Annotated in this window: 226 protein-coding genes, 8 tRNA genes, 2 pseudogenes, 1 riboswitch and 3 other annotated features (1 of these 240 only partly in view); of the genes and pseudogenes, 49 read left to right on the forward strand and 187 right to left on the reverse strand. The window is 44.9% G+C overall.

From position 1 onward, the window contains the following. The 17 genes from BSI_RS13950 to BSI_RS13875 all read right to left on the reverse strand — a co-directional run. Positions 1 to 347, reverse strand: the 5' portion of a protein-coding gene (locus BSI_RS13950; RefSeq protein ID WP_249033935.1) for a VOC family protein. Its footprint begins 22 nt before the window's first position; only the first 347 of its 369 coding nucleotides appear in the window; it begins with the start codon at positions 345 to 347; the stop codon falls past the left edge of the window. Then, positions 262 to 450, reverse strand: coding sequence for a hypothetical protein (locus BSI_RS23015; protein WP_080030802.1), 189 nt, complete (start codon positions 448 to 450; stop codon positions 262 to 264). Before BSI_RS23015 ends, BSI_RS13950 begins: the two co-directional genes overlap by 86 nt. Next, positions 393 to 2,189 carry a carbon starvation protein CstA gene (gene cstA / locus BSI_RS13945; RefSeq protein ID WP_003237701.1) on the reverse strand — a complete coding sequence of 599 codons (1,797 nt, stop codon included), beginning with the start codon at positions 2,187 to 2,189 and terminating at the stop codon, positions 393 to 395. The genes BSI_RS23015 and cstA overlap by 58 nt, the downstream gene beginning before the upstream one ends. A 111-nt stretch (positions 2,190 to 2,300) precedes the next feature. Next, entirely contained in the window at positions 2,301 to 3,194 is an 894-nt protein-coding gene (locus BSI_RS13940) for a DUF4097 family beta strand repeat-containing protein (protein ID WP_003237702.1), read from the reverse strand. Then, positions 3,191 to 3,733: an HAAS signaling domain-containing protein gene (locus BSI_RS13935; RefSeq protein WP_003237704.1), complete on the reverse strand. Its 543-nt coding sequence runs from the start codon at positions 3,731 to 3,733 to the stop codon at positions 3,191 to 3,193. The genes BSI_RS13940 and BSI_RS13935 overlap by 4 nt, the downstream gene beginning before the upstream one ends. Beyond that, complete coding sequence (locus BSI_RS13930; protein ID WP_019259126.1) at positions 3,730 to 4,056, reverse strand: PadR family transcriptional regulator; 327 nt, start codon at positions 4,054 to 4,056, stop codon at positions 3,730 to 3,732. Before BSI_RS13930 ends, BSI_RS13935 begins: the two co-directional genes overlap by 4 nt. Positions 4,057 to 4,207: 151 nt before the next feature. Continuing rightward, a complete protein-coding gene (gene abfA / locus BSI_RS13925) occupies positions 4,208 to 5,710 on the reverse strand; it encodes an alpha-L-arabinofuranosidase AbfA (RefSeq protein WP_003237707.1) in 1,503 nt (500 codons plus the stop codon). An 18-nt stretch (positions 5,711 to 5,728) separates the two neighbouring features. Then, positions 5,729 to 6,574 carry an arabinooligosaccharides ABC transporter permease AraQ gene (araQ, locus tag BSI_RS13920; RefSeq protein ID WP_003237708.1) on the reverse strand — a complete coding sequence of 282 codons (846 nt, stop codon included), beginning with the start codon at positions 6,572 to 6,574 and terminating at the stop codon, positions 5,729 to 5,731. Next, on the reverse strand, positions 6,575 to 7,516 hold the full coding sequence (gene araP, locus BSI_RS13915) for an arabinooligosaccharides ABC transporter permease AraP (protein WP_003237710.1): 942 nt from the start codon (positions 7,514 to 7,516) through the stop codon (positions 6,575 to 6,577). Between the two features lie 35 nt (positions 7,517 to 7,551). Continuing rightward, a complete protein-coding gene (gene araN, locus BSI_RS13910) occupies positions 7,552 to 8,853 on the reverse strand; it encodes an arabinooligosaccharides ABC transporter substrate-binding protein AraN (protein ID WP_003237712.1) in 1,302 nt (433 codons plus the stop codon). 30 nt (positions 8,854 to 8,883) lie between these two features. Next, positions 8,884 to 10,068 carry a sn-glycerol-1-phosphate dehydrogenase gene (gene egsA, locus BSI_RS13905; RefSeq protein WP_003237714.1) on the reverse strand — a complete coding sequence of 395 codons (1,185 nt, stop codon included), beginning with the start codon at positions 10,066 to 10,068 and terminating at the stop codon, positions 8,884 to 8,886. After that, positions 10,065 to 10,883 (reverse strand): sugar-phosphatase AraL, encoded by an 819-nt coding sequence (araL, locus tag BSI_RS13900; RefSeq protein ID WP_080030812.1) that lies wholly within the window; start codon positions 10,881 to 10,883, stop codon positions 10,065 to 10,067. The genes egsA and araL overlap by 4 nt, the downstream gene beginning before the upstream one ends. Further along, positions 10,861 to 11,550, reverse strand: coding sequence for an L-ribulose-5-phosphate 4-epimerase (gene araD, locus BSI_RS13895; protein WP_003237718.1), 690 nt, complete (start codon positions 11,548 to 11,550; stop codon positions 10,861 to 10,863). Before araD ends, araL begins: the two co-directional genes overlap by 23 nt. A 13-nt stretch (positions 11,551 to 11,563) precedes the next feature. Next, positions 11,564 to 13,249: a ribulokinase gene (araB, locus tag BSI_RS13890; RefSeq protein ID WP_003237719.1), complete on the reverse strand. Its 1,686-nt coding sequence runs from the start codon at positions 13,247 to 13,249 to the stop codon at positions 11,564 to 11,566. A gap of 15 nt (positions 13,250 to 13,264) precedes the next feature. Continuing rightward, the gene (araA, locus tag BSI_RS13885) at positions 13,265 to 14,755 is read right to left on the reverse strand and encodes an L-arabinose isomerase (RefSeq protein WP_032731924.1); all 1,491 of its coding nucleotides are present in this window, start codon (positions 14,753 to 14,755) and stop codon (positions 13,265 to 13,267) included. A 177-nt stretch (positions 14,756 to 14,932) separates the two neighbouring features. Next, positions 14,933 to 15,904, reverse strand: coding sequence for an arabinan endo-1,5-alpha-L-arabinosidase AbnA (gene abnA / locus BSI_RS13880; RefSeq protein WP_003237724.1), 972 nt, complete (start codon positions 15,902 to 15,904; stop codon positions 14,933 to 14,935). Between the two features lie 197 nt (positions 15,905 to 16,101). Continuing rightward, entirely contained in the window at positions 16,102 to 17,187 is a 1,086-nt protein-coding gene (locus BSI_RS13875) for a M42 family metallopeptidase (RefSeq protein WP_003237726.1), read from the reverse strand. A 183-nt stretch (positions 17,188 to 17,370) separates the two neighbouring features. Here BSI_RS13875 and ysdB point away from each other — a divergent pair, with 183 nt between their 5' ends. Continuing rightward, positions 17,371 to 17,763, forward strand: coding sequence for a sigma W pathway protein YsdB (gene ysdB / locus BSI_RS13870; RefSeq protein ID WP_003237728.1), 393 nt, complete (start codon positions 17,371 to 17,373; stop codon positions 17,761 to 17,763). A 16-nt stretch (positions 17,764 to 17,779) separates the two neighbouring features. Here the strand turns inward: ysdB and BSI_RS13865 are convergent, their stop codons facing one another. From BSI_RS13865 to BSI_RS22735, 5 genes are all read right to left on the reverse strand, one after another. Further along, positions 17,780 to 18,049, reverse strand: coding sequence for a DUF1294 domain-containing protein (locus BSI_RS13865; protein ID WP_003237730.1), 270 nt, complete (start codon positions 18,047 to 18,049; stop codon positions 17,780 to 17,782). Positions 18,050 to 18,104: 55 nt separating this feature from the next. Then, positions 18,105 to 18,464, reverse strand: a complete 360-nt coding sequence (gene rplT / locus BSI_RS13860; protein ID WP_003222420.1) for a 50S ribosomal protein L20 — start codon at positions 18,462 to 18,464, stop codon at positions 18,105 to 18,107. Positions 18,465 to 18,495: 31 nt separating this feature from the next. Then, positions 18,496 to 18,696: a 50S ribosomal protein L35 gene (gene rpmI, locus BSI_RS13855; RefSeq protein ID WP_003222418.1), complete on the reverse strand. Its 201-nt coding sequence runs from the start codon at positions 18,694 to 18,696 to the stop codon at positions 18,496 to 18,498. Between the two features lie 12 nt (positions 18,697 to 18,708). Next, complete coding sequence (gene infC, locus BSI_RS13850) at positions 18,709 to 19,230, reverse strand: translation initiation factor IF-3 (RefSeq protein WP_010886591.1); 522 nt, start codon at positions 19,228 to 19,230, stop codon at positions 18,709 to 18,711. A gap of 58 nt (positions 19,231 to 19,288) precedes the next feature. After that, positions 19,289 to 19,419, reverse strand: a sequence feature (ribosomal protein L20 leader region). A 129-nt stretch (positions 19,420 to 19,548) separates the two neighbouring features. After that, positions 19,549 to 19,761 (reverse strand): hypothetical protein, encoded by a 213-nt coding sequence (locus BSI_RS22735; RefSeq protein WP_032731925.1) that lies wholly within the window; start codon positions 19,759 to 19,761, stop codon positions 19,549 to 19,551. Positions 19,762 to 19,877: 116 nt separating this feature from the next. Here BSI_RS22735 and BSI_RS13845 point away from each other — a divergent pair, with 116 nt between their 5' ends. Next, positions 19,878 to 20,540 carry a hypothetical protein gene (locus BSI_RS13845; RefSeq protein WP_003237734.1) on the forward strand — a complete coding sequence of 221 codons (663 nt, stop codon included), beginning with the start codon at positions 19,878 to 19,880 and terminating at the stop codon, positions 20,538 to 20,540. A 29-nt stretch (positions 20,541 to 20,569) separates the two neighbouring features. Here BSI_RS13845 and lrgB read toward each other — a convergent pair whose 3' ends face one another. The 4 genes from lrgB to lytS all read right to left on the reverse strand — a co-directional run bounded on the left by lrgB (position 20,570) and on the right by lytS (position 24,344). Further along, on the reverse strand, positions 20,570 to 21,265 hold the full coding sequence (gene lrgB / locus BSI_RS13840; protein WP_003237736.1) for an antiholin-like protein LrgB: 696 nt from the start codon (positions 21,263 to 21,265) through the stop codon (positions 20,570 to 20,572). A 20-nt stretch (positions 21,266 to 21,285) separates the two neighbouring features. After that, positions 21,286 to 21,726: an antiholin-like murein hydrolase modulator LrgA gene (gene lrgA, locus BSI_RS13835; RefSeq protein ID WP_003237738.1), complete on the reverse strand. Its 441-nt coding sequence runs from the start codon at positions 21,724 to 21,726 to the stop codon at positions 21,286 to 21,288. Between the two features lie 133 nt (positions 21,727 to 21,859). Continuing rightward, positions 21,860 to 22,585 (reverse strand): two-component system response regulator LytT, encoded by a 726-nt coding sequence (gene lytT / locus BSI_RS13830; RefSeq protein ID WP_003237739.1) that lies wholly within the window; start codon positions 22,583 to 22,585, stop codon positions 21,860 to 21,862. Beyond that, entirely contained in the window at positions 22,563 to 24,344 is a 1,782-nt protein-coding gene (gene lytS, locus BSI_RS13825) for a two-component system sensor histidine kinase LytS (RefSeq protein ID WP_003237741.1), read from the reverse strand. The genes lytT and lytS overlap by 23 nt, the downstream gene beginning before the upstream one ends. A 175-nt stretch (positions 24,345 to 24,519) precedes the next feature. On the opposite strand from lytS, the gene BSI_RS13820 reads away from it, so the two are divergent. Further along, a complete protein-coding gene (locus tag BSI_RS13820; RefSeq protein WP_003237743.1) occupies positions 24,520 to 25,302 on the forward strand; it encodes an HAD family hydrolase in 783 nt (260 codons plus the stop codon). 43 nt (positions 25,303 to 25,345) lie between these two features. Here the strand turns inward: BSI_RS13820 and thrS are convergent, their stop codons facing one another. The 9 genes from thrS to BSI_RS13775 form a co-directional block, all read right to left on the reverse strand. Next, entirely contained in the window at positions 25,346 to 27,277 is a 1,932-nt protein-coding gene (gene thrS / locus BSI_RS13815) for a threonine--tRNA ligase (RefSeq protein ID WP_003237745.1), read from the reverse strand. A 398-nt stretch (positions 27,278 to 27,675) separates the two neighbouring features. After that, positions 27,676 to 28,521, reverse strand: coding sequence for a putative sporulation protein YtxC (gene ytxC, locus BSI_RS13810; RefSeq protein WP_003237747.1), 846 nt, complete (start codon positions 28,519 to 28,521; stop codon positions 27,676 to 27,678). 78 nt (positions 28,522 to 28,599) lie between these two features. Continuing rightward, positions 28,600 to 29,241, reverse strand: a complete 642-nt coding sequence (locus BSI_RS13805) for a TVP38/TMEM64 family protein (protein ID WP_003237748.1) — start codon at positions 29,239 to 29,241, stop codon at positions 28,600 to 28,602. A gap of 33 nt (positions 29,242 to 29,274) precedes the next feature. After that, positions 29,275 to 30,210: a primosomal protein DnaI gene (gene dnaI, locus BSI_RS13800; protein ID WP_003237750.1), complete on the reverse strand. Its 936-nt coding sequence runs from the start codon at positions 30,208 to 30,210 to the stop codon at positions 29,275 to 29,277. A gap of 27 nt (positions 30,211 to 30,237) precedes the next feature. Beyond that, positions 30,238 to 31,659 (reverse strand): replicative helicase loading/DNA remodeling protein DnaB, encoded by a 1,422-nt coding sequence (dnaB, locus tag BSI_RS13795; protein ID WP_003237752.1) that lies wholly within the window; start codon positions 31,657 to 31,659, stop codon positions 30,238 to 30,240. Between the two features lie 114 nt (positions 31,660 to 31,773). Further along, positions 31,774 to 32,232: a transcriptional regulator NrdR gene (nrdR, locus tag BSI_RS13790; RefSeq protein ID WP_003223586.1), complete on the reverse strand. Its 459-nt coding sequence runs from the start codon at positions 32,230 to 32,232 to the stop codon at positions 31,774 to 31,776. 273 nt (positions 32,233 to 32,505) lie between these two features. Then, positions 32,506 to 32,886 carry an adenosylmethionine decarboxylase gene (gene speD, locus BSI_RS13785; protein WP_003223584.1) on the reverse strand — a complete coding sequence of 127 codons (381 nt, stop codon included), beginning with the start codon at positions 32,884 to 32,886 and terminating at the stop codon, positions 32,506 to 32,508. Positions 32,887 to 33,124: 238 nt separating this feature from the next. Continuing rightward, positions 33,125 to 34,147 carry a glyceraldehyde-3-phosphate dehydrogenase gene (locus BSI_RS13780; RefSeq protein WP_003237755.1) on the reverse strand — a complete coding sequence of 341 codons (1,023 nt, stop codon included), beginning with the start codon at positions 34,145 to 34,147 and terminating at the stop codon, positions 33,125 to 33,127. 201 nt (positions 34,148 to 34,348) lie between these two features. After that, complete coding sequence (locus BSI_RS13775) at positions 34,349 to 34,729, reverse strand: winged helix-turn-helix transcriptional regulator (RefSeq protein ID WP_003229458.1); 381 nt, start codon at positions 34,727 to 34,729, stop codon at positions 34,349 to 34,351. Between the two features lie 183 nt (positions 34,730 to 34,912). On the opposite strand from BSI_RS13775, the gene BSI_RS13770 reads away from it, so the two are divergent. Together BSI_RS13770 and ytbE are read left to right on the forward strand one after the other, a co-directional pair. Next, positions 34,913 to 36,109, forward strand: a complete 1,197-nt coding sequence (locus BSI_RS13770; protein ID WP_003237758.1) for an MFS transporter — start codon at positions 34,913 to 34,915, stop codon at positions 36,107 to 36,109. 23 nt (positions 36,110 to 36,132) lie between these two features. Then, positions 36,133 to 36,975, forward strand: coding sequence for an aldo/keto reductase YtbE (gene ytbE / locus BSI_RS13765; RefSeq protein WP_003237760.1), 843 nt, complete (start codon positions 36,133 to 36,135; stop codon positions 36,973 to 36,975). Positions 36,976 to 37,012: 37 nt separating this feature from the next. On the opposite strand, the gene coaE is transcribed toward ytbE, so the two are convergent. The 10 genes and pseudogenes from coaE to BSI_RS13720 all read right to left on the reverse strand — a co-directional run bounded on the left by coaE (position 37,013) and on the right by BSI_RS13720 (position 49,161). After that, positions 37,013 to 37,606, reverse strand: coding sequence for a dephospho-CoA kinase (gene coaE, locus BSI_RS13760; RefSeq protein ID WP_003237762.1), 594 nt, complete (start codon positions 37,604 to 37,606; stop codon positions 37,013 to 37,015). 15 nt (positions 37,607 to 37,621) lie between these two features. After that, positions 37,622 to 38,272: pseudogene (gene ytaF, locus BSI_RS22065) on the reverse strand (sporulation membrane protein YtaF); the annotation flags it as partial. A 149-nt stretch (positions 38,273 to 38,421) separates the two neighbouring features. Then, the gene (gene mutM / locus BSI_RS13755; protein ID WP_080030803.1) at positions 38,422 to 39,252 is read right to left on the reverse strand and encodes a DNA-formamidopyrimidine glycosylase; all 831 of its coding nucleotides are present in this window, start codon (positions 39,250 to 39,252) and stop codon (positions 38,422 to 38,424) included. Positions 39,253 to 39,274: 22 nt separating this feature from the next. Continuing rightward, positions 39,275 to 41,917, reverse strand: a complete 2,643-nt coding sequence (gene polA, locus BSI_RS13750; RefSeq protein WP_003237767.1) for a DNA polymerase I — start codon at positions 41,915 to 41,917, stop codon at positions 39,275 to 39,277. Between the two features lie 241 nt (positions 41,918 to 42,158). Next, on the reverse strand, positions 42,159 to 43,898 hold the full coding sequence (gene phoR, locus BSI_RS13745; protein ID WP_003237770.1) for a sensory box histidine kinase PhoR: 1,740 nt from the start codon (positions 43,896 to 43,898) through the stop codon (positions 42,159 to 42,161). Then, positions 43,891 to 44,613 carry a two-component system response regulator PhoP gene (phoP, locus tag BSI_RS13740; RefSeq protein ID WP_003237772.1) on the reverse strand — a complete coding sequence of 241 codons (723 nt, stop codon included), beginning with the start codon at positions 44,611 to 44,613 and terminating at the stop codon, positions 43,891 to 43,893. The genes phoR and phoP overlap by 8 nt, the downstream gene beginning before the upstream one ends. Positions 44,614 to 44,825: 212 nt before the next feature. Next, complete coding sequence (gene mdh / locus BSI_RS13735; RefSeq protein WP_003237775.1) at positions 44,826 to 45,764, reverse strand: malate dehydrogenase; 939 nt, start codon at positions 45,762 to 45,764, stop codon at positions 44,826 to 44,828. A 43-nt stretch (positions 45,765 to 45,807) separates the two neighbouring features. Continuing rightward, positions 45,808 to 47,079 (reverse strand): NADP-dependent isocitrate dehydrogenase, encoded by a 1,272-nt coding sequence (gene icd, locus BSI_RS13730; RefSeq protein WP_003237777.1) that lies wholly within the window; start codon positions 47,077 to 47,079, stop codon positions 45,808 to 45,810. A 164-nt stretch (positions 47,080 to 47,243) separates the two neighbouring features. Further along, positions 47,244 to 48,362, reverse strand: coding sequence for a citrate synthase (gene citZ, locus BSI_RS13725; protein WP_003237779.1), 1,119 nt, complete (start codon positions 48,360 to 48,362; stop codon positions 47,244 to 47,246). Positions 48,363 to 48,696: 334 nt separating this feature from the next. Beyond that, positions 48,697 to 49,161: a DUF441 domain-containing protein gene (locus BSI_RS13720; RefSeq protein WP_003237781.1), complete on the reverse strand. Its 465-nt coding sequence runs from the start codon at positions 49,159 to 49,161 to the stop codon at positions 48,697 to 48,699. 96 nt (positions 49,162 to 49,257) lie between these two features. On the opposite strand from BSI_RS13720, the gene ytvI reads away from it, so the two are divergent. Beyond that, positions 49,258 to 50,373 (forward strand): sporulation integral membrane protein YtvI, encoded by a 1,116-nt coding sequence (ytvI, locus tag BSI_RS13715; RefSeq protein ID WP_003237782.1) that lies wholly within the window; start codon positions 49,258 to 49,260, stop codon positions 50,371 to 50,373. A 31-nt stretch (positions 50,374 to 50,404) separates the two neighbouring features. Here the strand turns inward: ytvI and BSI_RS13710 are convergent, their stop codons facing one another. From BSI_RS13710 to dnaE, 7 genes are all read right to left on the reverse strand, one after another. Next, positions 50,405 to 50,788, reverse strand: a complete 384-nt coding sequence (locus tag BSI_RS13710; protein WP_003237784.1) for an FxsA family protein — start codon at positions 50,786 to 50,788, stop codon at positions 50,405 to 50,407. Between the two features lie 93 nt (positions 50,789 to 50,881). Beyond that, entirely contained in the window at positions 50,882 to 52,639 is a 1,758-nt protein-coding gene (gene pyk, locus BSI_RS13705; protein ID WP_032731927.1) for a pyruvate kinase, read from the reverse strand. 42 nt (positions 52,640 to 52,681) lie between these two features. After that, positions 52,682 to 53,641 (reverse strand): 6-phosphofructokinase, encoded by a 960-nt coding sequence (gene pfkA, locus BSI_RS13700; protein WP_003237788.1) that lies wholly within the window; start codon positions 53,639 to 53,641, stop codon positions 52,682 to 52,684. Between the two features lie 183 nt (positions 53,642 to 53,824). Then, positions 53,825 to 54,802 carry an acetyl-CoA carboxylase carboxyl transferase subunit alpha gene (gene accA, locus BSI_RS13695; protein ID WP_003237792.1) on the reverse strand — a complete coding sequence of 326 codons (978 nt, stop codon included), beginning with the start codon at positions 54,800 to 54,802 and terminating at the stop codon, positions 53,825 to 53,827. Further along, positions 54,787 to 55,659, reverse strand: a complete 873-nt coding sequence (accD, locus tag BSI_RS13690) for an acetyl-CoA carboxylase, carboxyltransferase subunit beta (protein WP_003237794.1) — start codon at positions 55,657 to 55,659, stop codon at positions 54,787 to 54,789. The genes accA and accD overlap by 16 nt, the downstream gene beginning before the upstream one ends. Before the next feature lie 333 nt (positions 55,660 to 55,992). Then, on the reverse strand, positions 55,993 to 57,225 hold the full coding sequence (gene ystJ / locus BSI_RS13685) for an NADP-dependent malic enzyme (protein WP_003237796.1): 1,233 nt from the start codon (positions 57,223 to 57,225) through the stop codon (positions 55,993 to 55,995). 134 nt (positions 57,226 to 57,359) lie between these two features. Then, positions 57,360 to 60,707 (reverse strand): DNA polymerase III subunit alpha, encoded by a 3,348-nt coding sequence (dnaE, locus tag BSI_RS13680; protein WP_003237799.1) that lies wholly within the window; start codon positions 60,705 to 60,707, stop codon positions 57,360 to 57,362. Positions 60,708 to 60,847: 140 nt separating this feature from the next. On the opposite strand from dnaE, the gene ytrH reads away from it, so the two are divergent. The 3 genes from ytrH (at position 60,848) to BSI_RS13665 (ending at position 61,984) form a co-directional block, all read left to right on the forward strand. Further along, positions 60,848 to 61,189: a sporulation membrane protein YtrH gene (gene ytrH, locus BSI_RS13675; protein ID WP_003223537.1), complete on the forward strand. Its 342-nt coding sequence runs from the start codon at positions 60,848 to 60,850 to the stop codon at positions 61,187 to 61,189. After that, positions 61,186 to 61,689, forward strand: a complete 504-nt coding sequence (gene ytrI, locus BSI_RS13670) for a sporulation membrane protein YtrI (RefSeq protein WP_003237800.1) — start codon at positions 61,186 to 61,188, stop codon at positions 61,687 to 61,689. The genes ytrH and ytrI overlap by 4 nt, the downstream gene beginning before the upstream one ends. Before the next feature lie 103 nt (positions 61,690 to 61,792). Continuing rightward, positions 61,793 to 61,984: a YtzJ family protein gene (locus BSI_RS13665; RefSeq protein WP_003223533.1), complete on the forward strand. Its 192-nt coding sequence runs from the start codon at positions 61,793 to 61,795 to the stop codon at positions 61,982 to 61,984. 17 nt (positions 61,985 to 62,001) lie between these two features. Here the strand turns inward: BSI_RS13665 and nrnA are convergent, their stop codons facing one another. Then, positions 62,002 to 62,943 (reverse strand): bifunctional oligoribonuclease/PAP phosphatase NrnA, encoded by a 942-nt coding sequence (nrnA, locus tag BSI_RS13660; RefSeq protein WP_003237803.1) that lies wholly within the window; start codon positions 62,941 to 62,943, stop codon positions 62,002 to 62,004. A 130-nt stretch (positions 62,944 to 63,073) separates the two neighbouring features. On the opposite strand from nrnA, the gene BSI_RS13655 reads away from it, so the two are divergent. After that, the gene (locus tag BSI_RS13655) at positions 63,074 to 63,376 is read left to right on the forward strand and encodes a YtpI family protein (RefSeq protein ID WP_003237807.1); all 303 of its coding nucleotides are present in this window, start codon (positions 63,074 to 63,076) and stop codon (positions 63,374 to 63,376) included. 18 nt (positions 63,377 to 63,394) lie between these two features. Here BSI_RS13655 and BSI_RS13650 read toward each other — a convergent pair whose 3' ends face one another. The 13 genes and pseudogenes from BSI_RS13650 to snaA all read right to left on the reverse strand — a co-directional run bounded on the left by BSI_RS13650 (position 63,395) and on the right by snaA (position 74,888). Further along, the gene (locus BSI_RS13650; RefSeq protein ID WP_003237809.1) at positions 63,395 to 64,714 is read right to left on the reverse strand and encodes a CBS domain-containing protein; all 1,320 of its coding nucleotides are present in this window, start codon (positions 64,712 to 64,714) and stop codon (positions 63,395 to 63,397) included. 175 nt (positions 64,715 to 64,889) lie between these two features. Continuing rightward, positions 64,890 to 65,792 (reverse strand): sulfite exporter TauE/SafE family protein, encoded by a 903-nt coding sequence (locus BSI_RS13645; RefSeq protein ID WP_003237811.1) that lies wholly within the window; start codon positions 65,790 to 65,792, stop codon positions 64,890 to 64,892. An 18-nt stretch (positions 65,793 to 65,810) separates the two neighbouring features. Beyond that, positions 65,811 to 67,074 (reverse strand): annotated as a pseudogene (locus tag BSI_RS13640) (M20 peptidase aminoacylase family protein). Between the two features lie 17 nt (positions 67,075 to 67,091). Then, entirely contained in the window at positions 67,092 to 67,784 is a 693-nt protein-coding gene (gene ribR, locus BSI_RS13635; RefSeq protein ID WP_003237816.1) for an RNA-binding riboflavin kinase RibR, read from the reverse strand. 46 nt (positions 67,785 to 67,830) lie between these two features. Next, on the reverse strand, positions 67,831 to 69,156 hold the full coding sequence (locus BSI_RS13630; protein WP_003237818.1) for an LLM class flavin-dependent oxidoreductase: 1,326 nt from the start codon (positions 69,154 to 69,156) through the stop codon (positions 67,831 to 67,833). After that, complete coding sequence (locus BSI_RS13625; RefSeq protein WP_003237820.1) at positions 69,153 to 69,434, reverse strand: glutaredoxin family protein; 282 nt, start codon at positions 69,432 to 69,434, stop codon at positions 69,153 to 69,155. The genes BSI_RS13630 and BSI_RS13625 overlap by 4 nt, the downstream gene beginning before the upstream one ends. Positions 69,435 to 69,447: 13 nt before the next feature. Next, positions 69,448 to 70,452: an LLM class flavin-dependent oxidoreductase gene (locus tag BSI_RS13620; protein WP_003237822.1), complete on the reverse strand. Its 1,005-nt coding sequence runs from the start codon at positions 70,450 to 70,452 to the stop codon at positions 69,448 to 69,450. Next, positions 70,449 to 71,228, reverse strand: a complete 780-nt coding sequence (tcyN, locus tag BSI_RS13615) for a sulfur-containing amino-acid ABC transporter ATP-binding protein TcyN (RefSeq protein WP_003237823.1) — start codon at positions 71,226 to 71,228, stop codon at positions 70,449 to 70,451. Before tcyN ends, BSI_RS13620 begins: the two co-directional genes overlap by 4 nt. Then, complete coding sequence (gene tcyM, locus BSI_RS13610) at positions 71,225 to 71,932, reverse strand: sulfur-containing amino acid ABC transporter permease TcyM (RefSeq protein ID WP_003237825.1); 708 nt, start codon at positions 71,930 to 71,932, stop codon at positions 71,225 to 71,227. The genes tcyN and tcyM overlap by 4 nt, the downstream gene beginning before the upstream one ends. A gap of 29 nt (positions 71,933 to 71,961) precedes the next feature. Beyond that, the gene (gene tcyL, locus BSI_RS13605; protein WP_003237826.1) at positions 71,962 to 72,681 is read right to left on the reverse strand and encodes a sulfur-containing amino acid ABC transporter permease TcyL; all 720 of its coding nucleotides are present in this window, start codon (positions 72,679 to 72,681) and stop codon (positions 71,962 to 71,964) included. A 21-nt stretch (positions 72,682 to 72,702) separates the two neighbouring features. Continuing rightward, the gene (locus BSI_RS13600; RefSeq protein WP_003237828.1) at positions 72,703 to 73,515 is read right to left on the reverse strand and encodes an amino acid ABC transporter substrate-binding protein; all 813 of its coding nucleotides are present in this window, start codon (positions 73,513 to 73,515) and stop codon (positions 72,703 to 72,705) included. A 13-nt stretch (positions 73,516 to 73,528) separates the two neighbouring features. Continuing rightward, the gene (gene tcyJ, locus BSI_RS13595; RefSeq protein WP_003237829.1) at positions 73,529 to 74,338 is read right to left on the reverse strand and encodes a sulfur-containing amino acid ABC transporter substrate-binding protein TcyJ; all 810 of its coding nucleotides are present in this window, start codon (positions 74,336 to 74,338) and stop codon (positions 73,529 to 73,531) included. A 13-nt stretch (positions 74,339 to 74,351) separates the two neighbouring features. Next, complete coding sequence (gene snaA, locus BSI_RS13590) at positions 74,352 to 74,888, reverse strand: N-acetyltransferase SnaA (RefSeq protein WP_003237831.1); 537 nt, start codon at positions 74,886 to 74,888, stop codon at positions 74,352 to 74,354. 152 nt (positions 74,889 to 75,040) lie between these two features. Here snaA and BSI_RS13585 point away from each other — a divergent pair, with 152 nt between their 5' ends. After that, entirely contained in the window at positions 75,041 to 75,967 is a 927-nt protein-coding gene (locus BSI_RS13585) for a LysR family transcriptional regulator (protein WP_003237833.1), read from the forward strand. A gap of 67 nt (positions 75,968 to 76,034) precedes the next feature. Here BSI_RS13585 and BSI_RS13580 read toward each other — a convergent pair whose 3' ends face one another. The 13 genes from BSI_RS13580 to sppA form a co-directional block, all read right to left on the reverse strand. Beyond that, positions 76,035 to 76,718, reverse strand: a complete 684-nt coding sequence (locus tag BSI_RS13580; protein ID WP_003237834.1) for a metal-dependent hydrolase — start codon at positions 76,716 to 76,718, stop codon at positions 76,035 to 76,037. Between the two features lie 61 nt (positions 76,719 to 76,779). Beyond that, positions 76,780 to 77,547: an SDR family oxidoreductase gene (locus BSI_RS13575; protein WP_003237838.1), complete on the reverse strand. Its 768-nt coding sequence runs from the start codon at positions 77,545 to 77,547 to the stop codon at positions 76,780 to 76,782. 125 nt (positions 77,548 to 77,672) lie between these two features. Further along, positions 77,673 to 77,804, reverse strand: a complete 132-nt coding sequence (locus BSI_RS23020) for a hypothetical protein (RefSeq protein WP_003237840.1) — start codon at positions 77,802 to 77,804, stop codon at positions 77,673 to 77,675. 64 nt (positions 77,805 to 77,868) lie between these two features. Beyond that, positions 77,869 to 79,254 carry an argininosuccinate lyase gene (argH, locus tag BSI_RS13565; protein ID WP_003237842.1) on the reverse strand — a complete coding sequence of 462 codons (1,386 nt, stop codon included), beginning with the start codon at positions 79,252 to 79,254 and terminating at the stop codon, positions 77,869 to 77,871. Beyond that, on the reverse strand, positions 79,251 to 80,462 hold the full coding sequence (locus BSI_RS13560; RefSeq protein ID WP_003237844.1) for an argininosuccinate synthase: 1,212 nt from the start codon (positions 80,460 to 80,462) through the stop codon (positions 79,251 to 79,253). Before BSI_RS13560 ends, argH begins: the two co-directional genes overlap by 4 nt. Positions 80,463 to 80,632: 170 nt before the next feature. Continuing rightward, a complete protein-coding gene (locus BSI_RS13555) occupies positions 80,633 to 81,145 on the reverse strand; it encodes a MogA/MoaB family molybdenum cofactor biosynthesis protein (protein ID WP_003237846.1) in 513 nt (170 codons plus the stop codon). A gap of 85 nt (positions 81,146 to 81,230) precedes the next feature. Next, on the reverse strand, positions 81,231 to 82,418 hold the full coding sequence (locus tag BSI_RS13550) for an acetate kinase (RefSeq protein ID WP_032731976.1): 1,188 nt from the start codon (positions 82,416 to 82,418) through the stop codon (positions 81,231 to 81,233). Between the two features lie 348 nt (positions 82,419 to 82,766). Further along, positions 82,767 to 83,753, reverse strand: a complete 987-nt coding sequence (locus tag BSI_RS13545; protein ID WP_003237851.1) for a class I SAM-dependent methyltransferase — start codon at positions 83,751 to 83,753, stop codon at positions 82,767 to 82,769. 60 nt (positions 83,754 to 83,813) lie between these two features. Continuing rightward, positions 83,814 to 84,317, reverse strand: coding sequence for a thiol peroxidase (tpx, locus tag BSI_RS13540; RefSeq protein ID WP_003223506.1), 504 nt, complete (start codon positions 84,315 to 84,317; stop codon positions 83,814 to 83,816). 108 nt (positions 84,318 to 84,425) lie between these two features. Further along, positions 84,426 to 84,881 (reverse strand): GerW family sporulation protein, encoded by a 456-nt coding sequence (gene ytfJ, locus BSI_RS13535; protein ID WP_003237853.1) that lies wholly within the window; start codon positions 84,879 to 84,881, stop codon positions 84,426 to 84,428. 13 nt (positions 84,882 to 84,894) lie between these two features. Continuing rightward, entirely contained in the window at positions 84,895 to 85,575 is a 681-nt protein-coding gene (locus BSI_RS13530) for a DUF2953 domain-containing protein (protein ID WP_003237855.1), read from the reverse strand. 74 nt (positions 85,576 to 85,649) lie between these two features. Continuing rightward, the gene (locus BSI_RS13525; RefSeq protein ID WP_003237856.1) at positions 85,650 to 86,144 is read right to left on the reverse strand and encodes an RDD family protein; all 495 of its coding nucleotides are present in this window, start codon (positions 86,142 to 86,144) and stop codon (positions 85,650 to 85,652) included. Between the two features lie 12 nt (positions 86,145 to 86,156). Further along, entirely contained in the window at positions 86,157 to 87,164 is a 1,008-nt protein-coding gene (gene sppA, locus BSI_RS13520; RefSeq protein ID WP_003237859.1) for a signal peptide peptidase SppA, read from the reverse strand. A gap of 185 nt (positions 87,165 to 87,349) precedes the next feature. Between sppA and BSI_RS13515 the strand changes: the two genes are divergently transcribed. After that, positions 87,350 to 88,153 (forward strand): NAD kinase, encoded by an 804-nt coding sequence (locus BSI_RS13515; protein ID WP_003237863.1) that lies wholly within the window; start codon positions 87,350 to 87,352, stop codon positions 88,151 to 88,153. A gap of 35 nt (positions 88,154 to 88,188) precedes the next feature. Here the strand turns inward: BSI_RS13515 and BSI_RS13510 are convergent, their stop codons facing one another. From BSI_RS13510 to BSI_RS13490, 5 genes are all read right to left on the reverse strand, one after another. After that, positions 88,189 to 89,775: an amidohydrolase gene (locus BSI_RS13510; protein ID WP_003237865.1), complete on the reverse strand. Its 1,587-nt coding sequence runs from the start codon at positions 89,773 to 89,775 to the stop codon at positions 88,189 to 88,191. 20 nt (positions 89,776 to 89,795) lie between these two features. Beyond that, entirely contained in the window at positions 89,796 to 91,385 is a 1,590-nt protein-coding gene (gene mbcS, locus BSI_RS13505) for an acyl-CoA synthetase MbcS (RefSeq protein WP_003237866.1), read from the reverse strand. 177 nt (positions 91,386 to 91,562) lie between these two features. Continuing rightward, positions 91,563 to 91,772 carry an alpha type acid-soluble spore protein SspA gene (gene sspA / locus BSI_RS13500; protein ID WP_003223491.1) on the reverse strand — a complete coding sequence of 70 codons (210 nt, stop codon included), beginning with the start codon at positions 91,770 to 91,772 and terminating at the stop codon, positions 91,563 to 91,565. 92 nt (positions 91,773 to 91,864) lie between these two features. Further along, a complete protein-coding gene (gene thiI, locus BSI_RS13495) occupies positions 91,865 to 93,070 on the reverse strand; it encodes a tRNA uracil 4-sulfurtransferase ThiI (RefSeq protein ID WP_003237869.1) in 1,206 nt (401 codons plus the stop codon). A 3-nt stretch (positions 93,071 to 93,073) separates the two neighbouring features. Continuing rightward, a complete protein-coding gene (locus tag BSI_RS13490) occupies positions 93,074 to 94,219 on the reverse strand; it encodes a cysteine desulfurase family protein (RefSeq protein WP_003237870.1) in 1,146 nt (381 codons plus the stop codon). Positions 94,220 to 94,413: 194 nt separating this feature from the next. Here BSI_RS13490 and brnQ point away from each other — a divergent pair, with 194 nt between their 5' ends. Continuing rightward, positions 94,414 to 95,751: a branched-chain amino acid transport system II carrier protein gene (brnQ, locus tag BSI_RS13485; RefSeq protein WP_003237872.1), complete on the forward strand. Its 1,338-nt coding sequence runs from the start codon at positions 94,414 to 94,416 to the stop codon at positions 95,749 to 95,751. 93 nt (positions 95,752 to 95,844) lie between these two features. Here the strand turns inward: brnQ and ezrA are convergent, their stop codons facing one another. Next, positions 95,845 to 97,533, reverse strand: a complete 1,689-nt coding sequence (gene ezrA, locus BSI_RS13480; RefSeq protein WP_003237873.1) for a septation ring formation regulator EzrA — start codon at positions 97,531 to 97,533, stop codon at positions 95,845 to 95,847. 196 nt (positions 97,534 to 97,729) lie between these two features. Between ezrA and hisJ the strand changes: the two genes are divergently transcribed. Beyond that, the gene (gene hisJ / locus BSI_RS13475) at positions 97,730 to 98,536 is read left to right on the forward strand and encodes a histidinol-phosphatase HisJ (protein WP_003237875.1); all 807 of its coding nucleotides are present in this window, start codon (positions 97,730 to 97,732) and stop codon (positions 98,534 to 98,536) included. On the opposite strand, the gene refZ is transcribed toward hisJ, so the two are convergent. After that, on the reverse strand, positions 98,533 to 99,156 hold the full coding sequence (gene refZ / locus BSI_RS13470) for a transcriptional regulator RefZ (RefSeq protein WP_003237877.1): 624 nt from the start codon (positions 99,154 to 99,156) through the stop codon (positions 98,533 to 98,535). The two genes, hisJ and refZ, sit on opposite strands and share 4 nt — an antisense overlap. Positions 99,157 to 99,282: 126 nt before the next feature. Between refZ and msrC the strand changes: the two genes are divergently transcribed. Further along, entirely contained in the window at positions 99,283 to 99,774 is a 492-nt protein-coding gene (gene msrC / locus BSI_RS13465; protein WP_003237879.1) for a free L-methionine (R)-S-oxide reductase MsrC, read from the forward strand. Between the two features lie 37 nt (positions 99,775 to 99,811). Here the strand turns inward: msrC and BSI_RS13460 are convergent, their stop codons facing one another. After that, positions 99,812 to 101,551 carry a diguanylate cyclase domain-containing protein gene (locus BSI_RS13460; protein WP_003237881.1) on the reverse strand — a complete coding sequence of 580 codons (1,740 nt, stop codon included), beginning with the start codon at positions 101,549 to 101,551 and terminating at the stop codon, positions 99,812 to 99,814. Between the two features lie 294 nt (positions 101,552 to 101,845). Between BSI_RS13460 and rpsD the strand changes: the two genes are divergently transcribed. Further along, positions 101,846 to 102,448, forward strand: a complete 603-nt coding sequence (rpsD, locus tag BSI_RS13455; RefSeq protein ID WP_003237886.1) for a 30S ribosomal protein S4 — start codon at positions 101,846 to 101,848, stop codon at positions 102,446 to 102,448. Positions 102,449 to 102,469: 21 nt separating this feature from the next. Here rpsD and sr7p read toward each other — a convergent pair whose 3' ends face one another. From sr7p to acsA, 3 genes are all read right to left on the reverse strand, one after another. Further along, positions 102,470 to 102,598: a small protein SR7P gene (gene sr7p, locus BSI_RS23025; protein ID WP_003237888.1), complete on the reverse strand. Its 129-nt coding sequence runs from the start codon at positions 102,596 to 102,598 to the stop codon at positions 102,470 to 102,472. Between the two features lie 128 nt (positions 102,599 to 102,726). After that, a complete protein-coding gene (gene tyrS, locus BSI_RS13445; protein WP_003237890.1) occupies positions 102,727 to 103,995 on the reverse strand; it encodes a tyrosine--tRNA ligase in 1,269 nt (422 codons plus the stop codon). Between the two features lie 50 nt (positions 103,996 to 104,045). Next, positions 104,046 to 104,283 (reverse strand) — a binding site (T-box leader). A 54-nt stretch (positions 104,284 to 104,337) separates the two neighbouring features. Then, positions 104,338 to 106,056 carry an acetate--CoA ligase gene (acsA, locus tag BSI_RS13440; protein ID WP_003237893.1) on the reverse strand — a complete coding sequence of 573 codons (1,719 nt, stop codon included), beginning with the start codon at positions 106,054 to 106,056 and terminating at the stop codon, positions 104,338 to 104,340. Positions 106,057 to 106,215: 159 nt separating this feature from the next. Between acsA and acuA the strand changes: the two genes are divergently transcribed. The 3 genes from acuA to BSI_RS13425 are packed head-to-tail and all read left to right on the forward strand — an operon-like array spanning position 106,216 to position 108,682. Further along, positions 106,216 to 106,848: an acetoin utilization protein acetyltransferase AcuA gene (gene acuA / locus BSI_RS13435; RefSeq protein ID WP_003237895.1), complete on the forward strand. Its 633-nt coding sequence runs from the start codon at positions 106,216 to 106,218 to the stop codon at positions 106,846 to 106,848. Positions 106,849 to 106,874: 26 nt separating this feature from the next. Beyond that, complete coding sequence (locus tag BSI_RS13430) at positions 106,875 to 107,519, forward strand: acetoin utilization AcuB family protein (protein WP_003237898.1); 645 nt, start codon at positions 106,875 to 106,877, stop codon at positions 107,517 to 107,519. Further along, a complete protein-coding gene (locus BSI_RS13425; protein WP_003237901.1) occupies positions 107,516 to 108,682 on the forward strand; it encodes an acetoin utilization protein AcuC in 1,167 nt (388 codons plus the stop codon). The genes BSI_RS13430 and BSI_RS13425 overlap by 4 nt, the downstream gene beginning before the upstream one ends. Positions 108,683 to 108,693: 11 nt before the next feature. On the opposite strand, the gene motS is transcribed toward BSI_RS13425, so the two are convergent. The 13 genes from motS to BSI_RS22740 form a co-directional block, all read right to left on the reverse strand. Further along, entirely contained in the window at positions 108,694 to 109,416 is a 723-nt protein-coding gene (gene motS, locus BSI_RS13420; protein ID WP_003237903.1) for a flagellar motor protein MotS, read from the reverse strand. Further along, positions 109,406 to 110,224: a flagellar motor protein MotP gene (motP, locus tag BSI_RS13415; protein ID WP_032731977.1), complete on the reverse strand. Its 819-nt coding sequence runs from the start codon at positions 110,222 to 110,224 to the stop codon at positions 109,406 to 109,408. The genes motS and motP overlap by 11 nt, the downstream gene beginning before the upstream one ends. A 63-nt stretch (positions 110,225 to 110,287) precedes the next feature. Continuing rightward, positions 110,288 to 111,292, reverse strand: a complete 1,005-nt coding sequence (gene ccpA / locus BSI_RS13410; protein ID WP_003237907.1) for a catabolite control protein A — start codon at positions 111,290 to 111,292, stop codon at positions 110,288 to 110,290. Between the two features lie 275 nt (positions 111,293 to 111,567). Further along, positions 111,568 to 112,644 carry a bifunctional 3-deoxy-7-phosphoheptulonate synthase/chorismate mutase gene (locus BSI_RS13405; protein WP_003223454.1) on the reverse strand — a complete coding sequence of 359 codons (1,077 nt, stop codon included), beginning with the start codon at positions 112,642 to 112,644 and terminating at the stop codon, positions 111,568 to 111,570. Positions 112,645 to 112,878: 234 nt separating this feature from the next. Continuing rightward, positions 112,879 to 113,205, reverse strand: a complete 327-nt coding sequence (gene ytxJ, locus BSI_RS13400; RefSeq protein WP_003237908.1) for a bacillithiol system redox-active protein YtxJ — start codon at positions 113,203 to 113,205, stop codon at positions 112,879 to 112,881. Between the two features lie 23 nt (positions 113,206 to 113,228). Beyond that, the gene (locus BSI_RS13395; protein WP_019259197.1) at positions 113,229 to 113,684 is read right to left on the reverse strand and encodes a YtxH domain-containing protein; all 456 of its coding nucleotides are present in this window, start codon (positions 113,682 to 113,684) and stop codon (positions 113,229 to 113,231) included. Between the two features lie 30 nt (positions 113,685 to 113,714). Next, a complete protein-coding gene (locus BSI_RS13390) occupies positions 113,715 to 114,137 on the reverse strand; it encodes a DUF948 domain-containing protein (protein WP_003237910.1) in 423 nt (140 codons plus the stop codon). Positions 114,138 to 114,299: 162 nt separating this feature from the next. Next, positions 114,300 to 115,598 (reverse strand): UDP-N-acetylmuramate--L-alanine ligase, encoded by a 1,299-nt coding sequence (murC, locus tag BSI_RS13385; RefSeq protein ID WP_003237911.1) that lies wholly within the window; start codon positions 115,596 to 115,598, stop codon positions 114,300 to 114,302. A gap of 250 nt (positions 115,599 to 115,848) precedes the next feature. Then, positions 115,849 to 118,701, reverse strand: a complete 2,853-nt coding sequence (locus BSI_RS13380) for a DNA translocase FtsK (protein ID WP_003237912.1) — start codon at positions 118,699 to 118,701, stop codon at positions 115,849 to 115,851. A gap of 159 nt (positions 118,702 to 118,860) precedes the next feature. After that, positions 118,861 to 119,466 carry a YtpR family tRNA-binding protein gene (ytpR, locus tag BSI_RS13375; protein ID WP_003237913.1) on the reverse strand — a complete coding sequence of 202 codons (606 nt, stop codon included), beginning with the start codon at positions 119,464 to 119,466 and terminating at the stop codon, positions 118,861 to 118,863. A 15-nt stretch (positions 119,467 to 119,481) separates the two neighbouring features. Continuing rightward, a complete protein-coding gene (locus tag BSI_RS13370) occupies positions 119,482 to 120,291 on the reverse strand; it encodes a DUF1444 domain-containing protein (protein WP_003237914.1) in 810 nt (269 codons plus the stop codon). A 15-nt stretch (positions 120,292 to 120,306) separates the two neighbouring features. After that, positions 120,307 to 120,630 (reverse strand): thioredoxin family protein, encoded by a 324-nt coding sequence (locus BSI_RS13365; protein ID WP_003237915.1) that lies wholly within the window; start codon positions 120,628 to 120,630, stop codon positions 120,307 to 120,309. A gap of 40 nt (positions 120,631 to 120,670) precedes the next feature. Then, entirely contained in the window at positions 120,671 to 120,787 is a 117-nt protein-coding gene (locus tag BSI_RS22740; protein WP_003237916.1) for a hypothetical protein, read from the reverse strand. 77 nt (positions 120,788 to 120,864) lie between these two features. On the opposite strand from BSI_RS22740, the gene BSI_RS13360 reads away from it, so the two are divergent. Then, the gene (locus tag BSI_RS13360; protein WP_003237917.1) at positions 120,865 to 121,311 is read left to right on the forward strand and encodes a YtoQ family protein; all 447 of its coding nucleotides are present in this window, start codon (positions 120,865 to 120,867) and stop codon (positions 121,309 to 121,311) included. Positions 121,312 to 121,367: 56 nt separating this feature from the next. On the opposite strand, the gene BSI_RS13355 is transcribed toward BSI_RS13360, so the two are convergent. After that, on the reverse strand, positions 121,368 to 122,441 hold the full coding sequence (locus BSI_RS13355) for a M42 family metallopeptidase (RefSeq protein WP_003237919.1): 1,074 nt from the start codon (positions 122,439 to 122,441) through the stop codon (positions 121,368 to 121,370). A 158-nt stretch (positions 122,442 to 122,599) separates the two neighbouring features. On the opposite strand from BSI_RS13355, the gene BSI_RS13350 reads away from it, so the two are divergent. Further along, positions 122,600 to 122,917 carry a PepSY domain-containing protein gene (locus BSI_RS13350; protein ID WP_003223432.1) on the forward strand — a complete coding sequence of 106 codons (318 nt, stop codon included), beginning with the start codon at positions 122,600 to 122,602 and terminating at the stop codon, positions 122,915 to 122,917. Between the two features lie 52 nt (positions 122,918 to 122,969). On the opposite strand, the gene BSI_RS13345 is transcribed toward BSI_RS13350, so the two are convergent. From BSI_RS13345 to trmB, 3 genes are all read right to left on the reverse strand, one after another. Next, positions 122,970 to 124,670: an NAD-dependent malic enzyme gene (locus BSI_RS13345; RefSeq protein WP_003237922.1), complete on the reverse strand. Its 1,701-nt coding sequence runs from the start codon at positions 124,668 to 124,670 to the stop codon at positions 122,970 to 122,972. 82 nt (positions 124,671 to 124,752) lie between these two features. After that, entirely contained in the window at positions 124,753 to 125,598 is an 846-nt protein-coding gene (locus BSI_RS13340; protein ID WP_003237923.1) for a YtnP family quorum-quenching lactonase, read from the reverse strand. 68 nt (positions 125,599 to 125,666) lie between these two features. Then, entirely contained in the window at positions 125,667 to 126,308 is a 642-nt protein-coding gene (gene trmB / locus BSI_RS13335) for a tRNA (guanosine(46)-N7)-methyltransferase TrmB (protein WP_003237925.1), read from the reverse strand. 204 nt (positions 126,309 to 126,512) lie between these two features. Here trmB and BSI_RS13330 point away from each other — a divergent pair, with 204 nt between their 5' ends. Next, positions 126,513 to 126,791, forward strand: a complete 279-nt coding sequence (locus BSI_RS13330) for a YtzH-like family protein (RefSeq protein WP_003237926.1) — start codon at positions 126,513 to 126,515, stop codon at positions 126,789 to 126,791. Here the strand turns inward: BSI_RS13330 and BSI_RS13325 are convergent, their stop codons facing one another. From BSI_RS13325 to thpR, 5 genes are all read right to left on the reverse strand, one after another. After that, positions 126,792 to 127,589 carry a phosphotransferase family protein gene (locus BSI_RS13325; RefSeq protein WP_029316881.1) on the reverse strand — a complete coding sequence of 266 codons (798 nt, stop codon included), beginning with the start codon at positions 127,587 to 127,589 and terminating at the stop codon, positions 126,792 to 126,794. It abuts the gene before it with no gap. A gap of 179 nt (positions 127,590 to 127,768) precedes the next feature. Then, complete coding sequence (gene pulA / locus BSI_RS13320; protein ID WP_003237928.1) at positions 127,769 to 129,925, reverse strand: type I pullulanase; 2,157 nt, start codon at positions 129,923 to 129,925, stop codon at positions 127,769 to 127,771. Positions 129,926 to 129,950: 25 nt separating this feature from the next. Then, positions 129,951 to 130,880 (reverse strand): YegS/Rv2252/BmrU family lipid kinase, encoded by a 930-nt coding sequence (locus BSI_RS13315; protein ID WP_003237929.1) that lies wholly within the window; start codon positions 130,878 to 130,880, stop codon positions 129,951 to 129,953. Between the two features lie 48 nt (positions 130,881 to 130,928). Continuing rightward, positions 130,929 to 131,843, reverse strand: a complete 915-nt coding sequence (locus BSI_RS13310; RefSeq protein ID WP_003237930.1) for a hypothetical protein — start codon at positions 131,841 to 131,843, stop codon at positions 130,929 to 130,931. Positions 131,844 to 131,868: 25 nt separating this feature from the next. After that, positions 131,869 to 132,420: an RNA 2',3'-cyclic phosphodiesterase gene (gene thpR / locus BSI_RS13305; RefSeq protein ID WP_003237931.1), complete on the reverse strand. Its 552-nt coding sequence runs from the start codon at positions 132,418 to 132,420 to the stop codon at positions 131,869 to 131,871. Positions 132,421 to 132,568: 148 nt separating this feature from the next. On the opposite strand from thpR, the gene cysK reads away from it, so the two are divergent. Then, entirely contained in the window at positions 132,569 to 133,504 is a 936-nt protein-coding gene (cysK, locus tag BSI_RS13300; protein WP_003237933.1) for a cysteine synthase A, read from the forward strand. 33 nt (positions 133,505 to 133,537) lie between these two features. On the opposite strand, the gene pepV is transcribed toward cysK, so the two are convergent. Next, the gene (gene pepV / locus BSI_RS13295; protein WP_003237935.1) at positions 133,538 to 134,929 is read right to left on the reverse strand and encodes a dipeptidase PepV; all 1,392 of its coding nucleotides are present in this window, start codon (positions 134,927 to 134,929) and stop codon (positions 133,538 to 133,540) included. 96 nt (positions 134,930 to 135,025) lie between these two features. On the opposite strand from pepV, the gene pbuO reads away from it, so the two are divergent. Continuing rightward, on the forward strand, positions 135,026 to 136,324 hold the full coding sequence (gene pbuO / locus BSI_RS13290; RefSeq protein WP_003237938.1) for a hypoxanthine/guanine permease PbuO: 1,299 nt from the start codon (positions 135,026 to 135,028) through the stop codon (positions 136,322 to 136,324). 38 nt (positions 136,325 to 136,362) lie between these two features. Here pbuO and BSI_RS13285 read toward each other — a convergent pair whose 3' ends face one another. Together BSI_RS13285 and BSI_RS13280 are read right to left on the reverse strand one after the other, a co-directional pair. Continuing rightward, complete coding sequence (locus tag BSI_RS13285) at positions 136,363 to 137,520, reverse strand: ABC transporter permease (RefSeq protein ID WP_003237941.1); 1,158 nt, start codon at positions 137,518 to 137,520, stop codon at positions 136,363 to 136,365. Next, complete coding sequence (locus BSI_RS13280) at positions 137,517 to 138,227, reverse strand: ABC transporter ATP-binding protein (protein ID WP_003237942.1); 711 nt, start codon at positions 138,225 to 138,227, stop codon at positions 137,517 to 137,519. Before BSI_RS13280 ends, BSI_RS13285 begins: the two co-directional genes overlap by 4 nt. Before the next feature lie 287 nt (positions 138,228 to 138,514). Between BSI_RS13280 and BSI_RS13275 the strand changes: the two genes are divergently transcribed. Beyond that, complete coding sequence (locus BSI_RS13275; RefSeq protein ID WP_003152337.1) at positions 138,515 to 138,736, forward strand: DeoR family transcriptional regulator; 222 nt, start codon at positions 138,515 to 138,517, stop codon at positions 138,734 to 138,736. A gap of 120 nt (positions 138,737 to 138,856) precedes the next feature. On the opposite strand, the gene BSI_RS13270 is transcribed toward BSI_RS13275, so the two are convergent. Both BSI_RS13270 and murJ read right to left on the reverse strand, forming a co-directional pair. Next, positions 138,857 to 139,576 carry a pseudouridine synthase gene (locus tag BSI_RS13270; RefSeq protein ID WP_003237945.1) on the reverse strand — a complete coding sequence of 240 codons (720 nt, stop codon included), beginning with the start codon at positions 139,574 to 139,576 and terminating at the stop codon, positions 138,857 to 138,859. A 68-nt stretch (positions 139,577 to 139,644) separates the two neighbouring features. Further along, positions 139,645 to 141,279 carry a lipid II flippase MurJ gene (murJ, locus tag BSI_RS13265; RefSeq protein WP_003237946.1) on the reverse strand — a complete coding sequence of 545 codons (1,635 nt, stop codon included), beginning with the start codon at positions 141,277 to 141,279 and terminating at the stop codon, positions 139,645 to 139,647. A gap of 205 nt (positions 141,280 to 141,484) precedes the next feature. Here murJ and BSI_RS13260 point away from each other — a divergent pair, with 205 nt between their 5' ends. Both BSI_RS13260 and opuD read left to right on the forward strand, forming a co-directional pair. Next, the gene (locus tag BSI_RS13260) at positions 141,485 to 142,747 is read left to right on the forward strand and encodes a BaiN/RdsA family NAD(P)/FAD-dependent oxidoreductase (RefSeq protein ID WP_032731979.1); all 1,263 of its coding nucleotides are present in this window, start codon (positions 141,485 to 141,487) and stop codon (positions 142,745 to 142,747) included. A gap of 187 nt (positions 142,748 to 142,934) precedes the next feature. Beyond that, positions 142,935 to 144,473: a glycine betaine transporter OpuD gene (gene opuD, locus BSI_RS13255; protein ID WP_080030804.1), complete on the forward strand. Its 1,539-nt coding sequence runs from the start codon at positions 142,935 to 142,937 to the stop codon at positions 144,471 to 144,473. Positions 144,474 to 144,509: 36 nt separating this feature from the next. Here opuD and BSI_RS13250 read toward each other — a convergent pair whose 3' ends face one another. From BSI_RS13250 to rmgP, 6 genes are all read right to left on the reverse strand, one after another. Next, positions 144,510 to 144,692 carry a sporulation protein Cse60 gene (locus BSI_RS13250; protein WP_003237955.1) on the reverse strand — a complete coding sequence of 61 codons (183 nt, stop codon included), beginning with the start codon at positions 144,690 to 144,692 and terminating at the stop codon, positions 144,510 to 144,512. Between the two features lie 67 nt (positions 144,693 to 144,759). Further along, positions 144,760 to 145,419: a YesL family protein gene (locus tag BSI_RS13245; RefSeq protein ID WP_003237957.1), complete on the reverse strand. Its 660-nt coding sequence runs from the start codon at positions 145,417 to 145,419 to the stop codon at positions 144,760 to 144,762. 21 nt (positions 145,420 to 145,440) lie between these two features. Then, positions 145,441 to 146,727, reverse strand: a complete 1,287-nt coding sequence (locus BSI_RS13240; RefSeq protein WP_003237958.1) for a Gfo/Idh/MocA family oxidoreductase — start codon at positions 146,725 to 146,727, stop codon at positions 145,441 to 145,443. A gap of 12 nt (positions 146,728 to 146,739) precedes the next feature. Further along, complete coding sequence (locus BSI_RS13235; protein ID WP_080030805.1) at positions 146,740 to 147,243, reverse strand: lipoprotein YteS; 504 nt, start codon at positions 147,241 to 147,243, stop codon at positions 146,740 to 146,742. Further along, on the reverse strand, positions 147,240 to 148,361 hold the full coding sequence (gene rmgQ, locus BSI_RS13230; protein WP_119914166.1) for an unsaturated rhamnogalacturonyl hydrolase: 1,122 nt from the start codon (positions 148,359 to 148,361) through the stop codon (positions 147,240 to 147,242). The genes BSI_RS13235 and rmgQ overlap by 4 nt, the downstream gene beginning before the upstream one ends. 7 nt (positions 148,362 to 148,368) lie before the next feature. After that, entirely contained in the window at positions 148,369 to 149,334 is a 966-nt protein-coding gene (gene rmgP, locus BSI_RS13225) for a polygalacturonan/rhamnogalacturonan ABC transporter permease (protein ID WP_003237964.1), read from the reverse strand. Between the two features lie 215 nt (positions 149,335 to 149,549). Between rmgP and BSI_RS13220 the strand changes: the two genes are divergently transcribed. Beyond that, positions 149,550 to 151,865, forward strand: a complete 2,316-nt coding sequence (locus BSI_RS13220; RefSeq protein ID WP_080030806.1) for a helix-turn-helix domain-containing protein — start codon at positions 149,550 to 149,552, stop codon at positions 151,863 to 151,865. A gap of 41 nt (positions 151,866 to 151,906) precedes the next feature. Here the strand turns inward: BSI_RS13220 and BSI_RS13215 are convergent, their stop codons facing one another. From BSI_RS13215 to BSI_RS13170, 11 genes are all read right to left on the reverse strand, one after another. Next, positions 151,907 to 153,403: an extracellular solute-binding protein gene (locus BSI_RS13215; protein ID WP_003237968.1), complete on the reverse strand. Its 1,497-nt coding sequence runs from the start codon at positions 153,401 to 153,403 to the stop codon at positions 151,907 to 151,909. Positions 153,404 to 153,426: 23 nt separating this feature from the next. Continuing rightward, positions 153,427 to 154,287, reverse strand: a complete 861-nt coding sequence (locus BSI_RS13210) for a carbohydrate ABC transporter permease (RefSeq protein ID WP_080030807.1) — start codon at positions 154,285 to 154,287, stop codon at positions 153,427 to 153,429. Between the two features lie 207 nt (positions 154,288 to 154,494). After that, complete coding sequence (locus BSI_RS13205) at positions 154,495 to 155,256, reverse strand: NAD-dependent epimerase/dehydratase family protein (RefSeq protein ID WP_003237971.1); 762 nt, start codon at positions 155,254 to 155,256, stop codon at positions 154,495 to 154,497. Positions 155,257 to 155,332: 76 nt separating this feature from the next. After that, a complete protein-coding gene (gene bioI / locus BSI_RS13200; protein ID WP_003237973.1) occupies positions 155,333 to 156,520 on the reverse strand; it encodes a biotin biosynthesis cytochrome P450 in 1,188 nt (395 codons plus the stop codon). 68 nt (positions 156,521 to 156,588) lie between these two features. Beyond that, positions 156,589 to 157,596, reverse strand: coding sequence for a biotin synthase BioB (bioB, locus tag BSI_RS13195; RefSeq protein ID WP_003237975.1), 1,008 nt, complete (start codon positions 157,594 to 157,596; stop codon positions 156,589 to 156,591). Between the two features lie 2 nt (positions 157,597 to 157,598). Continuing rightward, on the reverse strand, positions 157,599 to 158,294 hold the full coding sequence (gene bioD, locus BSI_RS13190; RefSeq protein ID WP_003237977.1) for a dethiobiotin synthase: 696 nt from the start codon (positions 158,292 to 158,294) through the stop codon (positions 157,599 to 157,601). After that, positions 158,291 to 159,460 carry an 8-amino-7-oxononanoate synthase gene (gene bioF, locus BSI_RS13185; protein WP_003237979.1) on the reverse strand — a complete coding sequence of 390 codons (1,170 nt, stop codon included), beginning with the start codon at positions 159,458 to 159,460 and terminating at the stop codon, positions 158,291 to 158,293. Before bioF ends, bioD begins: the two co-directional genes overlap by 4 nt. Further along, positions 159,450 to 160,796 (reverse strand): adenosylmethionine--8-amino-7-oxononanoate transaminase, encoded by a 1,347-nt coding sequence (gene bioA, locus BSI_RS13180; protein WP_003237981.1) that lies wholly within the window; start codon positions 160,794 to 160,796, stop codon positions 159,450 to 159,452. Before bioA ends, bioF begins: the two co-directional genes overlap by 11 nt. Next, positions 160,786 to 161,562, reverse strand: coding sequence for a 6-carboxyhexanoate--CoA ligase (gene bioW / locus BSI_RS13175; RefSeq protein ID WP_032731935.1), 777 nt, complete (start codon positions 161,560 to 161,562; stop codon positions 160,786 to 160,788). Before bioW ends, bioA begins: the two co-directional genes overlap by 11 nt. Positions 161,563 to 161,762: 200 nt before the next feature. Beyond that, on the reverse strand, positions 161,763 to 162,263 hold the full coding sequence (locus tag BSI_RS0120975; protein ID WP_032731937.1) for a hypothetical protein: 501 nt from the start codon (positions 162,261 to 162,263) through the stop codon (positions 161,763 to 161,765). 55 nt (positions 162,264 to 162,318) lie between these two features. Next, entirely contained in the window at positions 162,319 to 163,218 is a 900-nt protein-coding gene (locus tag BSI_RS13170; RefSeq protein WP_003237986.1) for a dienelactone hydrolase family protein, read from the reverse strand. Positions 163,219 to 163,435: 217 nt separating this feature from the next. Here BSI_RS13170 and BSI_RS13165 point away from each other — a divergent pair, with 217 nt between their 5' ends. From BSI_RS13165 to melA, 5 genes are read left to right on the forward strand one after another with little or no spacing between them, the layout of a single operon-like run. Further along, on the forward strand, positions 163,436 to 164,470 hold the full coding sequence (locus BSI_RS13165) for a LacI family DNA-binding transcriptional regulator (RefSeq protein WP_003237987.1): 1,035 nt from the start codon (positions 163,436 to 163,438) through the stop codon (positions 164,468 to 164,470). Positions 164,471 to 164,503: 33 nt separating this feature from the next. After that, positions 164,504 to 165,784 carry an ABC transporter substrate-binding protein gene (locus tag BSI_RS13160; RefSeq protein WP_003237989.1) on the forward strand — a complete coding sequence of 427 codons (1,281 nt, stop codon included), beginning with the start codon at positions 164,504 to 164,506 and terminating at the stop codon, positions 165,782 to 165,784. Then, the gene (locus tag BSI_RS13155) at positions 165,777 to 166,688 is read left to right on the forward strand and encodes a carbohydrate ABC transporter permease (protein WP_003237991.1); all 912 of its coding nucleotides are present in this window, start codon (positions 165,777 to 165,779) and stop codon (positions 166,686 to 166,688) included. The genes BSI_RS13160 and BSI_RS13155 overlap by 8 nt, the downstream gene beginning before the upstream one ends. Beyond that, positions 166,685 to 167,515 (forward strand): carbohydrate ABC transporter permease, encoded by an 831-nt coding sequence (locus BSI_RS13150; protein ID WP_003237993.1) that lies wholly within the window; start codon positions 166,685 to 166,687, stop codon positions 167,513 to 167,515. The genes BSI_RS13155 and BSI_RS13150 overlap by 4 nt, the downstream gene beginning before the upstream one ends. Positions 167,516 to 167,534: 19 nt before the next feature. After that, positions 167,535 to 168,833, forward strand: a complete 1,299-nt coding sequence (gene melA / locus BSI_RS13145) for an alpha-galactosidase MelA (protein WP_003237996.1) — start codon at positions 167,535 to 167,537, stop codon at positions 168,831 to 168,833. Between the two features lie 22 nt (positions 168,834 to 168,855). Here melA and BSI_RS13140 read toward each other — a convergent pair whose 3' ends face one another. The 3 genes from BSI_RS13140 to BSI_RS13130 form a co-directional block, all read right to left on the reverse strand. Further along, positions 168,856 to 169,167: a rhodanese-like domain-containing protein gene (locus BSI_RS13140; RefSeq protein WP_003237998.1), complete on the reverse strand. Its 312-nt coding sequence runs from the start codon at positions 169,165 to 169,167 to the stop codon at positions 168,856 to 168,858. A 115-nt stretch (positions 169,168 to 169,282) separates the two neighbouring features. Next, positions 169,283 to 171,697 carry a leucine--tRNA ligase gene (gene leuS / locus BSI_RS13135; protein WP_003237999.1) on the reverse strand — a complete coding sequence of 805 codons (2,415 nt, stop codon included), beginning with the start codon at positions 171,695 to 171,697 and terminating at the stop codon, positions 169,283 to 169,285. A gap of 109 nt (positions 171,698 to 171,806) precedes the next feature. Continuing rightward, positions 171,807 to 172,021, reverse strand: a binding site (T-box leader). A gap of 103 nt (positions 172,022 to 172,124) precedes the next feature. After that, the gene (locus tag BSI_RS13130; RefSeq protein WP_003246114.1) at positions 172,125 to 172,460 is read right to left on the reverse strand and encodes a DUF4257 domain-containing protein; all 336 of its coding nucleotides are present in this window, start codon (positions 172,458 to 172,460) and stop codon (positions 172,125 to 172,127) included. 402 nt (positions 172,461 to 172,862) lie between these two features. Between BSI_RS13130 and ytvA the strand changes: the two genes are divergently transcribed. Continuing rightward, entirely contained in the window at positions 172,863 to 173,648 is a 786-nt protein-coding gene (ytvA, locus tag BSI_RS13125) for a YtvA family blue-light photoreceptor (RefSeq protein ID WP_003238003.1), read from the forward strand. A gap of 31 nt (positions 173,649 to 173,679) precedes the next feature. Here the strand turns inward: ytvA and BSI_RS13120 are convergent, their stop codons facing one another. Further along, positions 173,680 to 174,873, reverse strand: a complete 1,194-nt coding sequence (locus BSI_RS13120) for an MDR family MFS transporter (RefSeq protein WP_003238004.1) — start codon at positions 174,871 to 174,873, stop codon at positions 173,680 to 173,682. Positions 174,874 to 175,061: 188 nt separating this feature from the next. Here BSI_RS13120 and BSI_RS13115 point away from each other — a divergent pair, with 188 nt between their 5' ends. Further along, positions 175,062 to 175,808, forward strand: coding sequence for an LMBR1 domain-containing protein (locus BSI_RS13115; RefSeq protein ID WP_003238005.1), 747 nt, complete (start codon positions 175,062 to 175,064; stop codon positions 175,806 to 175,808). A 36-nt stretch (positions 175,809 to 175,844) separates the two neighbouring features. On the opposite strand, the gene bceB is transcribed toward BSI_RS13115, so the two are convergent. The 12 genes from bceB to BSI_RS13055 all read right to left on the reverse strand — a co-directional run bounded on the left by bceB (position 175,845) and on the right by BSI_RS13055 (position 186,283). Beyond that, positions 175,845 to 177,785 (reverse strand): bacitracin ABC transporter permease BceB, encoded by a 1,941-nt coding sequence (bceB, locus tag BSI_RS13110; RefSeq protein ID WP_003238006.1) that lies wholly within the window; start codon positions 177,783 to 177,785, stop codon positions 175,845 to 175,847. Next, entirely contained in the window at positions 177,775 to 178,536 is a 762-nt protein-coding gene (bceA, locus tag BSI_RS13105) for a bacitracin ABC transporter ATP-binding protein BceA (RefSeq protein ID WP_003238007.1), read from the reverse strand. The genes bceB and bceA overlap by 11 nt, the downstream gene beginning before the upstream one ends. A 101-nt stretch (positions 178,537 to 178,637) precedes the next feature. Further along, a complete protein-coding gene (gene bceS / locus BSI_RS13100) occupies positions 178,638 to 179,642 on the reverse strand; it encodes a two-component sensor histidine kinase BceS (protein ID WP_003238008.1) in 1,005 nt (334 codons plus the stop codon). Beyond that, positions 179,635 to 180,330, reverse strand: a complete 696-nt coding sequence (bceR, locus tag BSI_RS13095; RefSeq protein WP_032731980.1) for a two-component response regulator BceR — start codon at positions 180,328 to 180,330, stop codon at positions 179,635 to 179,637. Before bceR ends, bceS begins: the two co-directional genes overlap by 8 nt. 96 nt (positions 180,331 to 180,426) lie before the next feature. Then, positions 180,427 to 181,737, reverse strand: a complete 1,311-nt coding sequence (gene ytrF / locus BSI_RS13090) for an ABC transporter permease YtrF (RefSeq protein ID WP_003238010.1) — start codon at positions 181,735 to 181,737, stop codon at positions 180,427 to 180,429. After that, complete coding sequence (gene ytrE / locus BSI_RS13085) at positions 181,727 to 182,422, reverse strand: ABC transporter ATP-binding protein YtrE (protein WP_003238011.1); 696 nt, start codon at positions 182,420 to 182,422, stop codon at positions 181,727 to 181,729. Before ytrE ends, ytrF begins: the two co-directional genes overlap by 11 nt. A gap of 14 nt (positions 182,423 to 182,436) precedes the next feature. Further along, positions 182,437 to 183,411 carry an ABC transporter permease gene (locus BSI_RS13080; protein ID WP_003238012.1) on the reverse strand — a complete coding sequence of 325 codons (975 nt, stop codon included), beginning with the start codon at positions 183,409 to 183,411 and terminating at the stop codon, positions 182,437 to 182,439. Between the two features lie 29 nt (positions 183,412 to 183,440). After that, positions 183,441 to 184,427: an ABC transporter permease YtrC gene (gene ytrC, locus BSI_RS13075; protein WP_003238013.1), complete on the reverse strand. Its 987-nt coding sequence runs from the start codon at positions 184,425 to 184,427 to the stop codon at positions 183,441 to 183,443. Next, positions 184,421 to 185,299, reverse strand: coding sequence for an ABC transporter ATP-binding protein YtrB (gene ytrB, locus BSI_RS13070; protein WP_003238014.1), 879 nt, complete (start codon positions 185,297 to 185,299; stop codon positions 184,421 to 184,423). The genes ytrC and ytrB overlap by 7 nt, the downstream gene beginning before the upstream one ends. After that, positions 185,292 to 185,684, reverse strand: a complete 393-nt coding sequence (gene ytrA / locus BSI_RS13065) for a GntR family transcriptional regulator YtrA (RefSeq protein WP_003238015.1) — start codon at positions 185,682 to 185,684, stop codon at positions 185,292 to 185,294. Before ytrA ends, ytrB begins: the two co-directional genes overlap by 8 nt. A gap of 32 nt (positions 185,685 to 185,716) precedes the next feature. Next, positions 185,717 to 185,854, reverse strand: coding sequence for a hypothetical protein (locus BSI_RS22745; protein WP_003238016.1), 138 nt, complete (start codon positions 185,852 to 185,854; stop codon positions 185,717 to 185,719). 156 nt (positions 185,855 to 186,010) lie between these two features. Further along, the gene (locus tag BSI_RS13055; protein ID WP_003238017.1) at positions 186,011 to 186,283 is read right to left on the reverse strand and encodes a YtzC family protein; all 273 of its coding nucleotides are present in this window, start codon (positions 186,281 to 186,283) and stop codon (positions 186,011 to 186,013) included. Positions 186,284 to 186,444: 161 nt separating this feature from the next. On the opposite strand from BSI_RS13055, the gene mnmL reads away from it, so the two are divergent. Next, positions 186,445 to 187,413: a tRNA modification radical SAM protein MnmL/YtqA gene (gene mnmL / locus BSI_RS13050; protein ID WP_003238018.1), complete on the forward strand. Its 969-nt coding sequence runs from the start codon at positions 186,445 to 186,447 to the stop codon at positions 187,411 to 187,413. Beyond that, positions 187,410 to 187,994: a tRNA 5-(aminomethyl)-2-thiouridylate-methyltransferase MnmM gene (gene mnmM / locus BSI_RS13045; protein ID WP_003238019.1), complete on the forward strand. Its 585-nt coding sequence runs from the start codon at positions 187,410 to 187,412 to the stop codon at positions 187,992 to 187,994. Before mnmL ends, mnmM begins: the two co-directional genes overlap by 4 nt. Here the strand turns inward: mnmM and tbcS are convergent. Together tbcS and ytpA are read right to left on the reverse strand one after the other, a co-directional pair. Then, positions 187,984 to 189,087, reverse strand: a complete 1,104-nt coding sequence (gene tbcS / locus BSI_RS13040) for a tetraprenyl-beta-curcumene synthase (protein ID WP_032731942.1) — start codon at positions 189,085 to 189,087, stop codon at positions 187,984 to 187,986. The two genes, mnmM and tbcS, sit on opposite strands and share 11 nt — an antisense overlap. A 20-nt stretch (positions 189,088 to 189,107) precedes the next feature. Next, entirely contained in the window at positions 189,108 to 189,887 is a 780-nt protein-coding gene (gene ytpA / locus BSI_RS13035; RefSeq protein WP_003238021.1) for a phospholipase YtpA, read from the reverse strand. A gap of 48 nt (positions 189,888 to 189,935) precedes the next feature. Here ytpA and BSI_RS13030 point away from each other — a divergent pair, with 48 nt between their 5' ends. Further along, a complete protein-coding gene (locus BSI_RS13030; protein WP_003238022.1) occupies positions 189,936 to 190,451 on the forward strand; it encodes a gamma carbonic anhydrase in 516 nt (171 codons plus the stop codon). A 258-nt stretch (positions 190,452 to 190,709) separates the two neighbouring features. Here the strand turns inward: BSI_RS13030 and alaP are convergent, their stop codons facing one another. From alaP to metK, 3 genes are all read right to left on the reverse strand, one after another. Continuing rightward, entirely contained in the window at positions 190,710 to 192,101 is a 1,392-nt protein-coding gene (gene alaP / locus BSI_RS13025) for an alanine permease AlaP (protein WP_003238023.1), read from the reverse strand. Between the two features lie 126 nt (positions 192,102 to 192,227). Next, positions 192,228 to 194,126, reverse strand: a complete 1,899-nt coding sequence (gene asnB / locus BSI_RS13020; protein WP_003238025.1) for an asparagine synthase (glutamine-hydrolyzing) — start codon at positions 194,124 to 194,126, stop codon at positions 192,228 to 192,230. A 148-nt stretch (positions 194,127 to 194,274) separates the two neighbouring features. Next, entirely contained in the window at positions 194,275 to 195,477 is a 1,203-nt protein-coding gene (gene metK / locus BSI_RS13015; protein WP_003229102.1) for a methionine adenosyltransferase, read from the reverse strand. Between the two features lie 169 nt (positions 195,478 to 195,646). Further along, positions 195,647 to 195,785, reverse strand: a riboswitch (SAM riboswitch). Positions 195,786 to 195,983: 198 nt separating this feature from the next. Between metK and pckA the strand changes: the two genes are divergently transcribed. Continuing rightward, complete coding sequence (pckA, locus tag BSI_RS13010; RefSeq protein WP_003238028.1) at positions 195,984 to 197,567, forward strand: phosphoenolpyruvate carboxykinase (ATP); 1,584 nt, start codon at positions 195,984 to 195,986, stop codon at positions 197,565 to 197,567. A gap of 38 nt (positions 197,568 to 197,605) precedes the next feature. On the opposite strand, the gene BSI_RS13005 is transcribed toward pckA, so the two are convergent. Then, positions 197,606 to 197,848: a DUF2584 domain-containing protein gene (locus tag BSI_RS13005; protein WP_003238029.1), complete on the reverse strand. Its 243-nt coding sequence runs from the start codon at positions 197,846 to 197,848 to the stop codon at positions 197,606 to 197,608. Positions 197,849 to 197,899: 51 nt separating this feature from the next. Next, positions 197,900 to 198,673, reverse strand: a complete 774-nt coding sequence (locus BSI_RS13000; RefSeq protein WP_003238031.1) for an alpha/beta hydrolase family protein — start codon at positions 198,671 to 198,673, stop codon at positions 197,900 to 197,902. Between the two features lie 150 nt (positions 198,674 to 198,823). Here BSI_RS13000 and BSI_RS12995 point away from each other — a divergent pair, with 150 nt between their 5' ends. Genes BSI_RS12995 through BSI_RS12985 form a run of 3 tightly spaced genes read left to right on the forward strand, consistent with a single transcriptional unit; the run spans position 198,824 to position 201,410 of the window. Next, positions 198,824 to 199,828, forward strand: a complete 1,005-nt coding sequence (locus BSI_RS12995; RefSeq protein WP_003238033.1) for an ABC transporter substrate-binding protein — start codon at positions 198,824 to 198,826, stop codon at positions 199,826 to 199,828. A 12-nt stretch (positions 199,829 to 199,840) separates the two neighbouring features. Beyond that, positions 199,841 to 200,623, forward strand: a complete 783-nt coding sequence (locus tag BSI_RS12990; RefSeq protein ID WP_003238035.1) for an ABC transporter ATP-binding protein — start codon at positions 199,841 to 199,843, stop codon at positions 200,621 to 200,623. Continuing rightward, on the forward strand, positions 200,598 to 201,410 hold the full coding sequence (locus BSI_RS12985; protein WP_003238036.1) for an ABC transporter permease: 813 nt from the start codon (positions 200,598 to 200,600) through the stop codon (positions 201,408 to 201,410). Before BSI_RS12990 ends, BSI_RS12985 begins: the two co-directional genes overlap by 26 nt. Positions 201,411 to 201,437: 27 nt before the next feature. Here the strand turns inward: BSI_RS12985 and ytkD are convergent, their stop codons facing one another. The 3 genes from ytkD to BSI_RS12970 all read right to left on the reverse strand — a co-directional run bounded on the left by ytkD (position 201,438) and on the right by BSI_RS12970 (position 203,134). After that, positions 201,438 to 201,914, reverse strand: coding sequence for an RNA deprotection pyrophosphohydrolase (ytkD, locus tag BSI_RS12980; RefSeq protein ID WP_003238038.1), 477 nt, complete (start codon positions 201,912 to 201,914; stop codon positions 201,438 to 201,440). Between the two features lie 211 nt (positions 201,915 to 202,125). Further along, the gene (locus BSI_RS12975; RefSeq protein ID WP_003238040.1) at positions 202,126 to 202,530 is read right to left on the reverse strand and encodes a phage holin family protein; all 405 of its coding nucleotides are present in this window, start codon (positions 202,528 to 202,530) and stop codon (positions 202,126 to 202,128) included. Between the two features lie 166 nt (positions 202,531 to 202,696). Further along, on the reverse strand, positions 202,697 to 203,134 hold the full coding sequence (locus BSI_RS12970) for a Dps family protein (RefSeq protein WP_003238042.1): 438 nt from the start codon (positions 203,132 to 203,134) through the stop codon (positions 202,697 to 202,699). 129 nt (positions 203,135 to 203,263) lie between these two features. On the opposite strand from BSI_RS12970, the gene ytzI reads away from it, so the two are divergent. After that, positions 203,264 to 203,404 (forward strand): YtzI protein, encoded by a 141-nt coding sequence (ytzI, locus tag BSI_RS12965; RefSeq protein WP_003238044.1) that lies wholly within the window; start codon positions 203,264 to 203,266, stop codon positions 203,402 to 203,404. Here the strand turns inward: ytzI and BSI_RS12960 are convergent. Then, complete coding sequence (locus BSI_RS12960) at positions 203,398 to 203,835, reverse strand: FixH family protein (RefSeq protein WP_003238046.1); 438 nt, start codon at positions 203,833 to 203,835, stop codon at positions 203,398 to 203,400. The genes ytzI and BSI_RS12960 overlap by 7 nt on opposite strands. Positions 203,836 to 203,954: 119 nt before the next feature. Beyond that, on the reverse strand, positions 203,955 to 204,428 hold the full coding sequence (locus BSI_RS12955) for an S-ribosylhomocysteine lyase (RefSeq protein ID WP_003238048.1): 474 nt from the start codon (positions 204,426 to 204,428) through the stop codon (positions 203,955 to 203,957). Positions 204,429 to 204,555: 127 nt separating this feature from the next. Between BSI_RS12955 and yidD the strand changes: the two genes are divergently transcribed. Further along, a complete protein-coding gene (yidD, locus tag BSI_RS12950; RefSeq protein WP_003238050.1) occupies positions 204,556 to 204,783 on the forward strand; it encodes a membrane protein insertion efficiency factor YidD in 228 nt (75 codons plus the stop codon). Here yidD and BSI_RS12945 read toward each other — a convergent pair. Both BSI_RS12945 and BSI_RS12940 read right to left on the reverse strand, forming a co-directional pair. Then, on the reverse strand, positions 204,780 to 205,343 hold the full coding sequence (locus BSI_RS12945; protein ID WP_003238052.1) for a beta-class carbonic anhydrase: 564 nt from the start codon (positions 205,341 to 205,343) through the stop codon (positions 204,780 to 204,782). The two genes, yidD and BSI_RS12945, sit on opposite strands and share 4 nt — an antisense overlap. A 119-nt stretch (positions 205,344 to 205,462) precedes the next feature. Further along, entirely contained in the window at positions 205,463 to 205,711 is a 249-nt protein-coding gene (locus BSI_RS12940; RefSeq protein ID WP_003219346.1) for a type B 50S ribosomal protein L31, read from the reverse strand. Between the two features lie 205 nt (positions 205,712 to 205,916). On the opposite strand from BSI_RS12940, the gene BSI_RS12935 reads away from it, so the two are divergent. Genes BSI_RS12935 through BSI_RS12925 form a run of 3 tightly spaced genes read left to right on the forward strand, consistent with a single transcriptional unit; the run spans position 205,917 to position 208,543 of the window. Next, complete coding sequence (locus BSI_RS12935; RefSeq protein ID WP_003238054.1) at positions 205,917 to 207,248, forward strand: cytochrome ubiquinol oxidase subunit I; 1,332 nt, start codon at positions 205,917 to 205,919, stop codon at positions 207,246 to 207,248. A gap of 42 nt (positions 207,249 to 207,290) precedes the next feature. After that, positions 207,291 to 208,331: a cytochrome d ubiquinol oxidase subunit II gene (locus tag BSI_RS12930; protein ID WP_003238056.1), complete on the forward strand. Its 1,041-nt coding sequence runs from the start codon at positions 207,291 to 207,293 to the stop codon at positions 208,329 to 208,331. 53 nt (positions 208,332 to 208,384) lie between these two features. After that, on the forward strand, positions 208,385 to 208,543 hold the full coding sequence (locus BSI_RS12925) for a DUF1540 domain-containing protein (protein WP_003238057.1): 159 nt from the start codon (positions 208,385 to 208,387) through the stop codon (positions 208,541 to 208,543). Positions 208,544 to 208,561: 18 nt separating this feature from the next. Here BSI_RS12925 and mntD read toward each other — a convergent pair whose 3' ends face one another. From mntD to BSI_RS12875, 10 genes are all read right to left on the reverse strand, one after another. Next, on the reverse strand, positions 208,562 to 209,449 hold the full coding sequence (gene mntD / locus BSI_RS12920; RefSeq protein WP_032731946.1) for a manganese ABC transporter permease MntD: 888 nt from the start codon (positions 209,447 to 209,449) through the stop codon (positions 208,562 to 208,564). Beyond that, the gene (gene mntC / locus BSI_RS12915; protein WP_003238060.1) at positions 209,439 to 210,746 is read right to left on the reverse strand and encodes a manganese ABC transporter permease MntC; all 1,308 of its coding nucleotides are present in this window, start codon (positions 210,744 to 210,746) and stop codon (positions 209,439 to 209,441) included. The genes mntD and mntC overlap by 11 nt, the downstream gene beginning before the upstream one ends. A 5-nt stretch (positions 210,747 to 210,751) precedes the next feature. Beyond that, positions 210,752 to 211,504 (reverse strand): manganese ABC transporter ATP-binding protein MntB, encoded by a 753-nt coding sequence (mntB, locus tag BSI_RS12910; protein WP_003238062.1) that lies wholly within the window; start codon positions 211,502 to 211,504, stop codon positions 210,752 to 210,754. An 18-nt stretch (positions 211,505 to 211,522) separates the two neighbouring features. Continuing rightward, positions 211,523 to 212,443 carry a manganese ABC transporter substrate-binding protein/adhesin MntA gene (mntA, locus tag BSI_RS12905; RefSeq protein ID WP_003238064.1) on the reverse strand — a complete coding sequence of 307 codons (921 nt, stop codon included), beginning with the start codon at positions 212,441 to 212,443 and terminating at the stop codon, positions 211,523 to 211,525. A gap of 280 nt (positions 212,444 to 212,723) precedes the next feature. Further along, a complete protein-coding gene (gene menC / locus BSI_RS12900; RefSeq protein ID WP_003238066.1) occupies positions 212,724 to 213,839 on the reverse strand; it encodes an o-succinylbenzoate synthase in 1,116 nt (371 codons plus the stop codon). Next, entirely contained in the window at positions 213,836 to 215,296 is a 1,461-nt protein-coding gene (locus BSI_RS12895) for an o-succinylbenzoate--CoA ligase (protein ID WP_003238068.1), read from the reverse strand. Before BSI_RS12895 ends, menC begins: the two co-directional genes overlap by 4 nt. Before the next feature lie 90 nt (positions 215,297 to 215,386). Beyond that, positions 215,387 to 216,205, reverse strand: coding sequence for a 1,4-dihydroxy-2-naphthoyl-CoA synthase (menB, locus tag BSI_RS12890; RefSeq protein ID WP_003219322.1), 819 nt, complete (start codon positions 216,203 to 216,205; stop codon positions 215,387 to 215,389). A gap of 34 nt (positions 216,206 to 216,239) precedes the next feature. Further along, positions 216,240 to 217,064, reverse strand: a complete 825-nt coding sequence (gene menH, locus BSI_RS12885) for a 2-succinyl-6-hydroxy-2,4-cyclohexadiene-1-carboxylate synthase (RefSeq protein ID WP_003238070.1) — start codon at positions 217,062 to 217,064, stop codon at positions 216,240 to 216,242. Further along, positions 217,052 to 218,794 carry a 2-succinyl-5-enolpyruvyl-6-hydroxy-3-cyclohexene-1-carboxylic-acid synthase gene (gene menD / locus BSI_RS12880; RefSeq protein WP_003238071.1) on the reverse strand — a complete coding sequence of 581 codons (1,743 nt, stop codon included), beginning with the start codon at positions 218,792 to 218,794 and terminating at the stop codon, positions 217,052 to 217,054. The genes menH and menD overlap by 13 nt, the downstream gene beginning before the upstream one ends. Continuing rightward, a complete protein-coding gene (locus tag BSI_RS12875) occupies positions 218,791 to 220,206 on the reverse strand; it encodes an isochorismate synthase (protein ID WP_032731948.1) in 1,416 nt (471 codons plus the stop codon). The genes menD and BSI_RS12875 overlap by 4 nt, the downstream gene beginning before the upstream one ends. 291 nt (positions 220,207 to 220,497) lie before the next feature. Between BSI_RS12875 and BSI_RS12870 the strand changes: the two genes are divergently transcribed. Then, the gene (locus BSI_RS12870) at positions 220,498 to 221,217 is read left to right on the forward strand and encodes a yteA family sporulation protein (protein ID WP_003238073.1); all 720 of its coding nucleotides are present in this window, start codon (positions 220,498 to 220,500) and stop codon (positions 221,215 to 221,217) included. Positions 221,218 to 221,324: 107 nt separating this feature from the next. Continuing rightward, entirely contained in the window at positions 221,325 to 221,792 is a 468-nt protein-coding gene (locus BSI_RS12865) for a TspO/MBR family protein (RefSeq protein WP_003238074.1), read from the forward strand. 30 nt (positions 221,793 to 221,822) lie between these two features. Here BSI_RS12865 and glgP read toward each other — a convergent pair whose 3' ends face one another. The 13 genes from glgP to BSI_RS12800 form a co-directional block, all read right to left on the reverse strand. Continuing rightward, the gene (gene glgP / locus BSI_RS12860; RefSeq protein ID WP_003238075.1) at positions 221,823 to 224,219 is read right to left on the reverse strand and encodes a glycogen phosphorylase GlgP; all 2,397 of its coding nucleotides are present in this window, start codon (positions 224,217 to 224,219) and stop codon (positions 221,823 to 221,825) included. Then, positions 224,206 to 225,660, reverse strand: coding sequence for a glycogen synthase GlgA (gene glgA, locus BSI_RS12855; protein WP_003238076.1), 1,455 nt, complete (start codon positions 225,658 to 225,660; stop codon positions 224,206 to 224,208). Before glgA ends, glgP begins: the two co-directional genes overlap by 14 nt. Beyond that, complete coding sequence (glgD, locus tag BSI_RS12850; RefSeq protein ID WP_003238077.1) at positions 225,657 to 226,688, reverse strand: glucose-1-phosphate adenylyltransferase subunit GlgD; 1,032 nt, start codon at positions 226,686 to 226,688, stop codon at positions 225,657 to 225,659. Before glgD ends, glgA begins: the two co-directional genes overlap by 4 nt. Before the next feature lie 22 nt (positions 226,689 to 226,710). Continuing rightward, positions 226,711 to 227,853 carry a glucose-1-phosphate adenylyltransferase gene (locus BSI_RS12845; protein WP_003238078.1) on the reverse strand — a complete coding sequence of 381 codons (1,143 nt, stop codon included), beginning with the start codon at positions 227,851 to 227,853 and terminating at the stop codon, positions 226,711 to 226,713. Next, complete coding sequence (gene glgB, locus BSI_RS12840) at positions 227,850 to 229,733, reverse strand: 1,4-alpha-glucan branching enzyme (RefSeq protein WP_003238079.1); 1,884 nt, start codon at positions 229,731 to 229,733, stop codon at positions 227,850 to 227,852. Before glgB ends, BSI_RS12845 begins: the two co-directional genes overlap by 4 nt. 232 nt (positions 229,734 to 229,965) lie before the next feature. Continuing rightward, positions 229,966 to 230,037, reverse strand: a tRNA-Glu gene (locus BSI_RS12835). 30 nt (positions 230,038 to 230,067) lie between these two features. Beyond that, positions 230,068 to 230,158 (reverse strand) — tRNA-Ser (locus tag BSI_RS12830). Between the two features lie 3 nt (positions 230,159 to 230,161). Further along, positions 230,162 to 230,236: transfer RNA gene (locus BSI_RS12825), tRNA-Asn, on the reverse strand. 12 nt (positions 230,237 to 230,248) lie between these two features. Then, positions 230,249 to 230,325 (reverse strand) — tRNA-Ile (locus tag BSI_RS12820). A gap of 15 nt (positions 230,326 to 230,340) precedes the next feature. Further along, positions 230,341 to 230,414, reverse strand: a tRNA-Gly gene (locus BSI_RS12815). A gap of 10 nt (positions 230,415 to 230,424) precedes the next feature. After that, positions 230,425 to 230,500 (reverse strand) — tRNA-His (locus BSI_RS12810). 21 nt (positions 230,501 to 230,521) lie between these two features. Beyond that, positions 230,522 to 230,597, reverse strand: a tRNA-Phe gene (locus tag BSI_RS12805). Positions 230,598 to 230,609: 12 nt separating this feature from the next. Then, a tRNA-Asp gene (locus BSI_RS12800) sits at positions 230,610 to 230,686 on the reverse strand.

The following is a 230,686-nucleotide window of genomic DNA, read 5'->3' on the forward strand; positions in this document are numbered from 1 at the left end:
TCAATATAATGTCCATCTGGGTCTGCGATATAAGCGACCGTCTGCCCCCATGGCTTCACTTTAGGCTCTCCAATAATCGTGACGCCTTGTTCTCTCACCCTTTTGATGACTGCTTCTACATTTTCAGTCACAAATCCGATTTCAAATGTGTGCGAAGCAGATGTATCTGGAATGTCTAGCGGCGTGATTTCTCTGGCGCTCTCTCGCGTATTAAGTGCCAATATCGTAGAACCTGTTTCAAATTCGACATACGTGCCGTGTTCAGCACGAATCGGCAGTCCTAAAATATCCTGATAAAAATGAATGGCCCGCTTGCTGTCTGATACGTATAGAATAAGATATTTCATTGATAGATTCATTTCCAATCCTCCTTAAATTTTTCATTAGCCCTTCTATCCCGGGATAGATGCTTCCATCCTTAAGCTCGGATCTTTCCACATCTGTGCCCATTTTTTTACTGCTGCAACGATAATGATGAAGCCTAACAACAGCATGATGATCGATAATACGCCATTCAATACACTATATCCTGCTGCTTCTGGATTGAGATACACATGGCGCACCATCCAATAGCCCGCATAATTGACAGTGACATATAAATAGGCAAGCGGGATAAGGCAGGTCAGAATGTAACGGCGTTTATCGGCGATTTTCAGTACTATCGTCGCTCCGATAATCAGCCCCACTGAAGCCATCAGCTGATTGGACACGCCGAACAGCGCCCAAATGGAACCGATATCCCCTGAATACAGCAAATACCCCCACATCAAGCAGGCAAGCGCGCTGGCAAATACAGATCCCGGAATCCAGTCTGTTTTCTTCAGCGGCTTATACACCTCTCCGAAGAAATCCTGAATCAAATAACGGGCAACACGTGTGCCGGCGTCAATCGCTGTTAAAATAAATACAGCTTCAAACATAATGACAAATTGGAAAAAATATGAGGCCAAATGGCTGAAAAACGGCATTCCGGTAAAAATATAAGTCATTCCTACCGCAAGCGTGACGGCTCCCCCTGTTCTTCCTTCTAAGTCCAAACCGATTTCCCTGCTCAATTCAGGCAAATGTACGACATCCATGCCGAGCGTACGGAAAACCTCAGGTGTGCTGTTAATCGCAAAGTAATCAGCAGGCTGCAAGGCGGTTGCCGCAATCAGTGCCATGATACCGACAAGACACTCGACAAGCATTGCACCGAACGCAACCGGCTTCATATCACTCCACTTATTCAGCATTTTCGGCGTCGTTCCTGAACCGACAAAAGCATGGAATCCCGAGATCGCACCGCAGGCAATGGTTATTGAAATAAATGGCCAGACGGGCCCTGCCAGCACCGGCCCTCCGCCTTTTACGAATTCTGTAAACGCAGGAAACGGGATGGAGGGATTGACGACAAACACCCCAGCAATCAAAGCGATAAAAACACCGATTTTCATAAAGCTGCTTAAATAATCACGCGGTGCGAGAAGCAGCCAAACAGGAAGCGCCGCTGCAAAGAACGCATAAACAGGAAGTGCTACTGAAAGCGTTTTCGTATCTAGCGTTAAAAAGTCACCGAGCGCGGTAGTCTGCACCCATGGGCCGATAAAGACTCCTGCCATTAAAAAGAGAAAACCGATTGTTGACGTGAGCTTTAAATTTCCTGTTTTCTTATAAAATAAGCCCACGCCCATCGCAATCGGAATCGTAATCCCTACCGCAAACGTTCCCCACGGATTGCGTTCAAGCGCGTGCAGCACAACCATCGACAGGCCCGCCATCGTAATCGTGATAATAAACAGCATGGACAGGCCCGTGCAAAATCCGGCAACAGGGCCGAGCTCATCCTTCGCCACTTCCGACAGCGACTTTCCATTTTTGCGCATCGATGCAAACAGCACAACAATATCATGGACGGCTCCCCCTATTACCGCCCCGATTAACAGCCATAATAACCCCGGCAAATAGCCGAACTGCGCGGCCAGAATCGGTCCGACCAGCGGCCCGGCCGCTGCGATCGCCGCAAAATGATGGCCGAACGAAACCCATTTATTTGTAGGCACATAGTCTTTTCCATCCTCAAGCGCGTGAGCAGGCGTCGGCTTGTCATCATTCACTTTGAGAACCTTCACCATCATAAATGTTCCGTATAAACGATAGGCCATAGCCAAAATACACATTGACGCTATCACAATTGTAACCGCATTCATTTTCTCCCATCCCCTTTGCTGTTTTTCATAAATATATCACAATTTCATAGTGAAAAGCGGTCATTTTTTCCTATACAAAAAAGCCGGCTGGAATGGGCCGGCTTGAGACAGTTAGTTTAGTTCAATATCTCCAGATGTTGTACGAACTTTTAAATGGTTAGAGATCCCGCTATCACCTACATAACCTACAATACGGTGCTCTGATTTTTCTTTATACAGGATTTGATCGAGATTGACCGAGGCATCACCGGAGTCAGCCTGAAAATCCACTGCCAAGGATGCAGGTTCTTTCTGATATTCTACGGACACACTTCCGCTCGTAGTGACGATGTCGATTTCTTCGTTCTGATTATCCTGAAGAAGATCAATATCCCCGGAGGTTGTCTTATAGTTCACCTTTTCAGCTGATGTGTCGCTGCTTTTTATTGATCCGCTTGTTGTCTTTACCTCACCTTGGCCGAATGAATTTTGGTCAGCTTGGATATCTCCGCTTGTTGTTTTTAACGTTAGCTCGTTTTTGATGCGTGTATGCTTCACCTCAATATTTCCTGATGTAGAGTCAGCAGCTGATTGATCCGTTTGCGCATTTTCTATCAGAATATCGCCAGAGGTTGTCGTTACGGTTATCTCATCATACTTCTTTTCCGGAATAGTGATTGTGATTTTCATATCCTTTTCGCTGCCCCACGGTATAAAAGAGATGATATTCTCGCGTACTTTTTGATTGATTTTTAATGATTTTCCATCCTGGCTCACATCGAACAGCTTTTTGCTTTTATCGCTGACTTTTCCTTCAGCAGCTACCTGAATATCATCCGTTTGCCCGCTTTTGACCTCTGTATTCATGGAGGTCGTTGTTACCTTAATTTTCTTAATATCTGAAGCATCATATGTTTCGGCAGCTTTCACCTCATCTTTTGTAAAATCCGAGGCAGCTGCAGAGATGACAGCTCCGATTACCCCGACTGCAAATACTGCGATCAATCCTATTATGATCTTTTTCATGTCTGCGCCCCCGTCACCAGCTTTAGATTATATCTGATATATCGTAAACTCATGCCATACAGCAGCTTGCCTAAGTGCCACAGCCCTATACACAGGAGCAGCCCCAGACTCCCAAACACGAGTGATAAAAAAAACTCCAGCATCATGTGCGTATTCATTTGAAACATCACCATGCCGACAAAAATGATCGGTGACACAGAAAGTGCAAGCGCCGCCCCGCATAATCCCACGTACACTCCTAAAATGCCAATAGCCGGTCCCAGCACGAAAATCATATTTAAGAAGCTTATCGCTGCTGCTGAACATGCCATGTGAAAGAGGTTCTTTTTAGGGCGCTGCTCTTCCGTGACATCTTGCATCAATTCCTTTGCAATTTGTTTTGGGGAGCCGAGTTCCCTGATGATGTCCGCTTCTGGCCTGCCTTCTTTGATCCCTTCGGTAATATGTTCTTCAAAATCAAATAAGACCTCATTCCGCTCTTTTTCTGAAAGCGGCTTTAACGCTTTACTCAACTCCTGCAAAAACAGTTCTTGATTCATCGTTCTCCTCCCCTTGCCGTATCAATGATTTGATTGACAGATGCTGTGAACTGATCCCATTCTGCCAGCAGCAGTTTCATTCGCATGAAACCAAGCTTTGACATCGTGTAATATTTTCTGGCAGGCCCTTCGGAAGACGGCGCCATATATGTTTCTAAATACTCTTCTTTCGTCAGTCTTCTGAGAAGAGGATATAAGGTGCCTTCAGCAATCGCCATGTACCTGGAAATGTTTTGAGATAGCTCATATCCGTATTGGTCTTTTTCGGATATTAATACAAGCACACATAGCTCTAATGCTCCCTTTTTAAATTGAGCATTCATCATAAAATCCTCCCTGCGGCTCGTCAATTTTGTTTACATTTTCCACCACTTACCCATATGGTAACATCTACTACTGAACATTACAAGGTACTGAACCATATCTACTAAGAAAAAAAGAAAAACCGGAGAGAGCTCTCCGGTTTTGTTTCTCTTATGACTGTTTTTTCAGGCGGATCACATTCCAGGAAAGCGGCGTGAAATGGGCGGTTACGCCGTTTTCGCTGACAGACGATGTTCCGTTGGAATGCGGGACGACATTTTTTCTGTTATGCTGGTTTGTCGCTTTGATATCCTGATGCTCGAGTACGATGTGCTCTGCGATTTGATAGGATTCAAAACCTCTGAGCGAAATCTCCGTCTCCATCTGGTCCTCAGCTTTATTTACCGCAAAAACGGTGAGTGTTTCTTCCTCTTCGGCGTACACAACAGCGGCATCAACATATGGCACATCAGTAAAATCTGAGCAGTCGTACTTCGGCGAAGAAATAAGCGGTTTCAGTGACTCGCCCCTTCCGTAAACAGAGGCATGCATGTACGGATAGAAAATCGGCTGTCTCCATGCTTCCCCGCCTTTTTCTGTCATGATCGGCGCGATGACATTTACAAGCTGTGCAAGACACGCGATTTTCACACGGTCTGCGTGCTGCAGCATTGTAATGAGCAGAGAGCCGACCAATAAGGCATCTTCAAAATTATAAATATCCTCTAAAATCGGACGCGCAGTAATCCACGGCTCGACTTTTTTATCAGCCTCATTTGAGTGATACCAGACGTTCCATTCATCCAGAGAGAGATTGATTGTTTTCTTGCTGCGTGTTTTTGCTTTTACATAGTCACAGGTTGCAGCGACAGATTTAATAAAATGATCCAGATCCATGGAACGAGCCAAGTAGTTTGGCAGATTGTTATCCCGGTTTCCGTAATACGTATGGAGAGATATATAGTCGACATGCTCGTACGTATGCTCCAGCACCTTCGCTTCCCAATCAATAAAGGTCGGCATGCCGCTGTTTGAGCTGCCGCAGGCAACAAGTTCAATTGATGGGTCAACCCACTTCATGACCTTTGCCGTCTCTGCGGCAAGCCGTCCGTATTCGTCAGCTGTTTTGTGGCCGATCTGCCATGGGCCGTCCATCTCGTTTCCAAGGCACCATGTCTTGATGCCGTACGGCTGTTCATAGCCATGCGATCTTCTTAAATCACTCCAGTAAGAGCCCTTCGGGTGGTTGCAGTATTCAACGAGATTTCGGGCGGCATCTATGCCTCTTGTGCCGAGGTTGACCGCCATATTGACCTCAGTGTTCACCTTTTTTGCCCAAGATAAAAATTCATTTGTTCCCACTTCATTGGTTTCTGTCGTTTGCCATGCCAAGTCAAGCCGTCTCGGGCGGTTTTCGACAGGCCCGACTCCGTCCTCCCAGTTGTATCCGGATAAAAAGTTTCCGCCCGGATAGCGGATAATCGGAACCTGCAATTCTTTGATCAGCGACTGCACATCCTTTCTAAACCCGTCTTCATCCGCTTCAGGATGATCAGGCTCATATATGCCTTCATATACCGCACGCCCCATATGTTCGATAAACGAGCCGTAAATCCGTTTGTCTACTTCACCGATTTTATATTCTTTGTCTACAATCATTCGCGCTTTTTTCATCACACGTTTCCTCCTTCATTAACCTTTGACTCCCCCTACCGTCAGGCCGGAGATAAAGTACTTTTGGAAAAACAAGAAAATGATAATGACCGGCAAAATCGCAAATACTGAGCCGGATATAAGCATGTCATAGTTGTTGCCATAAGGGCTCAGCAAGCTGGACAGCCCAATTGGAAGCGTAAACATTTCTTTCGACCGAAGCACAATCAGCGGCCATAAGAAGTTGTTCCAGCTGTTTAAGGACTGGAGGATAATCATCGCGCCGAAAGCCGGTTTCATCAGCGGCGCCATAATCCTGAAAAAAATTCCGAATTCCGTACAGCCGTCCATCCTTGCAGAGTCCAGCAGATCCCTTGGCAGACCGAGCGCATATTGCCTGAAAAAGAAAACAGCAACAGGTGAAACGATGAACGGCAATATGACACCTGTATACGAATCAATCAAGTGCAGCCCGACAGTAAGCTTAAACAAAGGAAGCATCATCACTTCAAGCGGAACCATCATAATAATCAGCACAAGAACAAAGATGATACTTCTGCCCTTAAAATCATAAACCGCAAGCCCGTACCCGATCATCGAAGAAAAAAACAGAGTGAGCACGGTCGTGAAAAGCCCAAGCACAAGACTGTTAAAAAACCATTTGAAATAAATGCTGCCGCCGTTAAACAGAAATGTATAATTATCAAGACTCATCACTTTAGGATCAATGTCAAGATTCAGCCCCACACGCAAAAGCTCAGATGACGGCTTTAATGATCCTAAAAGCAAACAGAAAATCGGAAAAATATACAATAGGCTCAGCATAATAAAAAACAGGGTCAGCGCGATTCTGTAAACGCTAAACTGAGGACTGTGCCGCAACATTTATCCCTCCCCCTTAAACGAGCCTGACAGCTTTAATGAAATCAGGCTGACAACAAGGATCACAATCAAAAGCACAATGCCGATGGCCGCTCCGTATCCCATTTCATTGTAAGCAAGCCCCTGCTGATACAAATATCCGACAAGCGTCAGACCGATATTACCCGGGGAATTATTTTGCCAAAGGACGTAGCTTTCCTCAAACATCCTGAATCCGCCGATGATGCTGATGGTCAGCACATATACGGTTACAGGCTTGAGAAACGGCAGTGTGATGTGCATAAATTTTTTCATCGTATTCGCGCCGTCTATATCAGCGGCTTCGTATAGCTCTTTCGGCACATTTTGCAGGCCGGCCAAAAAGTAAAGAATGTTGATTCCCATCCATCTCCACGAAGCAAGCAGCACCATCAGAAACATGCCGGTATGTTCGTTGTTCATCCAGTTCTGAGGTGAAAAGCCGAGTTTGAGTAAGATGGAATTGGCCAGCGACGTTTCCATTTCTCCGAAGATCAGCCGAAAAATGATCCCCGCCACTATGGTAGAGGTCAATGCCGGAATGAATAGCGCTGATTTGAATATATTTCTGAATTTGACCAGCTTTGAATTCAGGAATATGGCCAGAAGCAATGGGACAGGAATCAGCACAATCAGCGTCCAAAAGGTGTACTTCAGCGTATTCCAAAGGGCGGTATAGAACGTCGGATTGTTTAGCGCAGTGTAATTTGACAATCCGACAAACGTCACCTCTCCCGGCAATATTCTTTGAAAGCTCATGATGAAGACGCTAATGATGGGGTATAGAAAAAATACGAGAAAGGATAGAACGAATGGCGCTGTAAACAGATAGGGCGCCGCTTTTTTCGAATAAAATAGATCTCGCCAGCCTGATTGTTTCGCAGCTGAAGGAACGGGATGAACCGTTCCCGTTTTCACAGGTTTCATGAGAACCTCCCCGCTTTCACTTTTTGAATGGGATTCTATTTCTGTTTCAGTTCACCTGCCGCTCTGTCCAAGGCTTGTTTAGGCGTTTTTTGCTGAGATTTAAGTGCGTCGAACAGTACGCTTCTGTTGACAAGGTCTGAAGCCTTGGCAAAATCCTCATGTAAATAAATCGGATTGATTTCATCCTTGATATTGAGCAGCACAGAAAAAATGCCTGTTCCGTTTTGGAAGTAATCCGTGTATTTGTTTTTCTCTTTTAATTCCTTGGAGCTCCATACATCCCAGCGAAGCGGATCAAACCCGAGTACGCTCCAGAGCTTTTTGTTTCCTTCTTTAGAGCCCTTCGCAAAGGCCAAAAACTCTTTTGCTAATTCAACATGCTTAGCTTGCTTCGGCACAACAGTTGCCGTACCGCCCAAACCTGCCGAACGGTCGCCTCCCTCTTTCCATGCCGGGAGCGGCCGGATAGCAATCTTCCCTTTCAGGTCAGGCATATAATCTATGAATCTTCCCATATACCAAATCGGCATCAGGACTGAAGCGGCTCCGCCTTGGTTCATAAAGCCGTAGTATTCTTCACTGTGATGCCCCCCGCCCGGCGCAGGAATCATCGTTTTATCATTGATCATGTCTTTTAAATATTGAAGTGTTTTGACGTTGGTGTCGTTATTGAGGATCAGCTTGCCGTTTTTATCAAAATAGCCTGAGTTTTGCTGTGAAATCATGGATAAGAACGTTCCGGAATCATTTGTTTCCACCGTTCCCATCGGCTTCCCGGTCACTTTGCGCACTTTCTGCCCGGCTTTATGGTAATCATCCCACGTTTTAATATCATCAGGATTGACGCCGGCTTTTTTCATAACATCCATGTTATAAAACATGACTGTCGTCCCTACATGAGTATCCAGCCCATAAAGCTTGCCGTTTTTGCTGTACAGGGTAAGCCGCGCCTCTACGAATTTATCGCGGTCCTTTTCAATCAGCGGAGACAGGTCGGCAAGCGGTATGTCAGAGCCCTTCAAAAAGTTTGAAAAACGGGCCAATTCGACATCGGCAATATCAGGGACGCCTTCTCCCGCGATTAAGGAGATAGACAAGTTATCGTGCATTTGCCCATATGGATAAACGACCGTATTCAGTTTAATTTTGCGGTCAGGATATTTTTTGTTCCATTCCTTCACCATTTCTACATAAAACTGCTCATGAAGTCCGTTAAATGTCCAAAAGGTCAGCTCGGTTTCACCCGATTTCCCGGATGATCGTTCTGCTGAACACCCAGCAATGAATAATGTCAGCAGCATCATGAGCACAAGAAAACAGGCAGTCATTTTTTTCATCTGCGTTACCCCTTCCATTCGAGGTGCGGGCTATTCATATAGACCATGATTGATCAGCGTTTTGTTTTCATTGATAATTCTTAATCCGGTGCAGCGGTCTCTTAAGGTGTGGGCGTGTCTAAAGGCATTCTTGACGGAATCCTGTCCGACACCGATTTCGTCAAAAGACGCAGGGCCTCCGGCTGATCTCAGCCAATCGGCCAGCACTTCTCCTTCCGGGAGCGTTTCATAAGCCGATTGAATGGCTTGGCGCCGGTGCGGAGAAAATTCGTTCAGCCCGTCATCCAGAGCGAGCTTTCTGTATGTGTCTGTTAATAAAACAGCGGCACATCCCACCTTTGCCCCATGAAGAATCTGAGGCCGTTTTTTCTCCATTAATTCCATCTCAATCCAATGTGAAATATGATGCTCTCCGCCTGATGCCGGACGGGAATGATCTAAGGCCAGCATGACAAGCCCAGATACAATTAAAGACTCCATTAAAACCCGTATGCCTGTTTCCGTTTTCATCGCAATGTCTTCTGTGTGTTCGATACAGGCATCAAGCGCCTCCTGAACGAGCTTAGCCCCCGCTGGCGAATAAGGCTCGCCGGCAAGATGGCGGGATATTTGCCAATCAGCTAAAGACGTTATTTTACCGAGCATGTCGCCAAATCCTGCCGCCACCATTGACTGGGGTGCCGATTTTAATAGTTCCAGATCAGCAAACAGCGCGGACGGAGCCTTCGTTTGGATGGTTGTCTTCGTACCGTATAAAATAAGAGGCGCCCCGGCTGATGTAAATCCGTCTACAGAAGGAGCAGTCGGATAAGAAATAAACGGCAAATCCCTCTGAAACGCTGCAAAGCGCACGATATCATGAATCGTACCCGAACCGACAGCGATCATGACATCCGTTGTTTTTTTCGTATGGACCAGGACATGAATGAGCGACCGTTCATCAGCCGTCACATCTCCGGCTTCATTTTCCGGAATGATCAGGCACTCGGCCTGAAATCCTTCTTGATTCAGTCGGTTTTCCAGATCAATTCCCGCAATGCGGTGTGTATTCGAGTCGCAGACAAGAACGATATGCTTACCGTTTTTTCTTTTGACATAATCCAATAACGGATCAGCTGCTTGTTTATCGATAACAATTTCTTCAACTTCTATAGGAAACGTCTTTTCTCCGGCGTGTTCAAAAGCACGCTGAACGTCAGCTGCGATATGATTCATAGCAGAATCCCCTCCTCAGCCAATTTGGTTACATCTTTAATGGACTCCAGCACGTAATCCGGTGAGTACAAACGCTGTTCACCCGGTTTCGCAGAACCAGTAAGCACTAAGACGCTTTTCATGCCATAAAGCTTCCCCATCGCAATGTCTGATTCAATGCTGTCCCCGATAATCATGCATTCATGTGCGGACAGCCCCATTGCTGTACAGGCAGCCTCCGCCATCAGCCATGACGGCTTTCCGACAACAAGCTCAGTCTTCGCTTGAGCGGAAGCCTCTATCGCCCCAATCATTCCGGCCACATCGATGGCATTGCCGTCTTCGTTTGGAAAAGAGCGGTCTTTGTTCGTAGCAATAATGCGAGCTCCGCCTGAGGCCGCTTGAAAGGCTTGATTTAGGTCTTCGTACGTAAGCGTTTCGTGAAGGGAGATCACAAGCCAATCCGCTTCCTTCGGTACTTTCGCTTGCTGCACGCCGGCCAGCCTCAGCTCGTCAACCAAGCCTTGTTCTCCGAGCACCCACACCTTTGAAAAACGATAATGGTTTTTCAGAAAAGCTGCTGTCACGCTTGACGAGAGAACAATGTCATTTACGTCCGCATCAATCCCCGCGCCGAGAAGTTTTTTTCTGCACATGGCACGGGAGATATTCCCCCGATTGCTCAGAAAAACGATTTTTTTCCCCATTTCACGAAGCGTATGGATCGCTTCTCTTGCCCCTTCTATCAACTCATTTCCTCTGAAAACAGTACCGTCCAAGTCAAGCAGAATGCCGGCCGGTGACACCACGGAATCATGACTGGCCATAATACGCATTTGCTCCGTGTTTTCGATAAAAATGCTTTTCATGAAGGACTGTATTGATTGGGTTTACATCCTTGTTCAGCATAATGGAGTGATAGGCCATTTCCGCAACCGTTTCTAATACAACTGCGTTATGAATGGCATTTAAGGCATCTGTGCCCCAGCAGAACGGGCCGTGATTATTCACGAGCACACCCGGCACCTGTTCGTAGTTATGTTGCTGAAAGGTTTCCGCTATGACTTTTCCAGTATTCAGTTCGTAGTCATGAATGATTTCTTCATCGTACATTTCTCTTGTACACGGAATCGCACTGTCAAAATAATCAGCATGTGTCGTGCCTAACGGCGGTATATCTCTGCCCGATTGCGCCCAGCTAGTCGCCCATTGAGAATGGGTATGGACAATTCCCCCGATGTTCGGAAAGGCTTTGTACAAATAAACATGAGTAGGTGTATCTGAAGAAGGCTTGAGCGATCCTTCGACGACCTCTCCTTCAAGATTCAAAACAACCAAGTCATCAGCTGTCAGGTCGCTGTATTCGACTCCGCTAGGTTTGATAACAATTCTTTCTTTTTCACGGTCGATGCCGCTGACATTTCCCCATGTAAAGGTTACCAGCTGATGCTCTTGAAGCTTCAGGTTGGCAGCCAGCACTTCTTTTTTTAATGTTTCAAGCATGCTCTATCACCCTTTATGAATTCTTTTTGGCGGCAGTTGAAAATTGAAGATTTTTAATTGTTTTCAGACGCTTCATGACATGGTTTTCTTTTCCGAAATAGTGAACCAGCTCTTTATATTCAGCGTATAATTTTTCATACACCGCAGCGTTTTCGGCGTTTGGCGAATAAGAAATATCTTTCAGTTTTCCCATGTGCGCCGCTGCCTCTTTGATGTCGTCGTATCCGCCGTTTTCTTTACCTGCGGCAAGCGCGCCGAAAATGGCAGATCCTAAGGCAGGGGCTTGCGGGGAACCAGAGATTTTAATGTCCATGTTTGTCACATCCGCATAAATCTGCATGACAAACGGGTTTTTCTCAGCTATTCCGCCGGCTGCGTACAGCTCCTCAATCGGAACCCCGCTTTCTTTGAACGTTTCGATAATCATCCGGGTTCCGTAAGCTGTCGCTTCAACTAGCGCTCTATAAATCTCTTCAGGCTTCGTCAGCAGCGTCATGCCAAGCAGCATTCCTGTTAAATCAGCATCAACAAGAGTTGAACGGTTTCCATTCCACCAATCCAAAGCAAGCAGACCGCTTTCACCCGGCGTTTGAAGGTTTGCCTTCTCGCTCAGCAGTTCATGAATGCCAATGTTTTTTTCCTCTGCTTCCTCTTGATACGCTCGCGGGACACATGTTTTCACAAACCAGTCAAAATGATCGCCAACACAGGACTGCCCGGCTTCATATCCCGCATAGCCGGGAAGAATCCCGTTATCCACGACACCGCACATACCAGGCACGATATGCACCTCTTCGCCCAAAAGAACGTGGCACGTTGAAGTTCCCATAATCATCAGCATTTTCCCTGGCTCTGTGATGCCGACTGCCGGCACCGAAACATGCGCGTCAACATTGGCAACCGCAACAGCCGTCCCCGGAAGAAGGCCTGTGAGCTGTGCCATTTTTTCTGTCAATTCGCCGGCTCTTTCCCCTACTGAATGAATAGAACCTGCTAATTTGTCTTTTGTAATCGTTTTCATTAAAGGATTTAATTTGTCAAAGAAATCATCTGACGGATATCCCGCTTTTTCACTCCATATCGCTTTATACCCCGCTGTACAGTTGCTTCGCTTGAGCGAGCCGCACAGCTGGTACACGATCCAGTCTGCTGCCTCGATGATCCGGTCAGCCGCTTCATATATATGAGGCGCTTCTTCGGCAATCTGCATGACCTTCGGAATCATCCATTCAGAGGAAATTTTGCCTCCGTACCGCTGTAAAAAAGCTTCTCCTTCTTCCTCCGCGATTTGATTGAGCCGATCAGCATGTTTTTGGGCCGCATGATGCTTCCAGAGCTTCACATAGCTGTGCGGCTCCTCTTCATATTCCGGCAGCATGCATAACGGCTGTCCTGCACTGTCAACAGGCAGGATCGTACATGCCGTAAAATCAATTCCGATCCCGACAATGTCTTTCGGTTCAACCCCCGTCTGTTCGAGTAACAACGGAATGGTTGTTTCTAAAACTTCGAGGTAATCAGCCGGATGCTGCAGCGCCCAGTCGCGCGGCAGCTTTTGACCCGTTTTTGGAAGGACGGTATCAATGACAGCATGCCTGTATTCTTTTACAGTAGCCGCCAGTTCCTCCCCTGTTTGGACATGAACGAGCACCGCTCTTCCTGATAAAGTTCCAAAATCAACCCCTATTGTGTAAGCCAAGTGACATCCCCCTCTCTACTTTTGAAGCCGGTAAAGCGCCTCGTTCCATTTTAATTCGTGTTTCAGCTTGTGAATTGTCGTATCACGGGAAATGAGAACACTTTCGATCCCCGCCATTTCCGCCCAATCGAGCATTTGCTCCGCAGTCAGTTCATAAGACAAGCAGGTATGGTGTGCGCCGCCGGCTAAAATCCATGCCTCCGCCGCTGTTTTCAATGACGGCTCCGGCTTCCAGAGAACACGGGCCACAGGCAGATTCGGCATCTCTTTTTCAATTTCCTGGCCGTTGACCTCATTCAAAACAAGGCGGAAACGCCCGCCGATATCAACAAGGCTAGCTTGAATGGCTGTACCGCTGATCCCGTTAAACACAAAACGCGCAGGATCCTCTTTGCCACCAATAGATAGCGGATGAACCTCGATTTTCGGCTGATCCAAAGCGACAGTCGGACACACTTCAAGCATGTGCGAGCCCAGAATCATTTCATTTCCCGGTTCAAAATGATACGTATAATCTTCCATGAAGGACGTTCTTTTTCCTTCAGCCATGATTTTCATCATCCGCACAAGAGCCGCTGTCTTCCAATCTCCCTCGCCGGCGAACCCGTAGCCCTTCTCCATCAGGCGCTGAACGGCAAGTCCCGGCAGCTGTTTCATTCCGTGCAGCACTTCAAACGATGTTGTAAAAGCTGTGTATCCGCCTTGTTCAAGAAAAGCAGTTAAACCAAGTTCAATTTTCGCCTGTTCCTTAATGGACGCTACTTTTGCTTCGTCACGTTTTGTTTCCTCACTGATCACATAAAGCCTGTCATACTCCGCATAGAGTGTGTCAACCTCGTCGTCCGTAATACGGTTCATCACTTCAACAAGGTCTCCGATGCCATATCCGTCAACCTGCCAGCCAAATTGAATATGCGCACCCACCTTGTCTCCGTCCGTTACCGCGACGTGACGCATGTTATCTCCGAATCTAGCAACCTTAATATGTCTGCTTTCATTTAATGCAGCCGCCGTATCCATCCACTGGGAAATCTCTTTCTTCACTTCTTCATCATCCCAATAGCCGGCGACGACTTTCCGGTTCAGACCCATTCGCGAGTTAATGTAACCGTATTCACGATCGCCATGTGCGGATTGGTTGCTGTTCATAAAGTCCATGTCAATCGTACCCCACGGGATATCGCGATTATATTGAGTATGCAGATGCATAAGCGGTTTTTGGTAAGAGGAAAGGCCTTCTATCCACATTTTTGCAGGAGAAAATGTGTGCATCCATGTAATGATGCCGGCGCATGTCTCACTGTACTCCGCTTCCCTTAACAGCTGTCTGATGGTTTCCGGTGAAGTGACGACGGGCTTATGCGTGATTTTATATCTAGAAGAAACCCCGCTGAGCCCCTCACAAATGCTTTTCGCATGCTGATCCACCAGTTCCAGCGTCTCTTCCCCGTATAGGTGCTGGCTTCCTGTTACAAACCAGAATTCATAATCCTTTGTCTGAAGCATGTAAACTGCCCCTTTCACATAAAATAAAACGCTTTCAAACACGAAAAAGATACGTACTAATGACGAAAAATAAATCAATAACTATTAATTTGTACGAACAATTTTATTATAATAATTGACTATTATACTGTCAATCTTTTCTTTTAAAAAAGCCGGGCGCAGCCCCGGCTTTTTCATTCAATAGGAAGGCCAGCCCGAACTCCAATTCAAATCATTGATGAGAAGCTTCGGAATGCCGTTGTCATTGGCATCATAGGCATGACGAACAAGAATGTTTCCATTTACAATATCCTGGCCTCCGGGACCTTTCCATTGGTCGTTTCCGGAATCCAAAATGGTGCCCCCGCCATCCAGCATGCTTTTTCCGCTTTTATCAAGATAAGGGCCTGTAATGCTTTTAGATCTTCCGTAAGCAATTTTGTACGTACTGTTTACCCCGTTACAGCATTTATCAAATGAGACCATTAAATAGTAATAGCCATTTTGATACGTAAGAGTAGGAGCTTCCAGCGCCCCGCCATTATTCGGTCTGGCTGCAATCGAATAGAGCGAGCCTGTCGGCTTCATCGTACTCTTATCAAGCTTGGTCAGCTTAATGCCGCTCCAAAACGAACCAAATGCAAGCCACGGGTTGCCATCCTTGTCGAATGTCAGCTCCGGATCAATGGCGTTATAATTATTGGAGCTTGTCGAACGGATCACCAAGCCTTCGTCCTTCCAGCTCCCCGAACTGATGCTTGTTGAAGATGCCAGTCCGATGGCAGATGTATTGCTTCCAAAAGATGAGACTGAATAATACAGCCAATACTTTCCGTTATAGTATTGGATGTCCGGCGCCCACTGGTTTTGGCCGTAATTCGGCACATAATTGGACCACCACGATAGCGGTGTGCTGAAAATGGATTTTTGTACGGTCCAGTTTTTAGCATCCGAAGACTTCAGAACCCGCAGTCCCCGTTCTTCAGTCAGCCCTGTTCCAAGCGCGTACCACGAGCTTCCCTCTTTGATCATAGTCGGGTCGTGAAGCAGCTCATTGGATGCCCCCCAAAATGCGGCCTCTGCTGGAGCAGCGGAAGTGAATATCAGTCCTGCAGCCAGAGCGGCACTCGAAAAGTGAAAGAAGCGTTTCCATGTTTTTTTCTTTTTCAACTTGTCTAACCTCCTTTAAATTAGAAAGCGCTTACAAATAAAGATTGTTTTATCCTCCCTTCCTTACAAATGAGCTGCGTATCGTATGTCATCATGTTCAGGAAATTTTCGGTATCTTCTTTATTGTAGTCACTCTGCTGTAATTTGTACAGACAAAAAAATAGAACCCGCCCTAACAGGCGGATTCCTCCGTATCTTTATTGGTACGTAATCTCATCAACCGTTTTTCGGTCTAACTTCTTAATGACTTCTGTAATTAATTTTACCGCGTTTTCATAATCGTCACGGTGCAGCATGGCCGCGTGCGTATGAATGTAGCGGGTAGCAATGGTAATGGACAGTGCAGGCACGCCATTTGCTGTCAAATGGATGGCCCCCGAGTCAGTGCCGCCGCCGGCAATAGCATCAAATTGGTACGGAATGCCCGCTTCCTCTGCAGTAGCGACGACTATATCACGCAAGCCTTTATGAGAGACCATGGATGCATCGTAAATGATAATTTGCGGGCCTTTGCCCATTTTGCTTTGCGCTTCTTTCTCGGAAATGCCAGGCGTGTCTCCTGCTATCCCTACATCAACACCAAACGCAATATCAGGCTGAATGGTATGCGCAGCCGTTTTCGCTCCTCTGAGGCCGACTTCCTCCTGCACGGTTCCAACGCCATACACAATGTTTGGATGATCTGTGTTTTGTAAATTTCTTAACACATCAATGGCAATCGCACAGCCGATGCGGTTGTCCCATGCCTTCGCCAACAAGAATTTTTCATTATTCATGACCGTAAATTCAAAATGAGGTACGATCATGTCTCCCGGGAGTACGCCCCATTCTAAGGCTTCTTCTCGGCTTGAAGCTCCAATGTCAATAAACATCTCTTTTATTTCTACTGATTTTTTTCTCGCTTCAGGAGATAAAATATGCGGTGGCTTAGAGCCGATAACCCCTGTGATGTCCCCTTTTTTCGTTACGATGGTGACACGCTGTGCCAGCATGACCTGAGCCCACCAGCCGCCAACGGTTTGGAAACGGATAAAGCCTTTATCAGTGATTTGTGTCACCATAAAGCCGACTTCGTCCAAATGTCCAGCAATCATAATTTTCGGGCCGTTTTCCGCACCTGTTTTTTTGGCAATTAAACTGCCCAGCCGATCTGTTGTGACCTCATCAGCAAATGGTTCTATGTATGATTTCATCACTTGCCTTACTTCTCTCTCATTGCCCGGTATGCCTTTTGCATCTGTTAAATCTTTCAGCATGGTCAATGTTTCATCTAATTTTGCCATGTTCTAAAAACCTCCTTCATCAGTCCTGCATTCTTATTATACAAAACCTGGCGCTAACCATACGACTATTTCACTTGAAAATCGGGTATATGTTTTTAGAACTTTCTTTAGAAAAAGTGAAACCTTTTTCTATGCTCTTCGTATTACATCAGATCATCACAATAAGGGGGGTGCCTTCACACAATGTTTGTCATGGTTCTAAGGATTATATTGCTTGCACTTTTTGCTTATTGTATTTATGCCGCGGTCAAATATGTCGCGAATCCAAAAAGAAGGCTCAAGCTGGCCCAATCAAAAGAACATTTTTATATTATCGATGAACAGAACAATACCCGAAAAAACTTTCAGCTGACGTATAAAGGCGTGCTTTTTGAAGGAGAAAAGCATATTCCTTCCAAGGATCATCCGCTGTTTATCCACACGATCTTTGTCTGGACAGAATCTCCTGAGAAGCTGAAGCATTTCTCTGTAAAAGATTTTGAAAACATTGAAGAAAAAGTGCTGGAACGATATCCAAATTGTAAGATTGACTGGGACCAGCCCATTAAACTCGCAAAAAAAGCAGAAGAGCGCTAAAACGCTTTTCTGCTTTTTATAAATCAAGCGGGCTGTAATAAATGCCGATCAAGATCGCTTCAATCACCAGAAGAAGCGGTACTCCGTACTTAAAAGACGCGTGTTTCGTTTTATGTCTGAAGGTTTGCATGCCGAGCCATACACCGAGCGCTCCAAAAACGATCGCAATCAGCCACAGCCGGTCTTCAGAAATTCTCCATTTATGCTGCTGCGCTTTTCGCTTGTCAACACCCATCACCCAAAAACCGCAAAGATTGATCAGTACCAAATAGACAGCGATAACCATGTTGCCTCATCCTTTATATAAAAAAGCCGCTCTGCTGGAGAGCGGCCTTATATGATTACTTGTTTAATTGAGCTTTAGCAGCATCAGCAAGCTGATTGAATGCAGTAAGATCGTTTACAGCAAGATCAGCAAGCATTTTACGGTTTACTTCGATACCAGACAGCTTAAGACCGTGCATTAAACGGCTGTAAGAAAGACCGTTCATGCGAGCAGCTGCGTTGATACGAGTGATCCAAAGCTTACGGAAATCACGTTTTTTCTGACGACGGTCACGGAAAGCATAGTTTCCAGATTTCATGACCTGCTGGTTAGCTACTTTGTATAATGTATGTTTTGAACCGAAATAACCTTTTGCTAATTTAAGAACCTTTTTACGACGCTTACGTGTAACAGTTCCGCCTTTTACTCTTGGCATTAAATTTCCCTCCTAATTGTTCCTTGTCCGATTACTTGATGTTAGCAAGCATTTGTTTGATACGTTTGAAGTCTCCTGCGCTTACAACAGCACTCTTGCGAAGCTTACGCTTTTGCTTTTGAGATTTGTTGGCGAATAAGTGACTTGTGTACGCATGAGAACGTTTTAACTTCCCAGAACCTGTCTTTTTAAAACGTTTAGCAGATCCGCGGTGAGTTTTCATTTTTGGCATGGGATTTCCTCCTTATTGCTTTTCGTTTTTCGGCGCGAGCATTAAGAACATGCTGCGGCCGTCCATTTTTGGTTTTGTTTCGACAGTCGCAACCTCAGCACATGCTTCAGAAAAACGGTCTAACACACGCTGACCGATTTCTTTATGAGTGATTGCGCGTCCTTTAAAGCGGATAGAAGCTTTTACTTTATCGCCTTTTTCAAGGAATTTAATCGCATTGCGCAATTTCGTGTTAAAGTCATGCTCATCGATTGTCGGACTTAACCGAACTTCTTTTAAGTTAATGATTTTTTGATTCTTGCGTGCTTCTTTTTCCTTTTTCTGCTGCTCAAATCGGAACTTACCGTAGTCCATGATTCGGCAGACAGGCGGTTTTGCATTCGCTGCAACTAACACAAGGTCAAGATTTGCGCGGCCGGCGATTTCAAGTGCTTCCTGACGGGACTTGATTCCCAGCTGGTCGCCATTTTGTCCGATTAAACGGACCTCACGTGCACGGATACCCTCATTAACCAATTGATCTTTGCTAATAATGAGCCACCTCCATAGTTTCTTCGAATTGATTCACAACTCATTTTGACTGCATTCTGCAGGCAAACAAAAAGTGCGGGCATTATAAAACACCCACACTACGAACATCTGTATCAATAAAAATGTACGGTCAACCTGCCAACTACATGCATGTGTCAATCAGGTGAGAAGCGGGTGCTTCTGCTTGTGATTTATATTCAATTCAATAACTATTCTACACAATACCGGATCTTTAGTCAAGGACGACTTATCCGGAACAACTTTTACATTGTAACATGGGTTTTCTATGAGTGCAAGAGAGAAAAAGAAAATCTTTCATCCTCATCCAGAATGGAAAGTTTCTGAACCGCTTAGCCACGCATCAAGTGTTCTGTTGAATAAGCTCGGTTCAGCCTGCGGTGCTACATGACCGATCCCCGAAATGCTGAAAGTAGCTGATTTGCTGTTCCCACATCCAGCCGCTGACACCCCGCCATGAATAAAGACCATGAGCCGAGGATGGTAAACACCTGATTCTATTGTATATAGAATCAATAGTCTCCTTCCATCCTTCTCCTTATTTCGCAGCTTCCCATAAAACCACTGACAGGAAAAAATGTAAAGTAAAGTTAATCCCTAACCGATATAAGAAGCAGAAGGGAGTCTGACACATGAACAAACTGATACAGCTTGCTTTATTTTTCACATTGATATTAACCGGTTGCTCGAATAGCAGCACATCTTCTGAACCAAAAGCTGAAACGGTTAAGACAGCCGTAGTATTTAATCAAAAGGAACTAGAGAAAGAGCTGAAAAAACTAAAACCCGTTTCACTGGACATGGATTTCGAGAGTCCACTCGCTGCTGAGTTAGGAAAGCGGAAGGCAAAAGAAGCAGCCGAGAAGCAAAGACAGATCGCAGCCGAGAAAAAACGTGAAAAAGAGCGGGAGGCGAAACGAAAGAAACAGCAGGAGGAAGCAGCGGAGAGACAGCGATTGGCAGAGAAGCAGGCTGCAGAGAGACAGCGATTAGCGGAAGCGGAAAGACAAGCTGAACTTGAAAGACAGCGGCAGGCAGCAATCCAAAAAGAACAGAAAGCGAACGCTGAAAAAAAGCGGCAATCGCAGGCACAACGGCAGCAGACCGAGGCACCCTCATCTAATAGTCAAGATCCACCTTCTTCCTCGAGCCAGACGGATAAAACCATTCAACAGCCAGCTTCAGAGCTTCCTGATGACGATGGTTATGGTTATGAAGAACGAAAAAAGTGGCATGACGATCAAGTGGAATGGGGCATTAAACAAGGGTATATCGATCCCGAAGACGCACCATAAAAGAAAAAGCCAAGGCATTCAGCCTTGGCTTATCCTCCGATCAGCTGCATGAACACAGGTATGACCAGAACCGTTACCACTCCCACTACGACAACAGCAATACTTGCCATCGCAGCTTCAACTTCTCCCATCTCGATCCCGACAGCTACACCGAGTGCATGTCCGGACGTTCCGAGTGCCAATCCTTTAGAAATCGGATTCTTTACTTTAAACACCTTCAAGAACAATGCTCCGAGCGCATACACAATGACAGCGTTAAAGATGACCGCAAAGGCAGTGATATCGCTAATGCCTCCGATATCTTTTGATAAAGGAAGCGCAATTGCCGTTGTTGCCGCCTGCGGGAGCATACTTTTCATCACGGCCGCATCGAGGTGAATCCCTTTTGCGAGCAAATAAACAATCGTGACAGAGCAGATAGAGCCGACAATAATGGAGGACATGATTTGCCACCAGTATTTTTTCAGCTTATCTCTTTGTTTATACAAAGGAATTGCAAAAGCGATCGTCGCCGGTTCAAGGAAAAACTTAATGATTTCTCCCCCGTTATTATAGTCCGCGTAGGAAAAACCGCCGATTTTTAAAAATGCGATCCCAAGCACCATGGCAACAAACAAAGGAGTGAAAAGGAAGAAGCCTTTCGTTTTCTTAAATAAAAAGGTGCCGATGCCGAATGCAGCAAGTGATACGACAATTCCGAAATAAGGACTCATTGTGCTTTCCATCTGAAGAACCTCCTTTTTCCTTAATGGTGAACGAGTTCTTTATTGTTCTGCGGGCTTTGCACTGTTTTTGTTTTCACGTCCGCTGCGGTTTTGCGTTTTCCGCTCAGCGAAAGAATCAGCTGAGAAAACAATCCCGTAGCCCCCAGCAAAATAATCGTTGCGAGCAGAATGACAAGAACAATTTGTAGACCGTATTGCTGCATCACGCCAAGCGAATTCATAACAGATATACCAGACGGAACAAATAAAAATCCGATCAGAGAGGTTAAAGACGTTCCGAGCGTTTCTACTTGTTCCAGTTTAATGACTTTCAAACATAATAGGAGAAATAATAAGACCAACCCTACAACCGATGCCGGGATAGGGATTGGGACAATAGCGGCAATCATATTTGAAACCAGCATAATGACGGCAAAAATAAATGCTTGTGTTAAAAACCCGTACACTTTTTTAGCACTCATTTTCTTCACCTCTTTCTCTTTGGTACCCCCATTATAAATAAGAATCCCTTGTTATAAAGCGCTTACAAGATAACATGCCGAATAGCGGGACTGAGTTGCAGAAACAAATGGCTGAAATGCAAAAAGCCGCCCATCAAATATGGAGCAGCTTTTTCAATTCCTTCGCATATGTCCGGCTGACCGGTATTTTTGATCCGTCTTTCATAATCAGGTTATAGGTTGAATTAAACCACGGCTGAATTTCTTTAATATATTCGGTATTGACGACAAAGCTCCGATGGACGCGGATAAAACCAGCATCAGACAGCTTTTTCTCAATGACAACGAGCGTATCGCTGACCGTATACGATGTATCGAAGGTTTTTACATTGACGTGACCATCTTCCGTTCCGGCATAGATAATGTCCTTCGTATCTACGATCACTATTGATTCTCCTACAGATAGTGCGAGTTTGTGCTGGCCGGAATGACTGCTCTGATCTGTTTCAACAATATCCCGATTGACTTTTTTATATTTTTTCAGCGTTTGCTGAATTCTTTCCTCATCGAAAGGCTTGGTTAAATAATCAAGGGCGTCCACCTCAAATGCTTTGAGCGCATACTGGTCATATGCCGTCGCAAACACAACAGCAGGAGGATGCTTCATTTTCTTCAACCGCTTTGCGATATCAAAACCGTTTTCTCCGGATAAATCAACGTCTAAAAACAGCAAGTCAGGCTTTTGATCCATCATTTGGTCAAAAGCAGATTCTATATTTTCCGCTTCATTGATTTCCATTTCCTCATTGGTCCGCTTGAGCAAGTAAGCCAGTTCATCCCTTGCCAGCATCTCATCATCAACTATTAACACCCTGAGCATGTTCTTCTCCCTCTTTCATATGTTGCATTGGCACTCGAAAGGAAACCTCTGTCCCTTTCTGAACCTCACTCCTGATATTCAGTGCGGCCTGCTGTCCGAATAAACCAATCAGCCGCTGATTCAGGTTATAAAGCGCTGTACCGGTGCCCTCCTTAGACGGAAACGGTTTCTTTCCCAGCTCCGGAAGGATGTCTGGCGGAATTCCCCGTCCGTTATCCGTCACCTTCATATAGACGGATGTATCATCAGATAAGACACAGACCGTAACTTTGCACATGTCTTGTTTTTTCGGAAACGCATGCCGAAGCGCGTTCTCCACTAGCACCTGTAAAACAAACGGTGGGATTTCAATCTGCTCCAGCCTGCTGTCGATATTGAGCTCAATCTTATATTTCCCGGGAAAACGCGCCTGTTCTAATGATAAATAGGCGTGAAGGTGGTTCAGCTCCTTTGAGAGCGGAATCAGCAGCTGTCTCGCTCCTTGAAGGTTTGAACGAAAATAAACGCTGAGCTGCAATAAGAGCTTACGGGTTTTTTCAACATCCGTGCGGCATAACGCAGAAATTGTATTGATCGCATTAAATAAAAAATGCGGATTCACCTGTGCTTGAAGCGCTTTGATTTCAGCATCCTTGAGAAGCTTGCTTTGCAGCTCTGCTTCCCCAAGCTCAAGCTGTGTCGAAAACAGCATGGCCAGCCCCTCAGCAAGCTCCTCCTCTACCTGACTCAGGCCTGCCGGGTTTTTAAAGTACATTTTTAAGGTGCCAATTGTATTTCCGTTTGATGTCAGCGGCAGGACAATTGCCGCGTGCAAAGGGCATTCAGAATGTGTGCATTCAATCTCTTCCTGTGAAATCGCCTTCATAATTTGCCCTGTTTTAATCACCTTTTTGGACAGGCCGGTGATCAAGCTTTTTGATGGGATGTGATGATCCATTCCCGCGCCGACATGCGCAAGGATCTTTTCTTTATCAGTGAGAGACACCGCATCCGTTCCGGTGAGCTTATGGATAATAGCCGCTACACTTTTACAGGAGTTTTCATTTAATCCTTGGCGAAAAAATGGAAGCGTCTGGTCAGCAATCGTCAGTACTCTGTGCGTTTCAAGCGCCCTTGCCTGCTCTTCCTTGCGAATGATCGCTTGAATAATCGACAGGAAAATAAAACTGCCTGTCCCATTGATGAGTATCATCGGAATCCCGATCATGCTGACAAGCTCCCAAGCGTCACTGAACGGCTTTGCCGTCAGCAAAATAATCACCATCTGCAGTGACTCCATGCCGATTCCCACAAGAGCGGCGACACGCGGTGTCGGCATTCGGTAGCGCTTCGTAAAATACCTGCCGATAAAGCCGGCAAGAACACCCGCTAAAACGGATGATACCGCACAGCTTAAGGCCGTGCTGCCGCCGAGCGAAAAACGGTGAAGGCCTGCCAGTATACCGATCCCCGCTCCTACAAACGGACCTCCGAGAAGGCCTCCGATTTCCACGCCTAAAATACGGGTATTCGCAATAGAGCCAGACGGATCTATCGCAAACACCCAGTCATTGTTTACAATCATATTTTTTTGAATTTCAATGCCTGTATAATTGCTGATGATGCTGAAAAGAGAAAAAATAGAAATTAAAACCGCTTTTCCTTTATAGCCGTCCTGATTTTGCAGCGCTTGTCTGAACAGCTTTGTATGGGCGAGAATGAACCCCAATATAACAATAATCCCTACCCTCTCAAGCATCATAATCATTAAATGAATCATGCATGTCACCTGTTCTTTCCATTTTCATTCTAGCATGTTTTCGGTCCATGAATTTCATGGCTGACTGTTTTTTTAAAATCGTCTGAAAACATATTTCACAAGGCTATTATCTATTGTAAAATAAAACATGAGCCTTTTGGCAGAAAGATTTGAATCTGAAGCAGAGGAGAAGATCATGAAAGCCGTATTTTTTGATTTAGACGATACACTACTTTGGGATGAAAAAAGCGTCAGAACAACATTTGCAGAAACTTGTTTACAAGCGGAGAAAAAATATGGGCTTGACCATCAGGCATTCGAAGCAGCTGTTCGCGAAGCGGCGAGAGAATTGTACATGTCATATGAGACGTATCCATATACAGTGATGATCGGCATTAACCCGTTTGAAGGACTGTGGTCCAATTTCTCAGAACCGATCAGTGAAGGATTTCAGAAGCTGAACAAGATTGTGCCGGAGTACAGAAGAAATGCATGGACAAACGGACTGAAAGCGCTTGGCATCGATGATCCGGCATACGGCGAATTTTTAGGAGAGTTTTTTGCGGCAGAGCGCAGAAGACGCCCGTTTGTATATGATGAGACATTTGCTGTACTCGATCAATTAAAAGGCAAGTATGAATTGCTGCTTTTGACAAACGGCGATCCGAGTCTGCAAAAGGAGAAACTCGCAGGCGTGCCTGAACTCGCTCCTTATTTCAATGAAATCGTCATTTCGGGCGCTTTCGGCAAAGGGAAACCGGATGTTTCAATCTTTGAACACTGCCTTAAGCTGATGAATATTGAAAAAGACGATGCGATCATGGTCGGCGATAATTTGAATACTGATATTTTAGGCGCTTCAAGAGCCGGAATCAAAACCGTTTGGATCAACCGGACAGAAAAGAAAAACGAAACTGACGTGACGCCTGATTATATCATCAGCAGCCTTCATGATTTGTTTCCTATATTAGAGAAATAAAAAAAGCATGATCTCTTCAATGAGATCATGCTTTTTTTTTATGTTATTTTTTCGCTTCAGCTACTGCCTTTTTCACAAAATCATCAAATGAAATGGTTTCAGAGTTCTGCTCTCCGTACTTACGGACGTTTACCGCTCCGTTTTCTGCCTCTTGGTCACCGACCACAAGCATATACGGAATTTTTTGCATTTGCGCTTCACGGATTTTGTAGCCGATTTTTTCATCACGGCTGTCGACTTCTACGCGCAGGCCTTCACGTTGCAGGCGTTCCTGCACTTTTTTCGCGTAGTCTAAATGCACAGCCGGAGAAACCGGGATGACTTGGAATTGAACCGGCGCAAGCCATGTTGGCAGCGCGCCTTTGTGTTCTTCGATTAAGAAGGCAACAAAGCGTTCCATTGTTGATACGACACCTCTGTGAATAACAACCGGACGGTGCTGCTTGCCGTCTTCGCCGATATAAGTCAGATCGAAACGTTCAGGCAATAAGAAGTCAAGCTGAACCGTAGACAATGTTTCTTCTTTGCCGATCGCTGTTTTCACCTGAACATCAAGTTTAGGGCCATAGAATGCCGCTTCACCTTCTGCTTCGTAATAATCATGGCCGATTTCGTCCATTGCTTCTTTCAGCATGGATTGTGCTTTGTTCCACATTTCATCGTCATCAAAATATTTCTCTGTGTCTTCCGGATCACGGTAAGAGAGACGGAATGTGTAATCACTTAAACCGAAGTCTTCATATACTTCCTGGATTAAACGGACTGTACGGATAAACTCATCCTTAATTTGATCCGGACGCACAAAGATGTGCGCATCGTTTAATGTCATGCCGCGCACACGCTGAAGACCTGACAGCGCACCTGACATTTCATAGCGGTGCATTGTTCCCAGCTCCGCAATACGAATCGGAAGCTCGCGGTAGCTGTGGATGTCGTTTTTGTAAATCATCATATGGTGCGGGCAGTTCATCGGGCGGAGCACAAGTGTTTCATTATCCATTTCCATCGGAGGGAACATGCCCTCCTGATAATGATCCCAGTGTCCTGATGTTTCATACAGCTCTTTGCTTCCAAGCACAGGTGTGTATACGTGCTCATAGCCGAGGCTGATTTCTTTATCGACAATGTAGCGCTCGATGACGCGGCGGATTGTCGCGCCTTTTGGCAGCCAAAGCGGCAGGCCTTGTCCGACTTTTTGAGAATTCGCAAACAGCTTTAATTCTTTGCCGAGCTTTCTGTGGTCACGCTCTTTTGCTTCTTCAAGCATGCGAAGATGCTCTTCAAGATCAGCTTTTTTGAAGAACGCTGTGCCGTATACGCGCTGAAGCATTTGGTTGTTGCTGTCACCGCGCCAGTATGCGCCTGCAAGGCTTAACAGCTTAAACTCTTTGATTTTTCCTGTTGAAGGAACGTGCACGCCGCGGCACAGGTCAAAGAATTCGCCTTGCTCATAGATCGAAACCGTTTCTCCTTCAGGAATCGCATCCAATAGTTCAAGCTTCAGGTCGTCGCCGATTTCTGCAAAACGGGCTTTCGCTTCTTCACGGCTGACTTCTTTTCGAACGATCGGAAGGTTCGCATTGACGATTTTTTTCATTTCTTTCTCAATTTTCGGCAGATCTTCCGGCGTAATCGCTTCTTCCATTTCTACATCGTAGTAAAAACCGTTTTCGATGACCGGACCGACACCGAATTTAACATCTTTGTAGATGCGTTTAATCGCTTGAGCCAGCAAATGAGCCGTACTGTGGCGCATAATTTGAAGACCTTCTTCTGAGCCTTCTGTAATGATTTCCACTGTACCGTCTTCATTGATCGGTGTTCTCAAATCGATTTCTTTTCCGTTCAGTTTTCCGGCTAATGATTTTTTCTTTAATCCCGGACTGATGGATGCCGCGATATCTTCTGTTGTTGTTCCTTTCGCAAACTCCTTGACTGCTCCGTCAGGAAATGTGATTTTTACCATATCTGACATCTTTGTCACTCCTTTTTTTGCATATAAAAACCCCGCCCCCTATGAAAGGGACGAGGTTGAATAAACGGAATCGTGGTTCCACCCTTTTTTCCGCATAGCCAATACTCCGGCACCTGCGGCTCTGAGCTCTGTAACGGGAGTTCCCGTCAGCCATTACTGTTCCTTATGAAGGAGTTCACAGCTGAAGTTCAAAGGCGGTAAAGCGAATGGTCCTTAGCTGGGAAGCTTGCAGCCGTGACTTCCCTCTCTTTGAGCCGGTATCATTCCTTCATGTCCTTATCAATACGTGTGTCTTTCTTAATCTCCTATGTATTATAAATTGTTCATTCCAAAAAATCAACACGATCGTATTTCCTTTTTTTCAAACCGACAGCCTTATATATACAGGCTGCCGGCCCTTATCCTTCCGAGTGCTTTACCGGTATTTCTGCACCTGAAAAAGCGTGCAGCGGAAGCATTTCCAATCGCTCTTGAAATACGTTTTGAATGGTCCTTGCCATCATGTGCTCGGGCTGGTCGGTGTAAAGTACCACTTCATCAGGCGCGATGGAAATCAGCGGCGCAAGCAAATGAGAATCAATGTACATAGGATGATCCCGGACAAATCGCCTGTCTATGTATTTCATTTTTTCCCGTTCCGGCACATACCGCAGCTCCCATAATGTAAATGAACCATCATGGACAATATGCACCTTTTTGATTCGCGGCTGTTTGGCTGTTACATAGTCTCTGAGTGTTTGAATAAAGTTTTGATATTCCTGTTCCATCTTATATTCATCTATCGCCGCTTCCGTAATGTCTCTCAGCTGTTTGTAGTATTGTCCGAGTCGGAAAGTCTGAAAAGAACGAATGGAAAATACACCTTCCTCTAAACAGATCGTTTGGAGTTCATCCAAAATTGATTGTTTCCGCGAAAGCTTTAGCGGCTCAAAAGGAAGATCGTCTGCTTCTCCTTCAATAATACTGTGTGCGAGCTGAAGGATTTGCTGCTGTTCATCCTGGTCCGTGAAGCAGTATGTTCCCTCAATCAATGACAGCATATGCTCGTCTTCTTTGCATTCTAAAAAAAATTTGACCAGAATCGGCTCCATAAAACGCTGAATAGAGAAAGCCGGCTTCGCTTTTTCAATCCCGATTTTCCGTATGCCTTCACGGACAATGAGGTTGTTCCGATCGTCCGAATGCTGAATGAGATGTAAAAAAGCGGCTGCATCATGGTCATCTTCAAAGATTATTTCAAGCATGTTTGTCCCCCCTTACGGCATCTGTTACAAGTATATGGGGGATGTTTTTAAAATAGACGTAAAGGTCACTGGCAAATCTTAATTTGATTCTTGAAACAAGCTTTGCATTTTCTTTCTGAAGATAAATGGCAGCGAGACAAAAACGATATACAAAGTGAGCACCATAAAGAAAGCGGGCAGATTCCCAGTCAAAAAGCTCGCTCCCAGCACATTCAGCGCAATGGTTCCAGGGATGATTCCCACGGCCGTCGCTGCAAAATACGGCAGCGCTTTGACATTGGAAAGGCCTGCCGCATAGCTGACGAAATCAAAATTGATCGGCAGGATTCTTAAAAGAAAGATATAAAAAAATCCGTTATCCTCCATTTGCTTCTGAATGGCTTCCAGCTTTTCGTAATGGCCGTTCTTTTTCGCCGCAAACAAACCGGCCGCAAAAAACGATACAGCAGAAGCGCACATCGAACCGAACAATGTGTAAAGCGTGCCGACAAGCGGGCCAAACGCAAGTCCGCCCGCTATAGAAATAACAGATACCGGAAATAAAACAAGAGGTCTGACGATGGATATCCCGATAAACATAAGCGGCGCAAAGACCCCGAATGACAATACCCATACTCTGATCTCTTTCGGCGATAAATTCAAATACGTTTTATTTCCCCAATAGACTAAACCTGCACCTGCAAGCACTGCCAGCCATTTAACAGCCGTTTTTATTTTCATACCCTCAGTTCCTTCCCCTTTGAACCGCAGCGATTACGGATGGCGGCGGTTTTCTCCGTCAAGGCGGATCGGAGCAGCCAGATATAATATCCGCTCCATTAGTCTTGCCGCTTTTACTTCTTCCTTTTCTCCCCTTTGCGAATACGTAAAATGATGCTTCAGCTCGTCAGGTGAGAAATTAGAAGAAAAGAAAGTCGGCAGCTGCTGGGACATTCTGTGCTGAAGCACCGTTCCGATGACTTCATCCCTTACCCAGCTTGTCATTGATTCCGCCCCGATGTCATCAAGCATCAATACGGGTGTTGTTTTGACCATATTGAGTTTCTCTTCCAATGAATGGTCTTGCAGCGAATTTTTAAGCTCTCTCACAAATTCGGGCACATAGACGATCATAGAGGAATACTCTTTTTCCGCCAGCTCATTGGCAATCGCAGCGAGCATAAACGTTTTTCCTACCCCGAACTTCCCGTATAAGTACAGTCCTTTCCCTTTTCCCGTCTCATTATAGCTTTTCAGAAAATCTGTAACATGCTGGAACATCGCGAGCCTGCTCGGGTCACTGATATCGACCTGCTGGAACGTTGCCCCGAGGAGATCCTGCTGGATATACATGCTTTTCATAAGAGACTTTTGTTTTTTCTGCTGGTCGAGCTTCCGTTTGACCGGACATTCATAATACTCGATATCAATAGCACGTCCATTGACAACAAGCTTCGGATGGTAGCCCTCCAACAAATTGTTGCAATCTTCATCTTCTGAACAGTAGGAGCAATTCTTGCTTTGCCCGATATATTCATAAAGCTTATTTAAGCTCTTTTCGATCATTTTTTGGTCAATTATTTCTTCGTTTTCCTTCAAAAATACCTGAACATCTTGATCATTCATGACTTTTTCCTTCATTTGTTCAAGGCGTTTTTGGAAATCCGGTCTGCCGGTTACGCCCTGCAGGGAACGGCCGATTGGTTCCATCTATTACTTCACCCCGCATCTCTGCCTTTAATAGGCAGAGTATTTTTTCAGTTTTTGCATTTCTTCCATCATCTTTTTCTTCTGTTCTTCCAAATCCTGCGGTTGCAGCTTCTGCTGTCCGGCTTCTGAATCGGATGCTGTCTCTTTTTCTTTCATCCAATCAGGAAGTTTTTCTTCGCGAATCACTTTTTGGTTTCGTTTTGAAGGCTGATTTGCTTTTCCTTCAGCCCATTCAAGGTATTGGCGGTTTTCTTCTATCGCGAGCTTCATCGCTTCTCTGACCGTTTTTACCTTTTTGCGCGCCCAATGCGAGGCGATTTTTTGAATATAGTTTTTCGACAGCTTCATGTCAGTTTTCAGCATGACATAATAAATTAACACATTTGTAACGCCTGGCTCGAGCTTCTGTTCAAACATAATTTCTTCAATGATTTTCAGATCCGCTTTTGACGGCTCTGTTCCGTCGGCAATGTCCTGGAGAAGCTTCTTCGGAGAAATCACCTCCAGCAATGCGATCAGCTTTCCGTCCAGTGAATCCTCTTCCACCGGCTTTTCGCCTTCACGCAGGTGCACCGGCTGTGTTTTTTCCACTAAGTCAGGCAGCTGTCCGTTTCTTTCGATTTGATACCAATCGCTGGCCGCTTTTCTTAAAGCCTCCGTCGTAATCACATCACGCTCATCAATCGCACTCATCACGACATTTTGCATCTGCAAAGGATCTATGCCATACAGATAAGAAAGCTTTTTGATTGTGTCGCGCACCTGCTGGGTCATCGCTTTTCTCGGAATCATCGTCTCAGAAAGTCCCGCTAAAAACAAATCAAAATCAAACACTTCCTCCGTTATGGTATAAGACGGCGCTTGTCCGACAGAAGTATATTCTGTGCCCGGCGCAAGTCTCACCGTTTCCTCCATATCAGATGTGAGCTTCCATTCACTCGGCTGCAGCGATTCAAACGCATGATTAAACGGCCTCGTAATGTCCTTCGCATCTTCTGAAATAGCCGGGTGCGTGAAAAATTGTTTTAATTGCTGATACTTTGTTTTTCCAACTCTATTGTACAGAAAAACATTCAGCATTCCGTCTTCAAAAAATTCATTTGGCCTGAGCGGCGGGAGGAGTTCATATATAAAGAGGCGCTCCTGCCGCTCGGATTCTTTCATATATGCTTTTAGCAATCCGATACCCTCGAGCTTCCCCTGTTCCTGATGGATCGTTTTTAAATTGGACTGTGTCATCCCCATCAGCTGTCTATGTGTGGACTCTCCGCCCCACAGACGGTTTTGTTCAAGCTCTCCCCACAATGTCATATAAAGAGAGAATGCAACAGGGCCGATTAAGGGCTGATACAGTTGTGTGATAATTTGTCTGTCTATATCCTGCAGCATCGATCTGCTTTTGACCACATACGGATCTACAGGCAGTACATCTTTCCAATAGTCAGCCATACATTCTCAAACCTTCCGAATTTGTTTCTACCTTTCATTTTACACCGTTTCTTATATCTATCAAATGCCAATTTTGCACATGAGAAAAGAGCTAGAAGAATCCTCTTAGCTCTTTTAACGCTCTTTCTTTATTAAGTCTTTTAATTCGTCGATAAAGACATTTATATCTTTAAACTGCCGATAGACGGACGCGAACCGCACATATGCGACTTCATCAATCTTAGCCAGCCGGTCCATGACCATTTCTCCGACGAGCTCGCTTTTTACCTCAGAGCAGCCTTGATTGCGAAGTTCTTTTTCAATATCAAAGCACATGTCTTCAAGCGTTTTGAGTGAAACGGGTCTTTTTTCACATGCTTTTATGAGGCCTCGCAGCATTTTTTCTCTGCTGAATTCCTCACGCACGCCTTCTTTTTTCACTACGATGAGCGGGGTTTCCTCCACTTTCTCAAAGGTCGTAAACCGGTAGTGGCAGGATTCGCACTCACGTCTTCGGCGAATCGATTTTCCGTCATCCACAGGACGTGAATCAAGGACTCGCGTTCCGTTATGCTGGCATGAAGGACATTTCAATAAAATCAGCTCCCAACTATTTCGTTCCCTGCAATGTATTTTCGGCAGCCTCCGCCTTTTCAAAATAAATGTGACAGCCATCTGTCGGGAGAGCCGTTGTGTAAAGCATTCTACAGCATCAGGTGGTTTGTGAAAATCTCTTTCTTATTTTACAAAAAAAATGAAAAAAGAAAAAGCTGACCACTCTTGTTTCTTTATAAAAATAAAAGGAGCATAAGCTAAAAAGCGCATAACGGCTTTCTAGCTTCAGCTCCCTTTGTGTTCGTGATTACTTTATAGTACCTTCGCTTGCGCCTGTTTAATTTGCACAGGCCCCATTCCTCTCGGTATTTCAATGTTTTCTCTTGTATCAGCATGTAATGCCTCTGCGATGTAGTCAGCAGCGACATTAGGATCTAAGTCTCCACAAGTATAAACATCAATGCTCGCATATCCGTGCTCAGGAAAACTGTGAATTGTTAAGTGTGATTCAGAAATAATCACAACTCCGCTTACGCCTTGCGGTGCAAATTTGTGAAATGCAACCTCGCGCACCTCAGCACCTGATTTTAGAGCAGCATTTACAAACGTTTTTTCAATAAAATCCATGTCATTCAGCTTATCAAAATCGCATCCCCATAGCTCGGAGATAACGTGACGCCCCATTGTTTCCATAGTCATGGACCCCCCTTAACAAGAATTAAAAAGTGAAATTCCAACAACTGGGTCGGCCATTTACCACGGGGGAAAGTTAGTCCGGAGAGGTCCTAACCCTTTAAGTAATTCCGAAACAGTCTCAAGCAAGAAGTTCACGAAAAATAGTATACTGTGTTTAAGTCTAATTTGCAAGGTGCGTTTTTTCAGAAATATGCTGTTAAGGGTTTTTTCTTCAAAGTGCGTCCATGACCTTATTCTATACAGCAGACGGATGTTTCATTCGTGCCGCTACATGGCGGATCAGATCAACGACTCTGCATGAGTAGCCCCATTCGTTGTCATACCACGCGAGCACCTTTACTTTCCTGTCTTCCATTACCATTGTTGTAAGCCCGTCAATGACCGCTGAATGGGGATTCGTATTGTAGTCAGTTGAAACGAGCGGTTCATCTGAATAATCAAGCACGCCGTACATCGACGTTTTGGCAGCCCGTTTAAATGCCTCGTTTACCTCTTCAGCCGTTACATCTGATTTCAGATCGACAACGAGATCAACTAATGAGACGTTCGGAACAGGGACACGCAAGGCGAGGCCATGAAGCTTTCCTTTCAGATGCGGCAGTACGAGCGAAAGCGCCTTTGCCGCTCCAGTTGTCGTTGGAATGATGGATTCACCGCAGGCCCGCGCCCGGCGCAAATCCTTGTGCGGATTATCAATATTTTTCTGGTCATTCGTATACGCATGAACCGTGGTCATCAGCCCGCTCTCAATGCCAAATTCTTCATCCAGCACTTTAACAACAGGCGCAAGGCAGTTTGTCGTGCATGACGCATTTGAAATGATGACATGACGGTCTGCGTCGAATTGGTCCTCATTTACTCCCATCACAATGGTAACGTCTTCATTTTTTCCCGGAGCAGTCAGAATGACTTTTTTCGCACCCGCTTCTATATGGCCCATCGCTTTATCTTTTGAATTAAATTTTCCTGTTGCTTCAACGACAATGTCAATATCATATTCGCCCCAAGGAAGCTGTTTTGGATCACGGCTGTTTAATAAAAGCACTTTCTTTCCATTCACGATCAGGCTGTCTTCACCAGCCACAACCTCTTTGTCGTACCTGCCGTGAATTGTGTCATACTTTATTAAATGAGCCAGCGTTTCTGCGGAATAGCTGGCGTTAATGGCCACTACTTGAATTTGATCGTCTAACATTGCTTTTCTGAAGACCATTCTTCCGATTCTTCCAAACCCGTTGATCGCTACTTTTACCTTCATGTTGGACACCCCTTATCAATTATGCCATCCTAATTTACTGCTATCTAAAATTAGTATAACACATTAAAATGAAATCGCCAGTACATATTGATAAAAATCAACGATTATAACGCTAATTTATGATGCATTATAGGTTTTCTTGCACACAATATCAGGCGTAAGAACCAAAAAGCAGCCAGCGCTCCGCACTGACTGCTCTTTTTATGATTCCTGTTTTAACTTATCATTGAGCACACTTTCTTCTAACACAGAAAATGTATCCCCGTACACTCTGTTAATATGATTCGCTCCCCAAGCACAAAGCATGTCTAAAATCCCTTCTAAGCTGCGGCCGTATTCGCTGAGCTCGTATTCCACTTTGGGAGGAACCTGATTGTACACGATCCGGTTAATGACACCGTCCGCTTCCAGCTCACGCAGCTGCTGGGTCAGCATTTTTTGCGTGATGTTAGGCATCAGGCGCTTTAATTCACTCGTGCGTTTTTTTCCGTGCGTCAGGTGGCATAAAATGACGCACTTCCATTTCCCGCCGATCACTTCAAGAGTCGCTTCAACAGAAATGTTATATTTTTTCTTCTCCATACCGTTCATTCTCCTTACAGGCACTAAAAAGTGACTATAGCACTTAAAAGTACGTACTTTTCTTTCTTGATGATATCTTTCATAATCACATTTGCCGGCTGATTTGAATCTGCTCTATTTTATTTATATAGCTTACTCGGCAGAATTTCAATCATACAACACATTACACAAAGGAGGAATATGATGACTTCAGCCAATAAAAGCAAAAGCAGCATTCCTGCACTCCTGGCTCTGGCTGTAAGTGCATTCGCCATAGGGACAACCGAATTTATCAGCGTCGGCCTTTTGCCGTTAATTTCTGATGATCTGGACATTCCTGTCACAACAGCGGGATTGACCGTTTCCCTATATGCGCTTGGCGTTACATTCGGAGCCCCTATTTTAACTTCATTGACGTCAAGCATGTCACGAAAGACGCTATTGCTTTGGATCATGTTCATTTTTATTGCCGGGAATACGATGGCAGCTACCGCTTCAAGCATCGGGATTTTATTAGCAGCACGTGTGATATCAGCTTTTTCACACGGTGTGTTTATGTCGATCGGTTCGACGATCGCAGCGGATATTGTCCCTGAGGATAAAAGGGCCAGCGCGATTTCGATTATGTTTACAGGCCTCACTGTGGCAACTGTAACCGGTGTTCCTTTCGGCACGTTTATCGGTCAGCAGCTCGGCTGGCGTTTTGCCTTTATGGTTATTATCGCCGTCGGAGTTATTGCTTTCATTACAAATGGCATCCTTGTTCCGTCCAAATTACGAAAAGGGACGAAAACAACGATGCGAGATCAATTGAAGCTTGTGACAAACGGCCGGTTATTGCTTTTATTTGTCATTACGGCGCTTGGATACGGAGGAACATTCGTTGTGTTCACATATCTGTCTCCCTTGCTTCAGGAAGTAACAGGCTTCAAAGCCGGAACTGTAGCAGTGATCCTGCTCGGATACGGAATTGCCATCGCAATCGGCAATATGATCGGCGGAAGGCTGTCAAACCGAAATCCGATTGCCGCTTTATTCTATATGTTTATCGTACAGGCACTCGTTCTGTTCGTACTAGCATTTACGGCTCCATATCAAACAGCTGGCCTCATTACTATTCTCTGTATGGGCTTGCTGGCCTTTATGAATGTGCCCGGCCTTCAGGTGTATGTCGTTATGCTGGCTGAACGTTTTGTCCCGAGTGCAGTTGACGTCGCATCCGCGATGAATATCGCTGCCTTTAATGCAGGGATTGCGCTTGGCTCATACCTTGGAGGTGTGATTACCGATTCAATCGGACTGATTCACACCGCTTGGATAGGCGGACTAATGGTAGTCGGTGCAGTTATCTTAACAGGCTGGAGCCGCTTGATGGAAAAACGAGATCGGCAGGCAGCCTGACAATTTCAAAGGAGGAAATCAACATGACAACACATTTACAAGCTACAGCAACACTTCATAATGGGGTAAAAATGCCTTGGTTCGGCCTCGGCGTGTTCCAAGTGGAAGAAGGAACTGAACTGGTAAACGCCGTTAGAACCGCAATTGTTCACGGATACCGCAGTATTGATACTGCCGCTATCTATGGAAATGAAGCTGGAGTCGGAGAAGGACTTCAGCAAGGTATTGACGAAGCAGGCATCTCAAGAGAGGACCTATTTATTACATCAAAAGTGTGGAATGCGGATTTAGGATACGAGGAAACACTCGCCGCGTTTGAAACAAGCCTGTCAAAACTCGGTTTGGATTATTTAGATTTATACCTTATCCACTGGCCTGTAGAGGGAAAATACAAAGAAGCATGGAGAGCGCTTGAAACACTTTATAAAGAAGGCCGTGTCAAAGCGATCGGCGTGAGCAACTTCCAAATCCATCATCTTGAAGATTTGATGACGGCTGCTGAAATCAAGCCTATGATCAACCAAGTGGAATTCCATCCGCGCCTTACACAAAAAGAGTTGATGGCATACTGCCAAAAACAAGGCATCCAGATGGAAGCCTGGTCACCTTTAATGCAAGGGCAACTGCTGGATCATCCTGTACTGGCAGACATCGCTCAAACATATAACAAATCTGTCGCGCAAATCATTTTGCGCTGGGATCTGCAGCATGGCATCATTACGATTCCTAAATCAACGAAAGAACATCGTATTAAAGAAAATGCCAGCGTATTTGACTTTGAATTAACACAGGGTGACATGAACCGAATCGATGCGCTGAATGAAAACCTGCGCGTCGGTCCTGACCCGGACAACTTTGATTTTTAATGAAAAAACACCGTTCATATTGAACGGTGTTTTTGTATTATGCCCAGCCAGTGATGACTTCATCAAGCTGCTGTCTGGTCTCTTCAAGCGTGCCGCTGTTATCGATGACTTGATCTGCTCTTGCTGTTTTTTCCTCTAAAGGCATTTGAGCGCGGATACGGCTGACGGCTTCTTCTTCCGTCAACTGATTGCGCTTCATAAGACGTTCCAGCTGAAGCTCTTTGGTCACACTGACCACAATAATTTTATCAACTAAAGATTCCAATTTGCTTTCAAACAATAGCGGGATATCCAATACAACAAATGCCTCCCGATTTGCAATGGCTTCATCACGGCGCTTAAGCATTTCCTGCCTGACTGCGGGATGAACAATTGCATTTAAAGCGAGACGCTTTTGTTCATTTGTAAATACCAGTGCCCCAAGCTTTTTCCGATCTATATCGCCATTTGGGAGCAGAATGTCTTCACCGAATTCGTCAATGATTTGCCGGTAGGCCGGCATCCCTTTTTCTACCGCTTGTTTTGCAATAATATCTGCATCTATAACTGTTATTCCTTTTTCAATCAGCATATTGGCAACCGTGCTTTTGCCGCTAGCTATTCCTCCCGTTAAACCAATGACTAAGGTCAAGAGATCAACTCCTTTTTACAATTTCCAGAGCCCAATCGTGATCAGCAGAAGCCCCGGCAAAAACGCCATTTTATCGATCCATTTCCACTTAGACAGAAAATGGCCGGCATTGATTCCGATTGATACAAACAGCGAGCTCATGACTGCCACGGCGATGCTCATCACAATCGGTGAAAAACCGAGAATGGCTGCCCCTATACCTGCTCCGAAGGCATCAATTGATAAGGCAAATCCCAATAAGACCGCCTCAATCCCATTGATCACACCCGATTTGTCGATATCCGCACTCATGGGCTTTCTCAAAATATGAATCACAATCCCTAATGACCGAACCTCTAAATTAAGCAGCGTTTTTTCATGCAATAAGTATTCTTTGTCTTTTGCCGGCCTGAAAAATTGATACAGAACCCACGCACCGATTCCGACCAATATCAAACCGCCAAGCTTCTCCGTCACATATACAGGAAAAAACTTTGTGAGAAAGCTTCCGATCAGCATGGATATAAACATGACAGCACCGGAACAGCAGGCGATAACCAAAATCGCTTTAAACGGTATTTTCATTTTTCTCAAACCGTACGTAAATCCGACTGAAAAACTGTCCAAGCTGACAGCCAACGCCAGCAGCAGAATAGAAACCATTTGCATATCCGTTTCTTCCTTTCTGTTGGTGCTCTTGTATCAGATGTAAAATGCCCGGGATTCATCACAATCATATATATGGAAAAGTAAAAAATCCGTGTTTCGAAAATGGCATTCCTCTATTACAGAATTACTGATATATGCACCGACAGCTTGGACGATGAAGCATTATGCTACTCTTTTTTCTGGCACTTCGCGCAAAAATGCGTGCCCCTGCCTCCGACGACAATTTTTGAAATCATCGTACCGCAATTTTTGCACGGTTCGTCTTTTTTTCCGTACACAAAATGCTGCAGCTGGAACATTCCGATTTCCCCTTGGGAGTTGATATATGAGCGGACAGTGCTGCCGCCCGCGTCAATCGCTTCCTGCAGGGTGTTTTTGATTTCAGCGTGAAGTGTTTTGATTGTTTTGTCTGATAATTGATTTGCTTTCGTCTCGGGATGGACACCCGCTCTGAAAAGAGCCTCGTCCACATAAATGTTCCCGAGTCCGACAACCGTTTTTTGATCCAGCAGGGCGGTTTTGACAGCACGGTTTGTTTTAGCAAGCCGTTCTTTTAAATATGCACTCGTAAATTCTTCTGCATCCGGCTCCGGCCCTAACTGAGAAAGCGGAAGCTCGCCCGCTTCCTCTCCCGGTTTAAATAAGTGCATGGTTCCGAACTTTCGCACATCCCTGTAACGAAGCTGAGTTCCGTCCGTCATCGTGAATATGACATGCACGTGTTTATCGTCTGGCTCCTCCGCTTGATGAAGCCCGTATTTCCCTTCCATTCGAAGGTGGGAAACCATGACATAATGATCTAAATGAAACAGTAAAAACTTTCCCCGTCTTCCGATAGACTGTATCGTTTCTCCTGTTAGTTTTCGCGCAAATTCCTCCGGTTCGGCAGGCCGTTTGATGATATTTGGCCATCTGATCTCTACCGATTTAATTGTTTTTCCCTTTACAAGCCCGGTCAGAGTGCGCCGGACGGTTTCAACCTCTGGTAATTCCGGCACATCCATCACTTCCTATCTCTATTTATTTCGCATCGTACCAAGATGGGCCAGATGCAAAGTCAACCTTTAACGGCACATCTAATGCAAGCGCATGCTCCATCACTTCAGGAACAAGCTTTTCAAGAATTTCAATTTCTTCCTGCGGCGCTTCAAAAATCAATTCATCGTGCACTTGAAGCAGCAGCCTTGCCTTCAATTGCTTTTCTTTCAGCTTGGCAGCCATATCAATCATGGCTTTTTTGATAATATCAGCGGCGCTTCCTTGAATCGGTGTATTCATCGCCGTCCGCTCCGCAAAACTGCGGATATTAAAGTTTCGGCTCGTCAGCTCAGGAATGTAGCGGCGGCGATGCATAAGCGTTGTTACGTAGCCCTTTTGCTTCGCGTCCTGAACTGAATCCTCCATGTACGCTTTTACGCCCTGGAAGCTTTCCAAATAGCGGTCGATAAATGCTCCGGCTTCCTTCCGGGTAATGCCGAGATTCTGTGACAGCCCGTAATCGCTGATGCCGTATACGATGCCAAAGTTGACCGCTTTCGCCTGGCGTCTCATCGCAGATGTCACTTCATCCTCGGCAACATGGAATACATCCATTGCCGTTTTCGTATGAATATCCATATCATTTGTAAAAGCTTCGATAAGATTTTGATCCTTTGAAATATGGGCAAGCACCCGCAACTCAATTTGTGAGTAATCGGCTGCAAAAATGAGCCAGTCTTTTTCAGACGGAACAAAAGCTTGGCGGATTTTACGCCCTTCTTCAAGCCTGATCGGAATGTTTTGCAGATTCGGATCAGTCGAGCTGAGACGGCCGGTTTGCGTTAAAGCCTGGTTAAAGCGCGTGTGCACCTTATGCGAATCCGGTCTCGTCACCTTTAAAAGCCCTTCAATATATGTCGATTGAAGCTTGCCAATTTGTCTGTACTGCAAAATATAGTCGACAATATCATGTTTGTCTGCCAGCTTTTCAAGCACATCGGCTGACGTTGAATAGCCTGTTTTTGTTTTCTTCACGACAGGCAGGCCGATCTTTTCAAACAAGATGACGCCGAGCTGTTTCGGAGAATTGATATTAAACGGCTCTCCCGCAATCTCATGGATTTTTTCTTCATATTCCTTCAGCTTCGCGCCCAGTTCTTCACCCATCCGCTTTAAACGGTCAACATCGACCTTGACGCCAGTTGATTCCATTTCGCCGAGAATAAGCGCGAGAGGCATTTCGAGCTCTTCAAACAGTTCAAGCTGATCGTTGTTCTCCAGCTCCTGAACGAGCTTTTCCCGAAGGCTTTGAATGGCTAACGCTTTTCTGACAAGGTGCTCAGACAGTACATCTTCCGACGGAACAGCCCGTTTTGCTCCTTTGCCGTAAACTGATTCGTCGCTTTGAACGATATGCAAGCCGTAATCTTTAGCCACACTCGCAACGTCGTCATATGAATTGCCCGGATTGATGATATAAGCCGCAAGAAGCGTATCAAACTCCGCTCCTTTCAGCTCAATGCCCTGCCAGCGCAAAGCGACAACAGCCCGCTTGCTGTCGAAGACCCATTTCTTCTGCTCGTCATTTTCTACCCATTCTTTAAACACCTGAGACTCCACGGCAATGTCTTTCGGAATGAAATAAGATCCCGTTTCATTAACGATCGAAAAACCGAGAATCGGCTCTTCATGATAATTATCGCCGATCTGTTCAACGACAAATGCGGATGGAGAAACCAATATGCCGCTTGTTACGTCTGTGACAGTTTCGACATTAATTTCTTCTAACGACTGATCCTGTTCTGCTTCTTCGCTGTCTTCCCCAAGCCGTTCAAGAAGTGTGTTAAAACCAAGATCTTTAAAGATGGAAATCACCTGTTCACGATTAAAGCCTTGATACTCCAGGCCGGAAACGGATACCTCAATCGGCGCATCCGTCATAATCGTCGCAAGCTCCTTGCTCATCAATGCCTGATCTTTAAATTCCTCAAGCTTTTCCTTCAGTTTCTTCCCGCTTACCTCGTCAATGGACTCCAGCAGTTTTTCAACGGAATCGAACTGTTTTAATAGCTTAATCGCTGTCTTCTCTCCTACGCCGGGCACACCTGGAATATTATCTGAGGAATCGCCCATCAGACCCTTCATGTCAATAATTTGCTCAGGGGTAAGCCCGTATTTCTCTTTTACGTGCTCCGGTGTGTAAAATTCAACATCGGTAATTCCTTTTCGCGTAATGGCAACCGTCGTTTTGTCTGTTGCCAGCTGAGTTAAATCCTTATCTCCAGAGAAAACCTTTACTTCAAATCCGTCTTTTTCAGCCGATTTGGCCAGTGTGCCGATAATATCGTCGGCTTCGTATTGTTCCAATTCGTAGCGGCTGATCTGATAGGCATCCAGCAACTCGCGGATAAACGGCATTTGTTCGGAAAGCTCAGGCGGGGTTTTCTGTCTGCCGCCTTTATATTCTTTAAATGTGCCATGACGAAATGTTGTTTTCCCGGCATCAAATGCAACCAGCATGTGTGTCGGTTTTTCATCCTCAAGCATCTTCATCAAAATCATCGCAAAGCCGTATACGGCATTTGTGTGAACACCTTTATCATTGCTTAACAGCGGCAATGCAAAAAACGCCCGGTAAGCCAGACTGTTTCCGTCTACAAGCACTAATTTTTTTCGTTCCGTCATTCAATATCCTCCTAAGAAGCCTCAGGCTTCTATTCATCTCTTACATAGTCATTAGCTCCTCTTATTTTAACAAAGTTCAATTTGAAAGGAAAATACGTGAACTGAAGAGAAGACACAAAAAAGGACGGGAACACAAATGGTTCCCGCCGTCAAAATTGGCTCCTTGGATGAAGGGGTTCTACTACATCCTATCAGCATAGGTTTAACAGTGCATGAAGATATTGTTAAACCTTTGTAAACATTAGGCGGACGTTTCAGCGGCCCGTTTCAGCGTCACTGTAAAGACAGTTCCCCGTCCCAGCTCGCTTGTGACATCGATTTTCCCTTCATGAGCCTCTATTAAATGCTTTACGATCGCAAGACCTAGGCCTGTTCCGCCCGAATTCCTGCTTCTGTCTTTATCCACGCGGTAAAAACGTTCAAAGATGCGCGGAATTTCTTCTTTCTGAATTCCGATTCCGGAATCCGCAACTTCAATCTGAATGTCTTTTTCTCCGGGCTTTACATTGATAGCTACAGAGCCCCCCTCAGGCGTATAGGTTAGCGCATTATTTACGAGATTAAGAAATACCTGTTTCAGCCTGTACGGGTCTCCCGATACATAGAGCGTGTCTTTCGGGACATTCAGTTGTAAGGAGATGCCTTTCTCATCCGCCTTATGCTTAAGAAGCGTTTCAATCTCACCAAGCATTTTGGCTGGATCAAATGTTTCAATGCTGAGCGTAAAGTTTTGCTGCTCGATTTTTGAGAGATCGAGAAGATCCTGAACCAAAGACTGAAGCCTTTCGCTTTCTTTCAGAATAATAGAGAGAAACTCAGAAAGCGCCTCTTTGTCCTCCATCGCCCCGTCCAATAACGTCTCCGTAAACCCTTTAATAGAGGTAATCGGCGTTTTCAGTTCATGAGAAACGTTAGCCACAAAATCCTTTCTCATCTGCTCTAATTTCTTCGTCTCCGTCATGTCATGGAAAACGAGCACAATTCCTTTCCATTCATCGTCCGGCCCCATAATCGGAACGCCATCCACTTCAAAATAACGCCGCTCAATTTTGATCGGAAGTCTTAACAGCTTGCATTTCTTTGTCTCCGTCATAAAAATGTCTTCGACAAGCTGGATCACTTCTTCATGTTCAAATGCATCATGATAAAGTCGGCGCAGCATCTGATTCGGATTGATATGAAACTGCTTGGCGTAAGACCTGTTCACGAGATTGATAAAGCCTCTTCCGTCAATCATAATCAGCCCGGAGCCGATATTTTCAATGACAGTCAGCAGCCGGTCCCGCTGCATTTCCTGCGTTCTCGTCATTTCCATCAGATCTACGGCAAGGCTGTTCATCGCACGGCCGAGCTTATCAGAGTGCCTGATATAGCCGCCGTACGTCCGGGCATCATAGTTCCCCTTGGAAAGTTCTGTTGCTACGTTTGTCGCTGCTTCAATTGACCTTTTATAACGTGAGGTCATACTGGAATAAAAATAAACAATGACGATAAAAGCAGTACAAAGACTGGCCGTCAGCATCCCCCACAATTCGCCGTTCAAGCCGGAGCTATGTTCAGGGGCTGAAAGCAGCACATATCCTGTTTTTTCACCTTCACTTCTAAGCGAAAGTCCGTAATATAGCTTGTTATCTGCTGTTGAGAGAACACCCTCATGGCCAGAAACAAGCGCCTGCACCTTTTGAGAATCTGCCGCACTCCCGTTTGACCCGTACAGCACCTTGCCGTCTGTATCGATAACGGATGCGTTCACATCAAGCGCACCGCCTGCATCTTTAATGATTTTCTCATTTGCTTGATCATTCAGATTGCCGGCATCAAGAAGTGAGGCCATATATTTGGCTTCTTTTTCAATGTGTTCCTCTGCTTTTCTTTGATCAGATGATTCAAAGAGCTGCTGCAAAAACAGCCCGAGGACACTAAACACCAGAATCATACAGACAACAAGTACAGAAAAAAGGCGCACACGGTATTTATTCATTCATTTTTGGCTCCTCCAGTTTATACCCCAATCCCCTAATTGTTTTAATATAGATCGGTTTTTTAGTATTGTTTTCGATTTTGTCGCGGAGATGGCTGATATGCACATCAACAATTCTCGTATCTCCGGCAAAATCATAATTCCAGACAGCGCTCAGCAGCAGATCTCTCGTCAGCACTCTGCCTTTATGTCTGCCCAAATAGAGCAGCAGTTCGAATTCTTTCGGTGTCAGCTCAAGCTGATTTTCTTTAAAATACGCTTCATAATGATCAGGCAGGATTTTCAGATCGCCAATCACGATCTGGCCTTCCATTTCATCGTTCTTCATTTCACTAGAGGGCGCAGCCATTTCGGAACGCCTTAAAATCGCTTTGACTCTTGCATTTACTTCCCTTGGGCTGAACGGCTTGGTCATATAATCATCAGCACCAAGCTCAAGCCCTAATACTTTGTCGAATTCCTCATCCTTCGCTGTCAGCATTAAAATGGGAAACATCAATTTTTGCTGTCTCAGCTGCTTGCATACTTCGATTCCGTCCAGTTTTGGAAGCATCACATCAAGCACAATCAAATCAGGCTTCTCTGTTTCCGCTTTTTTGAGTGCTTCTTCCCCGTCTGAGGCGGTAATGACATCATAGCCTGACCGTTCCAAATTGTACTGTAAAAGAGTAACAATAGATTCTTCATCATCCACAACTAAAATTTTCTTGTTCATGCTGTGCCTCCAGTATTATAATTCCCCGACATCCTATTTCTCTATTTTATGTCATCTTAACATGTTTCATGATTTTATTTTAACGAAAGCAGGACATTCCGACAATTCGCCTTTTACATCATTTTTCAAAAGAAATAAAGGAGTGGATGACAGCGCTTTCATTTATAGTAAAAAGAGAAAGGCTCTATCAAGCAAGCCTTTCTCTCTTTTTATTAAGATAATACTTTCATGACATTTTTGACAGATTCAACTGATTTATTCAGCTGTGCTCTTTCATAGTCTGTCAGTTCAAGTTCAATGATTTGCTCAAGACCGTTGCCGCCTACAATTGTAGGAACACCAAGGTAGATGCCTTCATAGCCGTATTCACCTTCAAGATAAGCAATTGTAGGAAGGACGCGGCGCTGATCTTTCAAGATCGCTTCGACCATTTCTGTCAGAGAAGCAGCAGGCGCATAATACGCGCTTCCGTTTCCAAGAAGATTCACGATTTCGCCTCCACCTTTTCTTGTGCGCTCCACAATTGCGTCAATCCGTTCTTTCGGAATAAGGGTTTCAAGCGGGATACCGCCAGCATAAGAATAACGCACAAGCGGCACCATATCGTCACCGTGTCCGCCAAGAACGAAACCAGTCACGTCTTTTACTGACAAGTTTAATTCCTCTGCCACAAATGTTCTGAATCTTGCCGTATCAAGCACACCGGACTGGCCGATTACGCGCTCTTTAGGGAAGCCTGATTCTTTATACACCGCGTAAGTCATTGCATCAACAGGATTTGTCAGCACCACAATGATAGAGTCAGGAGAATATTTCACGATTTCTCGTGTAACGCTTCTCATAATTTTTTCGTTTGTAGAGACCAGATCATCTCTGCTCATACCAGGTTTTCTTGCGATACCGGCTGTAATGACAACAATGTCAGAACCCGCTGTATCCTCATAGTTGGATGTTCCCGTAATTTTCGCGTCAAAGCCTTGAACAGGGCTTGCTTCAAGCATATCAAGCGCTTTTCCCTTTGTCGGGTTCTCCAATTGCGGAATATCAACAAGAACAACGTCTGCCAGCTCTTTTTGAGCGATTAAAAATGCGGTTGTCGCTCCGGTAAAACCTGCTCCGATAACAGAAACTTTTTTACGAGTATTTCCCATGTCTCTCTTCTCCTTTATGGCTAGTTTTAGGCTGTTTCCTTGCTTAGTCCATGTTTTTAATCAGTTCTTCTCCGAACTCTGAACATTTCACTTCAGTTGCGCCATCCATTAATCTGGAAAAATCGTAAGTTACGACTTTAGAAGCGATTGTTTTTTCCATAGATTTGATAACCAAATCAGCCGCTTCGTTCCATCCTAGATGCTCAAGAAGCAGAACGCCTGAAAGAATAACTGAAGATGGGTTTACTTTATCAAGGCCTGCATATTTAGGAGCCGTTCCGTGCGTCGCCTCGAAAATCGCATGTCCTGTTTCATAGTTGATGTTCGCTCCAGGAGCAATACCGATTCCGCCTACTTGCGCTGCAAGAGCATCAGAAATGTAATCTCCGTTCAGGTTCATTGTCGCAACGACATCAAACTCGTTCGGACGCGTTAAGATCTGCTGAAGGAAAATGTCAGCAATGCTGTCTTTGATAATGATTTTGCCTGCTGCTTCCGCTTCGCTTTGCGCTTTGTTTGCAGCGTCTTTTCCTTGTTCTTCAGCAATGCGGTCATATTGAGCCCACGTGAAGACTTTTTCGCCGTATTCTCTTTCAGCAAGTTCATAGCCCCAGTTTTTGAAGGCACCTTCTGTGAACTTCATGATGTTTCCTTTGTGAACAAGCGTTACAGATTTGCGGCCATGCTCAATCGCATAATCAATTGCAGCTCTGACCAAACGGCTTGTTCCTTCTTCAGAAACAGGCTTAATGCCGATACCTGATGTTTCAGGGAAACGGATTTTGTTGACGTTTAACTCATTTTGCAGGAAGCTGATGAGCTTTTGCACTTCTTCAGAGCCTTTTGCGTACTCGATGCCTGCATAAATATCTTCTGTATTCTCACGGAAGATGACCATATCAGTATCTTCAGGGCGTTTTACCGGTGACGGCACTCCAGTAAAGTATCTTACAGGTCTTAAGCAGACGAATAGGTCAAGCTCTTGTCTGAGCGCTACGTTCAAAGAACGGATACCGCCGCCGACAGGTGTCGTTAACGGCCCTTTAATCGCGATGAAATATTCGCGGATCACATCTAATGTTTCAGCAGGAAGCCACTCACCTGTTTTATTATAAGCCTTTTCTCCGGCATAAACTTCTTTCCATGTAATTTTCTTTTCGCCTTTGTAAGCTTTTTCTACTGCTGCTTCCAAAACCTTCGAAGCCGCGTTCCAAATATCAGGACCGGTTCCGTCTCCTTCGATAAACGGGATAATCGGGTTGTTTGGTACGTTTAATACTCCGTTAGAGACTGTAATTTTTTCACCTTGTGCCACAATAAAAACCTCCCAGTATGTAATTCATATTTAGAAAACATTTTATTTTTCTTATATAGAAAACAAAATGATTTTTCTCAACATTCAATTTAAAGTGTAAACCACTTTTGATGTTCTGAACAAGAGGCTAACCTCATTAACGCAAGCCAGCCTCCAATGGTTCTTTAGGCTCTTTCTTCAATCGGAACAAATGCTTGTTTATCAGGGCCCGTGTAATCTGCGCGCGGGCGGATCAGACGGTTGTTGTCATACTGCTCAAGAATATGAGCGAGCCAGCCGGACATTCTGCTTACAGCAAAAATCGGTGTAAACAAATCATGGTCAATGCCGAGGCTGTGGTAAACAGAAGCCGAATAGAAATCAACGTTAGGCGGAAGCTTTTTCTCTGATGTGACGATCTCTTCTATGCGAATCGACATCTCATACCATTTGCTTTCGCCTGTCAGGTTGGTCAGGCGCTTGCTCATTTCTTTCAGATGCTTCGCGCGCGGGTCGCCATGCTTATAAACGCGGTGGCCGAATCCCATAATTTTTTCTTTCTTTTCCAGCTTAGCGCGGATGTACGGCTCAGCGTTTTCCACTTCGCCGATTTCTGTCAGCATTTTCATAACGCCTTCATTCGCCCCGCCGTGAAGAGGCCCTTTCAGCGCGCCGATTGCGGCAGTAATGCCTGAATAGATATCAGAAAGTGTCGCGACGCAGACCCTCGCTGTGAACGTTGACGCGTTCAGCTCATGGTCAGCATGTAAAATCAATGCTTTGTTGAAGGCTTCAACCTCAATTGGCGAAGGCTCTTCACCGTTTAATGTGTAGAGAAAATTCTCGGCAATGCCGTAGTCTTCTCTTGGTTCAACAGGCTCAAGGCCTTTGCGGATTCTGGAAAACGCCGCAACCAGACCAGGCACCTTTGCCTGAAGGCGGATCGCCTTTTTGTAATTGGCTTCCGGGTTCATGGTTTCAGCCTCGCTGTCAAGCAGGCCTAGTAATGAAATTGCTGTCCGAAGAGCAGCCATGGGATGAACATTTTCGAGGGAATAAGATTTGAAGTGCTCAATAATTTCTTGCGGAACGGCAGCTTCCTTTGCAAGCTGCTGCTTTAACTCTTCAAGCTCTTTTTTGTTTGGCAGCCTTAAATGCCAAAGCAAGTAGATGATTTCTTCAAAACTTGCATTCTCTGTTAAATCATCGATATCATACCCCACATATGTAAGGGTATCATCAATAATAGAACTAACAGATGATGTTGTTGCTACAACCCCTTCAAGACCGCGTGTCGCTGTCATATATAACATCTCCTTTTCAATAAATTTCCCCTTTAAGAGTGTTGTAAAAACATGAGGCTTACTTAAAAAGCACGATGCAAGTATTTCTCTCCCCCTAAAAGAAAATGCTTACATTTTACTGCCTGCTGGTAATGAAACCCTTTGCTTATGAAAGAACATAACAAATTCTTATAAGCTTATTTAAGTTTAAGCCTATTCTCATTATAAACAATAATCAGACATTTGTTAAATGTTTACCTATAATTTTTTTTTTCATTCTGTGATTTCCCCGAAAAAACGCCTTTATTTGCGGGTTTTTGCATATAAAAAAAAGCGGCTTAAAGCCGCTTTTTTTTCATGAAGTGAACAATTTTACGATCTGCATAGCAATATAAGCAATTCCCGCTCCGATCAGCGGACCCACCGCTACTCCGCCAAAAAGTGCGACTGCAAGAATGGTTCCGATCACAAGAGCAGTTGTAATATGCGGGTCATTTTCCAGCAGGGTCAGGCCGTTTTTGGCAATCAGCGCCACTGCGATTCCCGCTCCCAAGGCGATCCATGCGTAGGAAGACCGCATTGCTTCTCCAAGCTGCTTAAATCCGATTTCTCCTGTTGCAATCGGAACAAGAACAGCGATTGTAATAATGGTCACACCCCAGTTGATGCCTTTCGACTGGATGGTTGGAAATAATTTCTGGTCAAGTCCAACGATTTTGATGATCAAAAGGACGGATACAGCAAAGAGCAATGATTGATTTTTTGCGATAAGTGCGATAGCCAAGAGTAATATTAAAAATAAATTCGCTTGTGTAAACACATGCCATCCCTCCTTTAAGATGAATGTATTCATATTCAGCCGGAGCATGAATACATATAAAAAATAGGACATGCTGACGAGAGGAGGACCGTTTTCGTGAATCAATCTTATATCACTATTTTTTTCAGAACCCTCTTTGTCATGTCAATTACCGCAGGATCGATAGCTGCGGCCTATTATTCGTTTCCGTTAACTTATCCGTTCCTGATCGCCCTTATTCTTTCATCAGCGATTCATCCTGTTGTTGACTATTTGGACAGGGTGACAGGATTCCCCCGAACGATAAACGTTCTGGGCGTGCTTGCTTTTTTTCTGCTCGCAGCCTTCGGCGTGCTCACCATTCTGGTAGCCGAAATCATAACGGGAACAGCGTATCTTGCAAAAACGCTGCCTCCGCATATCAGCACGTTTATCTCATATTGTGAAAAATTGTTTACAACACATATCCAGCCGCTCTATCACGAACTGACCCTTTTGTTTCAAGAATTGGAGACCAACCAGCAGGCTTCCATCGTTACCCACATTCAGACACTTGGTGATTCGGCTGCTAAAAATGCCGGGCTGTTGCTGTCCCACATTCTAGAAATGATCCCAAGGTTTTTCGCGCTTCTTCCGAATACAGCGGCGGTTCTGATTTTTTCTCTTCTGGCAACATTTTTTATGACAAAGGATTGGCACAAGCTGAAAGCCATGCTCGTTTCGGTTCTGCCGGATCGGGTTACAGCTAACAGCAAAGCGATCAGCAGCGAATTAAAAAAAGCAATGACCGGTTTTATCAAAGCGCAGGCCGTTCTCGTTTTCATTACGATGGTGATTGTATTTATCGGCCTTTCTCTCTTAAAAGTTGAACATGCCGCAACAATTGCTTTTTTAATCGGGCTTGTTGATCTTCTCCCTTATTTGGGTGCTGGCTCGGTATTTGTGCCGTGGATTTTGTATTTATCGATTACAGGCCAGCTGCCCCAGGCCATCGGAATCGGGGTGCTGTACCTCGTCGTTCTTATTCAAAGACAGCTGACAGAACCCAAAATACTTAGTAAATCAATCGGTATCGATCCGCTGGCAACGCTCATCGCCCTGTTTGCCGGTTTTAAATTATTCGGGTTTTTAGGACTAATTGCAGGACCAGCTGTTCTCGTCATCATTCAGGCGTTTATTACAACAGGCGCATTAAAGGAAATATGGTCGTATATCACCGTTCAGCAAAAATAAAAAGCAGCCCATGTTGCATGGCTGCCGTTTTTTATTTGATGATGATCCGCTTGTTCTTCGACATTCCTCTCAGCCATTTGAACAGAATCGGCTTACACCAGCTGCGGGTGAACGGGATAAGCAGACAGGCACCGGCCAAATCTGATAAAAAGCCCGGAAGCATCAGCAAAAGACCGCCAATGAAAATGCACAGGCCGTCAGCAATCGCTTCGCCAGGCATTTTGCCATATTGAAGATCACGCTGAACCTTGTAATACACTTCGGTTCCTTGTTTTTTTGCAGCTGCTGCGCCGATAATGCCCGTCAGAATCATTAAAAGGACCGTCGGCAATATGCCGATCAGCTTGCCTGAAAATAGGAATATGCCGATTTCTATTGCCGGAAACACAATAAAAAGCAAAAATAAAAATCTCATATCCAAGCCCCCCACACGTGTAACACGCCTCTGTTCAACATAAGGCAAGATAAAGAGAAAAGGAAGGGAAGCCCCTTCCGTTTTCACCTCTGATTAAAGAACGCTCGCACGTCCTTGATAGACTGCGCCTCTGGAAGCGTCAACTGTAATATCCTGGCCATCTGCCAAAATAGACGTCGCATTTTCCAGACCAACGATAACCGGAATGCCAAGGCTTAATCCGACTACCGCAGCATGGCTTGTCAAGCCGCCTTCTTCTGTAATAAGGGCAGACGCTTTTTCAAGTGATGCAATCATATCACGGTCAGTGCTTTTTGTAACAAGAACCGCACCGTCAGTCATTTTTTGCTCAGCTTCTTTTGCATTTTGTGCAATGACAACCGGACCGTAAGCTGATTTGCGTCCAATGCCTTGGCCTTTAGCGATGATATCGCCGACAGTGTACACTTTCATTAAGTTCGTAGTGCCAGACTCACCGACAGATCCTGCTGTAATGACGATCAGATCGCCGTGTTTTACAATTCCGCTGTTCAATGATTTTTGGACAGCATCCTCAAGCATCTCATCTGTTGAGTTCGCATTTTGACCGCTTTCTGCAAATACGCCTGATACGAGCGCTAGCTTTCTGGAAATAGAGTCATTTACAGTAACAGCAACAATCGGCGCCTGCGGACGGTATTTTGCGATCATACGTGCTGTATGGCCGCTTTCAGTCGGCGTTACGATTGCAGCAGCATTCAGGTTAATCGCCGTATGCGCGACAGATTGTCCAATTGCATCTGTAATCGTCATGCCTACTTGATCTCTGCGTTTAGAAAGAATTTCTTTATAATTTAAAGCTTCTTCAGAACGGGAAGCGATGTTGTGCATTGTTTGAACCGCCTCAACCGGATAGCTTCCGGCAGCTGTTTCACCAGAAAGCATGATTGCATCTGTGCCGTCGAAGATCGCATTTGCAACGTCACTTGCTTCCGCACGAGTCGGACGCGGGTTGCGCTGCATGCTGTCAAGCATTTGTGTCGCTGTAATAACAGGTTTGCCCAGCGCGTTGCATTTTTTGATCAGTTCTTTTTGGACGAGCGGCACTTCTTCAGCTGGAATTTCCACACCTAAGTCTCCGCGTGCAACCATTAAACCGTCAGACACTTCGAGAATAGAATCGATGTTGTCAACGCCCTCTTGGTTTTCGATTTTAGGGATGATTTGAATATCCTGAGCGTTGTGTTCTTCAAGAAGCTCACGGATTTCAAGCACGTCCGTAGAACGGCGTACGAAAGACGCTGCGATAAAGTCTACTCCTTGCTCAATACCGAAAACGATGTCTCGCGCATCTTTTTCAGTGATACCAGGAAGGTTAACGCTGACGCCCGGTACGTTAACACCCTTTTTATTTTTGAGTGTTCCGTTGTTTAGTACTTTTGTTTTGATTTCGCGATTAGCAGCATCAACATCAAGCACCTCAAGGCCGATAAGGCCGTCATCTAACAGAATCGTTGACCCTTGTTCAACGTCATCGACTAAACCTTCATATGACACTGAAATTTTATCTGTTGTTCCTACAACCTCGTCCATTGAAATGATAAGCTCTTTGCCTGTTTCAAGCTCAATGCCGCCGTTTTCCATTGTATGTGTGCGGATTTCAGGACCTTTTGTATCAAGCAGGATACCAACGTTTTTGCCAAGCTTTTTGCTTGCTTCGCGGATATTTTTTATTCTTGCACCGTGCTCCTCAAAATCTCCGTGAGAAAAATTCAAACGAGCCACGTTCATTCCTGACTCCATTAATTTCGTAAGCATTTCAATACTTTCACTTGCCGGACCGATGGTACAAACAATTTTAGTTTTTCTCATTTGGTTCACTTCCTTCTGAAATCTTCAGCCTTCAGCTGCACATTAAATAGACAGTTCTTTTGAAAGCTGATACATGTTTTGCTCAACTGTGTGTTTTGTTTCCAGTATTTCTATAATATCATGGTCTACAAGCTTATTGTTTTGTATACCTACACAGCGTCCGCCTTTTCCTTCAAGCAGCAGTTCAACTGCATATGCGCCAAGACGGCTTGCCAGCACGCGGTCAGCAGCGCTCGGAGAACCTCCGCGCTGGATATGGCCCAATACAGATACCCTAGTTTCAAGATTTGTTTCTTCTTCAATGCGTTTCCCGAATTCAACACCGCTGCCTACACCTTCGGCAACAATAATAATACTGTGCTTCTTGCCGCGTTCGTGGCCGCGTTTTAAGCGGGCAATGATTTCGTGCATGTCATAGTCTGCCTCAGGGATCAAGATTGATTCCGCGCCCCCTGCAAGACCGGCCCACAATGCGATATCGCCGGCATGGCGGCCCATTACTTCGATCACATATGTACGTTCATGAGAAGTCGCTGTGTCGCGGATCTTATCAATTGCGTCAATTACTGTATTTAAAGCTGTATCGAAGCCGATTGTAAAATCAGTGCCCGGAATGTCGTTATCAATTGTACCCGGTACACCTACACATGGAAACCCGTGTTCCGTTAATTTTTTGGCACCCATATAGGAACCGTCTCCGCCGATGACAACAAGGCCCTCAATACCGAGCTTCTTCAAGTTTTCTATCCCTTTTTCACGGCCTTCAACCGTTTTGAATTCAGGACATCTTGCCGTATAAAGCTTTGTTCCTCCACGATGTATAATATCGCCTACAGATCCGAGTTCAAGCTTTTCAATCTTTCCGCTGATCAATCCTGCGTATCCGTTGTAAATGCCGTAAACTTCAACGTCATGATAAATCGCTTTTCTGACTACTGCGCGAACTGCTGCGTTCATTCCCGGGGAATCCCCGCCGCTCGTTAATACCCCTATACGTTTCATTCTCCATTCACCTCAGCAACATATATGATTAAACATAACATGATCATTGCCCTAAAAACAATGAAAAGGGATCTCCATCCTCCCTATGAAACCTTACCTATTATACAATTAAATAAATTGTTTTTAAATAAAATTTAAGGAATGTCACAAAAAATAAACGTGAGCCAAAGGCTTCACGTTTATTTAGTTTACCCCGATATATTGATCTTCAATCGAGACTTTGCCAATTGCTTTATATTTTTCGTAGCGTTGCTGAACTAATTCTTCTTCGCTCAGCTTCAGCAAAGTTTTTAACGATTGTTTAAGGGTTTCGTCCATATAGCTTGCCTGCAGCTTTACATCGTGGTGCGCTCCGCCTTTTACTTCTTTTATCATATGATCTATAATACCTAATTCTTTTAAATCCGGCGCAGTGATTTTCATTGTTTCTGCTGCTTTCTTAGCAAGACTGGAGTCCTTCCATAAAAGTGCCGCGGCACCTTCCGGAGAAATAACAGAATAAGTAGAGTTTTCCAGCATATGCAAGTGGTTTCCTACACCCAGACCCAGGGCTCCGCCGCTTCCGCCTTCACCGATGACGATGCAGATAACAGGCACTCGGAGACCGGCCATCTCAAACAGGTTTTTGGCAATGGCTTCGCTTTGTCCTCTTTCTTCCGCTGCTCGTCCAGGATATGCTCCCTTCGTATCAATAAAACAGATAATCGGTCTGTTGAATTTGTCAGCCTGTTTCATGAGACGAAGCGCTTTTCGGTAGCCTTCAGGATGCGGCATCCCAAAATTACGGACAAGGTTTTCCTTTGTGTCTTTGCCGCGCTGATGCCCGATTACCGTTACAGGAAGGCCATGGAACTTCGCAATGCCGCCGACAATGGCTTCATCGTCTCCGTACGCTCTGTCTCCGTGACATTCAAAAAAGTCGGTAAACAGGTGTTCAATATAATCAAGCGTTGTCGGACGGTCCGGCAGACGCGCGATTTGAACACGGTCCCAAGGCTTCAGATTTTTGTAAATATCATCCTGAAGCTTAGCGAGACGGTCTTCGAGCCGTTCGATTTCTGCACTCAGATCCATATCGGAATCTTGGGTGAATTTTTTCAGTTCGGCGATTTTGGTTTGCAGTTCAATCACCGGTTTTTCAAATTCTAATCTTGCAGCCACTCAAAGTCACCTCCCGATTGATGCATATCCAGCAGATTTTCTAACGTTTGTTTCATGTCTTCGCGGTGAATAACCGCATCAAGCTGTCCATGTTTTAATAAAAATTCTGCCGTTTGGAAGTCCTCAGGCAATTTTTCCCCTATCGTTTGTTCAATAATCCGTCTTCCGGCAAAACCGATCAGCGCGCCAGGCTCAGCGAAATTGTAATCGCCAAGGGATGCAAAGCTGGCTGATACGCCCCCGGTAGTCGGATGCGTCATAACTGAGATAATGAGGCCCTGTTCTTCACTGAACAGTTTTAAAGCAGAGCTTGTCTTAGCCATCTGCATCAAACTTAATATGCCTTCCTGCATTCTCGCGCCGCCTGAAGCCGTAAAAATAATAAACGGAACTTTATCAGCTTTTGCTTTTTCAATCGCAAGCGTGATTTTTTCACCGACGACTGAACCCATGCTGCCCATTCTGAATGAAGAATCCATGACTGCGACAACAACCGGGTGTCCGCCGATTGTGCCCTTGCCTGTCACAACAGCCTCGTTTAAGGATGTTTTCTCGCGATCTTTTTCAAGCTTTTCAAGATATCCCGGGAAACCGAGCGGGTTTTCCGATAACATTCCTTGATTGAATTCCTCAAAGGATTGTTCATCCATTAAGCTTGCGATACGCTGTTTTGCATTCATCGGGAAATGATAATCGCAGTTCATGCATACCCGCATATTTTTATCCAACTCTTTAGTGAGCATGATTTTTTTACATTTGGGACATTTTGTCATAATGCCTTCCGGAACATCGTGCTTCGCTTGATCAGACGGTACGGAAGCATACTTTTTCTTTTTAGTGAATATATCCTTTAACAAATGATTACCTCCCTTTTGTGAAGGGTTCTCTTCACCGCATGTCATCAAACAGATAGACTTGCTAATAACTTTACCGAAACTATTGTACTTTTTTTGTCAAACGCTGTCATCCTCAATTCGACAACTTTTTATACAATGACGCGTTCGGAAAGGCTCGGATGAATTCAGATAAAACGTTGAAATAACAGGATTGGCAGCGTATTCAAAAATGACATTAAACTCGGCTGAAATTTTTTTAAGACCAGCCATTAAAAAAATTTCAGCCGCCAGTTTAACTTGAGAACAGCGCGCCGGTCTCCGCCAACGCGCTGCCATTTTTGGAATGAACTAAAATTATTCACCAATAATCGTAAGTTTTCTCGTTTTTTCAGCAACTTCCTCAGGGTCAACAGTGATTCTTGCGACACCTGTTTCCATCGCCGCTTTTGCCACAGCCTTCGCAACAGCAGGCGCAACACGTTTATCAAACGGTGCAGGGATAACGTAGTCTGCGCTAAGCTCTTCTTCTGAAACCAGTGAAGCAATAGCTTCAACCGCAGCGATTTTCATTTCTTCGTTAATGTGAGTGGCGCGAACGTCAAGCGCTCCGCGGAAAATGCCAGGGAATGCAAGAACATTGTTTACTTGGTTCGGGAAGTCAGAACGGCCCGTTCCGATAACACTTGCGCCAGCTTCACGCGCATCTTCCGGCATAATTTCCGGATTCGGATTTGCCATTGCAAAGATAATCGGATCCTTTGCCATGCTTTGAACCATTTCTTTTGTTAACGCACCTGCTACTGATACGCCGATAAATACGTCAGCATCAACGATGACATCTTTCAGAGAACCGTCTTTGCGGTCTTGGTTTGTGAATTTCGCCACTTCATTTTTGACATCGTTCATGCCGTTCGGGCGCCCTTCATAAATCGCTCCTTTTGAATCACACATCACGATGTCGCGTACGCCGTAATGGTGAAGAAGCTTGATAATTGCAATACCTGCCGCACCGGCTCCATTTGCCACAACTTTAATGGAAGACATGGATTTTCCAGACAGTTTCAGCGCGTTTACAAGACCTGCTACAGTTACAATAGCAGTACCGTGCTGATCATCATGGAAAACTGGGATGTTTGTTTCTTTTTTGAGGCGCTCTTCAATGATAAAGCAGTTTGGCGCTGCAATATCTTCAAGGTTTACGCCGCCAAATGTCGGTTCAAGCAATTTAACAGTTTCAACAATTTTATCTACATCGTTTGTGCTTAAAGCAATAGGGAATGCGTCTACGCCTGCAAAGCTTTTGAAAAGGACAGCTTTTCCTTCCATAACAGGAAGCGCAGCTTCAGGGCCGATATTTCCAAGGCCGAGCACAGCTGTACCGTCAGTTACAACTGCTACCATGTTCCCCTTCATTGTATAATCATATACTTTGTTAATGTCTTCATGAATATCCTTGCACGGTTCTGCAACACCCGGGGAATACGCAAGGCTTAAATCTTTCGCGTTTCTGACTTCTACTTTCGATTTAGACTCGAGTTTCCCCTGATTGACTTTATGCAGGTGTAATGCTTCTTCTCTTAATGACATTCTCCTAAACACTCCTTATGGATATTTTTGATTCGTATACTGCTGCTTTGATTGCTGCATTCTGCGGAGTTATCTATCTGAATATTTAAACAGGATCACATAATTGCTCCAATTGTATAACAAAAAGTGAATCGTTACCACTGTTTTAAAACGACGTTTTGGTGACCCAACAGCTCTTTTAAGCGATATAACACCTGGTGATCCGCATCGATATGAAACGACTCAGGAAGCTTAATCGTCTGTTTTTGCCTTTCATAATAGAGATAAACGCCTGTTTCCCCTTTATGCTCCAGCAAAATGCGCTTAATTTTTGCCAGGATTTCCTGACTGTGTTGACTGCTTTCTATCTTTATATAAACCGATGGCGCTTTTTCGGCATCCATGTTTTCTAACAATTCTGCCCGGGACATAATGAACTGGACCTTGTCCTGTCTTATTTCACATTTGCCCGCTGTGAACAAAAGAGCGCCTTCTCTTAAAACGGGAGAAAGCTGTCTGAATTGTTCTGGGAAGACAACAGCTTCCATTTCGCCGGTTTCATCACTTAGCGTTAAAAACGCCATGTTTTGACCTGTTTTCGTCCGAATCGTTTTGATCTTCGACAGCAGGACTCCGAGAGAAAGCTGCCTTTTGACTGCCTGCTGGGCCTCCAGAATGGATGCTGCTCCGTGCGCAGCCAGCTGTTTACGGAAGGCAGAGAGCGGATGATTTGAAAAATAAATGCCAAGCGTTTCTTTTTCGAACGCAAGCAAATCCACAAGCGGAAGCTCCTCCGTCTCCACATACTTCGGCTTAATCGAAAACGATTCATCTAAAAACAATCCCATTTGGTCATCGTCCGCGGCAAATAGCTCAACATGTTCCAAAGCAACGTCAATGGATGCGAGCAGCGTGGCCCGGTTTTGGCCGAATTCGTCCATCGCACCAGAAAAGATAAGTGCTTCAAGCGTTTTGCGATTTACGCTTTTTGACGGCACGCGAAAGCAGAAGTCGAAAAGATCTTCAAATGGTTTCTCTTTTCTTGCTTTATATATATCTTTGACTGCGGAGACGCCTACACTTTTTATCGCGCGGAGGCTGTATCTGACAGATCCGTCTTCAACTGTAAACGGAAAACTGCTTTTGTTCACTGACGGAGGAAGGATACGAATCCCGCTCCCCTTTGCTTCGTAAAGATATTGAGATATTTTATCCTCATTGCCAATGACGCTTGTCAGCAATCCGCACATAAAATATAACGGATAATGAGCTTTCAAATACGCAAGCTGGCACCCGATCATGCTGTATGCCACCGCATGGCTTCGGTTAAAGCCGTAGTTTGCGAATTTGACGATTAAATCGTAGACTTCATTTGCAGTGTCTACAGAATACTCCTTTTTTAAGCACCCTTCAACAAAATGGCTTCGCTCTTTGTCCAGGATTTCTTTTTTCTTTTTGCTGACCGCCCGTCTCAGCAGGTCCGCTTCGCCTAAAGAAAACCCTGCCATCCGGGAAGCAATCATCATAATTTGTTCCTGATACACAATGACGCCATATGTATCTTCCAAGATGCTCCTTACATCTTCATGGGGATATTGAACAGGCGCCCGGCCGTGTTTACGGTCGATAAATAACGGAATATTTTCCATCGGACCAGGCCGGTACAGCGCATTGACCGCCACAATATCCTCGAGGCCTGAAGGTTTTAGCCGCTTCAGGACGCTTCTCATCCCCGACGATTCAAGCTGGAAAATCCCTGTCGTATCCCCTTTTGACAGCAAGGAGAACGTTTTGCCATCCTGGTAGGAAATATTTGAAAGATCTATTTTGATGTTTTCTTCTTTTTCGATCATTGAAGTGATGGACTCGATAAGCGTCAGGTTGCGTAAGCCTAAGAAATCCATTTTTAAAAGACCCAAGTCTTCAAGATGGTCCATCGCGTATTGCGTCAAATATATCCCTTCATGCCCTTCCTGAAGCGGAACAACATCCGTTAACGGTTCTTCACTCAGGACAACACCTGCTGCGTGGGTTGAGGTATGCCTTGGCAGCCCTTCTATTTTTCGGGCAATTGTATAGACTTGCTGAAGCAGGCTTGACTCCCGAAGCCTCTTATCCAGCTGCGGCGATTGCTGTCTCGCTTCCTCCAGCGTCATGCCCGGCCTTGAAGGGATGAGTTTTGCAAGCTGATCTGCTTCCTTAGGGCTGACGCCGAATACTCTGCCGACGTCCCGGAGTGCCGCTTTTGCCGCAAGTGTTCCAAAAGTGATAATCTGTGCGACGTGCATTGCACCGTATTTCTGCTGAACATATTGGATGACTTCATCCCTTCTTGTATCCGGAAAGTCAATATCAATATCCGGCATGCTGATCCGTTCGGGGTTTAAAAATCGTTCAAACAGCAGGTGATGTTTAATCGGGTCAACATCTGTAATATACAGCACATAAGCCACAAGAGAGCCTGCCGCAGATCCCCTTCCCGGTCCTGTAACGATTCCTTTTTCATGGGCGTGTTTCATAAAATCCCATACGATCAGAAAGTAATCGCTGAACTTCATCCGCTTGATGACGTCAAGCTCATATTGAAGACGGCGAAGATATCGTTCATCAGGCGTGCCAAAACGGCTGCGGAGTCCTGCCATACAGATGTCCGTTAAATAAGCATCAGCGGACGTTCCGTCTGGAGTCGGGAAAGATGGGAGACGGGTCTGTCCGAGGCTGACGTCAACCCGGCATTGTTCTGCGATCTCAACAGAAGCTTGCAGTGCTTCGGGATGCTCTCGATAAATGTTTTGCATTTCTTCAAGTGGCTTCAAATCGAGATCAGGCAGATCTCCGGCTGATTCATCCGTCAGTTTCTCCCCTGCTTTAATCGCTTTCAGACAGCGGTAGGCAGCCTTATCTTCTTTCCTTATGTAATGCACATCGCCAGTCGCTGTAACAGGGATACCCGTTTCTTCAGACAGCCGCAGTATCTGGTCAGACAAGGCTTTATTCCCTTTAAAAGGCTGATAGGAGAAATAGAAAGCTCCCTTTCCGAATATGGATTGAAATTCAAGCGCGGCTTGAGCGGCCTGTTCAAACAGCCCTCCTTCAAGAAGCATTTCAATATATCCTTTTTCGCCGGGCGTCATCGCGATAATGCCTTCTCGATAACTGTTAAGCCATTTCGGCTTTAGCCCGCCTTTTGATTTCGATTGCAGGACGCTGCTGATTTTCAGCAGGTTTTGATAGCCTGTATTTGATTTGGCCAGCAGGACGAGCGGATAGGCTTCAAGCTCGTTATCATCAGTAAAAACAGAGGCCGTCAAACCGATTATCGGGTTGATTCCCCTCGCCTTGCATGCTTTATAAAATTGAATAGCTCCGTACATGACATGATCATCTGTCAGCGCCAAAGACGCATATCCGAGCCTGTCAGCTTCTTTGACGAGCTCTTCCACGGACGCGGCGCTGTTTAGCAGGCTGTACCCACTATGCACTTGCAGGTGAACAAAAGACATGCTATCACCTCTTTCTCCATTACGATCCATTTCTTTCTTCATTATAAGGCGGGTTTTCAAAAGAAACAAATGTTCTTTTTTGACTCATCATCATACTTGTCCTGAAAGCTCAATATGATATAAAAGGTGAGGTGATAAAGATGGATCAAGAAGCAGGATTTATGGTGAATTTTATCAATAGCTACTTCATTGCGTTAGGGGTGCTGATCGGGGGCGCACTCATCGGAGGACTCGGAGCATATTTGGCAGGCGAAGCCCCGCTTACGGCCATTACAAAGCTTGCAAACCGGTTAAAAATATGGGCGCTTGTCGCAGCTATCGGAGGCACCTTTGATGCGGTATACAGCTTTGAACGGGGCATTCTTGAGGGCAATACGAGAGATATCTTTAAGCAGCTTCTTTTGATTATTTCGGCCATGGGCGGCGCGCAAAGCGGCTGGCTCATTATTTCATGGCTGACCCAGGAGCATCTTTCTTCATGAGGGTCCCACAGCATTACAAAAAACCGGGGTGGCAGCGTTTTTTCGCGGGCATGATGTGCGGAGCCGTAATCAGCTGGTTCTTTTTCCTGTTTACTTACGGAACATTCCAAGAGGAGCAGGTCAGCCTCATCGAAAAACAAAAAGAGCACGTAAAAGACTTAAACAATCAAATTTCAATCTATCAGGAAGACCTCCATAAACTGAATGAAGACAATAAAAGAAAACTGCTGATCCAAAGCGTCAGCGTCAAATTAGTGAATGGGGAAAAATATAAAATATCGCAGCCGGAAGAAACAAAATTCGAGGAGCATGTAAAGGATAATATTTCAGAGGTAATTACAAAAGACATAGAGAGCGTCTATCAAACAAAGGATCTTTTGAAACGGACAATCGAAAATAAAGTCTATATGATTAATGAAAAAAAATACGAGGCAACCGTCAAGGAATTAATTATTTATACAAGACTGACAGTAGAACTTGAAATATCATTCGCCGCGTAATTATGGATTTTTTTCAAATTCTCCAAACTTCTGTCGCTTTTTCCCATTCTTTTTTATAAACTATATGTGAGAGGCTTAATGGCGAAAGGAAGGAGGAAGGGAAATGGAGGTTTACAGTGACCGTCAGTTAGCAAAAGATCAAGCAGCCCGGCTCAGACAAGGTTTTTCTGCATATGCCGAAACACACTCACTCGCTTCCCTCATCAAAAAAGAACTTCAATCTCACAATCTCCAAGTCTACGAGGACCTTACTGATTTCGGCTGCTGGTTCATCCCCGTCACAGATGAACACTAAGAGAGAGGGTCTCCCCTCTACTTGTGTTCTTTACATAATGTTTCCAGATCAGCCAAAATCCGATCAGCTTCGTCCCAGCTGTAAATAGAGGCACCTGAAGCAAACGGATGCCCTCCGCCGTTATATTTCCGGGCAAGTCCGTTAATAACAGGCCCTTTCGAACGGAATCTGACTCTGATTTGATCGTCTTCTTCTACGAAAAACACCCAAGCGCGAATACCTGAGATATTGCCAAGCGTCCCGACGAGCTGCGACGCTTCAGAAGCCGTTGTGCCGAACTTTTCAAGCGTATCCTTTTTGATGAAAACAGAAGCGGCGCCGTTTTCGGACAATGACACATTTTGAAAGATAAAGCCGTTAAGCTTCACCACATTCAGTTTTGTTTCATACAATTGATTAAACAACTCTGAGGAAGAGAATGGATACTGAATGAGCTCGCCTGCATATTTTAATGTTTTTTCCGTTGTATTCGGAAATAAGAAGCGTCCGGTATCTCCGACAATGCCGGCATAGATCAGCTCTGCCGCTTTCGTATTCAGCTTCCAGCCGTGCTCTTTTCCTTCTAAATACAGCTCGTAAATCATTTCACTTACTGAGCTTGCGCTTGTATCGACCCAGAGAAGGTCACCGTATGGATCTTCGTTCGGATGATGGTCGATTTTCATCAGTTTGGCGCCTGAAGGATAACGCTGATCATCGATTCTTTCCTGATTTGCCGTATCGCAGACAATGACAAGTGCGCCTTCATATGTTTCATTGTCCACCTCATCAAGGGAATATAAGAAAGAGAGGGACGGCTCAGGCGTGCCGACCGCAAAAATATTTTTTTCAGGGTACGTTTCCCGCAGGATTTCCGTAAGTCCGCACTGTGATCCGTAGGCATCCGGATCAGGACGCACATGTCTATGTAAGATAATCGTGTCATATAATGATATGGTTCTGATCAGTTCTGTTTTCATTTGATACTCCTTTATTGTTTTTATTCATTAAATCACATTCTCTGCCGACGGAAAAGAAAAATAACGTCAAAACCAAGCCCGTTTTTGTATAGAATGGGTTTGTAAACTTTTACGATGGAGGATTTCATTTATGCTGGTTCTTGTTTTTTTGATTGGGCTTTCAGCCTGCTTTTATGTGTTCTATAAAGTAAAAGGCGTACGGTCAAAGCAATCTTTGGAAAAAGAAATCTGTTCAGCAAAATCAAGCATGGCCTTAGGGTCACTGGTCCTGTTCTACGGGCTTAACCAAATGATATTATTCCATTCAGTATTAACGTTAGTAATCGGCGGTATCTTTATCGTCATAGGAGCAGGAAGCGCTTGGGCAGGTTATAAAGCCTACAGGCATTACTATCCCCTTCACGCCAAAGAAGCTGAAAGAGATCACGCGTAAGGGGCGCCTGAACGTCCCTTAGCTTCTTTCCATCAGCTGAACCATCAGCATCGCTTTCGATACGATATGGCCTTGGCTGTGCACTTCAACTTCCATTTTTCCGAACTTTCTGCCGGCCTCCAAAATGCGCGGTTTGACTTCGATAACCGATTCCATCTGCACAGGCTTCAAAAAGAAAATGGTGATGCTTTCTATTACAAGTTCGCCGCGTTTTTTCGAGCGCAAAAACCGGTTTGCCGCTTGCGTCAAAATGGTTGTAAACACACCATAAGAAATGGTTCCGAGCTGATTTGTCATCTGCGGCGTGACTTCATACTCGTAAACCGTTTGATCCTCTTTATCATTATCCTCATCTTTAAATCCCCTTGAAACGATATCATCAAGCTTCTCCCCGACCTGGGGCTGCTTTTGAATCATTTGAAGGGCTTTTAACACGTCTTGGCGGCTGATCATGCCGATCAGTTTTTGGTGGCCGTCAGTGACGGGAAGCACTTCGATCCCTTCCCATACCATCGTTTGCGCCGCTGAGGCGACAGATGTTTTCCCAATAACCGTAACGGGATTTTTGGTCATGACCTTTTCGATGGGTGCGTTTCGGTCATGGCCGGCAATATCTTTTGATGTCAGGATGCCGTGGATTTTCATCTGATCGTCGACAACAGGGAACCGGCCGTGTCCCGTTTCAAAATTTTTCTCATACCACTTTTCAAGTTTATCCTTAGGCGAAAGATATACCGTACGGTCAGCAGGCGTTAGGATGTCCTCCACCAGGACAATTTCTTTTTTGATCAGCTGGTCATAAATCGCCCGGTTAATCATTGCGGCGACTGTAAACGTGTCATAGCTCGTGGATAAAATCGGCAGCTCAAGCTCATCTGCCAGCTGCACAATGCTGTCATCCGTGTTGAAGCCCCCGGTCACCAATACAGCAGCGCCCGCCTCAAGCGCCTGTCTGTGTGCGTTGATTCTGTTTCCGACAATCAAAAGATTCCCCGCTGCGGTGTAACGCATCATTGCGTCCAGCTCCATCGCGCCGATGACGAATTTATTCAATGTCTTATGGAGTCCGGCCCGGCCTCCGAGCACTTGTCCGTCTATGACATTTACAACCTCTGCATAGGTAAGCTTTTCAATATTCTCTTTTTTCTTTTGCTCAATCCTGATTGTGCCCACACGTTCAATTGTGCTGACAAACCCTTTATTCTCTGCTTCCTTGATCGCTCTGTACGCGGTCCCTTCACTTACTTTCATTTCCTTTGCAATTCTTCGCACAGAAATTTTTTCACCGACAGGCAGTGAATCAATATACGTTAATATTTGTTCATGCTTCGTTGCCAAGCCTTTCACCTCTAAGGACAGTCTTCTGCTTTTATTATAAGGGCTCGGAGGATTTGTACGCAATGAGGCTGGAAAATAAAAAAAGAAGCCTGCCCGGCTTCTTATAGCGTTGATTTCGTTCCAGTCAAGCGCAAGGACCTCGTGATCCCTTTTACTTTGTAAAGCGGAAAAGTCTTTATTTTTCTTTTAAATGGATATCAACCGCTGTCTTTACCCTATTTCGATTCCCTATTTTAGATAAAACGAATAAAACAGCAAACAGCCATATTGCTCCTATCGCAGTATAGATCAAAGGATAAACAGCTGTGTTTTCGATCCATTCATTTATCAATGTTCTGGCGTTTACTAGAATAATAAATCCTCCTACAAGCACACCCATCAATTGCGGATGAAATTTTTGCACCAGCCATGCTGCGATAGGAGCAGCGATGATTCCGCCCGCCATTAATGAGCCTACCCATAACCAATTGACATCCTCCCATCCTAATGAAATAAGAAAACCGGCAGTTGCAGATACTGCGATGGCAAATTCACTTGTATCTACAGTCCCTACGACTTTCCTCGGGCTTAAGCCTTTGCGGGATAATAAAATCGGAGTGGTGACGGGGCCCCAGCCGCCCCCGCCTGTGGCATCTGCAAAACCGGCGATCACTCCTAATGGGATGGATTGTTTTCGGCTTAACGGCACGTGTTTTTTCTCAAGAGCAGGCTTGTATTGAAATAAAAATCTGATCAATACATATCCGCCCAGCAGGAGCAAAAACAAAGAAATATAGGGTTTCGCCACATCTCCAGGTAAACGGCTGAGAAATGCCGCGCCTAAAAAAGCGCCTATTGAACCAGGAATGACAAGCTGATAAACGGTTTGTTTGTCAACATTGCCAAATTTAATATGCGACACTCCCGATGCGGCAGTCGTTACGACTTCCGCTAAATGGACAGAAGCCGAAGCCACAGCAGGTGTGATGCTGAAAGCCAATAGCAAGGAAGTTGAGGTAACCCCATAAGCCATACCTAACGAACCGTCTATTAATTGCGATAACAAGCCTATAAATGCAAAAACGATTAATTTCTTCATCAGAACACCCCATCTATATCAATCAGATATTTTTGACTCTTCATTCCTGCATGGATGAATCTAATAATCTCCTAGCGCTTTCATATAAAAAATAAGAGGCTTTTATAATGGCAGTTTCATCAATTGTAAATGCCGGGTGATGCCAATCATGATCGCCGCCTGTTCCAAAAAACGCAAATGATCCGGGAATATGCTCCAGATAGTAAGCAAAATCTTCTCCGGCAGTTGACGGGTCGGGATCAATGACCTGAAGTCTTGCTTTATGTGCAGCGTCTCGCACCAGCTCAGTTATTGCCTCATCATTACAAAGCGGCGGCGGTCCGGATTGCCACTTCACATTTGCCTTTAACGAGAAAGCAGAAGAAATCTGCGCTGCGACAGCCAAAAAACGCTGCTTCACTTGATTACGAACCTCTGAATCAAATGTACGAACAGTGCCCTCGATTGCAACAGTATCCGGGATGACATTCCATGTGCTGCCGCCGTTGATTTTCCCCACGGTGACAATCGCGCTATTTAGCGGGTTTATATTTCTGCTTACAATCGTTTGCAGGGCGACGATGAGCTGAGAGGCGCCGACAATGGGATCAAAACCATTATGCGGCAATGCTGCATGAGCGCCTTTTCCTTGTATCTCTACTTTAAATCGGTCAACAGCAGCCATAAGTGGCCCTGTTTTTAGCCCTATCGTCCCCACTGGTATATCCGGTTTATTGTGAAGGCCAATCACTGCATCAATACTATCCAACTGGCCGTCCTCTATCACTTTTGCAGCGCCGGCGCCTGATTCCTCTGCCGGCTGAAATAATAAACGAATCTTTCCTTTTAGGCTGTCTTGATTTTCCTTTAATAAAAAGGCCGCACCAAGAAGTGCTGCCGTATGAAAATCATGACCGCACGCATGCATGATTCCTTTATGTTTAGACGCATAAGGCAATCCTGTTTTTTCTTCGATTGGCAAGGCGTCAATAACAGCCCTCAAAGCAATTGACGGGCCTTCTGATTCCCCTGCTATGTCTGCGAATACACCTGTTTTCAGTGAAGTTGGACGAATCTGTATCCCCTTTTCTGCAAGGCATTTTTTTATAAAATCAGTTGTTTTAAACTCTTCTTTCGACAGTTCAGGATATTGGTGCAGGTGCCGGCGAATGCCGATGAGCTGTTTTTCCAGCGTTGAGAGATTCACGGGATTATGCCCCTCTTTCAACTTGAGCATGTCATTTTCATTTTCTGCCTGAAATGGATATGTGCCTTCTATATTTCTCCAATAATCCAAAGACATCTTTCCCGCTCCTTTCCCTATCCCAATATATTTTCTTCAGTTTCTTCAATATAAGCAGCAACAAAGCGGCTCAACTTATCAGCAAGACCGCCCGCCCCAAATTTTATATATTTACTGGAAACTTTTTGATCGCCTTCTTTCAAATAGCTTAAAAAAGATAAAATATAGATACGCCTGTAAGCAACTTGTGTAATTCCGTACTCAAAAAACCAATTGTCTATGACATTGTAAACGCCTCGGTTGATGCCATATAGATTGTTACATTTCTTGTAAAAGCAAAGATCCGGAAGATTCAATTCCTGATGGAAAAGCAGGTTTTCTTTTTTGTTTTGTGTTGTAATCCCAATCAGTTCAAAGCGTTTTGCCGCGCATGAAATATCTTTTTTGATTTGCTTTTTTAAAGACTCCAAAGAATCAAACCTTCTTTCTTCTCTAATTTTAAAGAGAATACTGCATTCAACCATTTCTCCATAGATGTCTTTATGAAAGTCAAACAAAAAAATCTCCAATGTCTTTTTAAGGTGAGAGCCGACCGTTGGTTTCACGCCGATATTCATAACCCCTAAATGAAATTGATGATTGACTGCCGCCAGAACCCCATAAACCCCATCATGCAGCCCATTCAGTTTCGCATCTACATTTGCCGTGGGGAATCCCAGCTTTCTGCCTAATTGTTTTCCTTTCACAACCGTACCCGCAATGATTGTCAAAAAAGTCATCCTCCCCTCTCAGCTTCCGCTTCTGATCAAACGGCACCTAATTTGATGAATGTAACACGGACTGATGCAGGGGAATGCCGAGACCGAGATTTTCCCGCAATGTCCCGCCGCGATAATCTTGACGATAAAGCCCTCTTACTTGAAGAATCGGAATCACTTTTTCTACAAAAGCATCAAGTGTTCCCGGTATATCCGACCCGATGATAAACCCATCAGCCGCCTCAGCGTTGAACCAGGCCTCAATTAAGGATGCGACATGCTTTGGTGTGCCGATGAATAGAGGCCGCGGAAAAGCCATTTCCTGTGCTACCTCCCGCAATGTCAGATTTCTGGCTTTTGCTTCTCTCTTAATCCGGTCCGTTGTGCTTTGAAACGCATTCTTTCCGACATCGCCAATATCGGGGAACGGTTCATCCAGCGGGTAAACACTCAGATCATAATCATCAAAAAAACGGGCCAAATAGGTAACAGCATTTTCAATCGGAATCAACTCTGCAAATTCACGATACTTCTTTTCTGCCTCTTCTTCCGTATCTGCCACAATCGGACTGATCCCTGGAAAAATCCGTACACTGGAAGGATCACGCCCTTCTGCAGCAGCGCGCCTTTTCACATCCGCATAAAACGCTTTTGTCTCTTCTAATGAATTGGAATGGGTAAAAATCGCATCTGCATTTTTGGCGGCAAACTGCCGTCCTGTTTCTGATGAACCCGCTTGAAACACTACAGGCTCCCCCTGTTTAGAACGCCCGATATTCAAGGGCCCCTCTACTTGAAAATACTTTCCTTTGTGATTCAGGCGATGAAGCTTCGCCGGATCAAAAAATCGCCCTGTTTTTTTATTGTGTGTAAATGCATCATGCTCCCAGGAATTCCACAGCCCGCGCACAACATCCAAATGCTCCTGTGCAATCTCGTAACGCTCGGTGTGTTCTGGCAGGCTGGTCTTACTATGGTTGCGTGCCGCTCCTTCCTGCGGAGAAGTAACCAGATTCCATCCGGCCCTGCCCCCGCTGATATGGTCCAGCGACATCAATTGTCTGGAGATGGTGAATGGCTCAGTAAAAGATGTAGAGAACGTTCCTACTAAACCAATATTTTTCGTGACCGATGCAAGCGCCGATAATATGGTGATGGGCTCAAATCGGTTTAAAAAATGGGGAATTGATTTTTCAGAAATAAATAAGCCATCTGCAATGAAAATAAAACTGAACAAGCCTTTTTCGGCTGTTTGCGCCTTTTGCCTGTAGAATTCAATATTCGTACTCGCCGAGGGATCGATATCGGGATGACGCCAGCCGTCGGTTGTTCCCCCGACACCGTGAATCATGGCTCCAAACTGAATAAAATCAGATCGTGTCATCTTCTTGCCTCCTTTATCTGTGCATAATTGGCAAGTGCAAGCTCAAGGTGTTCAATGCCGATTTCAGTTACCCCTTGATAATGATTGCCGTTACCGATTTCGACCACAGGCACATGGCGTATCCCATACTTCGCCTGTAAAATATCCCGCAGCTCTTCTTTCTCCGAAACATCGATATTTTGGAATGATAATCCTTTTTCATTCAAATAATTCTTGACTTCCCCGCAATATGAACAGCCTTTTTTACTCCAAACCACAATGTTCACAACATCACTCATGCTTCCGTCCCCCTTAACGTTTTGCAGCTAAAACCGCATCGCTCAGCAGCTGATAAGACAGCTGTTTTTCGCCAGCATTTTTGATCGGTGTAAAAATAACAAAATCATTGATGTCGTATGTGTCTGATAAACGTTTTAATTCTTCTGCCGCTTCTTCCTTCGTTCCGGCAATCACCCCGGTTTTTTGCACGAGGATCTCATACGGCTGGCTGACGTTTTCTAGATAGGCTTCAGCCTGTTCACGGGTGCCGACGTTGACCCTCCGCCCGTCTTGTAAAACCACTTTTATCGATTCACGCGACACAATATGTTTTTCAGCTTCTTCTTTTGTATGTGCCGCAAAAACAGCGGGAGCAAGATGAAATTCGGCCTCAGAGCCTGGCGGCAAATGTGAGTCAAAGGCTCGGCGCGCTTCTTTCAGCACTTCCTCTTCACCGTTAATAAAATATGCAAAGACGAAAGAGATTCCCAGTTTTGCAGCTGAAATGGCACTCTCTGCGCTTCCTCCCAGCAGATAAATTCCCGGCTTCTGTTCAACCCGCGGAGCAGGACGCAATGCCGCATAGCGGTGGCTATCAGGAAAATCATCCCGAATGAAATGAGTAAGCTCCTCCAGCTTTTCATCAAACTGGCGCGCCGGTTTTTCATATTCAGCCTGCAGCGCGTCTGTGGACAGCTGAAACCCGCCGGGCGCTTTGCCCACTCCGAGATCTATACGGCCGGGAGCTAACGCCGACAGAAGATGGAACTGCTCCGCCACTTTGTAAGGGCTGTAATGCTGCAGCATCACCCCGCCTGATGCTAACCGAATTTTCTTTGTGCTTGCGGCAAGATAGCCTAAAAGAACCTCAGGCGCAGAGCCTGCGATTTCATCATTGTTGTGATGTTCAGCCACCCAAAAACGATGATACCCACACTCTTCAGCCATCTGTGCCAAGTTCACCGTGTGCTGTAATGTATCGGCTGCTGTCTCCCCTTCACCAATCAAGCTTTGATCTAAAATACTTAAGCGGATCATATCACCGGCTCCTTTATGTGTTCTTTTGGTTCAAATAAATATTCCGGCGAAACGCGGCGGAGAAACTGTCTCGTTCTTTCTTTTTTGGTATGGCGGAAGACTTCTTCCGGAGTTCCTTGTTCAACAATGACTCCATTATCCATAAAAACAACTTGATCAGAGACCCTTCTTGCAAACTCCATTTCATGTGTAACAACAATCATGGTGGCTCCGGTTTTCACGATATCCAGCATCACTTCAAGGACTTCACCGACCAGCTCCGGGTCAAGCGCAGCCGTCGGCTCATCGAACAGCAGCACATCCGGATGAATGGCAAGCGCCCTCGCTATTCCAACCCTCTGTTTTTGTCCACCCGATAATTGACTCGGATAAGCGTTCAATTTGTCTAGAAGCCCGACCTTTCTCAGTTCATTTTCAGCTATGGCATGCGCGTCTTGTTTTCTCATTTTCCGTGCGATCGTCAAGCCCTCCATGACATTTTCAATCACCGTTTTGTGAGCAAACAGATGATATTGCTGAAATACCATTGCCGTCTGTTTTCTCAGCCAGTGAATGTCTTTTTTGGACGGATAGCTGCAATTAATCACTTTGTCGTGTAAAGAAATGACCCCTTCGTCCGGCCGTTCTAATAAATTCAGGCAGCGTAAAAAGGTGGTTTTCCCTGAACCGCTAGGACCTATAATGGTTACAACTTCTCCCTTGCGTACAGTGAGATTTATCCCTTTTAATACATGGTGAATGCCAAACTGTTTATGGATATTTTTAATCTCAATCATAATGCGCCTCCTTGAAATCTGGCTGCCTTTCTCTCTAATACTCCATTTGCGGTTTCCAAGATTAGAGTCAGCGCCCAATAGATAATCGCCGCTCCGATAAAAGCTTCTAAAAATGCATAATTATCAGAAGCAACGATAGTCGCTGTCCCCGTTATCTCAGGAACAGCCACTATAGCCGCGATAGAGGTTGTATGCAAAAAGCCGATGCCCAAATTTGTGAAGTTCGGGATTGAAACCATCAGCGCCTGCGGCAATATCACACGGCGAAAGGTTTGGCTATGTGTCAGGCCGATTGAATAAGCTGCTTCGACCTGTCCGGTATCCATCGCCAGAATGCCCGACCGGATGATTTCTGTCAGATAAGCTCCGGCAGTTAAAGACAAAGCCATGATGACAAACACGGCGACCGGTATCTGATTAGCGGACCAGCCAAGATGAAAAAAACTGCTGACTTGATCTGCAATCGGCGGTATCCCTAAATAAATCAGCATAATGTGAAGGATTGCAGGTGTACTTCGAAAAAATGACACATAAAACCTTGAGCAAGCCATCAAACCTTTAATCCTGAAAATTCTAATAATTATATTTCCAAGAGCCACGAGAAATCCAAACACGATCGGCAAAACAGCCATTATCAATGTCAGCGGAATGGTCTTTATCATTTCTTTCATGGCGGAAGCGATAAATGGAAAGTCAAATTGCAATCTTCTCCCTCCTCATCCCAAGAAAAATATCAATGTATGTTCATGTCAAAAACGGTAACAAGCCTTGTTTGATTCTTCTTGATTCGGTTTTCGGCCAATCTAAAGAACCATTCGAATAAAACCGCAACGGCATAATAAACAATCGATAGCGCAATGTAAACTTCAAGAGAATGATTGCTTGAGGTGATCAGGGTTTGGCCTCTTCCGGACATATCCATGACACCTATTGAAAAAGCAAGAGACGTATCTTTTAAAGAACTAATCACCATGTTTCCCATATTCGGAAAAGCCTGCACAAGTGCCTGGGGCAGAACGATGCGCCTGAAGGCCTGCCTTCCGCTCAGGCCAATGCTGTACGCCGCTTCCGTTTGGCCTTTATCTACACTCCCCACGCCCGCTCGAATGATTTCAGCGGCTGCCGCTGCATTGCTTAACGCATAAGTTGCGACAGCAGCATAAAACGGGTCCATTTTTGATGTATCAATCCCGATAAGCCCCGTCAGAGCCGGGATTCCATAAAACACGATGAAAAGCTGCACCATAATGGGCGTTCCCCTGAAAAACGAGATATACACTTTTGCCAATTGATTTACAATAGGAATGTTGTAAATGCGGGGCAGCGCCAGAAAGAGCCCCAATACAAATCCGAAAAGCAATGACAGTGTTAAAATGTATAATGTAACCGGCAAATAACCGGTTAACGTCGGCACAAAATCTGCAATCATGTTGATATCAAACGCTTTTTCCATCACTGCTCCCTCTCTTTTTACTTAATACTGCTCCTTGGAATAATCGTCTCCAAGCCATTTCAAACTGAGTTTTTTCAGCGTTCCGTCATCAATGATTTCCTGTAAGGCTTTATCAATATCGTCACTTAACGTTTGTTCATTTTTATTAAACATAAAATACACTTTGGCATTCGAAAGCACATCACCGACGGTTTTTTCTTTAATAGCGCTCGTTTCGTTTTGAAAATCTACTGCAAAAGGCGTTGAAATGGTCGCGTCCGCACGCCCTGATTTCAGCTGATTCGCGGTCTCATTCGCGCCTTGCCCCTCATAGGCAATCTTAAATGGGCGTCCATTTTCCTCATTCCATTCCTTCAGTACAAGCGCTCCGTTGGAGGTTGCGCTCGTAATCACCCGTTTTCCTTTTAAATCTTCAATCCCTTGAATCGTATTGTTATCTTGCAGCACGGTAATTTTTAAAGGAAAATGATTGTAGGCTACCTTGTTAAACAGAAATTTTTTCTCACGCTCTTTGCTTTTCTCCATTTGGTGTGCCACGATATCGACTTTATGCTGTCCGAGGCTGACAAGCAGGTTGGAAAATTCCATCGTTTTAAACGTGAATTTATAATTTGGCAGGCGTTTATCAAGCTCTTTGATCAGTTCGACATCATAACCGGTTAAATCGCCTTTTTCATCGATAAAGCAAATATTCGGAAATTGAGTTCCGGTTCCGACCGTGATTGTCTTTATCTTCTTTTGCTCGGCTCCCGTCGTTTGATTGTCTGCGCCGCAAGCCGACAGAACCGTAATAAGTGAAAATAATATTGTTATAAATGCTGCTTTTGTTCTCATCTCATCGCCCCATTTATTTTTCAAAACTTGATTTTGAATAATCTGCACCGAGCCATTTCCGGCTTAGTTTTTTTAACGTTCCGTTTTTCTCCAGCTTTTTAATCGCTTGATCCGTGGCATCCGCCAAGGTTTGGCTGCCTTTATTGAACATAAAGTACACCTCGGTATCTAATAACACGTCACCGACTGTCTTTTGGCGGAAGGCGTGCGTTTTATTCTGAAAATCAACGGCAAATGGTGTTGATATCGTTGCGTCGGCGCGCCCGGTTTCAATTTGATTGGCGGTGTCATTGCTTCCCTGTCCTGCGTATTTCAAATGAATCGGGCTGCCGTGCGTTTTGTTGTACTTCGTTATATAATCGGCCGCATTTGACGTGGCACCGACAATGACTGTTTTTCCGTGTAAGTCTTTTAATGTATGAATCTTGTTATTATCCTCTCTCACCGTGATGTACATCGGCGAGTAGTTATACGGCACTTTATGATATAAAAAACGCTTTTCTCGTTCTTTATTTTTGGCCATGTTGTGCGCGATCACATCAATTTTTTTATTTCCGAGGCTCGTCAGCAGATTTGAGAAATCCATCGTTTTAAATTCAAATGTATATTGCGGTAATTCCTTATCGATGGCTTTCATCCCTTCAATGTCATACCCGGTCAAATCGCCTTTTTCATTTAAAAACGCAATATTCGGAAAATCTGTTCCAGTACCGACTATGACTGTTTGAACCTGACGATCTGTTTTATTATTTGTTTCCGAGCCGCACCCGCCAAGTAACGCAACCACCGACAGCAGCAAAACCATTCCCATACGCTTATTCATAGGCTGCCTCACATTATGCCCAGCTTGGCGCACCTAAAAGCGCCGGGTTAAATCGTTCCGGAATCAGAACCTTATGCATCATCACACCTATGTCCCCGTCTTTTTCCTGCTCAAAGTACACTTCATACCCTCTCCTTCTGTACATGTCGGCAAGCCAAGGATGCTTGCGCGCCGAAGTGCCTAGCGTCAGCGCAGGCGCCTTCAGCATATCTCGAAGCACTTTTTCTTCTACGTACGTCAGCAGCTTGCTTCCGGCGCCCTGCCCTTTATATTCCGGAAGCGTCGCAAACCACCAAACAAACGGATATTTTGAAGGAGGGGTCTCACTCTCCCATGGAAACCTGATGGTAATTGTTGAAATTAGCTTCCCATCCCGCTCCAGCACGACCGCTGAATGATTTTCGATATTCTCTGACACCATATGGATGTCAGCTCTCGTGGAAGGCCAATCAATATCAAGCTGCCGAATTGGCTGAAAAGCGCTGTTAACCAATTTCAACAACTCCGGTGCATCTTCAACAGTTGCCAATCGAAAAATATCCTTACTCATTTCTGGCACTCCCCCTCATAAAATATACAATTCCTATTTGTTTACTAAGCTTTTATTGTTTATACTATAAAGCATACTTTTATCTTTGACTAATCAAAAAAAGTAAACCTTCACTTCAGTAATTTTGATGATGAAAAACAGGAGGGAGCACATTGGAGTTTCGCTCAATTAAAACGTTTCATACGATTGTAAAATTCGGAAGCTTCTATAAAGCTGCGGAAATACTAAACTACTCGCAGCCGACGATATCGATGCGTATGAAGCAATTAGAGCAGGATTTAGGCGTACAGTTGTTTGAAAGAGGAAAAAACCTGCAGCTGACAAAAGCGGGGAAACTTTTTTATGAACGAACAGGAGATCTTTTGACTCAATACGAGGCGCTTAAACACAACCTCTCCGACTTAAAGGAAGAAGAGGCAGGCATCATTAACATAGGAGTTTCAGAGCCGACTGCCAGTCTGATATTCCCTGACATTTTAAAGGATTTCTTAAAGGATTACCCAAAGATAACGGTTAATATCAACGTTGATGACGCCAATACCTGCAGTCAAAAGCTCTTAGACGGGACGATTGATTTTGCAGTGTGCGGCGAGCCGGAATTGATTCTCGAAAACTACTATCACCCATTTTTTTATGACACATTAAATGTGCTTGTATCTGATCGCCATCCGCTCGCTGAGAAGAAGGCTGTTCATTTATCTGATTTAGAAGGAGAGTGCTTTATATTTACGCCTGCCAATTGCCCTATTCGCATACAAATTGAACAACACTTACATAGAGAACTCGGCAATCGTTACAGAAAAATGGAGCTCACAAGCAGCATGGCGCATAAATATTACGTGCGGGAAAACATTGGGATTTCAATCTTCACCAGCACTGCACATTCTAAAACGCTTAACGGCACTAAAGTCATCCCCATTCTGAATATGGATATTGCACCTCCTATAGGGCTGTTAACAAATCGAAAAGAAAATCATTTTGACTGCGCCACGAAGGACTTGATTGCCCGGCTGACCAAACGTTTTCATCAGCGCAGCAAAGAATTGGAAGGAAACTCTGATAAAGCCATTACAGGATAACAAGCTGCCACCTGTTTCTCAAAAAATAAAAAACATCTCCTGAACAATCAGGAGATGTTATCACCGTTTAAAGCTCGATCGTCTCACCGACCGCCATGACTTTACCGACTCCGCCCGGCAGGCTGTCAGCGAATGCCTCAGGGTCTTGTTCGATAACCGGGAATGTATTGTAATGAACCGGCACGACCTGTTTTGCCCGCAGCCATTCAGCGGCAAGCTTGGCATCTTCAGGCCCCATCGTAAAGTTATCGCCAATCGGCAAGAAGGCAAGGTCAATATGATTCAATTCGCCAATCAGCTTCATATCAGAGAAAAGAGCCGTATCGCCCGCGTGGAAAATCGTTTTATCTTCTACTGTCAGTAAAATACCGGCTGGCATGCCTGTATAAGTAATCGTCTTGTTTTCCTCATCTGTGATGGCTGATCCGTGAAAGGCCTGTGTGAGCTTCACTTTTCCAAAATCGAACTGGCGGGAGCCGCCGATGTGCATTGGATGAACATTCAAGCCTTTCCAGCCTAGGTACACGGCGAGCTCGTTCGGAGCTACAACCAGCGCGTTGTTTTGCTTGGCGATTTGCTCAGTGTCGCCGACATGATCATTGTGGCCGTGCGTCAATAAGATGACGTCTGCTTTTACATCCTCCGGCTTTACATCTGTTAACGAATTCCCTGTCAAAAACGGATCAAATATAATATGATGGTCCTTCGTTTCCACTGTGATTACAGAATGTCCGTGATATGTCACTTTCATTTCTTTCACCTCGTCACGTTATTTTAATTTTTTAATTTCCCTTTTCAAAAAGCTGAAAAACTTATGTTGTTTGATTCTTATTAATGACATTGAGGCCTCCGGTGGCTTCAATGACAGTCCCTGTCACAAGGTCTGAATTCTCTTCACACAAGAAGGCAATAATCCGGGCGATATCCTCGCCTGTACCGGATCTCCCTATCGGCGTTTTTTCTTTGCCGATCCGCTTTCTGGCTTCCTCTATTGACGCTTCCTTCATGTCCCCGACAATGTCCCCCGGGCAAACCATGTTGGCGGTTATGCCGAATTCGGCTTCTTCAATGGCAATGGTCTTCGTCAAAGAAGCCAAACCCACTTTCGCAGCGCCAAATGCCGATCGGTGAAGCCAGCCGGGTGCGTGCGCCGCTCCTTGAAATCCGTACGTGATGATGCGGCCGAATTGCTGTTTTCTCATAATAGGAATAACCGCTTTGAATAAATGAAAGACGGCGCTTAAATTTCCTTCCAGCATACCGTACCATTCATCATCAGTATAATCGGCTAATTTTTTACGTTCAAATATGTATGGTCCCGCGTTGTTAATCAAAAAGTCGATCCTTCCGAAGCGGTTTAAAGCAGTCTCTGCAATACGCAGCAGATCTTCTTTTTTGGTGACATCTCCTTTTACAAATTGCAGCCGGTCAAGACAATCAGGACAGGCTTCCTTCAGGCGGCTCACAGCCTCCTCATCCTGCCTGTAATTGACTGTTACTGAATACCCCTTTGCAAGCAACGTCTCAGTCACTTTGCGGCCTAAACCCTTCGAACCGGCAGTAATTAAAGCATGTCGCACATGAATACCTCCCAAAGCAACGTCGCCGCTTTCATAAAGTGTTTCTTTTTCTACTTTACTATAAAAGCCCATCAATATCACTTTTTACACTTTGACATACAAAAAAAGCTGCCTGTACAGACAGCTTATTCTGCAGAAGATGAAGACTCCTGATCAGGCATATCGACATAACCGCTTTGATATGCTTCTGAAATGAGCCTTGTTGTCTCCTGGCTTTCTTGTTCATCATAAATATAGCGTTCCGGTTCTTTTTTCATCCTTCTGCCTCCCATCATTATAGAGGTAGGTTGGCTATAATGACGGGATTTTATGAAGGAAATTTTAGCAAACTCCTGCTGCCACGCAAGCTTTCGCTTTTTCAAGCGCCTGCTCCACCTGTTTGAATCCGGTGCCTCCGGCGCTCATTCTTTTTTCAACTGCATGGTAAGAGTTTAACACAGTGTAAATATCTTCTTCGAAGAGCGTGCTCGCCTGCTGAAAATCACCAAACGGCATATCGCTTAAATAGATCCCTTTTTCAATGCATGTGTACACAAGTTTTCCGACCACTTCATGCGCTTCTCTGAACGGCATTCCTTTTTTCGCTAAATAATCGGCCAATTCCGTCGCATTTGAAAAGTCTTGTTTTGTCGCTTGCTTCATGACGTCTTTGTTTACAGTCATTGTTTGGATCATGCCTGTGAAGATTTGCAGGCTGCCCTCAACCGTTTTCACCGTGTCAAACATGCCCTCTTTGTCTTCTTGCAGGTCTTTGTTGTAAGCGAGCGGAAGACCTTTCATGATTGTAAACAGCCCCATCATATCGCCGTATACGCGTCCCGTTTTGCCGCGGATCAGCTCTGCCATATCAGGGTTTTTCTTTTGCGGCATCATGCTGCTTCCCGTTGCATACGTATCGTCAAGCTCGATGAATTTAAACTCCTGAGAGCACCATAGAATGATTTCTTCAGAGAAACGGGATAGGTGCATCATCAGCATACTGCTGTTGCTTAAAAACTCCAAAATGAAATCTCTGTCGCTGACGCCGTCCAGGCTGTTTTCATAAATGGAATCAAAACCGAGCAGTTCTGCTGAATAATCACGGTCGATTGGGAAGGTTGTTCCCGCGAGTGCTCCGCAGCCGAGCGGAGATTTGTTAATCCGCTTCATTGAATCCTGAAAACGCTCCTTGTCGCGCTCCAGCATCCAGAAATACGCAAGCAGATGGTGAGCGAATGAAATCGGCTGGGCACGCTGCAGATGTGTGTAGCCCGGCAGAATCGTTTCGATATTCGCTTCCGCCTTTTCGACCAGCGCGCTTTGGAATGCCTCAATCAGTTCAATGATGTGGCCGACATGATTTTTCAAATATAAATGCATGTCAGTCGCGACCTGGTCATTACGGCTTCTTCCGGTATGCAGCTTGCCGCCGATAGGGCCGATTTCATCAATAAGCATTTTCTCAATGTTCAAATGTATATCCTCATAATCGACTGAGAATTCCAATGCTCCCTCCTCTGCTTTTTTCAGAAGGGTTTTCAGTCCCTCACGGATTTTCAGCTCTTCTTCCGCTGTCAGGATACCGCATTTTTTCAGCATAGCAGCATGTGCGAGAGACCCTGTAATGTCTTCAGTGACTAAATCTTGGTCAAATGATATGGACGCGCCGAACTCGTCGACCCATTTTTCCGGTGTTTTTTGAAATCGGCCTCCCCAAAGCTTCTTCATGCTTTAATCTGCTCCTTCTTTTTCACGATGCTGTTCACTTTTGTCGGAAGTCCCCAAAGCTCGATAAACCCGATTGCCGCATGGTGATCAAACGCATCGTCTTTTGTATACGTTGCAAGTTTTTCATCATATAGAGAGTATTCTGATTTACGTCCCTCTACAATCGCATGGCCTTTAAACAGCTTCACGCGGACAATGCCTGTAACATGTTTTTGCGTTTCTTTTAAGAAAGCGTGCAGCGCGTCTTTTAACGGTGAGAACCATAAGCCGTTGTAAATGATTTCTGACATTTTTTGCTCGATGATCGGTTTAAAGTGAGCCACCTCTTTAACCAGTGTCAAATCTTCTAATTCTTTATGCGCTTTGATTAGTGTCATCGCACCAGGGCATTCGTATACTTCCCGGGATTTAATGCCGACAAGGCGGTTTTCCACGTGGTCGATACGTCCGACACCGTGTGCGCCTGCCATTTCATTCAGCTTCAAAATCAGTTCAGAAAGCGAGTAGGATACGCCGTCAATGGAGACAGGCACACCTTGTTCAAATGCAATTTCAATCACTTCCGGCGTGTTCGGCGTTTTTTCCAGCGGAGCTGTTAAATCGTATGCGCCTTCTGGCGGCGCCGCCCATGGATCTTCTAAAATGCCGCACTCATTTGCGCGTCCCCACAGGTTTTGGTCGATAGAATACGGGCTGTCAAGATTGATCGGAATCGGAATGCCGCGGCTTGCCGCATATTCAATTTCTTCTTCACGTGACCACTGCCATTCGCGAACCGGCGCGATGACTTCAAGGTCAGGGTTTAATGATTTAATGGAGACTTCGAAACGAACCTGGTCATTTCCTTTCCCTGTGCATCCGTGTGCAATCGCCTGTGCATCTTCTTTTTCCGCGATTTCAACCAGTTTTTTTGCAATCAGCGGTCGAGATAATGCCGAAACGAGCGGATATTTTCCTTCATACATCGTGTGGGCCTGCAGAGAGATAAGCGCGTAGTCCTGTGCGAATTCTTCTTTCGCATCGATCACGTAGGAGTTTGTCGCGCCGACTTCCAGCGCTTTCTGCTGAACAAATGCCAAATCTTTGCCTTCACCGACGTCCAGGCAGCATGCGATTACATTATATCCTTGCTCCTGAAGCCATTTTATTGCAACGGAAGTATCAAGACCTCCTGAGTATGCTAATACGACTTTTTTCTGTTCTGACATGATAAAAATCCCCTCTCAACCGTGTTTCTTTTTTTGTATAAAAATAAATTATATTTAATAAAAATACATTTTGTATGTATACACTTTAACAAGTACGTTTCGTTTTTTCAAGCCTTTTATAAAAAAAACTTCACCTAAATTTCCAGGTGAAGTTTATAGTATTTATTCATTTACTTGTCTTTTCTGATTTCTCTAATTACATGTGCAAGTTCGGGAATAATCAGCTTATTCATTGCCAGCTTTACCGCGCCGCTTGAGCCTGGCGTTGAGAAAACGGCTGTATGCTGGATGACGCCAGCAGTGGCTCTCGACATGATTGCGGCAGATCCGATATCCTCTGTATAACTCAGCATCCTGAATATTTCTCCAAAGCCGGGCAGCTCTTTCGAAAACAGCGGCGTAATGGCTTCAATTGTGACATCCCGATTTGCTATGCCTGTCCCTCCGTTTAAGAGAACCGCGTCTGTCTGTTCATCCATGCAGCCCGCAAGCACAGCCCGCTGCAAAGCATCCTTATCGTCTTTTACAATTTCATATGCAGCAATGTGGTGACCGGCTTCTTCTAAAAACGACATCATCAGCTTGCCGCTTTTATCCGTTTCTTCTGTCCTCGTGTCACTGACTGTAATCACTTTGCACCGAACGATATCGGGAGCTTCCTGTTTATGCTCTTGAACGCTCATTGGCCCACCTCTTTTATTTTTTTCTGTCTGTCACTATCATGCATCAACAAAAAAGCACATTCAAGAGAATGTGCTTTCATGCGATTTATTTTGCTAAACGGACAACGTCGCGCGCAATCATGACTTCTTCATCAGTTGGAATGATCATGACTTTTACTGGAGAATGCGGATAGCTGATGAAAGCTTCCTCGCCGCGCACGTTATTAAGCGCAGGATCCCAGTACACGCCCATGAATTCTAAGCCGCGAAGCACGCGTTCTCTGACTTCCACACTGTTTTCACCGATACCGGCAGTAAAGATGATCGCATCAACACCGCTCATTCTTGCAGCATAAGAACCGATGTATTTGTGGATTCTGCTTGCGAAGACTTCAAGAGCAGTTTCCGCGCGCTCATTTCCTTCTTTCGTTGCTTCAACGATGTCACGAAGATCGCTAGAGAAACCGGAGATGCCGAGCAGGCCGCTTTTTTTGTTTAATGTATTCAGTACTTCGTCAGCTGTCTGGCCTGTTTTCTCCATGATGTATGGGATCAGGGCAGGGTCGATGTTTCCAGAGCGTGTACCCATTGCAACACCTGCAAGCGGCGTAAAGCCCATAGATGTATCAATTGATTTTCCGCCTTCAACAGCAGCAATACTTGCGCCGTTTCCAAGGTGACAGGAAATCAGGCGTAAGTCTTTTAACGGACGGCCGAGAAGCTCTGCCGCGCGCTCAGTCACATATTTATGTGAAGTGCCGTGGAAGCCGTATTTACGGATGCCGAATTTTTCATAGTATTCATACGGCAGGCTGTACAGGTAAGACTGTTCAGGCATTGTTTGGTGGAATGCCGTATCAAAAACAGCAATCGCAGGAACATTTGGAAGCACTTCTTTGAACGCTTTAATTCCAACGATATTTGCCGGGTTGTGAAGCGGTGCCAATTCAGAAATATCTTCAATTTCCTTAATGGTTTCATCAGTCAATAAAACAGAATCGCTGAATTTTTCTCCGCCGTGCACGACGCGGTGGCCAATTCCGTCAATTTCATTCAAATCTTTAATAATGCCGAATTCCGTTAACTTATTCAGCAGCATTTTAACAGCTACCGCATGATCTGGAATATCAGTTACTTCTTTATTTTTTTCGCCGTTTACAGAAATCGTGAATACGCTGTCGGCGATACCAATTCGTTCAACTAAACCCTTCGTTAAAACGGTTTCTGAAGGCATTTCGAAAAGCTGAAATTTCAAAGACGAGCTTCCTGCGTTAATTGCAATAATTTTGGACATGATTGACGCTCCTTTATACTCTGTATCAACAACTTCGTTTTTTCGTACTTTTTTCCCGGTGAATCTCATCATCTTCTCCGAAAAATATCTGACTTTTCCATTTAAACATTGTCATGTCGGCATTTCAAGTCAACTTGTGTATTGATAGCGCTTACAAAGAGAAGTCGTTATTTTCAGACATATTACCTATAGATTTCTTATTGGCGAACGCTTACATTTTGCGGTTTACCCTTCTGTATTTTGTGTTTCAAAGACGGATTCAATTCGTCAGCCCGATCGTCAAGTAGCCATAATAAAAACAGCCTAAGCATCCATCATATGACGGCTACCTAAGCTGCTATTTACCATCTATTTTTCTTTTTTAAACCACGTATCCATTTGGGCCATTATATCAAGCATCGACTTCTGATTGGAGAAAGACGGAAGATTCGCAAGCAGAATTTGACTTGGCGCTTTCGTCTCCTCTCCTTTTTTCTGAAGCACAAGAATGCTTTTGGCATGAGCCTCGTCTTTAAAAATGGATTTTGGCAGCTGCAACAGCGCGTTAATATGAACCTTATCTTTGAAAAACTGTTTCAGCTTATCGCTTTGGGAGCTCTCAAACAACTGATTCGGGATCATAAAAAATAAGTAGCCGCCCGGTTTGGTATGCTTGACGCTCTGTTCAATAAACAGATGATGCGCGAAGGAATGGCCTTCGTCCGCTTTGAGCTCAAACGCTTCTGCTCCTTCGTCATTCGGATAATAGCCGACCGGCAGATCGCATATGACCGTGTCAACAGGATCGATAAATAGCGGCTCAAGGCTGTCCTGATGGAAAAGCTCAAGCTCTTTTTTCAGAAGGTTCGCTTGGGCATACGCAATCTTCAGCAGCACGTCATCAATTTCAATGCCATAGCTATTCGCCGTTTTTTCAGATAGCTGGTTCAGCACGGTAAACAGAAGATTTCCCGTTCCCACAGCCAGATCTAGAACCGTCAGTTCCTTTTTGTCCGCCATAAACTTATTCACCAAATAACTGATGAAAAGCCCGATCGTGTCCGGCGTCATTTGTCTGTTCGGATGGGAGATATCTTTCAGCCCTTTCAGGACGGCAAGCTGAAAAGCTTTGCGCACCCACTCGTGCTCATATGTGCCGAATTCCGCTTTTTCAAGCAGCGCCTGAAGCTGTTCGGTTTTCTTATCCGGCAGTTTCAGCTGATCCGCTTTTTCAAGAAAATACATTTCTCCCGCTTCAGCCAACGCCTCTATATATGAAATTTGCAATTCATTCTTTATGATGATCACGGCTTCGTCTAATAGCTCGTACACCGTGCCTACATGGTCTTTTTGCATCTTGTGTTCCTCCTTGCCATAAAAAAAGCTCCGGCGGCAGCCAGGAGCTTTTTTCCCTGCTTACTTCACTAATGCTTTGGCAGCCTCAATTGGCTTTTCATAGTTCGGGTGGTTTGTTGCTTCGCTTACATATTCAGCGTAAACGACTTTTCCGTTCTCATCAAGGACAAATACGGAACGCGCAAGCAGACGAAGTTCTTTAATATACACACCGAACGCTTCGCCAAATGACATATCTCTGTGGTCAGACAGCGTTTCCACTTTGTCAATTCCGTTAGCGCCGCACCAGCGCGCTTGTGCAAATGGAAGGTCTGCACTGATTGTATAGACGTTGACATCTCCAAGCTTTGCAGCTTCTTCGTTAAAACGGCGTGTTTGCGCATCACAAACACCTGTATCAATTGAAGGGATAACAGAAATAATCGTTACCTTTCCTTTCATATCAGCTAACGATTTTTCTTCAAGGCTGTTAGTCAGCACTGTGAAATCAGGGGCTTGATCTCCTACTTTCACTTCTTGTCCGACAAGTGTAACCGGACCGCCTTTAAATGTAATTTCAGCCATTATAATTCCTCCCTTTTGTATGTATGTCTCTATCATAGTAAAGTTTCCTGCAAACTGCAAAGTTTATGCCAAAAAAAAGTTAACTGCGGCCGGCGCAGTTAACCTTCTTTAATAATTCATATTGTTCATTTGGTTTTGATTTTGGCCCTGGCCTTGGTTCTTGTTATTTTTCTTGAACATTTGCTGGATGCGTTCAAGAGTTTGGGGTGCAGCGTCTAAAATTTTCTCAATCAAATGGGTATTTTCATCTAAATGAAGCATTCTGATGCCGGTCGATCCGACAATTAAAAACGCGATCGGCGTAATGGACACACCGCCCCCGCTTCCGCCTCCGAAAGGAAGTTTTTGTTCTCTTGTCTCATCGTCTTCTGATTTCTTTTCTGCCGGCTTTTGGCCAAACTCGCTTCCGCCTGCGGCGAATCCGAATCCAACTTTAGAAACAGTTAAAATCACGCTTCCATCCGGCGTTTCAACCGGATCTCCGATGATAGTGTTAACATCAATCATTTCCTTCAAGTTTTCCATTGCGGTTTTCATTAAACCTTGGATGGGATGGTCTGCCATTTACGCTTCCTCCTTAAACTGATGAATCATTCTTTGAAGTCATTCGAGACGACGGATTCTTTTTTAATGCGGATAGCTCCCGTCCGTATTTGACGAATTTGAAAGCTGCAAGCATAGCATGTCCAAAGCGAAAAAAGAATATACACTGAAAATGGGTCTTGGAGACAGGGACCTGGAACGACGGAATCACTTCATAGACGGGTTTATTCACAAAGTCCAGATGGTCGTACAGCATCGCAGCGATACCGCCTTTCACCCCCCATACAGCACCTGTTAACACACCTGTCACTGCCGCATCCTGAATTCCGACAACTGTAATCCATTCGAGTTTTGTGATATGCAAATGCGCCAGAATAGAGGCGCCGGTTTTCCTTAAATTAGTAACTTGATGTACAAGCATTTCAATTTTTTTGATAGTTTGCTGCACATCATCAAACGTAATTTTTTTCTTGCTGCTGCTTTTTTTCACTTTAGATGTTGATTTCTGTTTGAGATCGACTGTTCCATCATTTTTGTTCACCTTAATCGCCGGAATTGTTTTTTTAACCCGGATCAGGCCAAACAGCGCTGTGATCTTCAAAGTTATTTTGTCGTTATCATCAGCGTGAAGATACTCTGCAGCGACATAAATTTTCATTCTGAGAAGCAGCACGATACCTATTAGAATAAGAATGGCTGTCAGCACATATACCATACTCTTCACTTCCTCTAGGAGCATTATCGCCAATTCAGAAAAAAATAAACCCGGACGAGGTCCGGGTTTATCGGTTATTTGCGGTATAGTTTTTCATGCACCACAGTCGTATCTGCAATGTAATCATGAATTCCCTGCTTTGTGGGTGAAAAAGCAACGACGATATATAAAATCCAAATCTTATCAATATACCGTCCGACCACTTCACGGAAAATCACTGTGCTCCATGTCAGCTTATGATCCGCCTTCACAGAAACCACTTTGAGGCCGAACACCATTTTTCCAAGCGTCTGCCTGAAGCATTTTGTCATCACTGCAAAATAGGCAAGATACACAACAAGCGTTGTCACGCTGTAGGCCGAGAAGGTGAACATACCGGATGTTTTCGGCAGATCCAATACGGTAAAGAGGGGAGAAACAAGTAAATGATTTAATCCCCATACAACAAGCCAATCAAGCAGGAAAGCCCAGAAACGAACCCAAAAGCCCGCATAGGCATGTGTCAGCTGCTCCGCTTCTTGCGGGCCTTTCATGTCATTGCGCTCTAACTCTTCATATGTCGCGTCCATTATTGATCCCTCCTACTTCGCATAGAGATACATCATTCTTGGCGAACCGGATTGTGAAAGAATTTCTCTCATGTTCAGAAAATCGATTTCACTCTTAAACATTTTGTTCGCGCCCATGGTAAACAGTGAGCCTAAACCGAAGCTTTCCTCGTAAGAAATGACAGAGGCGTTTTTCAAATCCTTATGATCCTTTTTCATCGCTGAAATGGTATCGTCATAAAAACCAAGCTCATCAACGAGGTTCAGTTTTTTCGCCTGCCGTCCGTCATACACGCGTCCGTCCGCAATTTTCTTTACCTCTGCTTTCGACATGCCGCGGCCTTCAGAAATGACATCAACAAAGCCTTCATACGAATTATCAACCATGGATTGCATGATGTTCTTTTCTTCTTTCGTCATTTCACGGGAAGGAGACATAATGTCCTTATGAGCCCCGCTCTTAATCGTTTCAAAAGAAATGCCGAGGTTATCAGCAAGCTTTGAATAATTGACGCTTTCCATAATGACGCCGAGTGACCCAGTCAGAGTTTCCGGTGTCGCAAAAATTTTATCAGCCGCCGTTGAGATATAATAACCGCCGGATGCTGCCATCGATCCCATCGACACGTAAATCGTTTTTTTCGTTTCTTTCTTGATTTCTTCCAGCTTCTTATGTATTTCAGCACTTTCATATACTCCGCCGCCCGGAGAATTCACCTTCAGAACGATGCCTTTGACTGCCTTGTCATCTTTTGCATGTTCAAGGTTTTTTAAGAACGTTCTGTGGTTATATCCGTCTGAACCGAGCAGACTGCTTGAATCCCCATTATCCTGAATGGTGCCGCTGACCTCCAATACGGCAATTTTACTTGAGAGACTGCCGTTTTCCAGCGTCTTTTCCTGCGATTCATCCGTCAGTGATGTGAGATCCGTTTGAGCCCCTTTGACGCTTTCAAAGAAACTCATTGAGATACTGACGATGATAGACACGCCGAAAATCCCCAAGGCAATAACTAATGCGATCCATCTTTTTGCATTCATTTTTTCTCCTCCTTTTTCCCAAACCCTCTCATTATACGATTCAATATGAAAAATGTTTCAATTGATGAGAAAGCTCCGGCTTAACGGGCTGCCGGTAAACGTGGTACACTTATGGCCAAAGGTATTTTATCACAAATACTGGATGGCAGAAAAACTTAAATATGACAGCAAAGGGGAAATGGGATATGACCGATCAACGCCGTAATGTTTATTTTTTTCACAAGCAGGACCAGGAAACAAACGAACAAGTCAGCTCCTTAACGCAATTGGCTGAAGAGTATGGATTTACCGTTGTGAATCAGCACTCAGACGCCAATATTATCGCAAGCATTGGCGGGGACGGCACATTTTTGCAGGCAGTCAGAAAGACGAATTTCCGGGACGACTGCTTGTACGTCGGCATTACCAAAAAGGGGAAAGCTCATTTATATTGCGACTTTCATAGTGATGAGCGCGAAAAAATGGTCGATGCGATGACGTTTGAACAAATTGAAGTCAGAAAATATCCGCTGATTGAAGTGACAGTCGATAACGCCAGCCCTTTTCACTGCTTAAACGAGGTTTCCATCCGTTCAAGCATCATAAAAACCTTTGTGATGGACGTGCTGATCGATGATCTGCACTTTGAAACATTTAGGGGAGACGGAATGATTATCTCAACACCTACAGGCAGCACTGCATATAACAAGTCCGTTGCAGGAGCGGTTGTTGATCCGCTGCTCCCATGTATGCAGGTATCTGAGCTTGCTTCCCTGAACAATAACACCTACCGGACACTCGGCTCGCCATTTGTCCTTAGCTCGGACCGAAAGCTGACCCTTCGAGTGGTGCAAGACGGCAATGAGCACCCGATCATCGGCTTGGACAATGAAGCACTCAGTACGAGAAACGTGAAAACGATCGAAATTAAACTGTCTGATAAGAAAATCAAAACAGTCAAACTAAAGGACAATTCATTTTGGGAGAAAGTGAAGCGTACTTTTTTATAGGAAATGAAAAGGACAGGCAGCTGCCTGTCCTTTTATTATTTCTCATATACAATCTGGCCGTTGATCACAGTTTTTTTAATATCTAAAAGATGAAGCTGTGCAGGATCAATTGTAAACGGATCATTGCTGAGAACCGTAAAATCCGCGTCATAGCCTTCGGCAATTTTTCCGCGTGACTTCTCTTTATAAATGATCCCGGCGCTTCCCTCTGTATAGAGCTTAATCGCTTCATACACAGTTAAACATTCGCTTTCATTATAGCTCGGACCATTTGGCTCGTGGCTGCTTTTCCGGAGCACCGCGGACTGAATGCCAAGAAGCGGGTCAACTGGCTCAATCGGTGCGTCTGAGCCGCCCGCGCATAAAACGCCTTTAGACATGAGCGTTTTCCACGCAAAGGCTGTGTTCATCCGGTCTTTTCCAAGACGGTCAATGACCCACGGAAAATCACTGGCAACGAAATGAGGCTGAAGATCAAGCGCGATCGGCATGCGTGCTGCTTTTTCGATTAATTCATCATCCAGCACTTGGGCATGAATCAGCCGATCATGCCGACCGTTTCGGGGTGGATGCTTCTCAATTGCATTCAGCACTTTTTCAAAAGCTAAATCGCCGATTGCATGAACGGCAACCTCCATGCCTTTTTCTCTCGCTTTTTGAATGAGCCGGCCAAGGGTTTCATCATCATGAACTTGAACACCATTAGTGGATGGATCGTCCTGATATGGTTCTTTCAATAAAGCTGTTCTTCCGCCAAGCGCTCCGTCAGCAAAGATTTTCATCGCACCGAACTCCACATACGGACCGGATGGCTTCTCCAGCTGCTCCCAGCGATCGACTGCTTCGTGATGAACGAGCAAATGACAGCGGAACGGATACTTTCCGCTGGCGGCAGCTTTCCCATAAGCTTTCATCGGCACCGAAGCATCACCATAATAGGACAAGTCTTCCGAATGTCCGCCCGTCAGGCCTTTCGTCCAGCAATCTTCTATCGCAGCCGTAAGCGCCTCATCAACATAGTGCTGGGAGACTGGCGGGACAGCCTTCAGAATCAAATCCTGCGCCTTATCAAACAGAAGCCCGGCCGGCTCGCCATTTGTATCTTTTACGATGACTCCGCCGTCAGGGTCAGGAGTGTTTTGTGAAATCCCTGCCGCTTGAAGCGCAGCAGAATTGACAGCTATCGCATGCCGGCAGATTCGCTTGAGCAAGACGGGCCTGTCGGGAAATAAACGATCAAGGTCATGCTTAGTCAAATAGTCCGGTGTCTCAAACTGATTTTCATTCCAGCCCTCTCCAATGAGCCAATCTCCTTCAGGCAGCTGCCGCTCTCTTTCCTTCGCAGCCTGCAAAATAGCTTCCTTCGACGTCAGTGCAGACAGATCGAGCTGAAGCTGTTTCTCCCCGTGGCCGATCAAATGTAAATGGCTGTCGACAAATCCGGGAAACATCACTGCCCCGTCCAGGCTGATTTCTTCTGTTTCCGGAGACCCGTACTTTTTCTTCAGAAGCTCATAGCTGCCGGTGCCCTTTATGATACCATCCTCAATATAAACTGCCTTTGTCCGATCGCCTTCTTCGAGCATCGTATAAATGAAACCGCCGTGCCATATCGCCTTCATTCACGTTCACTCTCTTTCTTTTACGCCTTTTTATTGGCTTTGAGCTGTTCTTCACGTTTTCTTAATTCCACTCGTCTGATTTTTGCAGAAGCCGTTTTCGGCAGGCTTTCCACAAATTCTATCTCTCTAGGATATTTGTATGGAGCGGTAATGGTCTTCACATGATTTTGCAGAATTTTGACAAGCTCATCACCGCGTTTTTCGTGATCTTGCAGGACAACGTACGCCTTAACGATGGAGCCTCTGATTTCATCAGGGCTTGCGACAACAGCACATTCTTTTACTTCAGGGTGCTTAACGAGCGCGTCTTCCACTTCGAATGGCCCGATCGTGTAGCCGGAGCTGATAATGATATCGTCATTTCGGCTTTCAAACCAAAAGTAACCATCCTCATCTTTTTTTGCTCTGTCTCCTGTTAGGAAATAATCGCCGCGAATTTGTGTTTTCATTCTATCCGGATCTTTATAATATTCTTTAAAGAGCGCCGGAGTGCTGAGGTGAACAGCGATATCTCCAACCTCACCAGGTTTGCAGATTTCACCGTCTTCATTAATGATCTCCACCTGATTTCCCGGTGTCGGTTTTCCCATGCTTCCAGGTTTAATATCCATATCTTTTAAGACACCGACTAAAAGCGTGCTTTCTGTTTGGCCATATCCGTCCCGCACCTTAATGCCGAAGTGCTTTTGAAAAACATCAATGACTTCACGGTTGAGCGGCTCACCTGCAGAAACGGCGCTGTGCAGGGCAGAAAGATCATAGCGGTCCAAGCCTTCGACCTTCGCCATTAAGCGGTATTCCGTCGGCGTACAGCAGAAGACATTGATTTTGTACCGGTTTAAAAGTTCTAAATATTTTTCTGCTTTGAATCTTCCGTGGTACACAAAACCAGTTGCACCGCTGCCGAGCACCGCTAAAAATGGGCTCCACACCCACTTTTGCCAGCCAGGAGCAGCAGTCGCCCAGACGATATCCTTTTCAGAAATATCAAGCCAAGCGCCGGCAGATGTTTTTAAATGAGCAAATGCCCATCCGTGTGTATGTACAACACCTTTAGGCTGACCTGTTGTTCCGGATGTATAAGATAAGAAAGCCATATCATCTCTTGTTGTGTCAGCTGTTTGAAATTGGCTTCCGTCCGCTTCAATCGATAAGAGATTTTTCCAGCCGGCATCGTTTTCGCCAATAGAGAGCTTAATCAGTTTGTCAGCAGTACTGACATCACGGAAAGCGCCAATAAATGCAGAATAGACGATAGCGCCTTTCACTTCGGCATGTTCAATCCGGTATTCAAGATCTTTCGCACGAAGCATTTCAGAGCATGGAATGACTACCATTCCTGATTTCAGGATAGCCAAATAAACAGCATAGGCTTCAAGCACCCGCGGAACCATTACAATCAGCTTGTCTCCCTTTTTAAATCCAAGGTCAGCCAAAGCCGCTCCGATTTTATTTGTTTCTTCCATCAGCTTTTCATATGACCAAGATTCTTGCTTGCCTGACTCATCCTCCCATAGAAGGGCGGTTTTTTGTCCAGCGGCACTGAACTTTTCCATTTCATTTACTAAATTATATTGCTTAGGGGCAATTAGATCTTCTCGTTTTAACACGAACAACTCCTCACTTTCTCCACCCATTATACATAAATACAGGCTCTTTCCGTAAGGATATGCCTAAAATCAAGCTCTGTAAACATAGGATTTTATAGGCCGCTGGTCCTTTTTTTTATATAAAATGAAAAAGAGTGGGGATAACCCCACTCCTAAGCCATTATGTGAAATTGTAAATTAGAATTGTCCTCCGCCCATGTTTTGTTGAGCAAAAGATACAAGACGTTTTGTGATCTCTCCTCCAACAGAACCGTTAGCGCGAGAAGTTGTGTCTGCTCCAAGGTTTACACCGAATTCAGAAGCGATTTCTAATTTCATTTGGTCGATAGCTTGAGCAGCTCCTGGTACTAAAAGGTTGTTGCTGTTACCTGAGTTATTGTTAGCCATGTGTCTCACCTCCTTGTGAGTATAGAATGTGTTAAAACACATGGCTTCATTCAAAAAAACTTTGGTAATTGTATACAGGAACCGGAGCTGATTTAAAAGAGTTCTGTGAATTTATCGTTTGCTTCTTGTTCGCTATACAGTGTCATTGTCTCAACGTTTTCAACCGCTTCTTGAATATACGGCTCAAAATCAACAAAGCTTTCAAAGTGTTCGATTTTTTCTTTTTTAGGACGTGTTTTCGGGCTTGGCGGCGTAAAGATCGTGCAGCAGTCTTCAAACGGCTGAATGCTTGTCTCATATGTGCCGATTTCCCGTGATTTTTCGATGATTTCTGTTTTATCCATACCGACTAACGGACGCAAAATCGGTGTTGTCGTCACCGCATTAATCGCATACATGCTTTCAAGCGTTTGGCTCGCTACCTGACCGAGGCTTTCTCCCGTAATGATGGCAAGCCCGTTTCTCTTTTCTCTGATTCTGTCGGCAATTTGAAGCATGAGGCGGCGGGTTGCCGTCATTGTGTAGTTCTCAGGAATTTGTTTTTGGATGAGCTCTTGCGTTTTTGTAAACGGAACGATATGAAGCGTCATGCTTCCCCCAAAGCGGGACAGGCATTTTGCCAGATCCATTACCTTTTGCTTTGCGCGCTCGCTTGTGTATGGCGGGCTGAAGAAATGAACAGCTTCTACCGACAATCCCCGTTTCATCGCATAAAAACCGGCCACAGGGCTGTCAAAACCGCCGGAAAGCATCAGCATCGCTTTGCCTGCTGAACCAACGGGCAGGCCGCCTGCACCTTTTTCATCGCGAATCGTCAAAAAGGTCGCTTCCTCCCTGATTTCGATTCTGAGCGGGATGTCAGGATTGCGGACATCGACTGTCAAACCTTCTGTATTTCGCAAAATATGGCCGCCGATTTCAGCGTTCATTTGATTTGTATCTAATTCAAATTGTTTATAGGCTCTCTTCGTCGCGACTTTAAACGTATCACCAGGCTGATACTGATCCTCGATCGCCTGAAGAGCAGTTGCCTTAATATCATCAAGGCGGCTATCACACTTAATCGCCAGGCTGAAGCTTTGAATGCCAAACACCTGCTTTAAATGAGGAAAAAGAGCCTCTGGATCTTCTCCATTTAATGTAATCGTCATGCGGTCCCGATTGGAAAAGTATTTTAAGTTCGGATAGTCTTTCAAAACGAGTCTGACGTTTTGCTTTAAGCGCTCAATAAAGCTTTTTCTGTTTTTGCCTTTTGTCGAAATTTCCCCAAAACGAATTAATATATGATCGTAATTCATGTTCTACCTCATCATTTTCTTTAATTTTTTGATGCCAGGACGCAGCGCGTTCATAAACGGTTCTGCCACATCGCTTGTCTGGCTGTAGTTTAAGCTGATTCTAATGCTGCTTCCGGCAATTTGCTCTCCCTTACCCATCTGTAAGAGAACTTTGCTGGGTTTATGTTCTTTTGCCGAGCAGGCCGATGTTGTTGAGACGAATATATCCTGTTCCTCAAGCATGTGTAAAAGCACCTCTGCTTTAATCCCCGGAACAGAGAAATTAATAATGTGCGGCGCACTATTTAGTTGAGGCGTGTTGACAATGACACCTTCAGTTTCACTCAGCCTCTTCATAAACAATTCCTTTGCGGCAGCCATTGTGTCAAGCCGGGTCTCAAAGTCAGCTGCAGCAAGATTAATGGCTTTGGCAAGCGAAACCGCACCCGCAGTATGTTCCGTTCCGGCCCGTATGCCTTTTTGCTGAGAGCCCCCCGTTATCAGCGGGATAAGGCGTGTACCTTCTTTTACAATTAGCGCTCCTGTCCCCTTCAGCCCGTGAAATTTATGCCCGGAAATTGAACACAGATCAATGCCGGCCTTTTCAATTGCCAATGGCACTTTATAGATGCCCTGCACATAATCGACGTGGAACAAAATGTTCGGGTGCTTCTTCAGCACTTCCCCTGCCGCTTCAATCGGCTGCACGGAACCGACTTCATTGTTCACATGCATCATACTGACAAGCACAGTATCAGGACGGATGGCTTTTTTTAATTCTTCTATTGAAACAAATCCGTCTTCATTCACTGAAAGATAAGTGACGTCAAACCCGAATAGCTCTGTCAGCTGTTCTAACGATTCCGTAACGGATGGATGTTCGATAGAAGTGGCTATGATATGTTTGCCTGTTTTTATTTTTGACAACGCCGCTCCTTTTAAAGCCGCATTGTTGGCTTCTGTGGCGCCTGACGTAAATACAATATCATATTTTTTTAGGCCTAAGGACCTTTTGATTTGATTTTTGGCTGCCTGAAGCAGCTGTTCCGTTTCGGCTCCATATCGGTGCAAAGATGAAGGATTGCCAAAATATCGGCTGCTTGTCTGTTCATACACGTTCAAGACTTCATCGTAAGGCTTCGTCGTTGAACTATTATCTAAATATATCATCTTTTTTACTCCTTTATGAAAGCGGTACAAGGTATGATATTTATGTTACCATAACAAATTTTAATAGAAAATTACGAAAAACTAGTATTGACTTCTAAATTTTTTACCATATAATAAGATTTGTTCGTTTCGTCATATTATCTGACAATTAATTGACAGAATATTTTAACATAATTATTAGGAGGATTTTTTTCATGAAACACTCACTGCCTGTCAAAGATACCATTATTATTGGTTTCATGCTATTTGCGTTATTCTTTGGAGCAGGAAATATGATTTATCCGCCGGAACTTGGACAAGCAGCCGGACACAACGTCTGGAAGGCCATCGGCGGATTTTTACTGACTGGGGTAGGCCTGCCGCTTCTCGGTATTATCGCCATCGCATTAACCGGCAAGGACGCTAAAGGACTTGCTGATAAAGCACACCCTGTTTTTGGCACAATCTTTACTGTCGTGCTTTATTTATCAATCGGTCCATTATTTGCTATCCCGAGAACAGGAACTGTTTCATATGAAATCGGCGCTGTTCCGTTTTTGACTGGCGTACCAGAAAGACTTTCTTTATTTGTATTCACACTGATCTTTTTCGGAATTACGTACTATTTAGCGTTAAACCCATCCAAGGTTGTGGACCGGGTCGGAAAAATTCTTACTCCAATCAAATTCACCATTATTTTAGTGATTGTTCTTAAAGCCATTTTCACACCGATGGGCGGATTGGGTGCAGTTACAGAAGCATATAAAGGAACACCGGTATTTAAAGGATTTTTAGAAGGCTACAAAACAATGGACGCACTTGCTTCAATCGTATTTGGTGTTGTTGTTGTAAATGCTGTAAAAAGCAAAGGCGTTACACAGTCTAAAGCTCTTGCCGCTGCATGTATTAAAGCGGGTGTGATTGCCGCTTTAGGACTGACATTCATTTATGTATCCCTTGCATACTTGGGTGCAACAAGCACGAACGCCATCGGTCCTGTTGGCGAAGGAGCTAAAATTTTATCTGCGTCTTCCCATTATTTATTCGGTTCATTAGGCAACATCGTACTCGGTTCAGCGATTACAGTCGCATGTTTAACAACAAGCATCGGCCTTGTCACTTCTTGCGGCCAGTACTTTTCAAAGCTTATCCCGGCATTATCATATAAAATTGTCGTTACGATTGTCACGTTATTCAGCTTGATCATTGCGAATTTCGGACTCGCGCAAATTATCGCGTTCTCTGTTCCTATTTTATCAGCTATCTATCCACTTGCCATTGTCATTATTGTTCTTTCATTTATTGATAAGCTCTTTAAGGAAAGACGCGAAGTGTACATCGCATGCTTGATCGGTACAGGATTATTCAGTATTTTAGACGGCATCAAAGCAGCCGGCTTTTCACTTGGATCATTAGATGCGTTTCTAAGTGCGAATCTTCCTCTTTACAATCTCGGCATCGGCTGGTTGCTTCCAGGAATCATCGGAGCGGTTATCGGCTATGTACTTACCTTATTTATTGGCCCATCCAAACAGCTTAAAGACATAAATTAATGTCACAGAACGCCTGCGTTATTGCGCAGGCGTTTTATAATGGAAAAAGAGCCCGCTTATTACAATGCGGGCTCTTTTTCATATCGTGATTGATTAAGCGGATATATCAGCTTTGATTTTTGCAACTGCACCTGGCGCAGCTTTCTCTACAGCGGCAGCTGCAATTTCATAAGAATCTTCATAGTCAAAAGCATAAAAACGTCTTTCCGCTTCTTTCAGCTGTTCAGATAAAATATGATTCTGGCTTCTGAACCGGTTTCCGAACTGAATGATTTTTTCAATGAGGATCACCTGCTCGACAAGTTCCTCTGATTCCCGGCTTGCCCTGTTGACAATATCCTCAGCTTGCTTCAAATGGGCTCCGGCTTCTTCCATATTTAAAGGGAGTTCGTTTAATTGATTGACTGTTTCTTGAATGTGATGATGCGCGTTTTCCAGCATCTCTTGAATATGACTCGGAATGCCTGGAATGTTGCTTGTCTTCAGCAGTCTTGCTGTCTCAGAAATTGTTTTTTTCAAATTGCTGAGCGTCTCTCTCGCCTGAAGCTCTTCTTTTCTCAGCGCTTGCAGCTTTTCACGGTATTCGGCATGATCTTTTTTGACTTCTTCAATCTGCTTCTCTATTGAAGCAACCTCTTCTACTAAAAGAGAGTAGGCGACATGCTCTGCATCGAGCTTATCTTTAACGGATGAGAGCAGCTTGCCAATTTCATCAAGGCGCTTTTCAAAGGCCTGCTGTTTGCCGAGCTCGCCAGCTGTCAGTCTGTAGCTTTCCTTCACCAGCTCAGTTTCCGCCTTTGTACGCTCTTTCTCTTCTTTCAGCTTGTCATAAGCAATGATCAATTCAGGCATTTTGCTAAGCACAGATTGGCCGGCTTCGACTTCACCCTCCAGCTGCTGATAAACAGATTGAATATTTTCGTCTATGAGCTGCAGGATTGCGGACGCTTCATCAATATCCAGCTCAGTCATCAAGACATGTTCCGCCCGTTTCAACTGGTTTGACAGATTTTCTAATTCCTTATCAAGCTGGATATGCTCAAGCTTATACCCTTTCTCTTTCATTTCGCGATAGCCGTCCTTGAGCTTTGCAATCTGGCCGGGCACCGTCTGCTTGCAGTCCGCTAACAGCTTCGGCACGTCATCTATGTATGACTGAAGCCTTTCAAGATTGCGGTCCTGTTCAAGCAGCACTTTTCGTGCGGTAATATAGTTTCCGCCTTCTGTTTCTTCTTCAAATTGTTTGATCCCGCTCCAAATTTCGTCAAGATCCTTTTCAAGGCTGTCATAAAGCTCCCCGTAAAGATGGCTGTAAGCCAGCAGGTTTTTTCGCGATTTTGAATAGCGCTCTCTCACCAGTTCAATCTCTTCACGGCTCTTTTCCTCACTTGTGACAAGGTCGCTGATTTCCCGCAGAATCTTTTCAATGTTCGATTCGGCCGCTATCAGCAGGTCGTCGATATGAACGAGCACTTGATTGGCTTTTTTAAATCGGTATTTGTCTGCATTTTCCTCGGCATCATAAAGGAGCTCTTCAACTTTCGGCATATGGGCTGTGACAATCTCATCCCATTCTTCACGCCACTTCTCAAAGAACTCTTCTGTCTGACCCGTCATTTTCAAATGTTTGATTTTGGACATTTCTTCCACAATCGACCGGTTCAGAATTTCAATCTTCCACGATTCCAGCCGGTCGATTTCGGCGTAGATTTTTTTCCTGAAAAAGTAGCCTGCCGCAAACAGCGCAAGCAGTACAATTAATAATCCAATGACAAACTCCATAATGAGCCCCCTTGCTGTTAACCTTAATCTGTCAGGGTGTTTTATTTATTCAGAAAGATTTCAGGATATGTATTGAGAAAAACTGTCGTTTTCATTGTTATTATGATACCATGTAACCAACATTTTTTGACCAGAAATCAAAAACTTTTTGTGCAAAATCGGCAGGATTTGACTATTTTTTCACGGGGTGACGCCAATGCAAAAGCGAGACGGACATATTCACACACCATTTTGCCCTCACGGCTCAAATGACACACTCAGACAATATGCAGAAGAAGCCTTAAAGAAAGGCTTTAAATCGATTACTTTTACCGAACATGCCCCATTGCCTTCCTCTTTTACTGATCCGACGCCGCTAAAAGACAGCGCGATGGCGCAAGCCTCTATGGAACGCTATATCGATGAAATTTCTGGATTAAAAAAAGAATATCGCGGACAGCTTACCATACGAACGGGGCTTGAGGTCGATTATATTGCTGAATTTGAAGATGAGATTACATTATTTCTGGACACATACGGGCCATATTTAGATGACAGCATCTTATCCGTTCATTTTTTGCGCGCAGGTTCTTCCTATCTGTGCCTTGATTATGATGAGCATACCTTTCAAGAGCTGATTTCAGCCTGCGGAAGCATTGAAGCTGTATACGAACAGTATTACCGCAGCATCTATTCTTCCATTGTAGCATCTCTCGGCGGCTATAAGCCAAAAAGAGTCGGTCACATCACACTCGTCCAAAAATTCATCAAGCTGTTTCCGTACAGCATGTCTGAACATATTCGCGGACTCGTTTCTCAGTGCCTGCATGCCATTGAAGAAAACGGAATGGAGCTCGACTTCAATACTTCCGGATTAAGAAAAACATACGCAGGCGGTATTTATATCGAGGATTGGATGCTGAATGAAGCGAAGCAAAAGAAGATCCCGCTTGTGTTCGGGTCTGATGCCCATCAAGCGGGAGATGTCGGATACGCATATGAGGCGTTTTTGGAGCAGTGTTAATTGATGAGCGCCACGTCTCCTGTCCGGAAGACGCTTCTGATCCAAATCTTGATTTCTTCAAAATACATTTTATAAAAGTACGGCTCGTGCGGCTGCATGTAGAGCACTTCTGAAATATATTGAGGCTGGAGATAAGGCATCATCAAGAGAGATTTTAATTGGAGAATAAAATGAGGCAGCGGCAGCGTTAAATGTTCACGCTGTTTTTCTCCTTCCTCAATGATCAGCTGGAAGATATACTTTTCCTTCATTAGATATGTCGACATAATTTCTCTGATTAACGTGGAGTCGATCGTGACTTCCCGGTAGACAAAACGAGTTAATTGACGATGATTATGCTGATAGGATAAAATATCGAAAACCAATTGGAGCAGCTGTTCCTGCGTGCTTTGAGAAGAGATATTGCCTGCCGCTGTTTCAAGCGTTTTGCTGTAGCCTTCGTAAAACTCTGAAACTAAGTGTTCCATCAAACCTCCTTTGCCTTTAAAATAGTAGGAGATGTGCGCAACATTTACACCGGCTGACTTTGCGATTTCACGGACAGACGTGCCAGAAAATCCTTTTTGGTTAAAGAGCATGACAGCAGATTCAATAATTTTGTCTTTGGTGCTTACTTTCATTCGGCTCACTCCTTCCTCTTGATACTATTCAAGCAGAAGAGCGCTGTTCCTGTAAGAACTTATCGACAAATGCCGGCAGAAAAGCCGGAACTTTGTTTTATATTATAGAAAAAGTGAGGGTTTTCCATGTTCCATGTCGAAAAACAATCTGGAGATAAAGAAAAAGACTATCAGCTTCTGCTAAAACAGCTCGAAGCCATGATCGAAGACGAAACAGATCAAATTGCAAACTATGCAAATGCCTCAGCGCTCCTTTATCATACGTTGCCTGAAGTGAACTGGGCGGGTTTCTATTTTGCCAAAGAAGAGGATGGACAGCTTGTGTTAGGACCGTTCCAAGGTCTGCCGGCATGTGTTCGGATTCCTTTCGGCAGAGGCGTTTGCGGCACAGCGTATGCAAACGGAAAAGTGGAGCGTGTTGAGGACGTTCATGCGTTTCCGGGACACATCGCCTGCGATGCTGCTTCTCAATCAGAAATTGTGCTTCCGATTCATGTAGGCGGAAAAGTTGTCGGCGTCTTGGACATCGACAGTCCAGTAAAAAACCGTTTCGACGAAATTGATGAAAAGTACTTATCACAATTTGCCGAAACGCTTGAAAAAGCGTTAGCACAGTAACATAAAAGCCCAAAACTGATATTGTTTTGGGCTTTTTTTATTTTATTGATTCGTGAACCATCATGCGGTTTTTTCCGTTTCGTTTCGCGCTGTAGAGCGCTTCATCAGCCTCATGCACAAGCTCTTTCAGGGACTTTCTTGTTTCTGCCGTCCAGCAGGAAATCCCGCAGGATATGGTCACCTCGGGTTTCGTGTTTTTTCTGACCGCATATACCAGTCTCTCAGTAATCCGTTTTCCCACCGCAACCGTCACATTCGGCAAATAAATCGCCAGCTCCTCGCCTCCCCAGCGGGCGCCGACATCATGCTTGCGGATGTTGCTTTTAATCACCGAAGCGACTTGAATTAAAATCTCGTCCCCAGTCTGATGTCCGTACGTATCATTTACATTCTTGAAATTATCTATATCAACAAGAATAAAAACACCCTTTTGGTGGATTTTCATGCTGTATTGAATTTTTTCATCTAAATACACCCTTGAATACAGCTCAGTCAGCTGATCTGTTTTCACAAGATGCTCAAGGCGGTCCCGGAGCATTGAGTTGGTTACAGCCAGTGTCGCGTGATGGATCAGCGCCTGAAACAGCTTGTACATTTCAAAAGTAAAAGCGTACATCTCCTGTTTCAATAAAACCGCAAAGCCTAAAAGCCGGTCATTCTCAATCATCGGAACGGCCATCAGCGAGCCGTAGCCGGCCTTCCCGAAAACAGACTGGCCATTTCCGATAAAAACCCCTTTTTCCCCTTCATACAGCTTTTCTTTCAATTCATGATAAAAATCAGATGGCTTCGCTTCTTTGAAAAACGCTGTGCTGCCGGGGAGCAATGTTAGGTTTTCAAAATGGTCTATATGAAAAAAACCGACTTCTTCCGCTTGGAACGATTCTGCCATTCTCACAGCCAGATCATTCATCGTATCGGTCAGCGTCAACCGCTGATTCAGGCGGCGTGACGTTTCATTGATCAATTCCAAATTTGCGATGCTTGCTTTTGATTGTTCATAGAGCTGGGCATTTTCAAACGCTTTTCCTGCCGCGTTTGCTATCAGCGACATTTCGTCAAGATAGGCGTCAGTAATAAAACTGCCTCCCGTTCCTTCAGCCATCAAAACTCCGTACGTTCCCTGCTGTCCTTTTATCGGAATGTAGGCGGCAGATTCATTTTTCCGCAAAATATCTCCGGTCAAATACACTTTGAGCGCGAAGGAATCGGATTTTTCCCCTTCCATATACAGCTCTTTTGCAGGAACGCCTAAACATTGATCTTGGTCGTGCGATATAAATAAAGAGAACTTAAACAGAGAAAACGTGCGGGTTAAGCTTTCTAAAAGCTGCTTCAGCACCTCTGTCTGATCAAGCAGTGAATGGAACAGCTCAGTCATTTTATATATCTTTTTTTGATAGATCGTTTTGATATAGAGTCTTTCCTGTTTCTTTGACTGGTTTAAAAATGAAGCAACCACGTCCGGAAGCCCTTCAGGAATCTCTCCATCCTGCCTGCATGTAAGGTGAAAGCGCCTGCCAGAGACGTCCTCAATCTTATAAAATGAATCGTTTATTTTATAAGCGGAAAAACGCACTTCATCATCTGCCACATTTGCCACAGACTCTGATGGTGACGGTGTAAGCGAAATACAAAGGGATGAAAAATAGGTTTGAATAGCCGAAGTCAGCCATATGAAAGAGTCGGTGAATGTGACTTTTTCAGATTTGGTCAATAAAAAATCGAGCATATGATAATGAAAGGCGGATAATTGATCTTTTGTTTGTTCTACCATGTTTTTATCACCTAAAAGTTTACCACTAATTTTTGTTTATTATATCATAAACGGTGAATCAATAATGGAGGAATGGTTGACTTCAAAACAAATAAATTATATAATGACCTTTGTGTGAAATATTGCAGCCTTTTTGTTCAGCTTCTATGTTTTCATTTTGTTCCTTATCCATAAGGTGTATCGTGTAACTCTCTGCTGCTGGAGCGAGGATACATGAAAACAAAATGTGCATGGTCGAATAGAGCAGACGGTTTTTATTTTCCACAAAAATAAAACCAAAGGAGGAGTCACATTATGGCTCGCTATACAGGTCCATCTTGGAAACTGTCCCGCCGTCTAGGAATCTCTCTTAGCGGTACAGGAAAAGAATTAGAAAAACGCCCTTACGCTCCAGGCCCACACGGTCCAGGACAACGTAAAAAATTATCAGAATACGGTTTGCAATTGCAAGAAAAGCAAAAGCTTCGTCACATGTACGGTGTAAACGAACGCCAATTCCGCACTTTGTTTGACAGAGCTGGCAAACTAGCTGGTAAACATGGTGAAAACTTCATGATTCTTTTAGATTCTCGTCTTGATAACGTTGTGTACAAGCTAGGTTTAGCACGTACTCGCCGTCAAGCTCGCCAATTGGTTAACCACGGTCACATTCTTGTAGACGGAAGCCGCGTTGACATCCCGTCTTACCTAGTGAAACCTGGCCAAACAATCGGTGTTCGCGAAAAATCAAGAAACCTTTCTATCATCAAAGAATCTGTAGAAGTGAACAACTTCGTTCCTGAATACCTTACTTTCGACGCTGAAAAGCTTGAAGGTACTTTCACTCGTCTTCCTGAGCGTTCTGAACTTGCTCCGGAAATTAACGAAGCGCTTATCGTTGAGTTCTACTCTCGTTAATCGTTTAAAAAACCCCTGCCGCTATGCGGTCGGGGTTTTTTTATCGTCTGATTCGTCTTTTGCCTCTTGCCGGCCAACACTTTCCTGCGCCTGCTGCTCCCAATAATCCCGCTGCAGCCTTTCTTTTGCAATCGTGCACATGAGATTCACGGTGAGCGCTCCTTTCTGTTAAAAGGTGGTGATTGGTCGTGTTTGCCCTATCTAATATACTCTTTTCCTGTCATTCCTATGCGATAAACAAAAAAGATCCTTTGCCGTTAGGCAAAGGATCTTTTTTCTTATTTGTACGTCACAAGGAAGTATTTTTTCTTTCCGCGGCGCAGAACAGTAAATTGATCTTCGATGCGGTCTTCAGCCGATAGGATATAATTGATCTCCGTTTGGCGTTCGCCGTTAATGTAAACAGCTCCGTTTTGAATGTCTTCACGCGCTTGGCGTTTTGAAGGAGATAATTTAGATTGCACCAATACATCTACAAGTGAAAGCTCTTGGCTGATGTCAGCTTCCATAGAAGGGACATCTTTAAAGCCCACTTTTACGTCTTGGGCAGAAAGCTCTTTAATATTGCCGCTGAACAATGCTTGGGAAATATTGATGGCTTGCTTCAGCGCCTCGCGTCCATGAACGAGCGCTGTCACTTCTTCTGCCAAGCGTTTTTGCGCTTCACGCTTTTCAGGCGCCGTTTCTGTTTTCTCAGCGTATGCTTCAATTTCCTCTTTTGATAGGAACGTAAAGTATTTTAAGTATTTGACAACGTCACGGTCATCTGTGTTGATCCAGAATTGATAGAACTCATACGGCGATGTTTTTTCTTTATCAAGCCAGATCGCGCCGCCTTCCGTTTTTCCGAACTTCGTGCCGTCTGCTTTTGTGACAAGCGGAATGGTGAGGCCGAACGCTTTTGCTCCTTCTTCTTCTGATTTTCTGATCAGTTCAAGACCCGCTGTGATGTTGCCCCACTGATCACTTCCGCCGATTTGCAGCTTACAGTTTTTCTCTCTGTACAGATTTAAGAAGTCATAAGATTGAAGAATCATGTAGCTGAATTCCGTGTATGAAATGCCGGATTCAATTCTTGAGCTGACCGTGTCTTTTGCCAGCATGTAATTGATGCCGAAGTTTTTACCGACGTCACGAAGGAAGTCGATTACATTCATTTTGCCGATCCAGTCATAGTTGTTCGCGATGACAGCAGGGTTTTCTGCTGCGTCAAAATCAAGAAATCTGGACAGCTGGTTTTTGATTTTTTGGGACCATTCGGATACGATGTCAGCAGTGTTTAATGTACGCTCCGCTTTTTTTCCGCTCGGATCGCCGATGAGACCAGTCGCGCCGCCCACAAGTGCAATCGGATGATGCCCCGCAAGCTGAAAACGGCGGAGTGTTAAAATGGGCAGCAGGTGTCCGATATGCAAGCTGTCTGCTGTCGGATCAAAGCCTGAGTACAGGCGGATTTTTTCTTCATTCAGCTGTTTATTTAATCCTTCTTCATCCGTCATTTGCTGAATCAATCCGCGGAAGGATAAGTCTTCAAGTAAGTTTGTCATGAGATAGAGCTCCTTTTTTGATTAAAATAAAAAACGCCCCTTCGTTTACACGAAGGGACGATTGATTATCGCGGTACCACCCTACTAATAAGAGAACGCAAAACATTCGTCTTATCACTTTGCCTGATAACGGATCAGGTCCGTTCTTTCACTACTGAAAGCCTGGCTGGCTTTGTTTGCAAAAGCGGTTCATGAGTGTATTCGATATATCCGTCTGTGCTGATTTTCACCGGCCATCAGCTCTCTGGAACGTAAGGATATTCTACTTGTCTCAATCTTTACCTTTTCATATGAAGCTATCTCATTTTTAACATAAATAAAATCCCGTGTCAATGTCGCCTTTTAATCCTCCATCGTTGACAGATCTCCGGCCGGCAGATTAAGCTCCCACGCCTTAAGCACGCGTCTCATGATCTTTCCGCTCCGGGTTTTCGGAAGCTTATCTTTAAATTCAATTTCACGCGGAGCCGCATGGGCTGCAAGACCCTGCTTTACAAATAGGCGGATCTCGTCTTTCAGTTTATCGGACGGCTCAAATCCTTCTCTGAGTGCGATAAAGGCTTTAATGATTTCACCCCGCACCGGATCGGGCTTTCCGATCACGCCCGCTTCTGCAATGGCCGGATGTTCGACAAGCTTGCTTTCCACTTCAAATGGGCCGACGCGTTCACCGGAGGTCATAATGACATCATCAACTCTGCCTTGGAACCAGAAATATCCCTCATCATCCATGTAAGCAGAATCGCCAGACACATACCAGCCGCCCGGCATGAAATACGATTCGTACTTTTCAGGGTTATTCCAAATGGTATGCATCATGGAAGGCCAGCCCTTTTTAATGGCGAGATTGCCCATTCGATATGGCGGAAGCTCGTTGCCCTGATTGTCAACGATTGCTGCCTCCACACCGGGAATCGGCTTACCCATTGAACCCGGTTTGATATCCATGCAAGGATAGTTGCAGATGAGCTGGCTGCCCGTTTCTGTCATCCACCACGTATCGTGGATTCGTTTGTTAAAGACTTTATGCCCCCATCTGATGACTTCCGGATTTAACGGCTCTCCGACACTGAGCACATGCCGGAGTGAGGTTAGATCATATTTCGCAGCCATCTCATCTCCCGCACCCATCAGCATCCGAAAAGCGGTCGGCGCGCTGTACCAGACATTGACGCCAAGCTGCTCAATCGTTCCATACCAGCTTTCCGGGCTGAAACGTCCGCCGACGATGACATTTGTCGCTCCGTTCAGCCACGGTGCAAAAATGCCGTATACCGTACCTGTCACCCAGCCCGGATCAGCTGTGCACCAGTAAATGTCTTCTTCCTGTAAATCAAGGACCCATTTTCCTGTCTGATATTGCTGAATCATCGCTTCATGGACATGAAGCACACCCTTTGGCGTTCCGGTTGAACCCGATGTATAGTGAAGCAGATAGCCGTCTTTTTTGTCCATCCATTCGATATCCAACCTTGTGCTCTCCTGCTTTGCTGCTTCATCATAATTGATGATGTTTGTGCCGCTCTCAGCCTCTCCGCCGACTACGAATATATGCTGTAAGTGAGGCAGTTTGTCAGCAGGTATTCTCTCCAGCAGCTCAGGCGTCGTGACAACAACCTTCGCCTCGCTGTTTTCAAGCCGGTCCTTCACCGCTCCCTCCATAAATGCTTCGAACAGCGGCCCGGCGATGGCGCCAATTTTGATAGCGCCCAGCATAATAAAATAAAGCTCGGGTGATCTCGGCATAAAAATAAAAACGCGGTCCCCTTTTTCCACATTTCCATACCGTTTCAGCACATTCCCGGCTCTGTTTGATTCTTCCTTCATTTCTTTAAATGTGTATTTTTCATCCCGGTTTGCGTCTTTATAATAAAGCGCTACTTTGTTTTTTCGAAACGATTCGGCATGGCGGTCAATCGCTTCATATGCCGCATTCAGTTTCCCTGTCTCATGCCAGGAGAAATGTTTCTCTGCCTCGGCCCAATCAAAATGCCGGTACGTTTCTTCATAGTTTTTTAAATGATAATCCCCTTCCACTGCTGGTAACGCTTTCAAATTCATGCCCAAACATCCCCCTTTGCTGAAGTTGTCACATTTATTATAGTATATATTCATATTCTTCTCAATTTTTAAAATATAAACCATATTGAAAACGCTTTATAATTTGTTATTCTTAAAGAAGGCATGTATTTTTATAAGAATTGATGGGACGGTGGATCAGTGGAACATCATAAAACATACCATTCAGCAAACATCAAAACAGCAACCGGCTCCTTACTGATAGAAGGGCCTGTCTCTCCAGAGGATTTGGCAGGTTATGAGTTTCATAAGGATTTAACCGCATTTCGCCCGCCCCGCGAGCAGCATGAAGCGCTAGTCGACATTGCCGGCCTTCCCGAGGGGCGCATTATCATCGCCAGAGACGGCCGAACCATTGTCGGCTATGTGACGTATTTATATCCTGACCCGCTCGAAAGATGGTCTGAAGGAAACATGGAGGATTTGCTTGAGCTCGGGGCCATCGAGGTGGCGCCAGCCTATCGTGGATGTTCTGTCGGTAAGACGCTTCTGACCGTCAGCATGATGGATGAGCAAATGGAAAACTACATTGTGATGACGACGGAATATTACTGGCATTGGGATTTAAAAGGAATGAAAAAAGATGTGTGGGAATACAGAAAGCTCATGGAGAAGATGATGAATGCAGGCGGATTGGTCTGGTTTGCGACGGATGAGCCAGAGATCAGCTCCCACCCTGCAAACTGTCTGATGGCACGCATCGGAAAAAACGTCAGCCAGGAATCAATTGAACAATTTGACAGGCTCCGTTTTTATCATCGTTTTATGTACTAACTGACACTGACAAAGGGGAAAAAATAATGATTGTTGAGCAAATCATGAAAAGGGATGTCATTACATTAACGAAGACGGATACGCTTGAAACAGCAATATGCAAACTGAAGGAATTCCATATCAGGCATCTGCCTGTTGTAGATAAAGACCGCCATGTGATCGGCATGATTACAGACAGAGACATGAAACAGGCCAGCCCGAGTATTTTTGAAGAAAGCAAACGAAGCCGATTTCTCACACGAAGCGTGGATTCAATTATGAAAAAAGATGTCGTCTGCGCCCACCCGCTTGATTTTGTCGAAGAAATATCTGCCGTGTTCTACGAGCATGGCATCGGCTGTCTTCCAGTGGTACAGCATCAAAAATTAATAGGCATTTTGACAAAAACGGATTTGCTGCGGACATTTGTCAAATTGACAGGCGCTGACCAGCCGGGGTCGCAAATTGAAATTAAAGTAAACGACATCACCAAAAGCCTTGCGCAAATCAGCAGCCTTTGCCAAGACCTTCAAGTGAAAATATTGAGTGTGCTTGTCTATCCGCATGATGATCCCGGTGTGAAAGTGCTTGTCTTCCGTGTAAAAACGATGAATCCGCTGCCGTTTTTGCAGGCATTACAAAGAAATGGTCACCACGTCGTCTGGCCGTCAGAGCAAAGGGATCTGCTATGAGAGACAGCGTATTTATCTATTCTCCATCCTATCAAACCTATATGTTTCATCAGGAACATCCATTTAATCAGCAGCGGGTTCTGTTAACATACGATTTGCTTAAGACGATCAATGCCTTTGATGATGGAGACATTGTCAGTCCAAGACTCGCGGCTGAAGAGGAGCTTGCCCTTGTCCACACAGACGATTACATTCAGGCGGTAAAGCTTGCAGGTGGAGGAAAACTTCCCGCTGAAGAAGGAGAAAGCTACGGGCTCGGCACAGAAGATACACCTGTCTTTGCAGGCATGCATGAAGCTGCATCACTCTTAGTCGGCGGCACCTTAACGGCCGCAGACTGGGTAATGTCGGGACAAGCCCTGCATGCGGCCAACCTTGGAGGAGGCCTTCATCACGGCTTTCGGGGGAGAGCTTCAGGGTTTTGCATATATAATGACAGCGCTGTGGCGATTCAATATATCCAGAAAAAATACAGCGCCAGGGTACTTTATATTGATACCGACGCCCATCACGGGGACGGTGTGCAATTTACGTTTTACGATAACCCTGACGTATGCACGCTGTCTATTCATGAAACAGGAAGGTATTTATTCCCCGGAACCGGCCAAGTCCAGGAAAAAGGCAGTGGAAAAGGATATGGCTATTCTTTTAATATCCCGCTTGACGCTTTTACAGAGGATGACTCTTTTCTTGAGGCTTACCAGACAGCAGCTTCAGAAGTTGCGGCTTATTTTCAGCCGGATGTCATTATCAGCCAAAACGGCGCCGATGCCCATTACTATGACCCGCTGACGCATTTATCTGCGACTATCAACATATACGAAGAAATTCCCCGGCTTGCACACACTTTAGCGCATCAATATTGCGGAGGGAAATGGATTGCAGTCGGGGGCGGCGGATATGATATTTGGCGTGTTGTGCCCCGCGCCTGGGCCAGAATCTGGCTTGAAATGAAGGGAATTGATCCCGGACGCGATATCCCGCCCGAATGGATCGCTAAGTGGCAAAAACAATGCCCTGTTACCCTTCCGTCCAGCTGGAGCGATCCGGACGATTTATATCCTCCAATTCCCCGCAAGCCCGAAATTACAGAAAAAAATGCTCAAACTGTCAGCAAAGCATTATATGCAATACGATCTGAGCAGCAGCAAAGAACAAAGTAAAAAAACGACCTTCACGAAGAGGTCGTTTTTGATTTTTTGATCACAATTTCCACACGCCGGTTTTCCTTCATGTGTTCGTTTGTCTTGTTATCCTTTACAGGCTTTGTATCCGCATAACCGACAGCGATAAAGCGCTTCGATGGAAGATTCTCTTTTGATGTGAAATATTGAATGACTCCGCTCGCCCGTGCTGCTGACAGCTCCCAGTTAGACGGGTATCGGTATGTCGAAATATTTCGGCTGTCTGTATGGCCCTCCACCTGAATGTCATTTGGAATGGTTTGAAGAAGAACGGCAATTTGGTGGAGAAGTGTTTCGGCATTTTTCAGCACCTTTGCCTCACCTGTATCAAACAGCACAGCCTCCTGCAGAACGAGCACGACACCGCGTTCATCCCGTTTGGCTGTGGCCTTCAAATGATTGTCTTTTATATATGTATTTACTTTCTTGAGAAGCTGATCCTGCTGATCCTCTTGCTTCTCCGCATAGGCTGGCGATGTATCCTTTTTTTCTATGGACGTTTGGTCCGGCTGGAGCCCGCCGCCTTCCTTTTGGATCGAATCGACTGCGGCTTTAAATTTTTGCAGATCGATTTGGGACATCGAAAAAAGTAAAATAAAGAACACAAGGATCAAGGTAATCAGATCTGTAAAGGTGACCATCCAGCTGGATGAAGATTGACTGTTTTTCCCGCTTCCATTCCTTCTTTCAAAACGTTCTCTTCTAAGCTTCATGTACAGATCCCTTTTTTGTTTTTACTTGATTCGGCTGCTTCTGCCATTCTTCCCGGGAGCTGAAAACGACAAGCTGGCTTTCGAGATTGCGAGGGTTTTTACCGGATTGGATTCCGATAATGCCCTCAACCATTACCTGCTTGATGAAGATTTCACTTTCTGTTTTTTCTTCGAGCTTAGCCGCAATCGGGTTGAACACCATGTTTGCCAGCAATGACCCATATAAGGTCGTCAGAAGCGCAACGGCCATATTCGGTCCAAGCATTTGTGGATCATTTAAGTTATTGAGCATCAGCACGAGCCCGACGAGCGTTCCGATCATGCCCCATGCCGGAGCGAATTCACCCGCTTTTTCAAAAACACGCCGTCCTTTGCGGTGCCGTTCCTCCATTGCTGCGATTTCTGAGTCCATGACGAGCCGAATCGTTTCTTCATCCCAGCCGTCAATTGCTAAAAGCAGCCCTTTTTTCAAAAATGGATCTTTGATCTCCCGAGCCTGATCATCCAATGATAAAAGCCCGTGTTTTCGCGCATGATCAGAAAGAGAGACAAAGGTTTTCACAAGGTCTTTCACATTGTCTTCCTGGCGGATAAATGCCTGCTTTAACACTGACGGCGCTTTTTTCAGCTCTTTCGGCGGAAAACTGATAAAAACAGCGGCGCAAAGCCCCCCTGTTACGATGAAGAAAGAGGTCAGATCAAGAAAAGAGCGGAAACCGCTTACTCCCGATCCCGAAATAATTCCGATAACAATAATAATCGTTCCTAACACAAAACCAACAGGTGTAAGATAATCAAAACGTTTCATCATTTCTCCCCATGAAAAAAGCAAGAATTCACCTTAGAGGTGAAGCTTGCTCTCTTGTTTTTCTTATGACTTGGTTGACTGTCTTAACTCTATACGGTGCGGCAGTTCGACGATATGCTCTTCAACCGGCTCTTTATTCATGAGCTTTGTCAGCAGTCTCATCGCAACGGCACCAATATCATATGTCGGCTGAACAACTGTTGAAAGCTGCGGACGAACCATGAGGCTTAATCTTGTATTATCAAAGCCGATAATGTCGAGATCCTCAGGAATTGATAAGCCTTGATCCTGAGCGGCATGGATAATGCCGAGTGCCATTTCATCCGTTGCAGAAAGAATGGCTGTCGGTTTTTTGTCCAGGCTCATCAAATGCTGCAGCGCTTCAAGTCCGGAATCATATGTGTAATCCCCTTCAGCGACAAATTGTTCATTAAACGGAAGGTTCGCTTCTTCAAGCGCACGTTTGTAGCCTTGCAGTTTTTTCGAGCGGTTGATCGGTTCTGTCATTGGTCCGGATACGAATGCAATTTCTGTATGTCCTTTATCAACCAAAAGCTTCACTGCATCATAAATCGCCTGTTCGTAATCGATAGCGACTGACGGTGTTTCCCCCTGCTCTTCTACAGAAGCGGCAAGTACAATCGGCACTGGGGAGCGTTTAAATTCCGCAACATGCTCATCCGTAATGTTACCGCCCATAAACACGATGCCGTCCACTTGTTTGCCGAGCATTGTGTTTAACAGGTGCAGCTCTTTCTCCAGGTTTTGGTCAGAGTTGCTCAAAATGATGTTGTATTTATACATTGTCGCGATATCTTCAATTCCGCGTGCAAGCTCTGAATAGAAAATGCTTGAGATATCTGGAATGATGACACCTACAGTTGTTGTTTTTTTGCTTGCCAGCCCTCTTGCCACCGCGTTTGGACGGTAGCCGAGACGGTCAATGGCTTCCAAGACTTTTTTCCGTGTTGTCGGTTTTACATTCGGGTTGCCGTTCACGACACGGGAAACGGTTGCCATGCTTACATTAGCTTCTCTCGCTACGTCGTAGATCGTAATATTGCTCATCCTAAAACCACTCCTTTTACTGGATACACTTATCCTTATCTATAGCATAAACACTTTATGTAGAGAAATGTCATAATGTCCGAATTTATGTCGTTTATGATTTGTAAGCGTAAGTCAGTAGTGTACATTATTTTTCATTATTCATCAAATTTAAATACTTCTCATGAAATTATACACGTTTTTATAGATGATGAAAACGTATACTTGGGTTTTATAACTAAATAAACAAGAAAGCATAAAAAAAGGCCGCAGACGCGGCCTTGTGTATTGTTCAATTAAGCGTTGACTTTCACCATTGGTTTCAATTCATTCAGCCATTTTTCGAATTCAGGAATCGCCATTTGCTGAGCAGAGTCAGAAAGTGCAACTGACGGATCAGGGTGAACCTCAGCCATTACGCCGTCTGCGCCGATCGCTAAAGCAGCTTTAGCTGTCGGAAGCAAGAGGTCGCGGCGGCCAGTTGAATGCGTTACATCAACAAAGACAGGCAAATGCGTTTCTTGTTTCAAAATCGGCACAGCAGAAATATCCAGCGTATTTCTCGTTGCTGTTTCGTATGTTCTGATACCGCGCTCACAAAGGATGATTTGGTCGTTTCCTTGTGACATGATGTATTCAGCGGCATTGATGAATTCAGAGATCGTTGCAGCAAGTCCGCGCTTCAGAAGCACTGGCTTTTTCACTGCGCCGGCCGCTTTCAGCAATTCGAAGTTTTGCATGTTGCGTGCTCCGATTTGAATGACATCAATGTAGTCCAGCGCTTCTTCGATATGAGCCGGTGTTACAATTTCACTGATAACTGCCAGATCAAATTCGTCCGCTACACGTTTTAAAATTTGAAGACCTTCAACTCCAAGCCCTTGGAAATCGTATGGGCTCGTACGAGGCTTAAAGGCTCCCCCACGCAAAATTTTAATTCCTTGTTTTTTCGCAGCTGCAGCCACTTCAGCCACCTGCTCGTAGCTCTCTACTGCACATGGACCGACGATGAATCTTTGCTGGCCGTCTCCGATTTTTTCACCTTTGATATCAACAATTGTATCTTCAGGTTTTTTCTTGCGGGAGACAAGCAGCGCTTTGCTGTGATCTTCTTCCTGAAGCTCTAAACCGGCTTTGAATATCTCTTTAAAAATGTGCTGGATGGTAGAATTTTCGAACGGCCCGTCATTGTTTTCAATGATGTTGTTTAACATTGTACGTTCTCTGACAGGGTCAAATCGATTGACACCCTGTGCTTCCTTCGCTTTACCGATCTCTTTTACAACATTTCCGCGTTCGTTGATTAATTTTAGAATTTGTAGATTTAATTCGTCTGCTTTCTGCCTTAAAAGCTCTAATTCTGTGTTGCTCATTTTTTTCATCCTTTCCCTGCACATTCATTTTTTATTTTGTAGTTATCATGCATCTTACTATAAGTAATTCCAAATGGAAATACTGAAATACAAAAATTTTATAAAAACTCTACTTTACTACCCAAACGCTTTTAAGTGATAAAGTAATCTATGAAGTTATCCTACATGATGTGAGGGCAATGTTCAAGGGTTTTTTCAAAAAAAAAGCGCCAGATCATATCTGGACGCTTTTTTCTATGACAAATGCTGCTCAATGGCCGCTTCTGTAATTTGTGAATGTGAGGTATGCCATTTCACTTCACCGTTTTGGATGACGAAAACCTGAGGGCTTTCGTGCTTTACACCGTATGTTTCTGCGATGAAATTTGACAGCGGACGGGCATCTTGTACTTGCAGATAGTAAGCCCGCACATCCTCATGCTGATTTGCAAAGGCATCAAACTCATGAAATGCTGCCTGGCTGATCGGGCATGTGATGCTGTGTTTAAAGAAGACGAAAGTGCCTTCCTGTTCTGCAATCCGTTTAAATTCTTCCTCAGATTGAATAAGCTGTTTTGCCATTACTCAAGAACTTCCTTCCCAGCTCAGCGATTGATATGCTCGGCCTGTTTTTGTGCATCTTTCAGTTCGTCTTTTACATCTTCTTTCGTTTGGAGGACTTGATCTTTTGTTTCGTCGGCCGCCTGCATCGCTTCTTCTCTCATATCTTGCATTGCGGTTGATGAATCCGTTTTTGCAGATTTGGAACGGTCTCTTAAATCCTTCACCTTGTTCATGATCTGCCCTGACTGATCCGCTACAAGCTGTGTGATGTTCGATGTTTTGTCTTTAGCGATGCTGACATATTGCGTGCCTTTTTCCTTCGCATCAGCCGTCATTTTGTCAGTTTTGTCCCGCAAAGCAACAGCTTGGCTGCCAAGATCATCACGAAGTTCTTTGCCTGATTTAGGCGCTAGAAAAAGAGCGGTAGTGGCACCGATGATTCCCCCGATTAAAGTTCCGATTAAAAAATCTTTACTATTAATTCCATCTTTGCTCATCATTATTCCTCCTCATAGTGTTTTTTTCTCTTACAGAGCTGATTTTTTCTTTTGCTTCCATTTCGCCCAAATTTCCATCGCTGCTTGGCTCCATGTGACAACTTGATTGATCTTGTCTTGATTTTCTCTTACTGATGCCGATACAGACCCTGCCGCCTGTTTCATGGATGTATTGAACTGCTGTACAGAAGTTCCCACCCCTTGAACAGCATGAACGACCGTGTTCAGCTTTTCGGATTTTTCCTGAATATCTTCAGCCAGGCGGTTGGTCTTATGTAAAAGCTCGGCTGTTTCAGTTGTGATGCCTTTCATTTGTCCCTCCAGCCCTTCGAGAGTGGATGCAACATGCTTTAGTGTCAGCTGCAGTGACTTCAATGTTTTAGACAAGTAGATCACTAATACGAGAAATGCGACTGCGATGAGTGCAACGCTTAAATAAAGAATAATAATCATCTCAAACCTCCTTGCTGCAGGATATACTGCTGTTTACCCGTTTTCTTAAATCATAAACATGTGTACTGGGCTATATACATATTATTTCTCCATTATGTAAAAAAATCCTTTAACAAGCTTTTCCATCAGATAAATAAAAAGCAGTGAGATCACTGCTTTTTATTATGCCATGACGTTTTCGTAGGCTCTCATATATTTTTGAATATCTCCTGCTCCCATAAAGATGAGAACGGCTTTATCATGAGCTTTTAAAACAGATGTGTCATCTTCTTCAATCAGCTTGGCATTATGAATTTTTCCCTGCAGGTCGCCGATCGTCAGCTTTCCTGCATTCTCCCGGGCTGAACCGAAAATATCGCATAAGTACACACAGTCAGCCCCGCTCAGGCTTTCTGCGAATTCGTCAAGGAATTGCTGCGTCCGCGTAAATGTATGAGGCTGGAATACCGCGACGATTTCACGATCAGGGTATTTCTGTCTTGCCGCCTCAATCGTTACCTTTATTTCTGTCGGGTGATGAGCGTAGTCATCAATTAACACTTGGTTTCCGAGCTGTTTCTCATTGAATCTGCGTTTGACGCCGCCGAATGATTTGAGGCCGTGCTTAATAACGCTGGCATCGATTTCTTCATAATGGCATAACGCAATGACCGCCAATGAGTTTAAGACATTGTGGTGGCCATACGCAGGAATATAAAACGTATCATAGAATGTATTGCGGACAAATACATCGAAAGTTGTCCCTTCCGTGCTTTTTACGATGTTTCTGGCTTGAAAATCATTCTCTTCCCCCGTGCCGTAATACACAACTGGGACGTTCGCATGGATTTTCGGCAGATGCTCATCGTCGCCGCAGGCAATAATGCCTTTGTTGACTTGAAGAGCCATCTCTTGGAAAGCGTCAAACACATCGTCAATGCTCGAGAAGTAATCAGGGTGATCAAAATCAATATTCGTCATGATCGCGTAGTCAGGCTGATAGCTTAAGAAATGGCGGCGGTATTCGCACGCTTCAAACACAAAGTATTCGCTGTTTTCATTTCCCTGGCCTGTTCCGTCCCCGATTAAGAAAGACGTCGGTTTTGCGTTTTGGATCACGTGAGCCAGCAGACCCGTAGTTGACGTTTTGCCGTGTGCGCCTGTAACAGCAACACTGGTGAATTTTTTCATATAGTCGCCTAAAAACTTATGATAACGTATCACCGGAATTCCATCAGACATGGCTTTTTCAATCTCTGGATGCGTGTCTGGGAATGCGTTTCCGGCGATGACTGTCATGCCGGGTTTGATATTGTCCGCGCTAAAAGGAAGAATTGTAATGTTTCTTTTTTCAAGCGCAGTTTGCGTAAAAATAAATTTTTCGATATCCGATCCTTGGACAGTATATCCATTATCATGAAGTATTTGGGCAAGCGGACTCATACCGGTCCCTTTTATTCCAACAAAATGATAAACAGTCATAATTGTACCTCCAACAAACGTCTATCTGTTCCCCAGTATATGACGCTCATTTCAATTTGCGACCGCGGCGGCTGAAAAGCCGCCCTTAGCGGCGTATTTTTATATGTTTTGTTATGTTCAGTATCCGGTTATTTCTTTCCGATTAAACCTGAATATCAAGATTTGTCTATGCGCATCTGCTGTAAAGCGGCATAGCTGTTAAATGCTCTAAACACTATCATACCATGTTTAGTGTGAAAATGAACCCATATTATTCGTTTATTAAATCACTTGCTGTGATCAGCACCTCACGAGGCTTGCTTCCTTTTGCCTCAGAGATCATGCCTTCCGCTTCCATCATATCGATCAGCCTTGCCGCGCGATTGTATCCGATTCTGAATCTTCTTTGCAGGCTTGAAGTGCTCGCGCTGTTTTGTTCAACAACAAACTCACATGCTTCGTAAAACAGTTCATCCTCTTCTTTCAAGGCTGATCCTTGTCTTACCAGCTCTTCTTGTTCAAATAAATAGGTTGGCGGCATTTGGTTTCTGACGTGGGAAACGACGCGGTCGATTTCGCGGTCCGACACAAAGTTTCCCTGCAGGCGGACAGGTTTTCCTGAACCGTTTTCCAAAAAGAGCATATCCCCTTTTCCGAGAAGCTTTTCCGCACCGGCTATGTCAATGATCGTTCGTGAATCAACCTGGCTTGAGACAGAAAATGCGATTCTCGTCGGGATATTTGCCTTAATCAGACCTGTAATGACATCGACTGACGGCCGCTGAGTCGCGACGAGCAGATGGATTCCACATGCTCTGGCTTTTTGGGCGATTCGCGCAATGCTCTCTTCGACATCATTTGGAGCCACCATCATCAAATCAGCAAGCTCATCAATAACCACCACTAAATACGGCAGCTTTTCGCCCATTTGGTGATCAGCGGTTAATTGATTAAAGCGGTCAATGTCGCGTACACCGGAATGGGCAAACAGCTCATAACGCCGCTCCATTTCCTCAACGACCCATTTTAAAGCAGCGGTAGCCGCTTTGGCGTCAGTAATGACCGGGCTGACGAGATGAGGAATTTTATTGTAAGGGGCCAGCTCTACCATTTTCGGATCAATCAGCAGCACCTTTACTTCACTCGGATCAGCTTTATAAAGCAGGCTGACTAATATTGTGTTAATGCATACACTTTTTCCCGAGCCCGTAGCGCCGGCAATCAAGCCATGCGGCATTTTCTTTAAGTCGATAACGACGGGATTTCCTGAGATATCCAATCCCAGCGCAGCCGTGAGCGGTGACTTGCTTGTCCTAAAAGCGGAGCTGCGAATCATCTGGCGCAAATCAACCATCTTGCTCGTGCGGTTCGGCACTTCTATTCCGATCGTGTTTTTCCCCGGAATCGGCGCTTCAATCCGAATATCTCTTGCAGACAGGCTGAGTTTAATATCATCAGACAAGTTGGTGATTTTATTCACCTTTACGCCTGGTTCAGGATGCACTTCAAACCTCGTGACAGACGGCCCCTGGGTCACATGGACCACATTGGCGCGGACATTGAAATTTTTCAGGGTCAAATCAAGAAGCTGGCGCTGTTCTTCGATCCACGCAGTATCGTCCTGAACTTGCGCTGGCGGGACATCAAGCAGTGCGACATTCGGAAACACATAGCTGCCGCGGCGCTCCTCTGCTTTTTGCTGTTTATGCGTATCTCTTTTCAGCATCATGACATTAAAAGGAACGGACGGCCCTTTTTGAAGAGATGCGCTTCGTTCAGCACGTTTCTCCTGCATGACAGGCTTTTTTTGCGGTTCCGCTATAGATGCATGTGTTTCTCCCGCATGGATTTCCTGGTGATTTTCATGGGCTGCAGAAAACGGTTCGGAACCCTGCTCCGATTCTGTAAGGCTTTCTGCCTGAATGTCTATCTTTGTGTCCTCAGCTTCTGCTGGGATTTCGTACTGATTGTTTATTATGCTATCTGATGGCTCTTCTGATTCTTTGGCCTCAGTTTCCGTTTGAGTCAGAGACTCATATGCTTGGTCAGCAAATAAGGAAGGCTCTTCCTGTTGAATTTCCGTTTGTTCTTCTTGAACAGATGGGGCCTCAGCAGCTGCCGCGATTTCGTCATGAGCATTTACTGTGCTGTGTGACGGCTCTTCTGATTCTTCGCACTCAGATACTGCCTCTGTCAGAGACTCAGGTTCTGGTTGCTCTTCATCATGTTCAGCGCGGAAGACAGGCTCTTCTACTTTCTCTGGCTGTTGTTCCCTTTGTTCTTCTTGAATCTCAGCCGTTACAGGCATGATGTCTTCACGGCCTGAAAGGTCTTCTTGTGCCTCAGCCACCGTATCTGCCAGTGTCGCAGGTTCTGGTTGCTCTTCATTATGTTCAGCAGGGAAGATAGACTCCTCTTTTTCCGGCTGCTGGATACCGGATGCAGATGGCATTCTGTTGTCTGACGGCTCTTCGGCTGGGCGCTGCGCCAGCGCTTCGTCACGCTCTGCAGCCGTTCCGTTTAAGGCGTCAGAAGGCTGTTCTTCGAATTGACTATCTGGAAAGAAAGGTCGTTCTTTCACGTGCTGTACCGGTCTGTCTGGAGCAGGATAGCCGCGTTCACGTTCGATCTCTTCTGACAGCAGTGTTACTTTCTCTTTTACAGATTTGTCCGGTGCCTTCAATGTTTCAGAAGGCTGTTTTGGCACATCCTTTTTGACGGATGGTTTTTGATTGAATCCATATATAGGCGAAGGGATATTTGTCGGTTTAAACGGTTTCTTCGCCGGCTCTGATGTTTGGTATGTATGCTGCTCTTTTTCATCTTTGGAACGTTCTCTGTATGGTGCGGCGCTTGGACGAGGCGCGGATTTCGGTTCGTCCGATGGTGCGCGGCGCCTTCTCAGGTCTTGATTTTTGTATCCGTCAGGCACGATTGGAAAACGGAACTTGCCTTTTGGATATTCATAATATATTTTAGGATCTTCCAACCTTTTTAGTTGTCCTTCAGGGTGATGTTGATGTACTTCTTGTTGCTGCGGAATTTGAGCGGGTTTTGTCCCCCGTTCAGCATCCTCTTCGCTCTCGCCTAAAAACAAATCAAAAAATTTATGAAGCCAACTCATAATTTATCTCTAACTCCCTTATAGTTTTCTGGGACGGTTTTTAGTATACCACTGCTGGTCGGCCCAGAAAAGATTAAGCTTTCAGCAAAAACAAAGCCGCTAAACAAGGGCTTAGCGGCTTTTCACATGATTCGTTTTTTTGGGCGGATTTATGGGAGTCTAAAACTGAAATGCGTCTCCCGCCTCATGGTCTCCTTCTAACACGAGGATTCCTTTTTCAGCAGGGGCATCCGGCAAAGCGAGTTCTTTCGCTGAGCAGATCATTCCGCTTGACGGAACGCCGCGAAGCTCTGCATCCTTAATGACAAGTCCGCTCGGCATCACGGCGCCGACTTTGGCAACGACAACTTTTTGGCCTTGATCAACGTTAGGCGCGCCGCAGACGATCTGAAGCGTTTCTTCTCCTACATTGACTTTACATACGCTTAATTTATCCGCATTCGGATGTTTTTCTTTTGATTCCACATATCCGACAACAAACTTCGGAGATAAATCAACGACTAATGTTTCTTCAACGCCGTTTCTGTTTAGAATCTCATTCACATCTTGCACGAATGTTTCTGAGAGCGCAACAGGGCCGTTTGCATCAATGGTCAAGTAAGAAGACGCATTGAAAATGTTGAAGCCCGTTGTTTCCTTTGTTTCGTTATTGAAGATTTTGACGACGTCGCCGTGCTTTTCATAGCCTATTTGTTCACGTGTCACATCTTGAAGAGAGATTAGGAGCGTATCTCCCACACCTTCTTTATTATAAAAAGCGTTCATAAGTAAAAATCCTTTCTAATCCTTTTTCGGACGGCTTTTCGCCAGGATAAACACCGGTTCCAGCTTTCCTTCATTGTACAAAAATGAAAGGGCGGTAATCGGAACGGTGCCGCCTGCAAAGAAGCTCATCGACATTTGTCCTAGAATATCATACCCCGATTCATTCCGGATGTCAGCAAGAATCAGAACGTCCTGATGCGGTACAGAGATCGCCAGTTCACCTTCTGCACGTTGCTTGTACTCATTTAAAACCGCTTCGTTCAGAATCCGGCTGGCGTCGTAACCGTCGTTTGCTCTGAAGAAATAAAAGAAATTGCCGGCAACCGTATCCTCTTTGACAACCGTCGGCAGGGAACGGAGGTTAAATGCAGCCGTCTCTCTGATCCGCTCTTTTGTCCAGTTTTCTTTCTCAAGCATGCGCTGATCAATTAAACGGTAGGTTTTCCCGAGATCGAGCGCGTAATAAATTCTTGTCTCTGCGGTATGATCGTCATAAATGAGCGGAATATCTTCGCTGGACTTGTCCGGGAAAGAAGTCGAGCGGATAACCGGGTAAATGCGGCTTTCCTTGCCGGTCATTTCCTGAGCCTTCCCTTCCATTGCCGTCATCGCTTCGGAGACATAGTACACAATCTCATCAATGGCTTCGTCTTTTTTCAGCTCCCATTTTGCAATAATCGGCGGCAGGTCGAGCGTAATTCCTTTTTTGGTCGTTTGATCCTCAACACGGAGGGTGTCTTTTTCTCTGTCAAACAGAAAGGTTCGATTCTCGTGCTGAAGGCGCTGCTTCAGTATATCTGACAGCTTCCTTGAGGTCATTTTCAAACCAGATGTCCTCCTTTACGCTTTAGCGAGAGAGTCAGTTAAAAACTGTTCAATTTCTTCTTTCGTTTTGCGGTCTTTGCTCACAAAACGATTCACTTCTTTTCCTTCATTAAACACGACAAAGCTTGGGATCCCGTAAATTTCCCACTCTGCACACGTATCAATGAATTTGTCGCGGTCTACGTAGTAGTAAGTGAATTCAGGGAAGTTCGCTTCCAGTTCAGGCAGAAAAGGCTCTACAAAACGGCAATCAGGGCACCAGTCGGCTGAAAACATAAATACCGCCCAATCATCCTTAACCGCTTTTTCCAGCTCTTGAGTTGATTCAATTTTTTTCATTTCATATCCCTCCAGTTGTTTTATGTTCTTACATGTTGTTTTATCGATACTCGTCCATTTGGATCATACCAAACTGCTTGCGGCAAAACCACTTATTTGCAACGAATGAATATGTAAGATTGGCTTTCCCATTATCATTATCATATTTTATTTGCATTATCAAGCTCGTTTCGTTTAACATCTTGTACATGAGGGTAAAATTTACAGATGGACATACATAAGGAGGGATTCAGTATGGAGTTTATCGTCTATTTAGCAGGAGAAATCCACAGCAATTGGCGCGAGGAAATCAAAGAGAAAACAAAATCACTGAAGCTGCCGATTACGTTTGTCGGCCCGATGGAGAATCATGACCGCTCAGACAATATCGGAGAAGAAATTATGGGCGTTCAGCCAAATGCCGTTTTGAAGGACGACAAAGCCTCTGACATGAACAACTTCAGAACCGCCGTCCTGATGAATAAAGCAGACTTTGTGATTGCCCTGTTTGGCGAAAAATACAAACAGTGGAACACGGCAATGGATGCATCATATGCGATCGCAAAAGGAAAACCCCTGATTATCATCCGGCCGGAATCGCTCCACCATCCTTTAAAAGAGCTTTCCAACAAAGCAAATATAACGGTTGAAACCGTGAACCAAGCCATTAAGGCCCTTTCCTATGTCTTTGAAACAGAATAAGAAAAAAGCTTGTCGATCCGAGGTAACTGCCTCGTTCAACAAGCTTTTGTGTAATCCTACATATTTTCTTTAATCGCATCAACCGTCTGTTTATCGCAGGCTGTCACAAGTTTAATAAGCATTTCTTTAGCAGCAGCATAATCATCAATATGAATGATAGAAGCGTTCGTATGAATGTAGCGGGAACAAATTCCGATAACCGCTGACGGAACGCCGCTGTTCGAAATATGAACTCTGCCTGCATCTGTTCCCCCGCCGGATACAAAATATTGATATGGAATATCATGCGTTTCCGCCATATCAAGAACAAATTCTCTCATTCCGCGGTGCATGACTGTCGTTCTGTCAAGGATGCGGAGCAAAAAGCCTTTACCAAGCTGGCCAAATTCGTTTTTGTCACCGCTCATATCGTTTGCCGGGCTTGCGTCAAGGGCGAAAAACAAGTCTGGTTTAATCATATGAGAAGCCGTCTGTGCGCCCCTCAGCCCTACTTCTTCCTGAACGGTTGCACCCGCATAGAGCGTGTTCGGAAGTTCTTTTCCGTGCAATTCCTTTAGCAGTTCAATGCTCAAGCCGCATCCGTACCGGTTATCCCACGCTTTTGATAAAATTTTCTTTTCATTCGCCATCGTCGTAAACGGACAGACAGGCACGATCTGCTGTCCCGGTTTTATGCCAATTTTGATGGCGTCTTCCCTATCATCCGCTCCAATATCGATCATCATGTTTTTGATATCCATCGGGCGGTTTCGCTGAGCATCTGTCAGCAGATGCGGCGGTATGCTTGAAATCACACCCGGAACCGGCCCGTTATCTGTTTGAATTTCAACTCGCTGTGCAAGCAGCACCTGGCTCCACCAGCCCCCGAGCGTCTGGAATCTGAGCAGCCCGTTATCTGTAATAGAAGTAACCATGAAGCCGACTTCATCCATATGTCCGGCTACCATGATTCTCGGTGCGCCCGCTTCGCCTTTTCTGACTCCGAAAACACTTCCCAGTCTGTCCTGAACGATGTCATCGGCATATTTGGCAAGCTCCTGCTTCATAAAAGCACGAACCTGATGCTCATTGCCCGGCGCGCCGGGAAGCTGCGTCAGTGTTTGGAAAAGCGCTTTCGTTTCTTGATTCATGTTTTCCCCTCATTTCTATGTAGTCCTTTTATTTTATTAGAAAAAATCAAGTTTTCCAAGCATCCTGGACGAATCTGCTCGAACAGCCGCGTATTGCTTAACAGGATTTGGCGGTTTCTGTATAATGAAAAGTACGATCAACCAGGAGGTGCTTTATTTTGAAATTGCGTCATCTTCTTTTAGGAGCAGGACTTGGCATTTGTACGGCAGTCGTTGTGAAACAATATGTGATGAAGCCTTATATTTCTTCAGAAAAAGCGCTTCGAATCGTAAAATCCGCTTTTAAACAGCGGGGGCCGATTGACGGATCATGGATTTACACGCAGCCCGAGCCTTACAATGTGAACGGAGAAACGGTACAGGTGTACAAAACCGGCATTACACGATCAGCTTTCGGAGAATTAGAGCAGTATGAAGTCATGGTGGATGCGAAAACGGGGGAAATTGTAGATGTCATTGATACAATCGCCTCTTAACACCGGACAAGCGTAAAATAAAAGCCGCTGCCCATGCAGCGGCTCTTTTTTATTATATCGCGCGAATCGGTTTATATACCGGATACCACATCGCGTCCTGCACAGCCTGTATGATGTCCTCAGGCTCTTCCGTCGCAACGCCTTCCTTAATTGCGGTTTTAGCGACTTCAACTGCGACGGTTGCCGATACAGTCCGCAAATCCTCTACTTTCGGAAGCATCGGCGCGCCAGGCACCCCGACATTGACCATACTTGCAATCGCCCGGGCACATGCTTCAAACATGCCGTCAGTAATTAATTTTGATTTGGTGACAATCGTTCCAAGACCGAGACCCGGGAAGACAAGCGCGTTGTTCGCTTGGCCGATATGGTACGTCACGCCGTTATATTCTACTGGAGGGAATGGGCTTCCTGTTGTAATCAGTGCGCGGCCTTCCGTCCATTCGATTAAATCCTGCGGTTTTGCTTCAGAAAGAGTTGTCGGATTTGACATCGGTAAAATCGCCGGTCGTTTTACGTGTGACGCCATTTCTTTTACAATTTCTTCAGTAAAAGCGCCGGAAACCGTAGATGTACCGATCAGAATCGTCGGTTTCGCCTGGCGGACCACCTCAGTGAGGTCAATGCCTCCGCCTTCTCCGTTCCGCTGATAATCCTTCACCTCATCAGCTGATCGGGCATAAGGCTTTTGGAAATCGAGAAGCTGATCCATATCATCTGTCAACAATCCGTTTCGGTCTATGCACCAGAAGCGCTGGAATGATTCTTCCTCGCTCAGTCCTTCGCGCACCAATGCTTCCCGCAGCTGTTCAGCAATTCCGATTCCTGCCGTCCCCGCTCCAAATATCACGACTCTGTGATCCCTCAGCGGCACTTTAGACGCTTTTGCACAGGATAAAACTGCCGCCAGTGAAACAGCGCCTGTACCTTGGATATCATCATTAAACGTACACACTTTTTCTTTATAGCGTTTCAAAATGCTGCGCGCGTTTTTCGCTCCAAAATCCTCCCAATGCAGCAGTGCATTTGGAAATGTTTCTCTTGCCAGCGCAACATAATCGTCTATAAATTGGTCATAGCGTTCCCCGCGCACTCTGGAATGCTGGTTGCCGACATAAAGCGGGTCGTTCAGGAGGCTCTCCTGATTCGTCCCCGCATCTAAAACGACAGCCAGCACTCTGCTCGGATCAATCCCCGCAGCCGCTGTATAAACCGCTAGCTTGCCGATAGAAATTGCGATTCCTCCGACACCCCAGTCACCGATTCCTAAAATTCCTTCCGCATCAGTTGCAACAATTAAATCGATCGTATCACTTTGATCTTTATACTGTTTAAATGCTTCTCTCATACCGTCCGGATCATCGATTGACAGATAGAGTCCTCTTGGCTTTCTGTATTCATGGCTGTATCTTTGGATAGCCGTTCCAACCGTTGGTGTGTAGACAATCGGGAGCATTTCCCCTAAATGATCATTTAACAGGCGGTAAAACAGCGTTTCATTCCGATCATGCAGTGCTGTTAAATAGACATTTTTGCTCAAATCGTCAGGCTGTGCGGAAAACTGTTCGTACGCTCTTTTCGCCTGCTCTTCAATCGTTAATACCTTTGGCGGCAGAAAGCCTTTTAAGCCAAGTTCTTTTCTTTCTTCCTCAGTAAAAGCAACACCTTTGTTCAAAAAAGGAACAGAGAGTACTTCAAGGCCTCTTAATGTTGTTTGAATGTCTCCTTCGTTTGTTACTGTAAATTGTTTCACCCTGCCTCTTCCTTTCTGAGCATAATTAGTACTAGGTTTGCATTATTAGCCGGAAATCATGCAGGGTAAACATAAAAATATGCTATTGCTTGATTCGCTTCACTGAATCTTTGATGCTTCCATCCTCATCCCATTTAAGCGCGCGATATTCGGCATCATGATAAAAAATAAACCATGCGTCTTTTTCCGCTGCGAATGCCTGCCATTTCTGCTTTTGCGGTATAGAGGTCATTGGATAATCATCGTAAGCCAGCACCCATAGCGGATTGCGGTGGGCGTGTGTCGGCATCAGATCTGCCATATGTACGGCGGTTTCACCCGCATCTTCGCATATAAGAACACTGTGGCCGTCACTATGGCCTCCGGTGTGATGCATCGTAATTCCCTCTGTGATCGTTAAGGTGTCTTCAAAGGTTTTGACTTGGCCGGCAACTGCCTCCCAGTTTTCTTTCCAGTACGTATTTTTCGATCTGATATTCGGATGGCGCATTTCATTCCATTCAACAGCTGATGCATAAATCACTGCATTCGGAAAGACAGAGATGAGTTGTTCATCTTCATATTCCGTTAAACCGCATGCATGGTCGAAATGAAGGTGTGTCATAGCGATCACGTCTATATCAGCAACCGTTAATCCGAGTGCCGCTAATGATGTTTTCACATTCGATTCTTGTGTCACGCCATAGTTTCGTTTTTGTTTATCAATCAGCTTGCCGGACCCAATTCCGGCGTCGACGATGATCTTCAGCCCGTCCTTTTGAATGAGGATAGGGTCTGTCCTTAGTTCAATCTGGTTTTTTTCATTGACTGGATATTTTTTAGACCAAAGCGGCTTTGGAACGACGCCGAACATGGCGCCTCCGTCCATATGTGTCACGCCTCCGTCAAGCCAGGTTAACGTCATGTTTCCAATTTTCATTGTTTCCATTTTCATCCCCCCTGTCATCATGGTAGCAAACGGCCCATAAAAAAAACAGACTCCTGTAAGAGTCTGTTTTACGTTCTCCATTCAACCTCAGCCCGATAGATCGGCTGGCCGAGTGCTGAGAATTTTTCTTCATATTCTGTCATAACATTGCCTTCCAGGTTGCTGTTATGCAAATCGAGACTGACGTATGTCAGCAGCAGGCCGTACTCGGAGAAGCTCTTCAAAGAGTACTCAAACAAGCCGCGGTTGTCCGTTTTAAAATGAATCGCTCCGCCTTTTCCCATCACTTCTTCATATTTTTTGAGGAAGTGGGAATACGTCAGACGGCGTTTTTCGTGGCGTTTCTTCGGCCAAGGATCAGAAAAGTTCAAGTAGACCCGTTTGACTTCACCCGGCTCAAACACATCTGTCAGCGTGTCCGCATCTATATTCAGAAGCTTTACATTCGGCGCTTCACTGTCTTTTACTTTTTGAACGGCTGTCACGATGACGCTTTTAAATAACTCAATCCCAATATAATTGATGTCTGGATTTTGTTTGGCCATTCCAGAAATAAATTGCCCTTTCCCTGTCCCAACCTCGATATGGATCGGATTGTCATTGCCAAACACTGTGTTCCATTTTCCTTTATAATCAGCAGGATTGCTGATGGCAATATCTGCGTTTTCAGCCAAAAAGTCATCAGCCCAAGGCTTGTGGCGCATTCTCATATGATTGACACCTCTATCTATTATTTCGACTAACAACATACCATGAATTAAAAAGACCCGCAAGCTCGTTTTTCCAGTGTGCCTGCTAAGGCTGAGCATATAAAAAAAGAGGTTCCTGTCTGCAGGAACACTCCTTTCACATGTATAAAAACGCTCTGTTTTGAACAATTTAACCCGTAGGATACTGAAGGGATGTGTACCGTTATGGGCTTACATTATGAGCATCAAGTTCATTTATTGAAGGATATATTGACTGACCATCAATTGGACTGCTGCGGAACCGTCGCAGAGTACGAGCAGCTTGAGCGTGTGATTAAATCGCTGATGGCAAACACCGAGCTTGATTCAAACTTCAAAAACGTGCTGGAAGATGTTTACCGTTACAGCCAATCAGGAATATCATCCAAATCCATCGACTCACACATACAAGAGCATCAGAACAGCCTGTCTCAATGGGTAGAGCAAATGGATTCGTATTCCTGATTATTCAACGATACGTTTCATGAGAATATGCAGTTCTTCCATTGCATCATGGAATTCCTTATCATTGCCTTTTGCTTTATGCCACGCAATGAAAGTGATTGTTTCAGATAACACATACCAAGCCATTCGTAACCGCAGGCCTTCCGTTAACTCAATGCCGTACATGCTCAGCCAGCTCTCCCAAGCTGGCTTTTCGACGTAGTGGTACAGCAAAGGCCCGAGATCCATCGCCGGATCAGCGATCATGGCGCCGTCCCAGTCAATTAAATACAGCTGGTTGTCTTCAGACAATAGCCAGTTATTATGATTGACATCACAATGGCAAACGACTTTCTCACCGAAATGCACTTCATGCAGATGTTCTTCTAAATACTTGATTCCTTCTTGAATCAGCGGCGAAGATTGCTGCACAGCAAATACAGCCTGCTTCAGCTGAGACAGAAGAGCCCCCGGGTTCAGCGGTTCTTTTCCAAGTCTTTTCAGCATGTCCAGCAAGGCTTTTGATGTGTGTATTTTACGAAGCAATTCAGCTACGGGCCGTCCGCTCATATCTTTAGGCTTCAGCTCTCTGCCGGTCATCCAGTGCTGAGCCGTAATGACGTCTCCATTTTCCATCCGTTTTGTCCAAACCAGCTTCGGAACAATGCCTTCGGCGGATAAAACAGCTAAAAAAGGTGAGCTATTACGTTTTAAAAAAAGCTGCTGCCCGTTATGTTTCGCATAATATGCATCTCCTGTAGCTCCTCCGGCGGGGAAGATCTCCCAATCGCTACCTAGTAATTGTCCCAACCAGTTCATATCAATGTTCAACCCATCATTTCTTAAAATATTTTAGAATAAAGGCTAATCGTCTCTAGTCTATCCAGCGAGTGCCTTTTTCGTACGAATCGTATGAAAATAAAAAAGACAGCTATTGAGAGTCTCATATGCTAATCAATAGCCGTCCTTTAAATTTTAGCGCTATAGCACAAACTTCGTCAAGCAAAACTCTTAAGATCTGATGCTAAATATAAGATAACCGTTCCGATGCCGTTTACCGCAACCGCTTTCTTGATTTCTTTCGGGTCATGCTGAAAACCTGATGTATCACTTAAAAGCCGGTACGTTTTGTCGTTTGGCAGCTTCCATTCCATGGAGTCCGGACTCGCGTGATGGATGACGATAATGTCTTCCCATTCGTCAACCGCACCGAGATCATAAAGCCTGTATGCGATGAGGTGCTTTTTTAGCGTCAAACATTCGAGATGGCGCTGGATGTCTGCAGCCGATCTGAGACGGAATGCCGGATGCGTTTTTCTCAGCGAGATCAGCCTGCGGATATAGTCAACATCTTCTTTGAACGTTTCACGCCGATCCCAATCCAGCTGGTTGATGCTGTCACTGGATTGATAGCTGTTTTCCACTCCGTGCTTCGTCCGGAAAAATTCCTGTCCGCTGTGAATAAACGGCACCCCCTGGGCAAGCAAGATAATCGAGGCAGCCAGCCTTTGCCTGCTTCTCTTTCGGCTGTCAGTTTCTTGAGAAAGCGCAACGCTCATTTTATCCCAAAAGGTGTGATTGTCGTGTGACTCGACATAATTGATAGACTGGCTGGGTTCAGGAACAACCGGTGCTAATGCCTTCCATCCGGAAGACCCGGCAATCCCATGCATAACGGTTTCAGATGCTTCACCGTTTCCGAGCGCAAAGCCGGCAGCCGTGAGGTGAAAGGTGTTCCCTTTCACAGCGTCACGAAACGTATCATTAAAAAAGCCGATGCCCGGCATTTTTGAAGCGTTCGGCAAGGTGGCTTTCTGTTCATGCGGCAGCGGTGTAGCCAAATCCCATCCTTCCCCAAAAAGCAGGATTCCGGGCTTTACCGCAGCTGCTTTTTCTTTGATATAAAGCACGGTATCAATATCTAAAATGCCGAGCAGGTCAAAGCGAAAGCCGTCCGCATCGTATTCCTCAAGCCAGTAGATGACGCAATCCGCAATGAACTTTCTCGCCATCCGCCTTTCTGACGCGATGTCATTGCCAACGCCGGTGCCGTTTGACGGCATCCCAAATTCGTCATGCCGAAAAAAATAACCGGGCACTGTCTTTTCAAAGGGGGAACTCTCCCTCTCATACACGTGGTTAAAAACGACATCCAGAATGACTCGCAGGCCATGCTGGTGAAGGGTTTTGATCATTTGTTTTAACTCTGTTTTTCTTGTTTGAGGATCATGAGGGTTTGAGGCATAGCTTCCCTCCGGGGCAAAAAAATGAAGCGGGTTATATCCCCAATTATAAGCATCAAGCGGCTTCTCTTCATCAACTCCGGCAAAATCATTCACCGGCAGAAGCTCTACATGCGTAACACCAAGCTCTTTTACATACGCCAGTCCGGAAGAACAGCCATTTGTGGTTTGCGTATCGGTTTCCGTCAGCGCTAAGTATTTTCCTTTGTTTTTCATGCCACTGTTTTTATGGATGGAGAAGTCGCGGATGTGCATCTCATAGATGACGGCATCCACAGGGTTTGAGAATGGTTTGACTGAGTCAGCCCATTTCATTTGATCCGGGCGCAGGACGACGCCCTTCTCTCCATTTAGCGTCACTGCTTTTGCATACGGGTCAACGGTTTCCGTCCACTCTGAATTGTTGCAGATACAGAACACATACTCATACCCGTGGAGATCGCCGGTGACAGTAACGGTGTAGACGCCTTTTTCCATCCGAATCATTTGGAATGTGCGCCCGCTTTTATTCGGATGTGAAAGCTTGACAGCAGCTGAGGATGCGGCAGGCGCCCATACTTTAAATTCAGTATAATCCGCAGTATAAACAGCCCCCAGCTCTCCGTCATAATAAAATGCATCATCAAACGCATCCGTCCGGATGACCGCGCCAATTTGGAGATCCGTTTTGTCGCCGCTGGACGCTCTGACGGCATGTATTTTTCCGAATGTCACCGGATGATCGGATACGCAGACGTATTTGTATTTTCCTTCAAGGCGGTATTCCTCCCTGACAGCCAGAGGAAAATCGGTTGTATCTGTCTCAAGCCGAAACGGCGGTGTCATGATTTCTTTTTGTTCAGCAGGAATTAAAACGGTAATGACATTCATATCATCGACATACGCTTCGAAGCTTCGGCGGATGCTGACCATCGGAAGCACTCTCCTCCAAACACGTTTATGTTTTGATCCTTAGGGGCGAAGGACTCGATGCCAGACGAAACGGGGTGGTGCCCATGATTTCTCCGTCAGCATGGAACGGAATTTTGTCCTTCGTGTAAAACGTAATGTCCTTTGTTTTAAACATCGTAACGCCGTCCATCTTTGTATGCTTTCCAAATGCCATCAGACATAAAAGCCAATATTTTTTGAAAAACGGCTGGTTTTCAACGATCACGATATCAAATGCCTTCTCGCGCGGATTTGCAAGCGGCGCCGCCTTCATGCCGCCCCCGTAAAATGGGTGGTTGGATACAATCGCAAACCAGACATCATGAAATTCGTGCGTCTCACCTTCCGTTGTACAGGCTAACGAAAACGGCTTAAAGGTCGCCGAGGCGTGCAAATGGGAAAGCGGATACACAAGAAATCGAAGGCGGAGAAAAAGAAAAACCCGTCTCAAAGGAAATTCCATCGCCTTTTTATTGACATATGCGTCAAAACCAATTCCGATATGATTCATAAAATAAAGAACGTGTGATTTATCTTGAAGGAAATTTACGCTTCCTAAATGGAAGGTTCGGGTTAACGGACGCTTCAGCTTTTTGATTTCCTGCATCAGATCGATTTTTTTAATAGAGAATCCTCGCGCAAAATCATTATACGCGCCCGCCGGCACAAAGCTCAGTTCTATATCGTCAACATCTTTCAGCCCGTTGACAACCTCATGCATCGTTCCGTCTCCGCCAATGACAATCAGGCGCTTCAGCTTATATTCCTGTATCGTTGAAATCTGTCTGGCGAGCACTTCGGCGTGCCCGGGATGTTCAGTTAAAAATGAGCGGTGCTCAATTTTCCGTTTGATTAATTCCTTTTGAATAGACTTCCAAACACGCAGGCCGTTTCGATGTCCTGCTGTCGGATTAATAATAAAAAACCAATGGCTCATCTTTCTCACCTGCTTATGTTATGAGAAAACCGCTCAAATCGTTCTCTTTTACTCCAGCCACTCTTGTCTGCGATAGGAGTCAGACATGCAGTAAGACAATAGAGCCTTTGCAGCCTTTACCTGATGATGTTTAATCGGAGCCGTGTTTTTCTTCTGCCGCTCAATCCATTCCTCCGCGCCCCGCTTATCCGCTATTTCTAAGCCGAATGGCGGCTCGGGGTAATCAATGTACGACGTTCTGCTCAGAAGCAATTTTCGAACCGGAATATCAGCCTGTTTTTCCTTTATGATCTTTGACACGACGGAGTCAGTGCGAAACAGGCTCAGCCCCGGATTTAACACTGATGCAGTCTGAGAGGCTGTTTTCTTCTCCCAAAAACGATTTTTAGACCCTATGTACACACTGTCTTCCTCCGCCTCTAAAAAAGAAACGCAATAAATGTCAAGCGGGGAAATAATCACAATGCTTAATTCAACCGCCGCCTGCTGAATTTGCAGCACGGGCTTATACATAATGAAATAAGAATCAGGCAGCTGCTGGGTCAGATAACGCAAAATGCGGTCCTGCTTCACCTGGTTTGAGAGATGAGATATTTCTGCTAGAGTTGAGCTTGCCCATTTGAGCTGAAAGTCATATAAATGCCTTTTATAAAATGAAGCAAGCGCCATCCTGCTCTTCGGCAGCCTTACATGTAAATCGTCTTCTTCCTCAAACCATTGGTGTCTCTCTTCTTGTATATCGGCTTTTATCTCTTCTTTTCTTCTTTTCAATGAAAATTTTTTTCGTTTCTGCACCGGCTCCGGCTCTTCGGCACTGGCTTGTCTTTCTTCATGCTGGCGCTCCGCTGCTTCTAATAGTGAAAGCCAGCGCTCTTTTTTCAGCCTTACAAACTGGTTGATATAATGGTACGGATCAAGCTCATATCTCGATATATAATCATGAATTTTGATGATTTGTGCCATGTTTGTTTCTCCACTCCGCAATGAATTAAGATAAATGAAATTTAAATATTTCCTCGTACTTTGGTGATTGATTCAAGTGTATTTGAAAGAGCGAAAACCGTTCAGTCATCATCGAAACCTCGCCGCTTTCAAACGGAACATGTGCCGGAAATCCTTCTTCGCCTGTCCATTTTCTAGCCAGCGTCATATGGGGGTGATACGGTCTTTTTTCCACTTGAAAGCCGGCTTGAAGAACAGCCTGTTTCGTATGTTCTCGCAACATTTCAAGCGTTTTGTTTTTCTTTGGCTCCAGGTGTAAAACACGCGGCCTTCTGCGGTCGCCGAATACATCTATTTTGCCAAACTCAATTGGAAACGGATCGGTTTCTGAAGCAATCGCAGCAAGCGAACCCTCAAGCTGCTGGATTTGTGTCTCATCCGCCGCTCCGAGAAAAATTAACGTAATATGATAGTCAAGCGGGTGCACCCATTTTTGAAACGTCAAAACCGGCTCGTTTTTCGCAGCCCGGTAAATCGGATTCGCAATTCCCTCAGGAATGGGAACGCCGATGAAATAATGAGGCCGTGTATCTGGCATCCGTCTGACACTCCCTTCTTTAACAGCTATTATTTTATCAATAAAGAGGCTGTGCGGATAGAGGAACAGTGTATGAAAACACTCTCGCACAAACGTTTATTATGTTAGGATATTATATGACACTTGTTTTATTCAGAAAGGAATGACAATGTTGAAAATCGTTGAAAATACAGCTGATCTGATAGGAGATACACCGCTTGTGAGATTGAATCGGCTTCAGCCGGAAAACGCGGCACAAGTCTATTTAAAGCTTGAATTTTTCAATCCGAGCGGCAGTGTGAAAGACAGAGCCGCTTATCAAATGATCATAGAAGCAGAACAAAACGGTCTGCTCAAGCCGGGCTCAGTTATTATAGAGCCAACAAGCGGAAATACTGGAATCGGGCTCGCCATGAATGCGGCGGCACGCGGATATAAAGCGATCTTAGTCATGCCTGATACGATGACGAAGGAACGGATCAACCTTCTTAAAGCTTACGGCGCAGAGGTTGTATTAACACCCGGAGCGGAAAGAATGCCGGGCAGCATCAAAAAAGCGAAGGAGCTAGCCGAACAAATTCCGAACAGCTATATACCAATGCAGTTCGATAACACCGCCAATCCTGACGCGCACCGGAAAACGACGGCGCCTGAAATTGCCCGGGCAATAGAGGAAATCGGAAAACCGCTCGGCGCTTTTGTCGCCTCTTCCGGAACGGGCGGAACCATTACCGGAACAGGTGAAGCGCTCAAAGAGCTTTTCCCGGATATCACGGTTCATGTTGTCGAACCTGCGGGTTCTCCTGTATTATCCGGAGGAAAACCCGGCGCCCATAAGCTTGTAGGGACGAGCCCGGGCTTCATTCCACCGATTTTAAATCAAGACGTATATGATGAAATTATCAAAATCTCTGATGAAGACGCCTATACGACGACAAGACGCCTCGCTGCTGAAGAAGGAATTCTTGTCGGGCCTTCGTCAGGTGCTGCCTGCTTCGCGGCAATCGAAACAGCAAAACGCCTCTCTCCTGACCAAGTTGTGGTCTGCATGACAGCCGATACAGGAGAACGGTATTTATCAACTGATTTATGGTCATTTGTTTAAAAAAAGGACTGGCTTCAGAAGAAGCCGGTCCTTTTATTTTGCAAGTTCGTAGATTGCCTGCGCATATAACGCTGTCGATCTAAGCAGGTCATCAATTTCAATATATTCATCCTTTTGGTGTGCGCTGTCAGGACGTCCGGGGAAGAGCGGGCCGAACGCGACACCTGCTTTTAAAGATCTGGCATAAGTCCCCCCGCCGATTGAGATTAAATCAGCTTTTTTTCCCAGCTGGCCTTCATAAACCTTTTGCAGGGTTTTGACTAACGGATGATCTGCTGACACATGATGCGGCTTGCTGTCTTTGAATTCTCCAAGCTCAAATTCAGATGCGCTCTCGAATGCATCGCGGATCACTTTGCTTTCTGCGGTCACAGGATAGCGGATATTGATTCCGAGCTCGCCTCCTTGCCCTTCCGTATAGCGCAGTGTTCCGACATTTAATGTCAGCTCGCCGCTGATTTCATCCTCGCAGTCGATGTTCAGTTTCTTCCCTCTTGTATCGTTTGAGAACTTGTCTGTCACGACTTGCACAAACCGCTGTCCTGCATCGTCAAGCTCAGCCTGCTGCAGAAATTCACATAATAAAATGCCGGCATTGATTCCATTGTTCGGTTCCATCGCATGGCAGGAAACCCCGTACATACGCAAAATAAGCTGGCCGTTCTTTATTTCAGCTTCCCCTTTTTGATCTGTCGTGCGAAGCATGTTTTTAAATGAAGCAAGTATCTCTTCTTTTTTCGGCCCTTCAATGACAGCTTCTGCAGCGTCAGGCACCATATTCAAGCGAAGGCCTGACTGAAACGAGACAAGCACTGCCTCTGAATCGGCTTGGTTTGAGCGGTGCGGGATAAGTAAAGAAGCATCAATGATCCCTTTTTCCGCGTTAATAATCGGAAAATCGGCGTCAGGCGCAAATCCCAGCGTTGGCATTTCTTCATGCTTGAAATAATGCTCCACGCATCTCCAATCGCTTTCTTCATCTGTTCCGATAATGATTCTGACACGCTTGGACAGCGGCAAATTCATATCTTTCACGATTTTCAGCGCGTAGAATGCCGCCATCGTCGGGCCTTTGTCATCAATGGCGCCCCTTGCATAAATCCGTCCGTTGCGGATATCAGCTGAAAACGGATCACTCGTCCAGCCGTCTCCTGGCGGCACGACGTCAACATGGCAAAGTACGCCGACAATGTCATCGCCCTCGCCCCATTCAATATGGCCTGCGAAGCCGTCAAGATTTTTTGTTGTAAAGCCTTCTTTTTCTCCAAGCTCCAGCAATGAAGTCAGGCTGGCGTTTACACCTTCTCCAAACGGTTTGCCGGGTCCGGCGGTTGTTTCATCCATTACACTGTTGATTTTCAAAAATTCCTGCGTATCACGAATTAAATCCTCTTTTTTTCTGATCACTTCAACTTCCCAGTTCATAACGATCCCCTTTCCGCAAGAAATGACTTGCAAAAACCAAATAAAACGAATAATATTAATGGTGTTTTGTTAAAACGTTCGTAATTGGAGGATACTATGTTTCATCTAAAAGAGCAGCAAACGTCCATAAAGCAAGAAATCATAGCAGGGCTGACGACCTTTTTCACAATGGTCTATATCGTCGTGGTTAATCCGGTCATTCTGGCTAACGCCGGAGTTCCTTTCGACCAGGTTTTCACCGCAACGATTATTGCCTCCATTGTCGGAACGCTGTGGATGGCCCTGGCAGCAAATTATCCGATTGCTATTGCGCCCGGCATGGGCTTGAACGCTTATTTAGCCTTTCATGTCGTAAGCGCAAGCGATGGCGGCATCACATACGCAACAGCTTTCAGCGCCGTATTTACAGCAGGGGTTCTCTTCATTATTCTATCGTTAACGCCTTTAAGAAAACAACTTATAGAAGCAATTCCAAACAATTTAAAATACGGGATCACAACAGGGATCGGGCTGTTTATTGCTTTTATCGGTTTGCGGCAGGCGGGAATTGTGGCGGCTGATGAGTCAAACCTGGTTACTCTCGGCAATCTTCATTCACCTGGTGTTATTTTAACGCTGATCGGCCTTTTGATCAGTGTGGTTCTGATGGTGCTGAATGTACGCGGCGCTTTATTTATCGGAATGGCAGCTACCGCTTTGATCGCCTTTTTTACCGGCCAGCTGCATTTTTCGAAGGGTTTTATGTCACTTCCTCATTTGCCGGAAGGATTGATCATCTCAAATCCATTTTCCGCTTTTGGCGATGTCGTTCACCACGGCCTGTACGCTGTTGTCTTTTCTTTTCTTTTGGTAACGATATTTGATACGACCGGCACGATGATCGGTGTTGCAGAGCAAGCCGGGCTAATGAAGAACAACAAGCTTCCGAACGTGCGAAAAGCGCTGCTTGCCGATTCAACGGCGACGACAGTAGGAGCTGTTTTCGGCACAAGTCCAACGACTGCATTTATCGAATCTTCCGCTGGTGTCGCAGCTGGGGGAAGAACTGGGCTTACGGCTTTGACTGTTGCGGTGATGTTTGCGGTTTCAATGTTTTTCAGTCCGCTTGTCAGCGCCTTGTCCGGCATAGCCGCCATCACCTCTCCTGCTTTGATTATTGTCGGCAGCCTGATGATGGGCTCGGTTTCCAATATGAACTGGAAAGAGATGGACGAGGCATTTCCAGCGTTTCTCGTCATTCTGGCCATGCCTTTGACATCCAGCATTTCTACAGGAATTGCGCTTGGCTTTATTTCATATCCGATCGTAAAAGCAGCGCGGGGAAAATGGAGAGAGATTCATCCGCTCGTCATTATTTTCGCCATTCTGTTTTTCATCCAGCTGTTTATTTTATAACACATACAGAAAACCCAAACGCCAGCCGTTTGGGTTTTTTATGTAAACCATAAAGAGACAGCGGCCGCTAAAAAACAGCAGGCGACAAACGCATAATGCAGCGTGTGTATACAGCTTTTTCTGGCTCGGTAATACTCATCACTTTCCTTATCGGCTCCAATTAAAATAGGCGCATCCATCACTTTGTCAAAGATAAGCGTAAGGATATAACGGCAAACGATTGTATACACCAGCAGCGCAATCAGCTTCAGCCAAATCGGGGTCATAAAGATTAGAATGATGACTGCTGACAACAGCATGTACATCCGCCTCGTATACTCGCCATTCCTCAGCATGACTTTAAAAAACAATTCCTTATAGCCAGTGCAGATCGTTCGACTTTTAAATATCCTTCTTGAATTCCGGTATAATAACGGTTTTCTTCTCATCCTGTCTTTCACTTTCGGGATTCCCGCCTCCTGGCTCATCATCATCACAAGCCCGGCAAGCGCCAACCTGCTTTTTTTCTCTTCAGTCACCTCTGCTTCAAAAGCCGAGAACGAAGCTGCCTTGGTCAAACCGCGGACGAATGCAACAATCAAAAACAAAATGCCAATGAGCGTAAGCAAACGCCACTCAGTGAAAACGATCAGGACAGCAGAACCAGAGAAAAGAACAGCTCTGAGAAGAATTTCGGCAATCCGTCTCGAAATGGAGCGCAGCTTTCTGATCCTGTCTTGCTTTAAGGATAAAAAGAATGTATGAAGGCCAAACAGGTAACACAATAGAGCAGCACCTTCTGCCAATGTGATATGAACAGAATGACTGATAAAGGGAAGGACAATGAAAAAGAGCAGCAGCCATTTGGCCAGCGTGACCAAAAAAGAATACACCAGCGCATGCCGTTTTAGCTGATAGATCATCTCTTTCTTTTGCAGCAAAAACACTTTGTCCGCTTCCATTAAAAACGTATGGATCGAGCCAGTACACACGATCAGCACGCACACAGCGTACAGCCATCTCCATTCCAACACCTCAGACCACTCATAAATAAGGCCTCTTCCGTTCATCAAATCAATATAATGATAGATGACAAAAGCAAGCGCCGGCAAAACAATGTAGAGAGCGACTGTCCAGTCAATAACCGCATGCAATACCTTAAACTGATACCTGTAATAGTCAAGCAGCCTTCGAAAAAAGAGCGATCGGCCGTTCATAACCGATCACCTTGGACTGCCTGATAAAAACAGTCAAGCAATGACTGCTCCTCTGATCCAGTCTGCTCCTGAATATCTTTTAACGTGCCTTGGAGAAATAAAGATCCTTTCTCAATCATGTAAAACCGATCGCAAATTTTTTCTGCCGTATCGAGTACGTGTGTGCACATAAGGATGCCGGCTCCCCGTTCTTTTTCAGCCTTAAGCATGTCCACAAAGCGTTTCGTCGATATCGGATCAAGTCCGATAAATGGTTCATCGATCACATACATATCCGGCTTAGAGAGAAAAGCCTGTATAAGCATCAGTTTTTGCTGCATGCCTTTTGAAAAAGTGACAGGCAGCTCATGCATAACATGATCAAGCGAAAACGTCTGCAGCAGGCGTTCGGCCCGAGGCGCAAATTCACTCTCCTCAATACCGTGCAGCGTGCTGATCAGGTCCAAATGCTCCCACAGCGTCAGTTCTTCGTAAAAGGACGGATGCTCCGGAATATATGCAAATGAACAGTCATTCCAGGCAATATGCCCTTTAAAGTCTTCTGAGAGGCCGAGTATCGCCTTGATTGCGGTGCTTTTTCCGGCGCCGTTAGCTCCGATTAACCCGACAAGCTCGCCTTTTCCGACTTCCAAAAACACATCGGTGAGCACTTTTTTTCGGCTTGTGTACCCGGCCTGCTCTATCGAAGCTTCAAGTAATACTGTCAAATCTCACTCACCTCCAAAATTTACTACGAAACAGAATAAAAAAAGTTTCTTTAACCATAATAATATTGAGTCGAAATACATAGTAATCCAACAAGGATGGCTGCCCAACTAAAATTGGAAAAAATTAATAGGAGTTATCCCTAGATTCATCACTGCGATATCGTGTATAATGAGGGCGAATTATCTAAAACAATAGATGTCTGCCTTTGTTGCTATTTCGTACGCAGTTGATAGTCGTGAGTTGTGGTTAGTCAAGTCCATCCGATCTTATGATAGGGAGTGGTTTTTTGAAACCTTCAACAAACCGTATGCTAACTCGAATCAAATCAGTTTACATGTTTATCCAAGAAAAAGGTCTTGTGACAACACAGGAACTGGTTGACGAATTCGGCATTACACCTAGAACGATTCAAAGAGACTTAAATGTGTTGGCATACAATGATCTTGTTCATAGTCCAAGCCGTGGCAAGTGGGAGACAACGAGAAAGAAAGTAAAGATTACCTCATAAATTTGAAAAATTACATAGGGCCGCCTGAGAGCGGCCTGATAGATACGGGGCGAAGAAACTTCTGAGCCTTGTTTTTGTGTGCTTATAAATAAAACCCCGCATTCGGTATGCGGGGTTTTTTCATGCTTGCGGCTCGTTCAGCCACTTAAGTTCTTCATCTGTAAGCTCACGGTATTCTCCCGGCGCCAGGGCAGGATCCAAGGAAACACGCCCCATCGAAAGCCGCTTCAGATAAATCACTTCATTGCCGACAGCCTTAGCCATCTGCTTGACCTGATGGTATTTTCCTTCTGTAATCGTCAGGTATATCACGGTATTGCCGTTGTCGTTTGCTTTGATTTCCGCTTTTGCCGGCTTTGTTTTATAGCCGCCTTCTATGTAGACACCTGCTTCCAAATCGGAGATGTCTTCCGGCGAAACATGTGATTTTAAATGGACTTCATACGTTTTTGGAACATGCTTTTTAGGCGATAGAAGCCGATGTGCAAGCTGGCCGTCGTTTGTGAGCAGCAAAAAGCCCTCTGTATCTTTATCAAGCCTGCCGGCCGGAAACGGCTCAAATCTCATCTCTTCCGGCGTCAGCAGATCAACCACTGTTTGCTGCCGGCTGTCCTCAGTAGCCGACAGCACCCCCTGCGGCTTATTCATCATGAGATAAATGAACTCCCGGTAATCAATCGGTTCTCCGTAAACGGTTACCTCCTGAGTATCAGGATCAACGTGCGTCTTTACATCTTTGGCCGGTTTGCCGTCAACCATGACAGCCCCCGACTTCACAACGGTTTTGACTTCTTTTCTGGAACCATATCCGCTGTTGGCAAGCAGCTTATCAAGCCTCATTCCTAATCTCTCCTTTATAAAAGAAAGCCCGCAGCATGCGAGCCCTCTATTTCTTCATATCTTGTTCATCAGCCGGCATGTCTGCCTCTCTTTAAGAAACCGGGCAAACGGCGGCCTAATATTTTCTGCAAAAATCCTAACCGGTAGGCGCAATACAGGTAGACAGCTCCGCCAACAGCGGCCGCAATCACCACAACGATCGCAGCTTGCACCTGACCATCCTGATAGGAAATAAAGAAGCTTAATACCCACTGTACGATTTTCACGGCTATACCCATAATGGCTGACAAGACAAGCATCAAAACAGTCCGTTTGACTAATATCTTATACGAATAGCCTGCATGGCGCTTAATCATGATAAATCCGTATAAAAGCGAAGCGATATATCCAAGCGCCGTTGCTAAAATCGCACCGTCAGCCTGCATCAGCTTGATCAGCGGAACATTCAGCACAAGCTTGATCACAACGCCGATCACAAGGCTGACAACCGCAAATTTTTGTTTATTGATTCCTTGCAGAATGGCTGCGTTGACCGTAAACAAAGAGAACAAAATCGCAACTGGCGAATACCAAAGCAGAATGTCTGCCCCCAGTTCAGGATGCAGGCTTTCTGACCCGTAAAAGAATGTATACGTCGGCCCTGCCAATACAGAGATCCCGACAACAGCCGGAATAATTAAAAACAGGATCGTCTGCATCGTTTGGTTAATCTGCTGATTCAGCAGTTTATAGTTTCCGCTTGTAAACGATTCAGTAATCGTTGGAATTAATGTCAGTCCGAAAGCAGTTGCAAGGGAAACCGGGATCATGACGAGCTTCTGCACATACAGGGTAAGAATCGCCATCATGTCCTGGCTGATGGCTTGATTGCCGGCTTCAATCATTGCTTTGTTAAACGTATTTGTATCAATATAGTTATACAAAGGGATGGCTAGTCCGACAAAAACGTACGGAGCGGCATAGCTGAACAGCTCGAGGAACATTTTCTTGTAGCTTAAGTTTGCTGTCGGCCCCGTATTCGGCATCATCGCCAATAGGTTGCCCTTCCGTTTGTTCCAATAAATATACAGCACGATCAGTCCTCCGAAGGCGCCGATCAGCGCTGCGAAGGTCGCATAACCGACAGCGATTACAAGGCCGCCGTTGAAAACCTTCAAAATTAAGAATGTCGCACTTAATAAAAAGATGATGCGGACAATCTGTTCAACGACTTGGGAAACGGCTGTCGGCCCCATCATTTGGTGCCCTTGAAAGAATCCCCGGACAAGGCTCATAATCGGCACGACCAAAAGCGCTAAGCTGACCATGCGGATGACATAAACGACATGGTCAATTGTCAGGCCGTTATTATCCTTGCCTCCCAGCGATATTTCCGCAAAAATCGGCGCTGATAAATACAGAATGAAGAAGGCAATCATTCCTGTGACAAGCATAATCGACATGCCCGCCTTGAGCATTTTTCTGCTTGTTTCATAATCCCCTTTGGAATTATATTTGGAAACAAATTTAGAAACGGCAGCAGGAAAGCCCATCGTAGCAATATTCAAAAATAAAGTATATTGGTTGTATCCGTATTGAAATAATGCACCGCCTGTCGCTCCGACCATAATGCTGAAAGGAATTAAATAGACCATTCCCAGAATCCGTGATATATATGTACCGAGCGTTAACACAAACGTGCCTCTTAACAGTTTGCTTGACATGTTTCTTCATCACCATTTTCTACGAAGATTCAACTTTTCTATTTTACCACAACTGGGCATTTAGACGGTAATAAATACAAAAGCAATCTTGTGAACGATTCAGGTTCGCGGCAAAAGACGTTTAAGGAGAGGCTTTCTTTCGCTATAATAGTACTGCGGACGGGGTGTTCGCATACGAAATGGAAAAAGAAAGTTGATGATAAAGATGAAACAGTATGACGTAATCGTAATAGGCGGAGGCCCTTCAGGCTTGATGGCTGCAATTGCAGCAGGAGAACAGGGCGCTGATGTTTTGCTGATAGATAAAGGAAATAAATTAGGCCGAAAACTCGCGATTTCCGGGGGCGGCCGCTGCAATGTGACGAACCGCCTTCCTGTGGAAGAAATTATTAAGCACATCCCCGGCAACGGGCGGTTTTTATACAGCGCGTTTTCTGAATTTAATAACGAAGACATTATCAAGTTTTTTGAAAATCTCGGCATTCAATTGAAGGAAGAAGATCACGGCCGGATGTTTCCTGTGACAGACAAAGCCCAAAGTGTCGTTGACGCGCTGTTAAACAGGCTGAAACAGCTCCGCGTAACGATCAGAACGAACGAGAAAATTAAATCTGTCATATATGAAGATGGACAGACAGCAGGGATTGTGACGAATAACGGCGAAATGATCCATAGCCAGGCAGTCATTATCGCTGTCGGCGGTAAAAGTGTGCCTCATACCGGAAGCACGGGAGACGGCTATGAATGGGCAGAAGCCGCAGGCCATACTGTAACAGAGCTGTTTCCGACAGAGGTTCCTGTCACATCTTCCGAACCGTTCATTAAGCAAAAAACACTTCAGGGCTTATCACTAAGAGATGTCGCCGTCAGTGTGTTAAATAAAAAAGGCAAACCGATCATCACACATAAAATGGACATGCTGTTTACCCATTTCGGCCTCTCGGGACCTGCCATTCTCAGATGCAGCCAATTTGTCGTAAAAGAGCTGAAAAAACAGCCTCAAGTGCCGATCAGAATTGACTTGTATCCGGATATCAATGAAGAAACGCTATTCCAAAAGATGTACAAAGAACTGAAGGAAGCACCGAAAAAAGCCATTAAAAACGTACTGAAGCCTTGGATGCAGGAGCGCTATCTCCTATTCTTGCTCGAAAAAAACGGCATCTCTCCGAACGTATCGTATTCTGAGCTGCCGAAGGACCCTTTCAGACAATTTGTAAAGGACTGCAAGCAGTTTACCGTTCTCGCAAACGGCACGCTGTCTCTTGATAAGGCATTTGTTACGGGTGGCGGGGTATCTGTAAAAGAAATTGACCCGAAAAAGATGGCATCTAAAAAAATGGAGGGCCTGTATTTTTGCGGCGAAATCTTGGATATCCACGGCTATACAGGCGGATACAATATTACGTCCGCCCTTGTAACAGGCAGACTCGCGGGGCTCAATGCCGGACAATTCGCCCGTTCTTAACCATTACTTTTTAAACTCTTACCATAAACCGAACATTTGAACATTATCCGCATTCATGTTAGGGTGGGACTTGTTTTGTTTCACCTGATTGCGGGGTAATTTTAAGAGAGGGATGATCTGCCAGCGTACGACCATACTAAGCCTACGAGCAAGATATAGGCGTACACAAAAATTTAGAGGGTGAGAAATTTTGAAACATATATCTAGTGTATTTTGGATTGTGATTGTTATCACAGCTGCAGCTGTATTGTGGGGCGTTATTTCTCCTGACAGCCTGCAAAACGTGTCTCAATCCGCACAAGCATTTATCACCAATTCATTTGGTTGGTATTATCTTTTAGTTGTCTCTTTGTTTGTCGGGTTCTGTCTCTTTTTGATTTTCAGCCCGATCGGAAAAATCAAACTCGGAAAACCCGATGAAAAACCGGAATTCGGGTTATTATCATGGTTTGCCATGCTGTTCAGCGCAGGCATGGGAATCGGCTTAGTATTTTATGGTGCGGCTGAACCGATCAGCCATTACGCAATTAGCTCTCCATCAGGTGAAACAGAAACCGCCCAAGCCTTCAGAGATGCGCTCCGCTATACGTTTTTCCACTGGGGTCTGCATGCTTGGGCCATTTATGCCGTCGTGGCATTATGCATCGCCTATTTCCAATTCCGTAAAGGCGCTCCCGGATTAATCAGCAGCACGCTGTCACCGATTCTCGGCGATAAAGTAAACGGCCCGATCGGCAAATTGATTGACTGTATTGCTGTTTTCGCCACTGTTGTCGGGGTGTCGACGAGTCTTGGTCTCGGTGCAACCCAAATTAACGGCGGTTTGAATTACCTGTTCGGCATTCCGAATAACTTTGGCGTTCAATTTATTTTAATTGCCATTGTGACAGTGCTCTTTTTACTTTCTGCGTGGAGCGGACTCGGAAAAGGCATTAAGTATCTGAGCAACATCAACATGGCATTGGCCGGATTGTTAATGCTGTTTATGCTCGTCGTCGGGCCTACTGTGCTGATTATGAACTCATTTACAGATTCTATCGGGCAATATATTCAAAATATCGTTCAAATGAGCTTCAGACTGGCACCGAACGATCCTGAAAAACGCGAATGGATTAACGGCTGGACAATTTTCTATTGGGCATGGTGGATTTCATGGTCACCATTTGTCGGCATTTTCATCGCCCGTGTGTCCAGAGGCCGGACGATCCGCGAATTTTTAATCGGCGTCTTGGTGACACCTTGTATTTTGGCATTTCTATGGTTCTCTATTTTTGGCGTATCAGCCATGGATCTTCAGCAGAAAGGCACGTTCAATGTGGCAAAGATGTCAACTGAAACGATGCTGTTCGGAACACTTGATCACTATCCGCTGACAATGGTGACATCGATCCTTGCATTGGTTCTGATCGCTGTATTCTTTATCACATCTGCTGATTCAGCGACATTCGTGCTGGGCATGCAGACGTCGTACGGTTCATTAAACCCGGCGAACTCTGTGAAGCTCAGCTGGGGCATCATTCAGTCCGCCATGGCGGCTGTGCTCCTATATTCCGGCGGGCTTGCCGCTTTGCAAAACACAGCGATTCTGGCAGCACTGCCGTTTTCTATCGTCATCCTGCTGATGATTGCCGCTCTTTATAAATCACTCTCAAAAGAACGAAGAGAGATCAGAAAAGCGGAGAAAATCGATAAACCGAGAAGTCCAAGAGTGAAAAAGGCTTATTAACAAAAAAGATCTTTCCGCGCCCGCGGAAAGATCTTTTTATTTGCGATATAAAATAAGGGCGGAAAAACAGTAAAGCTGCTCGCCGTCTGGATCGCACGCCGCCGAAACCGTATATTTGATATCAATCAGCTGCTCCTCCGATATCCCTTTTAAAAATGAATTGATTTCCGTCTGTAGGTCTTTTTCATGCTCTTCATCAAATATTGCTACCTTCAGCATCTTATCCGCTCTCCTTTCTCTATCAATCTATTCCGTTTGGAACAGCGTTATGATAGAGAAATGATGATCACCTCGTCCGCGGATAAAAAGCTTGGTGTTTCTCCTGCGGCTCACCATCTTGCTGCTCCACTTTCAGCAACACGGCATAAACCATTCGCATATGACAGTAGCTGATCAGGCTGACGCTGAAAAAAGGGACAATGCCGGGCAGGTACGCAAGCAGGAAAAAGAGAGCGACAGTCAGCGCAAGCATGACGAGCGTATATTGCAAATACGCCACACTGAGCAAGAGCGAAAACTTCACATACAAACGTTTTTTCCAATCAAAATGGACAAGCAAAGGAAATACATAAAAAAGCATGGATATGAACAAAAATCCAAATATCATAATGGCAAAGCGCAGGGCATGCAGAAGGAAATGGCTCGGATAAATAAAGGCCAAATCGATATAAATGATCAATCCGATAACCGCCAGTACAGCGCCGATCAGATTAGAACGGAGAAACTCAGCCTTGTATTCCCGCCAAAAAGTCTGCAGCACAGGAACGTTGTCCTGCCCCTGGATCCATTTCCGCATGACAGCGAATAAAGCTGCGGTCGCGGGCATGATGCCGAACACCCCGAGACCGATCATCGTAAAAAACAGCCAAAGCAAGTTTGTATACGCAAATCTCATGACCCACTCGCAAAAGCGCAGCACCCGCCCCATTGAACCATCATGCTCCACGGCGGCCCCTCCTTTTCTGCATTATGCATTTTGCATCTGAAAAAGCCTCTTAATGTCGATCGGCTTCTTTTCGGCAACCGAGCGCCACATCCCCTCACCGACCGCGATGGAGTAGGCTCCTGCTTCAGCCCCGGCTAAAATGTCATAGCGGCGCAGCGGATCTTTTCCTAAAAAAAGATCTTCAAGCAAAAGCGGATCGCCTCCGCCGTGTCCGCCCTCGTTTTTGACCACTTGTATGGTCTGCTTTGATTCAAAGAGCGGATAGTATTCAATTGTCTGCTCAGGAAAAGCAAACGGAATTCTGGAAGGCTCGTGAAATTCATTTGATTCGATACGCCCTTTTGTGCCGTTGATCGTCAGCCGGTAGCCTTCATACGGGGCGGAGAATATGATCGAGTAGCTTAAAAGCGCGCCGCCGTCATATTTGACCGCCGCCACGTACGTATCCTCGATGTCAATCTCCTCGTCAAAAATACACGCGTCTGGCCTGTATGCAGTATACAAGCTGGACTGGTCTCCTGCTTGGAGATGATCATCCTTAACAGAAGCTGTGGAGGAGCGGGGATGCCATCTTGAATAGTAATGGCATTTTTCTTTAACCCGGCACGTCCCGCAAAAACGCCCGTCTTCTTCCGGCAGCGGGTTCCACTCACTGTCCGGCCCATAGTAATTCAGTGCGCCATAAGCAAATACCTCCGCCGGATTTTGCCCGAGCCACCAATTGACGAGGTCAAAGTGATGTGTTGATTTATGGACAGAAAGACCGCCTGAAAATGGCCTCGATCGGTTCCAGCGTTTAAAATAGCTGGCGCCGTGATACGTATCAATATACCAATTCAAATCAACAGAGGTTACCCTGCCTATTTTTCCGTCCAGAATCATTTCTTTAATTTTCCGATGAAACGGGCTGTAGCGGTAGTTAAACGCGACGATGACTTTCCCTTTGCTTTTCGCCTCCGCCCCAAGCACCCGATTCGCATCCTGCACCGTCGTCACCATTGGTTTTTCTGTAATCACATCCGTATCCCACTGAAGGCTTCTTAAGATATATGTGACATGTGTGTCATCCCTGCCTGTCACAATGACGATATCAGGCTTTGAAACGCGCATCATTTCATCAAAAGCGTCTTCGTTAAACTCCGGCACGCGGGAAAGCTCGGGAAACTTCTTTTTGCAAACGGCAAAACGTTTTGGATCGGCATCCAGCAACCCCGTAATCTGATAATGTGCTGAAAACCGCTCCATCAGCGGTTTGATAAACATACTGAGAGCTCTGCTGCTCAATCCGCAAATAACGATGTTTTTCAATGGTCCTCACCTCTATCGGACTTCAGTTAGTTGAGAAATCAGCTGCAGCGCTTCCTCTGTTTTTGTAGCGTACACAGGGATAAACGCCGCCATATTGCGATTCAATCGAAAAGAATAGCCGTTCAGCTGTTTTCCCCCTTTTTCAATCTGAACGGCATAGACTGTTTTTTCTCCCGTTTTTTGATCAACAGCTGAATAAGGAGATGTTTTGTCCAATGGCAATTCGTCTAACGGCTGAAAATTTTCCGGATCATCGTAAGCTTGAAACATGTCTTCAGGCACGATGAAGACATCTCCCTCATGAGCGGTGATTTCAGTCAGCAGTTTTTCCGGATAGGCTGGAAAGATATCCACCTTCCCGGCCTTCTGCTCAGCGGCCTCTTTTATTTTTTCCTGTACGCCTGCCCGCATATCAGAAAAGAGGATGACATGCATTCCGTCCGGCCTGCTTGAGCATGATGCCAAAAAGAGGACTGAGACGATCACACACAAAGCCGTACGTATACCTGTCATCATTTCTCTGCTGACCTAAAAAGAGTCTCCAGCTCTGTCATAGCCAAAATAAACGCACCGGCCCCGTGCAGATCGTTTGTGCTTCTTTCGCGGCTGACATAATAGTCATAGAAACCGGCTGACGTTCCGACACATATATCTTTGACGAGAAACGCACCGTCTTCTGCCGTTTCGGTTTTATGCTGAATCAAGCCTTGATACGCTTTTAAAAGTGTTGTTTCGTAAGCTCTGTCTAGATATCCTTTATTGATTCCTTTTGCGATTGCGTACATGTACAGACAGGATCCTGAGCTTTCCAGCCAGTTGTCGGACCTGTCGCCCTTATCAACGATCTGGTACCATAACCCCGTCTCCTTGTCTTGATAGCGGCAGATGCTTTTAATCATGTCCTGCAGCGTTTTTTTCCACACGTGACGGTTTGGATGCTTCTTCGGCAGCTCTTCAATCATGTCAGCAAGAGACATGACGTACCACCCGATGGAACGCGCCCAGAATTCCGGAGAACAGCCTGTCTCTTCATTGGCCCAAGGCATTTTTTTCGCTTCATCCCAGGCGTGATAAAAGAGTCCGGTTTTTGAATCCTTCGTATGCTTTCTCATCAGCGACTCCTGCAGCACGACCTGATCAAACAGCTCCGGCTCCTGCTTCAGATTCGCATATTTCAGTGCGAACGGCCCGCCCATGTATAAGCCGTCAAGCCACATTTGATAAGGATAGCCGTCCTTATGCCAAAACCCCTGTTCAGACGTCCGGTTCAGCGTTCCATATAAACCGCGCAACCTTTTTGCCGCGTTTACATACCGTTCATCCTTCGTATGCTCGTATAATGGAAAAAGAATAAGACCCGCTTGAATGGCGTCCAGCTCATCTCTTCTGAATAATAGATTTCCATAATCATCAATTAAGAGATCTGCATAGGCCTTTGCATACTCGAAATACCGCTTTTGCCCGGTTGCTTCCCACAGCCGCAATACACCGCATAAGAAAACACCCTGATGGTAGTGCCAGCGGTTTGCAGGCGGCAGCTCCTCCACTGTGTACGTGTTCATAATGGTTTTTGCCAATGCCTCCGCGTACGTAAGAGGCGATTTTACAGCGATTGATTGATCCATTGATCCCATCCCTTTCTTAATAGATTCCTTCCTCGCCAAATTTCTTCGCCAAACGATTCGCAAGCATGACCAAAATCAGCCCGACCGCCGCTTTAAATACGCCGACCGCTGTACTGTAGCTGAACTGGCCCTGTTTCAGCCCTGCAGTGTAAACGTACGTATCAAAAATTTCCGCCACTTCCCTGTTTGTCGCGTTTAACAGCAAATACACATGTTCGAAGCCAAGCTCCAGCGTGTCTCCGATTTTTAAAATCAGCAAAACGACAATAACACTTTTAATGGCGGGCAGCGTAATATGCCACATTTGCCGCAGCCGTCCCGCTCCGTCCATTTTCGCCGCTTCATACAGCTGGGGATCAACCGCTGTAATGGCTGCCAGATAAATGATCGTCGACCAGCCCGCTTCCCTCCAGATGACCTGCAGAATATACAGGGGCCGGAACCATTCTTCGTTCAGCAGAAAGTTGATTTTTTCGCCGCCAAAAAACACAATCAGTTCATTAATCAAACCTCCGTCTACTGTTAAAAGCACAAACGAAAGCGATACAACAATAACCCAAGACATAAAATGCGGGATATAAATCAGCGTCTGAACAAATTTTTTAAAGAGAGCGATCCGCACTTCGTTTAATAGAAGCGCCAGCAAAATCGGCACCGGGAAAAATATGACCAGGTTCAAAGCAAATAACACGAGCGTGTTTTTTAACAGGAGAAAAAATGTAGGTTCAGTAAACAATCTTATAAAATGCTTCAGCCCGACCCATTCACTGCCCAAAATGCCGAGAAACGGCTGATAATCCTGAAACGCAATCACAATTCCCCACATCGGGACATATTTAAAAAGCAAAAAATAAATACATCCCGGCAAAATCATCAAGTACAAATATTTCTGCTGGATCAGCTTGTTTAGTAAGCGCTTTCTTTTTTCTTTTTTAAAAATGACTGCATCAACAGCCGGCGCTTGCGCTTCTGCTGTTTTCATCTTTTCCAAGCCTCCTTTCACGGGTTCTTGCATTCACTGTAGCGCAGCAGGCAAAAGTCCGTCTACAATCATATGATCACATCCTGCCTTATCCCTTTATGATCAAGGGTTCAGCCATTCCACCTGAAAAAAAGACACCGATATTAGAAAATGATTATTGACAATATCTATCAATCTTTGGATTAATTGTATTAAGGTGAAGTGGATGTTATGAAATGGGGGGTTTTATGAAAAGAAGCCAATACAAGTTTTATTATAAACTGATCACGTTTTTCTGTCTGCTCAGCACCATTCCGGTCATTCTGGTCGGATTGTTTTCGTACGAGCACTCTCAGAAAACGGCTATCTCCAACGTTTCGGAGGAAAAACTCGACACACTTCAGCAGACCCAGCAAAGCATCGAGCATATCTTGAAAACCGTCGATCACTCTTTAACCCACTATGTGAGTTCGCCGCCTCTCCTTCGCACACTGTCCGAGCCTTTGCACTCTGACCAATTTCAAATCTATAACCAAGTGAACCAAGAGCTCAACTATCTGCAAAGCTTTGATACCGACCTGTCTAACATGACGCTAGTCAGTTATATGAAAAAATGGTACATGAACAATTCCGGCTTGTACCGCTTGAATACAGACTCTCTTCATGAAGCAGCCGCAGCGTACACGCAACACAAAGCGAGCCGCTCGTATTGGATGCTTGAGGAAAACAATCATTTGATTTCGACAAAAGAAGGCACATCAGACAACTGCCGCTACAATATCAATTTGATTAAACAGCTTCCTTTAAACAGCACAAATACAAAGGGATTGGCCGCCGCAAGCATCCCGAGCTGTTCGCTAGTCAAAAATATGCCTGACTATTCAAATGCCAACAACCTGTTTATCATTGATGAAAAAGGCCGCATCATCCTGCATAACAACATGTCTGATATCGGTGAATCTCTTCCAAACGACGACTTTGTCCAAAAAATGCTGACGCAGACCGCCAAAAGCGGACAGTTTGAAACAGTCATAGACCGGATTCAATATAAAGTCACCTATCAAAAATCAGACTATAACACATGGACTTATTTTTCTCTCGTTTCCTTGCCTGAATTAAAAAAAGAAGCAAAATCAATCGGCTGGATCACCTTTACAGTATGCTTTATTTTGTTAACGCTTTCATTATTGTTCTCTTGGCTTGGCTCCCGCCATTTTTACAAGCCGATCAAAGTGCTTTACGAATCATTCGCAAGACACGGTGCCATACAAGAGAAACAGCCGCCTCAAAATGAGTTTGAGTTAATTGAACAGAGCTTTAAGCAGCTGAAAGACAGAAATGACGACCTTGAAGAAACAATGAAACAGCAGGCGACTCATTTACAGCAATATTTTATGGTCAGGCTCATGCTTGGAAAACTGACGGATGAGGAGGTCAATAACCGCTTTGAAAGCCTCGGTTTAGAGCAAAATTGGCGGCATCTCGCCCTGCTTGTGCTTCAAATTGATACGCTGAATCATACGCCTTATGAGAAAAAAGATATGGATCTGCTTTTGTTTGCCGTCAACAGCCTGATTGAGCGCAACATCCCGGCTGACAAGCATCTTGCCCCCGCCGTTGTGGATAAACAGCAGGCAACCATTTTGATCAACCAGAACGGGACGAAGGAAGCATTCATGGCTGAGCTGAATGAGACTGCGCGGATGATTCAGGAAAAAGCGGAAGCTGAGCTGCAGCTGTCTGTCAGCATCGGCATCAGCCAGCCGTTTGATGCGCTGGCAAAGGCAAAAACAGCCTATGCAGAAGGCTCAGAAGCGTTGAAATACCGGCTCAAAGCGGAAAACAAATCGATTATCTTTTACGAAGACCTTGATCAGAAGAAAACCTTCAAAACCCATTTTCCAAAGCAGCTTCAGCATGAGCTGTTCGATGCCGTCAAAGCGGGGGACAAGGAGAAAGCGGACAAATGCCTGCACGCGATTTTACAATCCATCTTCACCCAAAATACCAACCCGTACCAATTTCAAATTGCAATCGCCCGCTTTTTGAACCATGTGATTGAACTGATGCATGTGCTCGGGATCGAATTGTTTGAGCTTGAAGAAAACAAAATGCTGTATGACCAAATTTTCGAGCTGAAAACGTTCGAGGATACCGAAAACTGGCTCAAAAATGAGTTCATTGATCCGATGACAGACAAAGTGAACGCCCGCGCGGATGCACAGTACAAAAATATTTCCGATAACATCATTCATATCATCCACCACGAGTTTGAATCCGATTTGACACTGGATGAAATCGCCCGCAGGCTGCATTACAATCCAAACTATTTAAGCAGCATTTTCAAAAAAGAAATGGGCATTTCATTCAGCGAATATGTCTCCGGCTACCGCCACCATATGGCGAAAAGCTGGCTTGCCGAAACTGACATGGCGGTAAAAGACATTGCCGAAAAGCTGAAATACAAAAACTCGCAAAACTTTATCAGATCATTTAAAAAGCTGGAGGGGATTACACCGGGAAACTACCGCCAGCAAAAAAGAAGCATGTAAAAAAACCCAAAACTGCTTGCGCGTTTTGGGTTTTTCCAATGTTATTTTGTTTGTTTAAACGCTTCTTCGTATTCCTGAATAATCTGCTTTCCGCCGCTTGACTCCCATTTTTTCACTTCTTTATCAAACTGGCTTTCTGTGATGTCTCCTATCATATATTTATAGGTCGCGTCATCAATGATTTTCTTCAGTTCATCTCCCCGCTCCGACTCCGCGGCGGAGTACAGGCTTTCAGCAGGGTTTGAGACGATGATCTTTTCATTGTCTTCCGTCAGCTCCTCGTACGCCGTCCGAAGCGGATCCCCAGTATTTTTTAAGTAGGCTTTATCAATGGCGATTAAGGCGGACAGCGGCTGAATATCAGTCTGCCAGTCTTTCACCTGGCTTTCCTTGCGTGTGAACGTTTTGCCCTCTCCTTTGTTGTAATGAACGCCGTCAATGCCGTAAGTCATCAGGCTATAGACGTCTTCTTCGGCAATTCGGTCAAAAAACGCCAAGATCCTTTTAAGCTCAGCTTCCGTTTTCACACTCGTTTTCGGGAAAGCAAACAAGCCGTTATGGCCTCCTGATGCCCACACCCGCTCTTTCCCATCTGGTCCTTTTATGCGGTTGATGATTTCAAGCTTCACCGATTTATCGGAGGCATGGTCGCGCAGATTAACCGCGTCTACCATATTCCCAATATAGATGCCGGCTTTTCCTTGAGAAAACAGCTCCTGCTGCTGGGTTTTGCTTGTGACGGGAAAATCCTTATTCATATAGCCGTTGTCACGCAGTTTTTTCATATAATTCATTGTGTCTTTGTATTCTTTCGTCATGAAATCAGGCGTGAATTTGCCGTTGGATTCCTTCCAATCTGTCGGCATGCCTTCATACGAGCCGAGCGTTTTAAACGCGCCGTAAATTAAGTCATTGCGGTCTGTCAGCCCGAATGTATCGTCTTTCCCATCCTTATCCGGGTCGTCCTCCGTAAACGCTTTGGCCACTTTATAAAGTTCATCAAGCGTTTCCGGCGTTTTCAAATTCAAATTGTCCAGCCAGTCCTTCCGAATGACAATCCCCTGTCTGGAAAGCGGACGCTCTCTGTATATCCCGTAGAGCTTGCCGTCGATTGTTACGTTTTTATTAATGAGTTTGTTCATTTTGCCTAAGTTCGGATAATCTTTGATATAATCACCAATCTCCCAGAACATTCCTGATCTGAAGGCATTCATGACTGACGAATTTTTAATATCCTGGATGGTCACGATTTGCGGAAGATTGCCGGCTGCAAGCGCCGCATTCAGCCTGTCTTCTTTCACCGCATCCGGAACCCAGGTGATGTCCAGTTCTGTATTTGTCAGCTTTTCAATTTCTTTAATCGCCCTGTCTTTCGGCGGCTGCTGGTGATACAAAATCGCCATCCAAGACAGCTTCACCTTTGAACCCGAGTCAGCTTTGCCTTCAGCCGAAGACTGATCAGCCCCTTTACAGCCAGCCAGCACTCCGCCAAATGCAAGTACAAGCACAATCAAAAACACCCTCCATTTGTTTCCCATCGTACCCCTCCGTTTCATTTTCTTTATCCTTTGACAGATCCCAGCAAAGCTCCTTTTGCAAAATGCTTTTGTATAAATGGATAGACGAGCAGAACCGGGATGGTCGCCACCACAATCACGGCCATTTTAATGGTTTGCTCAGGCGGCGGGCTGCCCGACCCCATTTCTGACATATCCCCCTGCATCCCGCTTGATACAATTACGATTTGGCGCAGAAGCACCTGAATCGGCCATTTTGCTGAATCATTTAAGTACAAAATCGCCGTCATATACGTGTTCCAATATGTTACCGCATAAAATAGTGAAATCGTTGCGATCGCAGGAAGTGACAGAGGCAGCACAATTTTAAAGAAAATGCCCAGGTCATTGCACCCGTCGATTTTCGCGGACTCCTCCAGGCTCATCGGGATATTTTGAAAAAAGTTTTTCAGAATGATCAGGTTAAAGGCATTAATGGCTGTCGGCAAAATGAGGGCCCAGTAAGAATCAAGCAATCCGAGTGATTTGACCACAAGGAAAGTAGGAATCATGCCGCCGCTGAAAAGCATCGTAAATACGACGAGAAACATGAGCGGCTGCCGGCCGATTAAATCACGCCGGGATAATCCGTAAGCCATCAGTGAAGAAAGAAACATGCTGACCGCAGTGCCTATCACTGTCACAAACACAGAAACAAGCAAACTCTTATAAATAATATCTGTTGAAAAAATGTAACGATAAGCATCAAGCGAAAAAGTGGTCGGTATTAAAATGAATTTTTTCGACACGACTTCTTCTACTGTGGCGAAGGATGCTGCGATGACATGAATAAACGGAAGTACGCATATTAAAGCGAACATCAGCAAAAACCCGTAAATCAAAATATCAAACAGGCGACTTTTCAATGAATGTGCGATAGCTCCCACCTCTCTTTTGTAAGCGTTATCATTCTTTTCTGAACGAGCTGCAGCATGTGACGATATCGTGTCTAAAATGTAGCAAATCTGTGATTGCCATGTCTATAATCATTTGAACAGAGTCCCCGGCCCGGCGGGGACTGCCGTGGATTAAAACCGATGACAAAAGAAAAAGAGCATAATCTTAGAAAATGATTATGCTCCGTTCTCTTCCTCATTCAGAAGCTCGGCTGTATTGATTTGTGGTGAAAACCCAAGTTCATTGACAGCGGATTCAATGGACCATGGCCGGCCCGGATTGTCAGAGACAGCGTAATAAGTGCCGTACCGGATATTGGTTTCAATAGCGGCTTTGAAAATCGACAGCAGATCAGGATGAGAAAGCAGTGTCTTTTTCGTCCGTTCTTTTTCATGCAGCGTATCCATTTCATCAGTGACAACTGTTCCAATGCGAAGATTGATCACTGAAAGCTTATTTTCCAAATAAAACAAATGGCCGATCTGTTCCGAGGTCAGCTTTAATACACCGTACAAGTTTTTTGACAGCGGATAATCGCTTGTTGTGATCTCCCGTCCTAAGAGCGAACGCCCGTCTTTTTCGTATACATCTGTGACATGATTGCTGCTGGCGAACACGAGCTTTTCAATGCCCAGCTCCGCTGCGGCGCGGTACAGATAATAGCTTGCCTTATAGAAAACATCCGTCATTTTCTCAAATTCAGCGATGTCCATGACATCGTATTTGATTTTGACAGCCAGCAAATTCAAGATTACATCAGTGTCTCTCGGAATCTTCTTTAACAGCTCATCATAATTTGCCGCGTCAGCCTGAATGGAAGAGGCTGTGCCATTGAAATGATCTTTATCAAGCACTGTCACTTCATAATCTGATCTAAGCCCTTCAGCCAGCAGTCTTCCAATTACACCATTTCCGCCGGCGATCAGCACTTTTTTCACTGTGTTCACTCCCCTTTTTTATAGATTGCCCATTTTCGGCGGGGCTGACACTTTTTTTGGCACTCACATGCTAGGTTTATTCAAAAGTCACCGGCAGCTCTTCAAGCGCCCGAAAGCCAAAAAGCGGCCGGTATCGCCATTCAGAATCAGCGTGTTTGAGGCCGGTCATTCGCTGCAGAATGGCATTGACCGCAATTTGCGCTTCTAATCGTGCCAGCGAGGATCCTAGGCAAACATGATGGCCCTGCCCGAATGATAGATGCGAATTAGGGTTTCTGGTCAAATCGAAGACATCGGGGTTCGTGAATCTGTTTGGATCTCGATTGGCAGCCCCTAACAGAAGATAGACTTGTTCCCCTTGACGGATCGTCACCCCGCTGATGTCAATATCTTCTGACGCAACTCTGGCTGTCATTTGCGTGGGGCTTTCATAGCGTAAACATTCCTCAATGGCGGAGCCAATAAGATCCGGGTTTTCTTTCAGCTTCAAAAGCTGTTCTGGATGCTGCAGCAGGCAAAGAATTGAATTGCTGATGAGATTGACGGTTGTCTCATGTCCGGCGATCGCCAGTAATATGCACGTAGATGCCGCTTCCTCTTCCGTCAGCTTATCCCTTTCTTTCCCCTTCAAGAGCATGCTGATCATATCCTGCTGCGGATGCCGTTTTCGCTTTTGAATCAGCTCTCTAAAATATGCCATAGCCTGTACAGCGATATGATTACCCTCTGTTAATGCCTTTCTTGACCGGGTAAAATCAATCGTTTGAATGAGACTCGCAGCCCATTCTTTTAATTGCTCTCTATCTTCCTTCGGTACACCTATAATGTTAGCTATGACGAAGCTTGCTAAAGGAAAAGCAAAGTCCGAAATCACCTCCATCTTTTTTTCACCTTGCACTCGATCGAGCAAATGATGGACAGTTTCATCGATATACGGACGATAACTCTCTGCCATTCTCGGAGTAAACGCTCCGCTGGCCAGCGTCCGCAATCGTCTATGATCAGGCTGATTCTGAAACAGCATCATCTGACTTTGCACATGTTGAAGGTCCTGATATTTGGTTGACGCCTCAGGGAGCGGGGTCCGGACTTTGAATCTGGCATCTTTCAAAATAGCTGCCGTTTCTTCATATCCTGTGACATACCAGCCCGGGCATTTCAAGAAACTCCCTTTATATATAGGATGAATAGCGCGCAATGTTTCGTAAAAAGGATATGGGTTTTTCAAAAACTCAGAAGATGCAGTTGGAAATGCAATTGTCATGTGATCTTCTCCTTTCTGTTCAAAAATAAAAGCAATCGACATCACACCGATTGCTTTTAGTGATTCTCTCAGCTTTTCGCACTTAAACTGGCCTTCATTTCTTCGACTGATTCGACTTCAAAGCCTAAATCATTCAGCATTTTATGGTCCTCCGTCTCCTCCTGCCCGGCAGTTGTTAAGTAATCTCCGACAAAAATGGAGTTAGCGGCGTAAAGCCCTAATGGCTGCAATGAGCGGAGATTGACCTCTCTTCCTCCAGAAATGCGGATTTCTTTTGACGGATTGATAAAACGGAACAGCGCCAGCACTTTTAAACAATAGAGCGGGTTTAATTCGTTGACGCCTTCTAATGGCGTGCCGTCAATCGCATGCAAAAAATTCACCGGAATGGAATCCGCGTCAAGGGCCCTTAAGCTTTTTGCAATATCGATGACGTCCTGTTTCGTCTCCTTCATCCCGATAATGGCGCCTGAACACGGAGACAGCCCCGATTCTTTTGCGATTTCGACTGTATTGACCCTGTCATCGTATGTATGTGAAGTCGTGATGTTTGAATGGTTTCTCTGTGACGTATTTAAATTATGATTATAGCGGTCTACCCCGGCTTCTTTCAGCCGCTTCGCCTGCTCCGGCTTTAACAGTCCGAGACACGCGCAAACCTTCAGTCCATACGTTTCTTTAATTTCCTGCACCGCGTCTACGACCTGATCCACTTCTCTGTTTGAAGGTCCCCTGCCGCTTGCCACGATACAATATGTGCCGATATTCAGATCGTGCGCCCGCTTTGCGCCTTCCAGAAGCGTTTCCTTATTCACCATCCGATAAGCCTGTATCGGCGCTTTTGAAATTGAAGACTGTGAACAATAGCCGCAATTTTCCGGACAGAGTCCTGATTTCGCATTCATAATCATATTGAGCTTCACTTTTTTTCCATAAAATTGTTTTCTGATTTGAAAAGCCCCGTGCATCAAAAGCAAAATATCTTCATCTGGACAGTTTAATATCGAAAGCGCCTCTTCGTCGGTCACTTCTGCTCCAGCCAGCACCCGGTCTGCGAGTTCCATCCATTGATTCATTCTCATACCCCCACTTGATTCATCAGTAATGATAGATTGATATGGTCTTTTACCATATGTAGAACCGTTTCTTTCGTAACGTTGGCAAGCTTAGGCGTAACCCCTAAAATCGGCACACCGCATAAGCGCTCAATCATTTCAGGATTGGTTTTTTCATCATCATCAGGAGAATCACTGATCCCATTGATGACAATTCCGGCGATTGGAAGACTCATACTTTTCGCATATTGGACAGTTAAAAAGGTATGATTAATTGTTCCGAGATGAGGACGTGCCACAATGATCATGGGAAGCTGCAACGCTTTTATGACATGACTGACTAAAAAATCCTCTCCCAACGGCACAGATATACCGCCCGCACCTTCTACGATGAAGCATTCATGTTTTTCTCTTATCCGCTCCCAATGGCTCAAGACCTCTTCCATGGTGACAGCCTTTCCCTCCAGCTTTCCTGCAACGTATGGCGCAAGCGGTGCTTTGAAGGCAAAAGGCGTAATGTCTTCATGAGAAAGACTCGTCTGCGACGTCTCTTTCAGCAGACTAGTGTCGCTCTCCGGATGATGACGAGAAATACCGCTTAAAAAAGGTTTAAACACCCCGACATCTCTGTTATGTTCTCGCAATAAAGCGGCAAGACCGCTGGATATAACCGTTTTCCCCACTTCTGTATCTGTTCCTGTCACAAAAAAACCCCTCAAATGATATGCAGCTCCTTTCCAATTGAATGAAATGATGTCAGCAAATGATCAATATCACTTGTCTTGTGGTCAGCAGTGATTGTTAATCGGATCCGGCTTTCACCTAACGCAACAGTCGGCGGCCGAATGGCAGGGGCATAAATCCCTTTGTCCTGCAGCTTTTCAGCAAATGTGACCGTTTTACGGGCATCGCCGATGACCACAGGAATAATCGGCGTGTGATCCCCCTTTACCAAATAACCCATGTTCTTCAGACTGGTTCTGATCATGTTGATATAAGAAATTAAAAGCTGACGTTTTTCCCCGCTGGTTTCAATGATGTTGAAAGCCTCGTGAGCCGCTGCACAGCTGGCTGGCGGAATAGCGGTTTGAAAGATAAATGTTCTTGCATGGTTCAGCAAAAAGTCGATGAAGACCGCTGAACCTGCCGCAAAGCCGCCTTCCGTGCCGACAGCTTTGCTTAAGGTGCCAATCACAATGTCAGGACAAACGCCAAAGTATTCACTCGTTCCTCCTCCTGATTCACCTAAAACACCTGTGGCGTGGGCATCATCAACGATTACGAAAGCATGATAGCGTTTGGCAAGTGAGATGATCTGATCAAGAGGGGCTATCGTGCCATCCATGCTGAATATTCCGTCTGTAACGATAAAACGACGCTGATAACGCTGTGTTTCATTCAGCTTGTTTTCAAGATCATCCATATCAATATGCTGATAAACAACTGTATCAGCCATAGACAGACGGCAGCCGTCAATCATACTTGCATGATTCAATTGATCACTTAAAATGACATCTTCTTTTTCTGGTAATGATGAAAGGACACCGACATTGGCCAAATAACCGCTCGAAAACAGTAAAGCCGCTTCTGTCCGTTTAAAGCCGGCAATCTTTTTTTCAAGCTTTTCATGCCAGACCGAATTGCCTGTCGTTAAACGTGAGCCGCTGCTTCCCGCCCCAAATTGCTGCAGTGCCTCTTGGGCTGCAGAGATCAAGCGGCTGTGGCTAGCGAGTCCTAAATAATTGTTTGAGGACCAGACCGTTTGATTCTTGCCATCAATTTTCCTCTCTGGAATCGGAGCCCCATTCATTGTCCGCAGGTTGCGGTAAACGCCGGCTTCCTTTATCCTGTCTAATCGCTCGTTTAACCAGGCGTCAATCTTCAAGACTGGTAACCTCTTGGATCGCTTGTTTCATAATGGCAACCATTTCCGCGAGCTCTTCAGCTGTGCTGGCGAGAGGAGGCAGAAATGCAATCACGTCCCCAAGCGGCCTTGTCAGCATGCCAAGTTCTCGCATCTTTAAGGAAACTTTGTATCCAACCCGCCGATCAGCAGGGTAAGCCTTTTTGGTTTCCTTTGACTGAACGAGCTCCGCGCCGCACATAAAACCAAGCTGCCGAATATCCCCAACATGAGGAAGCATGTGCAGGTCTTGAAGAAGGCAATGGAGTTTTGCACTTTTTTGTGCTACTTGTTCCACAATGTTTTCAGATTCAAATAATGCCAGATTTTCAAGCGCAACCGCACAGCCAAGCTGATTTCCTGTATAGGAATGGCCATGGAAAAAGGTTTTTAGGTTTTCATAATCATCATAGAATGCCTTATAGATGTCTTCAGTGGCAAACGTAACGGCAATTGGCAAATAGCCTCCCGTAATGCCTTTACCGGCAGCCATCAGATCAGGCTGGACATTCTCGTGCTCACACGCAAACATTTTTCCGGTACGGCCAAAGCCTGTGGCGACTTCATCAACAATCATTAAGACATCGTATGTTGTACAAAGCTCGCGCACGCCTGCCAAATATCCTTCCGGCATCACGATCATACCGGACGCTCCTTGAACCATTGATTCAATGGAAAGCGCGGCAATTTCCTCATGATGTTCCTCGAGCAGCTGTTCAAGCTCTCGCAGGCACTCATCACGGCACTCATCAGGATCGCCGCTTTCAGAGCGATACACATAAGGAATCGGAGCTTTGTAACTATCAAACATTAACGGCCCGTATACGTAGTGGAACAGTTCAATTGAACCGACACTGACGGCGCCAATCGTATCACCGTGATACCCATTTTTCATTGCGATAAATTTTTGTTTCTCAGGTCTTCCGATGTTCTTCCAATATTGAAACGCCATTTTCAAGGCTATTTCCATCGCCTCTGCGCCGCTGTCTGAATAAAAGACTCGCGTGAGCTTTGTTGGACTGATGTCGATTAAAGTTTCGGCAAGCTGAGTTGCAGGAACGTTGGTCATGCCCAATAACGTGGAGTGCGCAATTTTTCCTAGCTGCTTTTTTATCGCGTCATCTAATTCCTTTTTGCGATGCCCGTGGACATTAAGCCAAACAGAAGAAAAACCGTCATAGTATTCCTTGCCGTTTATGTCTTTGACTTTGATTCCAGTGCCGCTTTCGATGATTAAGGGGTTTTCATCATAATCTTTCATTTGGGTAAACGGCAGCCAGAGGTGCTTTTTGCTTTTTTCTATCAAATCATAAGTCATGCTCTTCCTCCCACTCTATCAAAATAGGCTGCTTCTCCAGATCATGTATGTACGTGTTTACATCTTTGGAGCCATCAATAAAAAAGATTCGGCAGCCCTCTTCTGTCCCGTATTCTTTCATTGCTGTAATACGCTGATAGCCCATTTTCTTACCCGCAACGTAGCCTGTTATGTAATCAGGGTCATCTGACCAGCATAATTCTGCAACGGCTGCCGGGTGCTGACTGACCTTTGAAGCGAGTGCAAGGGCCTCTTTTATTCTTGAATGTGCCGGCACGTGACAGTGAAGCGCCCATTTTTCAAAATTGGCGTCCGGCCAATCCATTCTGGAGGCACGCACCCCTTTTTCTTTAGTTTGATCGAACCGCTTGCCGGTGTGAATATCAAACACCACAGCTCCCCTGACACCCGACCATTCAGGGATTTGTTCATATGCTTTTTCAATCACTTTTCGCGGAACGCCTTCTCTTCCCAATAACAATCGAGCAAGCTTTTGTCCCTCTTCCGGGCAGCTCACTTCATTCGTATGCACAGGCAATGGCTGAATGGTTTTTAACGGTTCATGTACCTCTTCAAATTGAATTTGCATAAAATCAGGTTTTCCTCTTGAATGGGATAACCCTTTTTCTAATAAGGCATTGATTGTACGTTTCATCTCATGGAAAGGAATAAGCCGTTCACCGCCGGATATATGCTTTCCGCCGTCTTCATGAGATCCATTCATAGAAGCCCTCATTCTGACACTATAAAATGTTTCTTCTTGCATCGTTTCTCGCCCTTTCACTGATAACTGAAGAACGTGTACTACATCCTATTCTAATTGTTAACTAATTATAAATAGAGGTTAACAATTAGAATATTATTATTCACATATGATTCTGTCAATATAAGAAATCTCCATTTTGTTTTTGGGCTGCTTCCTGAAACGAGCAAAAAGACCGCTTTACAGTAAAACGGTCCTGGCCCTTAGATGTCTATTCCTCTGCGTTTTTTTCGATTTCGATACTTGATGAACAAGCCGATCCCATTTACCATCATCAGCCCAAAAATTGTATTGCCTAACGGTGCCCAGCCACTCTCACCTGTGAAAAGTAAAGACAGGGCCACCTTCCCAGCAAGTGTCACATTCAATAGGATTACACCTAATACAAGTGAGCGCTTCCAAAAAGCAGCCAAAATAAAACCGATCAAAACCATCATGAAAACAATAGTTAAAACAGCCGAGACCGGACTGCTTAAAAGCATTTGCTCAAATTCCAGCACTTTTTGCATTTGCAGATAAATCCTCTTAGGTTCCGGAAACCAGACCATACTGCTCATCATCAATACAAAAGTAATGATGAGCCCATTCCAGCTGCGCTTATACGCAGCATAAACCAATACTAGTAAAAAGAGAGGGCGAATATACCAGCTTAATGGATTGAGATGCCGCCGGAAAGCCCAATCCAATATGTCTTGTACTTCCATTGGTTCCACTTCCCTCGCTCAAATCTGCGCCTTTCTGCCAATTTTCCCGTGGCAGTCACAGCCACTTTTGCAAAAACCGGACAGCTTCATGCCTCATGACTGCTGTTTCGAAATGCCCCGAAGCGGAACGGACCACCCGATAGCACTCAGAAGCTCCCTGTCCAGCATACACAGCTGTCAATTCTTTTTCGATTTTGTTCACACCCTCAGCCGGCGTTAACTGGTCGTGTTCACCAACAAGGCTAAGATGCGGGCGCGGCGCGATCATGCTTTGGATCTCCGATGCGGAAAAATGCTTTGCAAGCGACGGGACGTAATAATAAAAGCCATGCCGATCAAGATTCTGTGTTTTCATCAGCACGTGATGATCTACCTGGCTGCACAAATCCACGCACACCTTAATCCGGTCATCGAGCGCCGCTGTCCACCACGCCATCAACCCTCCCATAGACATGCCGATGGTTCCGATTCTGTCAGGCTGGACATCAGGCCGAGACTGCATATAATCTAACGCTCTTACACTGTCATAAATCATCATGCCCCACATCACTCTTCCGGTAAGAAGCATTTCTTTAAAAATCTCGCTTTCCGCTTTTCCCCGCCGATCTCCAAATCCCCAATGATCTATCGCAAGTACGCTGTACCCGAGAGACGTCAGCTCACAGGAAAAAGAAGGCGTTTTCAAATAATCCGCTCCTTCAATCAGTTCACTTTTCCCCCTATCATACTGGCCGCCATGCGAATGCTGAAACAATACGGCTGGACACGGTCCTTCTGCGGACTTCGGTTTCACAAAATAAGCAGGCACCTTTTCATGTCCGTTTAGATCGAGCAGGAGCGTTTCAATGATGTTTCCTTCTCTTTCTTCAATACGCAATATCTCCGTACTGATTTCCCTCCGTTCAGGCAAATCTCCAAGCAATTGAAACAGCTGCTTTCTTCTTTCCGCTCTCATTCCATCACCCTTCCTTATTCGCTTACTTCACATTTACGAGATGGATCTGGTTTCCCCTTTATTTTTCCAATGCAAATCGCATCATTTACTAAATATTTAGTAAATATAACGAAATATTCTGAAAGTAATTATTGTAACCGCTTACTTTCATATGATAGTATCAATTTATCAAAAACAGATGAGTTAATATTTTACTAAATAGATGAGAGGGATACCTATGGTTAGGATTAAAGATATCGCCTTGAAAGCTAATGTTTCAAGTGCGACTGTGTCCAGAATTTTAAATGAAGATGAGTCGCTTTCTGTTGCAGGCGAAACGAGACAAAGAGTCATCAACATCGCTGAAGAGCTTGGCTATCAAACGGTTACCAAACGCCGGAAAGCCCGCGGGCAAAAACAGCGGGCCCAGCCGCTGATCGGGGTGCTGAGCTGCCTGTCTCCCGATCAGGAACGGCAGGACCCTTATTTTTCTTCGATTCGCAAAGGCATTGAAAAAGAATGCTTTGAACAAGAAATTTTCATTACGAATTCGATTCATCTCGGTTCCTTTCAAGAGCATATTTTTCGGGAACTGGATGGTGTTATTGTCATCGGCCGTGTTCATGATGAAGCGGTTAAGCATATTAGCGGAAGGCTGGAGCATGCAGTATTTATCAATCATTCTCCCGATCCTCAAGCATACGATTCGATTGGCATCGATTTTGAATCCGCTTCACGCCAGGCGATTGATCACCTTTTCGATCTAGGCTACAAACGGTTAGGCTACATTGGCGGGCAGGAAAAAGAGCATACGCTGAAGGACGGCCAAAGCATTCGCAGAACCATTGAAGACAAACGGCTGACCGCCTTTTTGGAGTCCGCCGCCCCCCAGCCTGAGCATGTGCTGGTCGGTGAATACAGCATGCGTGAGGGCTATCGCCTGATGAAGAAAGCAATTGATCAAGGCAATCTGCCGGAAGCATTCTTTATCGCCAGCGATTCCATGGCGATCGGCGCATTAAAAGCGCTCCAGGAAGCCGGACTCCAAGTGCCGCAGGATACGGCGATCGTCAGCTTTAACGGCATCGAAGAAGCTGAATTTGCCAGCACGCCATTAACGACGGTGAAGGTGTACACAGAGGAGATGGGCCGTACAGGCGTAAAACTGCTGCTTGACCGCCTCAATGGCCGAACGCTTCCCCACCGCGTCACCCTGCCCACAACATTAATCGTGAGACAAAGCTGTGGATATACAGCTAAGGAGGTGACATAAGAAAAGATTCATCACGATGATAAGGAGGAAAAGATGAAACACACTTTTGTTTTATTTCTCTCTCTTATTCTGCTTATTCTGCCCGGCTGCTCAGCAGAAAAAAGCTCAGCAGATACCGCAAAAAAGACGTTAACCATTTATTCTACAATGTCAACGGACAGTGAAAGAGCTACGTTCAGAAAACTGGCGGCAGCGTTTGAAAAGGAACACAGTGACATTCGTGTCAGCCTTCATTTCCCAGGCAATGACTATGAAAATATGATGCGTGTCAGAATGGCAGCCAAAGATTTGCCTGATCTTTTCGATACACATGGCTGGGGGAAAATCAGATACGGAGAATATACAGCAGATCTCCGGGATATGGAATGGACTCAAGATCTCGATCCTAATTTAAACAGCATCCTCAAAAATAAAAGCGGAAAGGTGTATGCCTATCCGATCAATCAGGCAAAAGACGGTTTGGCGTATAACCGTAATATTTTAGACCGTTACGGCATTGATCCGCCGGAAACGATGGATGACTTTATGAAAGCACTGAGAACGATTAAAGAAAAGAGCAAGGGAAAGATTGTTCCCTTCTGGTTTGCCGGATATGACAAAAGCTCATTCGCCCAATATTACGACCAATTCGCTACACCTCTTCTCATCACAGATCCTGCCCATAATGAAAAAAAACAGCTCATCAACGGTACCTTTCATTGGAGCAATTTCACTTATTTATCAGACATCCTTAAACAAATGCAGAAAGAAAAACTGATCAATATTGACGCCGTAACCGCAAAAAAATCACAGCTGATTGAATTAATGGCCCAAAACAAAATCGCCTTTACAATGCAAGGCGGCACACTCGGCCAGGACGTTGCTCAGATCAACACGAACGTCAAGGTCGGCATTATCCCGACACCTGCCATACATGACGGAGATGACCCAATATGGATCGGCGGCGAACGCTACACACTTGCGGCATGGAAAGACTCGCCCCACTTAAAAGAAGCAAAAGAATTTATCGCATTTATGGCCCGTTCCGCCAATGCTAAACAAATGGCTGAAGCCACATCACTTCCTTCAGGGCTGACCAATGTGAAAGCTGATATTTTCTACGCAAATGACTATGAGTATTATCAAGATGTCAAAGTCGAACCTTACTTCGACCGTTTATACCTGCCAAACGGAATGTGGGACGTCCTGGGCACGGTCGGGCAGGAGCTTGCGGCTGACATTTTGACGCCTCAAGAGATTTCGAAGAAGCTGGAAAGAGAATATAAACGACTCCGGGAGCAATCGGAAACACAGGGAGCTGAAAACAATGAGTGAGATCGCAAGGGATGTCCATGTGGAACAGGTTAAGCCGAAAAAGCAGTCCTCACTTTGGTGGATGTATATTCCTGCCTTGCTCTCCGTTCTGGTCTTTATGATTTATCCGTTTGTGAAAGGTGCATTGATCACCTTTACAAACTGGAACGGCTTTTCACAAGTCTACCAATGGGTTGGGTTCGCGCAATATGAAAGGCTGTTTTCTGATCCTGATACCTGGCACATCTTAAAAAACACGCTGCTTTACGGGCTCGGCAGCACCTTTTTTCAAAACGTGGTCGGACTCTTGTACGCCCTGCTCTTAAATCAAAGCATCAAAATGAAAGCGATAACAAGAACAATTGTGTATTTGCCGGTGATGATCAGCCCGCTCATTATGGGTTACATTTGGTACTTTTTCTTCTCCTATGACGGAGGCGCGCTCAACGATTTGCTCGGTGTATTCGGCATCAGCCCGATCAATGCGCTAGCCAGTCCATCGCTCAATCCGTGGATCATTGTCATGATTAACACCTATCAATATGTCGGGATTGCGATGGTAGTCTACTTAGCAGGCCTGCAAAGCATTCCGAAAGACTACTACGAAGCGGCGCAAATGGATGGCGCGAAACAAGGCCAGCAGTTTTTCACGATCACGCTGCCGCTGCTAATGCCCTCGATCACGATTAATATGGTTATCAATATTATCGGAGGCTTAAAGCTGTTTGACGTCATTATCGCGCTCACCGCAGGCGGCCCCGGAAATGCGTCGCAATCCATGTCCACGTTTATGTATGATTTGTACTTCAAACGGCAGGATGCCGGCTATGCCGCAACGCAAGGCATATTTATGGCATTTGTCATTTTGATCATCAGCTTTTGCGCGCTTGCGTACTTTAAAAGAAAGGAGACGGAAATGTCATGAAAGCCGCCCGTTCAAAAAAACTGCGGATCATTACGATTCTTGCCGCCATTGTGGCCTTTGCGCATTTTATTCCTTTTTACATCCTGTTGACCACTTCAATAAAAGCAAAAGGAGACTACAGTTCAAAATGGCTGTTTCCAGCTGACATCTCCTTTCACAATTTTTCAGAGGCATGGGAGCGCGCTTCGCTTGGAAACTCTTTTATGAACACCATTATCATCACAGGTTTTTCTGCCTTGTTATTGATCGTATTCGGCTCACTTGCCGCCTATCCTCTTGCCCGGCGGGAAACGAAGCTGAATAAAGCCGTTTTTGCCTTGCTGATTTCCATTATGATCATCCCTCCGTTAACGTCCATGGTGCCTTTGTACAGAATGGTCGTGGACGCCGGAATGGTCAATACACACGCCATCGCCATTTTGATCAATACAGCGGCTTATATGCCGTTAACCGTATTCTTGTATTCAGGCTTTATCCGTTCGACCATTCCAAAAGAGCTTGAAGAAGCCGCAAGAATTGACGGCGCAGGCATGCTGAAAATCTTTTTTACGATCGTGTTTCCTCTGCTGAAGCCGATCACTGCGACCATCTGTATTATTTCCTGTGTCTTCATATGGAACGACTATCAATTTGCGATTTTCTTTTTACAAGATCAAAAGGTTCAAACATTAACAGTGGCCATGGCAGGTTTTTTCGGAGAAAACGCCAACAATCTGCATTTAGTTGCCGCAGCCGCGCTCATGGCGATGCTGCCGATGGTTATTCTGTTTTTGGCGCTGCAAAAATACTTTATTGCCGGCCTGTCATCCGGAGCGGTAAAGGGATAACATTAAAGGAGGAAGCCATATGAAAAAGATTACATTTATCGGTGCAGGGAGCACCATTTTCGCCAAAAATGTTTTGGGAGACTGCTTGTTAACAGAAGCGCTGAATGGCTTTGAATTCGCACTTTTTGACATTGATCCAAAACGCTTGCAGGAATCCCAGCTCATGCTCGAAAATCTGAGAGACCGCTATAACCCGAGCGTGGCCATCAACAGCTACGATGACAGAAAACTCGCCTTGCAGAACGCAAGCTATGTCATCAATGCGATCCAGGTTGGAGGATATAAACCGAGCACAGTCATAGATTTCGAGATTCCTAAACGGTACGGGCTGCGTCAGACGATTGCCGACACAGTCGGCATCGGCGGGATCTTCAGGTCACTCAGAACCATCCCGGTCTTATTTGATATCGCAAAAGATATGGAAGACATGTGCCCGGATGCGTGGTTTTTAAACTATACAAATCCAATGGCCTCCCTTACAGGCGCCATGCTTCGCTATACGAATATTAAAACAATCGGGCTCTGCCACAGTGTTCAAGTGTGCACGAAGGATTTATTCAAATCTCTCGGAATGGAGCATGACGGAATCGAGGAACGCATCGCGGGCATCAATCATATGGCTTGGCTTTTGGAAGTCAAAAAAGACGGCGCTGATCTCTATCCGGAAATCAAAAGGAGAGCGAAAGAAAAACAAAAAACAAAGCATCATGATATGGTGCGGTTTGAATTGATGGATAAGTTCGGCTATTATGTTACCGAATCGTCCGAACACAACGCAGAATACCATCCATACTTTATTAAACGGAACTATCCCGAGCTGATCAGCGAGCTGCAAATCCCGCTCGACGAATATCCGAGAAGATGCGTCAAACAGATTCAAGATTGGGAGAAAATGCGGGATGATATCGTCAACAATAAAAACCTTACGCACAAGCGCTCAAAGGAATATGGTTCAAGAATTATAGAAGCAATGGAAACGAACGAGCCGTTCACCTTCGGAGGAAATGTCTTGAATACAGGATTGATCACCAATCTGCCTTCAAAAGCGGTTGTGGAAGTGACATGCGTCGCCGACAGAAAAAAAATTACGCCGTGCTTCGCCGGAGAACTGCCTGAGCAGCTTGCAGCCTTAAACCGGACGAATATTAATACACAGCTGATGACAATTGAAGCCGCTGTCACACGGAAAAAAGAAGCGGTTTACCAAGCGGCAATGCTTGATCCGCATACAAGCGCGGAGCTTTCCATGACTGACATCATTTCCATGTGTGACGATTTATTTGCAGCACACGGCGATTGGCTTCCGGAATACAAATAAAAAACTAGGGGACCGCTCTCCCCTAGTTTTTTGGTTTTGTTTCGCCTTCCCAGGCCATCATGCCGCCTTCAACATTGACTGTTTTAAAGCCTTGCTCATCCAAGTACCTGCAGACATTCATGCTGCGCATTCCTGAGCGGCAGATAAATACGTACTCTTTGTCTTTATCAAGGGTGTCCATTTTTTCAGGAATATCCCCCATCCGAATATGAACGGCTTGCGGGATCATGCCTTCCGCCACTTCTTCATCTTCTCTTACATCAATTAAATATAGTTCTTCGTCCGCCTCAATTTTTTCTTTCAAAGCGGCTGTGCTGATTTCTTTTATCTCCAAAGAAAACACTCCTATTCACAATGATCATGTTCAGTATATCAAAGTCAGCTGGGCGATTGCTATTTAGAGACTGATGAAAAAAAATCCCCTTTGACAAAGGGGATTTTTTCTAGGCTTAGTTTGCTACAATATTGACAAGCTTGCCAGGCACCGCGATGATTTTTCGAATCGTTTTGCCTTCAAGCTGCTCTTTGATCTTTTCATCTGCTTGAGCAAGCTGTTCCAGCTGTTCTTTCGTCGCATCAGCAGGAACCTGTAATTTCGCTTTTACTTTTCCGTTCAGCTGAACAACGATTTCAACTTCATCATCCACAAGTTTCGTTTCATCATATACAGGCCAAGCTTCGTATGCAATCGTGCCGGAATGGCCAAGCTTCTCCCAAAGTTCTTCCGCTAAATGAGGCGCGACAGGAGAAAGAAGCTTCACGAAGCCTTCCATATATTCTTTCGGCAGCTCTGTTGCTTTATAAGCTTCATTAATAAAGACCATCAGCTGGGAAATACCCGTGTTGAAACGAAGGCCTTCGTAATGGTCTGTGACTTTCATGACCGTTTCATGATACACGCGCTCCAATGTTTCACCAGCGCCTTCAACGATTTTGCCATTAAGCTCACCGCTGTCTTCAACAAACAGGCGCCATACGCGATCAAGGAAGCGGCGCGCGCCGTCTAATCCTGATTCAGACCAGGCGATTGAAGCATCAAGCGGCCCCATGAACATTTCGTATAATCTCAGCGTATCAGCGCCGTGAGAGGCAACGATTTCGTCAGGGTTAACGACGTTCCCTTTAGATTTACTCATTTTTTCGTTGTTTTCGCCGAGAATCATTCCTTGATTGTACAGCTTTTGGAACGGTTCTTTCGTCGGCACTACGCCGATATCATAAAGGAACTTATGCCAGAAGCGGGCATACAGAAGGTGAAGCACGGCATGTTCTGCGCCGCCGATATACATATCAACAGGAAGCCATTTTTCCAATTTCTCTGGTGATGCCAGCTGATCCGGATTCCGCGGATCAATATAGCGCAAGAAATACCAGCAGCTTCCCGCCCATTGCGGCATTGTATTCGTTTCTCTTCTTCCTTTCTTCCCTGTCTCAGGGTCTGTGACTTCCACCCAATCTTTAATGTTCGCAAGCGGTGATTCACCTGTTCCGCTCGGTTTGATTTCATCCGTTTTCGGCAAAATCAGCGGCAGCTCCTCTTCCGGTACAGCTGTAGATGTTCCGTCTTCCCAATGAATAACCGGAATCGGCTCGCCCCAATAACGCTGGCGGCTGAAGAGCCAGTCGCGCAGACGGTACGTCACTTTCTTCTCACCATTTTTCGTTTCTTCCAGCCAAGCAATCACTTTCTCAATCGCTTCCTGCTTGTTAAGGCCGTTCAGAAAATCAGAGTTCACGTGTTCGCCGTCGCCAGTGTACACTGCTTCCTCAACGTTTCCGCCTTTCACAACTTCCTTCACCGGAAGGCCGAATGTTTTGGCGAATTCAAAATCACGCTCATCGTGGCCAGGAACAGCCATGACAGCACCTGTTCCGTATGATGCAAGAACGTAATCCGCAATCCAGATCGGCAATTTTTCTCCGTTTACAGGATTGATCGCATAAGCTCCTGTGAAAACGCCTGTCTTTGTTTTCGCAAGATCTGTACGCTCAAGGTCACTCTTTGATTGAATTTCTTTGATATATGCTTCAACAGCTTCTTTTTGCTCTGCCGTTGTGATGTTTTCCACCAATGCGTGTTCCGGAGCAAGCACAGTGTATGTAGCGCCAAACAGCGTATCTGGTCTTGTCGTAAACACCGTAAAGGATTCATCATGTCCATCTATAGCAAAATGAACGTGCGCGCCTTCAGAGCGGCCGATCCAGTTGCGCTGCATATCTTTAATGCTTTCCGGCCAGTCAAGCTCTTCCAAGTCTTCAAGAAGCCTGTCCGCATATGCTGTAATTTTCAGCATCCACTGCTTCATCGGGCGTCTCTCGACCGGATGGCCGCCGCGTTCGCTCTTGCCGTCAATAACTTCTTCGTTGGCAAGAACCGTTCCAAGCGCAGGGCACCAGTTTACAGGCACTTCGTCAACGTAAGCAAGGCCTTTTTCGTAAAGCTTTAAGAAAATCCATTGCGTCCATTTATAGTATTCAGGGTCAGTCGTATTGATTTCACGATCCCAGTCATACGAGAAGCCAAGCGACTGAATTTGGCGGCGGAAATTATCGATATTCTGCTTCGTAAACACAGCGGGATCGTTCCCTGTGTCCAGCGCGTATTGTTCAGCCGGCAGGCCGAATGCGTCCCAGCCCATTGGATGAAGGACATCATAGCCCTGCATGCGCTTCATGCGGGACAGAATATCCGTAGCTGTATATCCTTCAGGATGACCGACGTGCAATCCCGCTCCTGACGGATAAGGGAACATGTCGAGCGCGTAAAATTTTTGTTTTTCATTATTATCAAGAGTGGCAAATGTTTTGTTTTCAAGCCAATATGTTTGCCATTTCTTTTCTATCTCTTTGTGCTGAAAACTCAAAGTAAAAACCTCCTTCTGATTGAATACGGCGTTTATGGTTCAAGTATTGACGGGAAGGAGAGGATTATATTCAGAATATTCCCAAACTAAAAAAAACTCCCTCATCCCTAAAAGGGACGAGAGACTTTCGTTTTCCCGCGGTACCACCCTCGTTAGCGCGGCATTCGCCGCACTCACTTGATACTTTTAACGCAGTTATGCGTCAGCGGCTTTTCACCGCTGCAACTCTGAGGTGAGTTCGGAAACAAACTTGATTGACTTTCACCAGCCGTCAACTCTCTGTTACAATATCTGCTTCTTACTGCTCCTCTTCATTGTTCTTATCGCAACCGTAATCTTAACTGTATTTTATAGAATTCTGTTCATAAGTGCAAGCAGGTTTGTATACAATGGGAATGTACCCTGAACGGGCGAGGATTGAGGACAATTATTCGGGTGGAGTTTTGGTTTGACGTTTGGACTCGGCCGGTTCGCCGCCGCTGTTCAGTTCTCTAACAAAGTCAAAACTTCTGAGAACAGCTTCACCGCCGTAGCCTGAGATAATGGATAAGATGACAAGTTGAATTCCTGAATCGGGGTCAGCGGATAATACAAGTAAAATGGAAGCCGTCATTCCGATAAACCAATCTTCCAAAAATCCAAGGTAGATAAACCGCTTCGTCATTCTGGGCTTCTCCAGCCTGCCTCTCTTTTTCACATGACCGAGAATCCCCATGATACCTCCAATTACACAAGCAATGAGTACCTGATGCAGCATCTTCATCATCACCTTCCTAAAGCCCTTATTTCGTAAAGCGACTTCAGGCCATCCAGCCCCCTTAAACGATTCCGATGATTTTCGATATCTACATACTGGCAAATCTGAAAAAGCTTGTTTCTTCCATTATATGTGAACACATGATCGGTAAGCTTGATGCATTGGATTCATTTTTCACCCAGTGACATTGACCTAGTCACTTATTAAGCTTATACAATATTCTTCCGTTCATATGTTCAATCTCTGTTCTTATTTTTAGTGTATACGAGGACAAGCCCTAATGACAAACAACAAACTGCGCTTGCTTGAATCAGAACATGTGTTGTGCTACGGTTACTGTAGAATTCATTACAAAAAGGGGAGTACCAGGCTTTCGCACAGTTAGCTGACAGCCTAAGGGGGATTTATATGGCTAGTTTTCAATCATTTGGAGTACAAGGACAGCTGGAAGTCATCAAAAAAGCGCTTGATCACGCGCGAGTCGGTGTGGTAATTACAGATCCCGCACTTGAAGACAATCCTATTGTCTACGTCAACCAAGGCTTTGTTCAAATGACCGGCTATGAAGCTGAGGAGATTTTAGGAAAGAACTGCCGCTTCTTACAGGGAAAACACACAGATCCCGCTGAAGTAGACAACATCAGAACCGCGCTACAAAATAAAGAGCCGGTTACCGTTCAGATCCAAAACTACAAAAAAGACGGAACAATGTTCTGGAATGAATTAAATATTGATCCACTGGAGATTGAAGGCAAGACCTATTTTGTCGGTATTCAAAAAGACATCACCAAGCAAAAAGAGTATGAAAAGCTTCTCGAGGATTCCCTCACAGAAATTACTGCACTTTCAACGCCTATTGTCCCGATTCGCAACGGCATTTCGGCTCTTCCGCTGATCGGCAGCCTAACAGAGGAACGATTTAATTCCATCGTCTGCACATTGACGAATATCTTATCAACATCCAAGGATGATTATCTGATCATTGATTTATCAGGATTGGCACAAGTGAATGAACAAACTGCAGACCAGATTTTCAAGCTGAGCCATTTGCTGAAATTGACAGGAACCGAATTAATTATTACCGGCATTAAGCCCGAATTGGCTATGAAAATGAATAAACTCGATGCCAATTTTTCATCGCTAAAAACATATTCAAATGTAAAGGATGCCGTTAACGTGCTTCCGATCATGTAAAAAGATCCCGCTCATCCGGCGGGATCTTTTATTATGAAGAGATTGATGCTTGCCTATTTGTTTCTTTTGCCGGTTTTATCCGTTTGTCATATAAAAGCGTTGTGGCAATACTGATCAACAGCAAAACCAAAAGAGATAAAACAAGAGCCTGAATGCCGAAGTGATCGACAAGCAAACCGCCGAACAACGGACCAATCATTCTCCCGCCTGTCGCCGCGCTGTTGACAAAGCCTTGATAAAATCCTTCTTTCCCTTTAGGGGCAAGCTGGTTGGCAATCGTTGGCACCGCAGGCCAGACAAGCATTTCCCCGATAGTCAGGATCACCATTGCAGCCAAAAACATCGGGAAGTGCTTTGCCGTCAGCAGCATGCTGAAGGATACAATAAAAATGATAAATCCGATGACCATTTGCGCTTTCAGCGACTCCGCCCATTTTTTCACCACAAAACTGACAAGCGGCTGGCCAAGCACAATTAAAATTCCGTTAACCGTCCACAGCACGCTGTATAAGGAAAGAGATATTCCAATGCTTTGTGTGTACGAAGCAATCGTGGTAGACCACTGAGAATAAGCGAGCCATCCAAGTACATAGCCACTGCATAATATGATGAGCGCGGCAAATTTTGCTTTGCTGTTTACAGCATCATAATCAAGCACAGACGTTTGAGACGCATCCTTCGTCTGAATATTTCGAAACCCGAAATATACGATAAAGAAAAAGATCAGATACAATACAGCATTCGCCAAAAATACATATGAAAACGAGAAAGACGCCACGACACCGCCAAGCGCTGATCCGACAGCCACACCAGCGTTTTGCGCGACATAAATCGCATTAAATGCCTTCCTTCCCCCTTCAGGCCACACTGATCCTGCCATTGCGTAGCTGGCCGGAAAAACAACACCGGAACCAAAGCCCACAATCGTCAGCAGCACAATATAGGCCGGCCAATCATGAAAAAAGACAAGACCCATCAGGCTTGCTAACGTAATCGCAATCCCAAGCATAATCGATTTAAAGCCGCCGATTTTATCAAACAAAACACCGCCGCATAAATTTCCAGCCACACTGGCGCCTGAATTCAGCATGAGGACAAGCCCCGCTACTGTTAATGACTTTCCTAAATGATTATGGATATAAATCGTATTCAGCGGCCATAAAAAAGAAGCACCCGTCACATTAATAAACATTCCAATAATTAAAATTTTAAGAGCACGCGGCATACTCATCCCCCTTTCTTACCTAAAAAAGCTCATGAAAAAAACGAAACCTAAAACGGCTCCGTACGAATCCAGTTATCATAGCACATTCATTCTATCTGTCTATCTCAAATTTTTCAACTGATGAGCGTGAAAAAATCTAACAAATATTGTTCATAAAATGTAAAATAAATAGAAAAAGGGGTAATTTTATGGAAATGGTATTAGCATTCTTAGGTTTTCTTGCATGTCTCATTTCGCTTGGCTATGGATTGTATCACCTCGTCAGATATGTGCTGAAAAAGGAAAAACGTTTCTCTAAGAGACTCTTTTGGCCGCTTTTCATAGGAGGTCTCGTGCTGCTCTTCACCGGAGCAGGATTGTCAGAACCTGATGCTGCTGCAGCAAATGCTGAGAAAAAATATTCAGCGCTAAATGCCGAATACAAAAGTCTCACAAAAGAGCATGAAGAACTTGAGAAAGAATATAAATCTGTCAGCTCTGAAGCAAAGAAATTGAAAGACAACACAGAAGATCAAGGCAAGCTTGAACAGCTAAAAAAAGAAAATAGCGAACTCAAAAAGACTGAGAAATCATTAAAAGCAGAGATTAAAGAGCTGCAAGAAAATCAAAAACAGCTCAAAGAAGATACAAAAACGGTAAAGGCTGAAAATGAAACACTCCAACAAGATAAAACAAAGCTTGAAAAGCAATTAAAAGAGGCAAAAAGCCAAACTGCCAGTTCTCATGAAAACACAGGAAATTCTTCAAGCAATACGAATAAAAGTGATGAAGCCAAAACAGCTGGCACAGCAGAAGGCTGTAATATCAAAGGAAGCAAAAACGGCATCTACCACACGCCGGGCAGTACATACTATGACCGGACAACCGACCCGGCTGAAATGTTTTGCTCAGTTGAAGAAGCTGAAGCCGCCGGTTATCGGGCGCCAAAACGATAAACAAAAAGCTCCAGAATCTCTGGAGCTTTTGCTGTTTTACAACGACGATTTAATAACCTTCTTATAATAAAGAACTGACAGAAAACCAAAAATGGAGTAGAGCGCAGTATATAACACCATCACCACTATCATCGGCGTCCACACCTCAGATCCGAATAAGAACCAGCCGGATTGGACGGCAAAGTAGCTGTGGAAGAGGCCGACAACCAGCGGAATGCCGAAGTTGTACATTTGTTTGATGCGTATCCCCTTTATCAGGTCGCTCTGCGTAAAACCGAGTTTTCTCAAAATCGTATAATTCGGTTTTTCATCTTCACTTTCACCCATTTGTTTAAAATAAAGGATACATCCTGATGTAATCAGGAACGTTAATCCTAAGAAGCCGACGATGAACATAACGAGACCAAACAGTGATTTTTGCACAATGCTTGTATCCAGTCTTGATAAATGCTGATCTTTCTTGTTCACCTTTTGAAAAAGCTCATTTGCTTTTTCCAGCTGGTCTTCTTGTTTTACATTGATGCCGATAAATTCAGATTGCGCGAGCTGAATGCGGGGGTCTTTATCTTTGTTCAGCCGCTTATACAGGCTGTCATTCACTATAACTGTGGGCATTCCCCCGCTTGTGAACGTGTAGGATACAAGAAACTCATCTCTTAATCCTTTATAGTTTAATGGTTGCGTTTCATGCTTGCTGTTTACTTTAATGCTGCCGGAGTCTTTTAAAATCATTATTTTTTGCAGCAAGTCGGTATACCCTGAGAAAACCGCCTCTCCAGCCGCCACATCGACTCCTTTTACATTCTTGTCGCTGACAACGGCAAGCTGTAATTTGCTAGGATCGCCCTGCATTTCTTTCGGGTTTCCATCCATGATATGTGTGACATCAAAAGTTGCTTGCAGAACGGGAGTTTCTTTTTTTACATACGAAATGTTGCTTTCACTCAAACTGTTTTCAAATTGTTTGGCATCTTTCTCATTCATGAATGAAAAATCAGCCGCTACATTTTGTTCAGCAGTCTTTTCTGCAGAGTAATACGAAATATAAGCGAGCGATAATAGCCCGATGGCGAGTGCTGAAACGGTTGTAATAATCGTCAGCAGCAATGCGTTTGATTTCATTCTGAACATGATCGATGACAGTGACAGGACCTCGGAAATATTTAAGTATCCGCCCTTGCTTTTTCGGATGATGTTCGAGATAAACGTAACCGATCCTTTATAGAAGAGAAACGTCCCGATAATGACGGTCCCCAGGATAAAACTCATCGCAGCAAACAGTTCATTAATGGTCTTAAATTTTCCGCCGAACAGCTCAGAGGACACATAGTATCCTGTCAAAATCAGCATGATGCCTAAAGCGCCGATCAGCATCTGGAAAAATGATATTCTCTTCACTTTATCTTCAGTGGAGGACGTCACTTTAAACAAAGATAAGATACTCTGGTTTTTGATAAACGTATAATTCATGATCATAATCAAAAGGTAAATGCCGCAGAACACAATGATCGTTTGGATCAAGGCTTGCCCGGAAAAATGCAGTTTCGCATCAGCTTCGACATCGACAATTTTGAACAAGATCATGAGCACAAGCTTTGATATTGAAAACCCGGCAAATACCCCGATGGCTAAAGAGCCGAAATACAGCATGATATTTTCTGCACTTAAGATGCGAAAGATTTTATGCTTCGTCATTCCGATTAATTGAAACAGCCCGATTTCTTTACTCCGTCTCTTAATAAAAATCGTATTGGCATATAAAATGAAGATCGCCACTACAGCCACAAGCAAAATCGAAGCGGTTTTAATAGCCGCGGCTCCCTTGATTGAAGCCTTCACTTCGTTAATCGCAGGGTCATATTGCAGTGTGACAAAGGCAAAATAAAGCGCCACGCTAAAGATTAGCGCAAACACATACAGATAGTAATTCCGAAGATTTTTTTTCAGATTTCGCAGGATGAGCTGATTAATGTTCATGCTGCACCCCGCCTAACACGCCTTGCGTTTTCATGATATCCTGGAAAAACGTCTGCCTGTCTTGGCCCCCTTTATTCAGCTGCGTATACATTAGCCCATCCTTAATAAAAATGACTCTGCCGCAGTAGCTGGCCGCGACAGGATCATGGGTGACCATAATAATCGTGGCGTTGCGTTTTTGATTGAGCTGGCTCAGCTTGTTTAATAGATCGGAGGCTGATTTCGAATCCAGCGCGCCGGTCGGTTCATCAGCGAAAATAATGCTCGGGTCATGAATAAACGCTCTCCCGGCCGATGTTCTCTGCTTCTGGCCGCCGGAAATTTCATTCGGGTACTTATCCCGTAATTCATAAATTCCCAGTTCCTTTGCAACTTCCTCAAACTTGCGATTGGCTTCCTTTTTTGATATTTTCGTGATCGATAATGGCAGAAGAATATTCTCTTTCACTGTCAGTGTGTCTAACAAATTGTAATCTTGAAAGATAAAGCCTAAATGCTGTTTTCTAAATTCAGCCAGCTGCTTTTCCTTCATAGTAGTCATTTCGTTTCCGTTAATGTTGATCGTACCGTGACTGACCTGATCAATTGAAGACAGTACGTTGAGCAAAGTGGTTTTGCCCGATCCGGAAGCACCCATAATACTGACGAATTCGCCCTTTTCAATGTGAATATCGATGCCCTTCAGCACTTCCTGTTTATTCAGCTTGTTACCGTAGCTTTTTCGAATTTTATTCGCTTCTAAAATCATCATTTCCGTAGTCTCCTTTATATTGGATAATGTTATTATAAAAAGGATTGCCGGGCTTTTCCTTCGATTAGGCGAACAAAAAAGAAAAGCATGTGACATTTTCGTCACACGCTTATGACACGTTCAAATTGATTCCGTTTTGGAAAGGTTAATGTAAAAACTGTCCCCGCTCCGAACTCCGAATGCACATCAATATGGATCAATAACGGCGCCGCGGCTTTTTTCGCCAAGTACAGCCCCATGCCAGTGGATGCTTGATCATGGTGGTCCGTTGTAGATGTAAAACCTTTATCAAAAATACGCGGCACATCTTTTTGATCAATGCCTCTGCCAAAGTCTTTCACTTCGAGGTGCGTCCGCTCCCCTTTTTGAAAGCTTTTGATCTCAATTTCAGAGGCTTCGCTGTATTTCACTGCGTTTGTCAGCAGCTGCCTGATGATAAATGCCAGCCATTTTGCATCGCTCAGCACCTCCTCAGCCTCCAGCTGAATATCAAAGCCAATCCCTTTTTGGATACACCACGATTGTAAATCTTTGATTTCCTTGAAGATCAAAGGCTGAAGCTGAATGAATTCTACAGACAGATCATTTTCAATAAATGACATGCGTTTTTGATGAAGTTGCTGATCAAGAAGCAGGTGAATACGGAGCCATTCATATGACAGCTGGGATTTCAAAGCTTGGTCTTCCATTCTATCAATGATTAAATGCATCGCTGTTAATGGGGTTTTGACCTCATGAATCCATGCCATCAGCTCATCTTTTTCATTTTCTAATGCCAAGCGATGCCGGTCTGCGGTTTGCTTCAAGTGTTCCGTTTGCCCGGTAATGCTTCTTTCAATCATTGATTCAAACGGCGTTTCCGGTTCACTTATCGCTGTCACATCAAGATTGTTTTCCCATGTTTTCAGGCTTTTATAAAACGCCGTTTCTTTCCGATAGCGGACCCAAAGGAATATCATAAAAAACAAGACACACAAATACACCATATAAAGAACATTTTCAAATGAAATGGAGGGATCAACAAAAGCAATGAGCAAAATCAAAACCTGTTGAAACAAAAACGCGGCAATCCAGCTTCGCCTTTCAGTGAGGAATGCTTTAATCATAGAAATGATCCTCTTCCTTCGCCAGGTAGCCTTGGCCGACCTTCGTCTCGATATATGTGCCAAGCTGCAGGGCGTCCAGTTTTTTTCGCAGGCGATTGACATTGACGGTCAGCGTATTGTCACTCACAAAACGCTCATCGTTCCACAAGCTTCTGATCAGCTCTTCCCGGCTGACGATCTTGTTTTTTTGTTCTATTAATTGTTTTAAAATAAACATTTCATTTTTAGTCAGTTCAACAGTGCCTTTGTCGTTGCTGACGAGGTTCTGCTCTGCGTCTATGGCAGCCCCGCACCACGTTTTGAGCGTGTTCGCCTCCGTATTATAATGATACACACGCCGGAAAATCGCTTGGATTTTCGCAATCAGCACATCAAAATGAAACGGCTTTTGAATAAAGTCATCTGCCCCGAGCTGCATGGACATCACCATATCGGCAGGATGATCTCGGGAGGATAAAAAGAGAATCGGTACATTTGACCGGGAGCGGATCAGCCGGCACCAATGAAATCCATCAAATTTAGGAAGCTGGACATCAATAATGACACAATCAGGCTGAACCGCCGCAAATTCCTGCAGCACTTGACTGAAATCCTGAATGCCGTATACATCGTAGGACCATCCCGTTAAACGATCCTTAATTTCATGAAACAGCGATTCATCATCTTCAATCAGCAAAAGTTTAAACAATCGACTCACCGCACTTTTTCCTTTTTTATCAAGTGTATAGCAAAACGCCATCATGCGCTATAGAGAAAGCCGGCTGTCTCAGCCGGCTCGTACACATTATAATTCTCTTCTCAACGCTGTCAGCACGTTGGTTTTGGTTGCTTTTCGTGCCGGGTTCATACCGGAAATCACCGCAACTCCTCCGCAAATCACAACGGCAATGATGACAAGGCTGACCGGGATGTAGGAGAATGTGTAATTCAAATCGCCCGCATCGCCCCCGCTTGTCGCCGCGAGAATCATTGGAACGGCCAAGTTGACAAGGTAGCTCACGCCATAAGAAATGATAATCCCAATCACACAGCCTAAAATCCCGATATACGCGCTTTCCATCAAGAACATTCGGCGAATAATAGACGGACTCGCTCCAATCGCTTTCATAATGCCGATTTCCTGCGTTCTTTCTGTAACCGCCATCGTCATCGTGTTAAAAATGCCGATTGCAGAGATAATAACAGCGATACATCCGACAAAGATCAGCCCGATTTTGAAAACCATGAAGAAGGTGTTGGCTCCCTCAAGCTCGGTAGTCACTGAAGTTACATAGTACCCGTCATCTGTTAGATTATTTGTCAGCTGTTCCACATTCTCAAATTTATCAGCAAAAACGCCGATGTTAGTCTCAACATTTCCGCCTTTAAAATCCAAAAATTCGGAAAAATCTTCTTTGAATTGATCACTGATGAAGATGTTTGAGTCCTCCATCCAATCTTGAGATGGTTTTTTTGTAATACCAACAATTTTAAAGTCATATGTTTTTGTTTTTTTAACATCCCCTGTTTTGGGATCTGTTTTTGATACACTTAATTCAATTGTTTTGTTCAGAATGTCTTTCGTATAGCCTTTTGGTTCTTTTATATCTTCTGGATTTCCTTTTGCTTCCTCAATTTTTTTGTTATATTCTTCCGATTCTTTTTTCGTCAATAATCTCTTTGCAAAGTCGTATCCTACTACAATTTCATTTTCCGACTTTGCGACTCTTCCCTTTTCCAATTCCATATTGGCCTTTAATTCATCACTCATATTAGTAAAGATGAGATTAGAGCTTTCATTTGTACGATCGCCTAAAGTTGCTTTGTTTGGTTCATACACTTGCGTTCTTTCTACAACTGACCTTACATGATCATACTTCTCTAAATCAGCTTTTTTAATAGGCTTATCCCCTTCCTTGCCCATTACACTGACTTTAGTCACAACCTGCTGGCTCATCGTCATATCTGTGATTGTCTTTTGAATCCCGAATCCAACCGACGACAGCACAACCAAAAACGCACACGCCATTGTTGTCGCAAGAATTGTCATAAACACGCGGAGTCTGTTTTTCTTCATATTTCTTCTGATAAAATGAACCTGATCCTTAAACCTCAACGGTAATTCCCCCTTTTAACACACCGTCATGAAGCTGAAATTTTGAATGTCCGATAGAAGCGACTTCATCATCGTGAGTAATGATCACAAATGTAATGCCCCGCTCTCGATTCAGCTGCTGAATCAACTCAAGCACTTCCTGTTCCGTTTCTGAATCAAGGCTTCCCGTCGGCTCATCCGCTAAAATAATCGATGGGTTTAAAATCAATGCTCGCGCAATACTGACACGCTGCTGCTGGCCGCCTGACAGTTCATTCGGATAATGAGCGGCGTGATTTTCCAGACCGACGCGTTTCAGCATGTCCTGCACCTTTTGCTTGCGCTCGGACGGTTTGATCCCTTTTAACGCCAGCGGCATTTCAACATTCTCATACGTTGTTAACCCTGGGATAAGCTGAAAGCTTTGAAAAATAAATCCGAAATGGTCAAGACGAAATTGCGCCCATTCCTTTTCATTAAAGCCCGTAACATCAGTGCCGTTAATGACAATCCGCCCTTTTGTCGGCGATATGTAGCCGGATATTAAATTCAAAAGCGTTGATTTTCCTGAGCCGCTTCGTCCGACGATACAGGCGATTTCCCCTTTCGCCACGCTTAATGAAACATCCTTCAAAACTGGAACTTCATTCTCACGGCCCTTTTTCCCGATCGTGAAAGAATGGTCGATATGCTGAACATCAATCATATGTTCTCTCTCCCTTATAAAAGTTTCGTTTTTTTATAAATCGCAAAATAACTGATGAAGAAACCGATCACAGCTCCTGCAGCCATGCCAATAAGATAGCCGGCAAAGCTCTCCGTTGCGGCAAATCCAAAGTAGCCAAAGCCCAAAATGCCAATGATGATGACAATCACTTGCACCGGACGATCCAACGCTTTCCACAAAAAGAAATATCCGTTTCGTTCATTTGACAGTTTGACGAAACTGATGTAGCCGATAATGTAGAACATGATACTCATCACAGCCGGAATCACTAAATATTTCGGTGAATCTTCAACCCAGTTTGGAATGACATATGTGATTGGAAATATATACTGCATCCATTCAGGTATAGGGTAATCTAAAAATGCTGCTCCGCCAAAAAGGATATCAATGTTGATTGCAGGCAGAGTAATGACTAAAAAAGGCAAGATGGTGACGGTAAATGAGACCAGCAGCTGTGCAAAAATATGGCCTGTCAAAGCTCCGCCAGCCATAACCAAAGAATAAGCCAGCATGCTGACGATAATCATTCCCAGGCTGTAGTTGTGAAAATAAACAGCCTGTTCAGGCTTCAAAAGCATTATCAGCAAAACAGATAAAACATAACCTATGAGTTGCGGTATCACAATCACCATTCCGCCGGTAAGGAACTTCGCATTAAATATCTGCCCGCGTGTATAAGGAAGGCTCAATGTAAAATCAAACAAGCCCTTGCTTCGTTCAATCCCAAGCTGGCTGACCGCCAAGACGACACCCCAAATCCAAAACAATGAGATAAATGTGCCGTTTAAATAGTTAATCGTAAATACGCAGGTTCCGACCCACTCGTTCTGATTAGCCACGCAGCCTTGATATGAGATGTACGTATTTAAAACGGTAAAAGGATTGCTAAGCATAAATACCAAAAAAATCATGATTAGCAGAGCTTTATTATGCTTCCACTCTTTATAAAACAGCCCGGAATCCGGCACATCACTTCCCTCCAAACCGAAAGTATTTCTTAATGTTTCGTTTTCTTATAAATAGAGAAGTAGCTCACAAAGAATCCAGCCACTGCTCCAATGATCATCCCCAAAATATAACCAATAATGGAATGTCCAGAGTAATATCCAAATAACCCAAATCCAAGAATTCCGAAAGCTATGACAAGGATTTGTACCGGACGATCTAATTTGTTCCATAAGAAAAAGTGTCCGTTTCGTTCACTTGGAAGCTTTTTGAAGCCTATTAATCCAATTAAGTAAAAAAGAATGCTCATTACGGCTGGAATCAATAAAAGATATTTACTGTTAGTCAGCCATTCATTTCCAACGTAACTAATTGGTACTAGATACGATAAATTGCTCGCCAGCGAGAAATAACTCTCAGGGGAAGGGAACAATTCCCATATACTCACATCAAAAACAACTTCAAGGTTTCCAACCGGCAATGCAACAATTAAATACGGCAATACGCCGGCAGAAAGTGCAGTTAATAGCTGGGCAAAAGCATTTCCAGTTAACGCTCCGGCGGCCATCACGAGTGAAAAAGCCATAAAACTAATCACGATTACTCCAACGCTGCTGTGTTCAAAATAGTAGATGTGTTCAGGGCTATAAACAAGAATTAGCAGCCATGCAAGTAAAAAGCCAATCAATTGTGACAGCACAATCACAAAACCGCCTAACCAAAATTTTGTCTGAAAAATTTGGCTTCTGTTATATGGAAGGCTTAATATAAAATCCATCGTGCCTTTCGAACGTTCCATTCCCAGGAAGCAGACCGCCAAAATGACACCCGGCACCCAGTTGATATCTATCAGATTGCTTATGGAATAATTCACAATAAAATCACAATATTGCGGGTCTTGGCGATCAAGACATCCTTGATAAGTCAAATACGTATTAACGATAGAAAGCGGATTTGCCAGCACTAAAAACATAATACTTAACAAAATCACCACTTGATTCTGCTTCCACTCTCGATAGAGGAGGCCTCGGTCTACCATCTCCGCTTCCCTCCAAACTTCGCAATGAACACTTCTTCCAAGTTGACAGGAAGCTCATTCCACACTTTTGGCTTCAGCTCTCTTAAAAAGCTCTTGTTCTCTTCGTCGCTTTTCGGAATCAGCACCGTATAGAACACGCCGGCCTGATCGAGCATCGGAATGTTTTGCTCTCTGATGGCCAAATTGACATCTGTATCAAACGCCATTTGAATTTTGATGTATTCTTCTTTTAATTCATCAAGATCCATTACATTTGTCAGTCTGTTATCTTCGAGAAACCCAATTCGGTTGCACATCCGCTCTATGTCCTCAAGCCGGTGAGAAGTGATCAGAATGCTCGTATCACGCTCAGCCACTTCATCGACCATCAGCTGCAGCACATCATGCCTTGTCACCGCGTCTATTCCATCCGTCGGTTCATCAAGGAGAATCAGCGCCGGTCTCGCCGCAAACGATAGAACGAGCGACAGCTGTTTTTTCAAGCCTGTTGACAGCTCGCGGTATTTTTTCGCTTCTGGAATTTCATATCTGTTCATCAGCTCATTCGCGTACGTGACATCAAATTTCGGATACATTCTTCTCAGAATATCGACAAGCTGCTTGTATGTATACTTATCATAAAAAGGATTCTGAACAGGCATGTAGATGATATTCTGTTTGACCTTCGGATGCTTTTTAATTTCTACGCCGTCAAATAAAATCGTTCCGCTGTCTGCGAAAATGATTTGCTGGATTAAGCGGAGCATCGTCGTTTTGCCTGATCCGTTGCGGCCGAGCAGTCCGAAGATTTCTCCTTTTTCAATCGTTAATGAAACATCTTTTAATACCTGATTGCCGTCAATCGTTTTTGACAGCTGCCGTAGTTCAATCATTTTTTGTGCCTCCTTTCACATCAGCGCTGATTTCCTTTATCCATTCTTGCAGTTTCTCCAGCTCAACCCCTGCATAGTGTGCATCGATGATGAGCTGTTTGAGTTGCTCTTTAATCATCGTCATCTTCCCTTCAACCAGTGTCGTTTTTGCATTCTCCGATATATAGGTCCCTCTGCCCCGAAGCGTTTCAATAATCCCCTCTCGCTCAAGCTCTTTGTACGCTTTGCTGACAGTATTCGGATTCGCAATAATGATCGTCGCCAATTCTCTGACAGAAGGAAGCTTATCACCAGGCTTCATGATCCCTTTCAAACAAAGCTCTTTCATTTGCTGAATAATTTGTTCGTAAATGGGTGTTGAGCTTCTTGGATCGATTTGAATCATTTACTTCCCTACTTTCTATACGATCTGAACCTTTATAGATAAAACTGATCAATTATACTTTTTTGACATTCAAAACCGATCATCACAAGAACAAGAAAAAAAGAACAAGCGATCACAGATGCCGTGATTAGCATTGGCACGTTACGTTTGTTTCGTTTTTTATGTTTCATAACTGCCTCCCTTAATTTCAACATATATAAATGACTTTCCATCAGTGTCTATAGTGTATTACTTCAATTAGTACACTTAATACAATAAATACTTTGACGTACAAAGTCAATCCTTTTTTTGCAAAAAAACGGACCCTTATCAAAAGGGTCCGTTTCTTATACATCAAGAGGGTGCTGCAGGATCATATTATTTTGCAAAGCTTGCAGCTGAAGTCTCATTCTGTACAGCTGTTCTCTCTGCTGATCATTTGACGACAGCCACAGCTTATTCAAGGCATTAACTGCATTTTCAAGCTGCATTTGTGCATCACTGTATTCTTGATCGTTATAATGCTCTTGTTTAGAAGCGATTTTCAGCTGTTCTTCAGCATAATCATACGCCTGCATACATTGCTGGAGATGTTCATCTACTGATTGTCTTGTTGCCACAGTAACCCCTCCTCTTGGTAATGGAAACAATCCATCATTCATATTGTAGCCCCATCTGACTTCGTTCAATAAAGTAATTTATGGTCGATATTCATTTGTTCTCTTGTGAAATGCGTGCTACAATTTTAGGATGCAATCGTACGCAAGGAGGCACATGAATTGTGATGCAGAACAATCCTTTTCCTTATTCAAATACGGAAAAACGCTATCATACATTGAATTATCATCTCAGAGATCATTTTGGCCATAAGGTGTTTAAAGTTGCGCTTGACGGCGGCTTTGACTGTCCGAACCGGGACGGCACCGTTGCCCACGGCGGCTGTACATTTTGCAGCGCAGCAGGCTCCGGCGATTTTGCCGGAAATCGGGCCGATGATTTAATTACGCAATTCCATGACATCAAAAACCGCATGCACGAAAAATGGAAGGACGGCAAATACATCGCCTATTTTCAGGCTTTCACCAATACGCATGCGCCGGTTGAGGTGCTTCGTGAGAAATTTGAATCCGTCCTTGCCCTTGATGATGTGGTCGGCATTTCGATCGCCACACGCCCGGACTGTCTGCCTGATGATGTTGTTGACTATTTGGCCGAGCTGAATGAACGAACATATCTATGGGTAGAGCTTGGGCTTCAAACGGTTCATGAACGAACCGCTCTTCTGATCAACCGCGCACATGATTTTAACTGCTATGTGGAAGGCGTCAATAAATTAAGAAAACACGGCATACGGGTCTGCTCACATATTATCAACGGACTGCCTTTGGAAGACCGGGACATGATGATGGAAACCGCAAAGGCCGTCGCAGATTTGGACGTACAGGGCATTAAAATCCATCTGCTGCACCTATTGAAAGGCACACCGATGGTCAAGCAATATGAAAAAGGAAAGCTGGAATTCCTTTCTCAAGATGAATATGTGCAGCTCGTCTGTGATCAGCTTGAAATCATTCCGCCGGAAATGATCGTCCACCGCATTACAGGTGACGGACCGATAGAATTGATGATCGGGCCGATGTGGAGCGTCAACAAATGGGAAGTGCTTGGCGCCATTAATAAAGAACTTGAAAATCGCGGCAGCTATCAAGGAAAGTTCTTTCAGCGGCTTGAGGAGGAATCAGCGCTATGATTTTGAAAAAAATTCTTCCTTACAGCAAAGAGCTGCTGAAAATGGCCGCGGGAGAAGGAGATATCGTCGTAGATGCAACGATGGGCAACGGACACGATACGCAGTTTTTAGCAGAGCTTGTTGGTGAAAACGGCCATGTGTACGCATTTGACATCCAAGAATCAGCCGTGGCCAATACGAAGGAACGGCTCGGTGAGACATTTCAAGCGCGAACAACGTTATTTCACAAAAGCCATGACAAAATCGCTGAATCCCTACCGCCGGAAGCACATGGAAAAGTGGCGGCCGCTGTGTTTAACCTCGGCTATCTGCCGGGCGGGGACAAATCGATTACGACGAACGGCAGTTCAACGGTCAAAGCGATTGAACAGCTTCTCAGCATCATGAAAGATGAGGGCCTGATTGTTCTGGTCGTCTATCATGGTCATCCGGAAGGCAAAGCTGAAAAAAACGACGTGCTTGACTTTTGCCGGGACTTGGACCAGCAAACAGCCCGTGTGTTAACATATGGATTTATCAATCAGCAAAATGACCCGCCATTTATTGTCGCCATCGAAAAAAAAGCTCAAATCAGCAAATGATTTGAGCTTTTTTCTTTGAGTTTTTCATCCAGGCCATTTTTTGAAATTTCCGGTAGGCTCTGCCGTTGATATAAAAGAAAAAGGAGGTTTTTCCGCTTGCTTTGATCAGCTTCTTCGCGAGCCGGCCCATTTCCTTTTGGCCCGCCACTTTATCATCTGACAAATAAACACCCAGCAAGCCCCGATTGATTAAACGATGGAAGTTTTCATGCGGAATGCCTTGCAAATGTTCGTCGGCTTTATGGATAAAGTGTTCAAGCCGCTTCATCATTTCTTCATGCGACTGATAATACGAGCAGAAATTTAAGTCCCCTTCTAGCAAGTCCTCCTCTTGATCGATCAAATAATCCAGCAGAATGTGAAGACCTTGTATGTAAGGAAAATAACTATTGCGGATTTTTTTAGCGGTGTTTTCTGTGAAATCAGGCTGGAACGAATACGCAACAAGACAGAAAATGCCTAGCGTAGAGCCTGCACAAGCTGAAAACTCATACCATTCCATCTCAGGCAGCTCTGATTCATATTGAGTAAACCACTTCTCAAGCCGCGGAACACGCTCATGCTCAATGACGTGCTTATGCACCTGCAAATCGCAATAATAGCCGCACAGTTCAAGCAGATACGGTTTAATCATGTCGTAGTGCTCAATTGAACCAAGTACACGCTGGCACGTTTTGACCAACTCATGCAAATATCCACTGTCATCCTGTTCTTCACGGAATTGATAATAATTTTGCGGTTCCGCTCCCACTGTCAGTGCGTCCTGCATTGAGGTGTGGAGCATCCGAAAATCCTGCGGGTCAAGTGATGTGCTGCGGTCGCACAGATTGTCCAGATAATCACTGATCGTTTGATACGCGATGATAAACTCGACGCATTTCTGCTTTTGATTGCCTGACAACAAGGCCAGTATGCCGCCGCCTTCACAGTGGAACGTTTTGTCTCGAATACTTGCGGTTGCCTGTGCTTTTAATTCAGTGTTATGAATTGATTCTGATTTTTGCTTCCATATGTCCAGCTCTTGATGAACGAGCGGAAAAATATCTCGATATACTTTTGCCATCAGTCCAAAAGGATGTTCCGGTACTGTCAACACATGCACCCCCAACTAGTTCAAATATATTGATCAGTAAACGCTCTTGCTGCTTTAAAGACATCTTCTCTTTCGGGTTCATTAAATATTTCATGATAAAGCCCTTCCCACTCTTTGTACGCTTTATTGTGGGAAGCAACACCTGAAAACCACTTGATCACCATCGTTTTGTCGACAAGCTTGTCGTCACCTGCCTGCATAACAAGGAGCGGCACTCTCAAAAACGCATCTGTCGGCACCATCGCTGACTCAATTGTTTTTAACAGTTCTCTGTACCATCTGACAGATACTTTCCTGACGTATAACGAATCATTTTGGTCTGCCTCGATGACGTCTTCATTGCGCGTCGCCATATCAATTGATAATCCCGAATCAACCTTAAGTGACGGAGCAATGACATTCAGGCCTCTTGATGCAATGTCAAGCGCTTTATTGACTTTAATTTGCAGTCCGAGACACGGTGATGATAAAATAATTCCCGTAATGCGGGGATTTCTTTGCTGTTTAAACCATTCAATCGCGACCAGGCCGCCCATGCTGTGACCAAGTAGAAAAACAGGCAGCTCAAAGGTTCGCGCTTTATCTATCCAAGTATCTACTTCATCAATGTATTCTTGAAATGAGCGAATATGACCTCTTGCCCTTGTGGTTGTCCCCTGACCCGGCAAATCGCCCATGACAACGTGATAACCCGAAGATCTCCACATTTCAACCAGCCATTTATATCGTCCGTGATATTCACTTGCCCCGTGGATCATCACAATCACTGCAACAGGTCTGTCTGCTTTCCAGGTCCACATGCTGTTCACCTCATACGAAATTTAAATAGAGAAAGAAGGATGAATGTTATGATCTACCCTTATAAGGAACACACGCCAGATATTCACCCAACAGCCTTTGTAGCTGATAATGCCACAATTACCGGTGACGTCGTTATCGGAGAACAGTCCAGCATTTGGTTTTCTGTTGTCATAAGGGGAGATGTCGCGCCGACCAGAATCGGAAGCAGAGTCAATATCCAAGATTTAAGCTGCCTCCATCAAAGTCCGAACCGGACGCTTCTCATTGAAGATGACGCCACGATAGGGCATCAAGTTACACTTCATAGCGCTGTTATCCGTAAGAATGCCTTAATCGGCATGGGCTCAACCATCTTAGACGGAGCCGAAATTGGCGAAGGGGCCTTTATTGGTGCCGGCAGTCTTGTCCCTCCGGGAAAATTCATCCCGCCTGGCCACCTCGCCTTTGGCTGTCCTGCAAAAGTCATCCGCCCTTTGACGGAAGAAGACCGACAAGATATGCAAAGAATACGGTCGGAATATGTAGCAAAGGGCCAATATTATAAATCACTTCAGCAAACATAAGACCTGCTTCGTCTTACTTTACCATTTTTCAAATTATGTTTGAAAGCAATAACCATCGTTTACCCGGACGTAATGACAGTTCGGGTTTTGTTTTTTCCATAAAATGTTCACATGTAGCATTAAACGTATGACTTTTATCTTATCATAAAACATGATCAGCAACTGTAATCTGGCTCTGCAAAAATCACATTTCTATTCTTTCCTGTTCTCTATTTTCTATGAGTACATACAAAAAGAGCCCGCTGGGAGCTCTTTTTGTCAGCTGATATTGCGTTCGCTGGCAGCAGCCGCATTTTTCTTATGAAAACCTTTTCCATAATACACAGCAAGTAAGATAAGAAACCATATCGGCCCGATAATCACGGCTACTCTTGTATCGGGACTGTAAGCCATAAGAATAACGACAAATGCTAAAAATGCCAATGACACATAAGACGTAAACGGAAAGAAAGGCATTTTGTATTTTAAGTGTTTCTTTTCTTCTGGCTGCAAGCTTTTCCGGTATCTAATTTGAGAAAGCAAAATGATCGCCCACGTCCAAATCGCTCCGAACGTCGCAATGCTTGTGACCCAAGTAAACACTTTTGCAGGTACAACGTAGTTTAACAGCACGCCGACCAATAAAGCGCCCGCTGAAGCCAGAACAGCTTTACCCGGGATGCCGCCTTTTGTCAGCTGGCCATAGGCTTTTGGCGCCTCCCCCTGATCCGCTAAGTTAAACAGCATCCGACCCGTGCTGAAAATGCCGCTGTTGCAGGAAGACAGCGCGGCCGTCAAGACGACAAAGTTAATGATGCCTGCCGCAGATGGAATGCCCACTTTTTCAAATGTGAGGACAAACGGACTTCCTTGTGAGCCAATTTCCTGCCATGGATAAATAGACATAATGACAAATAAAGCACCTACATAAAAAATCAAAATACGCCAAAATACCGTATCTATTGCTTTGGCTAACGATTTTTGCGGGTTCTTCACTTCACCAGCCGTCACCCCGATCATTTCAATCCCTAAATAGGCGAACATCACCATTTGGAGTGACAATAAAACCCCTTTTATGCCATATGGAAAAAATCCTCCGTTGTTCCACAAATTGCTGATTCCCGTGGCAATGCCTCCATTGCCGACCCCTGCGATGATCATCAATAACCCGACAGCAATCATAGATAAAATCGCGACAATTTTAATCAAAGCGAACCAAAATTCCAGCTCTCCGTAAGCTTTAACAGCCAAGAAGTTAACACCCGTCATAATGATCAGCGCCGATAATGCCCATATCCAGTTTGGCACGTCCGGAAACCAGTATCCCATATAAATACCGACAGCAGTGATTTCAGCCATACAGGTGACAACCCATAAAAACCAGTAGTTCCATCCCGTTAAATAGCCTGCAAGCGGTCCCAAATAATCACGCGCATACCTACTGAAGGAGCCGGCGACCGGTTTTTGAATGGCCATTTCCCCAAGCGCTCTCATAATAAAAAACATGATCAGGCCGCTTACGGCATACGCTGCCAAAATACCAGGCCCTGCTAATTTGATAGCTGATGCGGAGCCGAGAAACAACCCCACTCCAATGGCAGCTCCTAAAGACATTAGAGAAATATGCCTCTGCTCGAGTCCGCGGTGCAGCTCTTGTTTTTGTTTTTGCATGCTCTTCTCCCCTAGAAAAAAATATCAATAAAACATTTTTCTGAATTTTTCGTGTGGATTAGGTAATCAATGATCATGGAGAAATAAAAGTATACAAGGCTTTCGACGAATCGAAAGCCTTGTCTGTTACACAAAGATGACTTCTTTAGGCTGATGGCTCAGCTCTTCAGGCATATACCGTTTTTCGATATTGATGCTGTGCCAGATCATAAAGATTAATACAGTCCAGATTTTACGGCTGTTATCAGCCTTATCCGCACAGTGGTCTTCAAGAAGCTGAAGGACATAATCCTTGTGGATATAAGCATCCGTTTGGCTTTCCTGAATAATGTTCCGCACCCATTCGTTCATTTCGTTTTTCAGCCAATGACGGATCGGTACAGGGAAACCAAGCTTTTTGCGGTTTAAAACGTGCTCAGGCACAATTCCTTCAGCGGCTTTGCGAAGAAGATATTTCGTCGTGCCGTTCTTCGTTTTCAGTTCGTCAGGAATTTTTGAAGCGACGTCAAATACGACTTTATCCAGGAATGGCACACGCAGTTCCAAAGAATTCGCCATCGTCATTTTATCTGCTTTTAACAGAATGTCACCGCGCATCCAAGTGTGGATATCAACATATTGCATTTTGTTGATATCGCTGTATGAGCTGCTTTCTGTAAAGTAAGTCTTGGTCACATCACGATATGAAAGGTTCGGATTATAATGTTTCAACAGCTGTTTTTTGACAGACTCTTCAAAGATCTTCGCGTTACCGATGTAACGATCCTGAAGCGGAGTGCAGCCGCGCTCAAGCAGGCTCTTTCCTCTCATTCCTTCAGGCATAACGGCCGCAACGTGCAGAAGCATCTTTTTCAGGCCGGACGGAATGCGCTCAAACGGTTTAAGCGAAAGCGGTTCACGGTAAATGTTATATCCGCCGAAGAGCTCGTCTGCACCTTCACCTGATAAGGCAACCGTTACATGTTTTTTCGCTTCTTTTGCAACAAAGTACAATGGAATCGCCGCCGGATCAGCAAGCGGATCATCAAAATGCCATACGATCTTCGGAAGCTCGTTCATGTATTCCTCAGGGGAAATGACTTTGCTGATATTTTCAATGCCAAGTGCCGCAGCAGTTTCTTTCGCTACATCGACTTCACTGAAGCCCTGCTGTTCGAATCCGACAGAGAAAGTTTTTAAGCTTGGATGAAATTCTTTCGCAACGGATACAATAAAGGAAGAATCGATTCCGCCAGACAGGAATGAACCGACAGGAACGTCACTTCTCATATGAACGTTTACAGAGTCATAGATCGCGTCTCTGACTTCTTTCACAAGCTTATCTTCTTCGGTCTGAACTGGCTTGAAGTTCGCTTTGAAATACGTTTTGAATGTGATATCGCCGTCCGGGCGGATTGTAAACTGTGAACCCGGCTCTACTTTTTTCACATTGGCATCAAGCGTGCTTGGTTCAGGAACGAATTGGAAAGACATGTACTGCTGCAATGCCTCTTTATCTATTTCAATATCATTCTGAGCAACCATTAAACTTTTTCTCTCTGAGGCAAAATAAACCTGATCATTGATCGTTGTGTAGTACAACGGTTTAATGCCGAATGGATCTCTTGCTCCATAAAGCACATGATCGTTTTTATTCCAAATCAGAAAGGCAAACATACCGCGCAGTTTAGACGCCGCTTCTTCTTTATAGTGACGGTAAGTCGCAAGAAGAACCTCTGTGTCCGAATCCGTGTTGAATGTATACCCCTTTGCTTCAAGTTCTTCTCTCAATTCAATATAGTTATAGATTTCTCCGTTAAAGATAATCCAATATGTTTCATCTTCATATGATAAAGGCTGTCCGCCATTTTCTACATCAATAATGCTGAGCCGTCTGAATCCGAATCCAACGTGCTCATCATGGAAATATCCATCACTGTCAGGACCGCGGTGAACGATCATTTGGTTCATTTGTTTGATTAGTTCTTCTTGATCAGCGGTTTGAGCTAACGGATGCTTGTTAAAAACCCCGACAAATCCACACATAGTATTGCCTCCATAATTAAAATTGTCATCATTGAACCCCTATTTATAGACGCTGTGAATAGTATTTGGTTTCACGGTTATGTAAAAAAATAAACATGAATACAACGTAAAAAAGGGAAAGCCGCTTAACCAGTAAGCGGCTATAAAATTATTCTCCTAACGCTTCTTTACGCAGCTGCTCCGCTTTGTCTGTACGTTCCCACGGAAGATCAACATCGTGGCGTCCAAAGTGGCCGTACGCAGCAGTTTGTTTGTAGATCGGACGGCGTAAATCAAGCATTTTGATAATGCCGGCAGGTCGTAAATCAAAGTTATTGCGAACAACTTCAATCAGTTTTTCCTCAGAAGCTTTTCCGGAACCGAATGTGTTGATTGAGATTGACACAGGCTGTGCAACACCAATCGCGTAAGCAAGCTGTACTTCGCAAGAATCTGCAAGCTCAGCCGCTACGATGTTTTTCGCAACATATCTTGCTGCATATGCCGCAGAACGGTCTACCTTCGTCGCATCCTTACCTGAGAACGCGCCTCCGCCGTGGCGTGCATAGCCGCCGTACGTATCAACAATGATTTTGCGTCCTGTAAGTCCCGCATCCCCTTGAGGGCCTCCGATAACGAAACGTCCTGTAGGGTTGATGAAATATTTTGTTTCTTCATCAATTAGCTCTTCAGGAACAACCGGATTGATAACATGTTCTTTAATGTTGCGCTGGATTTGCTCAAGCGTAATTTCAGGGTGGTGCTGAGTTGAAATAACAATCGCGTCAATGCGGACAGGTTTGTTATTTTCATCATACTCAACCGTTACCTGTGTTTTGCCGTCAGGGCGAAGGTATGGAAGAATATCTTCTTTACGGACTTCACTCAGGCGGCGGGCCAATTTATGAGCAAGTGAAATTGGAAGAGGCATAAGCTCTTTCGTTTCATTGCACGCATAACCGAACATTAAACCTTGGTCACCCGCACCGATCGCTTCAATTTCTTCGTCACTCATTGTGCCTTCACGGGCTTCAAGCGCTTGGTCTACACCCATCGCGATATCAGCAGACTGCTCGTCAATTGATGTTAAAACCGCACAAGTTTCCGCATCAAATCCGTATTTCGCACGTGTGTATCCGATTTCTTTAATTGTTTGGCGAACTGTTTTCGGAATGTCAACATACGTAGATGTTGTGATCTCTCCGCTGACAAGAACCAAACCAGTTGTCACAGACGTTTCACAAGCAACACGCGCGTTAGGGTCTTTCTTTAAAATTTCATCTAAAATGCTGTCAGAAATCTGGTCACAGATTTTATCCGGATGCCCCTCCGTAACAGATTCTGATGTAAATAAACGACGATTTTTACTCATGATTTGCTTCCTCCTGCACAAGGCCTCCCGAAAGACCTTGTATATATGATACGGAACTCGCTCCCTCTTTTATACAATGTAACGTTATATTAGAGAATGTTAATTGGCATATTTATGAAATAAAAAAACCTTTTCCATCGAGGAAAGGGTTTGGACTTTGTGCCTTTCACTCTTATCGCTCAAGGAATCATACAACCTTGCAACAGGTTAGCACCTTGGTTGTCTCACACAGTTGAACATAATAAATAACAGAGAAACCGGTTGCTGGGCTTCATAGGGCCTGTCCCTCCGCCAGCTCGGGATAAGAGTATCCGCTCAATGAAATATCTTATCGTAAAAGGGTTTGCAATGTCAATATGATTCAGAAGAAATAGGCACCTATATCGAGGGAAAACATTGGAAAACACACACACAAAAAAATGATAAATAGTATAGACTATTTGAAAATATATGTTATACTAATTCACAATTAGCAAAACACAAAAAACGATAAAGGAAGGTTTCATATGAACTCAGTTGATTTGACCGCTGATTTACAAGCCTTATTAACAAGTCCAAATGTGCGTCATAATTTATCAGCAGCACAGCTTACAGAAAAAGTACTCTCCCGGAACGAAGGCATTTTAACATCCACGGGTGCTGTTCGGGCAACAACAGGCGCTTACACAGGACGTTCACCTAAAGACAAATTTATCGTGGAGGAAGAAAGCACGAAAAATAAGATCGATTGGGGCACGGTGAATCAGCCGATTTCAGAAGAAGCATTTGACCGGCTGTACACGAAGGTTGTCAGCTATCTGAAACAGCGAGATGAGCTGTTTGTTTTCGAAGGATTTGCCGGAGCAGATGAAAAATACAGGTTGCCGATCACCGTCGTAAATGAGTTCGCATGGCACAATTTATTCGCCAGACAGCTGTTTATCCGTCCGGAAGGCAATGATAAGAAAACAGTTGAACAGCCGTTTACCATTCTTTCTGCTCCGTATTTCAAAGCGGATCCAAAAACAGACGGCACACATTCCGAAACCTTTATTATTGTCTCTTTCGAAAAGCGGACGATTTTAATCGGCGGAACAGAGTATGCCGGAGAAATGAAGAAATCCATTTTCTCCATTATGAATTTCCTGCTCCCTGAAAGAGATATTTTATCTATGCACTGCTCCGCCAATGTCGGTGAAAAAGGCGATGTTGCCCTTTTCTTCGGACTGTCTGGAACAGGCAAGACCACACTGTCAGCCGATGCTGACCGCAAGCTGATCGGCGACGATGAACACGGCTGGTCTGACACAGGCGTCTTTAATATTGAAGGCGGATGCTACGCCAAGTGCATTCATTTAAGCGAAGAAAAGGAGCCTCAGATCTTTAACGCGATCCGCTTCGGGTCTGTTCTCGAAAACGTTGTAGTTGATGAAGATACACGCGAAGCCAATTATGATGATTCCTTCTATACTGAAAACACGCGGGCAGCTTACCCGATTCATATGATTGACAACATCGTGACCCCAAGCATGGCAGGCCACCCTTCTGCAATTGTATTTTTGACGGCTGATGCATTCGGGGTCCTGCCGCCGATCAGCAAACTGACGAAGGAGCAGGCGATGTACCATTTCTTAAGCGGTTATACGAGTAAACTTGCCGGAACCGAACGCGGTGTGACGTCTCCTGAGACGACATTCTCCACATGCTTCGGCTCACCGTTCCTGCCGCTTCCTGCTCACGTCTATGCTGAAATGCTCGGCAAAAAGATCGATGAACACGGCGCAGACGTTTACTTGGTCAATACCGGCTGGACTGGCGGCGGCTACGGCACAGGCGAACGCATGAAGCTTTCTTACACAAGAGCGATGGTCAAAGCAGCGATTGAAGGCCAATTAGAGGATGCAGAAATGATGACTGACGATATTTTCGGCCTGCACATTCCACTTCACGTTCCTGGCGTTCCCGATCATATCCTTCAGCCGGAAAACACGTGGAACAACAAGGAAGAATACAGAGAAAAGGCTGTCTACCTCGCAAATGAATTCAAAGAGAATTTTAAAAAGTTCGCACATACAGATGCCATTGCGCAGGCTGGCGGCCCTCTCGTTTAGAAAGCAAAAGCCAAGAGCAATTATGCTCTTGGCTTGTTTTAATTGACAGAATGCAGTGAAGTCAGCTTGTACGTAATGATGGTCCGGCCGTCTTCCCATTGAAGCTTCTGCACTTCAGCTGTGCCCGATTTTTCGCCAAACTTTGTTTTGCGTACATCCATCGGAATCTCCATCGGATACACACGGTATCCCTCTTTCTCTAACGTGAATATATTTTCATCTATGCGAACTTCTTTTCCTTTTGTCACAATCAGTGTATTAAATTCAACAGGCATTCCCAAAGTGAAATCCCCTTTCGTTCTCTTTTTTCTTTATCATACCATATTTCACCGTCAGCGGTTTTTCATCCATTGTGTGAGCTGCCGTACGATACGCCGGTTTTCTTTTGGCGGAAAATAATGTGTGAATTTACTGTAGTACCACGTCTCCACCGGCTTATGCAGCTGTTTTAGCTTCTCTTCAAATAGATAGGAATGCTGAATCGAAACGTTTTGGTCTTTTTCTCCATGGATTAATAGCACGGGGGCCTGAATTTTATCTACTTGGTCAAATGGTGTTCTCCATTTGTATTCCTCAGGCACCTTTTTCGGTGTTCCGCCGATGACTCTTTTCATCATTCGCCGCAAATCATGCCGCTCCTCATATGTAAGGATCATATCACTGACGCCTCCCCAGGAAACAAATGAAGCCGCTTGCCGGCCCATTTCAATCGCAGTGAGCATTCCCATAATTCCGCCGCGGGAAAAACCGAAGATATGGATTCTGTCCTTCTTGACATTTGGATGCTGCTGAAGGAGTTGAAATGCAGAAAAGGCATCCTCCCTGTCTTTTCCGGCAAAATCCTCATTGCCCTCTCCTCCTTGATTTCCTCTGTAAAAAGGAGCAAACACAACAAACCCTTGGGATGCAAACTGGATAATCCGGCCCGGCCGAACCATGCCCACGCTTTTAATTCCGCCGCGCAAATATAAAAAACCGTCATATTGTCCCGGTGCCGCCGGCTCAGCCAGAAGCCCCTTTACCCGTAAGCCATTTGAAAGATAGCAGATCGTATACAAACGCACATGCTGACTTGGCGACGGAAATCTTCTTTTCTCAACAATCAAAGCAGCCGCCTCCTTTTTTCTATATGCTTTCCTTCCTCCAAAATTACATCCGGAGAACCTGATTAGGCATTCACACATTTTTATACCCATCATACGATATGTAAAGCAAAAAAGGATATTAACTTGATGCTAAATAAGGAGGTTGTCTATGTGAACAAATGGTTAAGGCTGGGCTGCGCCTGTGTCGGCAGTATATTTCTGATGATCGCCCTGGCGGCTTGCAAGCAGGAAGAAACGCTCACCAAAGTCAAAGTAGCTGAAGTGACCCATTCGATTTTTTACGCACCTTTATATGTTGCTGAGTCTAAAGGATTTTTCAAGGAAGAAGAGCTTGATGTTGATGTAAACACGACATGGGGCGGCGACAAAACGATGACATCGCTTCTTTCAAACGGCTCAGACATTGCACTTGTCGGGTCAGAAACATCTATTTATGTCGAAGCGCAAGGGGCTAAAGACCCTGTCATTAATTTCGCCCAGCTGACCCAGACAGACGGAACGTTTCTTGTCGCGAGAGAAGATGTTGAACACTTTGACTGGGATCAGCTGGAAGGAAAAACGTTTCTCGGCCAGAGAAAAGGCGGCATGCCGCAAATGGTCGGCGAGTATGTGCTGAACAAACATAAAATTGACCCGCATAAGGATATTGACCTTATCCAGAACATAGACTTTGCCAATATCGCCAATGCATTTGCTTCTGGAACCGGCGAGTATGTACAGCTCTTTGAACCGCAAGCTTCTCTCTTTGAGAAAAAAGGCATCGGCCATATCGTAGCTTCTTTCGGAGAAGAATCAGGCCAGGTTCCTTATACGACTTTTATGGCGAAACAAAGCTATCTGAAGAAACATGAAGACACAGCCGTCAAGTTTACAAAAGCCATTTATAAGGCGCAGCAGTGGGTGGAAAACCACTCGGCGAAGGACATCACAGACGCCATTAAAGATGAATTTGATGATACCGATCCAGAAGTCATCGAAACATCCATTGAACGCTATAAAAAGCAGCATTCGTATTCGCCAGACCCTCTGCTCAACGAAAAAGAATGGGAGCTGCTCCAAACCATTATGGATCAATCGGGAGAACTGCCGAAGCACATTCCATACAATCAGCTAGTAAATAAACAAATTGCCGAAAAAGTCACCTCGGAAAAATAGGAGGCGCCATTTATGTCTTTCTTACATGTCGACCATGTAACCCATACTTATTTTTCTGTAAAAGAAAAAACGACGGCCGTGCGAGATATCCATTTCAATGCTGAAAAAGGTGATTTCATTTCATTTCTCGGCCCAAGCGGCTGCGGAAAAACAACACTGCTTTCCATTATTGCCGGCCTGATTGAGCCATCGGAAGGCAGAGTTCTGATTGAAGGCCGTGAGCCAAATCAAAAAGAACATAACATTGGCTACATGCTTCAGCAGGATTACTTATTTCCCTGGAAATCTATCGAGGAAAATGTGCTTCTCGGTTTAAAAATCGCCGACACGTTGACGGAAGAAAGCAAGGCCGCTGCACTCGGTCTATTGCCGGAGTTCGGCCTCATAGATGTGGAGAAGAAATATCCGAAAGAGCTGTCGGGCGGAATGCGCCAGCGGGCCGCGCTTGCAAGAACTCTTGCGCCAGATCCAAGTCTGCTTTTGCTGGATGAGCCATTTTCCGCGCTTGATTTTCAGACAAAGCTGTCATTGGAAAACCTGGTATTCCGTACATTAAAGGAGTATCAAAAAACAGCAGTGCTTGTCACTCATGATATTGGGGAAGCGATAGCGATGAGCGATACGATCTATTTATTTTCAAACCAGCCGGGCACCATCCATCAGATTTTTACCATTCCTAAGGAATTGGCCGCGATGATGCCTTTTGACGCCCGCCAGGCGCCATCCTTCCAGACGCTGTTTCAAACGATATGGAAGGAGCTGAATTCTCTTGAGAAACAGCAAAGAAACCATTGATTTGCTTCACGAGCAATATCAATTAAAACAGAAAAAGGAAAAATGGAATGTACATTCCTTTCAGCTTGCCATATTTATTCTCTTTTTCTCGGGTTGGGAAATCTCCAGCAGGCTCGGCTGGATCGATCCGCTGATCTTCAGCTCTCCGTCAGCTGTATGGCGTTTATTGCTGGAGAAACTGGGTGACGGGTCTTTACTGTCACATATCGGCGTCACTTTATTTGAAACGGTGCTTGGCTTTTTGCTTGGGACGTTGATGGGCACGTGCCTCGCTGCTTTGTTATGGTGGTCCAACCGGCTTGCCAGAATTTTAGATCCGTATCTCGTTATTTTGAATGCAATGCCGAAAGTGGCGCTGGGCCCGATCCTGATTGTCGCGCTCGGTCCCAGTTTTATCAGCATTATTGCGATGGGGGCCATCATCAGCGTCATTATCACCACCATCGTCGTGTACACTGCCTTTCAAGAGGTTGACGAAAACTATATAAAAGTCATGAAAACATTCGGTGCAAAAAAATGGGTCATTTTTAAAGAAGTGATTCTGCCCGCATCCTCCCCCGCTATTATTTCAACACTGAAAGTAAACGTCGGGTTATCATGGGTTGGCGTCATTGTAGGGGAATTCCTTGTCTCTAAGGTCGGGTTGGGATATATGATTATTTACGGTTTCCAAGTCTTCAATTTCACGCTCGTCTTCTTAAGCCTGCTGATCATCGCCATATTTGCCACTCTGATGTATCAGGGCGTAGAGCTTCTGGAAAAGAAATGGACGAAGGGCAGGACATAAAAAAACCCGGCACATGTGCCGGGTTTTTCATTCGATCCATCCAGCTTCTTTCAGCTTTTTCAAACTGATCGGAAGAACGGAATCCTTCATAATAAAGCTGAATTTTTTATTGCGGGAAAGGTTTTCCGGAAGCTCATGAAACAGAACCGGGCCTTTCGTTTCAAAGTAATCAGCTTGCTTTTCAAGCTTTTCTATATCTGCAAAATATATATTTTTTACAATCACTTTTTCTTTACCGAGAACTTTATACTGTCCGAGGTACTTGAGGCTTTTCACTCTCGCACCCGTCTCTTCCTTTACTTCCCGGAGCGCCGCCTCTTCTGCGCACTCCATCGGCTCTACTTTCCCGCCTGGAAACTCATAGCCTCTGTCCTCATGTTCTGTTAAAAGCCATTTGCCGCCAAAACGGCAAATCACCCAGACATGTTTCGGGCTGTCCGAGAAAGGCTGAGTGTCAAAGGAAAGCTGAACAGTATTCTGATAATAATCTTTAAACTCGTACATGTTTATCCCTCAAATCCGTTCCTAGCTATCTTCCATACATCATACCACAGTTATGTTTCTTCGGAAGCCTTTTATCAAAAAATTAGGGAAACCCAGCACGCCATCAGGGTCTAAAGCATGCAGACCAGCTCGTACAGTTTTTTGCCGTGCCTTTTGCCAGAATGTGCGACTGGCGCTCTGGGCTTTATTATGACCCGTGAACAGCTAAAAGTTACGGTTTGCGTTTGAATTTATTTTTTAACGTTTCTAAAAGATCGACGAGCATCTGAGGAACCGGTATGCCGAGAGAGCTGGCTGTCACCACAATTTGCACAGACTCATAAAGAATATAAAACATAATAGCCAAGTCACGTATTGACCCCTGTGTATTCAGCAGCTGATCAAAAAAGTGGCATACAGAGATCAGAGCCAGCGTGACTAATTTTTTGACAAGCCGGGTAAATACTTTTTTAAACGCCAGCTTGTGAATAATCGTTTCCTTCAAGGTCGTACTGATAAATTCAATGGCCATAAGAGAGAGCAAAATCAGGAATGAATATTGAAAACCTCCGAAGAAAAACCCCGCTGCTGAAACGCTGACTGCGAAAAACGAAAAGATGCCAAAGTCTCTATCCATTTATACCAACATCCTTTCACAGAAACGGCCTTACGATATTCTATGGAAAACAAGCCGAACGGATTGGATTTTTCAGAAAAATGGACTGGTTGTCGCCTATTTTTTTGGGATACAAAAGAAAAGCCGGACGTCTTTTAATAAGACATCCGGCCTTTCTTTTTTGGATTTATCCCAGGTAAGCTTTCAGCATCCAGTTATGTTTTTCAATATTTTGATGGATCGCAAGAAGCATGTCCCCTGTTGTTTCGTCACCGACTTCATCAGCTAAATCCATTCCGTTTTTCAGCTCTTCCGCGATGACTGTGAAATCATCATATACGCTCTGAACCATTTGTTCAGCCGTTTCATTTCCTTCCGCTTCTTTTACAGAAGCTGTTTCCAAGGATTCCTTCATTGTCGCAATTGGTTTTCCGTTCAGTGCCAAAAGACGTTCTGCTAAGTCATCAATATAAGTTGCCGTTTCGTTATACAGCTCTTCAAACTTTTCATGAAGAGTGAAGAAATCTTTTCCTTTCACATACCAATGATAATTATGTAGTTTCACATACATGACTGTCCAGTTGGCTACTTGTTTGTTTACTGCTTGAATCAATTGTTCTGACATGATTATCTTCCTCCTTGTTATATGACTATGTATACCCTTTATATCGTACGTTAAAACCTCTTTTTTACCCTTAAGTGTCACAATTTCTTCTGCTATGCTACAATTGTTAAAAAACGGAGGTGGAATGTCATGACGCTTCTCATTACGGTAAGTATTTTGATTGTGCTGGCTGTTTTGCTTGTCACCATTTGGACGACTGTGAAAGCCTATAATGTAAAGCACACCATCGATCCTCCGCAAGAAACTCGCTCTGATTCAAAACGTCAATGATTGTGTGAATGCTCGTCTTCAGTCTGATTGCTGGCAGCATCGGCGTCTCCGACTTGGACTTTTAAGGTCGGCATGCTATGCTGTTTTTTTGCTGTGACATGGGATTGGACAGTGTATACACCATCTTCCTTAAACGTTGTTTCCAATCGATATACGCCTTTTTCCTGTTTCGCTTTATACATTTGGCTGGCGTCTTTTTCTCCTTCTTTCCATACTTCAAACTCCACTTCATCGGCATCTGTCACCGCTTCGTCTCCATATGATACCGCTGCTTCATAAGCAGCATTTTCTCCGGGATTTACTTTTTCAGGTCCGGTCAGCTTGACATCCAATACCTCGGGCGTCTCAGCTGTATTTGCTTTGTTTTCGCCAGATCCGCATCCATTAAGCAAAAAAGCAGAAAAAAGCAGAACAACCAATATCTTTTTCATGCCATCACCCTTTCATCGTTTACCTAAATAGTAGCAAACGCTTACAGCAAATGATATATAAAAAAGAAGACGTCACAAAAAAGACCTTTTTGCTTAAGTGCAAAAAGGTCCCTTTCTGTTTAGCCAAATACTTTTAGCAATTCTTCTTTATCCTGTGACAGCCAGAAACGCATTAAACGTTTAGCGCCTTCCAGATCATGAAGCTTCGCCTGGCCGCACTGCTTTTCATTTGCAGCCGGAATTTCGGTAATTTCTACTGCTTCGTTCATTGTATCTTCAAGAAGATCAACGATTTCCGCTGGTGTCGGCTCTCCGCTCACAACAAGATAATAGCCTGTTTGGCAGCCCATTGGAGAAATATCGATGATATCAAAATGATCATATTTCTCAGCGTGAGAACGAATCGTAAACGCGAGCAAATGCTCAAGTGTGTGAATGGTGTCAGGCTTCATCGCCTGTTTATTCGGCTGGCAAAAACGAATATCAAATTTATTAACAACGCCGTCTGTTCCTACTTTATGCACGCCGCAATGTCTTACGTATGGAGCAACAACCGCATTATGATCAAGCTCAAAACTTTCTACTGAAGGCATAATGGCACTCTCCCTTTTTTAAAAATGTACATTCATTATAACATACCTTTCCGATAAGAATTATCGAATAACTTTTCAATCTGCGTTTTTTTTCTTATACTTGCATCAGAAAGGTTGCTGAAGAAATATGAAAACCCTATTTATCGCTCTGATCAGAGGATATCAAAAATTCATCTCGCCGCTGACACCGCCAACATGCCGTTTTTATCCGACTTGTTCCCAATACGGAATCGAAGCGATTAAAACGCATGGTGCTCTAAAAGGCGGATGGCTGACCATCAAACGGATTTTGAAATGCCACCCGTTACATCCGGGAGGAGTCGATCCCGTTCCTGAAAAGAAACGAAAACATTAAGCGTTATAGCCGTTTACGACAAGATCCAGTTTTCCGGTTTTAGGATCAATAACTAACCCATGGACAGGAACATTTTCCGGGAACAGCGGATGATGTTTTATAACGTCTACGCTGTCTTTTACACTAGCTTCCACTGAATCAAAGCTTTTAAACCATTGATCGAAGTCAACACCGGAGTACTTTAAAGTTTCAATGCGTTCTTCAGGAATTCCTCTTTCTTTCATTCTATCAAGCATGCTTTCGCTGCTGATTTTGCTCATGCCGCAATCGTGATGCCCGATCACACATACCTCATCTGCGTTCAGTTCATACACTGCGACGAGCAAACTTCTCATGATGCTTCCGAATGGGTGTGTCACAAGCGCACCAGCACTTTTAATGATTTTCACGTCACCGTTTCGCATATTCATTGCATGCGGCAGCAATTCAACCAAACGAGTGTCCATGCAAGAAAGAATTGCCATTTTTTTATCTGGGAATTTTGATGTTTGAAACTTTTCGTACTCCTTTTGTTCAGTAAATGTCTTGTTAAATTCAAGAATATCATTTAGTAGGCTCATAAGCTAGCTGTATTCCTTTCTGGTCTTTTTACTCTTCAATATATCACAGCATTTGTCTTTTCGTCATCTTATCAAAAATCAAACTGAGCAAGAAAAAAAGACAAACCCTCAGGTCTGCCTCATTTCCCCATATTATAGCGTTTTTTGAACTGCTCTACTCGTCCGCCTTTTTCATTGAATTTCTGGCGGCCTGTATAAAACGGATGCGTGTCAGAACTGACCTCTACTTTAATGACCGGATATGTGTTGCCGTCTTCCCACTCTGCTGTTTCATTAGATGTTTTAGTAGAGGTGCTGAGAAAACGGTAGCCGCTGTTGACATCCTGAAATATGACTTTGTGGTTCTTTGGATGAATTCCTTCTTTCATGTCTATCCCCTTTCTTCAAATCGTAATAATTACGTTTTATTTTATATCCTCACAAACGTTTTGTCAATCTCCTTACATCCTTCCCTAGGTTTTCGCATCGTAAACCTCACGGCATTTAAGAATAGGAAGAATAATCTAACCGAGGAAGCAAATAATAAACCCAAAATACATACAGAACGTCTTTTTAGAAAGGTGGTTTACGATTGTGGATGATTTAGTTTTGGCTAGAAGCCTTTTTGGCACGACAATGGGCTTTCATATCATTTTTGCAACGCTTGGAGTCGGTCTGCCGCTGATGATTTTAGTGGCGGAATTGATCTATCAAAAAACGAAAGATGACCATTATGCGATCATGGCGAAAAGATGGACGAAAGCGCAAGCCGTTTTGCTGGGGGTCGCCATACCGACCGGGACGATTGCGGGCACTCAGCTCGCGCTTTTATGGCCGGGATTTATGGAAGTCATCGGCCGGGTCATGTCTCTGCCGTTTCAAATTGAGATCTATGCTTTTTTTGTTGAAGCCCTTTTCATGTCGATTTATGTATATGCCGCAGACCGTTTGTCACCGGCTATGAGGATTGTTGCTGTTTTCTTTGTATTAGTCGGCGCCGCAGCGTCAGCTGTTCTGATTACGAATGTTCACGCCTTTGAAGGAACGCCGGCCGGTTTTAAAATTTCAAACGGAAAAATTACAGATGTTGATCCGTGGGCTGCGTTCTTCAACCCAAGCTTTTTTATCACTGCCGGCCATGTCGTTTTATCCGCGTTTATGACGGGAGCTTTTATCGTGGCTTCTGTGGCTGCATATAAAATGATCCGGACGAGAAAAAAGGAAAAGGTCTATCGCTTTCACCGGAAAGCCCTCTTGCTCGCACTGACGATCGGCGGTATTTTTTCATTGCTGACCGCTTTGAATGGACACGAATCTGCACAGATGCTTTATGAATATCAGCCCGAAAAATTAGCCGGTGCCGAAGGCTTGTTTGAAACAAGGTCTCACGCCCCTCTTGCTATCGGCGGTTTTACCGACCCGAATGAAGAAAAAGTAAAATGGGCTATCGAGATTCCATGGGCCTTAAGTTTTTTGGCAGCTAACCGCTTTGACACTGTTGTAAAAGGATTAAATGCATTTCCGAGAGACGAATGGCCTCCGCTGTTTATTCACACGCTTTTTAATGCGATGGTCGGAGTAGGAATGCTGCTCATCCTTTATTCCATTATCGGTGTGGTCTGGAGAAAGGTGCTAAAGAAAGACCGTTTCCCAACGTGGCTTTTGGTCATTTTTATGACGGCAGGCCCTTTTAGCATCATCGGCATTGAATTTGGCTGGATTTTCGCCTGTACGGGGAGGCAGCCTTGGGTCATCTATCATCTCCTGAAAACGTCGGATGTTGTGACGACGACTGGCTCGATCGGGGTGCTCTTCTTATTTTTCACATTCGTTTACGCCGTGTTGGGCGCTGCTGTCGTCTACGTGCTGCTGTACTATTTCCGCAAACACCCGGTTGACGAAGATTTAAATACAGCGGAGTCGTAATGGCTCCGCAAACAGGAAACCAAATGGAAGGAAGATCGATAAATGGACATTTCAACTGACGCTCTGATCGCCATCTCAATTATTTGGGGCTTTGTGTTTATTTACGCCGTCATGGCGACAATGGATTTTGGAGCGGGATTTTGGTCTATGATCTATTTAAACAAGGAGCACATGAAGGCCACCGATATTGCGAACCGCTTTCTGTCCCCGACTTGGGAGGTCACAAACGTCTTTATTGTGGCCATCGTCGTGGCGCTTTTCAGTTTTTTCCCCGGCGCGACATTTGTACTCGGCACCGTTTTATTAATTCCCGGAAGCATGATTTTACTGCTTTTAGCGATCCGAAGCGGGTTTCTCGTTTTTTCAAACACAGCGAAAGAACGAAAATTGCTAAGATATATTTCCGGCATCTCCGGCTTTATCATCCCTGCTATTTTAATTTTGGTGCTTCCTGTGACGCACGGAGGGTTTATAGAAAAAACGGACGGAATCTATAACTTAAATATGTCTAAAATCTTTTCAAGCCCGAACGCCTATTCATTTATCGGGTTTGCGATTTTAAGCACTTTATTTTTATCCTCACTGCTGCTTGCTGATTTTTCAAATGTGGCGGAGGAACAGGATGCCTACCGCGCTTACAGAAAAAGCGCCTTGATTACCGGCCCTATTTCACTCCTGTTTGCTGTATGCATTATGCTGACAATGCGGAATGAGGCAAACTGGCTGTATAGCGGCATGATGAATGATTTCTCTTGGATTATTGCATCGTTCATTACATTTGTCATTGCTGGAATTGCTCTTTTTCTGCCTAACAAGAGCTTTGGCCAAAACATCGGAAAGCCTCGGCTTGCACTTGTCGCGATTGCGATACAGTATTTTCTGGCAAGCTACGCGTACGGGCGGGCGCATCTCCCTTATATGATTTATCCTGATGTGACAGTTATGTCGGGCTTCACAGAACCAGCAACGTTCAGAGCGCTGTTTGCGACGTATATTGTTGCATTTATCATCCTCTTTCCGGGCTTCTTTTTCTTCTGGAAAATGTTTATGCGAGATAAGCGGTATATCCGTCAGGAGGAATAGAGGACAAACCCGCCGGCTATACTAAGCCAGAACCTTGATAAGGAGGGGATGGCATGGAGCAGAAAATTCTATGCGAAGTCAACAACTGTTCTTATTGGGACAAAGGGAACAAATGCACCGCTGATGCCATTTATGTTGTCAGCCATACTGGTGAAACGGCTGAAAACAGCCGGGAAACGGACTGCAAAACGTTTAAGCCGCATGATTTGTAATCAAAAGAAAGAGCTGCCTCAGCCAGCTCTTTCTTTTCGCATGTTCAATGTTCTCAGTTTTTTTGTCATGACCCCGTTTGCAGGTGAAAACAATAAGGCACCTGTATAACATACACCTGTCATGGCCGCCATCGCTCCGGAAATCGAAACATTAAGCCACGTTGCGAAGAAATAGCCCATGACCGCTGAAAGCCCTCCAATCACCGCGCTGAGGATCAGCATATAAAGCAGCCGGTCAGTCAGCAAATGAGCTGCAGCAGGCGGGACAATCAGCATGGCCACAACCAATACAGCACCCACCGAATCAAAGGAAGCAACGGTCGTCAGCGACAGCATGCCCATTTGCACATAATGAATCAGCAAAACCGGTATTCCCAGAGCTAAAGCCATTTGCGGATCAAACGAAGCGATTTTGAACTCCTTATAGCACACACTGATCAACAATACATTTAAAACCAGAACAGATGCCAGCATCCAAAACGCTTTCGGCCCGATGTCAACTCCGAATACCGTAATCGTATTCCACGGCACAAAAGCGATTTCTCCCATTAACGAGTGCTCAATATCAAGATGGACATTCGCTCCATACACAGATAGCAAAATGACGCCGACTGCAAATAAGGATGTAAAAACAACGCCTATGGCGGCATCTGATTGAACCCCCTTGCTGTGGAGAAGCTGAACCAAAAATGCCGTTAACAGTCCAGATACAGCCGCGCCGATAAACATAGGAATCCCGTCAAGACTTCCTGTCACAAGAAAAGCACCGACGATGCCAAGCAACACAGTATGGCTGATCGCGTCGGCCAGCATTGCCATTCTTCTCAACACCAAGAATGTGCCGATCAGCCCACAGCTCACACCGACTAGTACACCAGTAGCTATAATCCATGCTTCAAAACTCATTTGCGATCTGTCCCTTCTCGGCATCAGGGGGCGCCTTTCGAAGCTCAGGCATCCGTCCATACAGCTTTAAGAGTGAAAAAAGCCGCTCTCTCGTTTCTCCTGGCAAACGATCCGGGTCAAAGTAGTCCTGATCGAACTCTATATTGGCAAGTTCCATTTCATGCATGAGATACACTTCATACATCCGCTGCTTCAAAGCTGTGTGGTAGCCTTTTTCTATCCCAGTGCGTGTCATTTGCCAAACCCCGTTTTCGATACGCACGATGCACCTCTCTTTTTCCAAGTCATTCAATACCTTAAGACATAATGCAGGGGATATCCGCCTTTTCTTTCTTACACCTTCAGCGGTTACATAAAGATCCTTCTTTTCATACTGCTCATAAATCGTCAGCAGCACCTGCTCTCGGCTTGTTTTCCGCCGCAGCCTTATCAGCCTTATTGCTTTTGCTGCCAATCCACGCTTAGGCGCGCAAATCATTGAAAATAGAAAGATCATTGTTGCTGATAAGATCATTAACGGCCCTGTCGCCATGCCCTTCATCGTCGTGCTCAGCAAGGTTCCGACCACGCCGCTTACACCGCCTGTGACCCCGGCAATGACCATCATTCCGGTTAACCGCTCGGTCCAATACCTTGCAGCTATGGCAGGCGTAATCAGCATAGCCGCCATTAATATCACACCGACTGTCTGAAGCCCGATGACGACAGCACAGACGATAAGGCAAGCCAAAAGCCCGTTTAAAAAACGAACCGGCATTCCCAACCCCTTTGCAAACGCGAGATCGAAAGTAATCAATGTAAACTCCTTAAAGAAAACAATACAAAGAAGCAATAAAACAGCGGATATTCCTGCAATCAGAATGATATCCTCTCTGATCAATGAAGCGGCCTGGCCGAATAAAAAAGAATCAAGCCCGCTTTGGCTTCCCGCCCCCTGCTGCTGAATATATGTCAGCAGTATGATTCCGACGCCAAAAAACACAGAGAGAACAATCCCGATCGCCGAGTCCTCTTTTGTTTTTGAAAGCCGCGGGATCAGCTGAATACACCACGTTCCAAGCAAACCTGCAAGCGCTGCCCCCAGCAAAAAGAAGGGCAGTGATTTTTGCCCGGTGAACAGAAAAGCGAGACACACGCCCGGCAGAGCTGAATGAGCCATCGCATCACCGATTAAACTTTGCTTTCTCAGCAGCACAAAACTGCCCAAAACACCGCTTGCCGCCCCGAGCAAAAGTGTACCCGCAAGCACCCACTGTGTATTTGGATGCTGGAGCTGCAGCCACAAACTTTCAAACAATGCGCTCACCCCTTCTGTCCTTCTGCCAGCACTTTATCTTTTAGAAACGTCAGCTTTCCTCCATACGTTTTTTGCAGGTTTTCGATCGTAAAAACGTTTTCCGCCGGTCCGAAAGCGATTTTTCTTAGATGAAGCAGTAGGATCCAATCGAAATAATCCTCGGCGGTCTGCAGGTCATGGTGGACGACAAGCACTGTTTTTCCTTTTTCTTTGAGTTCTGCCAAAAGCGTCATAATCGCCCGCTCCGTCGCTGCATCAACGCCGGCAAACGGTTCATCCATAAAATAAATGTCGGCGTCCTGGCAGAGCGCCCGGGCAAGAAACACACGCTGCTGCTGGCCGCCAGACAGCTGGCTGATCTGCCTTTTCGCATAATCAAGCATCCCGACTTTTTCTAAAGCGGCTTTCGCCATCTCCACATCAGTTTTTTTTGGCCTTTTTAATAAGCCGATGCGGCCGTATCTCCCCATCAGCACAACATCGAGCGCGCTTGTGGGAAAATCCCAGTCAACCGAGCCGCGCTGCGGAACGTATCCGATTCTTGTCCGCTGATCCTTATAGTCTTTGCCGTAAATAGAGATGTCTCCTGAAGCGCGGGGCACAAGACCGAGAATGGTTTTGATCAAGGTTGATTTTCCCGCGCCGTTTGGACCGATAATGCCAATCAGTTTTCCTTCCGGCACCTGCAGTGAAATTTCCTGCAGAACAGGCTTTTTATGATAAGCGACCGTTACATTATCGAGCTCAACAGGGAACATATCCATCACCTCTTTTCTTTATTTAAGCGCTTTGGTAATCGTGTTGATATTGTGGCGGAACATTCCTTCGTAAGTGCCTTCTTTTGTGCCCTTTTCACCCATGGCATCCGAATAAAGCTGACCGCCGATTGTGACTGTATGGCCTTTTTCTTTAGCCCCTTCTGCCACTGCATTGATTGATTTTTCAGATACGCTGCTTTCTACAAAAACAGCTTTTATTTGTTTTTCTGTCAGGATATCGACCAGTTCCTGAACATCCTTTAATCCGTAATCCGAATCTGTGCTGAGCCCCTGCAGGCCTTTCACCTGAAATCCATACTCTTTCCCAAAGTAGGCAAAGGCATCGTGAGCAGTGACAAGCACACGGCTTTTCTCCGGAATATTCTCGATCTCCTGGCGCGACCACTTATCTAAATATTGCAAATCTTCTTTGTACTCTTTGGCATTTTTCTTAAAATCATCCGCGTGCTCAGGCATCGCTTTGCTGAATTGCGCTTCGATTTCATCCACCGCATAGATCCATAACGGAATGCTGAACCAAACATGCGGATCAAACGTCTTGCCTTCTCCTGCAGAAATGAGCTTGTTTTTCGGTATAGCCTCAGCGACTGCCGCTGCTTGTTTTTGTTCGCCGATTTTTTGGAGTACGTCCTCCATTTTTCCCTCCAAATGCAATCCGCTGTACAGAACAACATCGGCTGACATTAGTTTTTTCGTGTCACCCTGTGAAGCTTTGTAAAGATGCGGATCGACTCCCGGCCCCATTAAAGAGGTGACTTTTACATGCTTTCCTCCAATGTTTTCGGCTGCATCGGCAATTTGGGATGTTGTTGCCGTTACCTGCAACTGTTGATCAGCGCTTTTTCCGGCTGAATCTGTTCCGCATCCCATTAGAGCAAAGCAGGTCAAAAGCACTGCTGCCATCAGTCCCTGTTTCATTTTTACCCTCCTCTTTGCCATCAATGTCCGATTATATTATCTTATGTTTTCATTTCTTAGACATGTGACATTAAATTAGCCAAAAGCATATTTTATTTACACAAGACAAAAAGTTTCCTTAGTGCAAAATTATCGCGTTTGCCCACTTTTGTCAAGGACAATTTTCACAAAAAAACCGGCTGGGTTAGCAGCCGGTCCAAACGAGAAGGGATGTATTCAACGAACGCTTTTACAATAACAGCACACTGACATTCTTTCAAAATGGCAAAATGCTTTTTTCTTATCCATGTTGCGTGAAAACATCCATTTTGGTCACATATTTTCGCATAATGTCCTGGTTCACCTCAACCCCTAAACCAGGCTGTTTTGACACAGAAATAAATCCATTATCAATATGGATATCAGGGGTCACAATATCCTCATCCCAATAACGTGAGGATGAAGAAATATCACCAGGTATTGTGAATTGCGGCAGTGAAGCTAGCGCCACGTTCTGGGCTCTGGAAATGCCAGTTTCCAGCATTCCGCCGCACCAAACCTGCATATGGTGCTCTCTGCATAAATCATGAATTTTTAAGGCTTCTGTTAAGCCGCCGACACGGGAAGGCTTAATATTAATGATTTTGCAGCTTCCGAGCTCAATCGCCCGTCTCGCATCATCAGCCGAACAAATGCTTTCATCAAGGCAAATGGCCGTTTTCAAATGTTTCTGCAAGTGGCGGTGATCAACGATGTCATCAGCTTGAAGAGGCTGCTCAATCATCATTAAATGGTACTCATCAAGCTCCTTTAAACGGCTGATATCCTTCAGCTCGTATGAGGAATTGGCATCGGCCATAAGCGGGATGTTTGGGAACCGGCTGCGGATGGCCTTGACTAATTCCACATCCTGCCCAGGCTGAATTTTAATTTTTATTCTTTGATATCCTTCTTTTTGATAGCTCTCGATTTCCTTCAGCATATCGTCAAGAGGTGCCAGGCCGACAACTACCCCGGCAGGAACTTTATCTCTTATCCCGCCCAATGCCTCGGCAAGGGAAATGCCCTTTTTTTTCGCATAGATATCCCAGACAGCCGATTCAAGTCCTGCTTTTGCCATCCGGTTTCCTTTGAAGCGCGCCAGGCTGTCCGGCACTTCGGAAGGGTGCTTAAATTCACGTCCGACAACATTGGGAATAAAGAAATCCTTTAGCATGTGCAAACATGTTCCAATGGTTTCTTCGGTGTACCAAGGCGAAGAGAACGCAGATACTTCTCCCCAGCCTGTGACACCGGATGTATCAATGGCTTCCACGATCAGAAATTTACGCTCTTGAAGCGTTTCAATACTGTTTTTGAACGGTTTCTTTAAATTCATACTCAAATGGTAAAGCGTAATTTTCTCTATTTCGATCATAGCAGTTCTCCTTTACGCGCATCCTTCAGCTGATTTCGCAAGAGCTTATTAGACGCATTGCGCGGCAGGCTGTCCAGTATAAAGAATTTTGCCGGAATTTTATATTTCGCCAAGCGTTCTTTGCAGTAGGCGGTCAATTCTTCTGCGCTTACAGGCTTGTGAAGGACAAGATAGGCGTGGGGCACCTTCCCCCATTTTTTGTCCTCAGCACCTGAAACACCGGCTTCGGCCACAGCGGGGTGTGAAAGCAGCACTGACTCCACTTCAGCCGGATAAATGTTTTCTCCGCCTGATATGATCAGATCTGAACGTCTGTCTAATACATATAAAAAGCCGTCGCTGTCCAAATACCCAAGATCACCTGTTTTCAGCCAGCCATTTTGAAAGGAAGCTTCGTTTGCGCTCTCCCGGTTAAAATAGCTTTTCATGACATTCGGGCCTTTGACCATGATTTCACCGTGTTCAAACGGTTCACATGCCTGTCCGTCCCGCTCTATTTTAATTTCGCATGAAAACAGCGGTTTCCCTGCAGATCCGAGCTTTTCCATACTGAATTCCGGCGACAGGGTGACGATTTGTGAGCATGTCTCTGTCATTCCATAGGATTGAAAGACAGGGAATCCTTTCTCACGGCATTCCTCAAGCAACGGTAGCGGTGCAGGGCCTCCGCCGAGCAGGATGCATCTGATGGTTTCAGGGCAGCGGCTTGTTTCTTCCAATAGACTGGCCAGCATTGTCTGCACCGCAGATATCATTGTCACTTGATGCCTGGTGATAGAATCCAGCACATCGCTTACGGAAAAGCGCTGGTGAAGCACGACAGTCATTCCGTAGATCACAGATTTAAATAACGCGGACAATCCGCTGATGTGGAAGAGCGGCAATGCGATAAGCCAGCGGTCTTGTTCTGTTATACCCAAATTAAGCGCGGATGACACCGCACTGAAATAATGGTTTCCAAACGATTGCTGAACTCCCTTGGGCTTGCCTGTCGTACCCGACGTATACATCAACGTTGCCGTCTCATCCAATTGCATATAAGCCTCGATCGTAATTTCCTTTGCGTCTACTTGGGCAAGTTCGTCCACATCAATAGTTTGAAGGGTGTGCTCATAATCTTGCTTGTCAAAGCTTGAATCTGTCAGTAAAAAGCGGGCGCCGGAATCCTCCAGCTGAAACAGCCTTTCATGTGTTGACAGCTTCGTATTCAGAAGCACCACCTTAACACCGAGCAAAAAACAAGCGTGAACGGCGTAAACCATTTCTGTACGGTTTTGGAGCAAAATAGCCGCAGTGTCCCCTTTCCGAACCGAATGAGCAGCAAGCTGCGCCGCCATTTGCTTAGACGCAGCAAACAAGTCTGCAAATGTCACGGTTTGGTCTCCATAGATGAGAGCGATTCTCTCAGGTGTCAGCTGTGCCCGTTGCATGAGCCAGTTGGGCTGTTCAGTCAGCATGTCATCATCTCCGAGGTAAAATGTCTGTATTGAAAAGAAAACAGCTTGGACCGCAAAGTCTCAAGCTGTTTGTTTACTAAGTATTGCTGATCACGGAAAACGAGGGAACTGTCCGAAATCAGGTTTGCGTTTTTCCTTAAAGGAATCACGGCCTTCTTTTGCTTCATCTGTTGTGTAGTAAAGAAGGGTAGCATCCCCTGCAAACTGCTGAATTCCAGCAAGTCCGTCCGTATCCGCGTTAAACGCAGCTTTAAGAAAACGAAGTGCGGTCGGGCTTTTTTCAAGCATTTCTTCACACCATTTAATCGTTTCTTCTTCAAGTTGTTCCAAAGGAACGACTGTGTTGACAAGACCCATGTCCAGTGCTTCCTGCGCGTTGTACTGACGGCACAGGTACCAGATTTCACGAGCTTTTTTGTGTCCAACGATTCGAGCCAGGTAGCCAGAACCGTAACCAGCGTCAAAGCTTCCCACTTTAGGGCCTGTTTGTCCGAAAATCGCGTTGTCGGCAGCGATTGTCAAGTCACATACGATGTGAAGCACGTGGCCTCCGCCGATCGCATATCCGGAAACCATCGCAACAACCGGTTTCGGGATGACGCGGATTAAACGCTGAAGATCCAGTACGTTTAGACGCGGAATCTGGTCGTCTCCTACATATCCGCCGTGGCCGCGCACTTTTTGGTCTCCGCCAGAACAAAATGCTTTGTCTCCGGCACCTGCAAGCACGATAACCCCGACATTTTGATCGTCTCTCGCGTCAGCAAACGCATCAATCATTTCAGCAACCGTTTTAGGGGTAAACGCGTTATGTACCTCAGGGCGATTGATTGTTATTTTTGCAATACCATTATACGTTTCATACAATATTTCATCGTATGTCCGTTTTGTTTTCCATTCTGCAGCCATATGATGACCTCCTTTTATTCTCTATGTGAGTGAATCAGATGCTTGTTAAAAACTCACTCACTATTTTACCAAAAAATCGCGGTTGTTCCACATGGACCGTATGGCCGGCGTTTGGAACAATCTCTATTCTACTAGATGGAAGCTTCTTATGCACCTCTTGATTGATGGCACAAAACTTTTCGTCCCACTCCCCGCAGATCAGAAGCACAGGCACCTCAATTTCGTCTACACGGCTCCACCAGGAAGGCTGTGAGCCGGTGCCACTACCGGTTAAACTGTTTGCAAGCCCAATCTTATTGTTTCGCAGACGGCCCAACCGTATCCTGTGCCGAATATCTTCAGCCAGCCGCTGCTGGGATGAAAACAAAGGGATGCCCTCCCAATACTGCACAAAAGCTTTGATGCCGTTGCGCAAAATAAAATCTGCAAGCTTTCGGTCCCGCATAATTCGTTCCCGCCGCTCCTCAAGCGTTTTGAGCCCCGGCGTTGTGCTTTCAAGTACAAGTGCCGATACCCGTTCGGGATATGTCATCGCAAAAGAATAAACAAGCCTTCCTCCCATAGAATACCCAATCAATTTCACTTTGTGAAGTTTTAATTGATCAAAAATCTCGGCAAGGTCAGAAACTTGCCGGCTTGTGCTGTATCTTTTCCCATTCAGAGGGGCATCGGTTTCACCATGCCCTAAACAATCAATTTTGATCAAACGGGAATCAGGCAGCATCCCATCAAGAAAATTCCATGATTGTTTGCTGCCGGTAAACCCGTGCAGACAGACGATGGCTTCGGAAGCATTCGGCCGCTCGTCTGTCACAGCATATCGGACACCGTCTGAAACCGTTAAGTTTACAGTTCCCATTGTTTTTTCACTTCCCGCACAGCCTCATTCAGCATATCGCGATGAAGCTGGACTCTTGATTGTCGATCCGTTTTGATTTCTATCAAATGGAGTCCGGGCTTGTCTGCCTGCGGCGCGTAAGCTGCTCTGAATTCATCCCATGAAGCCGGGCATGAATACGTACCGCCGTATAGTGCAGCCGCATGCTTGAAATCGAGCCCTGTCGGCGTGCCGAACAAATCTTCAAAGTGTGCCTTCTCAGATGCTTGCGGCAAAAATGAGAAAATCCCTCCGCCGTCATTATTCACGAGAATCACAGTAAGAGGAATGCCCAGCTTTTTAGCAGCCAGCAGTCCGTTTAAATCGTGATAAAAAGATAAATCTCCAATCACGAGGGTAACAGGCGCTTTTGTCCCTTCACATACCCCCATGGCAGAGGAAACAACACCGTCTATCCCGTTTGCGCCCCGGTTTGAATAAATTCGGAAATAGCGTTCCTGCTTTTCAAAAAACGTATCAACATCCCTGATCGGCATGCTATTGCCGACAAACAGCGAGCTGTTTTCGGGCACAAGATGCTGAAGGATCCGATAGAGATTGCCTTCAAACGAAACATCTTCACTGCTGATTGTTTGCAAATGCTCACGGAACCGCCCATTGACAAACTGCCACTTTTCCATCCATTCTGATGACCTGGTGATGTCAGCAAGGTCATCAATGATCGCTTCAGCAAAAGCAGACGCGTTGCAGTGAATCATATGCGCGCTTGCCTGTGTCGGGTCTCTCCACCCTCCATCCTCGTCAATCACAATCTGCTGAATCGCCGGATCATCCTTGAGCCATAAGAAAACCGGTTTTGAAACAGGCATCGGACCAAAACGGATGACAACATCCGGACGCAGTTTCGCCTTCAGCTCATCATCTTTTAAAAATGAATCGTACGCATCAATGACAGTGCTTTTATCATGGACGCCGTTCCGCAGATTAGACAGCGGGTCCGCTAAAATCGGATATTGAAGCGCCTTTGACAGTGCAATAATGTTCTCCTTATCCGTATCACTATGGAGCTCTCCGCAGACGATCATTCCTTTTTCAGCCTCTGTCAGCATCACAGCCACATCAGCCAGGGATTCCCGGTCAACAGACTGAATTCCCGTTTTCACAGACACATGACGGCCTGTTCTCATTCTTCCAAACGGCTCAGCTGAAAGATCCGGCATCAGCGGTTCGCGCAGCGGCACATTCACATGCACAGGTCCCATAGGTCGCTTTTGTGCTTCGCCAGCGGCGCGGCTGGCCAGCGTTCGAATATATCTCAGCATATGCGGAGACTCTTCAGGAAGAGCAGAGTCTGTGAAAAACTTAACAAAGTTACCGAATAAGAAGTGCTGATTAATAGCCTGCGGTGCGCCTACTTCGCGCAACTCGTGAGGCCGATCAGCAGTTAACACAATAATTGGCACTCTTGAATAATGGGCTTCAATCACAGCCGGATAAAAGTTGGCCGCGGCTGTTCCTGATGTGCAGATCAAAAGCACGGGACGCTGCTTCGCTTTTGCCAGCCCTAAAGCAAAAAACCCGGCAGATCTTTCATCAATTTGAACATGGACGCTGATATCAGGATGCGCGGCTGCAAGAATAGCCAGCGGTGTGGATCTTGAGCCCGGACAAACGACGGCGTCCGTAATTCCGGAAAGGGCGAATTCATCCATAAAACTTCCGATGTAATGTGTAATCGGGTTAGCTGTCAACGCCTCTCACCTCCTAATGCAGAGATCATCGGCTTCAATTTAATCTGCGTTTCCTCATATTCCGATTGCGGGTCTGAGTCTTCCACAATACCGCACCCGGCAAACAGCCTTGCTGTGCTGCCCTCGATCAGCCCTGAACGGATGGCCACTGCGAATTCCCCGTTATCCTGGCTGTCAATCCAGCCGATAGGAGCCGCATACCACCCGCGGGACATCGGTTCGATCTCTCTGATCACTTCTACAGCTTTTTTCTGAGGTGCCCCCCCAAGCGCAGGTGTGGGATGCAGTTTCTCAATTAAGTCAAAAAGCGAAGCAGACTCACGAAGCTGTCCGACAATCGGCGTATATAAGTGCTGGACGCTTTTCGTTTTGTACAATGCAGGTCCGTCAGGCTTTTCAACCTCCGAACAGCTTGATATGAAAGCGTTATGGATCATGCCTACAACAATATCATGCTCCAGCAGATTTTTCTCATCGTTTAATAATTCAAGGCCTATCCGGCGGTCTTCTTCTTCATCCGCGCCGCGTTTAATGGAGCCTGCCAGACAAGAAGACATAACAGTGCTGCCGTCTCTTTTGATCAGTCGTTCTGGAGACGCGCCGACAAAGGTTTGGCCTTCCTGTTCGATTGCAAAAACATAGCTTGTCTGCTGATCGTTCAGAAGCGTTTTAAGCATCGGTTCAATTTGGACCGGGCCGTCAAACGTGAGCAGCAGCTCTCGGGCAAGAACCACTTTATCATATTGTTTCTCTTTAATTTGGCTTGTTGCCGTTTCGATTGCTTTCAGCCAATTATCCTTATCCAGCTCTTGAGATGCTGCAATCGCAGCCTGATCTCCTTGTTCTAAAACTGGAACCATAAATTCCACTGCAAAAGCTTTTAAGCCTTCCAAAACAGCTTCTGCATCTTCTTCTTCGCTTACCCATCTGTTGACTGTTAAGAATGGGCCTTCAGCAGTCATCGTCAGCATAAGCGCAGGCACAAAGAAATCCCCTTCCGAGAAATGGTCCCATTGTGTACCTCTTTCTTCGCAAGGGTCAAAAGAAAATCCTCCGAATAACACAGGTCCCACTGCAGAATGCTGCAGCTTTTCTTCTTCATAAATATGAAAAGCCGTCTTTTTAAAGCGCTCCCATTGTTCAAAAACCTCGCGGTACCGCTCGCTGTTTTTTTGATTTGTCTGGAAAACCGCTTCTTTGCCAAGACCGACTATTGTCAATTCACTTTCAGGATCTGACCAAAAAAATCGATTGCCTGTATATTTTTTTGCTCCGTAATTGAAAAATGATAGAGGGTCAAGAGACTCGATTTGTCTCGAATAGCTTATTAAGACAGCATGGTTGACTTCTTTGGCTTTATGTAATGCATGTAGAACTTCCTTTCGGAACGTACGCTGCACCGTTGTCACCATGAGACATTCCTCCATAATCCTTAAAATGCTTTTAATACCATACACCTGTGTCTCCTTTGTGTCAAACACACAGATCATGCAGTCCAAATGGCCTGCCTTACCTATTATAAACCTAATTTCAGAAATGAAAAAGAAACAAACCTTAATTTTCTTTCTCCACTGATAGCAAAGGTTGTATCCGCTTACCATATAAGGAAAATCTCCTATATTCCTCCACACGCCATTTATGAAAGTTCTCAGGCGATCTGTTCATACTAAGGGTATGCATCACAGAGAAACGAGGCGATCACATTGCTTACAAAAGACCAGCTGCAGCATTTAAAAAATGAACTGGAACAAACGAAAAAAGATATCTTAAACCGTTTCAAAGACAATGACCATTTTCAGCTTAACTCAGCCTTTCCTTATGATTCGTGGGGTGAGCTTTCCGCTTACGACAACCATCCCGGCGATCAGGCGACAGAGCTTTACGAGCGTGAAAAAGACATCGCTCTCGACTTGCATGAGCGAGAGCATCTCCGGGACATTGAGCATTCATTGAAGGCGATAGAAAACGGTACGTACGGTATTTGTGAAGTCAGCGGAAAGGAAATCCCTTACGAACGTCTTGAAGCGCTTCCGACGGCCACGACGCTCGCAGAGTATTCGTCACAGGATGTCGTTTCCAAAGACCGTCCGATCGAAGAAGAAACACCTTTCGGGCAATTTGAATTTGACGATGATGAAGAAATCAGAGCGCCTTATGACAGTGAAGATTCCTACCAGGACGTTGAAAAATACGGAAACTCATCAACACCGCAGGATATGGAAAACCCGCCGCTCAGCTATGATGATATGACGATGAATGCCGAAGAAAATATCGGCAATACGGAGTCATACGAAAATTTCATCGCTACTGATATCACAGGAAAAGAAATTACAGTTTATCAAAGCAGAGCCCATGAGCGTTATGAGGAAGAACTCGATGAAGAGGGAATCATGACAACATTCGGCGATCTCCACGCTGATTGAACCCCCGATTATTGGGGGTTCTTTTACGTTTTCTGCATATCGGAGTTTGTTTGATCTTTATAAGATAAAGGGTAAGTGTAAAATAAATACATACGGAGGTTACAAACATGAAGAAGATTATCGGCGTCATAGCGGTTTTTGTGATTACATATGCGCTGTTTTCAGCCGCAGACTACCTGTTTCCAATTGACCAAGAATGGTACAATTCACTGAAAAAACCGGACTGGACGCCACCCGGATCTGCGATCGGCATCATTTGGGCCATCCTGTTTGCTCTGATCTCCCTTTCAGCTGCCATTGTGTATGCCGCGTTTTCATTTAAAGATGCGAAAAGCTTTTGGATTATGCTTTTGCTTAATTATGTGCTTAATCAGGCATTCAGCTATTTTCAATTTACGCAAAAGAATTTGCTGGCTGCATCAATTGACTGCCTGCTTGTCGCGATCACAACACTCATATTAATGATCGCAGCGAAAAAATACAGCAGAGCCGCAAGCTATCTTCTTTTACCTTATTTTTTATGGAGTGCATTTGCGACATTCTTATCCTTTACAATCTATTCAATGAATCTGTGAACAAAAAAAGCCGCTTATACAGCGGCTTTTTCACATCATCGGCCGGATGCACCAAATGTCTCTCGCATATTCCCGGATCGTGCGGTCGCTGGAGAAATAACCAGAATGGGCAATGTTTAAAACCGAACGCTCAGACCATTTCCGCTGATCGCGATAATCAGCTTGAATACGCTCCTGCGCATCTGCATATGAGCTGAAATCCTTCAGCACAAAATACTCATCATTATGCGGAAGCAGCGAGTCATAGATCGATTCAAATTCATCTGCTTCCCCTTCAAAAAAACCGTTGATCAGCTGATCGACCACCTGTCTGATTCTGCGGTCATGCTGATAATATTCCCTCGATCTATAGCCGCCGTTTTCCTGATACGATAGAACGTCATCCGCCTTTAAACCGAATGTATAAATGCAATCAGGCCCCACCCGCTCAAGAATCTCAATATTTGCGCCGTCATGCGTGCCGATCGTCAAAGCGCCGTTCATCATAAACTTCATATTTCCTGTACCAGACGCTTCTTTGCTTGCAGTTGAAATTTGTTCACTCACATCTGAAGCCGGAAAAATACGCTCAGCCATAGAAACTCTGTAATTTTCCAAAAAAACAATCTTAATTAGCTGTTTGACTGCCGGATCATAGTTGACCTTTTCTGAGACAGAATGGATCAGCTTAATGATTTTCTTTGCATAATGATAGCTTGGTGAAGCCTTTGCACCGAAAATAAAGGTTTGCGGATAGATTGAAAATCCCGAGTCCTCCTTAAGCCGGTTATACAAATACATAATATGAAGAACATTCAGCAGCTGCCGTTTGTATGCATGAAGCCGTTTTACCTGTACGTCGAATATGCTGTCAGGATTCACAACCACCCCGGCCGTGCAAAAAATCAAATCGGCAAGCTCTTGTTTTTTCCTGCTTTTGTTGTTTTGAAACTGCTCGATAAAAGCGGGATCAGAGGCGTACGATTCTAATCCGATAAGGGATTCCGGCTGTTTCACCCATTCATTGCCGATCGCCTCTGTAATGATGGCAGACAAGCCGGGATTCGCTTTTAGCAGCCAGCGCCTGTGGGCAATTCCATTCGTTTTATTGTTAAAACGACTCGGGAACAGCAAATGAAAATCGTGCATCTCCCTTTCCTTTAAAATATCGGAATGAATTTTGGCAACGCCGTTTACACTGTAGCTGCCAACTATAGCCAGATGAGCCATTTTGACAACACCATGCGCCGTAATCGCCATGGCCTCTATTCTTTTCCAGTCTCCGGGATACTTTTCCCAAACCGCTCGGCAAAACCTTTCATTGATCTCTTCAATAATCATATACATTCGCGGGAGCAGCGGCTTAAACAAATGAATCGGCCATTTCTCAAGCGCTTCTGACAATGTTGTATGATTTGTATAAGAAATCGTATGTACGGTAATATGCCAGGCCTCTTCCCAGCTCATGTTCTCTTCATCGAGTAAAATCCGCATCAGCTCAGGCACCGCAAGCGCAGGATGGGTGTCATTAATATGGATGCTTACTTTTTTATGCAGGCCGGATAAAGATTTATTTGTTTTTCGGTAATTGTTCACAATGCTTTTTAAGCTTGCGCATACTAAAAAATACTGCTGCTTCAGCCGCAAAATTTTCCCCTCGTCATGGGTGTCATCAGGATATAAAAATTCAGAAACAGCTTCTGTTTCCCGCTTATAAGACAAAATATTGCCGCCATGATAATGCGCAGAAGGCTCGGCGTTCCAAAGCCGTAACGTATTAACGGTGCCCGTTTCATAGCCGATGATCGGGATATCATAAGGAACAGCGGAAACAATTGTAGCTTGTTCGTGGCGAAAATGCAGACGCCCGTTTTTTTCTGTCATATGCACCTCGCCCCAAAACGGCACATCAACTGCCTGATCCGCATTTCTTACTTCCCATACATTCCCGTTTTTCAGCCATTGCTCAGGCAGTTCCACTTGATGCCCGTCTACAATTTTTTGTTCAAACAAGCCATGTTTATAACGAATGCCCATCCCGTGCCCCGGCAAGTTCAACGAAGCCAGAGAATCTAAAAAGCAAGCGGCCAAGCGCCCAAGCCCGCCATTGCCGAGACCTGCATCGCTCTCCATCTGAACGATCTCCTCTAAATTGATGCCGATATCCTTCAAGCCTGCTTCTACAACATCACGAACGCCAAGATTCATTAAATTTTGTTCAAGGAGCTGACCGAGAAGAAATTCGATTGACAAATAATATGTCTGCTTCCCGGAATTGGAGCGGCTCTTTTCATTCGTCTGGATCCAATCAGCGCTGATATACTCTCTGACCATATTGCCCAACGTTTTATATTGATCCAGCTTGGCAGAGTCTTTAAAGCTTTTTCCGCACGTCATTTCCAGACGCTTTAAAAATAAGGCTGCAAAGCGTTCTTTACTCGAGAACATCCCGTCCACTCCTTGTCACATGCTCGAAAATGCGCTGATACTCTTTGGCTGACTGCTCCCAGCTGTAATCTGCATTCATTGCGGTCTTCATGATGCTCTTCCATACATCCTTTTGACGATAAAACGACAGCGCCCTCTCAATCGTAAATTTCAGATCATGCGCATTGAAGGCAGAGAACGTAAAGCCATTGCCCGTTCCCTCTTCCTCCTGATAGGAACGGACTGTGTCATAAAGCCCGCCCGTCTCTCTGACAATCGGAATGGCGCCATATTGGAGAGCAATCAGCTGCCCCAAGCCGCACGGCTCAAATTTCGACGGCATCAAAAACAAATCAGAGCCCGCATAAATTTGATGGGCAAGCGGCTCGTCAAACCCAATATACGCTCGGCACTTCTCATGAAAAGCAAATTCTGCATACCGGAAATAATCTTCAAATTCGCGTTCCCCTGTACCCAGCACAATCAGCTGTATGTCCTGCTCCTCAAGAAGTTCATGCATAATCCTGCGGACAAGATCAAGTCCCTTTTGTTTAGTCAGCCTTGTCACCATACTGATCAGCGGAATATCGTGTCGTTCCGGAAGCCCCATCCGCCGCTGAAGCTTCTTTTTATTTTCTTCCTTGTTTGCAAGATGCTCCGAATCGTAATGCGCCTCTATATAAGGATCGCTTTTTGGCTGGTAGAAGGAATCATCAATGCCATTTAAAATGCCGGTTACATCATTTTCCCTATATCGCAAAACCTGTTCCAGCTGTTCACCGTAATAAGGCGTCAATATTTCATTTCTGTAAGTAGGGCTTACAGTTGTCACATGATCAGCCGCAATGATGCCCGCCTTCATAAAATTAACAAATCCGTTGCATTCTAACCTTTCATAATGAAAATGATCCATCTCAAGCCCCAGCAAGTCATGTGTGACATCAGGCGGAAATATGCCTTGAAACTGCAGGTTGTGGATTGTGAGTACACTTTTCATCTGCTCATAAAAAGGATGTTTTTTGTATTCCTCTTTCAGCAAATAATTGACCATCGCTGTATGCCAGTCGTGAGTATGAACAATATCCGCTTGAACATTCACAGCTTTGGCGGCCTCCAGTACAGCTCTTGAAAAAAAGGCAAATCGTTCTCCGTCATCATAATGCCCGTACAACGAATCCCTGTTAAAATAATATTCATTGTCGATGAAATAATAATTTACATCATCTTCGGCCATATGTTCAATTCCGCAATATTGCTGACGCCAGCCAACAGCTACCGTACACTTAGCCATTTTTCTCATGCGCTTTTTCCAACGCTCAGGTATTTGACTGTACTTCGGCAGCATCACAGCTACTTCATTGCCTAATCGCGCAAGTGCCTTTGGCAGAGCGCCGGCTACATCGGCAAGACCTCCTGATTTAACAAACGGGGTACATTCTGATACAGCAAATAATACCTTCAAGAATTCATCAGCTCTCCTTGCACCAAACCTTTTCTTAATACAAGCGGCTGCTCAGCTGTTCCCGCAGCCTCAGTCGCATTTCCGATTTTAACGTCCTTATCAGAAATGACCTGCTCAAGCAGGCACTCCTCGCCAATCTGCGTTTTTTGCATAACAATGCAGTTTTTCAGCTTCGTACCCTTTCCGACATGAACCGCCCTGAACAAAATGCAGTTTTCAACCTCTCCTTCAAGCACACAACCGTTTGCCACCAAGGAATTTTTGACAGTGCTGTGTTTTCCGTATTTCGTCGGCGGCTCATCCTTCACTTTTGTATAGATCGGCTGCTGGGGCAAAAACACCTGCTGCCAAAAACGAGGCTGAATGAGCTCCATACTGTGGGTATAATACTTTTCCACCGAATCAATGATAGCGGCATAACCTGAATATTCATAAGGGCAAATGGTCAAGGAGGATGATTCTTTTTCAACAGCCTCCTGAATGGTTTTATAGCCTTTTTCACTATGTCCGTAGATCAGATCCTTTAAGAGCGCTGTAGACATGATATAGATTTGCAGCGACTGGCCGTCCTGAAATACCTCGGTGACATCGCAACCAACCTCCTGATGGCGTTTTAACACATATTGAAATTGAATGTTGCATACGGTATGGCTGTTGGAGATCACGGCGTATTGCTGTGTGCTTCTGTGGAAGTAATCAAGATGGTCGGAAAACTGGCGAAAGGAACCGAATTCATCGTATTCTTGGTGAAGATGGGGTGACGGGAAAAAAAAGAGGCCATCCTTTTTTCGATGCAAATCCCATTCCTTACCCGCTCCAAGATGATCCATAAGCGAACGATAGCGATACTTCGGAAAAATCGCGACGCTCCTAATATCCGCATTCACCATGTTGGAAAGCATAAAATCGATCAGACGGTACCTGCCGGCAAAAGGGATCGCCCCAAGCGACCGCTGTGCCGTTAAATCCTGAAGAGAATGCTTATATGTGGTTTCATCTATAACACCTAACATTTGATTATTGAACACTGGCTTTGCCCCCTCTTCAGTATTAAATCAATTCTTTTTCTACAAATTCCTCTGAAACGAGCAGCACCTCCTGAATGTCTTTTTCGGATCGAATCACTGCGCCATCCGGAAGCACCAGACCCTTAGGCACGATGGCATTTTCAATCACTACATGCTCGCCAATTGTCACATCCGGCATAATGACCGACGATTTGACAGTCGAATGCTTGCCGACAGTAACACCTTGAAAAAGAACGGAATGAGACACATTTCCATACACGACACACCCTTCGTTCACAAGCGAATCATGAACCTGTGCGTCAGATGAAATAAATTGCGGAGGCTGATTGGGATTGACGGAGTAAATTTTCCACTTGCGTTCAAACAGCTTTAGCTCCGATTCCTCTTTTAATAAATCCATATTGGCTTCCCACAAGCTCTGCACTGTTCCGACATCCTTCCAATATCCTTTAAACGGATATGCGGAAAGCTTCTTTTTTTCCTCTAAAAGCAGAGGAATAATGTCTTTGCCGAAGTCGTGGCTTGAATAAGGGTTTCGGTCGTCCATCTCAAGGTACTGTTTCAAAAGCGGCCAATTGAATATATAAATTCCCATTGAGGCAAGATTGCTCTTAGGAAATTTGGGCTTTTCATCAAAATGCGTGATCATCCCATCTGCATTGGTCTTCATGATGCCAAAGCGGCTTGCTTCCTCCCAGCCCACTTCGATGACAGAGATGGTGACATCCGCTTTCTTTTCAATGTGAAAATCGAGCATTTTGCCGTAGTCCATTTTGTAGATGTGATCTCCTGATAAAATCAGCACATACTCAGGATCATACTGATTCAAATAATTGAGATTTTCATAAATGGCGCTTGCCGTCCCTTTATACCATTTGACTTCTGATGACTCGGCATAAGGGGGTAAAACCGTCACGCCGCCATTATATCTGTCAAGGTCCCATGCACTGCCGATTCCAATATAGGAATTCAGCTCAAGCGGCTGATATTGTGTTAAAATCCCGACCGTGTCTATGCCTGAATTGGAACAGTTGCTGAGCGTAAAATCAATAATCCTGTATTTTCCCCCGAAAGATACAGCCGGTTTTGCCATATGTTTTGTTAATCCGCTAAGACGGCTGCCCTTCCCGCCGGCAAGGAGCATGGCTACACATTGTTTTTTCATCTTTTTATCTCTCCTCTTTTTTTAACCGCCCGTAAAATTGAAATGCCGTAAGGGGGGATGGTCATCGTGATATAACACGGTTTATGATGAAGAGCTCCCTTTTTGGCCGCTAACGGCTTTTTGTTGATTTGTCCTGAGCCTCCGTATGTTTCACTGTCGCTGTTCAGCACTTCGATGTATTGGGTTAGAAAAGGAACACCAACATCATATTGATGATAGACCGCGGGTGTAAAATTACAAATGATGACAAGCGCCTCACCGTGCCTTTTCCCATAACGAATAAAAGAAAAGATTGATTGTTCGTTATTATGGACATCAATCCATTCAAACGACTGGGCACGATGGTCATTTTCATAAAGGATTTTGCTTTTTTGATAAAAGCGGAGAAGATCTTGCGTAAAAACGCTGGCTTTCTGATGCATGGGGAAGGAGTCCAAAAACCAATCTAGCTGCTCTGTGTCTTTCCATTCATCAAATTGGGCAAATTCTGAACCCATAAAGATCAATTTCTTTCCGGGATGAGCCGTCATATATCCGAGCAAAAGCCGATACTGGGCAAATTTCTGCCAATAGTCGCCAGGCATTTTATTAAGAAGTGATTTTTTTCCGTATACGACTTCATCATGAGAAAACGGCAATACAAAATGTTCACTAAATGCATACAGTAATGAAAAAGAGATAAGCTGATGACAATTCCGCCTTTCTTCTGGCGGCGTCTCCATGTATGTCAGTACGTCATTCATCCAGCCCATATTCCATTTAAAATGAAAACCGAGCCCCCCTTCCTCAATGGCACCTGTCACTTGAGGCCATTCCGTAGAATCTTCCGCAACCATCATGACATGCGGATATGCCTCTCTCATGGTTTGGTTGAGTTTTTTTAAAAATTCAACAGCATATGGATTCGTATGGCGTTCATCCTGATTTGGCCAATACAGGATGTTAGCCACTGCATCAACCCTAAATCCATCTATATGATAGAATTCTGCCCAGTACAACGCATTAGAAATTAAAAAACTATGAACTTCCGGTTTTCCTAGGTCAAAGTTTGCCGTGCCCCATAGCCAGTTCTCCCGATCACGCTCTTCTTGATATTCATAAAGAGGCTCTCCATCAAACATATAAAGACCATGTGCATCTTTACAAAAATGTCCGGGCACCCAATCCAGTATGACTCCGATGTTTTCTTGATGGCATTCATCCACAAACTTCATCAAATCATGGGGTGTGCCAAACCTGCTTGTCGGGCTGTAATAACCCGTTCCTTGGTACCCCCAGGAACGGTCATAAGGATGCTCATATACCGGAAGCAGTTCGATATGGGTAAATCCATGTTCTTTGATATAAGGAATAAGCGACTGGCTTAATTCTTGATAGGAGTAATGCCTGCCATCAGAATGTTTCTTCCACGAACCGAGATGAAGCTCATAAATAAAAACAGGTTTCTCATACACCGTCTTAGCCTTTTGTTTCTTTTGCCATAATTGATCTTTCCAGCTGTACTCACCTAAATCGTAAGTAAGTGACGCTGTATGTGGCCTGACTTCCGAATAAATAGCATATGGATCTGCCTTCAGCCTGATCTCACCGCTATGAGTCACGATTTCATACTTATATCGTTCCTTTTCTCCCAAACCTGGAATAAATAACGTCCAAATGCCGTTATCGTTCACTCTGTGCATCACATGCTGCTCTCCTGACCAGCTGTTAAAATCCCCTGCCACTCGTACTTCTGACGCATGAGGCGCCCACACACAAAATTCATATCCGCTTTGGCCATTCAGCTCGCGATAATGCGAGCCAAACAGCTGATAGCTTTTAAACAGACTGCCTTCGTGAAAAAGATAAACATCATGTGCTGTCGGGCTGGCAGCGGCCATGTAATCATCCTTTCTGACATCATAGTTTTCACTTATAGTATTTATTCGAAGAAATAAAAAAAAGCCCTTTCATGAAAGCGCTTATACTTATTGACATTTAACTTCATTTTCCGAAGAAAAACGAAATATATGAAGATTTTTGTTGTCTGTTTGTAGAATAAAGTATGAAATCTAAGGCATATCATGATTTATAAAAATAAAAAAACCTTGCAGGATATGCAAGGTTTTTGGATGACCCGTACGGGATTCGAACCCGTGTTACCGCCGTGAAAGGGCGGTGTCTTAACCGCTTGACCAACGGGCCGTTGCTTGAGAACTTATATTTGTAATCATATGGCGGAGAAGGAGGGATTTGAACCCTCGCGCCGCTTACACGACCTACACCCTTAGCAGGGGCGCCTCTTCAGCCACTTGAGTACTTCTCCATTTGGCTCCACAGGCAGGATTCGAACCTGCGACCGATCGGTTAACAGCCGATAGCTCTACCACTGAGCTACTGTGGAATATATTTAAGATGGTGGGCCTGAGTGGACTCGAACCACCGACCTCACGCTTATCAGGCGTGCGCTCTAACCAGCTGAGCTACAGGCCCATCTTAATATAGAAATGGAGCGGGTGATGGGAATCGAACCCACGACATCAGCTTGGAAGGCTGAGGTTTTACCACTAAACTACACCCGCAATTTTTATTTGGGGCGATTGATGGGAATCGAACCCACGAATGCCAGAGCCACAATCTGGTGCGTTAACCACTTCGCCACAACCGCCAAAATATATATATTGATATATGGTGGCTCGGGACGGAATCGAACCGCCGACACACGGATTTTCAGTCCGTTGCTCTACCAACTGAGCTACCGAGCCTAAGTATTTAAATGGCGGTCCGGACGGGACTCGAACCCGCGACCTCCTGCGTGACAGGCAGGCATTCTAACCAACTGAACTACCGGACC

The organism is Bacillus inaquosorum KCTC 13429 (assembly GCF_000332645.1).
Lineage (GTDB): Bacteria > Bacillota > Bacilli > Bacillales > Bacillaceae > Bacillus > Bacillus inaquosorum.

Coding starts and splice junctions, on each gene's coding strand:
- BSI_RS23015 (WP_080030802.1), bottom strand. CDS start 450: ATGGGCACAGATGTGGAAAGATCCGAGCTTAAGGATGGAAGCATCTAT.
- cstA (WP_003237701.1), bottom strand. CDS start 2,189: ATGAATGCGGTTACAATTGTGATAGCGTCAATGTGTATTTTGGCTATG.
- BSI_RS13940 (WP_003237702.1), bottom strand. CDS start 3,194: ATGAAAAAGATCATAATAGGATTGATCGCAGTATTTGCAGTCGGGGTA.
- BSI_RS13935 (WP_003237704.1), bottom strand. CDS start 3,733: ATGAATCAAGAACTGTTTTTGCAGGAGTTGAGTAAAGCGTTAAAGCCG.
- BSI_RS13930 (WP_019259126.1), bottom strand. CDS start 4,056: ATGAATGCTCAATTTAAAAAGGGAGCATTAGAGCTATGTGTGCTTGTA.
- abfA (WP_003237707.1), bottom strand. CDS start 5,710: ATGAAAAAAGCGCGAATGATTGTAGACAAAGAATATAAAATCGGTGAA.
- araQ (WP_003237708.1), bottom strand. CDS start 6,574: ATGTTGCGGCACAGTCCTCAGTTTAGCGTTTACAGAATCGCGCTGACC.
- araP (WP_003237710.1), bottom strand. CDS start 7,516: ATGAAACCTGTGAAAACGGGAACGGTTCATCCCGTTCCTTCAGCTGCG.
- araN (WP_003237712.1), bottom strand. CDS start 8,853: ATGAAAAAAATGACTGCCTGTTTTCTTGTGCTCATGATGCTGCTGACA.
- egsA (WP_003237714.1), bottom strand. CDS start 10,068: ATGAATCATATCGCAGCTGACGTTCAGCGTGCTTTTGAACACGCCGGA.
- araL (WP_080030812.1), bottom strand. CDS start 10,883: ATGCGTATTATGGCCAGTCATGATTCCGTGGTGTCACCGGCCGGCATT.
- araD (WP_003237718.1), bottom strand. CDS start 11,550: ATGCTTGAAACATTAAAAAAAGAAGTGCTGGCTGCCAACCTGAAGCTT.
- araA (WP_032731924.1), bottom strand. CDS start 14,755: ATGCTTCAGACAAAGGATTATGAATTCTGGTTTGTAACAGGAAGCCAG.
- BSI_RS13875 (WP_003237726.1), bottom strand. CDS start 17,187: ATGGCAAAATTAGATGAAACATTGACCATGCTGAAAGATTTAACAGAT.
- ysdB (WP_003237728.1), top strand. CDS start 17,371: ATGTTTGTCATGGTTCTAAGGATTATATTGCTTGCACTTTTTGCTTAT.
- BSI_RS13865 (WP_003237730.1), bottom strand. CDS start 18,049: ATGGTTATCGCTGTCTATTTGGTACTGATCAATCTTTGCGGTTTTTGG.
- rplT (WP_003222420.1), bottom strand. CDS start 18,464: ATGCCAAGAGTAAAAGGCGGAACTGTTACACGTAAGCGTCGTAAAAAG.
- rpmI (WP_003222418.1), bottom strand. CDS start 18,696: ATGCCAAAAATGAAAACTCACCGCGGATCTGCTAAACGTTTTAAAAAG.
- BSI_RS13845 (WP_003237734.1), top strand. CDS start 19,878: ATGAACAAACTGATACAGCTTGCTTTATTTTTCACATTGATATTAACC.
- lrgB (WP_003237736.1), bottom strand. CDS start 21,265: ATGGAAAGCACAATGAGTCCTTATTTCGGAATTGTCGTATCACTTGCT.
- lrgA (WP_003237738.1), bottom strand. CDS start 21,726: ATGAGTGCTAAAAAAGTGTACGGGTTTTTAACACAAGCATTTATTTTT.
- lytT (WP_003237739.1), bottom strand. CDS start 22,585: ATGCTCAGGGTGTTAATAGTTGATGATGAGATGCTGGCAAGGGATGAA.
- lytS (WP_003237741.1), bottom strand. CDS start 24,344: ATGATTCATTTAATGATTATGATGCTTGAGAGGGTAGGGATTATTGTT.
- BSI_RS13820 (WP_003237743.1), top strand. CDS start 24,520: ATGAAAGCCGTATTTTTTGATTTAGACGATACACTACTTTGGGATGAA.
- thrS (WP_003237745.1), bottom strand. CDS start 27,277: ATGTCAGATATGGTAAAAATCACATTTCCTGACGGAGCAGTCAAGGAG.
- ytxC (WP_003237747.1), bottom strand. CDS start 28,521: ATGCTTGAAATAATCTTTGAAGATGACCATGATGCAGCCGCTTTTTTA.
- BSI_RS13805 (WP_003237748.1), bottom strand. CDS start 29,241: ATGAAAATAAAAACGGCTGTTAAATGGCTGGCAGTGCTTGCAGGTGCA.
- dnaI (WP_003237750.1), bottom strand. CDS start 30,210: ATGGAACCAATCGGCCGTTCCCTGCAGGGCGTAACCGGCAGACCGGAT.
- dnaB (WP_003237752.1), bottom strand. CDS start 31,659: ATGGCTGACTATTGGAAAGATGTACTGCCTGTAGATCCGTATGTGGTC.
- speD (WP_003223584.1), bottom strand. CDS start 32,886: ATGGAAACAATGGGGCGTCACGTTATCTCCGAGCTATGGGGATGCGAT.
- BSI_RS13780 (WP_003237755.1), bottom strand. CDS start 34,147: ATGAAGGTAAAAGTAGCGATCAACGGGTTTGGAAGAATCGGAAGAATG.
- BSI_RS13775 (WP_003229458.1), bottom strand. CDS start 34,729: ATGGAGAAGAAAAAATATAACATTTCTGTTGAAGCGACTCTTGAAGTG.
- BSI_RS13770 (WP_003237758.1), top strand. CDS start 34,913: ATGACTTCAGCCAATAAAAGCAAAAGCAGCATTCCTGCACTCCTGGCT.
- ytbE (WP_003237760.1), top strand. CDS start 36,133: ATGACAACACATTTACAAGCTACAGCAACACTTCATAATGGGGTAAAA.
- polA (WP_003237767.1), bottom strand. CDS start 41,917: ATGACGGAACGAAAAAAATTAGTGCTTGTAGACGGAAACAGTCTGGCT.
- phoR (WP_003237770.1), bottom strand. CDS start 43,898: ATGAATAAATACCGTGTGCGCCTTTTTTCTGTACTTGTTGTCTGTATG.
- phoP (WP_003237772.1), bottom strand. CDS start 44,613: ATGAACAAGAAAATTTTAGTTGTGGATGATGAAGAATCTATTGTTACT.
- mdh (WP_003237775.1), bottom strand. CDS start 45,764: ATGGGAAATACTCGTAAAAAAGTTTCTGTTATCGGAGCAGGTTTTACC.
- citZ (WP_003237779.1), bottom strand. CDS start 48,362: ATGACAGCGACACGCGGTCTTGAAGGGGTTGTAGCAACAACATCATCT.
- BSI_RS13710 (WP_003237784.1), bottom strand. CDS start 50,788: ATGAGATTTTTATTTTTGCTTTTTATTGTGTTTCCGGCAATAGAAATC.
- pyk (WP_032731927.1), bottom strand. CDS start 52,639: ATGAGAAAAACTAAAATTGTTTGTACCATCGGTCCGGCAAGTGAAAGT.
- pfkA (WP_003237788.1), bottom strand. CDS start 53,641: ATGAAACGTATAGGGGTATTAACGAGCGGCGGGGATTCCCCGGGAATG.
- ystJ (WP_003237796.1), bottom strand. CDS start 57,225: ATGTCATTAAGAGAAGAAGCATTACACCTGCATAAAGTCAATCAGGGG.
- dnaE (WP_003237799.1), bottom strand. CDS start 60,707: ATGTCTTTTGTTCACCTGCAAGTGCATAGTGGGTACAGCCTGCTAAAC.
- ytrH (WP_003223537.1), top strand. CDS start 60,848: ATGGATCAAGAAGCAGGATTTATGGTGAATTTTATCAATAGCTACTTC.
- ytrI (WP_003237800.1), top strand. CDS start 61,186: ATGAGGGTCCCACAGCATTACAAAAAACCGGGGTGGCAGCGTTTTTTC.
- BSI_RS13665 (WP_003223533.1), top strand. CDS start 61,793: ATGGAGGTTTACAGTGACCGTCAGTTAGCAAAAGATCAAGCAGCCCGG.
- nrnA (WP_003237803.1), bottom strand. CDS start 62,943: ATGAAAACAGAACTGATCAGAACCATATCATTATATGACACGATTATC.
- BSI_RS13655 (WP_003237807.1), top strand. CDS start 63,074: ATGCTGGTTCTTGTTTTTTTGATTGGGCTTTCAGCCTGCTTTTATGTG.
- BSI_RS13645 (WP_003237811.1), bottom strand. CDS start 65,792: ATGAAGAAATTAATCGTTTTTGCATTTATAGGCTTGTTATCGCAATTA.
- BSI_RS13630 (WP_003237818.1), bottom strand. CDS start 69,156: ATGACACGATCTGATTTTATTCAGTTTGGAGCCATGATTCACGGTGTC.
- BSI_RS13625 (WP_003237820.1), bottom strand. CDS start 69,434: ATGAGTGATGTTGTGAACATTGTGGTTTGGAGTAAAAAAGGCTGTTCA.
- BSI_RS13620 (WP_003237822.1), bottom strand. CDS start 70,452: ATGATCCGCTTAAGTATTTTAGATCAAAGCTTGATTGGTGAAGGGGAG.
- tcyN (WP_003237823.1), bottom strand. CDS start 71,228: ATGATTGAGATTAAAAATATCCATAAACAGTTTGGCATTCACCATGTA.
- tcyL (WP_003237826.1), bottom strand. CDS start 72,681: ATGGAAAAAGCGTTTGATATCAACATGATTGCAGATTTTGTGCCGACG.
- BSI_RS13600 (WP_003237828.1), bottom strand. CDS start 73,515: ATGAGAACAAAAGCAGCATTTATAACAATATTATTTTCACTTATTACG.
- tcyJ (WP_003237829.1), bottom strand. CDS start 74,338: ATGAATAAGCGTATGGGAATGGTTTTGCTGCTGTCGGTGGTTGCGTTA.
- snaA (WP_003237831.1), bottom strand. CDS start 74,888: ATGAGTAAGGATATTTTTCGATTGGCAACTGTTGAAGATGCACCGGAG.
- BSI_RS13580 (WP_003237834.1), bottom strand. CDS start 76,718: ATGAAAGTGACATATCACGGACATTCTGTAATCACAGTGGAAACGAAG.
- BSI_RS23020 (WP_003237840.1), bottom strand. CDS start 77,804: ATGAAAAAAGAACCGGAACGCTATATTTATGATGAACAAGAAAGCCAG.
- argH (WP_003237842.1), bottom strand. CDS start 79,254: ATGAAGAAGCTTTGGGGAGGCCGATTTCAAAAAACACCGGAAAAATGG.
- BSI_RS13560 (WP_003237844.1), bottom strand. CDS start 80,462: ATGTCAGAACAGAAAAAAGTCGTATTAGCATACTCAGGAGGTCTTGAT.
- BSI_RS13555 (WP_003237846.1), bottom strand. CDS start 81,145: ATGAGCGTTCAAGAGCATAAACAGGAAGCTCCCGATATCGTTCGGTGC.
- BSI_RS13550 (WP_032731976.1), bottom strand. CDS start 82,418: ATGTCCAAAATTATTGCAATTAACGCAGGAAGCTCGTCTTTGAAATTT.
- BSI_RS13545 (WP_003237851.1), bottom strand. CDS start 83,753: ATGCAAAAAGACCATGTAGGCACGGTGTACGAGCTATTAGACGAAGCC.
- tpx (WP_003223506.1), bottom strand. CDS start 84,317: ATGGCTGAAATTACATTTAAAGGCGGTCCGGTTACACTTGTCGGACAA.
- ytfJ (WP_003237853.1), bottom strand. CDS start 84,881: ATGGCAGACCATCCCATCCAAGGTTTAATGAAAACCGCAATGGAAAAC.
- BSI_RS13530 (WP_003237855.1), bottom strand. CDS start 85,575: ATGGTATATGTGCTGACAGCCATTCTTATTCTAATAGGTATCGTGCTG.
- BSI_RS13525 (WP_003237856.1), bottom strand. CDS start 86,144: ATGGACGCGACATATGAAGAGTTAGAGCGCAATGACATGAAAGGCCCG.
- sppA (WP_003237859.1), bottom strand. CDS start 87,164: ATGAATGCAAAAAGATGGATCGCATTAGTTATTGCCTTGGGGATTTTC.
- BSI_RS13515 (WP_003237863.1), top strand. CDS start 87,350: ATGACCGATCAACGCCGTAATGTTTATTTTTTTCACAAGCAGGACCAG.
- BSI_RS13510 (WP_003237865.1), bottom strand. CDS start 89,775: ATGAAGGCGATATGGCACGGCGGTTTCATTTATACGATGCTCGAAGAA.
- sspA (WP_003223491.1), bottom strand. CDS start 91,772: ATGGCTAACAATAACTCAGGTAACAGCAACAACCTTTTAGTACCAGGA.
- thiI (WP_003237869.1), bottom strand. CDS start 93,070: ATGAATTACGATCATATATTAATTCGTTTTGGGGAAATTTCGACAAAA.
- BSI_RS13490 (WP_003237870.1), bottom strand. CDS start 94,219: ATGATATATTTAGATAATAGTTCAACGACGAAGCCTTACGATGAAGTC.
- brnQ (WP_003237872.1), top strand. CDS start 94,414: ATGAAACACTCACTGCCTGTCAAAGATACCATTATTATTGGTTTCATG.
- ezrA (WP_003237873.1), bottom strand. CDS start 97,533: ATGGAGTTTGTCATTGGATTATTAATTGTACTGCTTGCGCTGTTTGCG.
- hisJ (WP_003237875.1), top strand. CDS start 97,730: ATGCAAAAGCGAGACGGACATATTCACACACCATTTTGCCCTCACGGC.
- refZ (WP_003237877.1), bottom strand. CDS start 99,156: ATGAAAGTAAGCACCAAAGACAAAATTATTGAATCTGCTGTCATGCTC.
- msrC (WP_003237879.1), top strand. CDS start 99,283: ATGTTCCATGTCGAAAAACAATCTGGAGATAAAGAAAAAGACTATCAG.
- BSI_RS13460 (WP_003237881.1), bottom strand. CDS start 101,551: ATGGTAGAACAAACAAAAGATCAATTATCCGCCTTTCATTATCATATG.
- rpsD (WP_003237886.1), top strand. CDS start 101,846: ATGGCTCGCTATACAGGTCCATCTTGGAAACTGTCCCGCCGTCTAGGA.
- tyrS (WP_003237890.1), bottom strand. CDS start 103,995: ATGACAAACTTACTTGAAGACTTATCCTTCCGCGGATTGATTCAGCAA.
- acsA (WP_003237893.1), bottom strand. CDS start 106,056: ATGAATTTGAAAGCGTTACCAGCAGTGGAAGGGGATTATCATTTAAAA.
- BSI_RS13430 (WP_003237898.1), top strand. CDS start 106,875: ATGATTGTTGAGCAAATCATGAAAAGGGATGTCATTACATTAACGAAG.
- BSI_RS13425 (WP_003237901.1), top strand. CDS start 107,516: ATGAGAGACAGCGTATTTATCTATTCTCCATCCTATCAAACCTATATG.
- motS (WP_003237903.1), bottom strand. CDS start 109,416: ATGAAGCTTAGAAGAGAACGTTTTGAAAGAAGGAATGGAAGCGGGAAA.
- motP (WP_032731977.1), bottom strand. CDS start 110,224: ATGAAACGTTTTGATTATCTTACACCTGTTGGTTTTGTGTTAGGAACG.
- ccpA (WP_003237907.1), bottom strand. CDS start 111,292: ATGAGCAATATTACGATCTACGACGTAGCGAGAGAAGCTAATGTAAGC.
- BSI_RS13405 (WP_003223454.1), bottom strand. CDS start 112,644: ATGAGCAACACAGAATTAGAGCTTTTAAGGCAGAAAGCAGACGAATTA.
- ytxJ (WP_003237908.1), bottom strand. CDS start 113,205: ATGGCAAAACAGCTTATTCAATCTGAGGAAGAATTTAAACGGATTGCA.
- BSI_RS13395 (WP_019259197.1), bottom strand. CDS start 113,684: ATGAGCAAAGATGGAATTAATAGTAAAGATTTTTTAATCGGAACTTTA.
- BSI_RS13390 (WP_003237910.1), bottom strand. CDS start 114,137: ATGATTATTATTCTTTATTTAAGCGTTGCACTCATCGCAGTCGCATTT.
- murC (WP_003237911.1), bottom strand. CDS start 115,598: ATGACTGTTTATCATTTTGTTGGAATAAAAGGGACCGGTATGAGTCCG.
- BSI_RS13380 (WP_003237912.1), bottom strand. CDS start 118,701: ATGAGTTGGCTTCATAAATTTTTTGATTTGTTTTTAGGCGAGAGCGAA.
- ytpR (WP_003237913.1), bottom strand. CDS start 119,466: ATGAACGCTTTTTATAATAAAGAAGGTGTGGGAGATACGCTCCTAATC.
- BSI_RS13365 (WP_003237915.1), bottom strand. CDS start 120,630: ATGAAAAAAATTGAATCAACTCAAGAGCTGGAAAAAGCGGTTAAGGAT.
- BSI_RS22740 (WP_003237916.1), bottom strand. CDS start 120,787: ATGCAAATAAAATATGATAATGATAATGGGAAAGCCAATCTTACATAT.
- BSI_RS13360 (WP_003237917.1), top strand. CDS start 120,865: ATGGAGTTTATCGTCTATTTAGCAGGAGAAATCCACAGCAATTGGCGC.
- BSI_RS13355 (WP_003237919.1), bottom strand. CDS start 122,441: ATGAATCAAGAAACGAAAGCGCTTTTCCAAACACTGACGCAGCTTCCC.
- BSI_RS13340 (WP_003237923.1), bottom strand. CDS start 125,598: ATGGAAACAATGAAAATTGGAAACATGACGTTAACCTGGCTTGACGGA.
- trmB (WP_003237925.1), bottom strand. CDS start 126,308: ATGAGAATGCGCCACAAGCCTTGGGCTGATGACTTTTTGGCTGAAAAC.
- BSI_RS13330 (WP_003237926.1), top strand. CDS start 126,513: ATGGGCTTACATTATGAGCATCAAGTTCATTTATTGAAGGATATATTG.
- BSI_RS13325 (WP_029316881.1), bottom strand. CDS start 127,589: ATGAACTGGTTGGGACAATTACTAGGTAGCGATTGGGAGATCTTCCCC.
- pulA (WP_003237928.1), bottom strand. CDS start 129,925: ATGGTCAGCATCCGCCGAAGCTTCGAAGCGTATGTCGATGATATGAAT.
- BSI_RS13315 (WP_003237929.1), bottom strand. CDS start 130,880: ATGAGCCATTGGTTTTTTATTATTAATCCGACAGCAGGACATCGAAAC.
- BSI_RS13310 (WP_003237930.1), bottom strand. CDS start 131,843: ATGGCACAAATCATCAAAATTCATGATTATATATCGAGATATGAGCTT.
- thpR (WP_003237931.1), bottom strand. CDS start 132,420: ATGCCAGATACACGGCCTCATTATTTCATCGGCGTTCCCATTCCTGAG.
- cysK (WP_003237933.1), top strand. CDS start 132,569: ATGTTGAAAATCGTTGAAAATACAGCTGATCTGATAGGAGATACACCG.
- pepV (WP_003237935.1), bottom strand. CDS start 134,929: ATGAACTGGGAAGTTGAAGTGATCAGAAAAAAAGAGGATTTAATTCGT.
- pbuO (WP_003237938.1), top strand. CDS start 135,026: ATGTTTCATCTAAAAGAGCAGCAAACGTCCATAAAGCAAGAAATCATA.
- BSI_RS13285 (WP_003237941.1), bottom strand. CDS start 137,520: ATGAACGGCCGATCGCTCTTTTTTCGAAGGCTGCTTGACTATTACAGG.
- BSI_RS13270 (WP_003237945.1), bottom strand. CDS start 139,576: ATGAGGCTTGATAAGCTGCTTGCCAACAGCGGATATGGTTCCAGAAAA.
- murJ (WP_003237946.1), bottom strand. CDS start 141,279: ATGTCAAGCAAACTGTTAAGAGGCACGTTTGTGTTAACGCTCGGTACA.
- BSI_RS13260 (WP_032731979.1), top strand. CDS start 141,485: ATGAAACAGTATGACGTAATCGTAATAGGCGGAGGCCCTTCAGGCTTG.
- BSI_RS13250 (WP_003237955.1), bottom strand. CDS start 144,692: ATGCTGAAGGTAGCAATATTTGATGAAGAGCATGAAAAAGACCTACAG.
- BSI_RS13235 (WP_080030805.1), bottom strand. CDS start 147,243: ATGATGACAGGTATACGTACGGCTTTGTGTGTGATCGTCTCAGTCCTC.
- rmgQ (WP_119914166.1), bottom strand. CDS start 148,361: ATGGGATCAATGGATCAATCAATCGCTGTAAAATCGCCTCTTACGTAC.
- rmgP (WP_003237964.1), bottom strand. CDS start 149,334: ATGAAAACAGCAGAAGCGCAAGCGCCGGCTGTTGATGCAGTCATTTTT.
- BSI_RS13220 (WP_080030806.1), top strand. CDS start 149,550: ATGGGGGGTTTTATGAAAAGAAGCCAATACAAGTTTTATTATAAACTG.
- BSI_RS13215 (WP_003237968.1), bottom strand. CDS start 153,403: ATGGGAAACAAATGGAGGGTGTTTTTGATTGTGCTTGTACTTGCATTT.
- bioI (WP_003237973.1), bottom strand. CDS start 156,520: ATGACAATTGCATTTCCAACTGCATCTTCTGAGTTTTTGAAAAACCCA.
- bioB (WP_003237975.1), bottom strand. CDS start 157,596: ATGAATCAATGGATGGAACTCGCAGACCGGGTGCTGGCTGGAGCAGAA.
- bioA (WP_003237981.1), bottom strand. CDS start 160,796: ATGACTTATGATTTGATAGAAAAAAGCAAAAAGCACCTCTGGCTGCCG.
- bioW (WP_032731935.1), bottom strand. CDS start 161,562: ATGCAAGAAGAAACATTTTATAGTGTCAGAATGAGGGCTTCTATGAAT.
- BSI_RS0120975 (WP_032731937.1), bottom strand. CDS start 162,263: ATGGAAGTACAAGACATATTGGATTGGGCTTTCCGGCGGCATCTCAAT.
- BSI_RS13170 (WP_003237986.1), bottom strand. CDS start 163,218: ATGAGAGCGGAAAGAAGAAAGCAGCTGTTTCAATTGCTTGGAGATTTG.
- BSI_RS13165 (WP_003237987.1), top strand. CDS start 163,436: ATGGTTAGGATTAAAGATATCGCCTTGAAAGCTAATGTTTCAAGTGCG.
- BSI_RS13160 (WP_003237989.1), top strand. CDS start 164,504: ATGAAACACACTTTTGTTTTATTTCTCTCTCTTATTCTGCTTATTCTG.
- BSI_RS13155 (WP_003237991.1), top strand. CDS start 165,777: ATGAGTGAGATCGCAAGGGATGTCCATGTGGAACAGGTTAAGCCGAAA.
- BSI_RS13150 (WP_003237993.1), top strand. CDS start 166,685: ATGAAAGCCGCCCGTTCAAAAAAACTGCGGATCATTACGATTCTTGCC.
- melA (WP_003237996.1), top strand. CDS start 167,535: ATGAAAAAGATTACATTTATCGGTGCAGGGAGCACCATTTTCGCCAAA.
- BSI_RS13130 (WP_003246114.1), bottom strand. CDS start 172,460: ATGAAGATGCTGCATCAGGTACTCATTGCTTGTGTAATTGGAGGTATC.
- ytvA (WP_003238003.1), top strand. CDS start 172,863: ATGGCTAGTTTTCAATCATTTGGAGTACAAGGACAGCTGGAAGTCATC.
- BSI_RS13120 (WP_003238004.1), bottom strand. CDS start 174,873: ATGCCGCGTGCTCTTAAAATTTTAATTATTGGAATGTTTATTAATGTG.
- BSI_RS13115 (WP_003238005.1), top strand. CDS start 175,062: ATGGAAATGGTATTAGCATTCTTAGGTTTTCTTGCATGTCTCATTTCG.
- bceB (WP_003238006.1), bottom strand. CDS start 177,785: ATGAACATTAATCAGCTCATCCTGCGAAATCTGAAAAAAAATCTTCGG.
- bceA (WP_003238007.1), bottom strand. CDS start 178,536: ATGATGATTTTAGAAGCGAATAAAATTCGAAAAAGCTACGGTAACAAG.
- bceS (WP_003238008.1), bottom strand. CDS start 179,642: ATGATTAAAGCATTCCTCACTGAAAGGCGAAGCTGGATTGCCGCGTTT.
- ytrE (WP_003238011.1), bottom strand. CDS start 182,422: ATGATTGATGTTCAGCATATCGACCATTCTTTCACGATCGGGAAAAAG.
- ytrC (WP_003238013.1), bottom strand. CDS start 184,427: ATGGTAGACCGAGGCCTCCTCTATCGAGAGTGGAAGCAGAATCAAGTG.
- ytrB (WP_003238014.1), bottom strand. CDS start 185,299: ATGATTGAACTACGGCAGCTGTCAAAAACGATTGACGGCAATCAGGTA.
- ytrA (WP_003238015.1), bottom strand. CDS start 185,684: ATGATTCAAATCGATCCAAGAAGCTCAACACCCATTTACGAACAAATT.
- BSI_RS22745 (WP_003238016.1), bottom strand. CDS start 185,854: ATGAAACATAAAAAACGAAACAAACGTAACGTGCCAATGCTAATCACG.
- mnmM (WP_003238019.1), top strand. CDS start 187,410: ATGATTTTGAAAAAAATTCTTCCTTACAGCAAAGAGCTGCTGAAAATG.
- ytpA (WP_003238021.1), bottom strand. CDS start 189,887: ATGTGGACCTGGAAAGCAGACAGACCTGTTGCAGTGATTGTGATGATC.
- BSI_RS13030 (WP_003238022.1), top strand. CDS start 189,936: ATGATCTACCCTTATAAGGAACACACGCCAGATATTCACCCAACAGCC.
- alaP (WP_003238023.1), bottom strand. CDS start 192,101: ATGCAAAAACAAAAACAAGAGCTGCACCGCGGACTCGAGCAGAGGCAT.
- asnB (WP_003238025.1), bottom strand. CDS start 194,126: ATGTGTGGATTTGTCGGGGTTTTTAACAAGCATCCGTTAGCTCAAACC.
- metK (WP_003229102.1), bottom strand. CDS start 195,477: ATGAGTAAAAATCGTCGTTTATTTACATCAGAATCTGTTACGGAGGGG.
- pckA (WP_003238028.1), top strand. CDS start 195,984: ATGAACTCAGTTGATTTGACCGCTGATTTACAAGCCTTATTAACAAGT.
- BSI_RS12990 (WP_003238035.1), top strand. CDS start 199,841: ATGTCTTTCTTACATGTCGACCATGTAACCCATACTTATTTTTCTGTA.
- ytkD (WP_003238038.1), bottom strand. CDS start 201,914: ATGTACGAGTTTAAAGATTATTATCAGAATACTGTTCAGCTTTCCTTT.
- BSI_RS12975 (WP_003238040.1), bottom strand. CDS start 202,530: ATGGATAGAGACTTTGGCATCTTTTCGTTTTTCGCAGTCAGCGTTTCA.
- BSI_RS12970 (WP_003238042.1), bottom strand. CDS start 203,134: ATGTCAGAACAATTGATTCAAGCAGTAAACAAACAAGTAGCCAACTGG.
- ytzI (WP_003238044.1), top strand. CDS start 203,264: ATGACGCTTCTCATTACGGTAAGTATTTTGATTGTGCTGGCTGTTTTG.
- BSI_RS12960 (WP_003238046.1), bottom strand. CDS start 203,835: ATGAAAAAGATATTGGTTGTTCTGCTTTTTTCTGCTTTTTTGCTTAAT.
- BSI_RS12955 (WP_003238048.1), bottom strand. CDS start 204,428: ATGCCTTCAGTAGAAAGTTTTGAGCTTGATCATAATGCGGTTGTTGCT.
- yidD (WP_003238050.1), top strand. CDS start 204,556: ATGAAAACCCTATTTATCGCTCTGATCAGAGGATATCAAAAATTCATC.
- BSI_RS12945 (WP_003238052.1), bottom strand. CDS start 205,343: ATGAGCCTACTAAATGATATTCTTGAATTTAACAAGACATTTACTGAA.
- BSI_RS12940 (WP_003219346.1), bottom strand. CDS start 205,711: ATGAAAGAAGGAATTCATCCAAAGAACCACAAAGTCATATTTCAGGAT.
- BSI_RS12930 (WP_003238056.1), top strand. CDS start 207,291: ATGGACATTTCAACTGACGCTCTGATCGCCATCTCAATTATTTGGGGC.
- BSI_RS12925 (WP_003238057.1), top strand. CDS start 208,385: ATGGAGCAGAAAATTCTATGCGAAGTCAACAACTGTTCTTATTGGGAC.
- mntD (WP_032731946.1), bottom strand. CDS start 209,449: ATGAGTTTTGAAGCATGGATTATAGCTACTGGTGTACTAGTCGGTGTG.
- mntB (WP_003238062.1), bottom strand. CDS start 211,504: ATGTTCCCTGTTGAGCTCGATAATGTAACGGTCGCTTATCATAAAAAG.
- mntA (WP_003238064.1), bottom strand. CDS start 212,443: ATGAAACAGGGACTGATGGCAGCAGTGCTTTTGACCTGCTTTGCTCTA.
- menC (WP_003238066.1), bottom strand. CDS start 213,839: ATGATCGAAATAGAGAAAATTACGCTTTACCATTTGAGTATGAATTTA.
- BSI_RS12895 (WP_003238068.1), bottom strand. CDS start 215,296: ATGCTGACTGAACAGCCCAACTGGCTCATGCAACGGGCACAGCTGACA.
- menB (WP_003219322.1), bottom strand. CDS start 216,205: ATGGCTGCAGAATGGAAAACAAAACGGACATACGATGAAATATTGTAT.
- menH (WP_003238070.1), bottom strand. CDS start 217,064: ATGGGAACTGTAAACTTAACGGTTTCAGACGGTGTCCGATATGCTGTG.
- BSI_RS12875 (WP_032731948.1), bottom strand. CDS start 220,206: ATGGTGACAACGGTGCAGCGTACGTTCCGAAAGGAAGTTCTACATGCA.
- BSI_RS12865 (WP_003238074.1), top strand. CDS start 221,325: ATGAAGAAGATTATCGGCGTCATAGCGGTTTTTGTGATTACATATGCG.
- glgP (WP_003238075.1), bottom strand. CDS start 224,219: ATGTTCTCGAGTAAAGAACGCTTTGCAGCCTTATTTTTAAAGCGTCTG.
- BSI_RS12845 (WP_003238078.1), bottom strand. CDS start 227,853: ATGAAAAAACAATGTGTAGCCATGCTCCTTGCCGGCGGGAAGGGCAGC.
- glgB (WP_003238079.1), bottom strand. CDS start 229,733: ATGGCCGCTGCCAGCCCGACAGCACATGATGTTTATCTTTTTCACGAA.